Raw genomic sequence first — 225745 nt, forward strand, 5'->3', positions numbered from 1 at the left:
GGGCAACTTCTCAATCTTACCCACCCTGTCTCGCTTGTCAAATCGGCGCGACTCGCGGATCTCAGATCCGCTGCGCAACCGATGACAGCCGCAGAAGGGGTGGATCTCCCATCCTAGACGCACGCGTCTGTTCTCACAAGTGTGAGGTGGGAGGTGGTTCTCCGCTTGAGGGGGGTGAAGCTCTTGGGCCTCTCCGCTTCCCTGTGGGGCGAACAGGTAATAAGTTACGCGGATCCCGGGGTTCTGGCAAATCGGGCGCGGCACCCCGGGCGTGTCGAACGCCATCCGATCACACTTTTCGCAGACCGGAAGCGGAAACCACCTCGACGGCCCGGAGTCGTACGATCGGAGCGTGCCCCCCACCTCGCCGTCAGACACCGCATCCACGCTCCTGGAACGGGTGTGGACGGACATCGGCCTCCGTCCACACGGTGCCGATGACCACCTCGGCGCCGCCGGCGAGACGCCGCTCCCCTCGCGGCTCGCGACGGCGGAGCTCGCCTGGTGCAGTGTGCGCGCGGTCGGACTGGTCAGCGGCATCCGCACGCCCCCTGACGGGGACCGCATAGCGATGTCCTACCGCAGCGACCGCGTGCTCACCATCGACCGCGCGGCGCCGACGGTGTGGGCACCACTGTCCGGCTTCTGGCAGACGGCCGACGGCTGGATCCGCACCCACGCGAACTACCCCCACCATGCGGCGGCCCTTCGAGGCGCACTCTCCCTGCGCGACGAGTCGACGGCGCGAGATCTCGAACGGATCGTCGGCGACAGGAGATCCGACGAGGTCGTCGCCGCCGTCGCCGACGCCGGCGGCCTTGCTGTTCGAGTCCTCCCCGAGCAGCCGGCCGTCGACCGCGCGCTGCGTCGGTCTCCCCTGGTCGAGCTCGAGCGCTCCCGAGACCGCTCCAGAGTCACCGGCCGGATCGGCTCGGGAGCTCGGCCGCTCGACGGCATCCGCGTGCTCGACCTGACCCGTGTCATCGCGGGTCCGGTGTGCACGAGAACCCTCGCGCTACTCGGTGCGGACGTGCTGCGCCTGGATCCTCCGCACCTTCCTGAGCCGGAATGGCAGCACTTCGATACCGGGCACGGAAAGCGCTCCGCGTTGCTCGACGCCCGGACGGAGCATTTCCGGGCCCTGCTCGATCACGCCGACGTGGTGGTTCTCGGCTACCGATCCTCGTCTCTCGCCCGCCTCGGTGTCGCTGCGGACGACCTTCTCGCGCGACATCCGTCCCTCGTCGTTGCCGAGCTCAGCGCCTGGGGATGCGATCGTCCGGAGCGGGCGGGTTTCGACAGCCTCGTGCAGGCGGAGTCCGGGATCGCCGTGGTCGAGTCTCCAGACGGCGTCCGGCCCGGCGTGCTCCCCGCCCAGGCGCTCGACCACAGCGCCGGCTACCTGCTCGCGGCCGGCGTCATTGCCGCGCTGCGACGACAGGAAGACGAGGGCGGCGGGTTCCGCATCAGCACCTCCCTCCGCCGAGTGGCCGCCGAGCTCCTCGGGATGGCGAGGCAGGATGAGCCGCAACCGGCCCGCGAGTTCGACACCGCGCCGCACGTCGCGACTTTCGACGTGGACGGTCTCCGGCTGACGACCGCACGGCCAGCGCTCCCCGGTCTCGAATTCGCAGCGCCCCGCCGATGGAGTCGCGATCAGCCGCGCTGGTGAGCGCGACGGAACAGCGGCAGCGAGAGACAGAGCACCAGCGTGGCGGCGCCCCACAGAGCGCACGCTGGCGGCAGCATCCGATACGCGAGGTGCTGCACGGTGAAGTCCTCGGTGAAGGGACCGTGGACGGCGTAGCCGAGGATCAGGGCGACCAGCAGGACGACCGGGAGGGACGCCCACCACGCGAGGCGCACCCCTGCGGGTACGGACTGCACGACGTCGTCACGCACCTCGGCGCGGTCGAGCCACAGGAGCATCCAGACGCCGATGCCGACCAGACCCAGGATGCTCGACCCGTGCTGCAGCCACTTGTATCCCTTGAGCGGCCCCCACATCTCGTCGAGTGCGGGGAGCACGTCGACGCCCCACCGCCCCTCGTGCGTGAAGAGGTCCCAGACGATGTGCGACACCACGCCGAGCACGAGCGAGACGGCGAGGAGCACCGGGTACACCGGACGTGGCGGTGCCCCGATCAGCGCGCCTCGAACCGCGGCCACACCGGTCGTCGGCCAGTCAGCCGGCAGGCGCCGCGCGATCGAGAGCGGGGCGAGCTCGCCGACCGCCGGACGCAGCACCACACGCCAGACGACGAACAGCACAAGGGCGACGACCGCGGTCCACACGACGTTTGCGAAGGTGTGGGTGAATCCGTAGTCGAGGCCGACGCCGCGCAGGAACAGGGGCAGATCGGGTGTCATGGCGCCGATCGCGATCGCGGCGGGCACGAGCGGCGTCCGGATGAACGGCAGCGCCACCAGCGCGTGGCTCGGCGTGAACGGCATGGCTGTCTCCTGTCGAGCGACGAACCCGTGAAGCCTAACGGCGGCGACCTGGGAACACCCGGATCGCCGCCGTCAGGATCGGATCAGGAGACGAAGACCCCTGCGAGGGTCTTCTTGCCGCGTCGCAGAACCGAGACGCCGCCGGGGAGCGAGCCCCGCACGGTCCCGCTCTCGTCTTCGACGCGGACGCCGTCGAGCGAGACGCCGCCCTGGGCGATCGCTCGCCGTGCTTCAGAGAGGCTCGACACGAGACCCGTCGCGACGAGTGCGTCGACGACGGGCGTGCCGGAGGCGAGCGATGCATTCGGCAGCTCCTCGAGCGCGGTCCGCAGCGTCCCGGCATCCAGGGTCGTCAGGTCGCCCTGGCCGAACAGGGCCTCGGATGCCGCGATGACGGCCGCGGCCGCATCGATACCGTGCACCGTGGCCACCACCTCGAGCGCGAGACGCTTCTGCGCCGCGCGGCGGAACGGCTCGGACTCGACGAGCGCCGCGTACTCCTCGATCTCGGCACGACTCAGGAACGTGAACACCTTGAGTCGATCGATCACGTCGGCATCCGCCGTGCTCAACCAGAACTGGTACATGCGGTACGGGCTGCACATCTCGGCGTCGAGCCAGATCGCGTTGCCCTCGCTCTTGCCGAACTTCGTGCCGTCGCTGTTGGTGATCAGCGGCGTTCCGATCGCATGCACCGAGACGCCCTCGACGCGGTGGATGAGGTCCGTGCCGCTCGTGAGGTTGCCCCACTGGTCCGATCCGCCGGTCTGCAGGACGCAGTCGTACTGGCGGTAGAGCTCCAGGAAATCCATGCCCTGGAGGATCTGGTAGCTGAACTCGGTGTAGCTGATGCCTGCATCCGAGTTCAGGCGCGCGGCGACGGCATCCTTCTTGAGCATCGTGCCGACACGGTAGTGCTTGCCGATCTCGCGGAGGAAGTCGATCGCCGACAGCGGCGCCGTCCAGTCGAGGTTGTTCACGATGCGCGCTGCGTTGTCGCCCTCGAAGCTCAGGTAGCGCTCGACCTGTGCGCGCAGCCGATCGACCCACTCGCCGACGGTCTCGCGGGTGTTCAGCGTGCGCTCGGCCGTGGGCCGCGGGTCACCGATCAGACCGGTCGACCCACCGACGAGGCCGAGGGGCTTGTGGCCGGCGAGCTGGATGCGCCGCAGAGTCAGCAGCTGCACGAGATTGCCGAGGTGCAGGCTGGGTGCCGTCGGATCGAAGCCGCAGTAATACGTGATCGGATCCCCGGCGAGAAGGGCGCGCAGCGCCTCCTGATCGGTGGACACATGGACGAGGCCGCGCCACAGCAGTTCGTCCCACACGTTCTCGAACGTGGGATCGATCGCCGGCGCGGCGGTCGTCAGAGCGGAATCAGACACGCGATCCAGGCTATCAGCGCGGATCGCGTCACATCGCGCCGCGCGGTCAGCTGTGCGCGGCCCACCACACGAGGAACGCAGCGCCGAGGGCGATCACCCAGCTGACGAGGCTGCCCACGAGGAAGTACTCGGCGCGGGCACCGGTCTCGCCGTCACGGGAGATCTCGGGGAACCGGACGATTCCCTTCGCGGCGAGCATGGCGGCGAGGATCGGGTACGCCGCCGCGAGGGTGAGGATCAGCACGAGAATCCGCTCGAGCGGTCCGATCAGACGCCCACCCTTGAACCCGCTGCGCGGGTCGACCGGTCCCGAGGCCGCGGTGGGTGCGATCGGGTCGCCAGCGGCATCCGTCGTCGTAGAGAGAGGCGGCGCGGTCGTCGTCATGGCAGCGGGCTCGGACTCCGACGGAGCGTTCGTCCGGGCGATGTCGACCGGTCGCCAGGTGTGCTCGCCGTCGAGGGCGGCGCGCACGACGAGGTTCGCGGATTCGAGGAGGAACACGGCGGCCCCGAAGCTGAGCACCGCGAGATCGAAGGGGACCTCGCCGAACGGTGACCGCAGCTCCCAGATCCCTCCGATCAGGCCGGTGTCCTGACGGGGGCCGAGCCAGACCACGGCGCCGATGACGAGGATGCCGAGCAGCACCGCCGGCCAGAAACCCAGCGGCGCGCGACGCTCGGAGGGCATGCACCACACCCACAGCGCGCCGACCGCCAGCGCGGCGATCATCGGGAGCAGGGCGTCGCTCACGCTGCCGAGCAGCAGCAGGATGATCGCGACCGTCAGATAGCCGATCCAGCGGCGTGGCGCGAACTGCCGCACGAGGTCGGCCGCTCCGACGGCGAGCAGGGCGAAACCGGCGGTGATCATGAGGTGCCTCCCCGGAGAGCGACGACCCCGTCTAGGATCGCGGTGCTGCCGGCATTGCGCAGGGACTTCGACACGCTCGGCTGCGTGATCCCCTCCTCGTCGGCGAGGTCGAGCTGGGAACGACCGATCAGGCGCCCATAGGTGAGGCGCCGTTCGCGTTCGGACATCGCGCCGACGAGTTCGTCGCGCACGAGCAGGTACGCGTTCGAAGCGGCGATCGTGCTCTCCATCACCTCATCCTGCCCCGGGGCACCGACAATCCACGTCCTCGAGCGGGGGACGGTGCGCCCCTCCTTCGCGTGCACGGTCTCGATCGCCTCTCGCGCGGCGTACCAGCCGGGACCGTCGGCGAGCTCGCGGTGCACCGATTCCACCGAGCTGACCGCTCCGATGCCGACGCCGAACCGGAAGCCGACCCCGTCGGGCAGGCGCAGCTGGATCATGAGCAACGAGATCAGGGCGTCTTCCAGGCGACGGTAGACGCCCTGCTGCTCGTCGCCTACTGTGGGCGTGAGCGGCTGGCTCGCGAGCGGTATGTCCTGCTCGACGAGAGCGATCGTCTTATCGAGCACGCGCTGCGCGGCGGAGCGATCGTCGAGCTTGCGAGAGCCCACGATGTCGGCGACCACGGCGATGACCATGCGATAACCATATCACGCATATTCGAAGTTTATGCCTTATTTGGCTATAGGCTGTCGTTATGCCTGATGCAGACATCCTCCCCTGGACCCAGGGCACCTGGACCACCGCTCCCGCAGCGATCGACTCCGCCGACGACCGCCTCGCCGTCACCGCCGTCGAGGGCAGCGACGCCTGGCGGCACACGGCCTATGGCTTCGTGCACGACACCGAGCACGCGCTGCTCGCACCGCTCCGGGTGGGCGAGGCCGTCGAAGTCTCCTTCCGCGCACCCTGGACCGGCCAATTCGACCAGGCCGGCGTCTTCGTCCGGACCGACGACCAGCACTGGGTCAAAGCCGGCGTCGAATATGCCGACGGACACCTCGGCCTGGGCGCTGTCGTGACGGCGATCCGCTCCGACTGGTCGGTGGGCCATGTCGACGACTGGCTCGACAGCGAGATCACCGTGCGCGTGAGCCGATGGACGGATGCCGTGATCGTCCGAGCCCGCGCGGACGATGGACCGTGGCGACTCGTGCGGGTCGCGCCGTTCGACGGCGAGGCGACGGCCTCCGCCGGCCCCTTCCTCGCCGCGCCGACGCGCGCCGGACTCACCGTCACGTTCACCCGCTGGGCGCGGACCGACGCCGACGGCGCGCTGCACTGACACGGGACGAACTCGCGACCCGGTTCCGCGTCAGAGTCCGAGGGCGTGCGCTGCGGCCTGAGCCCTCGCGACGAGCTCCGCGCGCTGCTCGGCGACCCGCTCAGGTGCCGTCCCTCCCGCACCGGTACGCGACGCCACCGACCCCTCGATCGTGAGCACCTCCCGGACCTCGGGCGAGAGGTGCGGCGACACCGACTGCAGCAGCTCGTCGGAAGCGTCCTCCAGGCCGATCCCCTGCTCCTCGCAGGCGCGGACCAGCGCACCCGAGATCTCGTGAGCGTCGCGGAACGGCACCCGTCGCTTCACCAGCCACTCCGCGACATCCGTCGCGAGCGAGAAGCCCTCAGGCGCCAGTGCGGCCATGCGCTCGGTGTCGAAGCGGAGCGTCGCGATCATCCCCGCGAACGCGGGCAGCACGACCTCGAGCGTCTGCACCGAGTCGAAGACCGGCTCCTTGTCTTCCTGCAGATCGCGGTTGTAGGCGAGCGGCAGCCCCTTGAGGGTCGCCAGCAGACCCGAGAGGTTGCCGATGAGACGACCCGACTTTCCGCGGGCGAGCTCGGCGATGTCGGGATTCTTCTTCTGAGGCATGATGCTCGACCCGGTCGACCAGCTGTCATGCAGGGTCACGAAGCCGAACTCGCGCGTGTTCCAGAGGATGATCTCCTCGCTGAGACGTGACAGATCGACGCCCGTCATCGCAGCGATGAACGCGAATTCCGCGACCACATCGCGCGCAGCGGTGCCGTCGAGCGAGTTCTCGGCCGGCCGATCGAGGCCGAGCTCCGAGGCGACGAGCGCCGGGTCGAGGCCGAGCGTGGACCCGGCCAACGCTCCCCCGCCGTAGGGCGAGACACCCGCGCGGCGACGCCAATCGACCAGCCGTTCGAGTTCGCGCACCAGCGGCCAGCCATGGGCCTGAAGGTGATGAGCGAGAAGCACCGGCTGCGCGTGCTGCAGGTGCGTGCGCCCGGGGAGGATCGCGTCGGGGTGGGCTTCCGCCTGGGAGACGAGCGCGTCGATCACCCGGAGCAGGTCGCGGGCGACCACCCGCGCGTGGTCGATCAGGTACATCCGCACGAGCGTCGCGATCTGATCGTTCCTGCTGCGGCCGGCCCGCAGGCGCCCGCCGAGCTCCGGACCGAGCTCCGCGATCAGCGCCTGCTCGAGTGCCCCGTGCACGTCCTCGTCCGAGGGAACGGGACGGATGCTGCCGTCGGCGACCTTGCGCGCCACGGCATCCAAGCCCTCGTGCATCTTCGCTGCCTCGTCGGCCTCCAGGTACCCGGCCGCCTCGAGGGCGGTCGCGTGCGCGTGCGAACCCGCAATGTCGTACGGCGCGAGGATCCAGTCGAAGTGCGTGGAGCGACTGAGCTCGGCGAGCTCGGGTGACGGACCGCTCGCGAAGCGGGCGCCCCACAGCGCGCCCTCGTTGGTCCCGTCGTTCTTGGAAGAGGTCATCACGCGTCCTTCTTGCCGAGCAGCCACACCAGCAGCGCCTTCTGCGCGTGCAGGCGGTTCTCCGCCTCGTCCCACACCACGCTCTGCGGCCCGTCGATCACCTCGGAGTCGACCTCGTAGCCGCGGTCGGCGGGGAGGCAGTGGATGAAGATCGCCTCGGAGTCGGCGAGCGTCATGGTCTCGGGCGTGACCTTATAGCCGCCCAGGTCACGGATGCGAGCGAGCTTCTCCTCCTCCTTGCCCATCGACACCCAGGTGTCGGTGACGACGACGTCGGCTCCAGCCGCCGCCTCGACCGGATCGGTGAGGAGGGTGATCGACCCGCCGGTCTCCGCCGCCCGGCGGTCGGCCGCCTCGACGACGTCGGCACGGGGAGCGTAATCGGCGGGCGAGGCGATGCGCACGTGCATCCCGGCCGTGACGCCGGCGAGCGCGTACGAGTGCGCCATGTTGCTCTGTCCGTCGCCGAAGAACGTCAGGGTGAGGCCCTTCAGATCGCCCTTGTGCTCCCGGATCGTGAGCAGATCGGCGAGCAGCTGGCACGGGTGGAAGTCATCGGACAGCGCGTTGACGACCGGCACGCGGGTTCCTGCCGCCATCTCCTCGAGCCCCGCCTGCGCGTAGGTGCGCCATACGATCGCGGCGACCTGGCGCTCGAGCACACGGGCCGTGTCCGACGGTGTCTCCTTGCCGCCGAGCTGGCTGTTCGCCGTCGAGATGATGAGCGGCGAACCGCCCAGATCGGCGATGCCCACCGCGAACGAGACCCGAGTGCGTGTCGAGGACTTGTCGAAGATGACGGCCACGGTCTGAGGACCTGCGAGGGCCTTGTTCGCCCAGCGATCCTTCTTCAGCTCGATCGCGAGGTCGAGGATCTCCGCCTGCTCCGCGGGGGTCAGGTCGTCGTCCCGAAGGAGGTGGCGGGTCATGCGTGAGCCTTTCCGGAGTCGGTGAGAGATGCCGAGACGTCGGCGAGCGCGGCGGCGAACAGGTCGCGGAACTCGGCGAGCTCGGCATCCCCGATCGTGAGGGCCGGCGCGATGCGCACGGTCTCGGGGTTGGCCGCGTTGACGATGAGGCCGTGCGCCTGAGCGGCTGCCACGACATCGCCGGCGACCGGAGCGCTGAGCCCGACACCGATCAGCAGACCGCGCCCGCGCACCTCGGCGACGAGCGGCGAGTCGAGACCGGTGATGATCTCGCGCAGCTCCTCCCCGCGACGGGCCGCGTTGTCGACGAGGCCCGCGCGCTCGATCTCCGCGAGCACCGCATCGGCTACGGCGGTGGCGAGCGGGTTGCCGCCGAACGTCGATCCGTGCGACCCCGGTGTGAACAGCGAGCTCGCCCCCCCGTAGGTGACGAGTGCGCCGATCGGGAAGCCGCCGCCGATACCCTTCGCGAGCGTGATGGCGTCGGGCGTGATGCCCTCGTGACTGAAGCCGAACCAGGCTCCGGTGCGACCCGCGCCGGTCTGGATCTCGTCGACGATCAGCAGGGCACCGTGCGTGAGCGTCAGCGACCGCGCTGCCTGCAGGTACCCGTCGGGCAGATCGACGACGCCCGCCTCACCCTGGATGGGTTCGACGATGACGGCGGCGACGCGGTCATCGATCGCGGCTTCGAGCGCCTCGATCGTGGCCGGGATGTGCTCGACGCCTCCGGGCATGGGTTCGAAAGGAGCACGCATCGACGACTTGGCGGTGAGGGCGAGCGACCCCATGGTGCGACCGTGGAAGCCGTTCTCCAGTGCGAGGATGCGCGGCCTGTCGGCACCTCCGTGCAGACGGGCGAGCTTGAAAGCCGCTTCGTTCGCCTCGGCTCCCGAGTTAGAGAAGAAGACGCGGCCGTCGATGCCCGCGCCGGCGAGGCGCTTGAGGCGCGCCGCGAGAGCGAGCTGCGGCGGCGTGGCGAAGTAGTTGGAGACGTGCGCGAGGGTCGCCGCCTGCGTCGCGACCGCATCGACGAACACCGGATGCGCGTGACCGAGCGAGGTCACGGCGATGCCCGCGAGGAAGTCGAGGTGACGGGTGCCCTCCGAGTCCCAGAGGTACGAACCCTCGCCTCGTGTGAGGAGAGCGAGGCGGCGTCCCGCATTGAGGACCAGGTCGTTCTCCGCGTCGTCCTGCCACGTGCTCATGCCGTCGTCCCTGCGCTTCCCTTGACCACTTCTGTTCCGATTCCCTTGCTCGTGAAGAGTTCGACGAGTACCGAGTGCGGCACCCGTCCGTCGATGATCGCCGCGGCGTCGACGCCGCCCTCGACCGCGTCGAGGCATGCGCGCATCTTCGGGATCATGCCCGACTCCAGAGAGGGCAGCATGTCGACGAGCGCGTCCGAGGTCAGATGAGATACGAGGGAGTCGCGGTTGGGCCAGTCGGCGTAGAGTCCTGGCACATCGGTGAGGATGACGAGCTTGCGCGCCTTCAGCGCCACGGCGAGCGCGGCCGCCGCGGCATCGGCGTTCACGTTGAGCGACTGACCAGGGTGGTCGAGGTCCGGAGCGATACTCGACACCACGGGGACCCGTCCGGCCGACAGGTGGTCGAGCACCGGGGTCGGGTCGACCTGCACGACGTCGCCGACCCGACCGAGGTCGATCTCCTCGCCGTCCACGACGACCCCGCGGCGGCGGCCTCCGAAGAGCCCGGCGTCCTCCCCGCTGAGGCCGGTCGCGATCGGGCCGTGGGAGTTGATCTTCGACACGAGCTGCGGGTTCACCTGACCGGTGAGCACCATCCGCACGACGCCGATGGCCTCCGTGTTGGTGACGCGATAGCCGCCCTTGAACTCACTGGGGATCTCGAGACGCTCGAGCATGTTCGAGATCTGCGGTCCCCCGCCGTGCACGACGACCGGCAGCACGCCGACGTAGCGCAGATACGCGATGTCCTGGGCGAAGGCCTCCTGCAGCTCGTCCGAGACCATCGCGTTGCCGCCGTACTTGACGACGACGATCTGGTCGCGGAACTTCTTCAGCCACGGCAGGGACTCGATGAGCGTCGATGCCTTCGCTGCGGCGACGTCGGGCGTTGTGTCCTGGATGTCGGTCATGAGGCGTAGGCGCTGTTCTCGTGCACGTAGTCGTGGGTGAGGTCGTTGGTGAGGATCGTCGCCGTCTCGTCGCCGACCTTGAGGTCGATGACGAGGTGCGTGGCGCGCGGCGAGAGGTCGACCTCCTCGCGCGGACGGTCGGGGCCGCCCTCACTGCACACGCGGACACCGTTCATCCACACGTCCACGTCGTAGGGATCGAACTGTGCGTTCGTCGTGCCGATCGCGGCGAGCACTCGGCCCCAGTTGGGGTCGTTGCCGAAGATCGCCGCCTTGAAGAGGTTGTTGCGGGCGACGGAGCGGCCGACCTCGACGGCATCCGTCTCGGACGCGGCGTGGCGCACCTCGATCGTGATGTCGTGGCTCGCGCCCTCGGCGTCGCCCTGGAGCTTCACGGCGAGCTCCTGGCACAGCTCACGGAGCGCGGCCCCGAAGTCGTCGAGCGCGGGTGCGACACCCGATGCCCCGTTGGCGAGGAGCGTCACCTGGTCGTTGGTCGACATGCACCCGTCCGAATCGAGCCGGTCGAACGTGCGACCGGTCGCGGCCCGCAGCGCGGCGTCGGCCTCCAGGGGCTCGAGCACGGCATCCGTGGTGATGACGACGAGCATGGTCGCGAGACCGGGCGCGAGCATGCCTGCCCCCTTGGCCATGCCGCCGATGGTCCATCCGTCGCGGCTCACGACGGCGGTCTTCGAGACGCTGTCGGTGGTCATGATGGCCTCGGCGGCGATCTCCCCGCCGTCCGGCGAGAGCTCGGCGATGGCCTGCTCCGTACCGGCGAGCACCTTGCCTCGGAACACCTCGTCGCCCACGCCGATGAGCCCGGTCGAGCAGATGAGCACGTCGCCCGCACTGATGCCCAGGAGCTCGGCGGCCTTCTCGGCGGTCTGGTGCGTGGTCTGGAAGCCGAAGCTTCCGGTGAAGCAGTTCGCCCCGCCCGAGTTCAGCACGACGGCCTCGACCACGCGATCGGCGACCGCCTGCTGCGACCAGATGATCGGGTTGGCCTTGGCCCGGTTGCTGGTGAACACGGCGGCGCCCACCTTGCGGGGCCCGCGGTTGACGACGACGGCGACATCGGGCTTGCCGGTCGACTTGAGTCCGGCGGCGACTCCGGCCGCCTCGAATCCTGCGGGGGCGGTGACGCTCACGGCGCGACTCCGTTCACTGAGAGGGCGCGGGACTCGGGGAGCCCCAGCGCGAGGTTCATTGCTTGCACGGCGGCGCCGGCCGTGCCTTTGACGAGGTTGTCGACGGCGGTGACGACGGTCACGCGGTTCGCGGCCCGATCGATCGCGAGTCCCATGAGCGCGGTGTTCGCGCCGAGGACGTCCGCGGTGCGAGGGAACTGCCCGGCGGGCAGCAGCTGCACGAAGGTCTCGTCGCCGTAGGCCGACTCCCACGCGGCGCGGATCTCTTCGTCGGTGACGCCCTCGACGATCGGCGCCGTCGAGGTCGCGAGGATGCCCCGCGACATCGGCACGAGCACCGGCGTGAAGGAGATCCGGATGCGGTCCTCGGCCGCGTCGGGCGTGATGCCGGATGCCGCGGCGAGGGCCTGCCGGATCTCCGGGATGTGCCGGTGGGTGCCGCCGACCGCGTACGGGTTGGCCGTGCCGAGGATCTCGCTCGCCAGCAGGTTGGTCTTGAGGCTCTTGCCGGCGCCCGAGGGGCCGACCGCGAGCACGGAGACGATATCGCGGGGGTCGATGACACCGGCCGCGACTCCCGGTGCGAGGCTGAGGCTGACGGTCGAGGCGTTGCAGCCCGGCGCGGCGATCCTGGTCGCACCCCGCAGCTGCTCGCGCTGCTTGACGCCGCCCGCGAGGAGCTCAGGAACCCCATAGGTCCAGGCGTCGTGGAAGGCTCCCCCGTAGAAGGCGTCCCAGGCGTTCCGGGAGGTGAGCCGGTGGTCGGCCCCCGCGTCGATCACGAGCGGGGTGTCGCCCAGCGCGTCGGTGTACTGACCCGATTGCCCATGAGGCAGCGCGAGGAAGACGATGTCGTGCCCGGCGAGGACCTCGGGGGTTGTGTCCTGCAGCGTGAGGTGGGCGAGCGAGCGCAGGTGGGGCTGGTGCCGGACGAGCGGCTGCCCGGCGTTCGAGTGGGCCGTGACGGTGCGGATCTCGATGTCGGGATGCCCGGCGAGGAGGCGTAGGATCTCGCCGCCCGCATAGCCGGATGCGCCGGAGACGGCGACGGAATACGTCATGCTTCTACCTTAACGGTCGGACCCTTCGCGGAACTCAGGGTGCAGTGTCGGGGGCCGGGGCGGCGACACCGGCACTCGACCGCCGGGCAGGCAGGAGCGCGGGGTCGCCTAGAGTCGGCGGCCGCCGCGGCGTCGGCGCACAGCGATGATGCTCGGAGCGAGCGTCAGGGTGGCGGGGGCCGAAGGCATGCCGCGACGATAGCGCGCCCCTCGCAGGACGCGCAAATCGGCCGCGTCACAGGAGGTGGCTCCCGCACGGAGCCCGGTTGCCCGCCATCCGCGCGACGACCGTCCCCCCTTAACTGAGGAGGCTCAAGAGGGCGAGTTCGTCGTCGCGGGTGAGCCCCGCGCGTCGCGGGCGGTCGACGCCGCGTCGGTCCTCATCGGCGATGACCGTCGCGACCGTGTCCTCGAGCGGTCGGAGGCCGCCGCCCGCCTCGCGATATCGATCGTTCGACCGTCGCATGAAGCCCGGCATCTCAGCGGGCAGCCACAGCGGCAGCGACCTCTCCCCCGCCCAGTAGTTCACGTTCTGCGCGACGAGCCAGTCGTCCGTCGCCTCGACGGTGTCGCCGTCATGCTGCGCGGTCGAGCGGAACAGCGCGAGCACGTCGGAGAGCGGATGCCGGTCGCCGATCGCATTCACGACGCCGGTGGCCGCTGTCGTCACGACGAACTCTGCGAGGTCGGCGACATCGATGACCTGCGCATCCCGGCCGTCGGCGGTCGGCACGAGCACGGGCTCCGTCCGCGCCCGGAGGAACGCCGCCGCCCAATAGCCGAACCGGTCGCTCGGATCGCCGTCGCCGACGATGAGCCCCGGCCGGACGATCAGCATGCGGTCCTCGCCGAGCTGGCGAACGGCGTTCTCGGCGGCGACCTTCTGGGCCCCGTACTCGTCCTCGCCGGACGTGGCCGGAGCGACGAGGGGCGCGGTCTCGTCGGCATCGATCGTCACGTCGTCGGCGTAGACCGACATCGATGAGACGTAGGTCCACCGGCCCGCTCGCTCGCGGAGCGCTTCCACGGCCGCGCGGACGTGATCGGCTCGGGACGAGACGTCGACGACGTGGTCCCAGTCGGTGCGCGAGACGACGTCGTAGGCATCCGGGTCGTCGCGGTCGCCGATCGCGAGCGTCGCTCCGTCAGGCGCCGGGCGCTCGCCTCGCGCGAGACACGTCACCGCTGCGCCCGACAGCAGCCAGCGTCGCGCGATGCGCCCCGACAACCACCCCGTTCCGCCGAGGATCAGTACATCCGCCATGGGTCCATGTCACCAGCATCCTCGCTGCAGCGGAAGGGGCATCCGCTGTCAGCGGAGGCCCATCAGGGCGCGCGCAGGTCCTCGAGCCCGTCGAGAACCGGCACGGTCCACGTGGGATCAGGGCGCCAGGCGATCCACTCGGGGCCGAACGGCCAGTCCCCGGCGGTGAACGAGGCGATGGCCGCTGCGGCGTGCTCGTTGATGTGCGCCGCCTGATCGCTGTCCAGGCGGCCCTGCTCGATGGCGGCGACGAGCTCGTCCTCGTCCTTCATGCTGATCCGTCCGTCCGGCTCGATCTCGACGTCGAGCACATGGTCCGACGTGAAGGTCGCGTGGTCGGTGCGCAGATGCGCGTTCTCGAGGTTCACGTACCACCCGGCGAAGGTCCAGTCGGCACCCGTCGCCTCACTCCAGAACAGCCAGACCGACCATGGTCGACCGGCCGGCGCGATCCGCAGGATGCCGTTGCCCACCCACTCCTCGACGATGCGCCGACGCGGTTCGATCCAGCGCCGCTCGAGCGGAACAGTGCGCACGCGCTGCCCGTCCGCCGCGCCCTGGCCCTCCTGTTCGGTCCCCGGCGCGAGCCAGGCGACGAGCCCGCGCTCATCATCGCGGACGACCCGCATCGGAGCGATCGTCGAGGGCTCGCCGCGCAGCCACCCCGGCTTGCGGTAGTGCCAGTCGATCTGATCTCCTGGCGCGAGAAAAGGCGGCTCGCCCAGCGGACGCGTCCCGTGCGGTGCCGACGGCGGCGTGGGGTGCGGGTTCACGGTCGTCATCTCGCCACGATACCGGTGAGCCGGCCCGAGCATGTGCCGCATCCGCCATCGGGATGCGGCACGCGTCTCGGATTCAGTCGCGGATCGTGGCGCCGAAGCGCTCTGTGGCGATGGCCACGCCCGCGAGCTTCGCGTCGGTCGCCTCCGCCGCGGTGAGCGTGCGATCGTCGGCGCGGAAGCGCAGCGCGAACGTGAGGCTCTTGGCGCCGTCGGGCAGTCCCTCGCCGCGGTAGTCGTCGACGAGACCCACGGACTCGAGCAGCTCCCCCGCACCCTCGATGAGGGCCGCGCGGACATCGCCCGCCGGCACCTCAGCGGGCACGACGAGCGAGACGTCCTGCGTCGCCGCGGGGAACGTGGACAGCGAGGGCGCGACCGACTTCGCGCCGGCGAGCGACAGGATGCCGTCGAGGTCGAGCTCGACCACGGTCGCGCGGCCGGGCAGATCAGCGGCGGAGGCGACGTCGGGGTGGAGCTCGCCCACGTACCCGACCTCGGCGCCGTCGACGGTGAGCACGCCCGTGCGCCCCGGATGAAGCGCCGCACGCTGCGACTGGGCGACATCGATCGTCACGCCGGCCGCTTCACCGATGACTCGCACGGCATCCAGCGCTTCCGAAAGGCCGGAGGGCTCCGCCGCACGGCCAGGCTGACGCGCCGCGGTGTTGCCGGTGAGCAGCACCGCGACATGGCGGTGCTGCGGCGGGATGGAGGCGTTCAGCTGCGCAAGCGTCTCATCGGAGGGCCGCGCGCCCAGCGGCGGCACCTCGTCGGTGCCGTACGTGACGCCGGGCTCGGGCAGGAAGACGACACCGGTCTCGAACAGCGCGAGATCGGTCAGGCCGCGCGAGATGTTGCGGTGCGCGGTCTGAAGGAGCCCGGGGACGAGCGAGCGACGCAGGTACGGGGCCGACCCGTCGAGCGGATTCGCCAGGCGGATGCTCGGCAGGTGCTCCCCCGATGCCGAGCCGTGCAGGTCGTTCTGCGCTTCCGTCGTGAACGGGAACGACGGCGTCTCGACCAGACCCGCTGCGGCGAGAGCGTTCGCGACGCGACGACGCCCCTGCTGGTGAGCGGTCAGACCCCGGCCTGACGGCGGGGTGGGCAACACCGACGGGATGCGGTCGAGGCCGTGGATGCGTGCGACCTCCTCGGCGAGCGACCACTTGTCGGTGATGTCGGGCCGCCAGGTCGGGGGGATGACGGTCCAGCCGGCTCCCTCGGCGCTCGAGTCCGCCAGCGGAGCCACTTCGGCGCCGATCATCGTCAGCGCGTCGGCGATCTCGGCATCCGTGTAGTCGACGCCGATGAGCCCCTGCACGAAACCGGCGGGGAGCTCGATCTCGGCGACGAAGATCTCGGCGAAGAGCGCACCGCCCTCGTCCGTCAGCGTTCCCCCGGCGAGCTCGACCATGAGGTCGGCGGCGCGACGGGCGGCGACGAACGGCACGAGCGGATCGACTCCGCGCTCGAAGCGCTTGGACGCCTCGCTCGGCAGCTTGTGCCGGCGTGCCGTGCGCGCGATCGTGATCGGGTCGAAGGTGGCCGCCTCGATGAGCACGTTGCTCGTCGTCTCGCTCATCTCTGTGGTGCCGCCTCCCATCACGCCGGCGAGGCCGATGGGACCGGACTCGTCGGTGATCAGAAGGTCCTCGACGTGGAGCTTCCGCTCCTGACCGTCGAGCGTGGTCATCTTCTCCCCCGGCGTCGCGCGTCGGACGGTGATGCCCCCCTGGAGCTTGTCGAGGTCGTAGCCGTGAAGAGGCTGGCCGAGCTCGAGCATCACGTAGTTGGTGATGTCGATCAGCACGCCCAGGGACCGCATGCCGGCGAGCGACAGGCGCGCGATCATCCACGGTGGCGTGGGGCGCGTCGGGTCGACGTCGCGGACGACCCGGGTGACGAACTCGCTCGCCCCGGCCCGGCCGCGGATGGGCGCGGCGTCGTCGACGACGGCGGTATGGCCGGTGCCCGGCTGCAGCTCGGCGAAGTCCCGCTCGGCGGGGTCGCGGAACTTCGCGCCCGTCGCGTGCGAGTACTCGCGTGCGATGCCGCGCACCGAGAACGCGTAGCCGCGGTCCGGCGTGACGTTCACGTCGACCGCGACGTCGTCGAGGCCGAGCAGCGCGATCGCGTCGGCGCCGACGGGAGCATCGATGCCGAGGTCCGACAGCACCAGGATGCCGTTGTGCTCGTCGCCGAGGCCGAGTTCGCGCGCCGAGGCGATCATGCCGTCGGACACATGCCCGTAGGTCTTGCGCGCCGCGATGGGGAACGGACCAGGCAGCACGGCGCCGGGAAGCGTCACGACGACCTTGTCGCCGACGACGAAGTTGTGCGCGCCGCAGACGATGCCGCGGACGCCGCCGTTCTCCTCGCCGACGTCGACCTGGCACCAGTTGATGGTCTTGCCGTTCGACTGGGGCTCCGGCTCGAGCGACAGCACCTGCCCGACGACGATCGGACCCTGCAGGTCGAAGCGGTGGACATCCTCCTCCTCGAACCCGACGGAGACCATCGCCGCGAGGACGTCCTCGGGCGTCGCATCCGCTGCCACATCGACGTATTCACGCAGCCACGAGAGCGGGACGCGCATCACACCACCATCCCGTACTGCTCGCTGAAACGGACATCGCCCTCGGCCATGTCGCGCATGTCCTGCACATCGCTGCGGAACATGAGTGCCCGCTCGACGCCCATCCCGAACGCGAAGCCGCTGTACACGTCGGGATCGATCCCCGCCGCGCGCAGCACATTCGGGTTCACCATGCCGCATCCTCCCCACTCGATCCAGCGCGCTCCGCCCTTGAAGGTCGGGTGCCACAGGTCGAGCTCCGCCGAGGGCTCCGTGAACGGGAAGAAGTTCGTGCGGAAGCGGGTCTTCGCCTCCGGGCCGAAGAGCTGGCGCGCGACGTGGTCGAGCGTGCCCTTCAGGTGGGCCATCGAGATGCCCTTGTCGATCACAAGGCCCTCGAACTGCGTGAACACCGGCAGGTGCGTCGCGTCGAACTCGTCGGTCCGGTAGACGCGGCCGGGGCACAGCACGTAGATGGGCACATCGCGGTCGAGCATCGAGCGCACCTGCACGGGGCTGGTGTGGGTGCGCATCACGAGGTGGCGCGACGTGGGGTCGACGTAGAACGTGTCCTGCTCCTGGCGAGCGGGGTGGTCGACGTCGAAGTTCAGCGCGTCGAAGTTGAACCACTCGTGCTCGAGCTCCGGACCCTCGGCGATCTCCCACCCCATGCCGACGAAGATGTCGGATATCTGCTCGCTGAGAAGCGTGAGCGGATGCCGGGCGCCCACGCGCGAACGCGAGGAGACCGCGGTGATGTCGACGCGCTCGGACTCCAGCCGGGCCGCGACCTCGGCGGCGGCCAGTTCGGACTCCTTGGAGGTGAGGGCCTGGGTCACGCGTCCGCGTCCCTGACCGACGAGCTTGCCGAACGCCGCCTTGTTCTCGGGGGCGACCTGACGCATCGAGGCGTTGAGCACCGCGAGCGGCGATCCCTCCGCGACGTGCGCTGCGCGGGCGGCTTTCAGCTCGGCGGTGTCGGCTGCGGCGGCGATGGCATCGAGCGCCGCCGCGACAGCGGCTTCGACCGCCTCCGGGGTGATTTCGAGAGACTCAGACACGAGAGTCGAGTCTACCGGCGCACAGTGCCGCGCTCAGACGCCGCCTGTGCCGGTACTCGTGCCGTCGAACTTGCCTGCGCCCCGCTGCATGGCGATCAGCTCGGTGTTCGTGCCGCCCTCGTGCTGACGGGGGTCAGGTCCCTCGTTCGGCCCGCCGGGCGCCCCCGCGCCTCCGCGGAGCTTGGGCGACCGCCGGGTGCGGATCTCCAGCCAGCGAGCGATGCCCGACAGGATGAGGCACATGACGATGTAGATGCCGCCGATAACGAACGCGGACTGCAGCACGGGGCGTCCCTGCTGCGACGTCAGCTGCTTCGCGAAGTACAGCAGCTCGGGGTACGTGATGATGAACCCGAGCGCGGTGTCCTTGAGGGTCACGACGAGCTGGGCGACGATCACCGGCAGCATGGCACGGATCGCCTGAGGCAGGAGGATGAGGCGCATGACGCCGCTCTTGCGAAGACCGATCGCGTAGCCGGCCTCCTTCTGACCGCGGGGCAGCGACTCGACGCCCGCGCGGATGACCTCGGCGAGCACCGAGCCGTTGTAGACCATGAGCGCGATCACGACGGCCCAGTACGGCTCCATCTTCACGCCGACCGTCGGCAGTCCGTAGTAGAGCAGCATCATGAGCACGAGCACGGGAACCGCGCGGAAGACCTCGGTGATGACGGTCACGGGCACGCGGATCCACGCGTGATCCGACAGACGACCGATCGCGAGGACGAACCCGACGACGAGGCTCAGCACACCTGCGAGGGCGAACGCCGCGAGGGTGCGACCGAGGGCGCCGAAGATCTGGGTCCACACGGCGCTGAAGGTGAAGACGTACCAGCGCGATGCGTCGAACTGCCCGCTGACCGCGAAGCGCCAGACGATGAAGCCGAGCAGGGCCAGGATGACGACGACGGTCGCCACCCCGAGCAGCCGGTTCCGCAGGATGGCCTTGGGACCGGGGACGTCGTACAGGACGGAAGTCATCGCGCGATCCTCCACTTGTTCTCGAGATACCGCTGGAGCCAGCTGAGCAGCAGGACGAGGGCGACGAAGATCGCCGCGACCCACAGGAGGACGACGAGCGCGTTCTCACCGCGCTCGCTGAGGTAGGAGCGGATCGCTCCCAGCTCCAGGACCGAGAAGCCTGCGGCGACCGTGGTGTTCTTGAGCAGCGCGATGAACACGCTCATCATGGGCGGCACGACCGACCGGAAGGCCTGCGGGAGGACGACCAGGGACATGACCTGCCCGAACGGGAGGCCGATCGCCCTGGCTGCCTCGGCCTGCCCGACGGGGACGGTGTTGATGCCGGCACGCAGCACTTCGGCGACATAGGTCGCGGTGTAGATGCCGATCGCGAGGATGCCGAGGATGGTGGTGCTGAGCTTCGGCAGACCCAGCTGGGGGTAGCCGAAGACGAAGAAGAAGAAGACGAGCGTCAGCGGGGTGTTGCGAATGAGGTTCACGTACACCGTGCCGACGCCGCGCGCGATCGGGACAGGCGAGACGCGCATGGCGCCCACGATGATCCCGAGGACGAGAGCGAGGACACCGCCGCCGAAGAAGATCAGCAGGGTGTTGCCCAGCGCTCTTCCCCACAGGTCGGTGTTTCCGAAGATGACGTCCACGCCGTCCTCCCCTTCTGAGTTCTGAGGAGGGGGCGGCCGCGGCGGCCGCCCCCTCGGGTCGTTCAGTCGATCAGTCGACGGCCGGCTGGGTGACCTCGATGCCCGAGGACCCCAGGTTCTTGTCGAAGATCGCCTGCCAGGTGTCGCCGCCATCGGTGAACATCGTGTTGATGAACTCCTGCAGCGCGGCGTCGTCCTTGGCGAGGCCGACGCCGTAGCGCTCCTCGGTGAACGGCTCGCCGACCACCTTGAGGTTGTCGGGGTCCTGCGCCGCGTAGCCGATCAGGATCGCCTGGTCGGTCGTGACGGCCTGGACCTCGCCCGAGAGCAGTGCCTCGACGCACGCGGAGTACAGGTCGAACTCCTTGGTCGGGACCTCCGGGTAGTTGGTGCGGATGTTCTGGATGGGCGTCGAGCCGGTCGCCGAGCACACCGTGGTGTCGGCCGTGAGGTCGGCCTCGCTCTTGATGTCGTCGTTGTCGGCGGCGACGAGCAGACCCTGGCCGGTGATGAAGTAGGGGCCGGCGAAGGCGATCTGCTCCTTGCGCTTGTCGGTGATCGAGTAGGTGCCGACGTAGTAGTCGATGTCGCCGTTCGTGATCGCCTGCTCGCGGTTCGCCGAGGCGATCGGCTTGAACTCGATCTTGTCCTCGTCGTAGCCGAGCGAGGCGGCGATCCAGCGGGCGATGTCGACGTCGAAGCCGGTCCGCTCGTTCGTGGTCACGTCGAGGTAGCCGAGACCGGGCTGGTCCTCCTTGACGCCGATGACGACCTTGTCGCGCTCCTTGATGGCGTCGAACGTGGGGCTGCCCTCGAGGTCGACGTCCGTCGCCACCTCGAACCAGGTCGAGTCCTCTCCGCCCTCGTCGCCACCGGTGCCTCCGCCGGGGTTCGAGGGGCTGCCGCTGTTGCAGGCCGTCAGGGCGAGCAGTGCTGCGGCTGCGATACCGAGTCCTGCCAGTGTCCGTGTGCGTCGCATGTGCGTCTCCTTCGTGTGCTGTGTGTGCAGGGTCTGTGAAGTGTGCGGGGAAGGGCTCAGTGCGTGAGGAGCTTCGAGAGGAAGTCCTTCGCGCGGTCGCTCTTCGGGTTCGTGAAGAACTCCTCCGGCGTCGCCTCTTCGACGATCTGACCGTCGGCCATGAAGACGACGCGGTCTGCCGCTTTGCGCGCGAAGCCCATCTCGTGGGTGACGACGATCATCGTCATCCCCTCCTGGGCGAGTTCGACCATGACGTCGAGTACCTCGTTGATCATCTCGGGGTCGAGCGCGCTGGTGGGCTCGTCGAAGAGCATGACCTTCGGGTGCATGGCCAGGGCGCGCGCGATCGCGACACGCTGCTGCTGTCCGCCGGAGAGCTGGGCGGGGAGCTTCGACGCCTGCTGCGCGACGCCCACCCGCTCGAGCAGGGCCATGGCCTCCTTCTCGGCATCCGCCTTCTTCATGCCGCGGACCTTGATCGGGCCGAGCGTCACGTTCTCGAGGATCGTGAGGTGGGCGAAGAGGTTGAACGACTGGAACACCATGCCCACGTCGGCACGCAGGTTCGCGAGCCCCTTGCCCTCGGCGGGCAGCGCCTTGCCGTCGATGCTGATCGTCCCGCTCGTGATGGTCTCGAGGCGGTTGATCGTGCGGCACAGGGTGGACTTGCCGGAACCCGAAGGACCGATCACGACCACGACCTCGCCGGCGTTCACCGTGAGGTTGATATCCGTGAGCGCCTGGAAGTCGCCGTAGTGCTTCTGCACATCGTCGACCACGACGAGGGGCTTATCAGAGGTCATCATTTCTCCAAACTAACCACGTGCGTGACGCGGCTCCAGGCGGACTCGGGGAGATTTACACGTTCGTAATCCCCTGATCGCGGCGGTTCCACCTCGGCGGCGGAGTGCCCCCCGGTCCGCCCCCGCGAACCGTGGGGGCGTCCCTGCTGCCGTGCTCCTCCCCCAAGGAGCTCGAGGCAGCAAGCCTCCGATCCGATGCGATCGAGCGCTGAGACGACGGGATGCCGAAGTCCTCGCCTGCGGGCAGGGCGTCGGGACTGTGGCATAGGAATTCTCCGTCGAATCATGCGCGATCGACCCCAGATTGGCAGAGCGGAATGCCGGGACGAGAACTTCTTGAGGATTTCTTGAGATCGACGATCGGAATATCAATCGCGCTGCTCGCGGAAGTACTCGATCGCCCCTGGGTGCAGCGGGACAGGACCGGTGAAGATCGCCTGCGTGCGGTCGAGGAGGGCAGCTGCAGGCACGTCGTGCGCGAGACGCGTGCGTCCGTCGAAGAGGGCGCGAAGGACGTCACTCACCACCTCCGCAGGGGTGCCGCTCGAAGTCACCAGGTAGTTCGGCACGGCGAGCGTCGGCTCGGACTCCTCGAGGCCGTACAGGCCGACCGGCAGGTCCGAGGGGCGGTAGGCGTACGAGTAGCGTTCGTTGACGCGGTTCACCCAGTTCTGCTCGATCGGCAGGAGCCGGACGGGGGTCGTCTGCGCGAGTTCGGCGATGCCGGGAGTGGGGACGCCCCCGACCCAGAAGAAGCCGTCGATCCCGCCGCTCTGCAGCGCGTCGATCGATGCGGCGAGTCCGAGCTCCGGGTCGCTGATCGATGCGGGGTCGACGTCCGCCGCATCCAGCACTCGCGATGCGATGACGTTGACCCCCGAGTTCTCCGCTCCCAGCGACACGACCCGACCTGCGAGGTCGTCGAGTCGGTCGATATCAGAGTCCGCGCGCACCACGACGTGCAGGTACTCGTCATAGAGACGGGCGACGGCCTGCACGGGTAGCGGGTCCCGGAACGCGCCCTCGCCCTCCACGGCATCCGCTGCGGCGTCCCCCTGCGCGAAGCCGAGCAGAGCCTCCCCCGAGCTGACGCGGAGCAGATTGTCGACCGAACCGGCGGTCTGAACGGCGGTCATGCGCACGTCGAAGCCGGTCGCGAGCTCGGCGGCGAGCGCGTCACCGTACGCGAAGTAGACGCCGTTCGCCCCGCCTCCTGCGATCTCGTGGTCGGTATCGTCCCAGTCCGGGGACCGCGACGAGCACGCGCTCATCGACGCGGCGAGCAGCACGGCGAGCATGCCTGCGACGATGCGCCGCCCGGTGATGCGCACGCTCATGCGTCCGCTCCGTCCGGCAGGAGGAGGGTGACGAGCAGCCCGCCGCTCTCCGGCGAGTCGACGAGCAGCTCGGCCCCCAGGGACCGGAGCAGATCCGTCGCGATCGCGAGGCCGAGCCCTGAACCGGGGGTGTCCCCCCTGTCGTCGCTGCGCCAGAAGCGGTCGGTGGCAGCAGCCGCCTGCTCGGCGGTGAGCCCCGGCCCCTGGTCGCGCACGGTCAGCCGGCACGCGTTCTCGTCTCGCTGCGCCGCGACCACCACGACCGAATCGGGCGTCGAGTACTTCACGGCGTTGTCGATCACCGCATCCAGCGCGCTCTCCACGATCGTCCGATCGGTCACGGTCATGACGGGATCCCCGCCCGGCGCCACGACCGAGATGCCCCGCTGACCGGCGACCTCCTGCCATGCCTCCGCGCGTCGCCCGGCCAGAGCGATCAGGTCCACCGCAGAAACCGTGGTGTCGCCGCGGCCGCCCCTGGCGAGACTGAGCAGCGTCTCGAGGATGCGCACCAGGCGTCGCCCTTCCTCCCGCGTCTCCTCGACATCGTCGCGCCACTCGTCGCCGAGTCCCGTCGACAGGTGCTCCACGCGGAGAAGCAGCGCGTTGAGAGGATTGCGCAGCTCATGCGACGCGTTGAGCGCGAACTCCTGCTGCCTCGTCATCACCCGCTCGATCTCGTCGGCCATGCCGTTGAACACCCGCGTCATACGTCGCAGCTCCGGCGGACCCGTGTCCTCAGCGACACGCGCGTCCATCTCCCCGCGCTCGATCGCGATCATCGCCTCGTCGAGTCGCCGCACCGGCGAGAGCACCCAGCGCGCGAGCTGCATCACGAGCAGGATGCCGAGACCCACCGTTGTCACGGACACGAGCGAGAGCACGATGACCTGCTGCACGATCTCGGCGCGCGGAGCCGCGGTGTCGGCCGACACCATGACCGCGCCGATGACGTCTCCGTCGTCGAAGACCGGCTCGACCAGCGAGGACTCGGGGATGCTCCACGGGAACACGGGCGCGGGAGCCTCCGCCCGCCGGCCGGACAGCGCGAGGCCCACGCGCGCCGTCTCCTCGTCGGAGAGCACGTCGCCCTCACGGTCGCCCGCCGCCCACGCCGCGCCCGTCAGATCGAACACCCGGACATCGATGTCGTAGACCTCGTGGAACCGGCGCACCTCGGCGTCGATCACCGTTGCGGCCCCCGAGCGCAGGGCCTGCCTGGCACTGGTCACGAAGTACGCGAGGTCGCCGAGCTGCTCGGTGTAGAAGGTCTGCTGGATGCTGCGCGTCGCGCTCCACGCCGTGACGCCGCCGAGCGACATGAGGATCGCGATCAGCGGCACGAGGAAGACGACGACGAGGCGTCTGCGCATCCCTCAGCCCGCCAGCCGGTAGCCGACACCGCGCACGGTCTCGATCAGCCGACGCTGCCCCGCCTTGCGGCGGATCGCTCCGACGTGCACCTCCAGCGAGTGGCCGAAGCCCCGCCAGTCGGTGTTCCAGACCTCGCGGATCAGGCGCTCCTTCGGCACGGCGACCCCGGGGTACCGCGCGAGCACCGCGACGATGTCGAACTCCTTGCGCGTCAGCTCGATGGGCTGCCGGTCGACCACGACCTGCCGGGCGACGAGATCGATGCGCACGGCGCCGCCGTCGAGATCGACGACGCCCTCCGACTCCGGGCGCACCGGGCGGGACCGCCTCGTGACCGCCTCGATGCGGGCGAGCAACTCGTGCACGTCGTAGGGCTTGACCACGAAATCGTCGGCACCGGCGCGCAGACCCTTTATGCGTTCAGTGACCTGGTTGCGGGCGGTCACGATCACGATGGGCACGTCGGAGCGCCCACGGATGCGGCGGCACAGATCGATGCCGTCGACGTCGGGGAGACCGAGATCCAGAAGGACGACCTCGGTGTCTGCGCCGAGGAGGTCGAGCGCCGCGGCCCCGTCGGCCGCGCGGACCGTGGCGTAGCCGGATCGGGCGAGGAATGCGTCGAGTGCGGCGGCGACGCGCTCGTCGTCCTCCACGATCAGAATCCGCATCGACCCCGGTCCCCTTCTCCGCCCACGCGCAGGGACAAACCCTACCAGTCGGGGTGTTCGTCGAAGACTCGGCGGTGCAGGCGGGGAGGGGTCAGGCCGGTTCGCCGGCGCGCTGCGCGAAGGCGCTCTCGTACAGGCACACGCTCGCCGCGGTGGCGAGGTTCAGGGACTCGGCTCGGCCGAAGATCGGCAGCTTGAGCACCCGATCAGCCCTGCCGAGCGCGTCGTCGTCGAGGCCTCGAGCCTCGTTTCCGAACAGCCACCCCGTCGCTTCGGCGAGCACCCCGTCAGCGCGGGCCTGCAGCAGGTCGTCGCCCTTGACGTCGGCGGCGAGAATCATGAGCCCCGCGGCGTGCGCGTGCGCCACCACGTCGTCGAGCTCGGCGCCCACGGCGACCGGGAGGTGGAAGAGCGATCCCGTGGTCGCGCGCACGACCTTCGGGTTGTACGGATCGACGGTGCGGCCGGTCAGCACCACAGCATCCGCGCCGGCCGCGTCCGCCGCCCGAATGATCGTTCCCAGATTGCCGGGGTCGCGTATCTCCTCGCAGATCGCGACCAGCCGCGGGGAGGCGTCGAAGATGTCGCGCACCGAGGTCGGCGTCTGGCGCACGACGGCGACGAGCCCCTGGGGCGTCACGGTGTCGGCCATGGCATTGAGCACGTATTCCGTGACGAGCTCGACCGTGACATCGGCATCCGACGCCTTCGCCCGGATGTCGGGATGCTTGTCCCATCCGGTCGGCGTCGCGAAGAGCTCGACGATCGCCTCGGGGCTGTAGGTGAGCGCCTCGCGGACCGCCTGCGGCCCCTCCGACAGGAACAGGCCCGTCTCCGCGCGCGCACTGCGCTTGGTCAGCTTCGCGACGGCACGGACTCGGGGGGACCGGGGGTTCTCCAGCACGGTCTCAGTCTAGGGAACAGCGGGCGCGGATCCGCGGAGAACAGCGGGCGAACGACAGAGGACGCCTTCCCGAAGGAAGGCGTCCTCTGTGCTGGCGAGCTGCTTACGCAGCCGACTTCGGCGCGTTGACGTCGGAAGGCAGGGCCTTCTTGGCCGTCTCGACGAGCGTCGTGAACGTGGCCGCATCGTTGACCGCGAGGTCGGCGAGCATGCGACGGTCGACCGTCACACCCGCGAGGCCGAGGCCCTGGATGAAGCGGTTGTACGTGATGCCGTTCTGGCGTGCAGCGGCGTTGATGCGCTGGATCCAGAGGCGACGGAAGTCACCCTTGCGCTTGCGACGGTCCCGGTACGAGTAGACCAGGGAGTGGATGACCTGCTCCTTGGCCTTCCGGTACAGGCGCGAACGCTGACCGCGGTAGCCGGACGCGCGCTCGAGGATGACGCGGCGCTTCTTGTGGGCGTTTACTGCCCGCTTGACTCTTGCCATTTTCGTGTGTTCCTATTCGTGCGTTCGGCGCGTCAGCGGCCGAGAAGCTTCTTCGCGACCTTGAAGTCGGCCTTCGCGAGCACCTGGTCCTGGTTCAGGCGACGGGTGCGACGGCTCGACTTGTGCTCGAGGTTGTGGCGCATGTTCGCCTGCTGCTTCTTCAGCTTGCCGCTGCCGGTGATCTTGAAGCGCTTCTTAGCACCCGAGTGGGTCTTCTGCTTCGGCATCTTCTCTTCCTTCGTATGGCGCCTTCTCAGGCGACGGGGTCAACCCGCGGTGCGGGAGTCTGTGGGGGCGGTCGTCACTCCGCCGCGGCCTCGGCCGGAGCATCGGCCTCGTGCTTGGCGTCGCGCGCTGCCTGCTTCTTCGCATCGCGGACGGCGTTCTGCTCCTGCTTCGCCTCGGACTTGCTCTTCAGCGGAGCCACGATCATCACCATGTTGCGACCGTCGATCGTCGGGTTCGACTCGACGGTGCCGAGCTCGGCGACGTCCTCTGCGAACTTGCGCAGCAGGCGCACACCCTGCTCGGGGCGCGACTGCTCGCGACCGCGGAACAGGATCATGGCCTTGACCTTGTCGCCGGCCTTGAGGAAGCCCTCGGCGCGCTTGAGCTTGGTCGTGTAGTCGTGCGCCTCGATCTTGAGACGGAAGCGGACCTCCTTGAGAACGGTGTTCGCCTGGTTGCGGCGAGCTTCCTTCTCCTTCTGGGCGGCTTCGTACTTGAACTTGCCGTAGTCCATGATCTTGACCACGGGAGGCTTCGAGTTGGGGGCCACCTCGACGAGGTCGAGGTCGGCTTCCTGCGCAAGGCGCAGCGCCGCCTCGATGCGGACGACGCCGATCTGCTCACCCGCGGGCCCGACGAGGCGGACCTCGGGGACGCGGATGCGCTCATTGGTGCGGGGATCGCTGATGCGGAACTCCTTAGACGATGGGATTCAGCCATCGGGATGCTGTCTGCATCCCGAGCGAAATCGGAATCGTCCCCCACCCGCCGGCAGTCAAACGCCGGCTTCGCACCCTGTCTACCGGACGCATCTGACGACGCGATCCGGCGGAGTGCAAGACCCGGTAGCCTGGAACGGCAAGCGCGGGTGGGAAGTGAATCCTCTTTCGTGCCGGAGCATGACGCTCCGGAGCCCGACACAGTCTAACAGAGAGCAAGGCGAAGTGACGAACCAGGTATCGGACGATTCCGCACGCGAGCGCGAGGAGCGCTGGGCACGGCAGGAGGAGGCCGCATCGTCAGCCACCCGCGACCTCGCCGACGTGCCCGCCGTGGAGGTCATCACCACCGCCGCCGTGCACCTCATGAGCGCCGCCGCCGTGAAGCTCGGGCTCGCCGACGACCCGAACGCGGCCGAGCAGCTCGACCTCGATGAGGCCCGGAAGCTCATCAACGCCCTCGCCGGCCTCATCACCGCCGGCGCACCGGAGATCAGCGACATGCACGCCCGCTCTTTGCGCGACGGACTGCGCTCCCTTCAGCTCGCGTTCCGCGAGGCCTCGACCATCCCCGACCCGATCGGCAAGGGTCCCGGCGAGAAGTGGACCGGCCCCGTCACCTGACCGCGGGAGTCGCGTCGCGCGAGCGGATCACCGCGGGTCGCCGAGCGAGCGAATCGAGACGAAACGCCTCACGCCTTCAATACGACAGGCGGGGCCGTCGACGGTCCTCCGCAGGGTTCCGTCGAGTGCGTCCAGTCGATGGTCTCCCGGGACTCGGCGAGCAGGACGCCGGTGTCGTCGTACACCCGCACCGTGATCTCGTCAGGCGCGTCGAAGCCGAAGAAGAAGGTCCCGTCGTCCCCTGCCTGAGGCACCGAGGCGTCGGTCTCCGGTGTCGGGACGATCCCCGGTGCCGGCGAGCACCCGTGGTCCGAGCAGACCTGAAGCGCGACCCCGGGACCGTAGGATGCGGCGTCGATCGTGACGCTGTTCGTCCATCCGATCGCAGGGCACGCCGTCGCACACCCGGTCAGCAGCGCGGCCAGGACGAGGGCCGCGACCGTACTCGCAGCTCTGCGCATACCGGCCACCCTATCCGCGCCCGGTCAGGCCGACCGGCGCAGTTTGACGGTGAGCGAGTCCGCGAGCACGGCGATGCGGTCGTCGGCGGCCCATCGCTGGGCGAGACGGGCGAGCACGGCATCCAGCACCTCGCGTTCGAGGCCGTCGACGAGCTCGAGGACGACGATGAGCTCGGGACCGCGAAGCCGCGCGTCCGGATCGCCGGCCGCCACCGATACGTCGATCACGGCGAGCTCGTGCGCGACGCTCTCCTGGAGCGCGCGAAAGACCTCGGGTGACAGGAAGCTGGGCTCCCATGCGTGCCCCTGGGCGATCGACCAGACCGCAGGGCGCCGGATGACGAACTCGGTGTCGGCTGTCGGGTCGAGCACGATGAGATCCGTGTCCTCGGCCGATGCCGACAGCGCGACACGCACGGCCTCGACCGGGATCGGCCGCGCCGCGGCATCCCACTGCTGCATCGTGTGGACCGACGAGAACACGGGCTGAACTCGACGTCCGTCCGGCGCCGCGACCGTGACGATCGACAGTTCCTGAGTCTTGTCGACGGCAAGGCCGCTGGGCGCCACGCCCTCCTCGCCTTTCTCTGCGATGAGCGGGATCAGCACGCGAGCCGAGCGGAAGGCGTCGACGACCTCGGCCTGCGACCCCTCTCCCGCGCGGAAGCGCGTCAGGGCCGCGAGCAGCGCGGGGTCAGCGGATCCGTCGTCGCCCGCGTGCGGATTCGACTCGAAGCTGCGTCCTTCCCACGGCACCCCGGCCGAGTCGCCGTGGTGGTGGCCGTGGTCGTCAGTCCCCCGCGACATCCAGAGCCTCGGCCAGCGTGAACGCGCCGGCGTAGAGGGCCTTTCCGACGATCGCACCCTCGACGCCGAGCGGCACGAGTTCCCGCAGGGCGATGATGTCGTCGAGGTTCGAGATGCCACCCGATGCCACGACGGGCTTCGGGGTGCGCGACGTCACCTCGCGGAGCAGTTCGAGGTTCGGGCCCTTGAGCGTCCCGTCCTTGGTGACGTCGGTGACGACGTAGCGGCTGCATCCGGCATCCTCGAGGCGCTCGAGCACCTCCCAGAGGTCGCCGCCCTCCTTCGTCCACCCGCGCGCGGCGAGCGTCGTGCCGCGCACGTCGAGCCCCACGGCGATCGCCTCGCCGTACCGGCCGATGACGTCGGCGGCCCACTCGGGGTTCTCCAGCGCCGCGGTGCCGAGGTTGATGCGCGTCGCCCCGCTCTCGAGGGCCGCCTCCAGCGTCGCGTCGTCGCGGATGCCGCCCGACAGCTCCACGTTGACGTTGCGGTACTGCTTGATGACCTTGCGCAGGATCGGAGCGTTGCTGCCGCGTCCGAAGGCGGCGTCGAGGTCGACGAGGTGGATCCACTTCGCACCCTGCGAGACCCATTCCCCGGCGGCGTCGAGCGGGTCGCCGTAGCTGGTCTCGGTGCCGGCCTCGCCCTGGGTCAGCCGCACGGCCTTGCCGCCGGCCACATCGACCGCGGGAAGCAGGGTGAGAGAGGGGGACTGCGCGAAGTCGTTCATGACGTCCTCAGGTGAGATGGGATGCGCCTGATCACCGGCACGAGAAACGACATTAGCCTCCGCGGGAGTCCGCTCCAAATGACATGACGGTAAGGGACGCGCTGCACGCGGTAGCCTCGATATCACGTCTATTCGGTCGATGAGGAGTTGGTTCATGGCGCGCGACGGGGAAGCATACGGCGGAGGTCCCCTGCGGCGGGGCAACACTCCCCCGCCGCCGGCGCCCGAGATGGTCGAGCACGTGCCCCTCTCACCACAGGATGACGACGACTGGCCGACCGTTCCGGCCAGCACCCTCCGCCCGCGGCCTGAGACCGGCGACCAGCCCGATGGCGACGCACGAACGGCGCCGTCGACGCGCGCCGAGGCCGCGGCCGCCTCGCGCCCCGAGGCGCCCGCATCGCCGGCGCCCGGCGCTGCCACTGCCGCGCCTTCCGTGCCGCGAGCGCCGATGGCCCCACCCGCTCAGCCGACCGCGCCGCCCCGGCATCCCGTCCCGACCACGCCGGCTGCTCCCGCTCAGCCGACTGCCCCCGCTCAGCAACCCGCCCCGGCCCAGCCGACTGCCCCCGCTCAGCAACCTGCCCCAGCCCAGCCGACTGCACCTACTCAGCCGACCGCACCGGCGAGTCAGCCCATCGTCTCCTCCGTCCCGACGCTGCTTCCCACTCCCGCAGCGCCGCCCGCCCCGACTTCCACGGCGACCGCTCCGGTTCCGACGCGTCCCGCTCCGGCTGCACCCACCCCGCAGCCGGTGCAGCCGATCGCCTCCGCGGCGTCGGCGCCCGCCTCTCCCCCGTCGATCCCGTCTCCTTCCCAGAGTGCGCCCGGACCCGCGGGTATCGCCCCGGCCACCGATCCCCTCGCGTCGTCCCGCCGCCTGCAGCGAGAGCAGGGCATCGAGCGTCGTTCCTTCCTGCAGCAGGATCCGCGCGAGGAACCCGCACGTCACGGAGGCCGTGGCATGCTCAACCGCCTCGGCTTCTCCCTCGCCCCGAACGCGCAGGAGCGCGCGGTCCGCGAGGATGAGCACGCCGTGAGCCGACACTGGCCCGGCCCTCGCACGGTCGCGGTCGTGAACGGCAAGGGCGGGGCTGGCAAGACCCCGGCCACCGTCCTCCTCTCCGCGGTGTTCGCGCAGTACGGCGGCGCGGGTGTGCTGGCCTGGGACAACAACCAGACGCGGGGCACGCTCGGCTGGCGCACCGAGACCGGCGCCCACGACAGGACGCTGCTCGAACTGCTTCCGCAGACGCAGCGCCTCCTCGGCGCCCAGGGCCAGTCGGCGGATCTCGCGCACTTCGTGCACCACCAGCCGCAGGAGAAGTACGACGTGCTCCGCTCGAAGCCGATCCGCCTCGCACACGAGAACCGGCTGAGTCCCGACGACGTCGATGCGATCCACGCGGTGGCCGCGAAGTTCTACCGCCTCATCATCATCGACTCCGGCAACGACGAGTCCGACCCGATGTGGCTGAGGATGATCGAGCTCGCCGACCAGATCGTCGTCGCGACCACCACCCGCGACGACCATGCGGAGGCCGGCGCGCTCCTGCTGGAGGCCCTCGAAGATCGCGACGAGCGGTCGGCGCGCCTCGCGCGCGAGTCGGTGGTCGTGGTCAGTCAGGCCGACCCGAAAGCCTCGTCGGCCGACGTCGCCGAGGTCGTCGCCGGGTACCAGCCGTTGGCGCGCGACGTCGTGCAGATCCCGTTCGACCGCGAGATGGTCGACGGCCACCTGCGTCTGCGGGCTCTGGCAGCGCCGACGCAGCGCGCGTGGCTGTCGGCCGCCGCAGCGGTGGCACGCGGTTTCTGATCAGTCGCGCAGGCTGTTCACCCAGTTGCGCAGCAACTGGATACCCGCCTCCCCCGACTTCTCGGGGTGGAACTGGGTCGCAGACAGCGGGCCGTTCTCGACGGCTGCGAGGAACGGCTCGCCGTAGGTCGACCACGTGAGCACGGGCTGAGGGAAAGGCGGAATCACGTCGAGTTCCCACGACTGGGCCGCGTAGGAGTGCACGAAGTAGAAGCGCTCGTCTTCGATCCCGCGGAACAGGATGCTGTCGCTGCCCGGCTCGACGGTGTTCCACCCCATGTGGGGCAGCACCGGGGCGTTGAGCTCGGTGACGGCACCCGGCCATTCGCCGAGACCCTCGGTGTCGTGACCACGCTCCACACCGCGGGAGAAGAGCACCTGCATGCCGACGCAGATGCCGAGCACGGGGCGCCCGCCCGCGAGACGACGATCGATGATGTCGTCCCCGCCGTGAGCGTGGAGCGCATCGCGGACCGCCTGGAACGCGCCGACTCCCGGGACGAGCAGACCGTCAGCCCCGAGAGCCTCTGTCCGGTCCCGGGTGAGCACCGCGTCCGCGCCCGCCGCGACCAGCGCCTTGACGGCCGAGTGCACGTTCCCGGACTCGTAGTCGAAGACCGCGACACGGGGTGCGCCGGTCACAGCGCGCCCTTGGTCGAGGGGATGCCGTCGACGAGCGGGTCGAGCGCCTTGGCCTGACGGAACGCCCTGGCGAACGCCTTGTACTCGGCTTCGGCGATGTGGTGCGGGTCGCGCCCGCCCAGGACCCGCACGTGCACGGTCAGGCCGGCGTTGAACGTGATGGCCTCGAACGTGTGTCGGACGAGCGAGCCGGTGAAGTGGCCGCCGATCAGGTGGTGCTCGAAACCGGCCGGTTCGCCCGTGTGGACGAGGTACGGACGCCCGGAGATGTCGACGACGGCCTGAGCGAGCGCCTCGTCGAGCGGAACCAGCGCGTCGCCGTAGCGCGAGATGCCGGACTTGTCACCGAGCGCCTCGCGGATCGCCTGTCCGAGCACGATCGAGATGTCCTCGACCGTGTGGTGCGCGTCGATGTTCGTGTCGCCCGACGCGCGGACGGTGAGGTCGGTCAGCGAGTGCTTCGCGAACGCCGTCAGCATGTGGTCGAAGAACGGCACCGATGTGTCGATGCGGCTCGCACCGGTGCCGTCGAGGTTCAGCTCGAGCTCGACGGTGGACTCCGAGGTGCTGCGCACACGCGTCGCGGTGCGCGGGGACGGGACGGTGCTGCTCATGATGCCGATCCTATCGAGGCCAGCGCCTCGAGGAACGCGGTCGTCTCCGCCTCCGTGCCTGCGGTGACGCGGAGGTGACCGGGGATGCCCACGTCGCGGATCAGCACGCCGCGGTCGTAGAGCTGTTGCCAGACGGAGGCGGGGTCGGAGACACCGCCGAACAGCACGAAGTTGGACCACGATTCGTGGGGCGTGTAGCCGAGAGCCTCGAGCGTCGCCGAGATGCGGTTCCGTTGCTCGACGATCTCCTCGACCATGCCGAGCATCACGTCGGAGTTGCGCAGCGCGGCGATGGCGGCGGCCTGCGTGAGCGCGCTCAGGTGGTAGGGCAGCCGCACGAGACGCAGGGCGTCGATGAGAGCGGGATCGGCGGCGAGGTAGCCGACGCGCGCGCCGGCGAAGGCGAAGGCCTTGCTCATGGTGCGGGAGACGGCGAGACGGGGCCGCCCGTCGAGCAGGGTCAACGCCGATGGTGCGTCGTGCGGAGCGAACTCCTGATACGCCTCATCCACGACCACGATTCCGCGGCTGACCTCGTACACCGCCTCGATCACATCGAGCGACAGCGGTGTGCCGGTGGGATTGTTGGGAGCGCACAGCAGGATCACATCTGGATCGGCATCCTCGACCTGCGCGGCGGCATCGTCGGGGGTGAGCGAGTAATCGGGCTGTCGCGTGCCTGCGACCCAGGTCGCCCCCGTGCCCTTGGCGATGAGCGGATACATGGAGTACGTCGGTGCGAAGCTGAAGGCGGTGCGCCCCGGCCCGCCGAACGCCTGCAGGATGTGCTGCAGAACCTCGTTGGAGCCGTTGCCAGCCCAGATCTGGTCCGCGACGAGTCCGTGACCGAGGTAATCCGCGAAGCCTTCGCGCAGCGTGGTGAACTCGCGGTCCGGATAGCGGTTGACGTCGCGCAGTGCCACGGCGATGTCGTCGAGGATGTCGCTCGCCACCGCATCCGGAACCGGATGCGTGTTCTCGTTCACGTTCAGCGCGATGGGAAGTGGCGCCTGAGGAGCCCCATAGGGCGAGAGTCCTCGGAGATCGTCACGAAGCGGCAGGTCGGCGAGTGATGCAGTCACCCTTCCCATGGTAGGCCGCGCAGTGATGCCGGGCTGCCGAGTGACGTCACTCGGAGTACTGTGCGGGGATTGCGATCTCCTGCCCGATCTGCAGCGCGCCGCCCTGCAGCACGTTCAGTCTCGTGATGTCGCCGATGACCTCTCGCGGGTCGGCACCGGGGGCGACGCTCTCCGCGATCGACCACAGGGTGTCGCCCGGCATCACCGTGACGGTCTCGAACGACGCCGTCGCGACGCTCTCGTTCGAGGCGATCGCGGTGCCACCGCTCAAAGCAGCGAAGGCGATGCCCCCGGCGAGCGGAACGGCCGCCAGAGCCAGCAGGAGACGGCGACCACGGGCCGTCAGCCGAAGCCGCGTCGCCGGACGGGCCGGAAGGATCGCTGCGCTGCTGAAGGTGATGGTGCTCATCTCGTGCTCCTCTGCTCTATCGCTGCGCGTCTGCGACAGTGATGAAGTTGGCGTAGCGTTCGCATCCGCGACTCGGCCGGGAGTCATGGATGCGAAGCTACGTTCCGAAGGTATCTTCGAATTCGAACATCTGTCAAGAGTTCTTCGAAACCCGATCTCCGAATCGGCCGACACGCTCGAACAGATCTTCCATATCGGCGTGATTCTCGGATACGGTTTCGATACGCACACCCCATCACGGACCACCGACATTCGAATCCGGACCGCGATACCGCACACCTGAGGAGCACCATGAGCGAGATCTCCGCCCCCGAGTCCGAGGCGCCGCGCACTCGGCGGAGGAAGAGCCTCAGCCCGAAGCAGATGGCGATCCTCGAGGTCATCCAGACGTCGATCAGCCGCTACGGCTACCCGCCGAGCATGCGCGAGATCGGCGACGCCGTCGGGCTCAAGTCGCTCTCCAGCGTGACCCACCAGCTCGGCCAGCTCGAGCTGAGCGGGTACCTGCGGCGCGATCCCGGCAAGACGCGCGCCATGGAAGTCCTGATCGACCTTCCCGGCACGGGTGCCGAGAACCCCGCGGATGTCGCCACACCCGTCGGTGACGCCGCACTCGTCCCCCTCGTCGGCCGGATCGCCGCGGGGGTCCCGATCACCGCCGACCAGCAGGTCGAGGAGATCTTCCCCCTCCCCCGCCAACTCGTGGGCAAGGGCGATCTGTTCATGCTCAAGGTCTCCGGCGAGTCGATGATCGATGCCGCCATCTGCGACGGCGACTGGGTCGTCGTCCGCTCGCAGAACAGCGCGGAGAACGGCGAGATCGTCGCGGCGATGCTCGACGGCGAGGCGACGGTCAAGGTGCTGCGCCGCCGCGACGGTCACACCTGGCTGCTGCCCCGCAACTCCGCGTTCGAGCCCATCCTCGGCGACGAGGCCGTGGTGCTGGGCAAGGTCGTCGCCGTCCTGCGCGCCGTCTGACGGCATCCGCTCGAGCTCACCGGGACATGGGTCCGGCCTAGGCTCGAGGCATGCCCGCACCGTTCGGCTCCTGGCCTTCTCCCTTCACCCCTGCGTCCGTCGCCGCGTCATCGCCCCGCATCGACGGCGCACGCTTCGTCGGTGATGACGTGTGGTGGGGCGAGTCGGTCCCGGCTGAGCGCGGCCGGGTGACGGTGCGGAGCTCGACAGGCGAGGAGGTGCTCCCTGCGCCGTGGAGCGCGCGCTCGCGTGTGCACGAGTACGGTGGAGGCGCCTGGACGGCTGACGACGACGGAACGCTCTACTTCGTCGACGCGAAGGACCAGCGTGTGCGGAAGCTGACCCGCGGCGGCGACCCCGTGGCGCTCACGCCGCCCGGCCCTGCTCACGGCGGACTCCGCCTGCAGCGCGGACGACTGTTCGCCGTGCGCGAGGACCTGACTGTTGACCCGCACCGCCGTGCCGTCGTCGAGATCCCCACCGACGCATCGGCGGCAGACGACCCCGGCGCGGTGCGGGTGGTCGTCGAGGGTGGGGGCTTCTTCGCGCATCCTGCACCGTCGCCGGACGGAATCCGGGTCGCGTGGGTCGAGTGGGACGCGACCCGGATGCCGTGGCAGTCGGCGCGTCTTGCGATCACCGACGGGTCGCGCACGAGCGTCGTGCCGACGCGCGCGGCCCTGCAACCGGAGTGGACCAGCGATGACGAGCTCGTGTTCGCCGACGACCCGACCGGTCGATGGGCCCTGCACAGGGCGCACATAGATCATGACGGACATCCGACCGCTTCGGAGCTCCTGACCGCCGCCGGGACGGATGCGGACACCGGCTACGGGCTCTGGGTTCTCGGCAACCGCTGGTTCCAGTTGCTGGCGGACGGGCGCATCGTGGCTGTGCGCACGAACGGCAGGGACACCGTCGTCGTCATCTCGCCTGACGGCAGCGCCCGCCCGCTGACCGTCCCGACCGACGGCCATGTCAGCGTCGATGATGCGTCGGGGTCGCGTGTGCTCCTGTCGGGCACCAGCTCGACCGGGGCTCCCGGCCTCTGGCTCGTCGATGTCGACACCGACGCCATCGAGGCTGTCGCCGGCGGCGCGCCGGCCGACCCTGCGTGGATGCCGACGGCATCCGCTCTCGTCGTCGACGGCGCTCACGGCCCCGTGCATGCGTTCGCCTACCCGCCGGCGAACCCCTCGGCAACCGCACCCGAGGGCGAGCTGCCTCCGTACGTCGTGCTCGTGCACGGTGGCCCCACCGCTCACGTCACCGGAGCCGCGTCTTCGGCCGTCGCGTTCTACACGAGCCGAGGCATCGGCGTGCTCGACGTCAACTACGGCGGGTCGAGCGGCTACGGGCGCGCGTACCGCGAGCGCCTGGACGGCGCGTGGGGCGTCGTCGACGTCGACGACGTGATCGCCGCGGCCCGCGGGCTCGTCGACGCCGGGTTGGCGGACCCGGCCCTTATCGCGATCAAGGGCGGCTCGGCCGGCGGGTGGACCGTGCTGTCGGCTCTGGTGCGGGGAGGCACCTTCGCGGCGGGCATCAGTCGGTACGGCGTCGCCGACCTGCGGATGCTCGCCGAGCACTCCCACGACTTCGAAGCGCACTACATCGAGGGCCTCGTCGGCCCGCTCCCCGACGCGGAGGAGCTGTACTTCGAGCGCTCACCGCTCACCCACGCCGATCGCATAGACGTGCCCGTGCTGCTCATGCAGGGCGGCGACGACCGCGTCGTGCCGCCGGCGCAGTCGGAGGCGATCCGCGATGCGCTGGCCGCCCGCGGGGTCGACCATGAGTATGTGCTCTATCCCTCGGAGGGGCACGGGTTCCGAGCCGCGGAAACCATCATCGACGCTCTCGAACGCGAACTCGCGTTCCTCGGCCGGGTGTTCGGATTCACCCCGGCCGACTGATCACTCGCCGACGCGGTTGCGCAGGCGCATGGCGCGCTCGGCCTCGCGCGTGTCCTGCCTCTCGCGCAGGGTCTGCCGCTTGTCGTATTCGCGCTTGCCCTTCGCGAGCGCGATCTCGACCTTGGCCCGGCCGTCGGAGAAGTACAGCTTCAGCGGAATCAGCGTGTAGCCGCCAGCCGAGACGGCATGGGCGAGCTTGGCGATCTCCTCCCGGTGCAGGAGCAGCTTGCGGATGCGCTTGGCCGAGTGGTTGGTCCAGTGCCCCTGCGAGTACTCGGGGATGTGCACGGCATCGAGGAACACCTCGTTGCCCTTCACGAACGCGTACCCGTCGCTGAGGTTCGCGCGTCCCTGACGCAGCGACTTGACCTCGGTGCCGGTGAGCACCATCCCCGCCTCGTACGACTTCTCGATGTTGTAGTCGTGACGTGCGCGACGATTGGTCGCGATGACCTTCTCCCCGCGTTCCCTGGGCATGATTCTCTCCTGTGCGTGACGACGTCGGCGACGCGAACCGTCACCGAGCAGCCTGTCAGTCTATACCGATGGGCGTCAGGTGCGGAGCCAGCGCCGGATGGCGAAGCCTGCCGAGAGCGCGGCGAGCACGACGCCGATGACGATCAGCACGGGCACCACGACCGCGGCGTCCTGCATCCCGATCCACGTCGTGATGAACGGCACGCGCCCGCGCAGGTAGCCGTTGACCCCGAAGTGCACACCGGCCACGACCGCCGCGCTGGCGAGAACGGAGCCGAGGAAGGCGGCGAACACGCCCTCCAGCACGAACGGCGTCTGGATGAACCGGTTCGAGGCCCCGACGAGGCGCATGATGCCGATCTCCTTGCGCCTCGCGTAGGCGGACAGGCGGATCGTGGTGCCGATGAGCAGGATCGCGGCGATGAGCATGAGCACGGCGATGCCGACGGCGATGTACGTCGCCACGGTCAGCGCCGAGAACAGCGGCTCGAGGTACTGCAGCTGATCCCTGACCTGCTCCACCCCGGCGACCCCGCTGAAGGCCTCGGCGATCACCTGCGACTGCCCCGGGTCCTTCATCGTGACGAAGAAGACCTCGAACGCCTGGTCGGGGGTGATGACGCTGGCCTGCTCCTCTCCGAGCTGCGCCACGAGCTTCGCGTAGGTGTCCTCCTTGCTGTCGAAGGTCACCTCGCTGATGAGCGGAGCCAGCGCATCGCCCTCCAGCTGATCGCGTACTGCCGTCACCTGGTCCTCGGTCGCCGCCCCGTCGATGCAGGTCTCCGACTCGGAGATCGACGAGCACATGTACACGGCGACCTGGGCGCGCTCCGACCAGTAGCCGCGCATCGTGCCGATCTGCGACTGCATGAGGATCGCCGCACCGACGAAGGTCAGCGACACGAACGTCACGAGCACGACGGAGATGACCATCGAGATGTTGCGACGGAGGCCGACGAGGGCCTCCGTGAGGATGAGTCCGATTCTCATGACGTCGGCCCCACCTTCTCGTCGCCGTCGTCCGAGAGGCCGAGGCGATCGGCGACCCCCAGCTCTGCGACGTCGACCTCGGGCAGCACGATGGGGTGCGTGCGCGGCGAGGTCTGCACGGCGGGTGCCTCCGCGACCACCGACGCCTCCTCGACGGCCGGCACGACGGGCGCGGCCTGCGCCTCGGGCGTCTCGGATGCCGTGGGCACGGCGTCCGGCGCAGCGGCAGCGGCCTTGCGCTGCGCGCTGAGCTCTTCGGCGAGGGCGGCGCGCACGACGGACAGGTCGGCGGTCTGACGCTGCACCTCCTGCACCGCGGTGAGGGCGGCGGCAGCAGCGGCGCCTCGCACCTCCTCCGGCACGAGACGCGGGATCTGCGAGGTGTCGCCGTAGCCGCCGTGCACCTCGTCGCGCACCATGACTCCGTCGCGAAGCTCGATGACGCGACGCTGCATCTGGTCGACGAAGGCGGCCTCGTGTGTCGCCATGAGCACGGTCGTGCCGCCCGCGTTGATGCGCGCGAGCAGCTGCATGATGTCGACGGAGGTCGCGGGGTCGAGGTTTCCGGTCGGCTCGTCGGCCAGCAGCACCTGGGGACGGTTGACGAGCGCCCGCGCGATCGCGACGCGCTGCTGCTCACCGCCCGACAGCTCGTGCGGCATCCGCTTCTGCTTGCCGTCGAGGCCGACGAGGGCGAGGGCTTCGGGCACGGCCTGCTGGATGAAACCGCGCGACGACCCGGTCACCTGCAGGGTGAAGGCCACGTTCTGATACACGGTCTTCGACGGGAGGAGCCGGAAGTCCTGGAAGACCGATCCGATGTGCCGACGGAAGTACGGCACCTTGCGGTTGGCGAGCGACCGCAGGTCGCGACCGAGCACGGCGACCCGGCCCGAGGTGGGCACGTCCTCACGCAGGATCAGCCGCAGACACGACGACTTCCCCGACCCTGAGGCGCCGACGAGGAAGACGAACTCCCCGCGCTGCACCTCGAAGTCGACGCCGGACAGAGCGGGCCTGGTGGTCCCGCGATAGCGTTTCGTGACGTTCTCGAACCGAATCATGGCGATACGAGCCTAAGTGCGCGGATTCCCCTGCCCGCGAGCGACACCCCTGTGGCTCCCTGCGCGTCGTGGCGCACTGCTATACATGATGTGCCGGTAATCAGCGGCGCTGCCGATCCGTGCCGATCGCACGGACGATTCTTCGAGGGGGACCCCATGACGACGCCCGCAGGCTGGTACGACGACGGATCCGGACGTCAGCGCTGGTGGGACGGCACGCAGTGGACGGAGCACTTCGCTCCCGCCGCGGATGCCGCAGATGCCGCAGATGCCGCAGATGCCGGTGCCTCGCAGAGCGCGGACTCGTCGTCCGCCGATGATGTCTCCAGCGCCGCGTCCTCGACCGCCGAGCCGAGCGTGCCGGATTCGGCCGCGGCCGCCGAGACGGCGGCTGCCGTCGAGTCGATCTCCGCTGTCGAGAGCGCTTCCTGGGAGCAGCCGTCCACGGGCGCCCCCGCTCCGTCATCCGAGTCTGCATCCGGGCAGGCTCCGGCCGCCGACGGCGCCTCGGCCGGCTCCTCCCCCTCGGCAGGCACTGAGCACCCGGCGGGAACCGAGCCTGCCTCCGCCGACGGTTTCTCCGCCGAACCCGTCGCCGCCCCGGAGTCGGCGCCGTCGTGGTCGGCGCCGAATGCACAGAATGGCGCAGACACGTCGGCATACGGCACATCCGGCACCGAGGTGCCCCCGTACGCGAACGCTGCGCCGTCGTACCCGGGAGCCGCGGGTTCCTACCCGGGATCGCCCCAGCCGCCGCAGGCACACGGCTACGGCACAGCGCCGGCGTACCCCGGGTCCGCCCCGTCCTATCCCGGAGCGACCGCGTATCCGACGGCTGGTCCGACGGGTGCCTACCCCGGCGCCTACCCCTCCGCTCCCGCCGCACCGAAGCCGTTCTCCGTCGTCGGGATCATCGGTCTCGGACTGGCCGCGCTCGGTTTCATCCTCGGGTTCATCCCGGTGGTCAACATCATCGGGTTCATCCTGCTCGGCGCGGGCTTCATCGTCTCCCTCATCTCACTGTTCCTGAAGGGCCGCAAGTGGCCGGGCATCACCGGTCTGATCCTCTCGGTCGTCGGTACGATCATCGCCGCCGTCGTCGCCTTCGTCTTCTTCGTCGCGGCCGTGACGACGGAGACCGTGCGCGACTTCCCGAGTTCCCCGCCGTCGAGCGATTCCAGCACCGACGGCTCCGAGGATGACACCTCGACTCCGACCGAGGTCGTGGAGGGCACGCTCGGCGAGCCTGTCACCGTCGAGCAGTACTCGGGCACGAGCGAGATCACGGTCACGGCCGCGACGTGGAGCACGTCAGACGGCACGAGTATCCCCTCGACCAACGGAGGCTTCCTCGCGCTCGATGTGACCGTCACCGGACTCGACGGCACGAGCTACGTCAACCCGATCTACTTCGCGCTCGAGACCGCCGAGGGCGCAGAGGGCACCTACGACTACTTCGCCGACGGTCAGCTCAGCAGCGAGGACCTCGAGGCCGGCGATTCCGTCAGCGGCAAGGTCACCTTCGACGTCGCGCAGAGCGCCTCGTACACCGTCATCGTCACGGACGAGATGTTCCAGGAGGTCGCGCGCATCACGGTCACCCCGACCGCTGGCTGAGCACTGACACACGAGAGAGGGCCGGTATCCCCGCGGGGATACCGGCCCTTTCCTCATGTGCGGAGGCTGAGCTGCTCAGTCCTCGTCTTTGCGCTTGCGCCAGCGGATGCCGGCCGAGATGAACCCGTCGAGGTCGCCGTCGAACACCGCAGCCGGGTTGCCCGACTCGTGCCCGGTGCGGAGGTCCTTCACGAGCTGCTGACCGTAGAGGAAGTACGAGCGCATCTGATCGCCCCAGCTCGCGGTGATGTTCCCGGCGAGCTCCTTCTTCTTCGCCGCTTCCTCTTCCTTCTGCAGCAGGAGGAGGCGGGTCTGGAGCACGCGCATGGCCGCAGCGCGGTTCTGAATCTGAGACTTCTCGTTCTGCATGGAGACGACGATCCCGGTCGGGAGGTGCGTGATGCGCACGGCGGAGTCGGTCGTGTTGACCGATTGGCCGCCCGGGCCCGACGAGCGGAACACGTCGACGCGGATGTCACCCTCGGGGATGTCGACCTCCGTCGCCTCCTCCATGAGCGGGATGACCTCTACCGCGGCGAACGACGTCTGACGCTTGTCGGCAGAGCCGAAGGGGCTGATTCTCGCGAGACGGTGCGTGCCCGCCTCGACCGACAGGGTTCCGAACGCGTAGGGCGCGTCGATCTCGAACGTCGCCGACTTGATGCCGGCGCCTTCCGCGTAGGACGTGTCCATGACCTTGACCGGGTACTTGTGCTGCTCGGCGTAGCGCAGATACATGCGCATGAGCATCTCGGCGAAGTCGGTGGCGTCGTCGCCGCCGGCACCGGAGCGGATCGTGATGATCGCCGCGCGCTCGTCGTACTCGCCGTCGAGGAGGGTCTGCACCTCGAGCTGGTTGATGACCTCGGTGAGCGCGGCGAGCTCGTTGCGAGCCTCGATCGCGGAGTCCTCGTCGCCCATCTCGTTCGCGAGGTCGACGAGCACCTCGAGGTCGTCGAGGCGACGTCCGATGCCCTCGACGCGTGCGAGGGCGGACTGGCGGTGGCTGAGGGCGCTCGTGACCTTCTGCGCGCGCTCGGTGTCGTCCCAGAGGTCGGGAGCGCCGGCCTCTTCACTGAGCTTGGCGATGTCGGAGCGGAGCGCATCGACATCGACGACCTCGCGGATGTCACCGTAGGTGACGCGAAGGGCCTGGATGTCGGCGGAGAGATCGAGTTCGAGCATGGCGCATCCAGCCTAACGTGCCGCCTGCTCGGGCGGGGACGGTCCGCAACGGGAGTAGCGTGAAGGGAGTGAGCGGTGCATCCACGGTCCTGAGGCGTTTCGGGCCGATGGTGTACCTGCCGACCGTGCTCTTCTCGCTCGGCGAGGGCGCGGTCATCCCGCTCATCCCGGTCATCGCCGCTTCGATGGGAGCCGACGTCGCCTTCGCCGCACTCGTCGCCTCAGCGCTCGTCGTCGGCCAGCTGTGCGGCAATCTCCCGGCGGGGTGGGCTGTGGCCAAGATCGGCGAGCGGTTCACGATGGTGATCGCCGGTGTCGTGGCGATCGGGGCAGGCGTCGGCATGGTGTTCGCTCCGTCGTCGGCGGTGCTCGCGGCATCCGTCTTCCTGCTCGGCTTCTGCGCGGCGGCGTTCGGCCTCGCGCGGCACGCCTTCATGACGACCCGAGTGCCGATCGCCTTCCGTGCGCGCGCCCTGTCTCTGCTGGGCGGCAGCTTCCGCCTCGGCGTCTTCATCGGTCCGTTCGTGGCCGCCGGTCTGCTGCAGCTGTTCGGGTCGGAGATCGCCGCGATCTGGTTCTTCCTCGCCTGTCTCGTCGTGATGGTCGTGCTCGTGCTGTTCGGCCCCGACCCTGAGAAGACGATCCCGCCGACCACTCCGGTGCGCACCGCTCCCCTGGTGTCGGATTCCGGCGAGCCGGTGAGCGGATCGATCCCCACCGCACCGCGCACCGGCGTCCTGCGCACGATGTGGCGCCAGCGCACGGTGCTCTCCCGGCTGGGGCTCGCCGCCGCCTCTCTGTCCGCCGTGCGCTCTGCACGCCAGGTGGTGCTGCCGCTGTGGGGGCTCTCTCTCGGACTCGACGCGTCCACGATCGCCCTCGTCGTCGGGGTCTCCGGCGCGATCGACTTCGCGCTCTTCTATGCCAGCGGCCAGGTGATGGACCGGTTCGGTCGGCTCTGGGCGGCCATGCCGGCGATGCTCCTGATGGGCGCCGGCTTCGTCGCGCTCTCCCTCACCCACGATCTGGACGCAGCCGTGCTGTGGTTCGGCATGTTCGCCGCCGTCCTCGGCGTCGGCAACGGGCTCTCCAGCGGCATCCTGCTGACACTCGGGGCCGACGTCGCTCCCAAGCGCGAGCCGGCGGCGTTCTTGGGCTCGTGGCGGACGCTGACGGATGCCGGCGGCGCGGTCGCGCCGCTCCTCGTGTCGGGCATCACCGCGATCGCGTCGCTGCCGATCGCCGCAGCGGCGATGGGCGTGATCGGCCTCAGCGGCGCGGTCGGTTTCATCCGGTGGATCCCCCGGTTCGTGCCGCGGATGAAGGGCGACGCATGAGTATCCTCGGCGCCGATATCCGCCGTCTGGTCGCCGACTTCCCGGTGACCTCGGAGCAGGACCGGGCGGTGCAGGAGGACTTCGCCTCTTTCTTCTCGCGCGACGACGGACCGGTGCAGCGCGGCGACGGACCTCGCCATGCGACGGCTTCGGCGTTCGTCTTCGACCCGACGCTCTCACGCGTCCTGCTCGTCTTCCACGGCAAGGGGCGCTTCTGGGTGCAGCCGGGCGGGCACCTCGAGCCCGAGGATCACTCGGTAGCGGATGCCGCGCTTCGCGAGCTGTCCGAGGAGACGGGCATCGTCGCCCCGCCGCCCGGCGACGAATACGTCTACGACCTCGATCATCACGAGCTCTCCGCCGCGTTCGGCCGGTGCGCTTCGCATCTTGACGTCGGTGTCGCCCTCATCGTCGCCGGCGAGGGCGGGCTGCGGCTCAGCGACGAGTCGGAGGACGTGCGATGGTGGCCGATCGACGCACTCCCCGACGAGGTGCCGCCCCAGTTCCACCGCCGCGTGGCGCACGTGCTCACGCTTCTGCGCCGCTGAGGAGCGCTCACGCATGGCGTTGTGCCACCCGGCGCCGAGTCCACACTGTCCCTGAATCCGCGGCGCGCGACGTCCGTCAGCGCAGCGCGGTGCGGCTCGTGGCGGTGGCCTCGAGGCGCACGCCCTCCGGCACGAAGAGCGACACGACCGGCGGATGCCAGTCCGTCGCGATCGTCACCCGGGCCGAGACTCCGTCTGGAGCGGTCGCCGCGACCAGGGCGGCTCGCCCCGGCATCCCGTCCAGCACGGCTGTCGCCTGCTCGCGCACTCCCCCGTCGGTGAGCCCCGCGTGCACGACGTCACCCTCCACCTCGACCGTGAAGCCGTCGGCTCCGGCGAGCGCGGCCGAATCGGCGAGCGAGTCGAGGCGCTTCTGCGCGATGTACAGATCGGTTGCCGTGGCGGCGACGAGGATGAGCGCGATGGCGAGGAGGGCGTAGCCGAGTGCGAGCAGAAGCACACTGCCTGCATCGTCGTCTCGTCTCACGACGCACCCCACAAGCGGGACACCTTCTGCACCGCCACTCCCTCGACGGGGATGGATGCCGCGGCGTCGAGGCCGAGAACGGACGGGACCAGCGGGAGCGGGACCCGGGTGGCGACCGTCACGGTGACGAGCGCGCCGGGAGCGGGGCACTCAGCGGTGCGCGGCGCGCAGGTCACCGAGACCTCCAGCGACCCGCGATTGATCCCGTACTGGTCGGCGATGTTCGCGACGACCCGGTCCCCGTGCGCGGCAGCCGTCTCGGCATCCGGAGCGCGCGCGATCACCCGCGCGAGGTGGCGGGCCGCCGCCTCGGCACCGAGCGTGTGCTCCTGAATGCTCCCCAGCGCGACGATGAGGTACACGAGCGGCACCAGCAGGATCACCCCGACCGTGATGAACTCGAGTGCCGCTGAGCCTCGGTCATCGTTCATCGAACGACTCCGCGGGCGCTTCCGCATGGATGTTCATCGCGGACGGAATGCCGATCAGTCCGATGACCGGCAGCGCCGTGCGGACGCGCACCACCATGACGTCGCGCCCGTTCTGCCTCACGCGGGCGGCCTCGACGTCGTCGGCGTAGGCGGCGCCGACCGCCTGCGTGATCACGCGGCGTGCGCGCGCCGCGCCTTCCTCCGGAGAGACGTCAGCGAGCGCCGCATGGTGGGCGCCTCCGATCGCCGCATCGTGAACCACGTTGCGCACGTACACGACGAGCGCGAGCTGCAGCACCGCGAGCGTGAGCGCGGTCAGCATCGTGCCGACGAGCACGAACTCGACCGGGCTGGACCCACGCTCATCTCCCCCGAGACTGCCCGTCAGCATGCGCTCACAGGCCCGACACGCGCTGGATCGCCTGCTCGAACAGAGCGCTCAACGCCGGACCGGCGACAGCCCAGATCAGGACAACGAGACCGGCGGTCATCAGTGTGACGAGCACCCAACCTGGGACGTCGCCCGCGTCGTCGTCGAGCAGACCCTTGATCAGGCGCACGGATCGGGTGGGGCGGAGTGGAGTGTCGTTCATGTCGTCCTTTCGAATGGGCGCTCAGCCGATGCCGAGTCGCAGGATGAAGAGGCCGGGGTAGATGGCGAAGAGCACCGACAGCGGCAGGATCAGGAAGACGAGAGGTAGCAAGCACAGATATACACTCTCCTCATGACCGCGGTTATCTACTGCAGAATCAGTGACGATCCGACCGGACGGGCAGCCGGAGTCGAGCGCCAGCGTGACGAGTGCATGGCGCTTGCGGAGGCCAGGGGTGAGAAGGTGCTGGAGGTGATCGTCGACAACGATCTATCCGCGACTTCCGGGAAGCGCCGGCCTGGGTTCGAGCGCGTGCTGTCTCTGGTGCGGGACAACATCATCGACACGATCGTGGTGTGGCACACGGACCGTTTATACCGGATGCCGCGAGACCTCGAGCCGATCATCGATCTGGCGGAGGGCCGTCGTCTGCGGTTCCTGACCGTGGAGTCGTCAGAGATCGACCTGAATACGCCGTCCGGGCGCATGGTCGCTCGTATGCTCGCCGCCATGAGCGCGCAGGAGGTGGAGCACAAGGCACAGCGTCAGCGGTCCGCAGGCGATCAGCGTGCGGCTCGCGGGATGCCGACCGCCCGACCGGGCTACGGATATCGCCGTGTGGACGGACGGGACGTTGTCGAGGCATCCGAGGCGTCAACGATCCGCGAGGCGGCGCGCAGGGTGTTGGATGCGGAGTCTCTACGGTCCGTGGCCGCGGACTTCAATGTCCGCGCTGTGCCGAGCCCTGCGGGCGCGCCGTGGCAGGGCATCACACTTCGCCAGTTGCTTCGTCGTCCATCCATCGCTGGTCTCCGCACTCATCGTGGAGACGTGGTCGGAGAGTTCGACGTGGAGATGCACCCGCCAATCCTGGATCGCGACACGTACGACCGCCTGACGGCGATGTTCAATGACCCTCTCCGCGCTTCGAGTTCACGTGCCGGGCATCCTCCGAAGTATCTGCTGTCTGGGATCGCCTGGTGCGGTCGCTGTGAGGAGACGCTGGGCGGGCGGATGAAGCGTCTGCCTCCGTGGACACCGAAGCCGGGACAGAAGTCGAAGCCGGTCAAGGCGGCGTACTCGTGCGGAGCATGCCACAAGGTGCGACGGCTTCAGGAGCCCGTGGATGAGCTGGTGACGGAGATCCTTCTTCGCCGCCTCGAGCGGGAGGATGCCGCAGAGCTGTTCGCGACCGGCGACCCCGTGGCGGCGCGCGCAGCTCGCGACGCTATCGCGGCGGTATCGGCTCGCTTGGCGTCGGCGGCTGATCTATTCGCGGAGGGGTCGATCGACGCGGATCAGTTGGCGCGGATCACAGCGAAGGGTCGGGCGGAGCGTGAGGATCACGAAGCGGCTCTAGCCCTGGCTCTCCCTCCTGCACTCCCCCGCGACGCGGTGGGGGCTCGAGCACGGCTGTCGTGGGCGTCCTATGACGTTGAGAGGCGACGCGCGATCCTGAATGCATTGATGCGAGTCACAATCATGCCGTCTGGTCCCGGCCAGAGCTTTGATCCGTCACTGATTCGCGTTGAATAGTTGTCGGAGGTGACGCCGTGAGCCGTCGAAAGAACCGATTGAGCGAACTCGTCGTCGTCGACATTCTGTGCTCGAACAAGCATTTCCAGGGGCGCGCGATCAAGACTCTGATCGCTGACGCAGACGACGGTGTTTCGCCGTACGGGCTCGAAGCGTGCAGTCGTCTGAGGCTCGTGGACCCTACTCCGACACCCGACTCCGGACACCTCGCCGCGGTATGTCCGGAGTGCGGTGATTCAGTCCGAATCCGTTGGGCACGGGTCCGCGCGCTACTCGATTCCCGGCAGGCAGATGGTCGATCGTCCGGAGAGATCGGTCCGCACTCCAACGACGCGGAGTCTTCTTCAGCCTGAAGCACTGCTCTTGATGCTAACGTTGCGAGCAATAGCCCTCGGGCCGGTTGGACAAGCCGTTGAGAGTCCGCTTCGCACCTCTCTGAGGTGGTGCGAAACGTTGACTCTCCGGAGGCACTCGTGTCCATCCCTTCTCCCATTCCAACGCCAAGAGCCGCGCGCGCTCGCAAAGCCGCGTTCGAGCGTCATCGTGAGCCGAACGATCCTGAGCTGGTCGAAGCATCTCGAGACCTCGCAGCCGCGAAGCTCCAGCAGTACATCGCCCAGGTGGTCGCGGCAGCTCCGCCACTTAGCGCCTCTCAGCGGAATCACCTGACGAGCCTTCTCCGCGGCGGTGGTGCGTCGTGAGTGGCCGTAGGAACGAATCTCTCGCACAGGCTCAGCGCTGGGAGGTCGTGAAGACACGGGCTCTCGACGCCGGCCTGTGCGACCGGTGCGCTTCTCAGTTCGCCTGGGGCTCGCAGGCTGGTTTTGCTGATGTCCATCCGCCGTGCTCGGCATGCCGCTCCGTCGTCGAGAGCTGGCCGGTGTCGAGGCCGTCTGGGTGGCGCACGCCGGCGGGTTCCCTGTCGGCGACATCGACGTGGGCGAACGCTGTCGATTCGGCGTCTCCGATGCTCCCGGGCATCTCGGGTGCCGGGAGTGCTCCAGCGCGCATCAGATCGTCGCACACGGTCTCCCGACTTGTTCGAGCGGGTGCCTGATGGGTATCACACGACCGGCTCTCGACTTCGAGGAGAAGTTCACGCGCATTCCGAACGCGTGGATCCGCGATTCGCGCCTATCGCGTCGGGCTCGAGGGCTACTGGCGGAGTTGCTGTCGCATCGTGCCGGGTGGCGGGTGTCGATCCGTTCGCTCGTCTCCGAGCACGAGAAGAAGCACGCCGTCGCGGCCACGATTGCCGAGCTCATCGCCGCCGGTTACCTCACTGTGGGTGAGCAGCGCAGATCCGCTTCGGGAACGTTTGGAGAGGCCGAATACGTGCTGTCGGATCCGACCGTGACCCGGTCAGCGGGTCACGGTGCGAAAATGCCAGTTCAGGAGGGAGAAATCCGGCCCCCTTCTCAGGTCGCGTTCAAGAAAACCCCTGATGAGACCGTGACCCACTCAGCCGTCGACGGCTCACCCGTCGACGGCTCACCGGGACACAAAGAAGACCATCTGGAAGAAGACCATCACGAAGAAGGAAAGATTAGGTCGGATCTGATCGATCCGACGCGCTCTCAATCCTCGGATCGATCTGCATCCGAAGCTCAGAAGCGATACGTGCGCGATCTCTGGATTCACCTGCACGGAGCCGTCCCTTCGGCTGACATCGAAGCCAGCATCGATCGCCTCACGGCCTCAGAAGTCCGCCCCACCGTCGCTGAACTCAATCGGCTGATGCCGCGGTTCACGGAGTACGAGGGTCCGGAGGCCGGAGATCCCGCGTACGACGCCCTGAGCCCAGTCGGCAGGGATTGGGCTGATCGACAGATGGTTCCGGAATGAACGTCGTCGACGCCGGACCTGACGCGGCTCATTCGATGCCGGATCCGGGCTATTGCGTGCACGGAGTCACTGTGACCGCTCGCTGTAACCGGTGCCCGTCCGGGCACGCGGCGAAGAACGAACGAACCGGGTCTCAGACCCACGGAACGAGGAACTCATGAACCTTCAGGAACTGCGTCGCGAAGACCATCTCCGCGCCGCTCAGATCGCCGCAGGAGTCGCACTGGACGACTCGGCTATGGCGACACAGGCTCTGCTCGAGGCGTGCCAGGATTCGCATCCTGCCGCCGTACCGAACGTGATCTTCGCGCTGGCTCACAACCTGGATCAGACCCTCCGTGCCGTGATCGGTCCGGACGCGACAATCGGCCTCCTCCGACGCACGCTCGCGCAGCTCGTCGCGGCTGAGGAGGCCGGAGCATGACCCGGCGGAACCCGTTCGATGCGGGCATCCCGAAGTCGTTCCCGTTCGTGGGCGCGGCACGCCGGCCTCCCCGGACCTTGCGGGATTCGAGCGGTTTCCTCCCGGCATCCGCTGAGGTCGCGTGGCTCACTCAGATCACGGGCTCCGCCGACACAGCGGACGGCGAGGTCATCATCGCTGAACTGATCGACGACGGGGAGGTGTCAGCGTGAGGGTGTACGCTTCTGGTGTTCGGGCGGTCATCCCCCGGCACTGGCCTGGTTATTCGGCCTCAGGGTTAGGCAATCCGACCCGCCACCGCAGTATCGCCGCGTCGAGTATCTCCGCGGGATTCCGAACTGCTGCAGTTCCCGGAGGAGTCCTCTGATGGTGACCAGCGAAGCGGCGAAGGCCGTGATGCGAGCGAACCAGGCTCTCGCCGACGTGTACGACCGCGCCGCAGGGCGCGACCTGACCCGCGACGAGAAACGTCTGGCACAGCGCTACGAGGGCATCATCGACGAAGGCCTGACGGAACTGCTCCCCACCACGAAATCGGAGTAGGAATCATGACCATCAACATTAAGGCCCGCGCAGAACTCGCCGCAGCTCGCGCGATCAGCGAGAAGGCGATCGCCGAAGGCCGCGAACTGACGCAAGCGGAGGTCGATGCGGCATCCGCCCATCTGCAGGAGTTCGAGCGGCTCAAGTCCGAGCCCGCCCGCGGCTTCAACAGCGGCCCCGGAGTGAAGGCTGCTCTCGACGCCCTCGGCGTCACCGGCGCCGGTAACCACGTCCCGACCAAGGGCTACGCCGGAAGCGGCGACGGTGTGACAGGCGGCGGGTTCGTCGCTCAGGCGAAGTCGCGCTGGGCGGCTGAAGTCGCAGACCGACTCGTGAAGTCGATGCCCGGCCCGGGCGGCTCGAAGGCACTCATCAGCGGATCGATTGACGTGCCGAGCATCATCGGTCAGCCCGTCGAGACCGTCACCCGACCGCGAACGATCCTGGACCTCATCCAGACTCCGTCGTCGCCCGCGAACGGAAACGGCAACACCTTCCAGTACCTCCGCCAGACGGCACGGACCAACAACGCCGCCGCCGTCCCCGACAACACCGAGAAGCCGACGTCGGTTCTGACCTTCGGTGACGTCGAGTCGAAGTTCAGCGTCTACGCGCACCTGTCCGAAGCGATGCCCCTGCGATACCTGACCGACTTCCGCGGCCTCACGGAGATCCTTCAGGAGCAGCTCGCGGCCGGCCTGCTCGAGGCGATCGAGAACGACATCATCGACGGAGACGGCACGGGCGACGCGTTCACCGGCATCCTGAACACCTCGGGCGTCCAGGCGCAGGCGTGGTCGACGGACATTCTGTCGACGATGCGGGCGGCGAAGTACAAGCTGGTGAACTCGTTCCTGCAGCCCACCGCGTGGGTTCTGCACCCGAACGACCTCGAGAAGATCGAGGCGCTGAAGGACACCACGGGCCGCTTCCTGTTCGACGGAGTCGAGGGCATCGAAGCACACCTCGGCTACCCGGTCGTGCTGAACAACGGCATGACCCCCGGCGTCGGACTCCTCGGCGACTTCTCCACCGTCGAACTCCTCGTCCGCGAGGACGACCACGTCGACATCGACACAGGCGGGGAGCTGTTCACCAAGAACCAATTCCGAGCCCGCGTCGAAGGACGCTACGGCCTCAAGGTCGGACGACCCCTCGGGTTCGTCCAGGCAGACCTCACGGCCTGACTCAATACTCCCGTGCCTAACACCAAGTCGCGTCTGTTCCGGGCACGGGATCTGCGGACCGTTCTCCTTTCCGGTCCGCGAAGCGGGGAGCCGAACCCGTCGAGTGTTCGGCTCCCCGCTCACTGCGAGCTATCCCCGGGAGTCTCGAGGATCAGGGCGGCCGATCGTATCCTTTTGCCGGATCCTCCCGTCCTCACCCAACACGACCAGCTCTCCGCCACCATTGGAGAGAAGCCAATCCCGAGCCGCGTCGATCGCCTCCGACTGAAGCAGATACGACGCACTCGTCTGGTCACCTACCTTGAACACCCACAGACCAGCCACCGGAACCACAAACACCTGCTGCGCTGCCATAGCGACTCCTTTCCACCCCGCACCATACCGACTGCAACGCCTGTATGGGGAAGGGGCGTAGCAATCCCTGACGCACACACATCACAACCACTTCTCCGGCAGTGTTTTCCCCCATCGTTCGAGTTCTCAGAGAAATGGCGTCAGCATGGATGACGAGAAGCTGCAGGCGAAGCGTGAGCGCGATCGGCGTGCTTCCCAGGCGTACAGGGCTCGCAAGCGTGAGGCGCGCAGGGAATCGGCGCGTGTGGCCGCTGACGGGGCACCGGGCGAGATGCGTCAGTCCGTGGATGCGGCCCTCTCGGCGATGAAGTGGCTCGTCGACAGTGACGCGGCGACGGTCGCGCAGGCTCGAGCGACGGCGACGCTGATTGACGCGGCCATGGCTCAGGGGGACCACTCGGTCGCGCTCCGCGGTCACGGCCAGCTCACGCGTCTTCTTGACGCGCTGGGCGGCACACCGCGTGTGCGGATGCAACTCGAGCTGAGAAGCAGGAAGATCGACATCACAGAGTGCGACGCGGCACCCTCCAGGGCGGGTAACGTCTCTCGGTTCGTGCGACCAGCGAAGCGTCGCTGACTGCTCTCAGGAGTCGACGCTGACGGCGCTCTCGTCGGGGTCGACGATTCCGCGGATCTCGCGAAGGATCGCGTGAACGGCGAGCTGAGCTTCGAGAGCATCTTTCTTGTACTCAGGCATCTCCGGATCGTTGTACGCGGCACGCAATTTCTCCTCGTCGCCGGCGCGCTCATTCCAGAGCTTCGGGAGCCGCTCCTCGCCGAGCTGCCCGATCAATGTGAGCGCTTCAGCACCCATCCGCTTCGATTCTTGCTTGTCCGCGGATCCGCCTCGATTGAGGTTCACTAGCAGCTTCGCGAGAGTCTCCAGTTCGTGAAGCAGGTACGCATGACGTAGCGACTCCCGCCGGTCGTCTGCCGCCGCACGGGCTGCTTCGACGCGATCCTCCGCGGCGAGTCGTGCCGCCTCGGCACGATCTTCGATCGCGATCTCTCGCGCGTTTCTCCTGTCCTTCGCAGAGACGATGAGAGCGACGATCGATGCTCCGATTGCGGCTAGGACGGCGAGGATCTGGATCAGGTCTCCGAGAGTCATGCGATAAGTGTGTCAGTGAGGCGAGCGCACACGGAGCGGTGCGTCACCGGCAAGTCGCATCGTCCAGGCGATAGATTTCGAACGTGGTGGACATTCCAACCGTCGCGACCAGCCTCGCGGCCAGCCTGGTCGCTTCGTACGTCGGCGTGCGTTACTTCACCGGACCGAAGATCCGAGCTGAGCGTTCGACGCTCGCGCGACAGAAGCTCCGCGACCTCGTCTCGCCGTTGCGCCGTGATGTCCGAGAGTTCCGCGCGGGGATGCGAGATGATCTGCGACGGGACGGCACAGCCACACCAGCGGACGGCATCCTCGCTCAGCAGATCCTCCATGTTGCCCACGACCTCTCAGCGCTCGCGCGGTACCGCGTCGGACGACGTATGAATCGGATCTTCAGTTCGGGATGGATGCGAGTCGCAAGGTTGCGCGACTCGTCGGTTCCCAGCGCCGACGCTGTCTCCGCCTCCTATTCGGCGGCACTGCAACTGCTGGACAACCGGCGGAGCGGTGAGGGCGCGCGAAGCTACGTCGACGGGCTACTGCACCGTGCACTCCAGAAGGGCGCCAACCCTCGGCTTCTCCAGCGTCTTGAACGAGAACTCTTCCTGCTGGAACGAGCTCGCTGACTCTGTCGGTTGTCGTCGGTCGGAGGTAGCCTGTTCCTCTCGCCGGCCGGGGTTCGAGTCATCCCGTGGAGTCTCAGATGCCTGCTCGCGAATATCGCGACCTCGACGCCCGAGCATGGGCCTACCTCGAGAACGTGGACACCAGCGCAGAGCTCGCCGCGCTGCGAGCCGGAACCGATCCCCGATGGGAGCGCCCGCGTCTGAACGGCGTCGACATCACGGATCGCCCCGACCTCTGGACGCCCTACCAGCGCGCGCGTCGGACATCGTACGAAGCCAGGGTCGCGCAGTACCGCGAACGGGGTCTGTTCTAGCGGCCAGCGCCGCGCGCGCGCATCACGCGGAGGCGTTGCTGATGAATCGGCCACGCCGTCAGGCGCTCTCGATACCAACTCAGCAATACGTCCTCATGGACGACGCGGCGACCGTCGCGGAGAGGCATCGGCATCCCGTCGCGCCGGTATCGCTTGATTGTGCTCTCTGAGCGTTCGATCCTGCGCGCCGCCTGGCGATAGTCGAGCCACATCGGTTCCGCAAATGGCATATGACATCCTCCGGGGGCGATCGTCGCGCGAAAGCGAGGGAGACTACGAAGTTGGCCGCGCCTGCTTCACGAGGGCATCGATGAGCGCGGTCATCGTGGGGTTGACCGCCTCATCCGACTTACCGGAAAACTCCGGAGGTGAGCTCATCACTCGCTTGCCGAACGCTTCATATATCTCGTCGGCGACCTTACCGCCCTGAATCGGTTGTATGAACGCAGGGAACGCCTGGAGTTGCACTGCGATCGCGTCTGCCCATGCCGCTGCGCGCCTGTGGTTTCCGGATTGGCGGCCCAGATATGCGGCGAGCGCCGCGAGCGCGGTCAGCACGGATGCTCGGTACACGACCTCCTGCCAAGAAGTGTTTGCTTCGGTAGCGAGGATGAACGGGAGAACAGCCAGAACGCCTCCGAGCATGGCGACAGTGCCGAGGAGAGCAATCGTCCACGACCGGAAGATCTGCGCGGATCGCCGCTCACCGTTCGCGTACTTGGTAAACGCCTCCTCGAGTCGCATCGCGCCAGCGTCTCCTGCAGCCGACTTGAGCGCCGACGCCGCTTCCGCGGCCTCATATGCGGAGCGGCGCGCATCGGCCAAGGCAGCGTATGTCAATTCAGTCTGCCGCCACTCAGCGGTTACCTCATCTATGAATAGGCTGAAGCTGTCGAGCTTGGTCAGTTCAGGTCTGATCTCCGGAGGGCCGGAGTGCCATGCGGCACGAACGAACGGACGCAGATCGGCAATTCCTCGCGCGATCTCGTTGAGAGCGTTGGCTCCAGTCGAGAGCGCCTCGATGGCATCCGGAGTGGATTCAAAATTCTGGATATCGACCTCAGCTCGGCGGTGCACCTCGCGCAGGCGGGAATCGATCTCCTCGATCCCTGTCCGACGCAGCAGCATGTCGGACAGGCGAGAGAGTCCATCGGACAGCGTGACTCCCAGTCCGCTCCGAATTGCTGCAAAATCCACTCCGGCCAGCTCACTCCAGTCCATACCAAGGAAACTACTCTGTCGGAGTGACCTCGCAGACTGCGTTCGTCAGATGAGCGTTAACAGAGGAGTGCTTAAAGATCCTTGTGCGGAAGCAGCATCAGGATCTCCTTGCGTCCGGCCTGCTCGATGAGCACGCGCTTGGCGTCCTCCCGCGCATCACCGGCCTGGGCCTGCAGAACGCCCGCGAGCGGCGCACCGTGCTCCAGGGCCGCGATCACCTGATCGACGGCACGACTGAGTCCCGGGAGGTCCAGGCGTGACGCCAGCTCGCGCAGCGCGTCTCCGAGCGGAGACCCTGTTCCGACTGCCACGACCACACGGCGCAGCTCGGTCGTGAGTTCCCCCGTACCCACCGTCGCCACCCGCCGCAGCGAGTCCAGCAGACCCTCCCCCGCCGACAGACAGAGCGACAGGAACTCCAGGGTCGTCGGCAGTTCGTCCGCCAGGCGCGCGCGGCGGGCGGCGACGCGGGCCGTGAGCCTCATGTCGTACCCGACGGCCGCGCCGGCGCCGAGCAGGAAGGGCAGCAGCGCCGCAGGCGGCGACATCCGCCCTGCGAGAACGAGGATGACCACGATCGCCGCGCCGAGTCCTATTCCCGCGACCAACCACCCGAGCTGCCGGCTCCGAAAGACGCTCGGAGGCATATCGCTCCCCGCCTGCGCGAGACGACGCCGCAGTGCGTCGCTCGCGCCGAGGACGCGTTCGAGCACGATCCTCAGTCGCTCAGGCTGCGAGCGCGCGGAGGCGGGCAGCCATCGCGCGGCGGGGAGCATGGAAGGCGGCAGCGCGTTATCCACGACCACATCCCTCACGTATGGCGCGAGGCGAGTCATCAGCGGCGTTGCCGACCATCGCGGCAGCGCGGAGAGCACCAGCAGCAGGCCCGCGGCCAGAGCTCCCCCACCGAGGATCGAAACGGCCGCAACCGAGACGGCGCTCACCCGAACCACCGCTCGGGTTCGGGAAGCCGACCGACCCGGATCATGATCCGATAGGCGATCACCGAGACCGCGGCGCCGACTGCGATCACGACCACGCCTTCGGGCGTTCCGTAGGCGGAGGCTCCCTCCGGACGCGTCACGAGCAGGCCGAGGATCACCCAGGGCGCCACTGCCCCGAGTACCGCGGCGCCCCTGATCCAGGACTGCCGAGCCTCCACTTCTCCGCGCAGCGCAGCGTCCGCGCGCACGGATGCCGACAGGGCGCGAAGCACTGCTCCGAGCTCTGTGCCGCCGACCTGACGGGCCATCCGCAGCGTCTCGATGATGCGATCCGCGATGGGATCCGCGAGCGACGTCTTGAGTCGATCGAAGCTCGATTCGAACCGCCCCGTCGCGCGCAGATCCCGCGCGAACACCGCGAAAGCGGGTCGCATCATCCCCGGCGCGGACTCCGCCAGACTCGCGACGGCATCGGGCAGCGACAGCCCCACACGGATGGACGCGATCAGCAGGTCGCAGACGTCGGGCCACACCTGGCGGCGCAGCTTGCGCAGTCGAAGGCGCCGAGCGCGCAGGAACATCACGGGCGTTGCACCGGCTGCGGTCCCGGCGAGCACGGCGAGAACCGGGATCGGGACGACGAGCCATACGACGGATGCCGTCGCCGCGGCGAGCGCCGTCATCGCCACGACCAGCGTGCGCGGTGCCACGGCGGCGAACCCGGCCTCTTCCAGCACTTTCGCGAGAGGCCCTCTCCGCTCGGCGGACGTGCCCGCGTCCCCCTCCCCCTCCCGGCGCGGCCACATCCACGGCGACGAGACGAGGAGGATGCCCGCGGCCAGCAGTGCTCCGAGAAGCAGGGTCACAGGGGTGCTCCCACGCGGCGGAGGTCGGCGCGTCCGGGCCGGACGATGTCGCCGTCGTCGTGCCGGTACACCGGCCTGGAGACGAGGCGTCCGTGCACGACCTCGCCGGTCGGCTCGATGACCTCCTCCACGCGTCGTCTCCCCGCGCTGTCTCGGGCGCAGTGCACGACGAGGTCGACCGCGCGGGCGAGCGCCGGAGCCACGAAGCTCCGGTCGATGTTGCGACCCGCGAGGAGCGGCAGCAGGGTCAGCTTCTCGAGCGCCTCGACCGCCGAATTCGCGTGGACCGTCGCCGCCCCGGGCACGCCCAACGTACTATTGACACATGACGCCCCGTGCCGCCAGATTCGACCGCCGCACGGCGGTTCTCTACCTCCGACTGAGCGACGCCCGCGACGAGTCCAGCACGTCAATCGAGCGACAGCGCAACGACCTCACCGCCGAGGCCGAGCGGCGCGGGCTCTCCATCGTGGCCGAGCTCGTCGACGACGGCGTCTCGGGGCGCAAGTCGCGAGCTCGCGCGTTCGAGGCTCTCGGCATGCTCCGCGACGGCAAGGTCGACGCCCTCCTCGTGTGGAAGTTCGATCGCTGGAGCCGACAGGGCTTGTCAGCCGTGGCCGCGCTCATCGAGGCCCTCGACGCCCGACCCGCGGCGCTCTTCATCGCCCAGCAGGACGGCCTGAACAGCGATCAACCGGCGTGGCGCATCATCGCCTCCGTCCTCGCCGAGGTCGCCCGCATGGAGGCCGAGAACACCTCGGCGCGCGTCTCCTCGTTCATCCGGCACGCGAAAGAGGTGGGCCGGTGGCACGGTGGGCGCGCGCCCGTCGGCTATCGCTCAATACCGCACCCCAGCGGGATCGGTCGAGCCCTGGAGCCGGACCCGCTCGCGGTTGAGCTCCTCACCGACGCCGCCACGCGCATCGTCGCCGGAGAGGCGCTCTACGGGGTCACCCAGCGCCTCAACACCACCGAGCTCAGACCGCCAGCGGCGCCCGCGTGGTCGGTGCAGACGGTCCGGCGCGCGCTCATGGGTCATTCCATCGTCGGGCGCGTGTCGGCTCGCGTCCCCGGGTCTGCCCCGGAAGAGCGCAAGTTCGATGTCCTGCGCGACGACGAGGGCAACCCCCGGCAGATATGGGAGCCCGTCCTCCCCCTCGACCTCTGGCGAGCTTGCAAGAGCGTGCTTGAGGCACGCAACGCCGCCTCCCCGCTCGCCAGCCGTCAGCGGGCAACCGTCAAGAAAGCGCGACTCCTGTCTGGGCTCCTCGTGTGCGTGTACTGCGGCGGCCCTATGTACGTCGGCGTCACCGCCGAGGGTCGAGCACGCTACGTGTGCTCCAAACGGTCCCGCGCCCAGCAGTGCCGCCCCGGCATCAGTGGTCCCGCCGTCACCGCTCAGGACCTGGAGGAGTACGTCGAAGCGCAGTTCCTGGAGACCGTCGGCCACTATCCCGTGTTCGCACCCGTCGCGCGCGAGGTGCCCGCCCTGGCGCTCGCCGAGGCCAAGGATGCACTCGCGACGCTCACTGCCCGACTGGGCGATCCCGACATGGACGACGACACCGCGGAACGCGTCGAGATTCAAGCCCGCGCGCTCCGCCGCCGAGTCCGCGACCTTTCGGCCCAAGGGCCGCCGCCCGCCGAGGTCGAGCTCGTCGCGACCGGCGAGACGTTCGGCGAGGTGTGGGCACGTGCTGACATCCCTGAGCGGCAAGAGCTACTCTCGGCGGCCATCGACCACATCACGGTCGCGACGGGCAAGCGTGGTGGAAAGCGGTTCGACCCCGACCGGTTCGACATCGTCTGGCGCCCGTCACCGCAAGAGCTCGGACTCGCGGGCGACCCGGACCAAGGCAACTCCAGCCCCCGCGCCGTCGCGTGGCTCCGCGAGCGCGAGGCTCGTCGATCTGGCTCGTCGACCTAGTCGAACATACGACGGTTGCGACCGGTGGTGAATAGGTGCACAACGTCGCGCCGTTGTGCACCTATTCACCCCTCCAACAGGGACGGTGCTCGGCGCTCAGGGACGGTCAGGGACGGTGCTTTTGGGGCACCGTCCCTCACCACCGTCCCTGACTTTTTCCGTGGAATTACGCGGATTTCGTCCCGGAACATTCCTCAAAGGGACGGTGCTTTCGGAAATCCGAACCACTCTCTCCTAATGAGCGTGCTCGCCAGGAGGCGAATAGGTGCATAACGGCAGTGCCGTTGTTCACTTCCGCTCTCGTGCCTGTTGCCCCGGGCACTCGTGGGCATCGAGGCGGTATATACATGCGTAACCAACATTTTCTCCCCCGAAAGGTTGCCGGTCGCAATGTCGCACACACTCACCTGCCTCTCCTGCGGTCGCTCCTTCACCGCCGCCCGCCGTCACGCGCTAACGTGCTCGGACGCGTGTCGGATGCGCCGCCACGCCCAGCGTCGAGCCGCGCTCATCGCCGACCTCTCCGCCTTCGCACACGAGGCCGCCGCAGTCAAGCTCGCCGTCTGACCCGGCCCCCAACGCTCCCGCGTCGCCACCCTGCGACGCGTTCCGCCCGCCCGCCTCACCGCCGCTCGCGACGGCACGAGGGACAGCGGGCACGCCCTGCCGGTCGCTCCGGCACGGCTCCCCCTGACGTCCTCGTCACGACCCCAAGCGGGCGCCGTGACGAGGACGCCGCCGTCTTACCGACGCCGCCGCCAAGGCGTGGCGCCGTCACCAACCGCTAGACGCGGTCTCCACCCTTCCAATCCCGGGCGCACCCGCGCGCCAACCACTCCCCTAGGAGACCGGCCACCATGGCTAACACCTTTCAAACCGACGCCGTCGCCGTGGGCGACGTCGCCATTCGCCTCGCCCTCGGCAACCTGCACCTCGGCGAGGTCGCCCAGCGTTTCGACTCGTCCGACTTCGTCGCGGGACGGGGCGACACGGTCTACCTGACCGTCTCCGGCGCCCTCACGGCACACGGGCGCGCGCTCGACGACGTCACCAACGCCATCATCAGCGAGCGTCTCTCCGAGCTCCGCGAGCCGATCAAGCTGGCGACGCACGCCTACTCCTCGGTCATCCTCTCCGAGGCCGACCTCAGCCTCGACATCCTCGACCTCGGCAAGCAAGTGCTCACGCCTCAGGCCGCCGCCGTGGCCGCCAAGATCGAGAAGGCGCTCGCCGACGTCGTCAAGGACATCACCACCGACGCCTCGATCACCTTCGACGAGGCCAACCCCGTCACCCTCTTCACCAAGGGACGCGCCGCGCTCCGCGCCAAGGGCATCGACGTCGCGGGCGAACCGCTCGTCGCGCTCGTCGGCTCGACCGTCTACGACGCTCTCCTCGACTCCGGCGCCCTCGACGCCGACAAGCTCGGCGGTGACGCCTCGGCGCTCGCCAAGGGCGCCGTCGGTGCTCTGCGCGGCTTCGAGGTCATCGAGGACGCATCCGGCGCCGCACCCGACGAGGTCGTGTTCATGACCAAGCGCGGCTCGCTCTACCTCGCCAACCGCGCCCCCGAGGTGCCGACCGGCGTGACCGGCAACAAGTCGACGCACGAGGGCTTCGAGCTCCGCACCATTCAGGACTACGACGCGACCTACACGGCGCAACGCTCGGTTCTATCCACCTTCGTCGGCGCGGGCATCCTCCCCGCCTACAAGGCGACCCGCACCGAGGACGTCGCCATCCAAGGCGCCGAGGACTTCATGGCCGGAACCGTGACGCTCTCGCCCATCCCGGGCGGGGCGACGGTCAAGGCCAACATCACAAACGTCTAACCGACGCCCACCCGGCGCCCCGGCGCCACCGCGAGCCCGCCCACTCATCCGCCGCGGGCGGGCTCGCCTCAGACACGACAGGACACACCCGCATGCCCTCCACCGCGCTCCCGCTCACCGACCCCGCCGGAACCCGCCGCGACGCATTCCTCGCCCTGGTGCGCGACGAGGACATTATGCACGCTCTCGACACCGTGCCAGACGACACCATCGTCGCCGTCGGCGCTGGGCTCGCCGTCGAGGCATACGAGGGCCGTTGGGACGGCACCCGCGGGCTCGCCTCCGCCCGCTTCGGCATCCCTGCCGACGTCGTCGAGCTCCTCGCTGCCGCCGCACTCACCGCCCTCCTCCCCACCATGGGCGCCCACGTCCTCGCACGCCCCAACGAGGCGACCCTCACCGAGCTCCGCAATTGGCTCGCCTCGCACGGCTACCACGCCACCCCGGCGCGCACCTCAGCCAAGGGAAAGGGCCGTCGATGAGGAACTCGCATCGCGTCACCGTCGACGACCTCGACCTCCTCGCCCCGCTCGTTCCGCGCCGCGAGCGGCACCGACTCGCTCACCACCTCAATCGCCGCCTCCACTACGCGACGGAATCACCCCGGCGCGCTCCACTCGGCTACCGCCGCCCCTACTCGCTCCGCCAATGGGAGAACCTGCCCGAGGTCAAGCGCGTCGAGGTGCTCACCGGCCACGTCGTCGCGCAGTGGGTCGAGGACGGCCGCGCACGACACCGCGAGGAGGCGTGAGCGCAACAAGCCTCCCGCAGGTCGGGAGCCCCAACACCGCACGACGCCGCATCGCCATGGCATATGCGTCGTGAGCTCGCGGTCCGTCAAGGCTTGACGGACACGGCGAGTGCACACCGCGGGATTCGTGACCCCGCGCGGTGTGAGCCGGTGGTCGGCTGGATACCGGCGCTACCGGCACGTCTCTCCTCTCGACGACCGGGCCACCCATGACCGCGTGGTCGAGCTCCGAGCAGCCTGGGGGACTGTCCTACCTCCATCCGGCTCGCCGCGGGCTGTCAGCGTCGACAGCCCGCCCCAGGCCGTGTAAACGCACCTCCGAGCACCACGACCTCGCGGACCGCCTCATGCCGGAACTCACCGCCCAGCAGTTCCGGCTCTCCCGGGCGTCGTGTAAACGCGCGTGACTGCGCTCGGGTCGCGGGGTGGGGGGTGACTCCTCCCACCCCCTCCCTTCCCTCCCGGTGCGGCATAGCGTCCCGCCCTGACTACGTATCGCGGGTTTGTTTTTCGTGCGGGCGTTTAAACGCTGCCCTGCGTGTAAACGCTCCGCCCACGAAAGGATTTCGGTCGGGCCTTTGCTGCTCTCGAGTCATGCGGACGCGAGAACCGCGTCCAAGGTCGACGAGTAACTCGCTTTGCCTTCCCGAAGAAACTGGAAGAACGCGCCGTAGTCACGAGGAGTGAGGAAATGGAAGTCGTACTTGCTGGAGCCGACCATGTCATTCAGTGCCTTGAAATGCGCCGTGGCAGCCGCGAACTTCGCACGGTTCTCGTCCGAAGGCTCGGTAGCCTCCTCGTCACCCTTGATCTCGACTACGACGATTCGATCGCCCGTCGCGAGGAAGAAGTCCGGATTGAAATGCCCGCGCCGAAAGTGCTCCCCCTTTCGCCAGCCGAACTCAATCCCGTAAAAGTCTTGGTCGGTGGACTTAATCCATCCGGCTAGCGCAGCAGCGTTCTCAGCCTTCACCATCTCTTTCACGAACAGTCGCTCCGGCTTGTGGTTCGCGATCACGATGTTCAGCGGCGTCTTGAAGTGAAACTTGTTCGCGACCTGCTCAACAGCCGACCGAGGTAGGGAGTCGTCAGCCAGGACTTCCGCGAGGACCCGTTGTGTCTCTTCCTCGCTCAGACCCGACGAGTCATCGTCGGCGAACAGCGTCGCATCCCCCCGCCGGAGAGCCGACACGTTGATGCTGTCGCGACGCCGTTGCGCGGTCGACAGCTTGATGACTTCCTTGGGCTTGGACACGTAGCGAACCGTGTGACTCGACTTGCGATGCACCACCCCGAACGCAGCCTGTAGCCTCTGGCGATTGTCTTCACTGACTTGGTCAGACGTTTCACCCACGCGCTTGAGCGACTCTCGAATGAGGGACTGGAGCCACTCGATCGAGTATTTCCTGGCGTACTCCGTCGACTCTTCGAGGTCGATCGCACGGAACTTAGAATGGATGTGCTCGGCTACCTCGTCGACTGGGAACATTCGATAGCGAATGAGCGTCCGCTTCTGGCGCTGCTTTCCGCTAATGACGCGGCTATACGTCGTTTCCCGCTCTAGCTCCGAGACCTGTGACGCCAGGGTCACGTAACCCTTTGAGAAGTCGTACTCCGTCGGCGCTTCGTGCTCTTCTGCTTCTTGCGACTTGCTGTAGTCGATGGTCTCAAGCTCGAAGTTGTAATCTGCCTCTTTCGAGACGATTTGCGAAGTCAGTCGACTCTCAATCTCAAGCACTTCATCGACAAGATGTCGGATTCGCCCGGACCACGCATCGTGGTTGAACACCGTGAGGACCGGGCGCTCGCCACGGTACGACTCCGGCACGCGGAGGCCTCGACCCAATACCTGAGCGATAAGCAGCTTGCTCGAAAAGGCCCTCTCCTCGTGGGGGACGACCTGGAAAACGTTCTTGACGTCCCACCCTTCGGTCAACATGCTGACGGAAACGATCCACTCAACGGGACTGTCGGCCTGGTCCACAGACGCCAGCTGAACGACGTTTCGGCGGTGATCGGGGTCGGAAGTAACGGTGAGTATCTTTGCAGACGCCTGCTCCGAACTCAGCTCCTCTTGGGCGGCAACGAACGCGGCGACCTCAACGGCGAGTCGCTTTGCAGCGGCGATGTCCCTGGTGACCAGCAGTGTCAGCGGCTTCACCTTGCGGTAGAACTGCTTGTTTGCTTCGTGGTTGTCGTAGATCTTCTGGAGCTTCTCGTCCCGAGCGACGGCCGAGTCTTCTGCGACGTAGTCGATCGTCTTCACGACGCCAGCATCAATCGCGTTCCGTAGCGAGTACCGATAGATAACATCCGAAAAGTAGGAGTTGTCGACATAGCACGTGCCGGACAGACCCACCACGTATCGAAAACCAAGCTCCGGATCGGCGACAAACTCAGCCCAACGGCGCATGTCTCCGGAGGACTGAAGATGGTGCGCCTCGTCGTTGACGATGAGCGTGCGGTCTCCCTTTCCCGCGAGCGTCGGACGAATCGAACTTCGAGAGGACACGAACGTCGCGTGGAAGTTCTCCACACACACACTGCCGGGCACAATTGACTCGTTCCCGTTGATTACGGCCGGAGCGGCGTAGACGGCAGAGCTGGGCATCGCGGCGCGGAGAGCCTCGCTTGCGGCGAGGCTCTTGAACTTCTCCGTGAGACCGCTCTCGATCGTCAGGGATGGGCATAGAACTACGATCTGATCGACAGCCCCAATCGCGAGCATGATCGCGGCAATGCCGTACATGACATAACTCTTCCCAGTGCCCGTCGCTAGGTCGAGGCTGCACGATAACTGGTCGGGGAACAGCAGCTTCCGCTCCGCAGCGACCTCAGTCCCGTACACCTCGCGCAGGGTCGGTGTGGCGTCGAGGTTTTCGCGCATCAGAGCGCGGGCGTTCTCGTAACGCTGGCCGACGAGGTACCGGAGAGTGACGCGAATTGCGTCCTTCTGATAGTCCCGGGTCGAGCAAAGCGCATCGAGAAACGGCTCGAACGGCGTCAGATCAAGGACGTTGGGATCGATCGCCTTTGTCACCTTCAGGACAAGATCCGTGTTCGTCACGGACGTCACAACAGAAGACATCACTTCTCCCCCTTCGACGCCACCGCGCCGAACCTCTCATCAAGACTCTCTCGCGTCTTGACCTCCGTGTATTCATTGCCGAACACATCGAGGTACACAATCATCACAAACTCCCCGAGTTTGTCAGCTGGCATTTTCAGCGTCCACTCATCCGCCTCAAGCTCGGCGGCGAACACGACCTCGTCGAGCACAAATGGTGGAGCCGCCTCCGAGTCGGCCGCTTGGTCGTAGGGGTAGTCGTAGTCGACCAGCACCGCGGCGAGCGTCTCTCGATTGCCTCGCTCAGTCACCCCGCGCGCGAGGGCTTCGCTGTAGAACTCCTCGACACGCAAGTAAGCGAAGTCCCGGCCGCGCTCGTTTCCCAGCCAGTACTCGCAGCGGACCGTTGGTTGCTGAATGAAGTCGAACCCGACGGCATCAACCGTGCGGTTCACGTCCTCAGCCCCGATCGGCTGACGCAGTGCCTCGAACGGGCGATCATGAAGCTCGTTCACGATCGAGTAAGGGATACGGAGCACGTAGTACCGAACATCGCCGTGATCTATGTAGTCCTCAAGAAATGCGACGCTTGCTGCGGGGGCGATGATGAACACATCAGAGCTTGAGCGTGTCCCGATCTGCGAGTGGAGATTGTCGATGAATCCGTGGTCGAGTACGACCCCGCCGTCCTGCCTGTGGTTGAAGACAAGCACGTCTGAGCCGTTCCGGAATCCATCCAACTCAACACCCGCCACCGAATGAGGCTTGTCTGTGGAGCCGAAGAGGTTCAGCGCGAAGAACCTCCATTCGGGCCACGGCAGATCGCGTAGTCTGGCGAAGTCGTAGAGACCCGCATTGCTCAACGTGAACGGTGCCGGTGTGAGCGCCCGGCCCTTGTTGCCGATGCTGGCTTTGAGGCTCAGCATGCGCTTTTGGATCGTGTAGACGGCGAGCTTGCCCGAGTCGATGGCGATCCACCTCCGGCCCAACTTCTCCGCAACTGCGGGCGTGGTGCCTGAGCCAGCGAACGCGTCCAGCACCAAGTCGCCCGGCTTCGTCGCGGCTGTGATGATGCGTTCGAGCAACGCCTCGGGCTTCTGCGTCGGATAACGCTGATTTTGGCTCTTGTCTGCGGGCTGCAACATCGACATGCGCCACACATCATCGACGGTCTTGGTCGAGGTTTCCTGGTAGACGACCTTGCCGTCGTCGCCCTTCACATTTACAACCTTCTTGGTGTCCTTATCCCATCGCCTCGCGAGCTGTTTGACCGCTCCACCTTCACGGGCCTCTTTGAGGGGCGTGAAGGTGAACGTCGAGGTCTTGGAGTACCAGTAGATGACGTCGTGGTTGGAAGCGAATCGCTTCACGTTGCCCTGCATCTTGTTGTAGTAGTGCCAAACGATCTCGTTGCGAAAGTTGCGTTCGCCGAATACCTCGTCCATGAGGACTTTGACGTAGTGCCCCTTCTTCGAGTCGAGGTGCACGAAAATCGAGCCGTCATCTGCTAGCAGCTCCCGCAGAATCACGAGCCGGCGTCGCAGGAACTCGAGGAATGCCGCGCCGACAACGCGGTCCTGGTAGGCCCGTTCTTCATCACCGCCAACAAAATCTCGCGCAGACGCAAACGGCGGGTCAATATAGATCGCTCGAACGCCCGGCTGCCCGTCGGCGCTCCTAAGCTCGCCGGTTCTCTTCAGATCTAGCAACGTCTTCGCGGCCTGGAGGTTGTCACCGAAGATAAGACGGTTTGCCCATCCCGACTCGTCGGGCTGGCCGAACTCACGAATAACCTGCAGCGGGACGGCCATCGCGTCCGCGATGATGTCCTCTTCGCGTTCCTTCCCCGCGTAAGTGAGCTCATACTCGCTACGGTCTGGCGGGAAAAGGATGTTCTTGAACTCGCGTGGCAAGTCTTCGCCGGTAACGAGCAGATCCGCCAGGCGTGCTCGGTCGGCCGTGGAAAGTTCGCTCATGACCGCTTTCTAGTGCTGCAAACGGGAGCATGGCAGACACATGCCGCCATCATACGAGAGACGGCCGACGTTGCTCGTGACGAGAACAGTTCATACGAGCGCGCCTCTGGACACTCCTAACGGCATGACAACTAGAGCTCATCCAATGTGTGTATTGCGTTGATCGGGACACCGGTGTTGAGGGCGAGCACGAGATCGAGCGCCTCCGCATCGCGCACCTCCCCGATGACGAGCCGATCGGGACGCATGCGCAGTGCCTCCTTGACGAGGCGCCGCAGCGTGATCTCACCGGTTCCCTCGAGGCTCGCCTGCCGCCCCTGAAGCGCCACGACGTCGGGCCCTTCGAGAGCGAGCTCGAACGTCTCTTCCACGGTCACAACGCGCTGACGGGCGACGCAGCTGGCGAGCAGGGCGCCGAGCACGGTCGTCTTGCCTGCGTGGGTGGCGCCGGAGACGACGATGCTCCGCCCCTCCCGCATCGCCGTCGCGAGCGTCGCCGCGAGACGCGGGGGCAGGACCCCGTGCGCGACGAGCGCCTCCAGGGCTCGGTAGCGGGGAAGGAACTTGCGGATGTTGACGGCCGTGCCGCCGCGCACCACATCGGCGATCGCGACATGCAGACGCGACCCGTCGGGCAGCGAGGCGTCGACGAACGGCTGGCTGATGTCGACCCGGCGGCCGGTGGAGTGCAGCATCCGCTCGATGAGGTCGCGCAGTGCCTCCGCTGTCAGGCGTAGGTCGATCCGCTCCGCCACTCCGTGACGGGCGACGTGGATGCTGTCCGGACCGTTGAGCCAGATCTCCTCGATCTCCGGGTCGTCGAGCAGGGGCTGCAGAGCGCCGAAGCCGCCGAGCGATGCCAACACCTCCCGCAGGCAGCCGTTCTCATCCTCGACGAGCACACCGCCCTGCGTCAACGCCAGGTCGTTGAAGCGACGCACCTCGGCCTGCGCCACCGCTCGGGCGGCATCCGCGTCGAGAGCCGGCTCGATGCCCTGACTTCGCAATCGTGCGCGGACGCGTTCGGCGATGACGACGGAGGGCTGAGTCACCCGAGCATCCTCGCAAGGATGCCGCGCGCCCCGCCGGACTTATCCACACTGTCCTCATACGGCTGCGGGCGGATCCCCAGCCACGCGAGACGCCCCGGTCAGTAGACTTGTGCCACCGCGCGGGAGTGGTGAAATTGGCAGACACGCAGGATTTAGGTTCCTGTGCCTCAGGGCGTGTGGGTTCAAGTCCCACCTTCCGCACCGATCAGTCGCATCCTCCGCGGCCGACGCGACCGCCGCACTCAGCTCTACGACGGGAACTCCATGCACCACGCCGCCCTCATCCCCTGGCTCGACCCGGCCACGATCATCGGCACGGCCGGCCCCTGGGCGCTTCTCGTGGTGTGCTTCATCGTCTTCGCCGAGACGGGCCTGCTCGTGGGCTTCCTGCTCCCGGGTGACACGCTGCTCGTGATCTCCGGCCTCCTGTCGCACCCCTTGGCGGGTTCCGAGCACGGAGTGTTCGGCATCAACGTCTGGTTCGTGGCTCTGCTCATCGGTCTGGCGGCGTTCGTCGGTGGTGAAGTCGGCTACGTCATCGGCCATAAGGGAGGCCCCGCGGTCTTCGAGCGCAAGGAATCAGGCCTCTTCAGCAAGAAGAACGTCGAGCGCACGAACGCGTTCTTCGAGCGCTTCGGCGGCATCACCGTGATCCTCGCCCGCTTCGTGCCGATCGTGCGCACGTTCGCGCCCGTCGCGGCCGGCGTCGGCCACATGCCGTGGCGCAAGTACACGCTCTACAACCTGATCGGCGCCGTGCTCTGGGGCTTCGGCCTCACGATGTTCGGCTATTTGATCGGCTTCATCCCGCCGGTCGCGGAGTTCGTCGAGAGCTACATCGATCTGATCCTGCTCGCGGCGGTGGGCGGCACCGCGCTCGTGACGCTGTGGCACTACCTGTCCGAGCGCCACAAGGCCAAGAAGGCGGCGGCTGCCGGCGACGCGGTCACGGATGCCGGTGAGGCGCAGGAGCTCGCGCTGGAGCCCGAGGTGTTCGACCGCGCCCCGGACTTCGACGGCGACGGCAAGCACTGACGAACGGGTCGGATGCCGGTCAGCCGGCCTTCTTCTTCGCCGACGTTTTCGAGGACTTCTTCGGCTTCTCGTCGTCCTCGGCGTCGGATCCGCCCGACCGTGCCGCCTTCGACTTGGCGACGCTGGCGCGCAATGCCTCCATGAGGTCGATGACCTCGCCGCTCTTGGCGTCGGCATCCTCTTCACCGAAGGTGTCGGAGACGTCGAACGTGTCGCCCGCCTCGATCTTCGCGTCGATGAGGGTGCGCAGCTCCTTCTGGTACTCGTCGACGAACGACTCGGCGTCGAAGTCGGCCGAGTAGCTGTCGACGAGCGACGACGACAGCTCGAGCTCCTTCTTGGAGATCCGCACATCCTCGTCGAGCGACGGGAAGTCTGCCTCTCGCACCTCGTCGGCCCACAGCAGGGTCTGCAGCACGAGCACCTTGCCGCGCACGCGCAGCGCCGCGAGCCGGGTCTTCTGCCGCAGGGTGAACCGCACGATCGCGGTGCGGTCGGTCTGCTCGAGAGTCTTGCGCAGCAGCACGTACGCCTTGGGTGACTTCGAGTCGGGCTCCAGGTAGTACGCCTTGTCGAGGGTGAGCAGGTCGACCTGTTCCGATGGCACGAACTCGACGACGTCGATCTCACGGCTGCGTTCGGCAGGAAGAGCGGCGAGGTCGTCCTTCGTGAGCACGACCGTCTGGCCATCGTCGACATAGGCGCGATCGATGTCGGAGTACGCCACCGTCTCCCCGCACACCTCGCATGTGCGCTGGTAGCGGATGCGACCGCCGTCCTTGTCGTGCACCTGGTGCAGCGGCACGTCGTGGTCCTCGGTCGCGGAATACACCTTGACCGGCACGTTCACGAGCCCGAACGTCAGGGCGCCCTTCCAGATCGTCCTCATGAGATCAGTGAACACCAGTCGCACCTGTCACAACCAGTCCCTTGACTACGCTGGCGTCATGGTTCCGGAGGCGCAGAACGTGCAGATCGAGGGCCGCCGCCTGCGCGTCACGAATCTCGACAAGGTCGTCTACCCCGAGACCGGCACGACCAAGGGCGAGGTCATCGCGTATTACACGGCGATCGCGCCCGTGCTCCTCCCCCTGCTCGATGAACGTCCCGTGACCCGGAAGCGCTGGGTCGAAGGCGTCGGCACCGCACGGAATCCAGAGGACTCCTTCTTCACGAAGCAGCTCGAACCCGGGGCTCCGAAGTGGATCCCCCGCCGGGCCATCGAGCACTCGGACGGCCCCAAGGACTACCCGCTCGTCGAAGACGTGCCCACGCTCGTGTGGCTCGCCCAGGTGGCGGCCATCGAACTGCACGTGCCGCAGTGGCGCTTCGCTCCCGACGGCCTGCCGGGGCGCCCCGATCGCCTCGTGCTCGACCTAGACCCCGGACCCGGCGTCGAGCTGGCGCAGTGCGCGGAGGTCGCGCGCATCGCCCGCGGCATCCTCACCGGCATCGGGCTCGAACCGCTGCCGGTCACGAGCGGCAGCAAAGGCATCCACCTCTACGCGAACCTGCCCGGCCAGCAGACGAGCGACGAGATCTCCGCCGTCGTGAAGGAGGTGGCTCGACTCATCGAGAACGACCACCCCGATCTCGCCACCAGCACCATGGCGAAGGTCGCGCGCGGCGGCAAGGTGTTCCTCGACTGGAGCCAGAACAACGGTCGCAAGACCACGATCTCCCCGTATTCGATGCGCGGTCGCGCACAGCCCTGGGTCGCCGCGCCGCGCACGTGGGACGAGCTCGACGACCCCGACCTGCGCCAGCTCGACTTCGAGGAGGTCCTCGAGCGGGTGGCTTCGGGCGGGGACCCGCTGGTCACGCTGCGCCCGGGGACGGATGCGGTGATGGCGACCTCCGAGGCGCCGCCCCCTGCGCCGCCGGCGCGGAAGGAACATCGCCCGCGCATCGCTGCCGCGGCGTCCCCGTCGCCGGGCGGCTCGACGCCCGCATCCGTCTCCCCCATGCTCGCCGAGAACGGTACGCCCGCGATCGCTCGCGGCCTCAGCGATCCCTCCTGGGTCGAGGTGAAGTGGGACGGCATCCGGGCGCTCGGGACGTGGGCCGACGGACGGATGCTGCTGCATGCGCGCAGCGGCATAGACATCACCGCCCGCTACCCCGAGCTCACCGCGGATGGTGCCCCATTCCTCCCCGTCGCCGACGCGATCCTCGACGGCGAGATCGTGGCCTTCGACGCCGGCGGACGACCGAGCTTCTCGCTGCTGCAGAACCGCATGCACCTCACCCGACCGCGCGAGATCGAGCGGGAAGTCGTCCGCACCCCCATCGTGTACATGGTCTTCGACCTGTTGCGTCTCGACGGGCACGATCTCTCATCCCTGCCGTTGTCGCAGCGCCGGACTCTTCTGGAAGACGTGCTCGCGGATCTCGATGCCCCGCTGCAGGTGCCACCCGTCTTCGACGACGTCGACGCCGCTCTCGCCGCCAGCGACGAGTTCGGCCTGGAAGGTGTCGTCGTCAAGGATCCGCGCTCCCGGTATCGCGCAGGTCAGCGGTCGCCGTCGTGGCTGAAGCTGAAGAACACTCGCATGCAGGAGGTGGTGATCGTCGGCATCCGCCCGGGCAAGGGGGATCGCGAGGGCACTTTCGGGTCGCTGCTCCTCGCCGTGCCGAATGGCGGACGCCTCCGCTACGTCGGTCGGGTCGGCACCGGGTTCACCGACCGGATGCTGCGGGACCTGCTCGCGCGGCTCGCTCCGCTGCGTGTGGAGGACGCTCCGCTCGACGGCGTGCCCGCGCCCGATGCGTCGGACGCGCTGTGGGTGCGCGCGGAGCTGGTCGGAGAGGTCGAGTTCGCGAACTGGACTCCCGACGGCGTCCTCCGTCACGCGCGATGGCGAGGCCTGCGTCCCGACAAGAGCCCCGACGAGGTCGTCATCGAGAACTGAGAACGGTCACGCGTGGTGCGGCTCGCAGTCCGACTGCTCCGCCGGTTCGATCTGGAAGGTCGAGTGCTCGACGTCGAAGTGCTCAGCGAGGCATGACTGCATGTCGGCGAGGAGGCGTGAGGAGCGGCCGTCGGCGAGGAGAGCGGGCTCGACGCTCACGTGCGCGCTGAACACCGGCGCGCCGCGCGTGAGCTGCCACACGTGCACGTCGTGCACGCCGATGACGCCGTCGTAATCGAGCAGGTGCTGGCGGATGTCGCTGACCGCCGTGTCCTTCGGAGCCGACTCCGACAGCACGGAGAACACCTCCCGGAGCAGGGCGATCGCCCGCGGGATGATCATGACGGCGATCGCCAGAGAGGCGATAGCGTCGGCCGGCATCCATCCGGTCGTGACGATCACGACGGCGGCGACGATCACCATGGCCGAGCCGATGAGGTCGCCCATGACCTCGAGGTACGCGCCGCGCACGTTGATGCTGCTGCGCTGGGCGCGGCTCAGCAGCCACATCGAGATCGCATTGGCGATGAGCCCGACGGCGGCGACGACGAGCATGAGCCCGCCGACGACGTCGGTGTCGCCCGGGTCCACGAGACGGCCGACCGCCTCGATGCCCACCCAGCCGGAGAGGAGGATGAGGATGATCGCGTTGACCAGGGCGCCGAACACCTCGGCCCTCTGGTAGCCGAAAGTGCGCCGGTCGTCGGCGGGCCGCGCGGCGACCGCGGCGGCGATCAGCGCGATCACCAGTGCGGACGCATCGGTGAACATGTGCGCCGCATCGGCGAGCAGTGCGAGCGAACCCGTGAGGATCGCGCCGATCACCTGCACGACCATGATCGTGGCCGTCAGGGTCAGCGAGATCGCCAGGAGGCGACGGTGGCTGGCCGAGCGGATGCCGCCGGCGGCGGGCGCGTGATCGTGCATGTGACCAGGCTAGATGCGGGATCTGCCCGGTCGGGGCGATTCCCGCTACTCGGGAATGGTGATGATTCTCAGTAGGTCCGCGGCTCGTCCGCTCAGCGGGTGCGCGTGTACTCCAGCACCGCGCAGCCGTTGTCGAAGGTGCGTGCCCGGTCGAGGTGCAGATGCGTCGGCTGGAACCCGTGGTCGAACATCGGAATGCCCGAGCCGGCGATCACCGGGTACTTCTTGACGATCAAGCGGTCGATCTCCTCGAGCAGGACACCCGCCAGACCGGCTCCTCCGACCAGATAGATGCCGAGTCCCTCCTCCGCCTTGAGTTCGCGTATCCGCGAGACCGGATCGGTGCGCACGATCTCGACGTTGTCGTGCCGTGCATCGTCCAGCGTCGTGCTCACCACGATCGTGCGCAGGTGCGAGTACGGATCGACGACCCCCTGCTCCAGTGCGGGCTCGTACGTGCGACGCCCCATCACCACGGTGTCGAAGCGGGTGAGCGGTTCGTCCGCTCCTCCCCGTCCGGCACGGACGAAAGCGGGCTGGACATCGGACAGCTCGGTACCGAGCATGTCGGCGAACTCCGGGGTCACCGGGTAGAAATCGACCTCGTCATCCGGTCCCGCGATGAACCCGTCGAGCGTGACGCCGATGTAATAGGTGAGCTCTCTCATGCCCATCACCGTAACCACTACGCATGACGTACGTCAAGCGTAGTGGTCACGGTTCGAAGCACTAGAGCGCCGCCAGCAGCGGCACGAGTTCAGCGAACGCCCGCGCTCGGTGCGACTGCGTCTGCTTCTCCTCCGCCGAGAACTCCCCGACGGAGCGCTCCTCGCCTGATGGCTGCCCGTCGGGGATGAAGATCGGGTCGTACCCGAACCCGCCCGCTCCGGATGCCGCGTGCGCGAGTCGACCGGGCCAGATGCCCTCGACCACGTGCTCGGCGCCACCGGGCACCACCAGAGCGATCGTCGAGGTGAAGTGCGCCGAGCGGTGCGGGTCGGCGATGTCGTGCAGCTGGTCGAGGAGGAGCTCGAGGTTGGCCGCGGCATCCTTCTTCTGACCGGCCCAATACGCGGAGAAGACGCCGGGAGATCCGCCGAGCACATCGACACAGATCCCGGAGTCGTCGGCCAGCGCCGCAAGACCCGTGTGCGTGGATGCCGCACGAGCCTTGAGGAGCGCGTTCTCCGCGAACGTCACGCCGTCCTCCACCGGCTCAGGACCGTCGTACGCGACGATCTCGAGATCGGGCCGCGTCAGCGACACGATCTGCTGGAACTCCGCGACCTTGTGCGGGTTGTGCGTGGCGAGGACGACGCGCATCAGCCGGCGAGCGCCCTCAGCTGGGCGTCTTTCAGGTCGTGGCATCCGGCGACGCCCAGATCGAGCAGCGCGTCGAGCTCGCGCTTGTCGAACGGCGCTCCCTCGGCGGTGCCCTGCACCTCGACGAAGAGACCGCGACCGGTGACGACGACGTTCATGTCGGTCTCGGCGCGCACGTCCTCGACGTATGCCAGGTCGAGCATCGGCTCGCCGTCGATGATGCCGACCGAGATCGCCGAGACGGAGTCGATGAGCGGCGTGGAGTTCTTGCCGATGAACTTCTTCTCGCGACCCCATTCGATCGCGTCGGCGAGGGCGACGTACGCGCCGGTGATCGCAGCCGTGCGCGTGCCGCCGTCGGCCTGCAGGACGTCGCAGTCGATCACGATCGTGTTCTCGCCGAGCGCCTTGGTGTCGACGACCGCGCGCAGCGCGCGCCCGATGAGACGCGAGATCTCGTGCGTGCGGCCGCCGATACGCCCCTTCACGCTCTCGCGGTCGTTGCGGCTGTTGGTGGCGCGGGGCAGCATCGAGTACTCGGCCGTGACCCAGCCCTTGCCCTTGCCGGTGAGCCAGCGCGGCACGCCGTTGGTGAAGGAGGCGGTGCACAGCACCTTGGTCCCGCCGAAGCTGATGAGCGCCGATCCCTCGGCGTGAGCGCTCCAGCCGCGCTCGATCGTGACCTCGCGGAGCTGGTCGGTGGAGCGCCCGTCGGCGCGGACGGTGTCTGACATGGGGGTTCCTTCGATGGGGGGACGCGGGGGCGGCGGAGGACGAGGGTGTCGTGCGGTCAGGTCAGTGGACGGAGTCGGGAAGCGTGATCACACCGGTCTGCACGAGCTGCACGTCGCGGACCTCACGTCCCATCAGACGGTTGGCGAGCGCCGTGAACTCGGCGGTCGACGCGCCGGTGGCTTCGTAGACGTACGAGGCGGTCGCGTCGGCAGGAGCGAGCAGGTCGCCGCGGACGAGCTGGCGGTACACGTCGCCGGCGGTCTCATCGTCGCTCGACACCAGCGTCACCCCCTCCCCCATGACGTAACTGATCGCACCACGCAGGAAGGGGTAGTGCGTGCATCCGAGCACGAGGGTGTCGACGCCGGCATCCCGCAGGGGGGCGAGGTACTCCTCCGCGGTGGCGAGCACCTCGGGCGTTCCGGTGATGCCCGCCTCGACGAACTCCACGAACCGCGGGCAGGCCGCAGTGAAGACCTGCAACCGCTCGTTGACCTCGAGCATGTCCTGATAGGCGCGCGAGCCGATCGTGCCGACCGTGCCGATCACTCCCACCCGGCCGTTGCGCGTCGTCGACACGGCTCGACGCACCGCAGGACCGATGACCTCGACCACCGGCACGTCGTAGCGCTCACGGGCGTCGCGCAGCATCGCGGCGGATGCCGTGTTGCAGGCGATCACCAGCATCTTCACGCCCTGATCGACGAGCGTGTCGAGAACCTCGAGCGAATAGCGACGCACGTCGGCGATGGGCTTCGGCCCGTACGGCGAGTGGGCCGAGTCGCCGATGTAGACGAACGACTCGCGGGGCAGCTGGGCGCGGATGGCCCTGGCCACCGTGAGCCCGCCGACACCGGAGTCGAAGATTCCGATCGGCGCGTCATTCATGACTCCCCAGCCTACTCGGGCGCACCGGCATGCGCGGCGTTCGCCGAGCCCGCCGTCACTAAGCTGAGCGCATGACGACGTCCACGGCGCTGCTCACCGACCGATACGAACTCACGATGCTCGCCGCCGCTCTGCGCGACGGGACGGCCGCCCGGCCCAGCGTCTTCGAGCTCTTCTCGAGGCGGCTGTCCGGCGGACGCCGCTTCGGCGTCGTGGCCGGCACAGGCCGCCTGCTGGCACTCCTGCGGGACTTCCGCTTCGGCGACGACGAGCTGCGGTTCCTGAGCGACAACCACGTGGTGGATGCCGATTCGCTCAAGTACCTCGAGTCCTACCGCTTCACCGGCAGCATTCGTGGCTACCGCGAGGGCGAGCTGTACTTCCCCGGCTCCCCCATCCTCACCGTCGAGGGCAGCTTCGCGGAAGCCGTCGTGCTGGAGACCCTCGCGTTGAGCGTCCTCAACCACGACTCCGCCGTCGCGACCGCTGCGTCGCGGATGAGCATCGCCGCGGGAGAGCGTCCGCTCGCGGAGATGGGATCACGGCGCGCGGCGGAGCGCTCGGCCGTCGCCGCCGCCAGAGCCGCGTACATCGCCGGCTTCGGCGCGACGAGCAACCTGGAGGCGGGGCGACAGTGGGGCATCCCGACGATGGGCACCGCTGCGCACTCCTGGACGCTGCTGCACGACAGCGAGGAGGACGCGTTCCGCTCGCAGATCGAGAGCCTCGGCACCGGTACCACGCTGCTGGTCGACACCTACGACATCCGCAGGGGCGTCGAGACGGCGATCCGCATCGCGGGCACCGGACTCGGCGGGGTGCGCATCGACTCCGGCGATCTGCCGATCGTGGCTGCGGAGGTACGAGCGCAGCTCGACGAGCTCGGCGCCACGGGCACCCGCATCACCGTCACGAGCGACCTCGACGAGTACGCCATCGCCGCCCTCGCCGCCTCCCCCGTTGACGCCTACGGCGTCGGCACATCGGTGGTGACCGGTTCGGGGTATCCCACAGCGAGCATGGTCTACAAGCTGGTGGCGCGACAGGATGCCGACGGGTCGTGGATCGGCGTCGCGAAGGCGTCCACCGACAAGGCGTCTCACGGCGGACGAAAGGCCGCATTCCGCACCCTGTCGGACGGTGTGGCCTCCGCCGAGACAGTCGTGGTGTCGGACGGATTCGAGGAGCTCGGAACCGCAGCGGAGCATCCAGACGGTCGCGCCCTGCAGGCGACGTTCGTCGACCGCGGCGAGATCGACCGGTCGTTCGAGGGAGCGGCGGGTACGGCCGCCGCGAGGCAGCACCACCTGCGCGTACGCGAGGAGCTTCCGGTGCGCGCGCTCGCGCTCAGCAAGTCGGATCCGGCGATCCCGACGGTCTTCGTCGACGCCGAGTGATCGGGTCGGTCAGCCGACCATCGACTCGTAGATCTCCTTGCACGTGGGGCAGATGGGGAACTTCTCCGGATCGCGTCCCGGTGTCCACTTCTTGCCGCACAGAGCGCGCACCGGCTTGCCGGTGATCGCGGACTCGAGGATCTTGTCCTTCTTCACGTAGTGCGAGAAGCGCTCGTGGTCGCCCGGTTCGAGATTCTCCTCCCGGAGGAGCTCTTCCAGTTCGCGATCAAGCGTTGCCACGCCGCCCTGATCGGGGCTGTCCAGCGGAGTACTCATGTCCAGATTCTAGCCGCGCGCGCACGGTGTCGGGCGGGGGTCATGCGGTCTCGACGAACTCCATCAGCCGCTCGCCGCCGCGCTCGAAGATCAGCCCACCCACCGTCACACCGATCGCGAGCACCGCGATGCCCGTGCCGAGCCCGGTCCAGAACGTCGCCGACGCGTACTCCGACCCCTCGAAGACGGTCAGAACGAACAGCCAGACGGTCGGAGCGCTGACGACGATCGCTCCGAGGAACGCCGCCGCCGGGCCGAAGATCCCACGGGAGGCCGCTCGTTGCGGCTGCTGGAACGGGCTGTCGCCGGGGTGCGACACCGCGTAGGGCGCGACGGCCGACACGATGCTGGAGAGCCCGAGACCGGCGAGCAGCAGGCTCGCGCCGAGGCCGACGAGCGGGAGCAGGAGCCGCCAGTCGTCGATCCAGAGGAGGGTGAGCGGCACCGCGATCGCGAGCACCGGAACCGCGACGAGGACGACGGGGACCAGGCGCCCGAGCCGGTCTGGAGCCCCGCGGACGCCGCTGGCCACGTGCGTCCACAGTGCCGTGGAGTCGTAGGCGACGTCGTTGTGCGGCAGCCAGCCGAAGAACAGCGCCATCACGGGCACCGGGAACAGCGCCGCGATCTCGAGGGGTACACCGGCGACGAGCAGCGGCAGCACGGTGAGGACACCCGCGATCGGCACGACGATCACGTTCATGATGTAGCGGCGGTCGCGCAGCCAGTAGACGAGACTGCGCGCAGCGATGGCGCCGAAGGCGTTGGACGGCAGGAGACCGAACCAGCCGAGCCCGGTGCGCTCGCGGGATGCCGCGGGGCGCTCGGTGGTCGTGAGCAGTCGACGGACGAGCCACGTCCAGAGGACCCAGAGCACGACGGCGGTCGCCGTGGCGATGAGGCCGCTTGCCCAGGCGCTCGACGTGTCACCCGCTGCCGCCGCGAAGAGGAACCGCGGAGCGGCTGCGATCGGAGTGAGACCGACGACGGCCGCGACGTTGGCGACCGAAGCGGGAACCTGCCCCTCCCAGTTCAGCGACGCGAGGAACACCGCGACGGGGAATGCGACGACCAGCACGGCGAGTGCGAAGAGGGCGGTGAGCTCGCGCGAACGCCGCTCCGGGAGAAGGAGGGCGTTGAGGGCCATCCCGATGCGGGCGACGAGGACGGTCGAGAGGACGGCGAGGATGCTCATCAGCACTGCTGCCGGCCACGGCGCTCCCAGCCGGATGGCGACGATGCACACGCTGGCGTGCACGGCCAGGACGGCGGCGCTCGGCACGCTCACGAGCGAGGTGAGCGCAAGGATCCACGGCATCCGCCGCTCATCGACGCCGAAGACGGCGAAGCGGCGCGGGTCGAGCTGGTCGGTGGCCCCGACGAGCAGCGGACCGACGAGGAAGCCGAGGAACAGCGCGCCGCTGCCGAGCACCGTCACGGTGCGCGCGACCTCGACCGGTGCGTCGTCGAGGCTCAGGATCGCCGAGCACACCACCACGGTGAGCGCCACGACGACGACGAACATCAGCAGGGTGCGCACCCGTCGGTCGCCGCGGAGCGAGCCGACCAGAAGCGCCGCCCTCAGTCGGAGAACGTGTGCAGCCACTCGAGCCCCTCCACCTCGCCGATGCCACCGGAGAGCTCGACGAAGCGCGCTTCGAGCGTCTGCCCCGCGCGCACCTCGTCGATCGTCCCTTCGGCCAGCACGTCGCCGCCGACGATGATCGCCACGCGCGAGCACACCCGCTCGACGAGGTCCATGCCGTGGCTGGAGAGGATGACCGTGCCTCCGTGCGCGACATAGGCGCGCAGGATGTCGAGGATCACCGCGGACGATACGGGATCGACGGCCTCGAACGGTTCGTCGAGCACCAGCACTCGGGGCGAGTGGATCATCGCTCCCGCGAGCATGATCTTCTTCGTCATGCCGGCGGAGTAGTCGGAGACGACGCGACCGAGCGCATCGCCCAGGTCGAAGGCCCTGGCGAGGTCGCCGACGCGCTTCTCGATCACGTCGGAGGCCAGCCCGCGGAGCAGTCCGTAGTAGTAGAGAAGCTGCCGTCCGGTGAGCCGGTCGAAGGTGCGGAGCCTGTCGGGGAGCACGCCCATCATGCGCTTCGCCGCCTGCGGCTTGGCCGCCTGGTCGATGCCGCAGACGACGACGCTGCCGCCGTCGGAGCGGAGCAGCCCGGCCACGATCGACAGGGTCGTGGTCTTGCCTGCGCCGTTGGGACCGACGATGCCGTAGAACGATCCGGCGGGGACAGTGAGGTCGATGCCGTTCACGGCCGTGTGGTCGCCGAAGTTCTTGACGAGTCCGCGGATGCGGATCGCCTCGCTGCCCGGTTCGGCCGCCGGCTCGTCCGCCGCGCGCTCCTGCGGGCTGATCGACTCCGCCTCGGCATCGGATGCCGCGTCGACGGTCTCGACGGATGCGGCCGCCACCTCGGCGGGGGCGTCGACATCCGACACGGCAGCGTCGGTCGTCTGTGCGGCCTCGTCCTCGGGGGCTTCGACGGTGACGGCCGGCTGCGGCTCGGGAGCGGACTCGGGCTCGACTGGAGCTTCCGTGTCGAGCGGCGCCTCCGGCTCGACCGGAGCCTCTGGCTCGACCGGAGCTTCCGACTCGACCGGAGCTTCCGACTCGATCGAAGCTTCCGACTCGACCGGAGCTTCCGACTCGATCTCGGGCGCGGCCTCGGAGACGGAGGTCTCCGGTGCCGGCTCCGAGGCGGAGGCCTGGGCCGACCCCTGCCCCGACGCCGACACGGCCTCGGGCTGAACGGGTGCGGCCGTCTGCTCTCGTTCGGCTGCCTCCGCAGCCTTCCGCTCGGCTTCGGCCGCCTCCGCAGCCGCCTTCGCTGCCGCCGCGTTGGCAGCCCGTGTCTCAGCCGCCTTCTTCGCGGCTGCCGATCTCGCCGCGGCCGTTCGAGCCGCAGTCGTCCGCGCGGCGGTCTTCGCTGCCGCGCTCTTCTCCGCCGCCTTCTTCGCGGCCGCGGTCTTCGCCGCTGTGGCCTTCGTGGTCGACGTCTTGGGGACGCCGGATGCGGCGGTCTTCGACGTTCGGACCGTCGCGCCCTTCGCCGCAGACGTCTTCGCGGTGGACGGCGTGCGCGCAGCGCTCTTGGCCGCCGTGCCGTTCGCGGCACCCGCCTTCCCCGCCGTACCGGTCCTGGCGGAGTTCTTGGCCGCCGCGGCGCGGGCTGCGGCGGCGGAACTCGGCTTCGTCGATGCCTTACCCGCCCCCGGGCGCGCGACGGGTTCGGCGACCACCTCGACGGTCGCAGCGGCGTTCTCGTCCGCCGACCGGCTCGGCGCGCGACGCGCCGGCGTCTTCTTCGCGGGGGTCTTGCGGGCAGGCGTCTTCTTCTCAGACGAGCTCGCGGAGTCAGCCACCTGATCGGTGCGGTCGTCGGGGGAAGCAGTCACCGTCCTACGGTATCAACGGGCACGACGTTTCCCACGGCCGACCGCAACATTGCCCGGCGGATCAGACGAAACGCCGTCGCGCAAGCCTCTGGACGAATCTGAGCGTCCGGTGTGTAGTGGGTCACGAAACGGCAACAGGAGCGCCCGACGGCGGGCCTTCCCAGGCTGTATCGCTAGCATGACATCCGGCACGACGAAGTGTCCGGTCGGTGAACCGACCGTGAACACCAATCCTTTAGGAGCACTCGTGACTCTTCAGACCGTCATCCTCGCCGCAGGCATGGGCTCGCGCCTCGGTCGTGCGCTGCCCAAGCCGCTCACCGAACTGAGCGACGGCCGCACGATCATGCGTCAGCAGCACGACAACATCCGCGCCGCCTTCGGCACCGACGCCCGTATCACCACCGTCGTCGGCTACCGCGCAGAGACCATCATCGAGGCGTTCCCGAACGTCAACTACGTTCACAACGAGCGCTACGACGAGACCAACACCTCGAAGAGCCTTCTCCGCGCGCTCGGCGCGACCGGCAAGGCCGGCGTCCTCTGGATGAACGGCGACGTCGTGTTCGACCCGATGATCCTCGGCCGCGCTGCCGCCTACATCGAGCGCGACCAGTCGTTCGTGACCGTGAACACCTCGAAGGTGAGCGACGAGGAGGTCAAGTACACCGTGACGCCCGAGGGCTTCATCAAGGAGCTCTCGAAGACGGTCAAGGGCGGGCTCGGCGAGGCCGTCGGCATCAACTACATCTCGTCCGCCGACAAGAAGGCGTTCATGCGCCAGCTGCAGCGGGTCGAGGACCAGGACTACTTCGAGCGGGGCCTCGAGCTCGCGATCGCCGAGAACGGTCTCCTGCTCGAGCCGATGGACGTCTCCGATCTCTACGCGGTCGAGATCGACTTCGCGGAAGACCTGGAGCGCGCGAACCTCTTCGTCTGACCACGCGCGATCTCTGCACGAAAGCCCGGCCCCGTCAAGGGAGCCGGGCTTTCGGGTTTTTCGCGGCGGAGATTCCTATGATCGGCACATGGCTCCGAAGGTGCACAAGATCCACTCCCTGCCTGACGACTCTCCCTGGGACAAGGGGGTGCCGCCGGTCGGGTCGACCGAGCATCCGCTGATGGTGCGCGGTCTCGACCGCGTGCTGGCCATCCAGCGCCCGCTGGTCCTCGCCCACATCCGCAGCATCCGACTGCGTAACCCGCAGGCCAGCCCGGCGGAGATCATCCGCATCCTCGAGCGGCGCTACCTCGCTGCGGTCACCACGGGAGGCGCAGCCGTGGGTGCGACAGCGGTCGTGCCCGGGATCGGCACCGGCATCACCCTCGCCCTCTCCGGCGTGGAGACGGTCGGCTTCGTCGAGTCCACGGCCCTGTTCGCGCAGTCCGTCGCCGAGGTGCACGGCATCCCCGTCTCCAACCCCGATCGGGCGCGAGCGCTGGTGATGACGCTCATGCTCGGCAAAGAGGGCGTCGATCTCGTCAGTCATCTCGCGGGTCAGGCCGCCGGACGGGGCGGATCCCGCTCGTCCTACTGGGGCGAGCTGGTGACGAAGTCGCTGCCGCGAGCGGCAGTCGGTCCACTCGCGGACCGACTCAAAAGCGCGTTCGTGCGTCAGTTCGCAGCGAAGGGCGGCGCGTCGTTCGTCGGAAAGGCGCTGCCCTTCGGCGTCGGCGCCGCCGTCGGCGGAGCCGGCAACCACATTCTGGGCCGACGGGTGCTCACAACGTCGCGTCGGGCGTTCGGCGCCGCGCCCGTCGAACTCCCGGCCGAGCTCGAGCCCGTCCCCGGAGCGGAGAAGCTGGAGTTCCGGATGCTGCACGGCGCCCAGTACGTGGGCAGCGCCGTCGCGGGCGCGGCCGGCGCGGCCGCCCGCGGTGTCGGCTGGGCCGGACGCCGCCTCGGCGAGCTGACGACGCTCCGCGGTCGAGGCGACAGCACCCAGGAGGGCATCGAGTCGATCGGCGGACACGAACTTCCCGACTCCCCGTCGTCGTCGCACTGATCCGGGCCACCGCTGCGATGGGGCTGCGGCTCCTACGCCCTGATCACCAAAGGATCGAGCGCCCCGTTGTGGCGAGCATCCAACGGGGCGCGACGACCCGACGATAAGGTGGAATCCGTGACGGAACAGCCCGAACTCTCGACCACCGCCGGCAGACTCGCAGACCTTCGCGCTCGCTACAACGAAGCCGTTGTCGACGCCGAGAAGGTCGCGCAGGAGAAGCAGCACGCCAAGGGCAAGATGACCGCCCGCGAGCGCATCGAGCTGCTCGTCGACCCCGGCAGCTTCGTCGAGTTCGACGAGTACGTGCGCCACCGCACCACAGCGTTCGGCATGGACCGGAACCGACCATACGGCGACTCGGTCGTCACCGGGGTGGGCACCATCCACGGCCGGACGGTCGCCGTGTACTCCCAGGACTTCACGACCTTCGGCGGATCGCTCGGCGAGGTGTCCGGCGACAAGATCATCAAGATCATGGAGTTCGCGCTCACGAACGGGATGCCGATCATCGGCATCCTGGACTCGGGAGGCGCCCGCATCCAGGAGGGCGTGCTCGCCCTCAGCAAATATGGCGAGATCTTCCGTCTGAACACCCGTTCGTCGGGCGTCATCCCGCAGATCTCGATCATCATGGGGCCGGCCGCCGGCGGTGCAGTGTACGGGCCGGCGCTCACCGACTTCGTCATCATGGTCGACAAGACGAGCCAGATGTTCGTCACCGGTCCCGATGTCATCAAGACGGTCACCGGCGAGGACGTCGGCATGGAGGAGCTCGGCGGCGCGCTCACGCACAACACGCGCTCCGGCGTCGCGCACTACCTCGCCCAGGACGAGGACGACGCGCTCGACTACGCGCGCACGCTGCTCAGCTTCCTGCCGGACAACAACATGGCCGAGATCCCCGGCTACGAGAGCGGCTTCGAGTGGGAGACCACGGATGCCGACCGCTCGCTGAACTCGATCATCCCCGACTCCCCCAACCAGCCCTACGACATCCACTCGGTCATCGAGCACGTGGTGGACGCGGGCGATTTCATCGAGGTGCAGCCTCTGTTCGCACCGAACATCGTGATCGGTTTCGGTCGCGTCGAAGGACGCTCGGTCGGCATCATCGCGAATCAGCCGTCGCAGATGGCCGGCACGCTGAACATCGAGGCAGGCGAGAAGGCGAGCCGCTTCGTGCGCTTCTGCGACGCGTTCTCCATCCCGATCGTGACGCTCGTCGACGTGCCCGGCTACCTGCCGGGTACCGATCAGGAGTGGACCGGCGTGATCCGCCGCGGGGCCAAGCTCATCTACGCGTACGCCGAAGCAACCGTCCCGATGGTCACGGTCATCCTGCGCAAGGCGTACGGCGGGGCGTACATCGTCATGGGTTCGAAGCAGCTGGGCGCCGACGTCAACCTCGCGTGGCCCACGGCGGAGATCGCAGTCATGGGCGGACAGGGCGCCGTCAACATCCTGTATCGCAACGAGATCCGCAAAGCCGAGGAGGCGGGCGAGGACGTGGCCGCTGTGCGCACGCGCCTCGCGAACGAGTACACCTACAGTGTGACCTCGCCCTTCCTCGCAGCGGAGCGTGGCGAGATCGACGGGATCATCGAACCCGCGAACACGCGCGTGTCGATCGCGAAGGCTCTCCGCGCCCTTCGCGGCAAGCGCGCCGAGCTGCCGCCGAAGAAGCACGGGAACATCCCGCTGTGAGCACGCCATCCGACGCCACGCCCGCGGCGGGCGAGCAGCCGCCGACGATCGAGATCATCCGCGGGAACGCCACCGAGGAGGAGCTCGCCGCTCTCACCGCGGTCGTCAGCGATGCCTACGCGCAGGAGTCGGCGGATGCCGTGGCAGAGGAGCCGCGAGTGTCGGCGTGGATCAAGACACAGCGATCGATGCGCAGGCCGCTCCGGCGTGACATCCCCTGGGGCCGTTTCTCGGGCTGAACGGGGTCTGCGGGCCCGTGAACCCTCCATCTCACGGGCCGCGCAGTGAGCCCCTCCTGCACATGAGGGACTCACCCCCTCCGGATTCACCCCAGTCGGCGCACCAACATCGATAGTACATCGATTGGACTTAAGATACCGGCCCGGCCGCCGATACATCGGAATTTGAGTGAAGGGCGATTCAGTCGCTCAGGTACAGATCCGAAGCGCGCGGAGTCAGCACCGCGTCCAGCACGACACAGGCAGCGCCCACCGCTCCGACGTCCGCACCGACGACCGTGCCGTCGATGGGAATCGACCTCAGCGCTCGGGTCGCGCTGCGACGGTGTACCCTCTCGGGCAGCAGACGCAGGTAGAAGTCGCAGAGCGCCCCCCAGTGCGGCCCTCCGAGCACGACGCGATCCACGTCGAGGACGTCAATGAGCACGGAGATGAGCACTGCGAGATGCGCTGCAGCGATCTCGATCGCGGCCACTGCCCCCTGTTCGCCCTCCGACGCGCGGTCGCACAGTCGCGTGAATCGTTCTTCCACCGCACCGAGGTCGCTCGGATCCACCGCATCCGTGAAGAGTCCATCGCGCTCAGCTCGTGCCACGATCGCCTGGGGAGTGCAGACGACGTCGACGCATCCGCGCAATCCGCACGCGCACCGCGGCCCCTCCGGATCGACGACGATGTGCCCGATCTCGCCGAAGTTCCGCGAACTCCCTCTGATCGCGTCGCCATCCCTGACCAGTGAGGCACCGATGCCGGTGCCGAGGTAGACGAACACGAACGAGCCGTCTGCCGCCCATCGCCCGGTCCACTGCTCCCCCACCGCCGCGGCGACCGTGTCCTTCTCCAGCATGACCTCGAATCCAGACGCCTCGGCCACCACGGCGCGCAGAGGGACCCTGTGCCACCCCTGGAGCTTGGGCGGGTCGATCACAGTGCCGCGCTCCGCGTCGAGCGGACCGGGCACCGCGACGCCCACCCCGGAGACGAGTCGACGGTCGACGGCGGAATCGGCGATGACCGCGTCCACCGCGCCCGCCATCGTCTCTGCGATCCGCGCCGGATCCATATCGCTCGTTCGCACGGAGCGACGTCGCCTGACCGCGCCGGACATGTCCAGGAGGACGGCGGTGATCACAGCGGGGTCGAGGTGCACACCCACGGCGAAACGGCTTTCGGCGACGAGTCGCAGCGTGACGCGCGGCTTCCCCGGCCCGTTGATCGTGCGTCCGGCCTCGGCGATCAGCCGGTCGTCGAGCAGTCGACGCGTGATGTTCGTCACCGTCTGCGCAGACAGTCCCGTGGCTTCGACGAGCTCGATGCGGCTGAGCCCGTCGACGGACCGGCGGATGGCTTCGAGGATCACGGACTGATTGAAGTCGCCCATCCGCGGCAGGTTGGTACCCCGGCGCATCGGCATGTCTCATCTTCTCGCATCCGGGCCCATTCCGTGTCCCCCAAAATACCTACAGACAACCTCGGGAAGAACCGTGAGACTGAGGGGGACGCTTCGCGTTCGGCTGGTCTCTCTGTCCCAGGGTAGATAGACGCAGACCGGTCATCGGCGGACGGTTTTCGGGTAACTGTTCCGCACGGCGAGGGGCTGGCGGATTCGCCGCCCCTCGCCCATTCTCTTTCCGCCCTCGCCTCCGATCACCTCCCCCGGTCGGAGTCGAGGGGCGGTGGGCGTCGACTCAGTGAGCGCTCTCGCGCGGGATCTCGTGCCACACGTCGACGGCATCGTCGTCACTGGCCCTGCCTGCGCTCGCCCTGCCGACCACGGTCACAGCGGTCCTGGGGTCCCTCGCCGCGCGGATGATCCATCTCTCGGCGTGCGCCTCGCGCAGAACGTCGGCCAGCTCGTCGCGGATCTCTTCCCGCCGCTCCTCGGTCAGCTCGTCGAGACCGCCCTCGTCGAACACCGTGACCACGGCACCCCTGCGCCGCGCCTCTTCGATCGCGTCCCGCACGGCATCGTTCAGCAGATCCGCACCCCGGAGCTCGTCACGCAGCCGACCCTCCGCGAGGCGCGCCTCCAGCCGCTCCGCGGTGTCGAGTTCGCCCTGCGTGGCGACGGCCCGGCTCAACAGCGGCCCGGCGACGGCGACCGCGAACTGGGTGCGAAGGCGCCGCTCCTTCTGCCGGACCTGCTGTGTGGCGTGCCAGGCCGAGACCGCCTGTTGGATACCGGCGAGCCGCTCGGTGTCGTGAACGGCCCGATCCCAGAACATGACGAGCAGATGAGCCACTGCCACCCACATCACCGAACCGACGAGCCCGAGGGAGAGCGCGACGAAGAACCCGAGGGCGGCCGATGACGCGGCGATCAGCACGACGATGATCAGCCATCCGATCGCCAGCCGTCGCCGCACGACGCAGACGATGCCCAGCAGGCCGAGGGCTCCGATGTACCAGGTGGCGAACGGGGCGGTCAGCGTGGCTGGATCGAGGGAGAGCGTGACGAGCGCGGGGATGACCCCGCTCGCGACCAGGGCGAGCAGCGCCGTGAACAGCGGCATCCGGACCGATGTCGCGGAATCCCAGAGGATCGCCGCGCACACGACGACGAGGTAGACACCGATCGCGGCGACCATGAGCAGCGGCGCGGTCGGCTGCTCGATCCACCACACGCCGCGCGCCACGAAGTACATCGCGAACCCGACGGCCAGCGAGGTGGCGACGCTGCGCACCGTCCTGTTCACGCGCGGTCCCACCCGAGCGTGACCGTGGTGCCCAGGTCCGACGACTCGATGTCAGCCGTCCCGGCGACCCCCGCCATGCGCGCGAGGATCGAGGCGCGGATGCCGAGACGGTCGGCGCCGATCGCCTCGAGGTCGAAGCCGGGTCCGGTGTCGGAGATCGTCACCGTGATGCCCTCGTCGCCGCGACCCTCCACCAGGATGTGCAGGCCCCGTCCGTGGGCGTGTGTGACGGAGTTGCCCAGTGCCTGACGCGCCGCGAGCACGAGCGCCCGCGCGACCCGGCCGGGAAGGAGCCCGACACCGCCGCGTTCCTCGACGACCGCGTCGGCACCGAGTTCGGAGAGGGCGCGCCGCAGCTCGGCGACGATCTGCTCCGTCGCCACCGGATCGTCACTCCCCTCCTGCGCGACCGCGGCCTCGGTGTTCGCCAGTCGGGTGAGCGCTTCGCGCGCCATCCCGACCGCGAGCTCTCGCGCTCGCTCGCCCTCCGCGCGCTCTACGGCGATGAGCGCGGCCAGCACACTGTCGTGCATGAGCGCCGACATGGCCACGCGCTCCTCCTCCGCCGCCGCGGCGGCCGCGGCGTCCGCGTATGACGACACCGCGCGCGCCCTCGCCTCGTCGACGCCGGCGGCGACCGATCGGAACATCCACCCGAGCGAGATGATCACGATGCCGAGGATGAGGGTGAACGAGACGTCGAAGGCCGTGGTCACCCAGAAATCGCGGGAGAAGCCGCCCTCGACGAGCCGGACGTACCCGTAGACGAAGGGGAGCGCGACCGCCCACGAGAACTGGAGCCACAGCGGGAACGCGAGCATCGCCGCGACGACCCCGACGTTGACGAGGAAGAAGATCCAGGGCTGGGTGGCGGAGCCGGCGGAGACGCCGACCAGGCTCGGCCACGCGCCGAGCGCGACCACGTAGACGACCGCGAAGAGACCGGATGCCGCGCGCACGCCCCGTCCGATCACACATGCCACCAGCATGAGCGCGAACGGGATGTAGACGGCGAGCAGCGTGACGACGCGCGGCGTGTCGCTCCAGGATGTGGTCGGGATGGCGGCGAACAGCGCCTGAACGCCCAGGGCCGACGAGCCGATCGCCACGACGGTCGCGAGGATGCGCTCCATGCGCTTTCCCGTGAAGCGCTCGAACTCGGTCTCCACGCTGCCGGGAGAGGGGATCTGACTCCAGGCTTCGCGGATGCTGAGCGGCTCAGTGGGCACTCGACGTCCCGTCGGCGGCGACGATCCCGTCCTCCATCGCTCGACGGAGCAGGTCGACTTTAGTGGGCGCAGGGCGACCGACCTCGACGTACTTCACGCGGATGCGGGTGATGTTCTCCTTCGCCGTGGAGTAGGCCACCCCTAGGCGTTCGGCGACCGCCTTGAGCGGCAGGCCCGTGGCGTACAGCCGCAGCACCTCTCGCTCGCGTGTCGACAGCTGCGCGTCGGCGAAGTCGCGGTCGCCGTCGACGGCGCTCGCCCACTCCACGTTGTTCAGCGCTTCGCCCTGGGCCACGGTGCGGATGGCCTCGAGCACGTCGTCGAGTGCGGAGGACTTGCTCACGACGCCTGCGGCTCCGGCGACGAGCGCCTCCCGGACGGCAGCAGGACGATCGGCGACGCTGTGGATGACGACGCTCGCGCCGTCAGCGACGAGCGACGACACGTTCTCGGTCACCGTGGTGCCGTCGCCGAGCGTCAGGTCGAGCACGACGACGTCGGCGGGCGCGGCCGAGGTCGTCGCGCGCCAGTCGAGGTACGCGCCGACGGTGCTGCCGGAGAAGACGACGGTTCCCGCGCCGTCCCGCGCGCATGCCGCCTCGAGTCCCAGACGGACGGACTCGTGATCGTCGATCAGTGCGACCCTGCTCATCCGCCCAGCCTACTGATTAGTCGAGTCGTTGGAGATCGCCGTTCAGCGGGTCAGCAGAGCGACGACCTCGAAGTGGTGCGAGTGCGGGAAGAGGTCGAAGGCGCGGAGCCGCCGCACCTGCCAGCCGTGCTCGCGGAAGGAGCCGAGATCGCGCGCCAGCGCGACCGGATCGCACGCCACGTAGGCGATGGCCTCCGGTGCGAGCGCGTTCAGCGCGTCGACGACCTGGCGTCCCGCTCCCGCACGCGGCGGATCGAGCACGACGGCGCCGGCTGCGGCATCCGACGGCAGACCCGCGAGGTAGCGGTCGACGCGCGCCGTCACGGCGGTCACATCGAGCGGTGCGAGGTTCGCGGCGGCATGCGAGGTCGCCCGCGCGTTCGACTCGACCGTGACGATGTCGGTCCCGCCGAGGTCCGCGAGCGTCGCTGCGAACAACCCGACTCCGCCGTAGAGGTCGTAGTGCGTTCGGCTCTCGTCGACGTGACCGTCGAGGATGCCGTACACCGCCGCATCGAGGACCGACGCGGCGCGAGGGTGCACCTGCCAGAATCCGCCCGCGTCGAGGTGGAACCGTCGATCGCCGACCCGCTCGTGCACGACCTCCGGCGTCGCCCTGCGGCTCGACCCCCGTCTCGAGCGCTCGGGCCGCGCGTCGCGCCTGATGACGCGGACCTCGCCGTCCTCGGGCTCGACGAGATCGACGCTCCCCGGACGCGCGCCTCTCAGCCGCAGAGCCGCCTCTGCGACCGCAGGACGAGCGAGCGGGTGCGACCCGACCGGGATGACGCGGTGGCTGCGTGCCGCGTAGGGCCCGACCAGGCCGTCATCGTCGACGTGGAGAGTGACCCGGGTGCGCCACCCGGTGCCATCGCCCGAGTCGACGGCTTCGATCTCCGGCGCGTCGAGCCCCGATCCGGCGAAGCGGTCGAGAGCCTCGCTGAGCACGCGGCGCTTCAGCACGCGCTGCTGCGCGAGGTCGATGTGTCCGAGATCCGCGCCGCCGGCGCGCTGCTCGGGCGCGCGCGAGACATCGGCCTCGGCCCAGACGTGTGGTCGACGGTGCGGCGAGGCGTCGAGCACCTCCACGGTCTCGGCCCGCCAGAAGCTCTTCGAGGAGCCCGTCGATTCGGGATCGAGTCGTGCGCGCACCCGCTCGCCGGGAATCGCGTCGGAGACGAAGACGACGCGCCCCTCGTGGCGGGCGATGAAGGTGCCGCCGTGCGCGATGCCGGTGATGTCCAGATCGAGCAGGTCCGAGGAAGAAGTCATCCTTCGAGGATACGGTGGTGCACATGCGCGTCTGCCTGGCCTCGACCTCTCCCGCCCGTCTCATGCTGCTCCGACAGGCGGGCATCGAGCCGCTCACGGAGGCACCGGGGGTCGATGAGGAGGCACTCGCCGCGTCCGGGGCATCCACGCGCGGATCAGAGCTCCCTCCGGCGGAGCTCGTGCTTCTGCTCGCGCGCGCCAAGGCCGCTGACGTCGCGCTCCGCCTCGCGGCCGAGGGGACGTTCGACGGGATCGTGATCGGCGGCGACTCGATGTTCGCGCTCGGCGGCCGCGTCTACGGCAAGCCCTACACTCCGGAGGAGGCGACGAGACGGTGGCGGGAGATGCGGGGCGCGACCGGCATCCTGCACTCCGGACACTCCGTCTTCCGCGTCGCACCCGGCACCGAGCCTGTGGAGGCGACGGCGACCGCCGAAGCCTCCGTGACCTTCGCCGACGACGTCTCGGACGCCGAGATCGCGGCCTACGTCGCCTCGGGCGAGCCCCTGCATGTGGCCGGCGCCTTCACGGTCGACAGCCTGGGCGGAGCGTTCATCACTCGCGTCGAGGGCGACCCGTCGACGGTGGTGGGGATGTCGCTGTCGACGGTGCGCCGTCTGGCCACCCAGCTCGGGGTCCGCTGGACCGACCTGTGGTCGTAGAGTCCCCTCCACGTTTCCCGATCTTTCTTGTGGGGAGTCGTCAAAGCGATCGGCACTCTTCTCGCTAGGCTGGCAACCATGCCTGCTATCGCCAAGGTGCTCATCGCCAACCGCGGCGAGATCGCCGTACGCATCATCCGTGCCGCCCGGGACTCCGGGATCGCGTCGGTCGCCGTCTACGCCGACCAGGACCGCGATGCGCTGCACACACGTCTCGCCGATGAGGCCTACGCCCTCGGCGGCGCCACCAGCGCGGAGACCTACCTGCAGATCGAGAAGATCCTCTCGGTCGCCCGACGCGCCGGCGCCGACGCCGTGCACCCGGGCTACGGCTTCCTCGCAGAGAACGCCGACTTCGCGCGTGCCGTCATCGGCGCGGGCATGACGTGGATCGGACCGTCCCCCGAGGCCATCGAGGCCCTGGGCGACAAGGTCACCGCTCGCCATGTCGCCGAGAAGGTGGGCGCGCCGCTCGCGCCCGGCACGCCCGGTCCCGTCTCGGGCGCCGACGAGGTCGTCGCCTTCGCGGAGGAGTACGGCCTGCCCATCGCCATCAAGGCCGCCTACGGCGGCGGCGGACGCGGGCTGAAGGTCGCCCGCGAACTCGGCGAGGTCGCCGAGCTGTTCGAGTCGGCGACGCGAGAGGCCGTGGCCGCCTTCGGCCGCGGCGAGTGCTTCGTGGAGAAGTACCTCGACAAGCCGCGCCACGTCGAGACGCAGTGCCTCGCGGATGCCGCGGGCAACGTCGTCGTCATCTCGACCCGCGACTGCTCGCTGCAGCGCCGCCATCAGAAGCTCGTCGAGGAGGCGCCTGCGCCATACCTGACCGAGGAGCAGAACGCGCAGCTCTACGCCGCGTCGAAGGCCATCCTCAAGGAGGTCGGCTACGTCGGTGCCGGCACCTGCGAGTTCCTCATCGGCGCCGACGGCACGGTGTCGTTCCTCGAGGTGAACACCCGCCTGCAGGTCGAGCACCCGGTGTCGGAGGAGGTCACGGGCATCGATCTGGTCCGCGAGCAGTTCCGCATCGCGGCCGGCGGCACCATCGACTACGACGACCCCGCACCCACCGGGCACTCCTTCGAGTTCCGCATCAACGGCGAGGACCCGGGTCGCGGCTTCCTCCCCCAGCCCGGACCGGTCCACGTCTTCAAGACCTTCGGCGGCCCCGGCATCCGCCTGGACTCCGGCGTGACCGCCGGCGACTCCGTCTCCGGCGCCTTCGACTCGCTGCTCGCCAAGATCATCGTGACCGGCAAGGACCGCGCCGAGGCTCTGGAGCGCTCGCGTCGCGCGCTCGAGGAGTTCGAGGTGGCGGGTCTCCCCACGGTTCTGCCCTTTCACCGCAAGGTCGTGAACGACCCGGCCTTCACCGCGGAGAACGGCGAGTTCGGCGTCTTCACGCGCTGGATCGAGACCGAGTTCGTCAACGACATCCCCGCGTGGGACGGCGAGCTGGAATCCCCCGCCGCCGAGTCGGGTCGGCACACGGTGGTCGTCGAGGTCGGTGGCAAGCGTCTCGAGGTGAGCCTGCCCGATCGCGTCGCCGTCGCCGCCGGTGCCGTCGGACGCCCGGCCGCGGTGCCGCCGTCGCGCCGCAGCCACGCCACCTCCGTCAGCGCCGGCGCCTCCGGCGACGCGGTCAAGTCGCCCATGCAGGCGACGGTCGTCAAGGTCGCCGTCGAGGAGGGCCAGCAGGTCGTCAAGGGCGACCTCGTCGTCGTGCTCGAGGCGATGAAGATGGAGCAGCCGCTGCAGGCGCACAAGGACGGCGTGATCGGCAACATCAACGCGGATGCCGGCGCCACCGTGTCCGCGGGCCACCAACTGCTCACGATCAGCTGACGGCATCCGTCGACGCGAAAGAGCCCCCGCCGCGGCGGGGGCTCTTTCGCGTGGGAGGACACCCGGGCTAGTTGATCTTCGCGTTGACGAGGTGCATCGCACGGCTCGCGTCGGTGATGCTGCTGGACAGCGACGGGTACGCGGCGAAGACGCGCGAGACCTGGTCGACCGTGAGTCGGCGCTCGACCGCGACGGCGATCGGGTAGATGAGCTCCGACGCCTTCGGCGCCACGATGACGCCGCCGATGACGGTGCCGGACCCCTTGCGGGCGATGAGCTTCACGAAGCCGTCCTTGATGCCCATCATCTTCGCCCGGGGATTCGCGGCGAGTGGGAGCTTGTAGACGAGGCCGTCGGCCACCCCGTCCTCGACATCCTTCTGCGAGTACCCGACGGTCGCGATCTCAGGGGCGGTGAAGATGTTGGAGGTGATCTTGATGAGCTCCAACGGGATCACGATGTCGCCCAGGGCGTGGAACACCGCCGTGCGCCCCTGCATCGACGCGACGGAGGCGAGCGGGAAGAAGTTCGTGCAGTCGCCCACCGCGTAGACGTTGGGCACCGAGGTGCGAGCGACGCGGTTGACCCGGATGTTGCCCTGCTCGGTGAGCTCGACACCCGCGTCCTCGAGCCCGATGCCCTTCGTGTTCGGGATCGAGCCGACCGCCATGAGGCAGTGGCTGCCCTCGACCGTGCGGCCGTCGGCGAGGGTCACGCGGACGCCGCCGTCGACCACCTCGACCTTCTCGGCGCGGGCCTTCGACAGCAGCTCCATGCCCCCGCGCTTGAAGACCTTCTCGAGCACCTTCGCGGCATCCTGGTCCTCGCCGGGCAGCACCTGCTCGCGGCTGGAGACGAGGGTGACCTTCGATCCGAGGTTCATGTACGCAGACGCGAACTCGGCACCGGTGACACCCGAGCCGACGACGATGAGGTGCTCGGGCAGCGCCTTCATGTCGTACAGCTGCGTCCAGGTGAGGATGCGCTTGCCGTCGGGCCTCGCGGAGTCGAGCTCGCGCGGCGATGCGCCGACCGCGACGACGATGGTGTCGGCCTCGACGCGATCGAAGTCGGTGCCGTCCTCGCCGGTGGAGACGACGATCGCGTTCGGCCCCTCGAGGCGCCCGTGCCCGGAGAGGATGCGCACTCCCGCCTCGAGCAGGGTCGAGCGCATGTCCTCGGACTGCTGACCGGCCAGAGCGATGAGCCTCTTGTTGACGGCGGCGAGGTTGATGGCGATCTCGGGCTTGAGCGGCTTACCGTGCTCGCCCTTCGCGTAGAACTGGACCCCGAGGTCGGACGCCTCGGAGATCGCGACGGCCGCGTCGGCGGTCGCGATGAGGCTCTTCGAGGGGACCACGTCGGTGAGCACGGCCGCTCCACCGACGCCCACCCGCTCCACAAGGGTCACCTCGGCTCCGAGCTGGGCCGCCGCGAGGGCCGCCTCGTATCCGCCGGGGCCGCCGCCGAGCACGGCGACGCGCTGAGTGCGTTCGAAGGGGGTGGAAGACATGCTTCCCATTCTCCCGCAATCCTGGCACCCGGCCGTCCACCTTCCTAGAGTGGATCCATGCCTGAAAACCACAACAACCCCCTCGACGACCCGAATGCGAACCCCTTCGAGGTCGCAGCCGCAGCAGCCGCGGACATCGCCCGGCTCACCGGCGTCGAGAAGCACGACATCGCCCTGACGCTCGGCAGCGGGTGGGGCAAGGCGGCCGACATCATCGGCGAGACCGTCGCCACGATCCCCGCCACCGAGGTCACCGGCTTCTCGAAGCCGGCGCTCGAGGGGCACGTCGGCACGCTCCGCAGCATCCGCACGCCCGACGGCAAGAACGTCCTCGTCATCGGCGCTCGCACGCACTACTACGAGGGCCACGGCGTCCGCCGTGTCGTCCACTCCGTGCGCACGGCAGCGGCCACGGGCGCCCGGATCATGGTGCTCACCAACGGCGCAGGCGGCGTGCGCGAGACATGGAAGCCCGGCCAGCCGGTGCTCATCAGCGACCACATCAACCTGACGGCCGACTCGCCGCTCGAGGGCGCGACCTTCATCGACCTCACCGATCTGTATTCGTCTCGCCTTCGCGACATCGCACGCAGTGTCGACCCGTCCCTGGACGAGGGCGTGTACACGCAGTTCCGCGGACCCCACTACGAGACCCCGGCCGAGGTGCAGATGGCGAAGCACATCGGCGGGCACATCGTCGGCATGTCGACCGCCCTCGAGGCGATCGCCGCCCGCGAAGCGGGCATGGAGATCCTCGGCTTCTCGCTCATCACGAACCTCGCCGCCGGCATCCAGAAGACCCCGCTCAGCCACGCGGAGGTGATCGAGGCGGGCCGCGAGGCCGAGCCCGTCATCTCGGCACTGCTGGCCCGAGTGGTCGAGGCGCTGTGAGCGAGCAGCGCCTCGAGCAGGCGCGCGCCTGGCTGCGGCAGGACCCCGATCACGAGACCCGCGACGAGCTGGCCGGCGTGATCACGCGGGCGGCCTCGGGCGACGAGGCCGCGATCGCCGATCTCGACGACCGCTTCGGCTCCCGTCTGGCGTTCGGCACGGCGGGACTGCGCGGCGCGCTCGGCGCCGGCAGCAACCGCATGAACCGCGTTCTCGTCGCCCAGGCGGCCGCAGGCTTCGCGTCGTACCTTCGCGAGCGCGGGCAGGGCGGCACGCCGACGGTCGTCATCGGCTACGACGGCCGCCGCAACTCGCGTGTGTTCGCGACCGACTCCGCCGAGTTGTTCGCCGGGGCGGGCCTGCGGGCGATCATCCTCCCCCGCCTGCTCCCGACGCCCGTGCTCGCGTTCGCGGTGCGGCACCTCGGAGCGGACGCCGGTGTGATGGTGACCGCATCGCACAACCCGCCGAACGACAACGGCTACAAGGTGTACCTCGGCGGGGCGGACCAGGGCTCGCAGATCGTCTCCCCCGCGGATGCCGAGATCGCAGCGCACATCCAGCGCATCGCCGACGCCGGGGATGTCACGGCGCTCCCGCGCTCGACGTCGTACGAGACGGCCGGCGAAGAGGTCGTCGAGGCGTACGTGGCCGCGACGGCGTCCGTGGCACCGGCCCCGGCCTCGGCATCCGGTCTGCGCTGGGTGTACACCGCCATGCACGGAGTGGGATGGGAGACGGTGTCGAGCATCGTGCGCGCCGCCGGGTACCCGCAGCCGATGGTCGTCGGCGAGCAACTCGAGCCCGACGCCACCTTCCGGACCGTGTCGTTCCCCAACCCGGAGGAGCCGGGCGCGATGGACCTGTCGTTCGCGAAAGCGCGCCGCGTGCAGGCCGACTTCATCCTCGCGAACGACCCGGATGCGGACCGTCTCGCGGTGGCGATTCCCGACGCGGATGCCGAGAACGGCTGGCGCAGGCTCACCGGCAACGAGGTAGGCCTCCTCCTCGGTGCCCGAGCCGCCCGAGCCGCGGCCGGCACGGCGGGGGCGTCGCTCGCCTGTTCGCTGGTCTCCTCCCCCGGTCTCGGAGCGATCGCCGCGCACCACGGCCTCGACTTCCACGAGACGCTCACGGGCTTCAAGTGGATCTCTCGTGCCCCCGGGATCGTGTTCGGCTTCGAGGAGGCGCTCGGATACCTCGTCAACCCGGAGACCGTGCGGGACAAGGACGGCATCTCGGCTGTCGTCGCGATCCTCGGTCTCGCGGCCGAAGCGCGGGACCGCGGCACCGACATCGCGGGCCTGCTCACAGAACTCGGCGACACCTACGGCCACTATGCCAGCGGCCAGGTGTCGGTGCGCGTCGACGATCTGTCCGTGATCGGGAAGGTCATGACCTCGCTGCGCGACGATGCACCGACCGACTTCGGTTCGCTGCCTATCGCGTCCGCCGACGATCTGCTGCGCGCGGCGGAGGGGCAGCCCTCCGGCGACGTCCTGCGCTATCGGCTGGCCGACGGGTCACGCATCATCGTGCGCCCGAGCGGCACCGAGCCCAAGCTCAAGGTCTACATCGACGCGGCGGGCGAGTCCGCCGCGCAGGCGGCCGAGCGGGTGCACGAACTCGAGAGCGCGGTGCGGGCACTCCTGGCGGAGCGCTCCTAGGACGCCATGCCGAAGAGACACGTGGTCATCAGCGCGCACAACGGCGTGCACGCCAGACCCGTCGCCGAGCTCGTCCGGCTCGTGCAGGCGCACCCCCACCCGGTGACGCTCACGACGACGACGGGCTCGGTGGTCGACCTCAGCAGCGTGCTCGCGATCATGGATCTGGGACTCGCCGAGGGCGACGCCGTCGTTCTCGAGACGTGGGACTCGTCGGGTGCGGATGCCGTGCTCGACACACTCGTCGAGGTGCTCGACCCGCGTCGCTGATCGCGCGCGTCGTCCTGTCTGCGATCAGCCGTCGATGACGGCGACGAGTTCGTCGAGAAAGGCCTCGTAGGTCGTGCCCCGGCGCACGATGCGCTGCACGCTGTCTCGCTCGCTGAACACCTCGACGAGCTGCTCGAACACGGTCTGGAACGCGGCGCGGTCGCTCTCGCTGAACGCGGCGAGCGCGACCACCTGCACGCGCCCCTCCCCCCAGGCCGCCGATCCGTCGGCGACGCCGATCGCGATGGCGGTGCGCGCGGCCGTCATCTGCAGCGCGTGGGGCACGGCGAGAGAATCCGTGAACGCAGTGGAGGACATGCGCTCCCTGGCGATGGTGTTCTCGATGTAGTCCGCGCCGATGAGTCCTGCGTCCGAGAGCAGTCCGCCGAGGTGTCCGATGATCGCCTCCTCGCCCTCGTCCGGAAGCGGATGCACGAACGCCTCGGCGACGAAGTAGCGCGCGAGCTCGGTCCGCAGCCGCGCGAGACGGCGCGCCCGCCGCACACGGGCGGCCGCCTGCTGGATGCGGTCGACATCGGCATCCGTGAGGAAGGGCTGGATCCGCACGAAGCGATCGCCCGACGCTCCCGGCTCGATCGTGCTGAGCACGAGGTCGGTGTCGAACGACGCCCAGTCGGGGTCGACGTTCGTCACGACGCTCGTGACCTCGATCGCCGAGCCGAGCGAACGGTCGACGCTGGACCGCAGCAGCTCGTGCAGCTCGTAGTAGCCGGGGCAGACGATCGTGGCCGTGAGGATCGACTCGGCCTTGCGGCTGCGTTCGAGCCTGCCGCCCACGTGCATGGCGATGTAGGCGATCTCGTCGTCGTGGATCGGTGTGCCGAGCCGGTCGTGGAGGCCGCTCGCGATCGAGACGGCGACCTCGAAGATCATCGGGTAGGAGGTCTTCAGCGACCGCGTGAGCGGATTGCGGGTGAGCGCGCTCTCCTCCGCCCGCCGCAGCAGGTTCTGGACGTGCAGCGCGAGCCGCAGCACGAACGTCTCGTCGAGCAGATCGACCTGGAAGTCGTCGGCGGCGCGGGCGATCTCGTCGCGGACGGCGGACTCCACCGCCGGGTCGACGCCGCTGCGCGCGACCTCCCTCGTCGCGTCCTGACCCGGCGCGACGATGCGGGTGAGGACGAGCGACGCCAGGTGTCCACTGTCGCCCTCTCCCAGCGCGACGGCGAAGTGCTCCTGGGCGAGGCGGGCGATGATCGCGCCGACCTCGGGGATCTCGGGACGCGCAGTCGTGGATGCCGAATCGAGGGCGTGCCCGGATGCCACCCGATCGGCGGCGATCGCGATGTGCAGCAGGACGTCGGAGATGGCGAGCTCGTTCACGAAGTAGCCGAGTGCTCCCAGCTCGCGGACCAGCTCCGATTTGAAGGGAGCGACGGCCTGCGCCGACACGGCGCTGCCGGCGAGCGCGCGGCGGAAGGTCTCGGGGTGGAACGACGCGGCATCCATCTCGTCGTGTGCGAGCCTGCTCAGCAGACGGCGCTGCGCCGCTTCGTTCCCCCGCAGCCGGACCACCTCGCGGTCGCGGTCGAGCGTGAGGTCGGTGTCTTCGAGCAGACCGCGCACTCGCGCCAGATCTGACTCGAGCGTCGCCTCGCTGACGTGCAGGCGTTCCGCCATCGCGAAGACGTCGATCCCGGAAGGATCGTCGAGCAGGGCCCGGATGAGCGAGTGCAGCCGGTCGCGCGGCGCCGACTCCCCCACCTGCCGCGCACGCAGCGCGTCACGCGCCGCCGGACCCGCACGGTATCCGGCCGGCCCTGATTCGATCGCGTCGGCACCCGCCGTGCGGGCGTTCACGGCCGACACGTACGAACGGACGCTCCGCGGCGTCACACCGAGCTGATCGGCGAGACTCGCCGCCGTCGCCCACGACGCCTGACGCAGCAGGGTGGAGAGGAGCTGGTCCTGGCGCTGACGCGACATGATCCTCCCACTCCCATGCTGACTGCACTGTCCGTGACGTGATTCCCATGATGTCAGCTACCGGAGCGGCATGCGTCGGAACGGGCGTTCCGCGGGGGCGGAAAGGAACGTGTTGGCACCCCGGAAGCATCTGTTCCCAGAATGTTCTCAGGAAGGTGGCATCGATGAGGATCCTCGTGGTGTGCGGCGCCGGCGCGTCGAGCACGTTCGTCGCGCAACGATTGCGGCGTGCAGCGGCCGACGCCGGGCTGGAGTGGCAGGCGAAGGCCGGCACCGAGCAGTCCGTGTACGGCGGCGACCACGACCTCGTCCTCCTCGGTCCTCACTTCGCCGACCGTCTCGACAGCATCCGCGACGCCGTCATGGCGCCCGTCGCCGTGCTGCCCGCAGACGTCTTCGCAGACAGGGACGGCACGCGCACGCTCGCGTTCGCCCGCTCGATCATCGACGTCAGGAACACCCCGAAAGGAACCTCATGACCGTTTCCCGTACCGTCCGGATCGGCTCGTCGCACGGCCTTCACGCCCGCCCCGCGAAGCTCTTCGCGCAGGCGGCGAAGGAGTCGGGCATCGCCGTCACCATCGCGAAGGACTCGGGTAAGGCCGTCAACGCCGCCAGCATCCTCGGTGTGATCGCCCTCGCGATCGAACACGGCGACTACGTCACGCTCACCGCCGACGGCGACAACGCCGAGAGCGTGCTCGACACGCTCACGGAGCTGCTCACGACCGACCACGACGAGGCGACCGTATGACCGAGCTCCGCGGAGTCGGCATCGGTCTCGGTGTGGCCCAGGGGCCGGTCGTCCGGATGACCGAGGCGCTGCCCGCGCCCGACAGCACGCCGAGCACGCAGGGCGCCGACGCCGAGCGCACCCGTGTGCGCGAGGCGATCGCCGCCGTCGCCGCGGAGCTCAACGCCCGCGGCGAGACCGCCGGCGGATCCGCTCAGGAGGTGCTCGAGGCTCAGGCGATGATCGCCGAGGACCCGACGCTCCAGGACGAGGTCGATGCGCGGATCGACGACGGAGCGACCGCCGAGTGGGCCGTGCACGACGCGTTCGCCGGCTTCCGCGCGACCCTCGAGGCCGTCGGCGGGTACCTCGGCGAGCGCGCCGCCGACCTCGACGACATCGCCCAGCGCGTCCTGGCCCGTCTGCGCGGCGTCGACGCTCCCGGCGTTCCCGACCCCGGACACCCGTTCGTGCTCGTCGCCCGAGACCTCGCGCCGGCCGACACGGCGCTGTTGAACCTCGACCAGGTACTCGCCCTCGTCACGTTCGACGGCGGCCCCACCTCGCACACGGCGATCCTCGCCCGCGAGAAGGGCATCGTCGCGATCGTCGGCGCGGCCTCGGCATCCGAGCTCTCGACCGGCCAGCCGGTCATCGTCGACGCGGCGGCCGGCATCGTCACGGTCGATCCGACCGCCGACGAGAAGGAGCGCGCCGAACAGCGCGCCGCGGCCCGCCGCTCGGCGGACGCCGCTCCCCTGACTCCCGGCGCCCTCGCCGACGGCACGCTGATCCCGCTGCTGGCGAACCTGGGAAAGCCCGCAGACGCATCCGATGCCGTCGAACGCGGGGCCGAGGGCGTCGGGCTCTTCCGCACCGAGTTCCTCTTCCTGTCGTCGTCGCAGGCTCCGACCGTGGCGCAGCAGCGCGAGGCCTACCGCGAGCTGCTCGCGGCGTTCCCTGGCAAGAAGGTCGTCGTGCGCATGCTCGACGCCGGCGCCGACAAGCCCCTCGCATTCCTCAACGACGCGCACGAGGAGAACCCCGCCCTCGGGCTCCGCGGACTCCGCGCGCTCCGCGCGAGCGAGGACATCCTCCGAGAGCAGCTCACCGCGCTCGCGGAGGCGGATGCCGAGACCGAGGCCGAACTGTGGGTCATGGCCCCCATGGTCGCCACCGTCGAGGAGACCGCCTACTTCACCGGTCTCGCCCGCGAGCACGGGCTCAAGACGGCCGGGGTCATGGTCGAAGTCCCGTCGAGCGCGCTCCTCGCCGATCGTGTGCTCGCGCACGCCGACTTCGCCTCCATCGGCACCAACGACCTCACGCAGTACACGATGGCCGCCGACCGCCTGCTCGGATCGGTCGCCGGCTTCCAGGACCCGTGGCACCCCGCAGTGCTGCGCCTGGTCAGGGAGGTCGGAGCCGCAGGCGCCCGCCTCGGCAAGCCCGTCGGCATCTGCGGCGAGGCGGCGGCAGACCCGCTGCTCGCCGTCGTGCTCGTCGGTCTCGGCGCGACGAGCCTCTCGATGGCTCCGTCCGCCCTGGCTGACGTGCGCCACACCCTGTCCCACCGAACCCTCGACGAGGCGCGGAGCCTCGCCGAACTGGCACTGGCGGCCGACGACGCCGCCGGTGCGCGCCACGCCGTGGCCGAAGCCACAGCTACCCTCCCTCACCAGAAAGAGACGACATCATGACGACGACGTCACCGGCCGCCACGAAATCGGGCGGCCTCCGAACAGGCGTGCAGCGCTTCGGCACGTTCCTGTCCGGAATGATCATGCCCAACATCCCCGCGCTGATCGCGTGGGGCATCATCACGGCATTCTTCATCCCCGTGGGGTGGACCCCGAACGAGCAGCTCGCCACCCTGGTCGGCCCCATCATCCACTACCTGCTGCCGATCATCATCGCGTACACCGGTGGAACCATCGTCTACAAGACCCGAGGCGGCGTGGTCGCCGCGATCGCCGTCATGGGTGCGATCGCCGGCTCCGACTACCTCATCGCCCAGGTCAACGCGACTCTGCCCGCCGACAACCAGCTCGGTGAGATCCACATGTTCATCGGCGCGATGATCATGGCTCCTCTCGCGGCCTACACCATGAAGTGGCTCGACTCCCTCTGGGAGGGCAAGATCAAGGCCGGCTTCGAGATGCTCGTGAACATGTTCTCGGCCGGCATCTGGGGCTTCGTCATGGTCGTCGTCGGGTTCTACCCTGTCGCATGGCTCGTGAACGGCATCATGAACGTGCTGTCGAACGTCGTGAACTGGCTGGTGGAGACGAACCTGCTTCCGCTGACCAGCATCATCATCGAGCCCGCCAAGGTGTTCTTCCTGAACAACGCGATCAACCACGGTGTCCTCACCCCGCTCGGAACCCAGCAGGCGGCGGAGAGCGGTAAGTCGATCCTGTTCCTTCTGGAGGCGAACCCCGGTCCCGGTGTCGGCCTGCTTCTCGCGTTCACCCTGTTCGGCATCGGAGCTGCTCGCGCGTCCGCTCCCGGCGCGGCGGTGATCCAGTTCTTCGGCGGCATCCACGAGGTGTACTTCCCGTACGCACTGATGAAGCCGATCCTCATCCTCGCGCTGATCGCGGGCGGCATGACCGGTGTCACGACCAACATGCTGTTCGGGACGGGTCTGATCGCACCGGCGGCTCCAGGAAGCATCATCGCAGTTCTGGGGCAGACGTTCCGGACGGACTATCTGGGAGTCATCCTCTCGGTCGTGCTGTCGGCCGCGGTGACCTTCATCATCTCGATGCTGATCCTCCGGGCGAGCCGGAAGAAGGATCTCGCCAAGGAGGACGCCTTCGCGGCCGCCGTGGCCCAGACCGAGGCGAACAAGGGCAAGTCCTCTGACGCGCTGAGTGGCCTGGCGGCGAAGGCCGCAGCGACCGGTGCGGCGACCGCCGTCGCCACGACGCCGATCCAGAACGTCGTGTTCGCGTGCGACGCCGGCATGGGCTCGTCGGCGATGGGCGCGAGCGTCCTGCGCAACAAGTTCAAGAAAGCAGGGATCGAAGGCGTCACGGTCACCAACCAGGCGATCGCGAACCTTGACGGCACGGCCGACCTCGTGATCACGCAGCAGCAGCTCACCGACCGCGCGAAGGCACAGTCGCCGAACTCGGTGCACGTGTCCGTGGACAACTTCATGAACGCGCCGCAGTATGAAGAAGTCGTCGAGATGGTGCGCGAACAGCGCGCATCCGGCGAATGACAGACCGGGCGGGGCGGGTGCCACGGCATCCGCCCCGCCCCCATCTCCGCAGAATCCTCGGAAAGGAATCACCATGAGCGTTCTCACCCTCGGCCAGGTCCGCATCCACTCCGGCTCCAGCACCCAGGAGGCCGCGCTGCAGGAGGCGACCGACATCCTCGTCACCGCGGGGGCCGTCACGCCCGCGTACGCCGACGCCATGCGGCAGCGCGAGGAGACGGTGTCGACGTACATGGGCAACGGCCTCGCCATCCCGCACGGCACGAACGACGCCAAGGATGCGATCCTCGGCTCCGCGCTGTCGGTCGTCCGCTACGACGGCGGCGTCGACTGGGCCGGGGAGCAGGCGACGTTCGTGATCGGCATCGCCGGCAAGGGCGACGAGCACCTCGAGATCCTGTCGCAGATCGCGATCCTCTTCTCCGATGAGGACGACGTCGCGAAGCTCAACGCCGCCCAGACCCCCGACGAGCTGTTCGCCCTGCTCTCGGCCGTCAACGAGTGATGGGCGACCGTTCGATGAAGGCCGTCCACTTCGGAGCGGGGAACATCGGCCGCGGGTTCGTCGGTCTGCTGCTCCACGAGGGCGGGTACGAGGTCGTCTTCTCCGACGTCGCCGACGCGCTGGTCGACGCGATCAACGCGGTCGAGTCGTACACCGTGCACGAGGCGGGCCCGGGTGGCACCGACCACGTCGTGACCGGCTTCCGTGCCGTGAACAGCAAGAAAGACCCCGAGAGCGTCGCCGACGAGATCGCGACGGCCGACGTCGTCACCACCGCGGTCGGACCGACGGTGCTGCGCTTCGTCGCCCCGACGATCGTCGCCGGGCTCGCCCGCCGCTCCCCCGACGCGGCGCCGCTGCAGGTCATGGCCTGCGAGAACGCGATCGGCGCGACGGACACCCTGCGCGCGGAGGTCGAGAAGGCCGCGGGGGCGGATGCCGCCGACCTGCTGTCCCGCGCGGTGTTCGCCAACACCGCGGTGGACCGCATCGTCCCCGGTCAGCCCGCAGACGGCGGAGTCGACGTCACGGTCGAGCCGTACTACGAGTGGGCCATCGAGTCGGGCGCATTCGGCGGGCAGCTGCCGAGCATCCCCGGAGCGCACTTCGTCGACGATCTCGCACCGTACATCGAACGCAAGCTCTTCACCGTGAACACCGGCCACGCCGCCACCGCGTACTTCGGCGCCCGCGCCGGCATCGAGCGGATCTCCGACGCCCTCGACGATGCCGACATCGCGGCGCGCGTGTCCGCGACCCTCGAGGAGACCTCGGCCGTCCTCGTCGCCGAGCACGACCTCGATCCCGCAGAACTGGCAGAGTACCGCGCGACCATCCTCGAGCGCTTCCGCAACCCGGCGCTCGTCGACACCGTGCAGCGTGTCGGGCGCCAACCGCTGCGCAAGATCTCACGGCACGAGCGGTTCATCGGCCCTGCGGCCATGGCCGCCGAACGCGGCCTGCCGACGGTCGCCCTGGTCGGCGCGGTCACTGCGGCGCTCGAGTTCGACGACAGCGGAGACGAACAGGCCGTCGAGCTGCAGCAGCTGCTGCGCACGGAAGACGCCGAGGCCTTCACCATGCGCACGACGGGCCTCGACCCCGAGCATCCGCTGTTCCCGGCCGTGCGCGATGCGGTCGCGTCGCGGCAGACGGCGTTGCGCGCCTCCTGAGCCGACCGCCGTCGAAGCCACGCCCCCTGCCGCCCGATCGGCAGGGGGCGTTCCTCGTGCACAGACCCAGGAGCGGGGCTGGGGAGTCGCGCAGGAGGAGGACGTACGGTTGATGCGTGCAGAAGAAGCGTCACCGCATCCTGAAGTCCGTCGTGTGGGGTCTCGTCAGCGTCGTGGTGCTCGCCGCCGTGGGCATCGTCGTATGGAGCCAGGTCGGCATCATGGGCGCCGAGCCCGAACCGCTGGCGGAGGTCCGCGCCAACAGCGCGATCGAGGTGGATGACGCCCCCCAGGGCATCGTGATGACCCCGGCCGACGGGCGATCGGATCTCGGGCTCGTGTTCGTCCCCGGGGCGAAGGTCGACCCCTGGGCATACGCGCCGATCCTGCAGAGCCTCGCCGAAGACGGCGTCACGGTCGTCATCACCCGCCCGTGGCTGAACCTCGCGTTCTTCGATCTCCGCGGCCTCGATGCCTTCACCTCGGCGGCTCCCGACATCGACGACTGGAGCGTCGGCGGGCACTCGCTCGGAGGCGTCCGCGCCTGTCAGCTCGCGACGGATGCCGAGGCGCTCGTGCTGTTCGGGTCGTACTGCGCCGGCGACGTGTCGGCATCCGATCTCCGAGTGCTGAGCATCTCGGGCAGCGAAGACGGCCTGTCCACGCCCGCGAAGATCGACGACGCCCGACACCTGCTGCCCGCCGATGCCGAGATGATCGAGATCGAGGGCGCGTCGCACGCGTCCTTCGGCGACTACGGCTCCCAGGCGGGCGACGGCACCCCGACGATCTCCGACGAGGAGATGCACGCGCAGGTGGCCGAGCTGCTCCGGGCGTTCTTCGCCGAAACGACTTCGGGGTGACTCTGGTCGGCGCGTCCTCTCGTCAGCCGATCCGCTTGATCAGCGCCTCGAGCCCCATGCCGTAGTCGATGCGCACCACGGGCAGCGCGAGCTTGTCGGCGCCGATGGTCACGAATCCGGGGTCGATCGTCCGGGCCATCTCGAATCCGGCCATCGCGACACCCTGCTTGGCCGTGTCGTTGTAATGACCGAACGGGTAGGCCATGACCTCGCGCACGCCCAGGATGTCGCCGGACGCGTTCATGTCGGCCGCGATCTCCTCGGCCGTCCAGTTGACCATGCGGCCCTTGCCGTTCTCTCCGGCCTGATGCATGTCGTTCGTATGCGAGCGGCGCAGCACGTACATCGACGGCGCGGGATCCTGCCGATACGCGGTGATCATGAACGAGGTGGACAGCAGCTTGTACTTGTCGATCACCGGGACGGCGAGGTCGAACCAGGTCTGGTCCGCGTCGTCATCGGTGATGATGACGGAGTGCGCGGGGAGGAACAGCCGCCCGTCGATGAAGGCGCTCAATTCATCCCACGTCGGCAAGTAGAAGCCCGTGGTCGCGATGTGGTTCATCTGCGCCTCGAAGTCGCCGATGTAGGCGTAGTTGCCGCGCAGCCACCCCGACTCGCCCTCGGGGTTCGTCGTGAACTGGTGGTACATGAGGATGGGGATCTGCGCGTTCTCGGCCGTGTTCGCCTCGGGCGTCGTCCAGCCGGCGAAGAGCTCGACCTGCTGGTCGACGCAGACGACCGGGTCGGCACCGTTGACACGCGCAGGGGTTACGAGAGCGGCGGCGTCGGCCGCCGTCGGGTACCAGCCCGCGAACACGCGTCCGTCCTGAGCGGGGATCGGCAGGCCCGCGTACAGGGCGTTCTGCCACTGCAGCATCGGGTCGACGGGAGCCCCCTCGCCGAGGAAGGTGACCGCGCAGGCGAGTGGGTCATCGGCCTCAGCCACGAGCTGCTGCGCCGGCGTCAGGGGTCTTTCGAGCGGCTGCGCCTCGGCGCGCGGGACCTTCGCCTCCGGCGGACGGTCCATGGACACGAACGCGACAGCGCACGCCCCCGCGACGACCAGCACGGCACTGACTGCGACGACGACGATGCGACGCCTCTTCTTCCCCCCGGAAGCCACGACCCTCCTCCTCGCGGCTCAGCCGGAGAAGCCCTGACCGATCATCTCGACGAGCTCCTCTCGTTCCTCCACCGGCAGGAAGGCTGCCGAGGCGGCATTGAACTGGAAGGTCTCGAGGTCATCCAGGTTGTACTCGAACGCTTCGACGAGCAACGCGAGCTCTCGCGTCAGCGAGGTGGCGCTCATGGTGCGGTTGTCGACGTTCACCGTGACGGCGAAACCGAGCTGGTACAGCAGGTCGAAGGGATGATCGGCGAGGGTCTTGCCCCATGCCGAGATCGCTCCGGTCTGCAGGTTCGAGGACGGCGAGAGCTCGAGCGGGATCTCCCGGTCGCGCACCCACCGTGCGAGGTCGCCGAACTGCACCTGCACCTCATCGCCCTCCTGCGTGATGACTCGCAGGTCCTCGGCGATGCGGACGCCGTGTCCGAGGCGCAGGGCGCGGCCGTCGAGCAGAGCGGAGCGGATGGACGCCAGACCCGCAGCTTCCCCGGCGTGCACGGTGACAGGGAAGAAGTTCTCGGCGAGGTAGTCGAAGGCGGCGCGGTGATTCGAGGGCGGGAAGCCGTCCTCGGGGCCCGCGATGTCGAAGCCGACGGCTCCGCGGCCGCGGTACGACACCGCGAGCTCCGCGATCTCGCGGGCACGGTCGGTGTGGCGCATCGCGGTGATCAGCTGACCGACGCGGATGCTGTGACCCGCGCGATCCGCGGCGTCCTCGCCCTCCTCGATGCCCCGCTGCACGGCATCGACCGCCTCGTCGAGCGAGAGCCCGCGGGTGAGATGCTGCTCGGGAGCCCAGCGCACCTCTCCGTAGATGACGCCGTCCTTCGCAAGATCCTGCACGAACTCCCTGGCGACGCGGGTGAGCCCCTCCTTCGTCTGCATGACGGCGATCGCGAGGTCGAAGGTCTTGAGGTACTCGACGAGCGAGCCCGAGTCGCTCTTCGACGCGAACCACTTTCCGAGCCTGCGCGGGTCTGATTCGGGAACGTCGATGCCGACGGCATCAGCGAGCTCGATGATCGTCGCGGGGCGCAGCGCGCCGTCGAGATGGTCGTGCAGCGACACCTTCGGCAGGGCGCGCAGAGACGCTCCCTGGATAGTGACGTCGCCGTTCGCGTCGATCGACATGTGTTTCCTCTCGGTCGCGGATCGGTCAGTTCAGGGTAGCGCTCGACGCGCCACGCCCCGAATGCCTCAGGCGGTGATGCGCTCGCGCACGATCGGACCCGATTCCGGAGCGCTGTCGCCGATCTCCCACGACCCCTCGAGCGCCTCGAGCGCACGCGGGAAGCGCGCCTCATCGGCGGCCGAGAGCGTGAACAGCGGCTGTCCCTCCGTCACCCGGTCGCCGGGCTTCGCGTGCAGGTCGATGCCCGCCTCGAAGATCACGGGATCCTCGGCCCGAGCGCGTCCGGCGCCAAGGCGCCATGCCGCGATGCCGAACGGCAGCGCGTCCATGCGCGAGACGACACCGTCGGCGGGTGCCGTGACGACGTGCGTCTCCCGGGCGGTCGGCAGTTCGGCGTCGGGGTCGCCGTCCTGCGCGCGGATCATGGCCTTCCAGCTGTCCATCGCGCGTCCGTCGTCGAGGGCGGCCTCGACGTCGGCATCGGGTTGTCCGGCGAGCGCCAGCATCTCGCGGGCCAGAGCGATCGTCAGTTCGCGGACGTCCGCGGGTCCCCCGCCGGCGAGCACCTCGACCGACTCGCGGACCTCGTTGGCGTTGCCGATCGCGAGGCCGAGCGGCACGTTCATGTCGGTGAGCAGCGCCGTCGTCGCGACGCCCGAGTCGGTGCCGAGCGCGACCATCGTGCGGGCGAGCTCGCGCGCGCGGTCGATGTCCTGCATGAAGGCGCCCGAGCCGAACTTCACGTCGAGCACGAGCGCGTCGGTGCCCTCAGCGATCTTCTTCGACATGATGCTGGAGGCGATCAGCGGGATCGCCTCGACGGTCCCGGTCACATCGCGCAGCGCATAGAGCTTCTTGTCGGCCGGAGCCAGCCCTGAGCCGGCGGCGCAGATGACCGCGCCCACGTCGCTCTGCATCTGCGCGAACATCTCGTCGTTGCTGAGCGCCGCACGCCAGCCGGGGATGGACTCGAGCTTGTCCAGCGTTCCGCCGGTGTGCCCGAGACCGCGGCCCGAGAGCTGCGGCACGGCGACGCCGAACACGGCGACGAGCGGGGCGAGCGGCAGGGTGATCTTGTCGCCCACGCCGCCCGTCGAGTGCTTGTCCACGGTCTTCTTGCCGAGGTTCGCGAAGCTCATCCGCTCGCCCGTCGCGATCATCGCGTCGGTGAGGACGCGGATCTCGTCGCGTTCCATGCCGCGCTGGAACACGGCCATCGCGAACGACGCCATCTGCGCGTCCGACACGTAGCCGCGAGTGTAGGCGTCGACCATCCAGCGGAGGGCCGGCTCGGACACCGCTCCCCCGTCGCGCTTCGCGCGGATCACGTCGACGGCGTCGAAGGGCTCAACGCTCATCGGGCGTCCTCCAGGTCTCGGGGGCCGAACGCGTCCGGCAGGACTTCATCGATCGTGCGGATGCCGGACACGGTCTCCAACAGCATCCCGGGCATCGCGTGCTCGAAGAGCAGCTGACGGCAACGGCCGCACGGCATGATCGTCTGCCCGTCGTTGTTCACGCAGACGAACGCGACGAGCTGACCGCCGCCCGACATGTGCAGGTCGCCGACGAGCGCGCATTCGGCGCAGAGGGTCACGCCGTAGGACGCGTTCTCGACGTTGCAGCCGGCGACGATGCGGCCGTCTCCGACCAGCGCGGCAGCGCCGACCTTGTAGCGGGAGTACGGCGCGTACGCCTTCGTCATCGCATCGGTCGCGACCTGACGCAGTTCGTCCCAGTCGATATCGGTCATGTGTCTGTCGACTCCTCGGGTGTCAGGACTTGATGTAGGGCTTGCCGCTGGCTGCGGGCCCGCGGATCTGGCCCGCGAATCCCGCAACGGCGAGCAGCGTCACCACGTACGGCAGCATCAGCATGAACTCGCCGGGAATCGGCGTCTTCAGAATCGACAGCAGATTCTGAAGGTTCGTGGCGAAGCCGAAGAGCAGCGCGGCGAGAGTCGCTCGGATCGGGTCCCAGCGACCGAAGATCACCGCGGCGAGGGCGATGAAGCCGAGGCCGGCGGTCATGTCCTTGCCGAACTGCGGAACCGACACCAGCGTGAAGTACGCCCCGCCGACACCGGCGATCGCACCAGCGAGCAGCACATTCCAGAAGCGCGTCGAGTTGACCTTGATGCCGACGGTGTCGGCCGCCTGAGGATGCTCGCCGACGGCGCGCAGGCGAAGACCCCACTTGGTGCGGTAGAGACCCCAGGCGACGACCGCGACGGTGATGAACATGAGGTAGACGATGAACGTCTGGTTGAACAGCACCGGACCGATGATCGGGATGTCGCTCAGCAGCGGGATCTCGATGCGACTGAACCGCACCGGCGTGTTCAGCTCGGTTTCGTGCGGAGCCAGGAGCGCACCGTAGAGGAAGCCGGTGAGGCCGCTGACGAGCACGTTCAGCACGACGCCGACGATGACCTGCTCGACGAGGTACTTGATCGCGAACGCGGCGAGGACACTGGCGACGAGGACGCCGCCGAGCATGGCTCCGAGCAGCCCGACGAAGGGGCTCCCGGTGATGCTCGACAGCAGTGCGGCGGAGAACGCGCCGAGCAGCAGCTGCCCCTCGATCGCGACGTTGACGACACCGGCGCGCTCGCCGATCACTCCACCAAGGGCGCCGAACACGAGCGGCACCGACAGCGACACCGCGCCGAAAAGAAGGCTGGTGACGGGAACGAGACCGCCCGCGCCGGCCCAGACGAGGAAGCCGAAGACCGCGATGGCGCCGAATCCGGCGGCGATCCACAGCGACGCCTTCCGATAGCTCCACGCACGGAGGAATGCTGCGACCGTGAGCACGACCAGGATGCCGATGACCACCCAGACGGTCGGCCCCGTCGGCAACGCCACATCCGGCAGTGCGAGAGCCGACGACTGGTCGCTCAGGCGGAACGAGCTCGTGCCGCTGCGCGGAACGACGAGGAAGAGCAACGCGAGGAGCACGGTCACTCCGGCGAGCACGATCGGTGCTTTCAGGTGACGCTCCCGCACGGTGGCGAGCTGAACCGTGCCGTCGGCGGCCTCGGTCTGAACGAGCGACATCATGCGGCCACCGCCTTCTTCGCAGCCTTGGCTCTCGCCTTGGCCGCCTTCTCCGCGTCGGACTTGGGTAGGAAGAACACGGCGCGCAGCAGCGGCGGAGCAGCGATGAAGAGCACGACGAGCGACTGCACCACGAGCACGATGTCCACCGGGATGTCCTGCGCTTGCATCGAGAACGAACCGGCCTTGAGAGCGCCGAAGAGGATGCCGGCTGCGAACGTGCCCCAGGCGCGGCTGCGACCGAGGAGCGCCACCGTGATCGCATCGAAGCCGATGCCGGCGTCGATCGTCTCGGTGATACCCGTCGTGACGGAGCCCTGCAGCTGATTCATGCCCGCGAGACCGGCGAGGCCTCCGGCGAACAGCATCGCGTACACGTAGACCCGCTGCACGCTGATACCGGCCGCGCGAGCCGCGTGCGGATTCTCTCCCACCGCGCGCATACGCAGGCCGAGCGCCGAGCGCTCGATCAGCCACCACACGAACAGCGTCGCGACGATCACGAGCACGAAGCCGACGTCGAGGAGCGGGAACTGCGGACCCAGCAGCTCGGGGAACTGCGCCGTCTCCGGCGTCGCGGATCCGAGCGCCTGATTGGTTCCGGGCTTCTGCAGCAGACCCGGGGTGCGGATCATCCACAGCAGCAGGTAGTACGCCACGTAGTTGAGCATGATCGTGAGGATGACCTCGTGCGCTCCGGTACGGGCCTTGATGAGACCCGCGATCGCGCCCCAGAGCGCGCCGCCGGCGATACCGGCGATGAGCGTGACCGGGATGTGGAGCCAGATCGGCAGGTCGAGGTTGAACGTCAGCAGACCGGCGACCGCGACGCCGATGAGCATCTGACCGCGGGCGCCGATGTTGAACAGGCCGACGCGGAAGGCGAGGGCGACACCGAGACCGGCGGCGATGAGCGGGGCGGCGAAGCCGAGCGTGTTCGTGAGCGGGCGGATCTGCGCCGCGAAGTCGTTACCCCGCGCGTTGAAGATCGCGCCGCGGAAAAGAGCCTCGTAGCCGTTGTAGACCGCCTGCCACGCCGCCGCGAACGTGTCGCCGGGGCGGGCGAAGAAGTACCCGGAGGCCTCCTGGACGTCCTCGTTCGTGAACGCGATGAGGACGCCGCCGACGACGAGCGCCAGGAAGATGGCGAGGACGGTCGACACCGCGCTGCCGCGCAGGATCTCCTTGAGGATCACGTTGCCTCGAGGCGGAGGCGGAACGTCGCCGGCCAACGGACCCGTCGCCCGCGGCAGCTGCTCGGCGGGGAGGCCCTTCACGGCGTCATCCGCCCCCGGTGTGGTCCCGCTCATGCGGCTGCCCCTCCTTCGGCGGCGCCCGCCATCATCAGACCCAGCGTCTCGCGCGGGGTGTCGCCGGGCACGATGCCGACGATGGTTCCTCGATACATGACCGCGATGCGGTCGGCGAGAGCTGCGACCTCGTCGAGCTCGGTCGAGACGACGACGACCGGGACTCCCGCGTCCCGCGTCTCGATGATTCGCTTGTGGATGAACTCGATCGATCCCACGTCGACGCCGCGCGTCGGCTGGGCGGCGACGAGGAGCCGCAGCTCGCGACTCATCTCGCGGGCGATCACGACCTTCTGCTGGTTGCCGCCCGACAGCGTCCCCGCAGGGGTGTGGGGTCCCTGCGTCCGGATGTCGTACTCGGCGATCCGCTCCTTCGCGAACTGCTCGAGTGCGGCGCGGCGGATCGTCCCTCCGCGACTGAACGACTCGTCGTCGGAGCGATCGAGGATCAGATTCTCCGCGACGGAGAACCCGCCGACGAGTCCGTCCTCGTTGCGATCCTCGGGCACGAATCCGACACCCGTGTCGAGGATGCCGCGGACGCTCTTGCCGACGAGCTGCGTGCCGTCGAGAGTGATCGATCCCTCGACGCGCGCTGCGAGACCGACGATGGCCTCCACCAGCTCCGTCTGACCGTTGCCCTGCACACCGGCGATCGCGAGGACCTCGCCCGGTCGCACGGTGAAGTCGACGTCGTCCACGACGATCGCGCCGGTCGGCGTGAGCACGCGGAGCCCCTGGACCTCGAGGCCTCCGTCCCCGAGCCGCGGTGCGTCCTTCTGCACGGTCAGCTCGACGGCCCGGCCCACCATCAACGAGGCGAGCTCGGCATTGCTGGCGGTCGGCGATGCCTCGCTCACGATGCGTCCGAGCCGCACGATCGTGATGGTGTCCGCGACCTCGCGTACCTCGCGGAGCTTGTGCGTGATGAAGACGATCGCGGTGCCCTCTTCGCGGAGCTGCCGCATGATGCCCATGAGTTCGTCGGTCTCCTGGGGGGTCAGCACCGCCGTCGGCTCGTCGAACACGAGAACCCTGGCGTCGCGCGACAGAGCCTTGATGATCTCGACCCGCTGCTGCACGCCCACCGGCAGATCGCCGACGATGGCGTCCGGATCGATGTCGAACCCGAAGCGCGCGGCGACGGCGCGCACGTGCTCTCTGGCCTTGGCGATATCGAGTCGGCCGACGCCCTTGGTCTGCTCGTGGCCGAGCATGACGTTCTCCGCGACGGTGAAGACGGGCACGAGCATGAAGTGCTGGTGCACCATCCCGATGCCGGCGTTCATCGCGTCGCCGGGGCCGCGGAAGCGCTGCACGACATCGTCGAGGAGGATCTCGCCCTCGTCAGCCTGATACAGGCCGTACAGGACGTTCATGAGAGTGGACTTGCCTGCGCCGTTCTCACCGAGAAGAGCGTGGATCTGCCCCGGCTCGACCACCAGATCGATGTGGTCGTTGGCCACGAGGCTACCGAATCGCTTGGTGATGCCGCGAAGTTCGAGCTTCATATCTGCACCTTATCCAGATGTGTCCGAAGAGTCTCGGGCGCTGCGAGTCGATGTGCGCGCCCTGCGGACAGTCGTCCGTCCACGGCACGGGGCGAGTGGCTGCGTGCTCCACTCGCCCCGGCCTGGACCTGCTGCGACTTACGGGGAGTTCGGGGACTCCACGGTGATGTCGCCGGAGATGATCTGCTCCTGAAGAGCGGCGATCTCGTCGAGCAGCCCGTCAGGCAGCTCCGACTCGAATGCGCCGAAGCCCGAGAGCTTCACGCCCTCGTTCTCGAGCGTGCCGACGTACGGCGCCGGGTCGAAGTCGCCCTCCGAGGCCGCGATCGTCGCGTCCTCGACGGCCACGTCGATGGCCTTCATGATCGAGAAGAGGGTGACGTCCGCCACGCTCTCGTCGGCGACGGCCAGGTCGCTGTCGACGCCGACCATGAGCGTGTCCTTGCCGCTGTCCTTGATCGCGGCTGCGGCGCTCTGGTAGATCGGGCCGCCGACCGGGAGGATGACGTCGACGCCCTGGTCGAGCACGCCCTGTGCGGTCTGCTTGGCGGTGTCGTTGGCGTCGAAGCCGCCGGTGAACGAGCCCTCCTGGGTGTCGACGTCCCAGCCGAACACCTGCACGGCGCCGGACTTGTCCTCGTTGTACTTGTCGACGCCGAGTGCGAAGCCGTCCATGAACACGGCGACCGACGGGATCTGCATGCCGCCGAAGGTGCCGACCTTGTTCACGCCCGCCTGCGCCGACCATCCGGCTGCGGCGTAGCCGCCGAGGTACGCGGCCTGAGCGGTGTCGAAGACGAGGGGCTTGATGTTCGGGGCGTCCGTGGTGCCGTCGAAGTCGTTGTCGGCGTAGTCGTCGATGATCGCGTAGTCGATCTCCGGGTTCGCGAGCGCGGACTCGACGGTCGCCGCGGAGAGCTTGAAGCCGACGGAGACGATCAGCGAGCAGCCTTCGGACACCGCGGTCTCGAGGTTCGGCGCGTAGTCGTTGTCGTTGGCCGACTCGAACTCGAGCGGCTTGACGCCGAGGGTGTCCGCTGCGCGGTCCATGCCCTCCTTGGCGGACTGGTTGAACGACTTGTCGTTCCAGCCGCCGGCGTCCGAGACGAGGCAGGGCAGGAAGTCGGATGCAGCGTCGCCGCCGCCGTTGTCGCCCGATTCCGTCGGAGCCTGGCCGCAGCCGGCGAGAGCGAAGACGACTCCAGCGGCGATGGTCGCGCCGAGCAGCTTCTTGGTGGTGGAGATGGTCAACTCATGCCTCCTCAACGAACCCGCGGCCCTCGCGGATCGATCAAAGTTACCTACTGTTTCGGCGATTGCGTATATCGAGGACCGGGCCGGTAGGGAATGGTTACAAAGCTGAAATCAAGCCAACGAGTGAGCACGGATGCGCGCTCATCTGCGCATCAGAGCACGTCTCCACGGCCGGTGAGCTTGAGGGACTCCACGACGCCCTTCACCCTCTGCGCGTGCTCGACGGTCGTCACGAGAAGCGCATCGGGGGTGTCGACCACGACGATGTCCTGCACCCCGACGAGGCTGATCACGCGGGTCGTCTGGGAGACGAGGATGCCGCTCGCGGCATCCGACAACACCCGAGCCTTCGGCCCGAGCACCGCGAGGTCGTTCTTGCGGCCGTTCGAGATCAGCTTCGTGAGCGACGCGAAGTCGCCGACGTCGTCCCAGTCGAAGTGCCCGGGCACGACGGCGAGCCGCCCGCGCTTCGCCGCGGGCTCCGCGACCGCGTAGTCGATGGCGATCTTCTTCAGGGCGGGCCAGATGCGGTCGACCGCGGGGCCTCTGCGGTCGCGATCGTCCCACGCCTCGGCGAGTTCGACGAGGCCGGCGTGCAGGACGGGCTCGTTGGCTGCGAGCTCTTCGAGCAGCACGCTCGCCTTCGCGATGAACATGCCCGCGTTCCACAGGTAGTCACGGCTGGCGACATAGGCCTTCGCCGTGTCGAGGTCGGGCTTCTCGACGAAGCTCTCGACGAGTGCCGCCTCTCTGGCCCCCTCCACCACGAGTTCCGGTCCCCTCTTGATGTACCCGAACCCGACCGCGGGCTCCGTCGGGGAGATGCCGATCGTGCAGATGTATCCCTCACGCGCCACCTCGACGGCATCCCGCACGGCGAACTCGAACACGCGGGTGCCGCGGATCACGTGGTCGGCGCTGAACGAGCCGATGATCACCTCGGGGTCTCGGCGGTGCAGGATGGCCGCAGCCAGGCCGATCGCTGCGGCGGACTCACGAGGCTCCGACTCGAGGAACACGTTGAGGTCGGCGATGCCGGGCAGCTGCGCCTCCACAGCCGCCCGATGAGCGCGGCCGGTGACGACCGCGATGCGATCGGGTCCCGCGAGCGGCTCGAGGCGGTCCCACGTGTCGCGGAGCAGCGAATGCCCCGAGCCGGTGAGGTCGTGCAGGAACTTCGGCGCGTCGGCGCGCGAGAGCGGCCACAGTCTGCTGCCGATGCCGCCGGCAGGGATCACGGCGTAGAAGTTCGGGATGGAATGGCTCACCCTGCCAGGGTAGCCGGGCCCCTGGCCCGCGCTGGGGCGCAGCCGACCATGTCGAGAGCTGATCGGAACCATGCAGGAACGCTATCGACGTCGAGCCGGTTAGGCAGGCCTTCGTCGCCCCCGCCCTCCCGGCGGGAATAGGATGGACTCCGATCGGCCGTGCCTCGCGATGACGGGATCCTGCCCGGACCACGCAGCGCACGCGACCGAGTCACATCGATCCAGGGAGGACGACCGTGTCCACAAGCGCTCGCTTGACACCGTCGATTTCGGAAACCACGTCAAAGACCCCCCGCGGCACCCTCTACCGGGGTCGCGAAGGCATGTGGTCGTGGGTGCTTCACCGCATCACCGGAGTCGCCATCTTCTTCTTCCTGTTGGTGCACGTGCTCGACACGGCGCTCATCAGGGTGTCGCCGGAGGCGTACGACGCCGTCATCGGCACGTACAAGAACCCGGTCATGGCGCTCGGCGAGGTCGTGCTCGTCGCGGGCATCGTCTTCCACGCCATGAACGGCCTGCGGATCATCGCGGTCGACTTCTGGTCGAAGGGCGCCCGGTACCAGCGCCAGCTCTTCTGGGGCGTGCTCCTGGTGTGGGGCATCATCATGGCGGGCTTCGTGCCGCGCCACCTCATGCTCGCGTTCGCCGGCTTCGGAGGAGGACACTGATGACCGCTCAGACCGTCGCCGCCCCCACCCGCACCCGTCGCGGGGTCAACCTCGAGAAGTGGGGCTGGGTCTTCATGCGGGTCTCGGGCATGGTGCTCGTCATCCTCATCTTCGGACACCTGTTCATCAACCTCATGGTCGGTGAGGGCATCCACGCCCTCGACTTCGCGTTCATCGCCGGCAAGTTCGCCACCCCGTTCTGGCAGTGGTGGGACGTGCTGATGCTGTGGCTCGCCCTGGTCCACGGCGCGAACGGCATGCGCACGATCGTCAACGACTACGTCACCAACGCCACCGCGCGCAAGGCGCTGATCTGGGCTCTCGGCCTGGCAGCGGCGCTGCTCATCATCCTCGGCACCCTCGTGGTCTTCACGTTCGACCCGTGCCTCGGCGTGACCGAATCGAGCACGCTGTGGGAACAGTGCCAGACACTGGGCAACTAACACTGGGCAAGTAGAAGAGAAGGCATAAGAAGAAGTGACTACAGAGACCCAGGACTCCTTCGTGCGCGACGGGGTGCACTACCACCAGTTCGACATCGTCATCGTCGGCGCCGGCGGCGCGGGCATGCGGGCGGCGATCGAGGCGGGCCCCGGCGCGAAGACCGCGGTGATCTCCAAGCTCTACCCGACGCGGTCGCACACCGGCGCGGCGCAGGGCGGCATGGCGGCGGCCCTCGCGAACGTCGAGGAGGACAGCTGGGAGTGGCACACCTTCGACACGGTCAAGGGCGGCGACTACCTCGTCGACCAGGACGCGGCCGAGATCCTCGCCAAGGAGGCCATCGACGCGGTCATCGACCTCGAGAACATGGGTCTCCCCTTCAACCGCACGCCCGAGGGCAAGATTGACCAGCGCCGCTTCGGCGGGCACACCGCCGAGCACGGCAAGACGCCGGTGCGCCGCGCCTGCTACGCCGCCGACCGCACGGGCCACATGATCCTGCAGACGCTGTTCCAGAACTGCGTCAAGCTCGGCATCAACTTCTTCAACGAGTTCTACGTGCTCGACCTCATCACGGTGAAGGATGCCGCGGGCAAGACCCAGATCGCCGGCGTCGTCGCCTACGACCTGTCGACGGGCGAGCTGCACGTCTTCCAGTCCAAGGCCGTGATCTTCGCCACCGGCGGCTTCGGCAAGATCTTCAAGACCACGTCGAACGCGCACACCCTCACCGGCGACGGCGTGGGCATCGTGTGGCGCAAGGGTCTGCCCCTCGAGGACCTCGAGTTCTTCCAGTTCCACCCGACCGGCCTCGCCGGCCTCGGCATCCTCCTCACGGAGGGCGCCCGCGGCGAGGGCGCGATTCTCCGCAACGCCTCCGGCGAGCGATTCATGGAGCGCTACGCCCCCACCATCAAGGACCTCGCTCCGCGTGACATCGTCGCCCGCTGCATGGTGCAGGAGGTCGCTGAGGGCCGCGGCGCCGGCCCGCACAAGGACTATGTGCTGCTGGACTGCACGCACCTCGGCGCCGAGGTCCTCGAGACCAAGCTCCCCGACATCACCGAGTTCGCCCGCACCTACCTGGGCGTCGACCCGGTCGTCGAGCCGGTGCCGGTGATGCCGACCGCCCACTACGCGATGGGCGGCATCCCGACCAACAACAACGGTGAGGTGCTCGCCGACAACGACACCGTCGTCCCCGGCCTGTACGCCGCCGGCGAGTGCGCGTGCGTCTCGGTGCACGGCGCGAACCGCCTGGGCACCAACTCGCTGCTCGACATCAACGTCTTCGGCAAGCGCTCCGGGCGCAACGCGGTCGAGTACGTCAAGACCGCGGACTTCGTGCCGCTGCCCGAGAACCCGGCGGCGTTCGTGTCCGACATGCTCGAGGGCCTGCGCAACAACCAGGGCACCGAGCGCATCGCCGTGCTGCGCAAGACGCTGCAGGACGAGATGGACAAGGGCGCGCAGGTGTTCCGCACGCACGAGTCGCTGCAGCACGTCCTGGGCGTCATCGCCGAGCTGCGCGAGCGCTACAAGAACGTGCACGTCGACGACAAGGGCCAGCGGTTCAACACCGATCTGCTCGAGGCCGTCGAGCTGGGCTTCCTGCTCGACATCGCCGAGGTCGTCGTGTACGCGGCGCAGAACCGCGAGGAGAGCCGTGGCGGCCACATGCGCGACGACTTCCCGAAGCGCGACGACGACAACTACATGAAGCACACCATGGCGTACCTGACGGGCGACCCCCACTCCTCCGATCCGAGCGACCACATCAAGCTCGATTGGAAGCCCGTCGTGTTCACCAAGAACGAGCAGGGCGAGTTCAACTACCCGCCGATGGAGAGGAAGTACTGAGCATGTCGAACGCACTCGCCGAGGCCCCCGCAGAGGCCACGGAGGACACCGGCATCCAGTCCTTCATCGTCACGTTCAACATCCGCCGCTTCGACCCCGAGGTCGATGCGGAGCCGCACTGGGTCGACTACGACGTGGAGCTCTACTCCACCGACCGCGTGCTCGACGCGCTGCACAAGATCAAGTGGGAGGTCGACGGCTCACTGAGCTTCCGCCGCTCCTGCGCCCACGGCATCTGCGGATCCGACGCCATGCGCATCAACGGCCGCAACCGCCTCGCCTGCAAGACGCTGATCAAGGACCTCGACATCTCGAAGCCGATCTACGTCGAGGCGATCAAGGGTCTGCCGCTGGAGAAGGACCTCATCGTCGACATGGAGCCGTTCTTCGCGTCCTACCGCGAGGTGCAGCCGTTCCTCGTCGCGAACTCCGTGCCGGAGAAGGGCAAGGAGCGCACCCAGTCGATCGCCGACCGCGAGATCTTCGACGACACCACCAAGTGCATCCTGTGCGCGGCGTGCACCTCGTCGTGCCCCGTGTTCTGGACCGACGGCCAGTACTTCGGTCCGGCGGCGATCGTGAACGCGCACCGCTTCATCTTCGACTCCCGCGACGACAACGCCGACGTCCGCCTCGACATCCTCAATGACAAGGAGGGCGTCTGGCGCTGCCGCACGACCTTCAACTGCTCCGAGGCGTGCCCCCGCGGCATCGAGGTCACCAAGGCCATCGCCGAGGTCAAGCAGGCCGTGCTGCGCGGTCGCCCCTGACCTCGGGCTTCGCTGTCGACGGGCGGTCTCCTTTTCGGGGGGCCGCCCGTCTGCTGTCTGCTCTGCGGCCGCCGATAGGGTGAAGAGGTGTCGGAGCGAGATCGAGCAGCGGGCGAGTCCGAACCCGGGCGGATCGGCGCGGTCGTGGATCGCGCGGCGACGCTGACGAGGCGCACGCTCGGACTCTTCCCGGTGCGGGTGTGGCGGCACTTCCTGCAGCACAACGGCTTCCTGCTCGCGGCCGGGGTCAGCTATCAGGCCCTGTTCGCCATCTTCGCGGCGATCTACCTCGCGTTCGCCGTCGCCGGCCTCTGGCTCGGAGCCAGCGAAGAGGCCGTCGACGCCCTGATCGACGTCATCAACAGCTACATCCCGAACCTGATCCAGCCCGAGGGCGGGCTGTTCACACCCGAACAGGCTCAGCAGATCGCCGCGAGCACGACCGGCGTCCTCAGCGTCACCGGCCTCATCGCCCTGGGCACGGTCATCTGGACGGCCATCGGCTGGGTGACGTTCTCCCGCCGGGCCACTCGCGACATCTTCGGTCTGCCGCCCGACCTGCGCAGCTACGTGATGCTCAAGGCCCGTGACCTCCTCGCCGCCCTCATCTTCGGCGTCGCGCTGATCGCGGGGTCTCTCCTCAGCTCGGCCAGTGCCGCCGCCCTCAGCTGGCTGCTCGGCCTCGTCGGGTGGGACACGGGGTCGGCCGGGCTGACCCTGAGCATCCGCCTCGGCACCGTGGTGGTGTCGTTCGCCCTGCTGTCGGGCGCCCTGGCGGCCATGGTCCGCTTCCTCACCGGCACGTCGCTGGCGTGGAGGACGATCTGGCCCGGCGCACTGCTCGGCGGCGCAGCGATGACGGTGCTGCAGTACGGGGCCGGCTTCCTGTTGAGCTACACCCCGCGCAACCCCCTGCTGGCGACGTTCGCCATCTTCGTCGGACTCCTGCTGTGGTTCCGTGTGAACGGCGTGGTGATGCTCGTCGCCTCGTCGTGGATCGCGGTCTCGGCTCGGGACCGGGACCTTCCCCTCACCCGACGCTCGGACGCGCAACGGCTGGCCGATGAACACCGCACCCTCGTGGCCGCGGCACGCATCCGCCTGGATGCCGCGCGATCGGCGCGCGAGCGGGCACCGTGGTACCGCTCGTGGGCCGCCCACCGTGCGGAGCGCCACGCGGAGGCGGATCTCGCCGAGCTCGAGGCCTCGGCGCCGCCCCTTCCCGACCCCGTCCCCTCCTTCATCGAGAGGCTGCGAGCGGAGCGCGACAGCGCGTCCCGGGATGTCGGTGACGCTCGTTAGGCTTGTCCGCATGCCTCATCTGCGTATCGCCTCTGTCAACGTCAACGGGATCAGGGCGGCGGCCCGCAACGGGATGAGCTCCTGGCTCGACGCCGCCGACGTCGATGTGCTCACCCTTCAAGAGGTCCGCGGTCAGGACGAGCACCTCGAGGCCGCTCTTCCCGGCTGGACCTTCGTGCACGACGAGGCCAGCGCCAAGGGCCGAGCCGGTGTCGCGATCGCCAGCCGTGAGCCCGCGCTCGCCTTCCGGACCGAGTTCGGACCGTCCGACTTCGACTCGAAGGGCCGGTGGATCGAGGCCGACTTCCTCATCGGCGACCGTCCGCTCACCGTCGTGAGCGCTTACGTGCACTCGGGCGAGGCCGACACTCCGAAGCAGGAGGAGAAGTGGAAGTTCCTCGACGCGTTCGGCGCACGGCTCGCCGAGCTCGGCCAGGGCGACGCCCTCGCGCTCGTGACGGGTGACCTCAACGTCGGACACCGCGAGCTCGACATCAAGAACTGGCGAGGCAACCGCAAGAAGGCCGGCTTCCTCCCGCGCGAGCGCGCGTACTTCGATCGCTTCCTCGGCCCGGCGGGGGAGATCGTCGAGGGAGTCGACGGATCGACGGGTGTCGGCCTCGGCTGGGTCGACGTGGGCCGGCGTTTCCACGGCGAGGTGGAGGGGCCGTACACGTGGTGGTCGATGCGCGGACAGGCGTTCGACAACGACTCGGGGTGGCGCATCGACTACCACCTCGCGACACCTGCGCTCGCTGAGCGCGTCACGGCGTACCATGTCGCCCGTGCGGCGGCCTATGACCAGCGCTGGAGCGACCATGCGCCGGTCGTCGTCGACTACACCTACTGAACTCTCGGGCTACTCGTCGCCCATAGGATTGATACCGTGACCAAGCCTCGCCTCTACTCCGGAATGCAGCCCTCCGCCGACTCCCTCCAGATCGGCAACTACATCGGGGCTCTCCTGCAGTGGCGGGATCTGCAGAACTCGTTCGACGCCTTCTTCTCGGTCGTCGACCTGCACGCGATCACCGTCGCGCAGGACCCGGCCGAGCTCCGCGAGAAGACCCGCCGGACGGCCGCCCAGTACATCGCCGCAGGCATCGAACCCTCCCAGTCGACGCTGTACGTGCAGTCGCACGTGCGCGCGCACGCCGAGCTGGCCTGGATCCTTTCAACGATCACAGGATTCGGCGAAGCGGGTCGTATGACCCAGTTCAAGGACAAGTCGGCTCGCTACGGAGCGGACTCGACGAGCGTCGGCCTGTTCACGTATCCGGTGCTCATGGCCGCCGACATCCTGCTGTACCAGACCGACGTCGTGCCCGTCGGCGACGACCAGAAGCAGCATGTCGAGCTCACGCGCGACCTCGCGGAGCGCTTCAACGCGCGATTCGGCGAGACCTTCGTCGTGCCGAAGCCCGTGATCCAGAAGGACACCGCCCGCATCTACGACCTGCAGAACCCGACCGCGAAGATGTCGAAGTCTGCCGAGAGCGACGCCGGCGTGCTGTGGATGCTCGACGACCCGGCGAAATCCGCGAAGAAGATCATGCGCGCCGTCACCGACAACGAGGGGTCTGTGCGCTTCGACCGCGAGGCCAAGCCCGGTGTCTCGAACCTGCTGACGATCTACGCCGCCCTCACGGGCCGCCAGGTGCCGGCGATCGAAGACGAATACGCGGGTCGCGGCTACGGGGACTTCAAGAAGGGTCTCGCCGAGGTCGTCGTGAACGAGTTCGAGCCGGTGCGTGCTCGGGCGCTGGAGCTCCTCGACGACCCCGCCGAACTCGATCGCATCCTCGCCTCGAACGCCGCGCGGGCCGATGAGGTAGCCGACGCGACCCTCGCGACCGTGTACGACCGCGTCGGCCTGCTGCGGCGCGTCTGACTCGGGGCGCCGACCGGCGGCATCCTGAGACCGCACCTAGGATGGGGGCGTGAGCGATCCGCAGCAGCCCCCGTACGGTGACGTCCCTCCAGTGCTTCCGGCTCCCGCCGCGTACCCGCCGGCGCCGCCCGCACCGCAGGCTCCGCCGGCGTACTCCGCTCCCCCGCCCTACCTTGCGCCCGCCGCCTACCCGGTGGCTCCCGCGCAGGCACCCGTGCCGCCGAGCATCCCACCGGCACCGGCCCCGGCCGGCGCTCCGCAGTTCCCCGCGCCCGGTGCGCCCGCATTCCCACAGCCCGCTCCTCCGGGGGCCTATCAGGTGCCTGTCGGCGGTTACGCCGCTCCGTCCGGCGCCTACCAGGTGCCTCAGCCAACGGAGAAGAAGTCGGCGCTGCTCGGCATCCTGTCGCTGATCTTCGCTGCCGTGTCCTCCCTGATCATGCCGATCGTGGTCGGCGTCGCCGGGTACGAGATCGGACGCCGCATCCCCAGCGGCCTCGACACGACGGACCCCGACTTCCTGTCGCTGCTGTCACCCGCCCGTGATCAGGTGCTCTGGGCCGAGATCTCGTTCTGGACCGGAACGATCCTCGGGATCGCGGCGATCGTCATCGGCATCATCGCCATCCGCCGGAATCAGGGGCGGGGTGCCGGCATTGCGGCGCTCGTCGTCGCCGTTATCGGGCCCATCATCTTCTGGGTCGTCCTGCTGTTCGCGATCTCCACGGGAACGGCCGCGGGCTTCCTGCCGACCACCTGACCGTGCGTAAGCGCCGAGATCAGGAGCATCACCCGGAATCAGGAGCATCCCGACGGCATCCTCCTGACCTCGGCGCGGCCTCCTGATCTCAGGCGCCCGCGTCAGCGCGGCGCGTGGTGCTTCTGCTGCGCCGCGACGAGTCCCTCGTCGACGAGCAGCTCTACGGCATCCGCGCCGTCCGATACGAGGACGGGCAGGTTCGCGCGCTCATCCTTGCCGAACGGCGACAGCACCCAGTCGGCCGGATCCTGTCGACCGGGGGGTCGTCCGATGCCGACCCGCACCCGGGGGAAGTCGGGAGTCGTGATGGCGCTCGCGATGTCGCGCACGCCGTTGTGTCCGCCGTGGCCGCCACCGCTCTTGAGCTTGATCGTGTCGAACGGGATGTCGAGCTCGTCGTGCACGACGACGAGACGCTCCGGCGCAACCGAGTAGAAGCGCGCCAGAGCGGCGACAGGGGTCCCCGATGCGTTCATGAACGTGTTCGGCTTCGCCAGCACGAGCTTGTCGGCCCCGGGCCGCAGCCACGTCTCGACGACCCGCGCCCCCGCCTTGTGCTCTCGGAACGTCTCGCCACGACGCGCGGCGAGCTCGTCGATCACCATCTGGCCGATGTTGTGCCGGGTCGCCTCGTATCGCGGGCCGGGGTTGCCGAGCCCCACCACGAGCCAGGTGGATGCCATGTCATCGTCCTTTCACGGGCGCGGACCGCGGTCCGGTCGGGATACGACGGAGGGGACGCGATGACCTCGCGTCCCCTCCGTGCTGAAGCTGTCGGAGATTACTCCGCGGCGTCCTCCTGGGCGGCCTCTGCCTCGGTCTCGCCCTCGGCGGGCTCCTCTGCGGTCGTGTCTTCCTCGACCTCGAGGACGGGCACCGAGACGGCGACCACGAGGACCTCGGGGTCGGTCAGCAGCGTCGAGCCCTTGGGCAGTGCGACGTCGGCGGCGGTGATGTGCGCGCCCTCCTCGAGACCCTCGACAGAGACCTCGACGTTCTCGGGGATGTGCGTGGCCTCAGCCTCGATCGACAGCGTGGTCGCGTCGAGCGTGGCGATGGTGCCGGCGAAGGGCTCACCCGTGACGACGACGGGAACGTCGATCGTGACCTTCTCGCCCTTCTTCACGACGAGGAGGTCGATGTGCTCGATGATCTGGTGCACCGGGTCCTTCTGGACGTCCTTGACCAGGGCGAGCTGCTCCGTGCCCGCGATGTCGAGCTCGAGCAGCGCGTTGGCACGGCGGATGATGAGCGAGACCTGGTGGCCGGGCAGGGCGACGTGCACGGGCTCGGTGCCGTGACCGTAGATGACAGCGGGGATCTTGCCGGCGGCGCGGAGGCGGCGGGCGAAGCCCTTGCCGAAGCTCTCGCGGAGCTCGGCGACGACCTTGGTGTCTTCAGACATGGGGGTTCTCCTTCGGGGCACGCAGCGAGGCTGCGCGGTGGTCTTGGAATTGTTCTCGAACGCAGACACGTGAGGGAAGCCACCGGGCTTGCTTCGCCGCGTCGATAACGGATGCTCCGCGCATGCGCAGCAGCATCCCTCGCCGAGGTACTCCCCTCATGGTAGCAAACGACCCGATAGGCTGAAGACACCGGCCCTTCTGCAGAAAACGGAGTCCCCATGTTCGACGGCGCCTTCTTCTCCCACGTGATCGCCTGGGTCATCGGCGCGATGACCGTGTGCGCTGCCGCCGCGACGTTCGGTGCCCTCTTCTCGCTCGGCCGCTCCGGCTACCGCAAGGACTGACGCCGACACAGACGCGGCTCGATCGCGCTCACCGCGATAATCTGGGGGCATCCCAACCTTCACGATCGAGGAGCCCTCTGTGCCCGAAGCATCAGCCAACATCGGAGTCGTCGGACTCGCCGTCATGGGGTCGAACCTCGCCCGCAACCTCGCCAGCCGCGAGGGCAACACGGTGGCGATCTTCAACCGCAGCTACGAGAAGACCGAGACGCTCGTCTCCGAGCACCCCGAGGCCGGCTTCCTCCCCGCACAGTCCTACCGGGAGTTCGCGGACTCGCTGCAGAAGCCACGCACCGCGATCATCATGGTGAAGGCCGGTCGCCCCACGGATGCCGTGATCGATTCACTCCTCGAGGTCTTCGAGCCGGGCGACATCATCGTCGACGGCGGCAACGCGTACTTCCCCGACACGATCCGCCGCGAGAAGACCGTCCGCGAGACGGGCGTGAACTTCGTCGGCGCCGGGATCTCCGGCGGCGAGGAGGGCGCCCTGACCGGTCCGTCGATCATGCCCGGCGGCTCGGACGAATCCTGGGTCACGCTCGGTCCGATCCTGAAGTCCATCGCCGCGGTCGCCGAGGGCGAGCCCTGCGTCACGCACGTCGGTCACGACGGCGCTGGTCACTTCGTGAAGATGGTGCACAACGGCATCGAGTACGCCGACATGCAGCTGATCGCCGAGGCGTACGACCTCATCCGTCGCGGCACGGGCAAGACCCCCGCGGAGATCGCCGACATCTTCGCCGAGTGGAACCGCGGCGAGCTCGAGTCGTACCTGATCGAGATCACCGCCGAGGTGCTCCGCCAGGTGGATGCCGCGACCGGCCAGCCGCTCGTCGACGTCATCCTCGACCAGGCCGGCGCCAAGGGCACCGGCGCGTGGACCGTGCAGACCGCGCTGTCTCTGGGCGTCCCGGTCTCCGGCATCGCCGAGGCCACCTTCGCCCGCTCGCTGTCGTCGCACCCCGAGCAGCGCGCCGCGGCCGCCGCTCTCCCCGGCCCGGACGAGGCGTTCACCGTCGCTCCGGAAGACGTCGACGCTTTCATCGAGGACGTGCGCCTGGCCCTGTACGCCTCGAAGATCGTCGCCTACTCGCAGGGCTTCGACGAGATCCGCGCGGGGGCAGCCGAGTACGACTGGAACATCGACCTCGGCGCGATCTCGAAGATCTGGCGCGGCGGCTGCATCATCCGCGCGCAGTTCCTCAACCGCATCGCCGATGCGTACCAGGCCGAGCCCGACCTTCCGGTGCTCATGACCGCGCCGTACTTCGCCGAGGCGCTCACCCGTGGCCAGGCCGCGTGGCGGCGCGTGGTCATCGCCGCCGCACAGGCAGGCATCCCCGCTCCGGCGTTCTCGTCGTCGCTGTCGTACTACGACGGCATCCGCGCCGACCGCCTGCCCGCAGCCCTCGTGCAGGGCCAGCGCGACTTCTTCGGTGCGCACACGTACAAGCGCATCGACAAGGAAGGCACCTTCCACACCCAGTGGTCCGGCGACCGCACCGAGATCGAGGCCGAGGACACGCACTGAAAGTCGTCTGAGACATGACGAAGGCCCCGGCGCACTGCGCCGGGGCCTTCGTCGTCCTCAGCGGGTGATGTCCTGCACCGCGCCCTTCGACAGACGCAGCCTCCGCGTGGCACGGCGCGCGACGGCGGAGTCGTGCGTGACGACGATCATCGTGATCCCTTCCGCGCACAGCCCTTCGAGGAGGGCGAGGATCTCGTCGCGCATGCTCTCGTCGAGGTTGCCCGTCGGCTCGTCCGCGAGGAGCACGCGGGGCCTCTTGATGATGGCCCGGGCGATGGCGACACGCTGCTGCTGCCCGCCGGACAGTTCGGTCGGCAGGTGGTCGCCGCGGTCGGCGAGCCCCACATGCGCGAGAGCCTCCGCGACGCGTGCCCCGCGCTCCGCCCTGTCCAGCGATAGCGGCTCGAGGGCCATGTCGACGTTCTCGGCCGCCGTCAGCGTCGGGATCAGGTTGAACCCCTGGAACACGAAGCCGATCTCCTCCGAACGGATCCGGGCGAGCTCGCGAGCGGATGCCGAGGCGAGCTCGATGTCGCCGAGCCGGAGCGAACCCGACGAGGGCGTGTCGAGCGCGCCGAGCAGCTGCAGGAGTGTGGACTTCCCACCTCCTGTCGGCCCCTGGATTGTCACGAACTCCCCGGCATGAATGGTGAGGTCGACCCCCGTGAGGGCCTTCACCGTCCTCCCCTTCTGCGCATAGGTGCGTGTGACATCCCGTGCGCGGTACAGCGGGTCCGCGGCATCCGAGGGTGTGATCGCCGTGGCGACGTCTGCGATGGTCATGTGTGTCTCCTTGTCTGTCAGGTCGCGGCCGTCAGGCGACGGACCGCAGGGCTTCCGCAGGGCTGAGGCGGGCGGCGCGCCATCCGCCGATTGCTCCGGCGACGAGTCCGCCGAGCACGGCGAGACCGACCGCTGCCACGAGCACCCAGAGGCTGAACGGGGCCTGCAGCACGATGTCCGTCGCCTGCGTCTGGAACATGCCTCCGCCTCCGCCGGTGGGGCCACCGCCAATGCCACCGGGGCCACCGCTGTCGCCGGGCGCGGCCGTGGCCGCCACGGTCGGCTTCACCAGATTGATGACGACGATGCCGATGACGCCGAGGACGAGCCCGACCGCTCCGCCGATCAGCCCCTGCACCATCGATTCACCGGCCACCTGACGTACGACCCTGCCGTTCGACCAGCCGATCGCCTTGAGCGTGCCGAACTCCCGCGTGCGACGCGCGACGCCCGACAGCGTGAGCAGCACCGAGAGGAGCACCGCCACCGCGAGCACGATGATCGACAGCCACGTGCCGAGGTTCGTGATGAGCGACGTGGCGCTGGAGAGCGAGCCGGACACGGTCGAGGCGAGCTCGGACTGCGAGGTGATCGTCGCGTCCGGCAGCTCGTCTGCGAGCGCGGTCTGCACGGCGTCGATCGACGACGCGGATTCGGCCTGCACATACACGGTCGAGACGACGTCACCCGCGCCGGACAGCTCCTGCGCGGTGTCGAGCGGGAGGTAGACGTTCGCGGCGGTGTCGGCTGAGTCGGGGGTGGAGGACACGATGCCGACCACCTCGACGTCGGAGCCTGCCACGTCGATCGTATCGCCCACGGCGATCTCGTTCGTGGCCGCGTAGCTCGCGTCGACGAGCGCGACGAGCGACCCGGCGTCGTCGGCGTCGAGTGCGCGGCCGTCGCTGACCTCGACCGAGGCGAGCGGGCCGACCGACGTCGCGACGGGGTCGATGCCGAGCACGGTGAACGAGTCGATCCCGAACGAGCCGCCGCCTTCTCCGCCCTGCGGGGGCGCCTGACCCTCGGTCGGCGTGGTGCCCTCGGCATCCGCCTCGCCGAATCCGCCGCTGGGGAGCTCCCCCGAGAAGGTCGAGTTCGTGAGACTGAGCGCGGCTGTCGCCGCGGTCACTCCGTCCGTCGACGCGACGGTGTCGAGCACCGAGGCATCGAGAGTGCCGCGCATGAAGTCCGTGCGCAGCGTCGACCGGGTGAGCGTCGTGGTCTGGCCGTCGGTCGTGCCGTCCCCCGACCCGAAGTCGAAGCGCTGTCCGCCTCCCTCCCCCGGCTCGGCCGCCGCACCGGTGACCGTGAGGTCGGTGCCGACGCCGTAGACCGACGCGAGCGCTTGCGCCTGCGCGTCTCTCACTCCAGCGGTGAGCGCGTTGACGATGATGACGAGGGCGATGGCGATCGCGAGTCCTATCGCGACGATCGCCGTCTGCTTCTTGCGACCCGCCAGCTCCCGTCGCAGGTATGTGCCGTACATGTGTCTCCTTCCGCCGCGCCGTTCGCGGGCCGAACACGACGTTAGAAAGCGGTTATTTGCGAGATCGAGGCGTAGATCATGAGAAAGCTATGGCGGTCGATCCCCGACTCCGAACTCCCAGGGAACGCATACCGATCTCCATAGAAACGTCATAGGAGATTCCGCAGAATGGAGGCATGAGCACCGACCTGCCCGAACTGCGCCGCCCCGACGGCTCCCCCCTGCGCATCCTCGCCGTAGACGACGAGCAGATGCTCACCGACCTGCTCGCGATGGCCCTGCGGATGGAGGGCTGGGAGGTGCGCACAGCGTCCTCCGGGCTCGAAGCCCTGCAGGTCGCGCGGGAGTTCGAGCCGGACGCCCTCGTGCTCGACATCATGATGCCCGACCTCGACGGCATGTCGGTGCTGCGGCGGCTCCGCGAGGCGGGAAACCTCGTGCCCGTGCTGTTCCTCACGGCGAAGGATGCCGTCGGCGACCGCGTCGCGGGCCTCACCGCCGGCGGCGACGACTACGTCACCAAGCCCTTCAGCCTCGAAGAGGTGATCGCGCGCCTGCGTGCGATCATCCGCCGCACGGGCCACGCCACCGCCGACGACGGCCAGTCGATCCTCCGCGTCGCCGACCTCTCGCTCAACGAGGACAGCCACGAGGTCGTGCGCGACGGCACCGAGATCGAGCTGACCGCCACCGAGTTCGAGCTGCTGCGCTTCCTCATGCGCAACGAACGGCGCGTGCTGTCGAAGGCGCAGATCCTCGACCGGGTGTGGAGCTACGACTTCGGTGGCAAGTCCTCGGTGGTCGAGCTGTACATCTCGTACCTCCGCAAGAAGATCGATGCGGGCCGCACTCCCCTGCTGCACACCGTGCGCGGCGTCGGCTACATGATCAAGGCGCCTCAGTGACCACTCCCCGACTCGCGGCACGGCCGATGAGCCTGCAGACCCGGCTCATGACAGCCGTGATCGGGTTCGTGTCGCTCATCCTCGTGATCGTCTCGATCATCACGAGCGCGATCCTCGGCCGCACCCTGGAGGGACAGCTCGACCAGAAGATCGAGCAGTACGCGGGGCAGCTCACCTACCTCGTCAACAAGTTCCCGTCGAACATCGGCACCGCAGCCGATATCTTCTCAGCGACCACATCGCCCGAGTCCGGCCTGCTGGTCGCGGTGTCGAACCAGGCAGGCGTCAGCGGTGTGGTCCTCAACAGTCCGCGGGACGAGATGAGCACCGGCCCCTCCGTCTTGAGTTCGCGGCAGCTCGATCAGATCGAGACCGGTCTGCGCGGCGGAGCCAACGCGACCGTGACGATCGACGGGCTCGGGTCGTATCGACTCGTCGTCGCGACCGCGCCGCAGACCGGGGCGACGGTCGTCACGGGTCTGCCGCGCGACGAGATCCAGAACCAGCTCACGACGCTCTTGACCGTCATCGTCCTCGCGACCCTCGGCGGGCTCATCCTTCTCGCCCTCACGACGGCGATCACGATCCGCGTCAGCCTTCGTCCACTCCGGGCCGTCGCCGCCACCGCCACCCGCGTCGCGAACCAGCAGCTGGACCGAGGGCAGGTCGAGATCACCGAGCGGGTTCCGGCGTACGAGGCCGATCCGCGCACCGAGACCGGTCTCGTGGGCGCGTCGCTGAACACGCTGCTCGATCACGTGAACACGTCACTGGCGGCACGTCAGAAGAACGAGGAGCGGATGCGGCGGTTCGTCGCAGACGCCAGCCACGAGCTGCGGACGCCCCTCGCCAGCATCCGCGGATACTCCGAGCTGTCGCTGAAGGCCCTCAGTCAGCAGCAGGGCCCGGCAGTGATCGAGGGCGCTACGACGTCTCTCGAGCGCATTCAGGCTCAGTCGCTGCGCATGTCGCGGCTCGTGGAGGATCTGCTGCTCCTGGCGCGGCTCGACGAGGGCCGCGAGCTCGTCCACGGCACCGTCGACCTCACTCAGCTCGCGCTGGAGGGTCTCTCGGACGCGCGGCCCACGGCGCCGGAGCACCACTGGAACATCGAGGTGCCCGACGAGCCCCTCGTGATCATCGGTGACGCGGGCCGGCTGCACCAGGTGGTGGCGAATCTGCTCGCGAACGCCCGTACGCACACGCCCGCAGGCACCCACATCACCCTTCGGGTCGACCGCGAGGGCGCCGACGCCGTGCTGCGCGTCCACGACGACGGCCCCGGCATCGACCCGAGTGTGCGCGACGAGCTGTTCGCCCGGTTCGCCAGGGCCGATACCTCCCGCGCCAGGCAGACGGGCGGCACCGGACTCGGGCTCGCGATCGTCAAGGCGATCGTCGAGGGTCACGGCGGCCGGATCACCGTCGACAGCGAACCCGGTGACACGACGTTCACGGTGCGGATCCCGATGCATAAGGGATCGCCCGCGGAAGACCAGCCCTCCGATCGGTAGCCGAGGATCGGCAACCGCGGCTCAGTAGCCGGCGAACGCGTCGGTCTTGAGCGACCTGGCCTTCTGCAGCGCAGGGGCGAGATCGGCGATGAGCCGCGGCGGACCGGAGATGTACGCGTGGCGGGAGCCGAGGTCCGGCACCCACTGATCGAGGCCGGCGCCGTCGAGGCGCGCACCCTGCGCCCAGCTCCAGTGCGCGGGGAGGTCGGCGGGCTCGTCGCGGGTGAACACGACGACGCGCGCGCCGGTCGCGGCGAGCTCATCACGGAAGGCCAGCTCGGTGCTGTCGGCGGCGACGTACACCAGCACGACGTCGCGCTGCTGACCGGTCTGCTGCAGCTGACGGAGCTGTGACACGAACGGCGTGACGCCGATCCCCGCGGCAACCAGCAGCACCGGTGCGCCGGAGCGGGGCAGCAGGAAGTCTCCCCACGTGCCGGTCACGGCGAGCGTCGAACCGGGTTCCGCCGCAGCGAGCGCGCGCTTGTAGCTAGACGGATGCTGCTGATCGCCGCTCTTATAGGCGATGCGCAGCGTGGGGAGATCGGCGGGGGCCGAGACGATGCTGAACTCCCGGCGGGTGCCGCGCGCATCGGGCCGGCGATGCGGCACGTCGAGCTCGAGGTACTGACCGGGCAGGAAGCGCACGGTGCCCCTGGCGCGGAAGGTGAGCTCCTGCACTGTGGGCGTGAGCGACCGACGCTGTTCGAGCACGAGACGCACCGACCCGCGGAGCGCGAAGGCGAACGCCAGGAGGTTGCCGATGAGCAACGCCCGCTCCTGACCGAGGGTGAACAGCGACCCGATCGCGATCGGCCAACCGGCCAGCACGCCCACCAGCGCCGCGACCGAGAACTGCTGCCAGCGCCGTGGCGGCATCGTCAGGGGCTCCGACAGCATGAACGCACCGAGGAAGAGGAACGGCGACTGCAGCACCGCGAACGAGAGCGCGCTGCCGAGGTCGAACCCGATCGAGAACTCCTGCGCCTGCACCGCCTGCCGAACCACCGACACTGCGATGGCGATCACCAGGAAGACGACGACGATGCGCACCTTCTCGGTGCGCCACAGCACGGCGAGTCCGAGGAGCGCGACCGGGAGGAACAGCGACGGCGTGCCGACCCACCACGACGATGACGTGCCCAGCCACTCGAACGCGCCGAACGACCCGAGGATCGACACGACGGCGGCGCCGAACGCTGCGGGGTTGAGGATGTGCCTGCCGCGCCAGACGATGAGGTACTTCGACAGGCTCGCGAGTGCTCCCGCGATCGCGAGACCCAGCAGAGCCGCGCCCTCGATGCCGGGACGCAGGACGAACAGCAGGATGAGCGCGGTCACGAGCGAGGACTCGACACGCCAGGGCAGCCTGAGCACGCGCTGCGCCGCGGCGTCGACGACAGAGATGACGACGGCGAGCACCGCGAACGATGCGACGATCTCGAGCGGCGTCGGCGACACGATCACGCCGAGCGCCGACAGCGCGACCGCGATCACCGCGAGCGCGAGCAGGGCGAACAACACGAGGCGGTACATCGAGGTGCCGCCGAGGAAGGCCAGCACGCGCTGCCGCAGCGCGGTGAGGGAGGTGATCACGGTTCTCCTCGTCCTTGATCGATGGCGGCGCAGAGGGCCATGCCCCTACGCCCTGACGGTGAACAGCTCGGCCGGGCACCCGACGGAGCGTTCGGCGCGCCCGTCGGTCGACATCCGCACCCACTCCACTCCCCACCGGGCGGCGAGCTCGGGGCCGCCGTCGAAGAACAGCGCTGTGGCGACGGCATCCGCTCGCATCGCGTCCGGTGCGATCGCCCACGTCGCCGCCCAGGTGCGCACGGGAACGCCCGTGCGCGCGTCGAGGACGTGATGCAGGCCGTCGCCCCAGGCGCGTCGGTTGACCGCCGAGGCGCAGAGCGCGGCATCCTGCAGCTCGATGATGCCGATGGCCCTGGTCGCGTCATACGGATGCTCGAGACCGATGCGCACCGCCCTTCCGCGCACTCGGATGTCGCCGCCGGCATCGACGACGAGATCGCCGGGCACGCCGGAGAGCACGTCCGTCACCAGGTCGACGAGTCTGCCCTTTCCGAGAGCGCCGACGTCGAGCAGGACCGGAGCGGATGCCGTGGCCCCCTTCTCGGTCCAACTCACGAGACGCTGCCAGTCCGACGGCGCTGCGACCGGTGAGCCGGCCGTGAGTGAGTACGCGGCGTCGTAGCCGAGCGCGGAGAGACTGTCGCCGACCAGAGGGTTCACGGCGCCAGCGGTCGCCGCGGAGGCGTCTCGATACGCGTCGAGCATGGGAGCCGCGTCAGGTGACGCCAGGCTCCCACCCTCGCGGGCGACGCGTGTCACCGCTGAGTCCGAGCGGAACCTCGACCACTCCCGGTCGAAGCGCTCGATCTCCACGGTCACGGCTCTCTGCGTCGGCTCGCCGAATCCCTCGTCGCTCTCGATCTCCCAGCGGGTGCCGATCGCCTCGAAGCGCCAGGTCGCCATGGCGGGGTCAGGCGCCTCAGGCGGCGGCCTGCTCCTTGATCGACGCCACGGCCTCGTTGAAACCGCCGCTCGTGAGCGAGGATCCGGCCACACGACTGACCTCGATCTCGTCGAGGGACTTGCCCACGACCTCGTCGGAGATGCCGTCGATGAACTGACCCTGGTACTGCTCGCTCTCCCGAGCCTGGGGGTCGCCCGTGACCTCGACGGATTCGACGACGCCGTCGGCGATCGTCAGCGATACGGAGATCGTCTCTACGGTCTCCGGCGTCTGGTACGAGCCCTCGGCCTCGTACGTGCCGTCCTTGTACTCGCCGCTCGTGGCGGTCGAGTCCGACGACGTGCCGTCGTCACCCGTCGAGGGCGACTGCGCGTCACCGGTGCTGGAGCATCCGGCGAGGACGAGGAGTCCCGCGACTCCGAGAAGGGCGGAGCCCTTGCGGACAGTGGTCGGTACGGTCGTGCGGATCATGATGGTCCTCCGGCTCTGTTCGAGACAACTGCATGTCGTCGAATCGACCGTAGGGATGCGTCCTATGGACCGGCTGTGCCGTGACCTCGCGTGACCTACGCGTCGCCGCCGAACATGCTGGTGACGGAGCCGTCCTCGAACACCTCGTGGATGGCGCGGGCGAGCAGCGGGGCGATCGGGAGGATCGTGAGCTTGTCCCAGCGGCGGGATTCCGTGAGCGGGATCGTGTCGGTGATCACGACCTCGTCGATCGCGGCGTCCTGCAAGCGCTCGGAGGCCGGGTCGCTGAAGATCGCGTGGGTGGCGGCGACGATCACCCGGTGCGCGCCGTTGGCCTTGAGCGCCTGCGCTGCCTTCACGATCGTGCCGCCGGTGTCGATCATGTCGTCGACGAGCAGACACGTACGGCCCTCGACGGTGCCGACGATCTCGTGCACCGAGACCTGGTTGGCGACCTTCGGGTCACGACGCTTGTGGATGATGGCGAGGGGAGCGCCGAGGCTGTCGGACCAGGTGTCGGCCACGCGCACACGCCCCATATCGGGCGAGACGACGGTGAGGATCTCGCGATCGGCGGGGCTCAGCGTGCGCTCGAAGTGCTCGAGCAGCACGGGCTTGGCGAACAGGTGGTCGACGGGTCCGTCGAAGAAGCCCTGGATCTGCGCGGCGTGCAGGTCGACGCTCATGACGCGGTCGGCGCCGGCCGTCTTCAGCAGGTCGGCGACGAGGCGGGCGCTGATCGGCTCGCGTCCGCGGCCCTTCTTGTCCTGCCGAGAATACGGATAGTACGGCGCGACCACCGTGATGCGCTTGGCGGATGCGCGCTTGGCGGCGTCGATCATGATGAGCGTCTCCATGAGCCACTCGTTGACCGGTTCGCCGAACGTCTGGATGAGGAACAGGTCGCACCCGCGGATCGACACCTCGAAGCGCGCGTAGATCTCACCAGAGGCGAACGTGCGGTGCTCGGTGGGAACGACCTCGGTGCCGAGAGCCGACGCGACGGCGGCGGTCAGCTCGGGGTGGGAGCGGCCGCCGGCGACCACGAGCCGCTTCTTCGTCTTGGCGACGAGACCCGGAGCGATGCCGTTGTCCCGATCCAGAACGACCGTCTTGTTCTTGCGCGCCATCAGTCCGCCTACTCCGCCGTTCGGGCCCGGGCCGCGGCATCCGCCGCGCCCGTGCCTGCCCTGTTGTTCTCGACCCAGCCCTCGATGTTGCGCTGGGGGGCGACGCTCATGGCAAGGGCACCGGCCGGGACGTCCTTGCGGACGACGGCGCCGGCACCTGTCTTGGCGCCAGCACCCAGCCTAACGGGCGCGACGAGCGTCGTGTGCGAGCCGGTGTGCACCTCGTCCTCGACCACGGTGCGGTGCTTGTTCACGTCGTCGTAGTTGGCCGTGATGGTGCTCGCGCCGAGGTTCACACCCCGGCCGATCGTGGCGTCGCCGACGTACGACAGGTGCGGGACCTTGCTGCCCTCGCCGATCTCGGCGTTCTTCGTCTCGACATAGGCGCCGATCTTGCCCCCCGCTCCGAGAACGGTGTTGGGGCGCAGGTACGAGAAGGGACCGACCGTCGCCTCGGCGCCGATCACGGCGAGGGTCGCGTCGCTGCGGCGCACCGTGGCCCTCTCCCCCACCTCGCAGTCGACCAGCGTGGTGTCCGGTCCGATCGTGGCGCCCTCGCCGATCTTCGTGGCCCGCAGGATCTGGGTGTTCGGGAGGATCGTGACGTCGGGCGCGAGCGTCGCGTCGTCGTCGATCCAGGTGGTGGCCGGATCGATCACGGTGACGCCCTCGAGCTGCCATCGACGAACGATGCGCTCGTTCAGCAGACGACCCACGAGAGCGAGCTGGGCGCGGTCGTTGACGCCGAAGGTCACCGACACATCGGACACGACGGACGCCGCCACGCGATCGCCCGCGGCGCGCAGCAGCCCGGGGACATCGGTCAGGTACATCTCGCCCTGCGCGTTGTCGACGCCGACCTGAGGCAGATAGCGCCGCAGCACTTCGGCGCGGAAGACGTACATGCCGGCGTTGATCTCGCGCACCGACGCCTCGTCGGCGGTGGCATCCTTCTGCTCGACGATGCGGTCGACGCCGCCCTCGGCGTCGCGGATCACGCGGCCGTATCCGGTCGGGTCGTCGACGACCGCCGTCATCAGGGTGGCGGCCGCCTCGGCATCCCGGTGCTCGGCGAGGAATGCACTGAGCGTGTCGACGTCGGCCAGCGGGCAGTCGCCGGACAGGACGAGCACGTCGCCCTCGAAATCGGGGATCGCGTCGATCGCGACCTGGACCGCGCGCCCGGTGCCCGGCACGTCGTCCTGATCGACGAACACCGCATCCGGGTAGTCCTCGCGCAGCGCCGCGACCACCTGGTCTCGCTCGTGCCGCACGACCACCTCGACATGGTCGGCGGCGAGTCGCGCGGCCGTCGTCAGCACGTGGCCGACGAGCGGTCGGCCGCCGATGGGATGCAGCACCTTCGGCAGCCGGGACTTCATGCGGGTGCCCTGCCCGGCCGCGAGGACGATGATCGCGAGATTGTTCCCAGTCATGCTCCGCCGCCAGGACTCGAACCTAGACCTCACAGCTCCAAAGGCTGTCGTGCTGCCATTACACCACGGCGGACCGCGGCGCCCACGGGCCGCCGCCCGTCAAGTCTGCCACGTCCACCCGAGTGCCGACGGCACGCGTCCGCCCACCCGCGATAATGGACGGATGAGCCAGGCGGATGAGGTCGATCGCATCGTCGGCGCCTGGAACGCCCAGCGCCCTGACCTCGACTTCTCGCCGCTCGAGGTGCTGTCGCGCGTCGACCGGCTGACGCGCCTGCTCGACCGCGCTCGGCGCGACGTCTTCCGCCGCAGCGACCTCGAGCCGTGGGAGTGGGATGTGCTCTCCGCCCTGCGTCGGGCAGGGTCGCCGTTCCAGCTCTCTCCCAAGCAGCTGCTGCAGCAGACGCTCGTCTCGAGCGGCACCATGACCAATCGCATCGACAGGCTCGTCGGACGCCGTTTCGTGAGGCGCGAGGCCGATCCCGCCGACGGGCGCAGCGTGCTCGTCACACTCACCGACGACGGTCGCATCCGCGTCGATGCCGCGATAACCCGACTCGTCGACGTCGAGGCCGACCTGTTGCAGGGCCTCTCGCGGGGCGATCGCGACCGGCTCGCGGCTCTGCTGCGCAAGCTGAGCTTGAGCTTCGACGTCTGATGGGCGCCGGTGCGGGCCGGGCCTCCGCCGCGGCCCGCACCACCGTCGTCAGATCGTCGGGTCGACGATGACAGCGACCTTGCCCGTCGACCGCCCCGTCTCCACGCGCTCCTGCGCCGCGGCGAGGTCGTCGAGCGAGAAGCTCGAGTCGAGGTGCACGTCCACTCGCCCGGCTTCGGCCAGCTCCGTGATCTGGGCGAGCTCGCCACCGTCGGCGTGCACGAGGATGCGCTGCACGGGAGCCGCCCCCCACCCGGTGAGCTGAGCGGTCTGCGAGCTGGAGAACCCGGTGATCGTGATGACCGACGTGCCCTCCCGCACCGCCCCGCGCGGGGGCAGCGTGTCGTCGACCGTGACGATCACGGCGTCGACGGGGGCGATGGCGGCGAGCCCGTCCTCGTCGCGGTAGTCGACCACGTCGGTCGCTCCCCAGGAGCGCAGCAGCTCGTGTTTCGCGGGACTGCCGGTGGCGACGACCTCGGCACCGCGCGCGACGGCGAGCTGGATCGCGACGTGACCGACGCCGCCCGCGCCGCCCAGCACGAGCACGCGCTGCCCCTCTCGCACGCCTGCGGCATCGAGCGCCTGCCAGGCCGTGAGGAGTGCGAGCGGACCCGCGCCGGCCTGCGCCGTCGACCACGTGGACGGGATGGGCCCCAGGTCGGCAGCCGCGACGATCACATACTCGGCGAGCGTGTGAGCCACGGCGGGGAACGCGGCGAGCGCGTAGACGCGATCACCGGGCGCCCAGCCGGTGACATCGGAACCGACCTCGGTGATCAGTCCGGCGACATCCCAACCGGGCAGGTCCGAGTACCGGATGACGCCGAAGTCGTGCGCTGCCGCGCGGATCTTCACGTCGACGGGGTTGAGCCCGGCGGCACCCACCTGGACGAGGACTTCGCCGGGGCCGGGCTTCGGGGTGTCGACCTCGACGATCGAGATCACGTCGGAGGCCGCGCCGGGGCCGGAGTACTTCGCTGAACGCACGGGATTACCTTTCTGGTCTGCTGATCCTGTGATTGCAGGTACCAGCCTGGCGACCGGATGACGACACCACCAGTGGCCCGAAGGACAACATGTGTCACGATAGAGCCATGCATCAGATCGCCGTCGTCGCGCTGCCCGGGGTGTTCCCCTACGAGCTCGGCATCCCCGCCCGCTTCTTCCGCGCTGCGCACCGCGACGGCGAACCGCTCTACTCGGTCACCACCTGCACGCTCGACGGAGCACCCGTGCCGACGAACTCCGACTTCGCGATCACCCCCGCCGCCGACCGGAGGATCCTGGAGACGGCCGACACCATCATCATCCCGCCGTGGAGTGACGCCGAGATCGCGGGCGATCCGATCGGGCTGAGCGCTTTCGCCGATCGCCGGATCGTGAGCTTCTGCACCGGAGCGTTCACGGTCGCGGCGGCGGGTCTGCTCGACGGGCGTGAGGCGACGACGCACTGGTGCGCGGCCGAGGAGTTCGGCCGACGGTTCCCTCGCGTGCGGCTGCGCGAGGATGAGCTGTTCGTCGACGCCGGCTCCGTGCTGACGGCGGCAGGAGCGTCGGCGGCGATCGACGCCACCATGCACCTCATCGCGGCGGACCACGGCGCGGCAGTGGCGGCGACGGTGTCCAAGGTGACGCTCGCCGCGCCGCACCGCGGAGGCGGTCAGCGCCAGTTCATCGCGCGACCGCCGGTGCCGCAGTCGGTCACGGGCTCATCCGGCGACATCCAGGCCTGGCTGATGGCGCACCTCGACGAGCCGCTCTCGCTGGCCGCCGTCGCCGCGCGCTTCGACATGAGCGTGCGGACGCTCACGCGACGCTTCCGCGCCGAGACGGGGCGCACGGTCGGCGACTGGTTCTCCGACGCCAAGGTCGATCGCGCGCGCGAACTCCTCGAGACCACCGATCTGGCGATCGACGACGTGGCTGCGCGGTCGGGATTCGCGACGGCCGCCGCCCTGCGCAAGCACTTCCGCGACCGGCTCGGGCTCGCCCCGCAGCAGTACCGATCACGGTTCGCGCGCGCCGCGTAGGCTGGTGCGAATGGGCATGCTCTCCCCCCTCCCCATGCGCGACGGCGTGGGGGCGACCCGACTCCATGTGCCGCTGACCGGCGAGTGGCCGACGATCGCGGCGTACATGATCGAGAGGTTCTTCCACCTCGACCCCGAGCGCCTTCTCGTGCGATTCGACCGCGGCGAGATCGTGGCGCGTGATGGCAGGCCGCTCCCGCGGGACACGCCGCTCGGCGCGGAGGAGTTCGTCTGGTACTACCGCGAGCCGCCGGAGGAGCGCGAGATCCCGTTCCCGATCGACGTGCTGCATCAGGACGACGACCTCGTCGTGATCGACAAGCCGCACTTCCTGCCGACGACGCCTGGCGGCAAGTACGTGCAGAACTCCGCGCTCGTGCGGCTGCGAAACCTCCTCGGCATCCCGGAGCTCACCCCGATCCACCGTCTCGATCGCGCGACAGCCGGGCTGCTGATGTTCTCCGCCCGTCCGGAGACGAGGGGCGCGTACCAGCTGATGTTCGAGAATCGCGAGGTGCAGAAGACCTACGAGGCGGTGTCCGCGCGTCCGGAGGGCTGGGAGCAGGATGCCGCGCGCTTCCCGCTCGTGTACCGCAACCACATCGTGAAGCCGCGTGCGCAGCTCTGCGTCGAGGTCGTGCCCGATCGCGAGCCGAACGCCGAGACGCTGATCGAGATCCAGCACGCCGACGGCGACGTCGTGCACACTCTGCTCCATCCGCACAGCGGCAAGATGCACCAGCTGCGCGTGCATCTCGCCGCGCTGGGCCTCGGCATCCTGCACGACCGCTTCTACCCCGTGCTCGAGCCCGAGACCCCCGACGACTTCGACCGGCCACTGCAGCTGCTCGCGCGCGAGCTGCGCTTCGTCGATCCTCTGAGCGGCGCCCCACGGGAGTTCACCACGCGACGCTCGCTCGCCTTCGCGCCCGATGCGAGCGCGATCAGCGGCGCATGATCCGGCGCGCGAGGCGGGTGCCGAGCAGCTGCACGAGGTGCACGAACACGACGATGAGAATGATCGCGGCCCACATCACGACGGGTTCGAACTGGCGGAAGCCGTAGATCTGGGCGAAGGCTCCGAGGCCTCCCCCGCCGATCAGACCGGCCATCGCCGTCATGTCGATCAGGGCGACCACGATGAAGGTGTAGCCGAGGATGAGCGGGCCGAGCGACTCGGGGATGGCGACGGTGAAGAGGATGCGCAGAGGGCTCGCTCCCATCGCTCGCGCGGCCTCGATCACGCCGGGCGACACCGAGACGAGGTGCTGCTCGACGATGCGGCCGATCGCGAACGCGGCGGCGATGCCGATGAGGAACGCGCCGGCGGTCGTGCCGATGCCGGTGCCGACCACGACACGGGCGAACGGCTGCGCCACGGCGACGAAGAGCACGAACGGGATCGGACGGAAGAAGTTCACCGCGAGGTTCGCGATCGCCGAGACGACCGCGTTCTGCATCAACCCGCCGGGGCGCGTGACGTAGAGCACGACGCCGATCACGAGTCCCAGCACCCCGCCGAGCACCAGGGCGAACGTCGTCATGTAGAGGGTCTCGAGGGCGGCGGACCAGAACTCAGGCCCCAGCTCGATCAGGCGATCCATCAGCGGGCCTCCTCTCCGGCGAGCTCTGTGACTTCGACGCGTTCGCCGATCGCCGCCAGAGCGCGGTCGACAGCGGCGGCGTCGCCGCGGATCGCCAGGGTCAGATGCCCGAACGCACGACCGCGGATGTCGTTGATGCCGCCGTAGACGAGCTCGAAGTCGAGTCCGGCGGCGGCGAGGTCGAGGAACACCTGCGCCTGCGAGGAGTCGCCGTCGCGGAAGGAGAACGTCACGATGCGACCCCGATGCCTGTCGCGGAGGACAGCCAGCTCGGCCGGCGACGGGATGCCCTTGACCACCGTGCCGACGAAGCGCTGGGACGCCGGGTTCTGCGGCGCGGAGAAGACGTCGAACACGTCGCCCTGCTCGATCACCCGACCGCGCTCCATCACGGCGACCTTCGTGGCGATGGTCTGGATGACATCCATCTCGTGGGTGATGACGACGATCGTGACGCCCTGCTCTCGGTTGACCCGGCCGAGCAGGTCGAGCACCTCGTGCGTCGTCTGCGGGTCGAGGGCGCTCGTGGCCTCGTCGGCCAGCAGGATCGCCGGCTTCGTGGCGAGAGCGCGGGCGATGCCGACGCGCTGCTTCTGACCGCCCGAGAGCTGCTCGGGATACGCCTTGGCCTTGTCGGACAGACCGACGAACGACAGCAGCTCGGTGACGCGCTCCTCGATGTCGCCCTTCGACCACCCGGCGAGCTTGAGCGGGTACGCGACGTTCGCCTTCACCGACCGCGACGCGAAGAGGTTGAACTGCTGGAAGATCATGCCGATGCCACCGCGGACCTTGCGCAGGGCACTCTCCGACAGCGTCGTGATGTCGACGCCGTCGACGAGGATCGTGCCCGCCGTAGCCGGCTCGAGGGCGTTGATCAGGCGCACGAGTGTGGACTTGCCCGCCCCGGAGTACCCGATGATCCCGAAGACGTCGCCCTTCTCGATGTCGAGGGTGACATCGTCGACCGCGACGATCTCGGCGTCATGCGAAGTGCGGGAGGGATAGGCCTTCGACACGTTGGTCAGGCTCACGATGGGCATGGATGCTCCGGTGATGGGTGGGCGGCGGAACGACGAATCGGGTGACGCACGCGGCGCCACCCGATTCTCTCGTATCAGCGCGGGGTGGATCTCACCCCTGCTGAGTCACTTCTTCGCGTCGGCGTCCTTCTGGACCTTCGCCAGGGTGTCGACGAGTTCCTGGACGGGGGTCTGCAGCGGCACAGCGGTGTCGCCCGACGACTCCAGCAGGCCTGCCTGCACGTCTTCGTTGGTCTGGAAGATCTCGACGAGCTTGAGGTAGGTCTCGTTGTCGGCATCCTCGGCGCGCGCCGCGAAGATGTTCACGTACGGCAGGGAGGCGGCATCCTCCGGATCGTCCTGCGCGATCGCGTCGTCGAAGGTCAGTCCTGCGTCCTCGACGAAGTCGTTGTTGATGATCGCCGCGGCCACGTCGGGCAGCGATGTCGGGATCAGCGCAGCCTCGAGTGCCGTGACCTTGACCTTCGACTTCGCCTCGTCGACCTGCGCGAGGTCGGAGTACGCGGTACCGCCGTCCTTCAGCTCGACCAGCCCCGCCGACTGCAGCACGTTGAGGGCACGGGCCTGGTTCGACGCGTCGTCGGGCACGGCGACGGTCTCGCCCTCGGGGATGCTCTTCACATCGTCGTACTTCTTCGAGTACAGACCGAGCGGGTAGATGGCGGTCGAGCCGATCGGCGTCAGGTCCGAGCCGGAGGCGTTGTTGTACTCGGCGAGGTAGACGATGTGCTGGAACTGGTTGAGGTCGATCTCATCCTCGCTCAGGGCGGGGTTGGGCTGCTCGTACGATCCGAAGTCGACGAGTTCGACCGAGATGCCCTCCTCGGCGGCCGCCTCGACGAACGGCGCCCACTGCGGGTCGCCCTTGCCGACGACGCCGATCCTGACGGTCTCGTCGCTCCCGGAGTCGCCGCCGGATCCGGCGTCGGAGGATGCAGTCGCGCAGCCCGAGAGGGCGACGAACAGCGGCACCGCGGCGAGCGCGGCGATGAGGGAAGTGGTGCGGCGTGACATGGGGTAGGGGTTCCTCTCTTGGGGGACTCGAATACGTTAGGCAGCCGCCGGGCGCACGCGACAATCGAGGTGTCACAGAGCGTCACAGCGGTGCGCGCCGCGTCAGTCGAACTCCTCGATCCCCTGCAGTCGCACCTGCTCGAGGTCGAGCCGGGCCGAGATCCGCCGCACCACGAGGTCGTCGACCCTGCCGGACCGCCGGAGTCCGAGCAGCACCTCCCGCTTGCGGTCGATCAGGGCGAGCTTGAGACGAGTGTGCTCGTCGTGACGCACGAGCGGCGAGCGCTGCATGACATCGACATCCGGCGACGTGGCGATCATCTGGAGGGTCTTCACCTCGCCCTCGGTGCGGTCGTCGCCGCCGATCAGCGTGTCGCCGTCGGCCACCGCCGCGTTCATGCCCGACGGGGAATCCGTGTCCCGGATGCCGGTGACGACGCGCGCACCACCCGTGCCGGCGCCGAGCGGGTCGGGCTCGTCGAGCATCTCGTCGAGGGCGCGTGCCTCGGCATCCACGATCGCCTGCTCTCTCGCCAGCGCTCGCGCATTCGAGAACTCGAGCATCTGGTAGCCCTCGGCTCGGACCTTGTCGCGGACCTCCTGCCCGACGCCGTGCTCGGCCGCGAGGTCGTCGAGAGCGGCGAGGGCCGCACCCGAGATGGTGCGCTCGGCCAGTTCGTACTCCTCGTCCTCCGCGTGGTCGACGGGGAACCGGGCCCACCGCACGATCATGGGAAGCAGCGGTGCCTGCACGAGCAGGCTCAGGAGGATCACTCCGGCCGTGACGAAGACGATCTGGTCGCGCCCGGCGAGCTCGCCACCGGTCGCGCTCGCCGCCGGAACGGACAGCGCGATAGCGAGCGACACGGCCCCGCGCATGCCGGCGATGGTCGAGACCGCTCGCGCCCGCGAGCGCGATCCCCGCGCCGGGCGAGCACCCTGCTGCCGCTGGAACACGGCGTTCAGGAGCTGGAAGACATAGCGCACGATCAGGAGCGTCACCCAGACGGCCAGCGTGATGAGCACGAGCCGTCCGATCGCGGCTCCCGAGATCTCATGGACGACGAACTGGACCTCGAGTCCGATCAGCACGAACAGCGCGCCGTTGAGCAGGAACACCCCGAACGGCCATGCCGCATCGGCCTGGCGGCGCGAGGATGCCGTCGTCACGCGCGGCGACACGTACGCGACGATCAGTCCGGCCACCACGACGGACAGCACACCGGACGCGTGCACGATCTCGGCGAGCAGGAACGACGTGAACGGGATGAGGAGCAGCGTGACGTTGATCACCACGGTCCGCGACGTGCGGCGCAGGAGGAGGTATCCGAGCGCCGCGACCACGACGCCCGCGGCCACACCGCCGACGTACGAGATCAGCACCGACAGGGTGACCGACCAGGGAGTGACGTTGCCGCCGAGTGCGAGGGAGACCGCGATGGCGTAGAGGACGAGGGCGGTGCCGTCGTTGGTCAGGCTCTCCGCCTTGAGCTTCATGAACATGCGGCGCGGAAGCAGACGACCGAGCGCGGCGACGGCGGTGGCGTCGGGCGGGGCGACTGCGGCGCCGAGGATCAGGGCGATCTCCCACGGCATCCCGAACAGCACGCCGATTCCGGCGACCGCGAACGCGGACGCGACCACGAGCAGCGTGCTCATCGGGAGGATGTAGCGGAAGTCGCGGCGGATCGACCGCAGCGACGTCGTGAGGCTCTCCCAGAACAGCATCACCGGGAGAAACAGCAGCAGGACCGTCTCGGGCGGCAGCTGGATCTCGCGCAGCTGCGGGACGAAGCCCAGCGCGAGTCCGAAGATGACGAGGACGAGCGGCAGGGCGAGGCGGATACGGGGAGCGAGCAGCGCTCCGACGAGGATCGTGAGTCCGATCAGGACGGTTACTTCGAGGCCTTCCATCCCTACCTCCCAACGCAGGTAGGAGAAGGATATTCCTCGCGGGGCCGATCTGCGCGGGTCAGCCGATCTGCTCCGTCAGCTCGAACCAGCGCAGCTCCAGCTCCTCGATCTCGGACTCCTGCTCGCCGATCTTCTTCATGCGATCTCCGAGGCCCGCGTAGTCGGACTGATCGTGGTCGGCGAGCGCGTGCTTGGCCTTGTCGACCTGGTCGGTGAGCTTCTGGATCCGACGCTCGAGAGACGCGATCTCCTTCTGAGCCGCGCGCAGCTCTGCGCCGTCGAGACCGGAGGGTGCCGCTGCGACATCCGTCTTCGTCACGCTCGCCGGGGCTGCCTCCTGCAGCTGACGGAGGCGGAGGTACTCGTCGACGCCGCCAGGGAGGTGGCGCAGGCGTCCGTCGAGGATCGCGTACTGCTGATCCGTGACGCGCTCGAGGAAGTACCGGTCGTGACTGACGACGAGGAGCGTTCCCGACCAGGAGTCGAGGAGGTCCTCGATCGCCGCCAGCATGTCGGTGTCCATGTCGTTGGTCGGCTCGTCGAGGATCAGGACGTTGGGCTGGTCGAGCAGCACGAGGAGGAGCTGTAAACGGCGCTGCTGACCACCGGACAGATCCTTGACCGGCGTGGAGAGCTGAGCGGACGAGAAGCCCAGCCGCTCGAGCAGCTGCCCCGGGGTGAGGTCCTGCGCCTTCGATCCCGTCCCCATCGTGTACGAGGTGCGCAGGCCTGAGATCACCACGCGCACCGGATCGTTCCAATGCTGCTCGAGCTCGTCGAGGCGCTGCGTCAGCGTCTTCACCTTGACCGTGGTGCCGCGCTTGATGCGCCCCTCGGTCGGCTCGACGGTGCCCGAGATCAGCCCGAGAAGGGTCGACTTGCCGGCGCCGTTCACGCCGAGGATGCCGGTGCGCTCACCCGGCGCGATGCGCCACTCGACGTCCGACAGGATGCGCTTGGTGCCTCCGTCGGCGGCCGGATAGGCGACGCCGACGTCGAGCAGGTCGACGACGTCTTTGCCCAGTCGTGAGACGGCGAGCGACTGCAGCGACACGGTGTCGCGGATCTCCGGCACGTCCGCGATGAGCTCGTTGGCCGCCTCGATGCGGAACTTCGGCTTGCTCGTGCGGGCGGGGGCGCCGCGGCGGAGCCACGCCAGTTCCTTGCGCGCGAGGTTCTGCCTCTTCGCCTCGGTGGCAGCCGCCATGCGATCGCGCTCCACGCGCTGCAGGATGTACGCCGCGTAGCCGCCCTCGAAGGGCTCGACGATGCGGTCGTGCACCTCCCACGTCTCGGTGCAGATCTCGTCGAGGAACCACCGGTCGTGGGTGACGACGAGGAGCGCGCCCGAGTTGGCCGCCCACCGCCGCTTGAGATGTCCGGCGAGCCAGGTGATCGCCTCGACGTCGAGATGGTTGGTCGGCTCGTCGAGGGCGATGACGTCCCAGTCCCCCGCGAGCAGCTTCGCGAGCGACACCCGCCGGCGCTGCCCTCCGCTGAGGGAGCCGATTCGTGCGTCCCACGGCAGATCCGTCAGAAGTCCGGCGATCACGTCGCGCACCCGCGCGTCGCCCGCCCACTCGTGCTCGGGGGTGTCGCCGACGACCGCCTCGGCGATCGTGACATCGTCACCGAGCGTGTCGGCCTGGGCGAGGACGCCGATCGTCGTACCGCCGCGGACCGTCACTCGACCGGAGTCGGGCTCCTTGGTGCCGGCGAGCATGCCGAGCAGGCTCGACTTGCCGTCGCCGTTGCGGCCGACGATGCCGATGCGGTCGCCCTCCTCGATGCCGAGGGTCACGGAGTCGAACACGACCCTGGTCGGATATTCGAGATGCAGGGCTTCGGCCCCGAGAAGATGTGCCATGTCGTCTTCCAGGGTAGTCGGGCGGGGTGTGAGCGGTTGCGCCGCCAGCAGGTCAGCGGCCTCGGGTCGCGTCCATCTGCGCGATCCAGTCGACGGCGGCGAGCGCCTCACGTCGCTGGAACTCGCGCAGCGTCGTCATACCGGGCGGGGCGGGCCACCGGCATTTCTCGAACCAGCCCCCGCCGATGGCCGCGAAGAGCGAGATGTGATCGTCTGTAGACGATCCGGCGAAGACCGGATGAGCGCGCAACGGGTCGACATCGGCTGTGGAGTCCTCCACCCGCAGATCGAGGAGATACAGGAGTGCGTCCTCCCATCCCGCGCCGCGAGCAGCCCACGGCCAGTCGAGCAGTCGGGCGCGTCCACCCGCGTCGATCAGGATGTTGTCGGCTCGAAGGTCCCCGTGCACGAGCCGCTCCCCCGCCACCGCCGTGCCCACGCGTTCCGCGTGCTTCCGCAGGAAGTCGAGGTTCTCGACGCACCACGGCGTGGTCGTGCCGAGGAGGTCGGCGGCGGCCAGCCGTCCCCACGATCCCGCGTCCTCGCTCAGTTCGTCGGCGAGCCGAGGAAGGGACGCGGGGGGCTCGGCAGCGGCGAGCGCGGCGATCGCATCGAGCACGAGTACGGCGTCGGCGTGAGAGTCCTTGCGAGGATGCCGTCCGTCGACGTCCTCGATCGCAAGCACCGCCCAGTCCTCGTCGATGAACGCGTCTATGAGATGGGCTGCGGGAAGGTCCCGCGGAATCGTTCGAAGGATGTCCGCCTCTCGGCGATAAAGGTCGAACGTGCCCGGTGATGATGCGGGTATCGCCTTGATGAAGAGGCGTCGACCGTCGGCGAAGACTATGCGCGATGCCATGCCTGCGGAGAAGCCGCCGTGCTGGGTGCGCGCCTCGCTCACCGGGGATCCGGCGATCTCCTCGACGCGAGCGCGGATCCCGGCGGGGAGCTGTGACCATTCGAGCCGTGCCATCGGGCCACCCTATCGAGCGTTCGGAGCTCTGCCGGACCGTCGGCGTCGGACCGATAGAGAGAAGAGTGCCGGTATATCCAAGAAATCACGCTCGTATCTTTGTTCGAATGTCGGTGGCTACTGGTTGACTTCAGTCATGACAGCACTCCTCGACGCGACGGACTCGCAGACGGCGGCGCTCGCCGGTCTCGTCGAGACGCTTCGCCTCGCGGACCAGACACTGGCCTCGATGCAGGCGGCGCGCGACGGGCTTCTCGCGATCGCGAATCGCTTGGCGATCGACATCGCGAAGCAGGGCGAGCACCCTGACGGCGGCGATCATGCGATCAGGTCGGTCGCGGCGGAGATCGGAGCCGTTCAGAGGGTGAGTGACCGCACCGTCGAACGACGCATGGCCGAGGCGATGCTGCTCGTTGAGCAGTTTCCGACCGTATGGGCGGCGCAGGCGGCGGGGCGGATCAGCGCCGCGCACTCCCGGGTGATCGTCGATGCGGGGTCGCACCTCGACGACGCGGACCGCGCGGCATACGCCGCCGTGATGATTCCCCTCGCCGAGGAGGAGTCGCCGAACCGACTTCAACCCCTCGCCCGCCGGGTCGCCGAGAGATTCTCAGCTCGCTCGATCGACGAACGGCATCGCGACGCTCGGTCAACTCGTCGGGTGTGGATCACGGATGGCGAAGACGGCATGGCCGATCTGCATGTGCATGCGCCGGCGGTACTGGTGCACGGCATGTTCGATCGCCTCTCGCAGGCAGCGCACGCGCTGCGCGACGAGAACCGCGCAGCCGCGCGCGAGGCACTCCGAGACGCGCGAGAGCATGCCGCGGACGAACGAACGGTCGATGAGATCCGCGCCGACCTGCTGACCGACCTGGTGCTCACCGGCGTGCCCGCCGGGCACGATACGGCCGACGGGTTGCTCGGCGCGATTCAGGCGCGGATCGATGTCACGGTGCCCGTGCTCACTCTCATGGGCAGTGATGTGACTGACGTCACAGGAGCCGCGGACGCAGGAGATGCGACACCGGCGGCCCCGGTAGCGCCTCCCGCCGAGCTGGACGGGGTGATCCCGGTGGATGCCGAGACGGCACGCGTCCTCGCCGGCGAAGCGTCAGGATGGAACCGGGTACTCACCGACCCCGTGAGCGGAGGGATGCTGGCGGTCGACCGATACCGACCGAGCCGACACCTCCGACGCCATCTGAGAGCTCGCGATCAGCGGTGCCGCTTTCCCGGATGCCGGATCGTCGCGCGTAGATGCGACCTCGATCACAACCATGACGCGGCGACGGGCGGGGCCACCTGCGACACGAACCTCGCGCACTTCTGTCGCCGACATCACGTGCTGAAACACCACTCCCCCTGGCACGTCGAGCAACTATCTGACGGAGTGCTGCGCTGGACCAGTCCGACCGGTCGGACGTATCTCGACACCCCGCCCGCACCGAACACGGTCGTGTTCCGCGACACCGCCGTCGCCGCCCGCGCGCCGTTCTGACCTGAGCGACAGCTCCTGTCTGCGCGACCGGTGATCAGAGCCACCGCGTTCTGCGCGAACGATCGCGCGCGAACGATCACCGCGCGAACGATCACGACCACAACATGCAGGAACCGCCCGGGTCTGACGACCCGGGCGGTTCCCGGCGAAGCGCATTCGCCGGAGCGTTATCGCTTGCTATTGCGCCTTGTACTTACTGGTACGACTTCACGATCTCGAGGAGGCTCGGGACGTTGGCGTACGCCTCGGCCGCGTTGTCCTTGGTGACGATGACCGGGTCGAGCAGGTACGAGTCGACGACCTTCACACCGTTGTCGTAGGACTCGGTGTCGTTCACGTCGACCTCCTCGCCCTTCTGCAGCTGCTCGACCATCTTGGTGGCCTGCTGCACGAGGAGCGTGGTGTCCTTGTTGATGGTGGAGTACTGCACGCCCTCCATGATCGACTTCACGGACTCGACCTCGGAGTCCTGACCCGTGACGACCGGAACCGGCTTGCCGGCCTGCTGCACCGAGGTGATGATGGCGCGAGCAAGGGTGTCGTTCGGGGAGAGGACGCCGTCGATCACGGTGTCGCCGCTGTACGAGCCGGTGAGCAGCGTGTCCATGCGGTTCTGGGCGTTCTCAGCGAGCCAGCCCTCGGTCGCGGTCTGGGCGATCTCGGTCTGACCCGAGACGACCTTCAGCGTGCCGTCATCGATCTTCGGCTGCAGGACCTCCATGGCGCCATCGAAGAAGACCGCGGAGTTCGCGTCATCCGGCGAACCCGAGAACAGCTCGATGTTGTACGGAGCCTCGTGGCCCGCACGCGCCTCGAGACCGTCCAGCAGGGCCTGACCCTGCAGCTGGCCGACCTTGAAGTTGTCGAACGCGACGTAGTAGTCGACGGCCTCGGTGTTCTCGATGAGGCGGTCGTACGCGATCACGTAGGCACCGGCATCCTTGGCCGCCTGCACCTGCGTGGCCAGCTGCTTGCCGTCCTTCGCACCGATGATGATGACCTTGGCGCCGTTGGTGACCATGGCCTGGATCTGGTTCTGCTGCTCCGCGACCGTGTTGCTGGCCGGGGCGTACTGCACGTCGGCCTTGAAGCCGGCCTCCTCCAGACCGTCGGTGAAGAGCTGGCCCGCGAGGACCCAGTTCTCACTGGTCTTGTCGGGAAGCGCGACGCCGATCGTGGCGTCGGCCGCGAAGCCCTTCGTGGCCTCGTCGCCCGAACCCGAGCCGGTGTCGCCGCCACGCTCGGCCGAGCAGCCGGTCAGGGCGAAGGCAGCCGTCGCGACGAGCGCTGTCGCTGTGACGATGATCTTCTTCATGTGATCTCTTTCTGTGTGATGTGACGGATCCAACGCGCGAGCACTGCACGAGGATTCGCTTACTCGCCCCGCGTCTTCTCGACGGGTGGGGCCTGGTAAGTCTTGTTGGGCTCGAACACCGGCGACGCCTCGGGGTCGTCCTTGCGGCCCCAGCGACGGGTCATGAAGCCGATGATCGAGGGGCGGCCCTGCTGTTTGTTCCAGACGTCGATGCCGACCGCGAGCAGGAGCACGAGGCCCTTGATCATCGAGACGACGTCGGCGCCCTGGCCGAGCAGCGCGAGGCCGTTGTTGAGGAAGGCCATGACGAGACCACCGATGATCGAGCCGATCACGGTGCCGATGCCGCCGGCGACGGCCGCACCGCCGATGAAGACCGACGCGATGGCGTCGAGCTCCCAGCCGGTGCCGTCGTTCGGGCCCGAGGCCTGCGAGCGGGCCACGAAGATCATGCCGGCGAGAGCGGCCATGACCGACATGTTCATCATCACGAAGAAGTCGACCCAGCGGTCCTTCACACCCGAGAGGCGCGCGGCCTGACGGTTGCCGCCGACCGCGTAGATGTGACGGCCGAAGACCGTGTTGCGGGTGACGAACGAGTAGATGATGACGAGGGCCAGCAGGATGATGCCGGGGACGGGGAAGCTCGTGCCGGGTCGGCCGGTCGCGAACATCCACCCGGCGGCGAGCACGACGATCGAGAGCAGCACGACCTTGACGGTGCTGACCCAGACGGGTGCCGAGTCGGAGCCCATCTTGTGCTGGATGCGGCGCGTGCGGATCTCCCAGAAGATGAGCCAGGCGACACCGATGAGCGCGAGGATCATGGTCGGCACGTTGAAGGGCAGCGGCAGCGCGATCTCAGGCAGGTAGCCGGTTCCGATGTACTGGAAGCCCTTGGGCACCGGGATGGTCTGCGCGTCGCCGATCCACTGCTGCGCTCCGCGGAAGAACAGCATGCCGGCCAGGGTCACGATGAACGCGGGCACCCCGACGTACGCGACCCAGAATCCCTGCCAGGCGCCGACCAGAGCTCCGACGGCGAGGCCGAGCAGGATCGCGGCCGGCCAGGGGAGGTTCCATTCGGCCATCGACTTCGCCACGATGATGCCCGTGAACGCGGCCACCGAACCGACCGACAGGTCGATGTGGCCCATGATGATGACCATCACCATGCCGATCGCCAGGATCAGGATGAACGAGTACTGGTTGATGACGTTGATCACGTTGCCCGGCGTCAGCGTCGCACCGTTCGGACCGTTCCGCAGCAGCGTGAAGATCTCGAACAGGACGATGATGACGATCAGGCTGCCGAGGATGCCGAACTGGCGCAGCGAGGAAGTGCCGTTGCTTCCGAACATCTTGCGGATGTCGCCGAAGTGGAAGCCACGCTTCGTTGTCGTGAGGTCGGTGGTCATGCGGATGCTTTCTGAGTCGCGGAGGTCATGCTGCGCATGAGGGCCTCGGGTGTTGCCTGATCGGCCGGGATGCAGTCGGTGACCCGACCTTCGAAGACGGTGTAGATGCGGTCGGAGATGCCGAGCAGCTCGGGAAGCTCACTGGAGATCACGATGACGCCCTTGCCCTGCGAGGCGAGTTCGTTGATGATCGCGTAGATCTCGTACTTGGCTCCGACGTCGATGCCACGGGTCGGCTCGTCGAGGATCAGCAGGTCGGGGTCGGTGAACATCCACTTCGCGAGGACGACCTTCTGCTGGTTGCCGCCCGACAGCTTGCCGACACCCTCTTCGACCGAGGGGGTCTTGATGCGCAGCGCCTTGCGGTAGCGCTCGGCGACGGTGTACTCCTCGCGCTCGTCGACGACGCCGCGATGGGTGATCTTCGACAGCTTCGCTGCGACGACCGAGCGCTTGATCGTGTCGAGCAGGTTGAGTCCGAGCACCTTGCGGTCCTCGCTCACGTAAGCGAGTCCGTGCTTGATCGCCGACGCGACGTCGGGGATGACGACCTCCTGGCCGTCCTTGATGATCGTGCCCGACTGGAAGTTGCCGTAGGAGCGACCGAACAGGCTCATCATGAACTCGGTGCGACCCGCGCCCATGAGCCCGGCGATGCCGACGACCTCGCCCCGGCGCACGTTGATGCTCGACCCCTTGACGACCATGCGCTCGGCGACCGACGGGTGCTGCACCCACCAGTCCTTGACCTCGAAGAACACCTCGCCGATCTCGGGCGTGCGGTCGGGGTACCGGCTCTCGAGCGAACGCCCCACCATCCCGCGGATGATGCGGTCCTCGTTGATCTCGCCGCGCGAGATGTCGAGCGTCTCGACGGTGCGACCGTCGCGGATGATCGTGATCTCGTCGGCGATCTGCTCGATCTCGTTGAGCTTGTGGCTGATCATGATCGACGCGATGCCCTTGGCCTTGAGGCCGAGGATCAGGTCGAGCAGGTGCTGCGAGTCGTTCTCGTTGAGCGCGGCGGTCGGCTCGTCGAGGATGAGCAGCTTGACGTCCTTGTTCAGCGCCTTCGCGATCTCGATGAGCTGCTGCTTGCCGACGCCGAGGGTCTTGATCGCGACATCCGGATCCTCCTTGAGACCGACGCGCGCGAGCAGCTCGGTGGCGCGCTGCCGCTGGGCCTGCCAGTCGATGCGGCCGAAGCGGCGGATCTCGTTGCCGAGGAAGATGTTCTCGGTGATCGACAGCTCCGGGATGAGCGCGAGCTCCTGGTGGATGATCGCGATGCCCGCCTGCTCGCTGGCGGCGATGTCGCGGAACCGCTGCTCCTCGCCGTACAGCAGGATCTCGCCGTCGTAGGAGCCGTACGGGTAGACACCCGACAGCACCTTCATGAGGGTGGACTTGCCTGCGCCGTTCTCGCCGCAGATCGCGTGGATCTCTCCGGCGCGGACGGTGATGGAGACGTCAGACAGCGCCTTGACCCCCGGGAACTCCTTGGTGATGCTGCGCATCTCCAGGATGGGGCCAGACACGACCGGCAACGTTGCTGTGGTGCTCACGGATCTTCCTCGCTACGTGCGGTCACTGTCGATGTGACCGTTCACATTGGTACATAGTCTACGCTCGCCGAGACGGTGTCAAGACCGCGACGCGAATTGTTCGCTTATCGAGCCGCGGCCGATTCCCGGGTGCGCAACGTCGTCTGCAGCGGCCCGAACTCGGGAGGATCCTCGCCGCGGATCTGGGCGAGCAGCAGCCGCACCGCCCGGCGTCCGAGTTCGGGGAAGTCCTGATGCACGGTCGTCAGCGTCGGCGCGACATGTGCCGAGACGGGAATATCGTCGAACCCCACGACGCTCACGTCCTCCGGCACGCGGATCCCCGCGTCGCGGAATCCGTGCATGAGGCCGATGGCCATCTGGTCGTTCGCGACGAAGACAGCCGTGAAGTCCCGGCGTCGGGCGAGCTCCTGCCCCGCGAAGTAGCCGAAGTCGGCGGTCCAGTCCCCGCGGATCGGCGGGAACGTCGGCAGGTCCGCCTCCCGCAGCGCCTCCAGGTACCCGCGCATGCGCGACTCGGCCTCGATCCAGTCCTGCGGCCCGGCGAGGTGGACGATGTCGCTGTGCCCCAGCGCGATGAGATGCTCGGTGGCGGTGCGAGCGCCGGCGACCTGGTCGGCCGAGAGGCTCACGCCGTCCGATCCCGACGCGGTCTGCAGCGAGACGAAGGGAGTGTCACTCGCCATCGCCCGGAGCACATGGAACACCCGCACCTGCGGCGCCAGCACGACGATCCCGTCGACCTGCTCCCGAGCGAGCTGACGGAGAGCGCTCCCGATGGCCTCGGGCGAGGTCGCGGAGAGGTTCAGCGTCGAGACGGAGTACCCCTCTTCGCGCGCCGCGTCCTCGATCCCGACGATCGACGACGTGGGGCCGAACTCCCCCACCGTCGCCGACAGGATGCCGAGCATGTTCGACTTGCTCGTGACCAGCGCGCGCGCGGCGAGATTCGGCCGGTAGTCGAGAACGGAGATCGCGTCGAGCACCTTCGCCTTGGTCTCCGGGCGGATGCTGGGGTGGTCGTTGAGCACCCGCGACACCGTCTGATGCGAGACGCCCGCGAGACGCGCGACGTCGCGGATGCTGGGCATCCTGGCACGCTCGGAGGCAGTCGACACCGCAGGCCTCCTCGCATGTGCACGGTCACATCGTCACACCATTATGTATCCGCGAGCGCGGGAACGCACTTCGACGACGCACCCGACGTCACCCGAAGAGCGCAGGACGGGTCGAGGTCAGCCGATGATGCGCGCGCCGGCGACGGGGCCGTGCACGTGCAACGAGTCGATGCCGTGCTCGTCGAGCGATGCCTGCACGGTCCTCGCGGCATCCCCGTCGGCGCACAGCAGCGCGACGGTCGGCCCTGAGCCCGACACGATCCCCTGCAGGGCGCCGGCATGGATGCCGCGGAGGATGGTCGTCTCCAACTCGGGCCGCTCGTGCAGCGCGGCCTCCTGGAGGTCGTTGTAGATGCTCTCCGAGAGCAGCTCGGGGTCGCCGGAGCGGAGCGCCTGGAGCACAGGTATCGGCACATCGAGGGACAGCGGCGGGTCGTCGGCGAGCGCGCCCTCCTCCTCGCGGAGCGCATCGAGCCGTGCGTAGACCAGCGGCGTCGAGAGGCCCTGTTCGCTCGGCACGAGCACCCAGTCGAAACGGCCGCGCGCCAGAGCGGGATTCAGCTGGTCCCCCCGGCCGGTGCCGACCGCGGTGCCGCCGTGCAGCGCGAAGGGCACATCCGCACCGAGGCGAGCCGCGAGCTCGTGCAGCCGGGTCGTCGAGAATCCGGTGCCCCAGAGGGCGTCGCAGGCGACGAGGGCTGCCGCGGCATCCGCCGACCCTCCCCCCATACCGCCGGCGACCGGGACGCTCTTGCGGATCTCCAGCGCGACGCCGCCGTGATAGTCGGCCGCCGCCGCGAGGAGCTTGGCCGCACGCATCGCGAGGTTGCGGTCGTCCAGCGGTACGGTGTCCGGATCGTCGACGCCCGACACCGTGAGCGAGAAGTCGTCGGCATGGCGTGCGATGACGTCCTCATAGAGCGACACGGCCTGGAACACCGTCGCCAGTGCGTGGTATCCGTCGTCGTGACGGCCGCCCACGCCGAGATAGACGTTGATCTTGCCCGGCGCACGCACGTGCACGGACTCGGCGGGGGCGGCGAACGTCATGACCGGCCGTCAGAGCTCGGTGGAGGTCGCCCAGAGGTCGACGTCGATCGAACCGGAGAGCTCGTCGATGCGCGACAGCTCCTCGTCGGTGAACGCGGGACCGCCGACGGCAGCGATGTTCTCGTCGAGCTGCTCGGGGCGCGAGGCTCCGATCAACGCCGAGGCGACGACGGGATTGCGCAGCGTCCACTGCAGCGCGAGCTGAGCGAGAGACTGGCCGCGATCACGGGCGATCTCGTTCAGCGAGCGCAGGATCTGCAGCGCCTCCTCGCCGAGCGGCGCATCCGGCAGCGATCCGCGCTTCTGCGCGCGGTCGGCTGTGCCGTCGCCGAGGTACTTGTCGGTGAGGAGTCCCTGCGCGAGCGGCGTGAAGGCGATGGCTCCGAGTCCGGACTGCTCGAGCGTCTCGGTCAGACCGTCTTCGACCCAGCGGTTGAGGATCGAGTACGCGGGCTGGTGGATGACGAGCGGCGTGCCCAGGTCCTTCGCGACCGCGACGGCCTCGGCGGTGCGCTCGGCACTGTACGACGAGATGCCCACGTACAGCGCCTTGCCCTGTCGGACGAGGGTGTCGAGCGCGCCGATCGTCTCGGCGATGGGCGTCACGGGGTCGACGCGATGCGAGTAGAAGATGTCGACGTAGTCGAGGCCCATGCGGGTCAGCGACTGCTGCGCGCTCGCGAGGATGTACTTGCGACTCGCGAAGTCGCCGTAGGGACCGGGCCACATGTCCCAGCCAGCCTTCGACGAGATGATGAGCTCGTCGCGGTACGGGCGGAAGTCCTCGGCGAAGATGCGGCCGAAGTTCTTCTCGGCCGAGCCGTAGGGCGGTCCGTAGTTGTTGGCCAGGTCGAAGTGCGTGATGCCGCGGTCGAACGCGTGGCGCAGCAGCGCGCGCTGGTTGTCGAGCGGGATGTTGTCGCCGAAGTTCCACCACAGCCCCAGCGAGATCGGGGGCAGGTACAGTCCGGAGGACCCGACCTGACGGTACTCGAACTGCTGGTAGCGGCCTTCGTCGGCGGCGTACGGGCGGTGGAGCTCTGGGACGTTCGGGCGGAAGCGAGGAGAGTCGGTCACGGTGCCAGATTAGTCCGTGGCGGCCGGCACGCCGACCTCGACGACCTGCTGCGCAACACGCTGGTAGTCGTCGACCGTGAGGTCCTCGCCGCGGGCGGTCGGCGCGACGCCGGCCGCGACGAGCGCGTCGGAGGCGGCAGCCGAGCTGCCGAAGATCCCCGACAGCGCCTGCCGCAGCATCTTGCGGCGCTGGTTGAACGCGGCATCCACGATCTGGAACGTCCGTCGGCGCTCCTCCTCCGAACCGCGCTCGCCGTCGGAGCGGTCGAATCCCAGGAGCAGGCTGTCGACGTTCGGCACCGGCCAGAAGACCTGACGCGACACGGAACCAGCGAGCTTCCACTCGCCGTACCAGGCCGCCTTCACGCTGGGCGACCCGTAGATCTTCGAGCCCGGCTTCGCCGCGAGGCGCTCGGCGACCTCGGCCTGCACCATCACGACACCGCGCTGCAGGTACGGGAACGTCTCGAGAAAGTGCAGCAGCACCGGCACCGACACGTTGTAGGGCAGGTTCGCGACGAGCACCGTCGGGTCGCCGGGGAGCTCCGTGACGCGCATCGCGTCGGCATCCACCACCGTGAGGCGATCGGGCTCGACGCCGTGGTCGATCGCCGTCTGCGGCAGTCGAGCGGCGAGTCGATGGTCGATCTCCACCGCCGTGACCGCGGCGCCGGTCTCCAGGATCGCGAGGGTGAGGGAGCCGAGTCCCGGTCCGATCTCGACGACCCGCTCGCCCGCGTCGATGCGCGCCGCCTGCACGATCTTGCGGACCGTGTTCGCGTCGACGACGAAGTTCTGGCCGAGCTTCTTCGTCGGGGTGACGTCGAGCTCGGCGGCGAGGCGACGGATCTCGGTGGCGCCGAGCAGGGTGACGGTCATTGGTCCATTCTCCCCCACCCGGCCGATGTCGCCGGTCCGCACTAGGGTTCAGGAATGCCCTCCCTCGGTGAACTGGTCGCTCCCCGCCGCATGGGCCGCGACTTCCGGTGGCTGCTCGCCTCATCGTGGACGAGCAATGTGGGCGACGGCGTCGCGCTGGCTGCCGCTCCGCTGCTGATCGCGTCGCTGACCTCGTCTCCGCTGCTCGTCGCGTCCGGAGCGATCCTGCAGTTCCTCCCCTGGCTGATCTTCGGCCTGCACGCGGGGGCGATCGCCGACCGGTTCGACCGCCGGCGGCTCGTCATGGTCGCGAACGCGGCGCGCGCGGTCGTGCTCGGCGCCCTCTGCGGCTTTCTGATCACCGGCACCGCGAACATCGGCATCGTCCTCGCCGTGGCCTTCCTCTACGGCACCGCCGAGGTCTTCGTCGACACCGCGAGCAGCACCCTCCTGCCCATGATCGTCGACCGCGCCGACCTCGGTCTCGGCAACGCCCGACTCCAGGCGGGGTATCTCGTCGCGAACCAGTTCGCCGGGCCCCCGCTCGGAGCGTTCCTCTTCGCGGCGGGCACCGCATGGCCCTTCCTGCTCGAAGTGCTGTGCGTGACGCTCGCGATCGTGCTCGTCTCCCGAATGACTCGCACACCGGTTCCCCCGCGCGCGGCCGGCGAGGACGGCGTCGTGCAGAAGCCCCGAGTGCACACCGACATCGCGGAGGGTCTGCGGTGGCTGTGGCAGAACCCGCCGGTGCGCACCCTCGTCCTCATCATCCTCGTCTTCAACGTGACCTGGGCTGCGCCCTGGGGCATTCTCGTGCTGTACGCCACGGAGCATCTCCACATGGGCGCTATCGGGTACGGCGCCCTCACCACGGCATCCGCTGCCGGAGGGATCCTCGCCACTCTGAGCTTCGGATGGCTCGAGCGGCATGTGTCGTTCGCCACCCTCATGCGGGTGGTGCTCTCGCTCGAGGTGCTGATGCACCTGGCCTTCGCACTCACGACCACCGGCTGGGTCGCGCTCGTGATCATGTTTGTATTCGGCGCGTACGCCTTCGTCTGGGGGACTATCTCGACGACCGTTCGTCAGCGCTTGGTGCCCGCCGAACTGCAGGGTCGGGTGGCCTCGGTGAACATGGTGGGCGTGTTCGCCGGCATGGTGATCGGGCAGGCGCTCGGCGGCGTGATCGCGCAGGTGTGGGGGCTCACCGCGCCCTGGTGGTTCGCCTTCGCGGGCGCGGCCCTCACGCTGCTGCTCGTCTGGAAGCCGATCTCGCAGATCGTGAGCGCGAGATCTCCGTCGGACGAACCGGCTCCGTCGGACGAACCGGCTCAGTCGAACGAACCGTAGACGCGGAGGGTGTTGGCGGCGAGCTGCGCGCACAGCTCGTCGACGTCGAGGCCGAGCTCCGCCGCCATGAAGCGGACGGTGATCGGAACCAGGTATGGCGCGTTCGGACGCCCGCGGAGCGGGGTCGGCGTGAGGAACGGCGCATCGGTCTCGACGAGGATGCGGTCCAGCGGCGTGACGGCGAGGGCGTCGCGCAGATTCTGCGCGTTCTTGAACGTCACGTTGCCGGCGAACGACAGGTGGAAGCCGGCATCCGCACAGACGGTCGCCATCGCCGCGTCGCCGGAGAAGCAGTGGAAGACCGTCTTCTCGGGTGCGCCCACCCGCGACAGCGTCTCGAGCACCGCCTCGTGCGCGTTGCGGTCGTGGATCTGCATCGCGATGCCGTGCTTCTTCGCGAGTGCGATGTGCGCCTCGAACGACGCGAACTGCGGCCCGCGGCGCCCGGGTTCGGTGCGGAAGAAGTCGAGACCCGTCTCGCCGATCGCTCGCGTGCGCGGATGCGCGGCGAGCTCGTCGATCACCGCGAGGGCCTCGTCGAGGCGCCCCTCCTCGGCGTACGCCGGGGCGTCGTTCGGGTGGATCGCCACCGCTGCGAGGACACGAGGATCGGATGCCGCGGCCTCCACCGCCCACCGCGACGACTCGATGTCACCCGAGGCCTGCACGACGCCCGCGATGCCGGCCGCCTGAGCCCGGTCGAGCTGCTCGGCCAGCGACAGCGGTTCGTCGCCGTCGAGGATCTCGAGGTGGGCATGGTTGTCGTAGACCGGGACGACGAGGGGCTCGGGAGCCGCGGGGTATCGCAGGTCCTTGCGCCCGTCGCCGTCCCGGCGCTGCACGTAGGTGTCCGGCACGGGGATCTCTCCGTCAGGCCTGCTCGACGCGCGGGAACAGAGGGGCGAGCCCGTTGACGCTCGTGCCGGGCTTCAGCGCGCCCCAGGCCCCCGCCTCTCGGATCGGCTGATCCTGCAGGCGCCCCAGGCTCTCTGCCGCGCCCAGCGCGATCCACAGCTTCTCCGTCGACTGCGGCATCACCGGCGACAGCAGTACCGCCAGCGCGCGCAGACCTTCGGCGCACGTGTAGAGCACGGTGCCGAGGCGCTCGCGCTGAGCGTCGTCCCCGGCGGCGGCCTGCTTGGCCAGCGCCCAGGGCTCGTTCGCGGTGATATAGCCGTTGAGGGCGTCGACGACCGTCCAGATCGCGCGGATCGCCTCATCGATGCGGAACTGCTCGATCGCGGCATCCGCATCCGTCGTCGCACGTGCGACGAGACGCTGGATCACGAGGTCCTGCTCGAGATACTCGGCGGGAGGCGGCACGACGCCCTCGAAGTACTTCTCGATCATCGCGGTCGTGCGGGACGCGAGGTTCCCGAAACCGTTCGCGAGCTCGGCCTGGTAGCGCGCGGCGAGGTCCTCCCACGAGAACGAGCCGTCCTGGCCGAAGGCGATCGCCGAGAGGAAGTAGAACCGGTACGCGTCGGATCCGAAGACGTCGGTGATCTCGGTCGGCGCGATGCCCGTGAGCTTCGACTTCGACATCTTCTCCCCGCCGACGAGCAGCCAGCCGTGCGCGAACACGCCCTTGGGCACGTCGAGCCCGGCAGCCATCAGCATGGCGGGCCAGATGACGGCGTGGAAGCGCAGGATGTCCTTGCCGACCACGTGGTACGCCGGCCAGCGACGGTCGAAGGTCTCGGGGTCGTCGCCGTAGCCGACCGCGGTCGCGTAGTTCAGCAGCGCGTCGACCCACACGTAGATGACGTGCGACGGGTCCCACGGCACCTCGATGCCCCAGTCGAACGCCGACCGCGAGATCGAGAGGTCCTTGAGCCCCTGACGCACGAACGAGACCACCTCGTTGCGCGCGGACTCCGGGCGGATGAAGTCGGGCTGCGTCTTGTAGAGCTCGAGGAGGCGGTCCTGGAACTCGCGGAGCTTGAAGAAGTAGTTCTTCTCCTGCAGCAGCTCGAGCGGCTTCGAGTGGATCGCGCACACCTTGAGCCCCTCGAAGGGGCCGGTTCCGTCGAGGATCTCGGACTCCGGCTTGAACTCCTCGCAGCCCACGCAGTACAGAGCCTCGTACTCGCCCGCGTAGATGTAGCCGCGGTCGTAGATCGCCTGCACGAACTTCTTCACGCGCTCCTCGTGACGCTCCTGCGTCGTGCGGATGAAGTCGTCGTTCGCGACGTCGAGCGTCTCGAGCAGCGGGAACCACGCCTCTGTGACGAGCTTGTCGACCCACTCCTGCGGGGTGACGCCGTTCGCCGCGGCGGCGCGGAGCATCTTCTGACCGTGCTCGTCGGTGCCCGTCAGCATCCACGTGTCGTCGCCGCCCTGGCGGTGCCAGCGCGCGAGCGCGTCGACCGCCACCGAGGTGTACCCGTGACCGATGTGGGGCACGTCGGACGGGTAGTAGATGGGCGTCGTGATGTAGAAGGATTCGCCTGCGGGCATGGAGCAATTCTAGGCGCGATGCCAGGGGCGGTTACGCCGCGGTCACGGGCCTCAGCCCACCGTCACCTGCACGCGGTGCCAGCCCTGCGCGCCGTCCGGTGCCGGCGCGGCGGGCTCGGAGGTCTGCGTCTCGCCGTCGGCGCTCACAGCGCGGCACTCGATGGTGTGCGACCCGGGCTCGGCGGTCCACGGGATGCTCCACTGCACCCACGTGTCGGCCGAGATCGCCGTCGCGAGCTCAGCAGCACGCCATGGCCCGTCGTCGACGCGCACCTCGACTCCCTCGACGCCGACGTGCTGCTGCCACGCCATTCCCGCGATCACCGTGTCGCCCGGCTCGACGGGCTGGCTCCGACGCGGCACGTCGATGCGCGACTGCAGTTTGATCGGCCCGCGATCGGACCAGCCGCGGGTCGTCCAGTACGCCGTCGCCCGGTCGAATCGCGTGACCTCGAGCTCGGTCACCCACTTCGTCGCCGAGACGTACCCGTAGAGTCCGGGGACGACCATCCGCACCGGGAAGCCGTGTTCGAGCGGGAGCGGATCGCCGTTCATGCCGACGGCGAGCAGCGCGTCGCGGTCGTCGATCAGCGCCTCGATCGGCGTGGATGCCGTGAAGCCGTCGGAGGATCTGGAGAGCACCATGTCGGCATCCGCATCGACCCCGGCGCGCGCGAGAAGCTCGCGCACGGGGTGACCGAGCCAGAGCGCGTTGCCGATGAGGTCGCCGCCGACCGGGTTCGACACGCACGCGAGCGTCACGTGCGACTCCTGCATGGGCAGCGAGAGCAGTTCGTCCCAGCCGATCTCGACCTCGCGCTCCACCATCCCGTGGATGCGCAGACGCCAGTCGGCCGGGTCGATGCGGGGCACCACGAGGGCCGTGTCGATGCGGTAGAACTCGGCGTTCGGGGTCACCACCGGGGTGAGGCCCTGGATGCCGAGGTCGGCGGCTGCAGCGACGGGCGCGGCCGGACTGGCGGGTTGCGGCAGCCGGAGCGCGGAGCGCACCGCCTCGATCGACCGCGTCGCGCCGCGGGCGACGCCGGCGATGATGAGGGCGGCGACCCCGGTGGCCGCGACACCCGCCGTCCACAGCAGGAAGCGGCGGCGCTCTTCCGGCACTGTGCGGACGTAGGGGATCGGCCGTACCGTGCGCATGAGCAGCCGCAGCGCCACCACGGCGACAACGCCCGCGATCAGTCCGGGGAGCCACGCGAACGGTCCGGCGCCCGGGCGGATCATCGCGACGACGAGGGCCAGAGCACCGAGCGCGCCGAGCACCACGGACCCGAGCCCTGCGCGGCGCGCCTCGAGGATGCCGGCGAGGGCGGCGACCGCGGCGAGCACGACGGCGATGCCGGTGATGAGCGCGGCCTTGTCTCCCGTGCCGAACAGGGCGATCGCGGCATCTTTCGCCCAGCTGGGAGCGAGGTCGATCAAGCCGCTGCCGATCACGGCCACCGGACTGGCCGCCGGCTCGACGACCGCCGCGACGAGCTCGCCGGCGCCGACAGCGACCACCGCGGCGCTCAGACCAGCGGCCGCCGAGCGGAGGCGGCTGCCGCGCTGCGCGGTCATGGCGTGACTCATGGACCGAGCGTAACCCCGGTGCAGCCGTCCGAGGGCCGTGCGGCCCCCGGACGGCCGGTGCTCAGAGCGCGTTGCGGCGGGCGACCTCGCCGAGCCAGGCGAGCGAGGGCTTCGGCGAACGGGCGAACGTCTCGCGGTCGAAGCCGATCAGACCGAAGGTCGGGCGGTAGCCGCTCGCCCACTCGTAGTTGTCGAGCGCGCTCCAGTGCTGGTAGCCGCGCACGTCGATGCCGTCCGAGATCGCGCGGTGCAGTCCCTCCAGGGCACCCTGCGTGTAGGCGACGCGACGGGTGTCGTCGGCCGTGGCGATGCCGTTCTCGGTCACGAGCACCGGCACGCCGCCGCTGCGCTCCCACGCACTGCGGACGCCGAGCTCCAGCGCCGCCGGGAAGAACTCCCATCCGGTGAGCGTGGTCTCGACGTTGGTCGCGACGGGCCGCGGACCCTCCGGGCCGATGAACGTGCGGGTGTAGGCCTGCACGCCGACGAAGTCGTCGCCGGCCGACTGCTCCAGGTACCAGTGGTCACGCGGGTCCCCGTACTCCGCGAGCATCTCGTCGGCGCCCGGTTCTCCGGTGGAGTGGAACGCCTGCGTGGCGATCGTCCAGCCCGCCTGGATGCCGGACCGGGAGTGCAGGATCTCCGACGCGCGGTGGTGCGCGTCGAGCAGCGTGTCGGCGACCGCCAGGTCGGGGTTCGGGAGGCCGTAGGCGACGAGGTTCGAGGCATCCTCACCCCCGGCGAGCATGGCCGCGATGTTCGGCTCGTTGATCGTGCAGACGTACGTGACGTCGTCGAGGATCGGGAGCACCGTCTCGACGTACCGCGAGAACAGGTCGACGGCATCCGACGCCCGCCAGAAGCCGTCCTTCTGGAACCACTGCGGCACGGTGAAGTGCATGAGTGTCACGGTCGGGTCGAGTCCGTTGTCGCGTGCGGTGTCGATCATCCGCCGGTAGTGGTCGAGCATGGCGCGCGAGACGAAGCCCCGCTCGGGCTCGATGCGCGCCCACTCCACCGAGAACCGGTACGAGTTGAGTCCGGCCTCCGCGAGCAGACGCATGTCCTCCGGGTACCGGTGGAAGTGGTCTGCGGCGTCGCCGGAGGGCTCCACCATGGGCGATCCCGGAGCGTGCTCCATGACCCACCAGTTGCTGGTCGTATTGTTCCCCTCCACCTGATGGGCTGCGGTGGCAGCGCCCCAGAGAAAGCCGTCAGGGAATGCGAGCACGAGTGCTCCTTTCGATAGTGCGGGTGGTCCTGATCAGCGCTCGGCGCGTGCGGGGTTCGGCACGGCGTCGAGCAGCTGGACCGTGTAGGGATCCTCCGGATGCTGCAGCACCTGGGCCGTCTCGCCTCGCTCGACGACGCGGCCGCCGTTGAGCACGAGGATGTTCTCGGTCACGAGTCGTGCGCTCAGCAGGTCGTGCGTGATGTAGAGCATGCTGATGCCCCACCGCTCGCGCAGGTCCTCGAGCAGGGCGAGCACACCGGCCCGCAGCGAGACGTCGAGCATCGACACCGGCTCGTCGGCGATGAGCACCTGCGGGTCGCTGGCCAGAGCCCGAGCGATGACCACGCGCTGGCGCTGGCCACCGGAGAGCTGATGCGGGAGTTTGGCCGCGAACTGCTCGACCGGCGTGAGGCCGACCGTCTCGAGGAGTTCGAGCACGCGTGCCCGCGCCTCGGCTCCGCGCAGGGCGGTGTAGTTGCGCACCGGTCGGCTGAGCGTGTACTCGACCGTGTGCAACGGGTTGAGCGCCGCATACGGATCCTGGAACACCATCTGCACGTCCTTGCGGAGATCGCGCAGGCCCCTGCGGCGGAGGGATGCGACGTCGACATCGCCGAAGCGCACCGACCCCTCGGAGGGCTTCTCGACGCCGGTGATGAGCTTGGCGATCGTCGACTTGCCCGACCCCGATGCTCCGACCAGGGCGAGCGCCTCGCCCGGCTCCAGCCGGAACGACACGTCGTCGACCGCCGTGACGGGCTTCTCGCCGCGTCGACGCGCCGGGTAGACCTTCGACACGCCCTGCAGCACGATCGCGGCATCCGCCCGACGCGTGTCGCGCTGCGAGACCGTCGGCACCGTCTCGGTGACGTCGGTCCGCGCGCGGCCCTCGCGGCGGCGGGTGCCCAGGTCGACGAAGCCGGGGATCGATATCGACTCGGCCCGGGGGTCGGCGTAGTGGCTGAGCAGCATCCGTGTGTACTCGTCCTGCGGACGGTGCAGGATGTCGAGGCTCGGCGCGTCCTCGACGATCCGCCCCTCGTGCATCACCATGACGCGGTCCGTCGCCTCGAGCACGATGCCGAGGTCGTGGCTGATGAGGATCGCCGTGAACCCCTCGCTGCGCTGCAAGTCCTTGATCGTGTCCATGACCGCGTGCTGCACGAGCACGTCGAGCGCGGTGGTCGGCTCGTCGAACACCATGAGCTGCGGTTCCAGCGACAGGGCGAGCGCGATCGAGGCGCGTTGCCGCATCCCGCCGGAGAGCTCGCCCGGGTAGCTCGCGAGCACGCTCGGGTCGAGACCGACCTTGCCGACCAGCTCCCGCGCCCTCGCGTCGCGGTCGTCTCCGGCGACATGACCGTGCGCGGCGGAAATGTCGCGGAAGTGGTCGCCGATCCTGCGCACCGGGTTCAGCGCGTTCATGCCCGACTGGAGCACCATCGCGAATCCGCCTTGGCGCTGACGGCGCAGCTCCTCGGCATCCAGCTCTCTGATGTCGCGCCCTCCGAAGAGGATGCGTCCGGCGCTGATGCGTGCCGGCGGCTTCTGCAGGCGGGTCAGCGCGAAGCCGAGGGTCGACTTGCCCGACCCGGACTCCCCCACGAGCCCGACGAACTCGCCTCGGCGCAGGGTGAACGACACGTCGTCCACGGCGGCCACGGGGGTGGCACCCGGCGAGGCGTACTCGACGGAGAGGGATTCGACCCGCAGCAGCACGTCGTTCTCGATCGCGGCGTTCTCGGTCATGGCGCTCATCGGCCCTTCCCTTCACGGAGGCGCGGATTCGAGATGCCGTCCACGCCGAAGTTGATGAGTGTGAGGCTCAGCGCGAGCAGCGCGATGCAGAGGCCGGGGGCGAACAGCAGCAGCCACTGCCCCGTGAGCAGCGAGTTGGAGTTCTGAGCCCAGTAGAGCATCGTGCCCCAGCTGACGATGCTGGAGTCGCCGAGTCCGAGGAACTCGAGTCCGGCCTCGGCGAGGATCGCCGCGGTCGCCGCGCCGAACAGGGTGCCGGCGATGATCGACGTCATGTTCGGCAGGATCTCGCGGAACACGATGCGCGCCGGGCTGTCGCCCGAGAACTGCGCCGAGGCGACGAAGTCGTTGCCTCGGAGCGACTGCGTCTGGCTGCGGAGCACTCGTGCGCCCCACGCCCATCCGGTGATCACGATCACCGCGATGATCATGAGGATGCCGCCGTTCTGCAGGTACGCCGCGATCACGATCATGAGCGGCAGGCCGGGGATGACGAGGAAGAGGTTTACGATGAAGCCGATCACCTCGCTCGCGAATCCGCGGATGTAGCCCCAGCTGAGGCCGATCAGCACGGCGACGACGGTGGAGAGGATGCCGGCCGCGAGTCCGACCAGCAGGCTGACCTGCGAGCCGTAGATGAGCTGGCTCAGCACGTCCTCGCCTGCCGCCGTCGTGCCGAGCCAGTGCTCGGGCGACGCGTCGGCGTTGCGCTCGAAGCCGTTGTCCTTCGCGCCGTACGGGGCCAACAGGGGCGCGAACACCGCGACCAGCACGAACAGGCCGAGGATGATGAGGCCGAGCCGCGCCTTGCCGTTGGACCACAGCGTGCCGACCATCCTGGCGAATGCGCGCCAGGGGCTGGGTGCTGCGATCCGGTCGGTGGGCACCTTGACGTTCATGGTGGAGGTCATCGGCGAGTCCTCGGGTCGAGTGCCCCGTAGAGGATGTCCACGAGGAAGTTGGCGATGAGCACGCTCACGGTGATCATCAGGAAGAGGGCCTGCATGAGCGGGTAGTCCTGCCCGATCACGGCGTTGAAGAGCAGGTAACCGATACCCGGGTACTGGAAGACCTGCTCGACGAGGATCGATCCGCCGACCACGCCTCCGAGCGTGAGGCCGAAGCCGGTGAGGTTCGGCAGGATCGCGTTGCGTGCCGCGTAGCGCAGGGCGATCGTGCGACCGCGCAGACCGTTCGCCTCGGCGAAGGTCACGTAGTCCTCGCCGAGGGTGTTGATCATCGCGTTGCGCATGCCGATGATCCAGCCGCCGAGCGACGTCAACAGGATCGTCAGGGCGGGCAGCACGGCGTGCCGCAGCAGGTCGGCGATGAAGTCGCCCGTGAACCCCGGCGTCGTCGTCGCCGCATAGGCCCCGGTCGTGGGGAACCAGTGCAGCACGTATCCGAGGAAGAAGAGCAGCAGCAGGGCCGTCCAGAAGTACGGGAACGTGCTGAGGAACGAGCCGGTCAGCGTCGGCAGGGTGTCGAGCCAGGTACCGCGTCGCCAGGCGGCCGTGACGCCGATCAGCGTGCCGATCACGAACGCGAGCACCGTGACGATGCCGACGAGGCCGATCGTGTACGGCAGCGCGGTGGAGACCATGCTCGACACGCTCTGCGGGTAGAACGTGTACGAGACGCCGAAGTCGAGGCGCACGACCTGACCGAGGTAGGCCACGTACTGGTCCCACAGTGATCCGGTCGGGACGCCGAGCTGCGCCTCGATGGCCCGCCGCGTCGCATCCGACACCGGACCGTTCTGCGAGAGCTTCGCGATCGCGGCATCCGCCGGCGACCCCGGCATCATGCGCGGCAGGAAGAAGTTCAGGGTCACAGCGGCCCACAGGGTGAGCACGAACAGGCCGAGCTTCTGGAGGACGTACTTCACTGGTCGTCTCCCTTCACGCGCTCGAGCTTCGTGAAGATCAGCAGCGGTGCCGAGTCGTAGTTCTGGGGGATCATGTAGGGGTCCTCGGCGCTGGGCCATCCGGTGAACTTCGCGTCGTTGAACAGACCCCAGATGCCGCCGTAGTACATGCCGATCACCGGGAGCTCGTCGTAGACGATCCCCTGCAGCTCGTGCACGATCTCGGTCTGACGGGCGGGATCGATGGTCTCGCGGTACTCCGCCAGCAGCGCGTCGGCCTTATCGGAGCGGTAGCGCTCGAAGTTGTTGGCGGTCTGCTCCCCGGACGGCACGTAGAACTCGCTGGACAGCAGGTTGTTGAACGCCTGGTACGGGTCGCCGCCGCCCATGCCGCCGATGGCCATCTCGAAGTCGCCGTTGCTGATGGCGCTCTGATAGCCGGCCGGCTGCGGGAGCTTGAGGGTGACCTTCACGCCGACGTCGGCGAGCTGGCGCTGCACGGTCTGCGCGGCGCGGGTCCAGTCGGAGTAGCCGTTGGCCGTGGTGAGAGCGAACTCCAGCTGCTCGCCGTCGGGACCCACGAGGCGGTCGCCGTCGAGCGTGTAGCCCGACTCGGCGAAGGCCGCGAGCGCGGCATCCCTGTCCTGCGTGATCATGCCGCCGTCGGGGATGGACGGGTCGAGGTACTCCTCCTGGTTCGGGAGGATGAGGCCGGTCTGACCTGCGGGCTGCATGTACCCCTCAGAGGCCGTCTCCGCGATCTCCTCGCGGTCGAGCGCCAGAGCGATCCCGCGGCGGACGTTGACGTCGTCGAACGGGGCGACCTCGAGGTTCGGGAGCAACGCGATCACGCCGCCCGGCGGGAACCACCAGGTGTTGTGCTCGCTCGCGGCGCCCCACGTGCCCTCCACGTCCGAGATGAACGAGTAGGACCAGTCGTACCCGCGCGTGACCGTGTCGAGCTGCGTGTTCGTGGCGGGAAGGATGATGTGCTCGATCTGGATCCTGTCGGCCTGCCAGTAGTCGGGGTTTTTGTCCATCGAGTACTGCTGGTCGTTGTAGTTGCCGAGCACGAACGGCCCGGTTCCGACCGGCTGCTCGTTGCGGAACGTGCCCGGATCCTTCACGTCCGCCCAGATGTGCTCGGGCACGATCATGGTGAGACCGAGGATGGACAGAGACGGCGCGTCGTCACCCTGCAGGTGCATGATGACATCGTTCCCCGAGGTCTCGACGCTCTCGAGGTGCTGCCAGGCGCCCTTGATGTCGAGCGACGGGTTGTCCTTGAGCAGCTGGAACGTGAACGCGACGTCCTCCGGCGTGAGCTTCTCGCCGTCGCTCCACTCGACGTCGTCGCGGATCGTCATGACGACGGTGCGCGCGTCAGGCTGCGACCACGATTCGGCCAGCCACGGGTTGAGCGTGTTGTCGAGCGGGTTCACGAGGATCAGCGGCTCGTAGATCCAGCGCGACGCCGTGCGCGTGTTCGTCAGGTACGGGTTGAAGTTCCGCGTGAAGAACGGGTTGCCCTTGTCGGCGTTGATGAGCATCGTGTCATCGCCGATCGACGGGTCAGGCTGCGAGCTGATCTGGATGCTGCAGCCGCTGAGTACGACGGCTGCTGCCGCCAGTCCCACGATCGCTGCTCTGCGCCAGCGTCGGAGCATGTGCGTCTTCGCCACACTGCCACCTCATGTCGTCTCTGTCATGAAGGGGTCCCGCGGGTCGGGACGCCCTGCGACCGAAGCCGCATGAGCGATTGTAAGCGCATACATTTTGGTGATGCAACCCCTCGGCGCCGTGAGCGGAGTACTCAGGCGCGCGGGTGCGAGCTCTCGCGCAGCAGGATCTGCAGCGGCAGCCGCACGGTCACCGGCGCGGCATCCGGACGCTCGAGCCGCCGCGCGAGCAGCTGCACCGCGGCGCGGCCCAGATCGATCATGGGCTGTCGCACCGTCGTGAGCCCGGGACGCGCGAGCGCGGCTGCCTCGATGCCGTCGAAGCCCGTCACGCGCACGTCATCCGGTACGCGGAGCCCCGCCGACCGGAACGCGTCGATCGCTCCCAGCGCCATCTGATCGTTCGCCGCGATCAGCGCCGAGGGTGAGCCGGCGGCGACCAGCTCTTCGCCCGCGTGACGCCCCGACGCCCGGGTGAAATCCCCGCGCAGCACCGTCACGTCCTCGACCGGGATACCCGCCTCGGCGAGCGCGGCGGCGAAGCCCTCCCAGCGCTGAGCGCCGTCGGGCGAGTCCTCCGGGCCGGCGAGGAACGCCAACCGTCCGGGCCTTGTTTCCGCGAGCACGAGGCGCGTCAGCTCCGCCATCGCCTCGGCGTTGCTGACGGTCACATGGTCGTAGTCGTCACCGCGCGACGGGCCGGACAGGACGACGACCGGGATCCGCTGCGCGAGCCTCGCGAGCACGTCGTCGGGCACGCTCTGCGCGAGCACCATGAGCCCGTCGACGCGACCGGCGATGTCGCGGACGGTCTCGCGGGTCGGATCGTCGCGCCCGACGCCGATCATCAGCACGAACCCCTGCTTCCACGCCTCCAGTTCGGCACCGCGCAGCACCTCGTCGAGGAACAGCATGGTCGGAGCCGGCACGGGTTCGGTCGACTCCTCGGCCACCGTGAACGACGGGCGACTCCGATCGCCCAGCACGTCGAGCGGCGGCGCGTCCTCCGCAGCGTCGAATCCCGGGAAGTACAGGCCGAGCACACCGGTGCGACGCTCGGCCAGACCCCGCGCACTTCCGCTCGGCACGTAGCCGAGGGCGGTCACCGCGTCGAGCACGCGTTCGCGGGTCGCCGGGCGCACGGCATCCGGCTGCCGCAGCACACGCGAGACGGTCGCGATCGACACGGCAGCGCGTTCTGCGACGTCGTAGACCGTCGCCTTCCTGCTCACGCTCGCTCCTTCTCGCTCGGGTGAGCACCAGGCTAACCCGCCCGGTCGACGCCGAACGCTCGGGCGTCAGGAGCGTCGGGCGATCAGCGCGCCGTGCGGGCGTGCGCTCATCTCGCCGGGTGCCCGGCCACGCGCTTCGGAGCTCACGACCTCGAAGCCCGCGTCAACGAGCAGGATGCCGAGCGCCTCCGTCGACCAGTGGTACGCCGTCGTCACGGCGTGCGGAAACGACTCCCCCGCCTCCCCGTCGAAGAACCCGACGAGCAGTGAGCCACCTGGTCGGAGAGCGCGCGCGAACTCGCGCAGCACGGCCGGCACCTCCGAAGGTGGGGTGTGGATGAGCGAGTACCAGGCGAGGATGCCGCCGAGCGCCGCATCCGCGACGGCCAGCTCGTGGAAGGAGCCGGTCTCGAAGGAGATGCCGGGATGGCTCCGCCGCGCCGAAGCGACGAACTCCCGTGAGAGATCGACGCCCCTGACGTCGCGCCCGGCCTCGGCGAGGAACGCAGTCCAGTGTCCGGGTCCGCATCCGGCATCCAGCAGTGCACCGTCCGTGCTGTCGCGCCACGCCCGGATCATCGAGACGTCCCTGGGGTCCATCTGCGTGAGCCGTCCGCCGACCGCGATGTACTCCGCGGCCCGCTCGTCGTAGGCGCCGGCGATGACGTCGCGCTCGCATCGCAGATTCGCCTCGCCGTCGCATCTCTCCCGCGGATTCTTGCGACGAGAGCGCGATTCTGCGGCCGGAAGGTTCTCCGTCACGGGCGTCGGGCTGCGAGCGCGGACTGATACAGGTCGCGAGACGACAGGCCCGTCGCGGCGGCTACCTCGGCGCAGGCGTCCTTGAGACGGATGCCGAAGGCGACGAGCTCCTGCACCTGCCCGAGAGCGTCGTCGGCGGACACGGTCCGACGGGGCGCGCCCTCGACCACGACCACGATCTCGCCCTTCACTCCCCCGGCCGCCCACTCCACGAGCTCGGACGCCGTGCCGCGGCGCACCTCCTCGTAGAGCTTCGTGAGCTCCCGGCACACCGCGATGCGGCGGTCGGCGCCGAAGGCTGCGCCCATGTCGGTCAGCGTCGATGCCAGGCGCGACGGCGACTCGAAGAACACCATCGTTCGCGGCTCCGCGGCGAGCGCCGTGAGCGTCGAGCGCCGCTCCCCCGGCTTGCGCGGCAGGAAGCCCTCGAACGTGAACCGATCTGTGGGCAGACCGGAGATCGCCAGAGCCATGAGCACCGCACTGGGCCCGGGGATCGCCGTGACCGTCACTCCCTGCGCCACGGCCTCGGCGACCAGCCCGTAGCCGGGGTCGCTGATCGCCGGCATCCCCGCATCGCTGACGACGACGACGTCGTGCTCCCGGGCGAGGACCGCGAGCTCGGCGGACTTCTGCTTCTCGTTGTGGTCGTGCAGGGCGATGAGTCGCGGGCGGTTCTCGATCTTCAGCGCCTGCAGGAGGCGCCCGGTCGTGCGGGTGTCCTCCGCCACCACGACCTCCGCGTTCTCGAGCACCTCGACGAGGCGGCGGGAGGCATCCCCGAGGTTTCCGATCGGCGTCGCGGCGAGGATGATCACCCGCCCAGCCTAGACGCGGCGGCGGGACCGGCCGTTGTCTAGGCTGGAGCGGTGATCGACCCCGTCCCGCTGCTGCCTCCCCCCGAGGAGCGGCTGACGCGCTACGGACGGCTGCGCGACCGCATCCTGCTCGATCCCGACTGGGGACGGATGCTGCGCTGGTTCGCACCCCTCGTGGTCACCGCGCTGGCCGCGGTGCTGCGGCTGGTGAACCTCGGCCATCCGCACCAGCTCGCGTTCGACGAGACCTACTACGTCAAGGACGCCTGGTCACTGTGGCTGCTGGGCTACGAGGGCACCTGGGGCGAGAACGCGAACGAGGCGTTCATCACTCTGCAGGAGCTCCCACTGTCGGATGCCGGGTCGTTCGTCGTACACCCGCCGCTCGGCAAGTGGCTCATCGCGCTCGGGATGGCGCTGGGCGGCCCTGACAACACGGTCGGATGGCGTCTCGCGACCGCTCTGCTCGGCACCGCGACGGTGCTGCTCGTCTACCTCGTCGCACGGCGACTGACCGGCTCGATCGTCGTCGCCACGGTCGCCGGCACCCTGCTCGCCATCGACGGGCTCAGCATCGTCATGAGCCGCACCGCGCTGCTCGACGGTCCGCTCACGTTCTTTCTGATGCTGGGCGCACTGTTCATCCTGTACGACCGGGACCGCACGATCCCCCTCCTCGAGCGCCGCGACCCCGACGGGACCGACCCGATGTGGGGGCGGGTGCTGTGGCGCCGCCCGTGGCTCGTCGCCGCCGGACTCGCCCTCGGCGCCGCGTGCGCCGTCAAGTGGTCGGGCCTCTACGCGCTCGCGGCCTTCGGGCTGTACGTCGTCGTCACCGACGCGCTCGCCCGCCGCCGCGCAGGAGTGGTGCTGTGGCCGACGGCCGCTGCGTTCACGCAGGGTCCGGTCTCGTTCGTGCTGCTCGTCGTCCCGGCCGCGGCGACCTATCTCGTGAGCTGGACGGGCTGGCTCGTGACGGCGGGCGGATACGCCAGGCAGAGCGATCCGAACCCGCTGATCGCGCTGTGGAACTACCACGAGGCGATCCTCGGCTTCCACGTCGGCCTCACCCGTGGGCACCCGTATGCGAGCCCCGCGTGGGAATGGCCTTTCCTGCTCCGCCCGACCGCGGTGTGGGTGGGCAGCGACCCCGGACCGTGCGGGGTCGACCACTGCATCGCGGTGATCTCGACGATTCCCAACCCGCTGATCTGGTACGCGAGCGTCGCCGCCGCCGTCTACCTGCTCTACCGGCTCGTGCGGGCCTGGGTCACACGGCGTCCGGTCGGCGGACCCGCGCTCACGTTCCCGCTCGTGGGACTCGCCGCGACCTACGTGCCGTGGCTGATGTTCCCCGAGCGCACGATCTTCCAGTTCTACACGGTCGCCATGGCGCCGTTCCTCGTCATCGCCCTCGCCGTCGTGCTGCGGCAGATCGCCGGGCGGCGAGAGGATCCGCTGCACAGGCGTCAGGCCGGCGAGCGCACCGTGCTGATCTTCCTGGCCGTCGTCGTGCTCGTCTCGGCGTTCTACTACCCCGTGTGGACCGGGGTGAGCGTGCCGTACGAGTTCTGGCTGCTGCACAACTGGCTGCCCGGCTGGGTCTGAGGCTCAGCGCGTCTTCGACAGCTCGGTCGGGTCGGTGACCGGCAGGCGGCACACGAACGATCGGCAGTCGAAGGCCTGGCCGGGTGCGTCGGCCCGGCCTGATGCGTCGGACTTGCCCTCGAAGAGCTCGAAGCCGGCCTCGGCGAACGCCCCGGCCTGCGCCGGGTCGACGATCGCCACGACGTCGGCGTCGGCACTGCGCGCGGCGGCCGCGAGAGCGCCGTCGGGCTCGGCCGTCACGACGACGATCTGCCGCGGCCCGTCGAGCAGGTCAGCGGCGACGCGCAGCAGACTCCCGTGCGCGAAAGGCTGGCCGATGGCCGCCGCGGCATGCGCGCGGACGGCGTGCTCCGCCACCGCGCGATAGCGGTCGCCCGCGCCGAGTCTCCAGGCGGTCAGCGCGGCGTGCGCGAGCGAGGCGGATGCCGAGGGCAGATCGCCGTCGGTCTGGTCGGGCGCCGTCGCGATGCCGCGGGCTGAGAGCAGCGGGTCGCCCTCGAGCCCGGCCACGGCCAGGTCGAGGAATCCCTGCGCCTCGACGGCCCAGCGCGCCTCGCCGGTCGCCACGGCGAGTGCGAACAGACCGTCCGCGAGGAGCGCGACGTCGGCGGTGGTCGCCCGGGCGGGCGACGCCGATCCGTCGAGCGAAGCGCGAACGAGCATCCCGCTCGAGTCGCGATTGACGCGCAGGACGAACACGGCGGCATCCCGCGCCCCCGCGATCCAGTCCGGCTCGCTCAGGGCGGCCCCGGCGCGGGCGAGCGCGGCGATGGCGAGCCCGTTCCACCCGGTGATGACCTTGCCGTCGACCGCGGGCGGCTCGAGTCCGCCGCGCTCCGCGAGGGGACGCAGGTAGTACCCGCCCTCGCTGCGCGCGCCGTCGATCCACGACTCCGAGTCCTGAGCAGCGCCGAAGCCGCCGCCCTCACGACGCAGTGTCGCCAGGAGGAACGAGGCGGCACCGCGCGCCGTGGCCTCGTCGCCGCCCTCGAGGGCGACGTCGAGGAGCTGGGCGTTGTCGGTCAGCATCCGCTCGTAGTGGGGCACGGACCAGTCGCGCTGCGTCGCGTAGCGGAAGAACCCGCCGTCGTCGTCGTGGAGATCGGATGCCGCCATCGCAGCGAGGGCGCGGGCCGCCGCCGCCGCGGCATCCGGTGCCTCTCGCTCGACGAGCGGCGCCTGCAGGAACGACAGCGTCGTCGCCACGGGGAACTTCGGGGCGCCTCCGAAGCCGCCGTACTCGGAGTCCTCGCGGGCGGCGATCGCTCGGGCGGCCGCCGTGATCGCCGCTGCATCCGGCAGGTCGGAGGGAGCGGATGCCGCGGCCTGCCGCAGCGCGTCGGTCACAGCGTCCGCCGATTCCTCCGCCTGCGCGCGTCGCTGGGTCCACGCCTCCCGCACCGCCGCGAGCACGTCGCGGAACGCCGGCATCCCGCCGCGCGACTCGGGCGGCCAGTACGTGCCCGCGTAGAAGGTGCGGCCGCGCGGCGTCGTGAACACCGTGAGCGGCCAGCCGAGGTTCTGCGTGAAAGCCGATGCGGCCGCCATGTACGCGCCGTCGACCTCGGGATGCTCTTCACGGTCCACTTTCACGGCCACGAAGCCGTCGTTCATCAGGGCCGCCGTCGCCGGATCGGCGAACGACTCCCTGGCCATCACGTGACACCAGTGACAGGTGGAGTAGCCGATCGAGATGAGCAGCGGCACGTCGCGGCGCTCGGCTTCGGCGAACGCCTCGTCGCCCCACGGATACCAGTCGACGGGATTGTCGGCGTGCGCGCGGAGGTACGGACTGAGCGTGTCGGCGAGCCGGTTCGTCATGCGCTCCACGCTACGCGCTCGGTGGCTGCACGGGGCCGCGTTCCGCCGAGACGAGGGGCGCCGGGAATCAGGAGACGAGCAGCGTCTCCGCCGGGCGCGAGGCTGCGTAGCCGACGAGCGGCAGTGCGCGGTCGGCGGCGAGATCGATGCGCGAACGGAGCACATCGGAGGCGATCGTGTAGCCGTCGAAGTCGGTGTCGCTGGCGTAGACGCCGAGCGGCAGCGTGAGCGCCTGGAAGAACGCGAAGAGCGGACGCAGCTGATGCTCGATGATGAGCGCGTGCCGTTCGCCGCCGCCGGTGGCGGCCAGCAGCACCGGTTTTCCGACCAGCGCGTACTGCCCCACGAAGTCGAACAGATGCTTGAAGAGCCCGGTGAAGGAGGCGCGGTAGACGGGGCTGCCGACGATCAGCAGGTCGGACGCCTCGATGGCCTTCAGCTTCTCCTCCACCTCGGCGGGGAGCTGATCGCGACGCAGCGCTCCCGCGAGCGACGGACCGATCGCGGTGAGCTCGATCAGCTCGACCTCGACCTCGGCGCGCTCGGCGACGGCGTCGGCGATCGCACGCACGAGAGCCGTGGTCTTGCTCGGCTCGTGCAGGGAGCCGGACACGGCGACGACACGGTAGGGGGCTGTCATGCCGACGACGCTACCCACGACCCGGCCTGCTGTCGCGAGGAGCGACACACAACGACATGCATGAGCGATGGTCAGGGCACGGGCGCTGCCTGCCCGCCCTTCTCGCCGGGTGGCGAGGCCATCGCGACCGCCGCTCGACCGACGAGGCGCTCGAGCGGACCCCGACCCACGAGGATCGACCACAGGGTGGTCCCGAGGAGCAGCGCGATCGCGGTCCCGGCCCAGAACAGGTTGCTCGAGAAGAACCCGCCCGGACCGCCGATCAACGCCACCGAGACGACGTGCGCCGTGTATGCCGACAGCGGCATGGAGCCGAGCGCGCCGAGCGGAAGGAGGATCCACCGGAGCGGACGGCTGAGCAGGATGCACAGCGCGATCACCGTGACGGCGAATCCGCCGGACCCCAGGATCTCGGCCGTCCCGCCGGAGTGCGCGTCGACCGCGAAGATCGCGGAGAACACCGCACCGAGCGGGTCGGCGGCGGCGAGAGCTTCGGGGTACGTGCCCCACCCGGACACGGATCCCGTCGTCGAATCCTCCCCCGCCGCCCGCGTCGCGAGGCCGGAGACGGCACCGACCAGACCCAGGCCGTAGCCGACGATCATCAGCCCGACGCCGCTGCCGAGTGCCACCGCCGCCGCGTGGGTCCGCTCGATCCCGAGGCGCCCGAGCGCCATCCCCGCGAAGACGAAGGCGAGCCACACCGTGATCGGGTAGGAGCCGTACAGCACGAGCCCGATTCCCGCGCCGTACGGGAAAAGGGCGAGCACGGCGATGAGCGCGAGCACCGCCGGACCGACGAGAGCGAGCACGCCGGCGGCGATCAGCAGTCTCCACGGCCGCCACCGCAGGAACGGGATGACAGCGACGTAGAGCAGCCCGTAGAGGGTGAGGATCACGGCGATCGGGGTGCCCAGCAGCTCGAGGGCGAGCCCGATCAGGAAGATGACCGCGCCCCGCCCGACGAGCTGCAGTCGCAGGCTCGGGAGGCGCGCCGGTTCGGGCAGCTCACGGCGTCCGGTCATCAGTGCGATGGAGACCCCGGCGAGCACCGCGAAGAGGATCGACGAACGACCGTGCACGAGGTCCAGCCAGGTCGAAGTGTCGAGCAGGTCGAACGCGGATGTCTCGCCGATGTGCGCCCCGGCCATGCCGAGGATGGCGAGCGCGCGGGCGACGTCGAGACCCAGGATGCGAGGAGGACGTCCGAACGTGCGGAACCAGTGCGTCACGGGCAGCGTGGTCGACCCCGGCGCAGGCACGGGAGGAGACGAGGTGGTCACGCATGAATCGTAAGTCGCGCACCCCTCGCTCCGCGGTGCGCCGAGCGGGCGAGCGGGCCCGCATATCGTCATACGATGGAGGGCTATGTCCTCCCCCGTGATCTCGTATCCCGCCGAGCTGCCCGTCAGCGCCGCCCGGGGCGAGATCGCCGACGCCATCCGCGATCACCAGGTCGTGATCGTGGCGGGCGCCACCGGCTCGGGCAAGACGACGCAGCTGCCGAAGATCTGCCTGGAACTCGGCCGCGAGCGGATCGCGCACACGCAGCCGCGACGCCTCGCCGCCCGCACGATCGCGGAGCGCGTCGCCGAGGAGATGCAGGTCGAGCTCGGCGGTCTCGTCGGATACAAGGTGCGCTTCACCGACCAGGTCTCGGACGAGACGCGCATCGCCCTCATGACCGACGGCATCCTCCTCAACGAGATCAATCGTGACCGGCTGCTGCGGCGCTACGACACGATCATCATCGACGAGGCGCACGAGCGCTCCCTCAACGTCGACTTCCTGCTCGGCTACCTCGCGCGCATCCTGCCCGAGCGCCCGGATCTCAAGGTCGTCATCACCTCGGCCACGATCGACCCCGAGAGCTTCGCGCGGCACTTCGCGGCAGCCGACGGCACGCCGGCCCCGATCATCGAGGTCTCGGGCCGGACTTATCCGGTGGAGATCCGCTACCGCGCCCAGATCGACGAGGATGCCGATCCCGACATCGCGCAGGAGGTCGACGAGGTCTCCGCGATCGTGGCAGCGCTGCGCGAGCTCGATCGCGAGACGCCCGGCGACGTGCTGGTGTTCCTCCCCGGCGAGGCAGAGATCCGTGACGCGGCCGACGCCGTGCGCGGCGCGTATGCGAACGACCGCTCGCCGACCGAGGTGCTGCCGCTCTACGGTCGGCTGTCGGCGGCCGAGCAGCACCGGGTGTTCGAGCGCAGCCGTGTAGCCGGCGTGCGGCGTCGTGTGGTGCTCGCCACCAACGTCGCCGAGACGAGCCTCACGGTCCCCGGCATCCGCTACGTGATCGACACCGGCACCGCGCGCATCTCTCGCTACAGTGCGCGCTCGAAGGTGCAGCGCCTGCCGATCGAGGCGATCTCGCAGGCCTCGGCCAGCCAGCGTTCCGGTCGCGCCGGTCGAACAAGCGACGGCATCGCGATCCGCCTGTACAGCGAGGAGGACTTCGCGCGCCGGCCCGAGTTCACGGAGCCGGAGATCCTGCGCACCTCCCTCGCCTCGGTCATCCTCCAGATGCTGTCGCTCGGATTCGGCGACATCACCGCGTTCCCGTTCCTCACCCCGCCCGACTCCCGCGGTGTGAAGGCGGCGTTCGACCTGCTCACCGAATTGGGCGCCGTGGACATCGCGCGCGACGAGCCGCGGCTCACCCGCATCGGACGCGACATCGCCCGCATCCCGATCGATCCCCGGTTCGCGCGCATGCTCATCGAGGCTCAGCGCTCCCGCGCCTCCGCGGCCGTCACTCGCGATGTGCTCGCGATCGTCGCCGGCATGTCGATCCAGGACGTCCGGGAGCGCCCGTCGCAGGACGCACCGCAGAGCGTGCGCGACGAGGCCGACCGCATGCACGCCCGGTTCGCCGACCCGACGAGCGACTTCCTCTCGATCCTCAACCTGTGGAACCACCTGCGCGAGCAGCAGCGCGAGCTGGGGTCGAGCGCCTTCCGGCGTCTGTGCCGCGCCGAGCATCTGAACTACGTCCGCGTGCGCGAGTGGTTCGACGTGCACCGCCAGCTCCGCACCCTGGTCCGCACGAAGGAGTCCCAGCCCGGCACCAGCGATCCCGACGCCGTCCACCGCGCGCTCCTCTCCGGGCTGCTGTCGCAGATCGGCATCCTCGACGAACGAAGCACCGGCGGACGCGGACAGAGCAAGACCCCACCGAAGGACGCCAGGCGCCGTCAGGCGGAGTATCGGGGTGCCCGCGGCATCCGCTTCTCGATCTTCCCCGGCTCGGCGCTGCGCAAGAAGAGCCCGCAGGCCGTGATGGCCGCGGAGATCGTCGAGACGTCGCGCACCTATGCGCGCACGGTCGCCGCGATCGACCCCGCCTGGGCCGAGTCGCTCGCGGGCGATCTCGCGAAGCGGCAGGTCACCGAGCCGCACTGGTCGAAGGATGCCGGGGCGGCCGTCGCCTACGAGAAGGTCACCCTGTTCGGCGTGGAGATCATCCCGCGGCGCCGCGTGCAGTTCGCCCGCATCGACCGCGCCGCGTCGCGCGAACTGTTCGTGCGCCACGCCCTCGTCGAGGGCGAGTGGGATCCCGGCCGGATCGACAAGCGTGTGAGCGCGTTCTGGCGCAGCAACGCCGAACTGCGCAAGCGCCTGGAGAAGCTCGAGGAGCGCGAGCGTCGGCGCGACATCCTCGCCGGTGACGAGGCGGTGTTCCGCTTCTACGACGAGCGGATCCCGTCCGATGTGTTCGACGTCCGCTCGTTCGAGAAGTGGTGGCGTGAGGCGCTGACCTCCACACCCAAGCTGCTCGTGATGCGCGAGGCAGATCTCGTCGACGACGACAGCCGAGCGGACCGCAGTGAGTTCCCGACGCGATGGACGCAGGGCGACCAGGTGCTCGGTCTCGCCTACCGGTTCGAGCCGGGAGCGGCGGACGACGGTGTGAGCGTCGTGATCCCGCTGCCGCTGCTGGCGCAGATCGAGGACCGCGGCTTCGACTGGCAGGTGCCGGGGCTGCGCGCCGAGCTCGTCACCGGACTCCTGCGTGCGCTGCCGAAAGCGATCCGTCGCCACGTCGTCCCCGCCGCCGACTGGGCGGAGAAGTTCGGTGCCGAGCTCGCAGGCGAGGGGCCGGAGTCGCACGCCGGGCTCCCCCCGCGCGGACTCAAGGAGGCGCTGGCGAGGCTCATCCAGCCGCTCGCCAATCAGCTGGTGTCCGCCGCGGACTTCGAGGACGACCGGGTGCCCGCTCACCTGCGCATGAATTTCCGCGCCGTGGACGAACGGGGCCGCGTCGTGGGATCCGACCGCGACCTGCGCGCGCTGCAGGAGAAGCTGTCCGATCGCGCCCGCAGCAGCGTCGCCCGCTCTATCGCCTCGCCGCCCCGTCGACCCGGCCCGGCGTCGGGTCCGCAGTCGCCGGCCGTGCCCGCGTCGATCGAGCAGGACGGCCTGACCGCCTGGTCGTTCGGCGACCTCCCCGAGGTGCTCGACACCCGCGTCGCCGGTGGAGTCGTGCGCGGCTACCCGGCGATCGTCGACCGAGGCAAGACGGTCTCCGTGCGGGTCGAGGCGACGGCGGACGCCGCGGCAGCGGCCACCCGCGCCGGCGTGTTGCGGCTCGTGCTGCTGGGCGTCCCCTCCCCCAGCTCGTATGTGCAGGAGCACCTCACTAGCGCCGAGAAGCTGGCGCTCGCGGCCTCGCCGTACCCGTCCGCCGCCGCGCTGATCGAGGACTGCCGTGCCGCCGTCGTGCAGCGGCTCATCGACGCCGCCACCGGAGCGGCGCGCGGCGTCATCCGCACCGAGGCGGAGTTCGCGCGTGTGCGCGACCTCGTCTCGGCGTCGCTCGTCGACGAGCTCTTCGCGTGCGTGTCGCTCGTCGCGCGCATCCTCACGAAGGCTCGCGAGGTCGAACGCGGGATCAAGTCGCAGAACTCGCTCGCGCTGCTCGGCCCTCTGAACGACATCCGCACCCAGCTCTCCGGACTGCTGCACCCCGGATTCGTGTCGGCCACCGGCGTCGACCGCCTTGCGCACTATCCGCGCTATCTCGACGGGATGCTCGACCGGCTGAAGACGCTCGGGACCGAACCCGGCAAGGACCGCTCGCGCATGAGCGAGTACGAACGGATGGCGAAGGCGTACGAGGATGCCGGCGGCACGATGCCCGTGGCGTCGGACGCGCCGGCCGAGCTCGTCGAGACGCGCTGGCTGCTCGAGGAGTACCGGGTGAGCGTGTTCGCCCAGCGCCTCGGCACGGCCCAGCCCGTCTCTCCGCAACGCATCATGAAGGCCCTCGCCGCGGGTCGGTGAGCGAGCGGGGCGAGGCGACCCGCGGGGCGGGGAAACCGCATCCGCGTTAGCCTGGCAGCATGGCCCGCGCGATCGTCTACACAGAGTTCGGTTCCCCTGACGTCCTGCATGAGATCGAGGTGCCCGATCCGCTCCCCTTGTCCGGTGAGGTGGTCGTGCGCATCGAGGCGGCCGGGGTGAATCCCATCGACGCCAAGCTGCGCAGCGCGAAGCGTCCGTCACCGCCGATCACCGAACCCCGCGGCGTGGGCTTCGACGGAGCCGGCGTCGTCGAGAGCATCGGCGACGGCGTGCAGGGGCTCGTGGTGGGCGACCGCGTCGCCATCCGAGACACCAGGGGCACCTACGCGAGCGCCCTCGCGGTGCCAGCCGAGCACCTCGCCCTGCTGCCCGACTCGGTGACCGCGGCGGAGGGTGCAGGCATCGGCATCCCCGCCGGTACGGCGTTTCAGGCGCTCCGCTCGCTCGACGTCTCCGAGGGCGATGTGCTGCTCGTGCACGGCGGTTCCGGGTCCGTCGGACAGGCGGTCGTGCAGTTCGCTGTCGCGTGGGGCGCGACGGTGATCGCGACGGCCAGCCCTGCGCGCCACGACCTGCTGCTCGAGCTCGGCGCGACGCCGGTCGCGTACGGCGACGGACTGCTCGACCGTGTTCGCGAAGCCGCCCCGCAGGGAGTCACGGTCGCTCTCGACTGTGCAGGCACCGACGAGGCGATCCAGACGTCTCTCGACCTGGTCTCCGACCGAGATCGCATCGCGACGATCGTGCGCGGCCCGGACGCGGCGGACTTCGGCATCCGCGCCTTCTCCGGCGGCTCCCCCGTGCCGCTCACCGAACAGGAGCTGACGTGGCGGGCCGAGGCCCTCGAGGCCACGATCGCGCTGCTCGACTCCGGCGACTTCGCGATCGAGATCGGGCGGGAGCTCCCGCTCGCCGAGGCGGCACAGGCTCACGAGCTCGTGGAGTCCGGCACCGCCTCCGGCAAGATCGTCCTGATCCCCTGAGCGACACGACTCGACGGGGTCCCCACCCTCTACGCTGAGAACATGACTGGACTTCGTTGGGGAATCCTCGCGACCGGCGGCATCGCCGGCGCCTTCGCATCCGACCTGCGCACCGCGGGACTCGATCTCGTCGCCGTGGGCTCGCGCTCGCAGGAATCGGCGGATGCCTTCGCCGCCCGCTTCGACATCGCGCACGCGCACCCGTCGTACGAGGCTCTCGTCGCCGACCCCGACATCGACATCGTCTACGTCTCGACGCCGCACCCGATGCACCACGAGAACGCGAAGCTCGCGCTCGAGGCGGGTAAGCACGTGCTCGTCGAGAAGGCGTTCACGCTGAACCGGCAGGAGGCGGAAGACCTCCAGCGCATCGCAGCGGAGCGGGGGCTCCTCGCCATGGAGGCGATGTGGACCCGCTACCTGCCCCACATGGTGCGCATCCGCGAGATCATCGAGGCGGGCACGCTGGGCGAGATCCGTGCTGTCACCGCCGACCATACGCAGTCCCTCCCGACCGATCCCTCGCACCGCCTCAACGACCTCGAGCTCGGCGGCGGCGCGCTGCTCGATCTGGGCATCTATCCGATCTCGTTCATCTGGGACGTGCTGGGCGTACCGACGACGGTGACCGCCGTCGGGCGCCTCATCGAGACGGGGGCCGACGCCGAGGTCGCCACGATCATGACCCATGAAGGCGGCGCGATCTCGACGAGCCTGTCATCGTCGCGGGCGGCGGGGCCGAACACGGCGAGCATCGTGGGCACCGAGGCCCGGATCGACATCGACCACGTCTGGTACACCCCCACGACCTTCCGCGTGATCCTTCCCGACGGCACCGTGACCGAGGAGTACGTCTCCGACGTCGCGGGCCGCGGCATGCAGTATCAGGCCATGGCCGCCGAGCGGCTCGTGCGCGACGGCATCCTCGAGGGCGACGTCCTGCCGATCGCCGAGAGCGTCGCGATCATGGGCACTCTCGACGAGATCCGAGCGCAGATCGGGGTGCGCTACCCAAGGGAAGGGGCGACCAATGGCTGAGGCCACCGACGCCCGCGTGGCGGTCTACCTGGACTTCGACAACATCGTCATCTCCTGGTACGACCGCGTGCACGGACGCAACGCGTACGGCAAGGACCGCCAGCGCATCTCCGAGAACCCCGACGATCCCGAGGTCGCCGAGCGTCTGACCCGGGCGATGATCGAGGTGGGCGCGATCATCGACTACGCCGCCTCGTTCGGCACCCTCGTGCTCACCCGCGCCTACGCCGACTGGTCGTCACCGGTCAACGCCGAGTACCGCTCGCAGCTCGTCGCCCGCGCGGTCGATCTCGTGCAGCTCTTCCCCGCCGCCGCGTATGCGAAGAACGGCGCCGACATCCGGCTCGCGGTGGATGCCGTGGAGGACATGTTCCGCCTCCCCGACCTCACGCACGTGGTGATCGTCGCGGGCGACAGCGACTACGTCCCGCTCGCGCAGCGGTGCAAGCGGCTGGGTCGTTACGTGATCGGCGTCGGAGTGGCCGGGTCGACCGCGAAGTCGCTCGCCGCCGCCTGCGACGAGTTCGAGGCGTACGACTCCCTTCCCGGCGTCGTGCGCCCGTCGAAGTCGCCCGCCGCACCGGAGCTGCCGGAGACCGTGCCTGAGCCCACGGTCGAGCCGGCGGCGAAGACGAAGTCGCGACAGCCCGCGAAGACCGCGAAGCAGAAGGCGGCCGCCGCCCCGACCAAAGCCGACGAGAAGGACGAGGCCGACGAGAAGGACGAGGCGACGGAGCTGCTGCAGCGTGCTCTTCGTCTCGGACACGACAAGGCGGACGCCGACGAGTGGCTGCACAGTTCGGCGGTGAAGACGCACATGCGCCGTATGGACCCCTCGTTCAGTGAGAAGGCGCTCGGCTACCGATCTTTCTCCGACTTCCTGAAGTCCCGCGACGACATCGCCGAGTTGGAGGAGACGGGGCACGAACGGCTCGTGCGCCTGCGCGAGCGGTGATCCCGCCGGGACGGCGGCGTCACTCCTCGAAGTCGTACTCCTGGAAGGCCGCCACCTCGGGCACCCACCGCTCCGCGACGAACGCAGCGTGTGCGGGATGGTCGTTGTATGCGTCGTAGGCCGCCCGATCGGCGAACACCATCGAGAACTGGTGCTCGAGGTCGCTCTTGGGGCTCACCTGCCTGCGCACGCTGAAGTCCTCGACGCCGGGGATCGCGGAGAGCACCGATCGGCCCGTGGCCAGGAAGTCGCGCTCCTCGGTCGACCCCTCGTCGTGGACGAGGCGGAAGACGACGGTGTGCTGGATGGGCATGGATCCTCCGGGGTCACTGGTTTCGGAATGCGGCGTCGAAGGACGCCGTGGGCTTCGGCCACAGCAGCGAGCGGACGAACCCGAGTGCCTCCGGTGCCCCGTGCAGCCGATCCATCCCCGCATCCTCCCATTCGATCGAGATCGGTCCCGCATACCCGACCGCGTCGAGCGCGCGGAACGCGTCCTCCCACGGGACGTCCCCGTGACCGGTCGACACGAAGTCCCAGCCTCGGCGGGGATCGCCCCACGGCAGGTGCGACCCCAGCACCCCCGCGCGTCCGTTGCGGGGGCGCATGCGGGTGTCCTTGCAGTCGACGTGATAGATCCGCTGCGCGAAGTCGACGATGAACCCGACCGGGTCGATGTTCTGCCACATCATGTGCGAGGGGTCCCAGTTGAACCCGAACGCCTCACGATGCCCGATGGCGTCGAGGGCGCGCACCGAGCTCCAATAGTCGTAGGCGATCTCGCCGGGATGCACCTCGTGCGCGAAGCGCACCCCCTCGCCGTCGAACACGTCGAGGATCGGATTCCACCGCGCGGCGAAGTCGTCGAAGCCGGCCTCGATCACCGTCGCATCGACGGGCGGGAACATCGCCACGTACGGCCAGATCGACGACCCGGTGAACCCGACGACGGTGTCGACGCCGAGCTTGCGGGCCACGCGGGCGGCGCGCTTCATGTCGTCCGCCGCACGCCCGCGCACTCCCTCCGCGTCCCCGTCGCCCCACACGTAGTCACGGAGGATCGCCTCATGTCGGAAATCGATCGGGGCGTCGCACACCGCTTGACCTGCGAGATGGTTCGAGATCGCGAAGACCTGCAGCCCGTGCCGGTCGAGGATCTCCCGGCGGGAGGCGACGTAGGCGTCGTCCTCGTCGGCGCGGCGCAGGTCGAGGTGGTCGCCGGATGCCGCGATCTCGAGTCCGTCGTACCCCCATGAGGCTGCCAGACGCGCCACCTCCTCGAACGGCATGTCGGCCCACTGCCCGGTGAACAGGGTGACGGGATGCGTGCTCATACGTGCTCCAATGCGCGAAGGGCGGCGATGCTGCGGGCGGCGAGCTCGTCCTGGCTCGACGCCAGCGGACGCCACACCGAGGCGGCGACCGCGATCGTCGCGTTCTCCCCGGTGAAGCTCTCGAGGCCGAGCGGTCCGCGGTAGCCGGCGTCGTCGAGCGCGCGCAGGATCTCCGGCCAGTCGGTGTGGTCGTCGCCGACGGCGCCGCGGTCGCTTCCGCACACCTGGACGTGCGCGATCGCGGGGCCGGCGGCTCGGATGGCCTCCGTCGGACGCTTCTCCTCGATGTTCAGGTGGTACGTGTCCAGCGCCAGCCCGACTCCTTCGCCGAGCAGCGGAGACAAGGCCTCGAGGCTCTGCTCGACGGTGTTCAGGATGCTGGTCTCGTAGCGGTTCAGGGGCTCGACGGCCAGTGTGATGCCGGAGTCCGCCGCCTCCGCGGCGAGAGGCGCGAGGCTTCCCCGCAGCTCGTCCACCACCGCGGCACGCTCGTCGGCGTCCATGCGCCAGGCGACACCGGTGGGTGCGTAGAAGGGCCCGGCGACGACCGTCGATCCGACGATGCGGGCGGTCTCGACGCAAGCTCGCAGATAGTCCTGCGTCGCCGCGACGTCTCCCGCCTTCGCGACGAGCGAGCGACCCGGGCCCATCGCGCCGACCACGATCGCGCCGAGACCGAGCTCGTCCAGCAGATCGCGGGTGCGCTGCGGGTGCCAGTCGCCCACCGCCTCGAGCGGGAGCTCCAGAGCCTCGTACCCCAGGTCGCGGGCCTTGCGGGCGAGCGGTCCGATCGTCGCATCCGTGAGCGGCGACGTCCACACCCAGGTGTTGACGGCGATCGTGCGCGGCATCCTTCTCCTCTCTGTGGCGTGGTGGCGGGCGTTTCGTCTCGTCGCTTCGCTCCTCGCTCAACGACCGGAGCTCCGGTCGTCGAGCGAGCGAAGCGAGACGAAACGCCCGCGCGACTTACGGGATCTGACGCTCCTGCCACACCGTCGGGTAGCCAGGCAGATCCTCGCCGCCGAACTTGGCGTAGTGCCCGTCGGGCATGCCGTCGTTCGCCTCGAGGTAGTCGTCGAGCTCCGCCTCGGTGATGGGCTTCTGCGGCAGCACCCACTCCTTCGGCACCTCCTGGCCCGCGAAGATCATCTGCGCGGCGAGCAGCGGGGTGCGCCACTGGAAGTTCGAGTACACCGGCGCGAGGCCCGTGAGTCCCGTCTCCTTCCACTTGCGCAGGAAGCTCATCTCGTCCTCACCCGTCATGACGGGGTAGTCGGCGCCGGCGTCCTCGAAGGCCTCGATGGCGGCGACGGCGCCGTCACCGGCATCCATCCAGATCCCGTCGACGTCACCCTTGGCCAGCTCGTCGCTGATGATGCTCTTGATCTCGGCCGGGTCGGCGCCCGTGAAGTAGTCGACCGCCTCGATGCCGGCCTCGTCGAAGAGCTTCTGCGCTCCGGCCCACCGGTGCTCGAGCACGTCGACGCCGGGGAGGATGCGCAGCGCCACGACCTTGTCGCCCTCCTCGAGGTTGTCGATGAGGAACTCCGCGGTGTCGATGCCCCATGCGAATCCGCCGATGGGGTGGATGAACGTCACCGGGCAGTCGGTCTCGACGCCGCGGTCGAACACGATCACGGGCTTACCCGTCTCGCATGCCCTCTCGACGGCCGGAGTCATCGCGGCCGTGCTGTTCGGCGAGATGAGGAACACGTCGCAATTGCCCTCGGAGATGAAGTAGTCGATGTCGGCGATCTGCGTGTCATCGGAGTCCTGCGCATCGCGCGTCTCCATGTCGCTGATCGCTCCCGCCTCCTGCAGGGCCTTCAGCTGCTCGTTCATCGTGATCCAGCCCGTCTGCCGCCACGGGTTGGAGATCGATGCGTTCGCGAAGCAGGCCTTCTTCGGACCGGCGCTCGCGAAGCTCGACGTGTCGACCATCTCGGCGTTGATGTGCTGCAGGTACGGCTGATCCGCCGGCCCCTGCGGCTCGACGTCGCGCTCCGCGAACTGCTTGTCGTACAGCTCCTGGTCGAACCACTCCGTCGTCTCGGCCGACTCGTCGGGGCTGTCGGACTCGGCCGGCGCGACCGACGGGTCGGTGGTGCACCCGGCGAGCGCGATGAGGCCGAAGAGAGCCACCCCTGCGGTGGCGATCTTCATCGATCGTCGCATTGCTATTCTCCTCTGGTTTCTGTGGTGCCCCCGGAGGCGAGGGCCGGTGATGCGGACTCTCGAGACGGACCATCGAGCACGGGCTCCGTCTCCTTCCCCTGGTCGGGAGAAGCGTGGGGTCCGCGCCGTCGCCGGGCGCGGAAGGCCACCGCGGAGTACGCGACGGCCGCGATGATGATGACGCCCTGAACGGCGTCGCGGAGCGTCGACGGCACCCCGGCGATGTTCAGCAGCAGGAAGAGTGCTTCGAGGGCGAAGGCGCCGGTGGCGGCGGCCACGATCCAGCCCCGCCCGCCGCCGAGTACGACTCCGCCGAGCACGACGGCGGTGATCGCCACGAACTCGTATCCGCGGCCGACGGAGGGGTGCACGCCCGCGTACCCGACGAGGAGCACCGCGGAGACGGTCGCCGAGAGCGACGAGATCACGAAGGCCCGCGTGGTCACCCAGGCGCGGCGGGCACCGGCGTAGTCGACCGCGCGTGCGTTGTCGCCGATCGCGATGAGCGTCTTGCCGAGCGGGCGCTTGGTGATCCAGATGCCCAGGGCGAGCCACCCCGCGAGGATGAACACCGCCCACGGAACGAAGTCCAGCACCGGGACGTCGCGGATGCCGCCGCGGCCGATCTCGCGGAAGCTGTCAGCGGGATTGCCCGTCGCCGCCCCGCCGGTCCACCACATCACTCCGCCGAGCAGGGCGAGCATCATGCCGAGGGTGACGATGAAGGACGGCACCTTGAGCAGCGTCGTCAGCACGCCGTTCACGATCCCCACCGCTACACCCACGACGATCATGAGCAGCAGCACGGGAACCGTGCGTGAGTCGTCCTGACCGACCAGGTTGCCGGCGATGATGACCTGCGCCGTGATCAGTGACCCCTGCGAGAGGTCGAACTCCCCGGCGATGATCACGAAGTACTGGCCGATCGCGACGACGGCGATCGGGGCGCCCCGCTGGATGAAACGCATGAGCTGACCGGGTTCGGCGAAGCTCGGATTCAGGATCATGACCGCCACCAGAAGCAGCACGAGAAGCAGGAAGACGGCGCCGCGCGGGCTCACCAGTGTGCGCAGGGCGTTCATGACCGCTCTCCTTCCGTCGTGGTGCCGAGATGCGCCGTCGCCCGCGGGTCGGAGAGCTGCGCGGCGGCGGCCGCCATCTCCGGCGCAGCCGCGGCGGCCGCGTCGTCTCCTCCGGTGCGCGTGCCGCCCGAGCCGAACCGCGGGCGACGGCGGACGATCGCACGGCGGCTGTACACCGCGACCGCGGCGACGATGACGACGCCGCGGACGACGTCCTTGAGGAACGGGTTCACCTGCATGACGCTCATGACGTTGTCGACGACCGCGAGGATCGCGACGCCCCCGATCGCCCCCCAGATCGAACCGCGGCCGCCGAGCAGCAGCGTGCCGCCGAGGACGACAGCGGCGATCGAGAGCAGGGCATATCCGCCCTGCTGGCCGACGGTGGGGCTGCCGACGCCGAGCCGGCTGGCGAGCAGCAGCCCGGCGAGCCCGGCGAACACCGAGCACAGCACGTGCGCCGCGATGAGCGGCGGCCGGGTGCGCACTCCGGAGAGCCGCGCGATCTCGGGGTCGCCGCCCACGGCGAAGAGATGCGCGCCCGTGCGAGTGCGGTCCAGCAGGAACCAGACGAGCACGGCGAGCACGATCATGATGATGGTCGAGACCGGGATCGGTCCGAGCCCCGTCGCTCCGATGAGCTGGAACTCCCACGGCACAGTGCCGGCGGTCCCCTCGAAGTTCGTGTTGAGGATGCCCTGGAGGATCAGACCAACCCCGAGCGTGGCGATGAATCCGTTCACGCGCAGCACGGTGACGATGAGGCCGTTCACGAGGCCGACCCCGGCGCACACGACGAGGGTCAGGGCGACGGCCGCGGGGATGTTCGCGGGATTTCCGTTCATGGTCGTCGCGGCGATGAGGCTCGAGAGGCTGATCACATACGTCACCGATAGGTCGAGCGAGGCGCCGAGGATCACGAGCGTCTGCCCGATCGCGACGAGCCCCAGCACGCTCATCCCGGTGAGGATGTCGCGGATGTTCCCGGGGCTGAGGAAGTTGCGCCCGACCGTAGCGACGAGGATCGCGCCGACGATGAGGGCGAGGACCAGGATGCCGAGGACGATGATCGTCGAGTCGATGCGCAGGCGCTTCATCGTGCGTCTCCCTCGTCGGTCGGAGCGATGCGGGCGAGCGGAGTCGCCCCGGTCGCCGCACCGAGGATCACGTGCTCGGGTGAACCCGCCGGCAGCTCGGCGACGAGTTCGCCGTCGTGCATCACGAGGATGCGATCGCTCATGCCGATCACCTCGGGCAGCTCGCTGGACACCATGAGCACCGCCGTGCCCTGCGCGGCCAGTTCGCGCATGAGCTGGTAGACCGCGAGCTTGGCGCCGACGTCGATGCCCCTGGTCGGCTCGTCGAAGAGAACGACCTGTGGCCGCGTGACCAGCCATTTCGCGAGCACGACCTTCTGCTGGTTGCCGCCGGAGAGGAACCGCGTCTCCTGACCCACGCCCCGAGAACTGATCTCCAGCGAGCTCAGGATGCCGGGCACCGCGCGCCGCGCAGCACCCGTCCGACCGGCGAAGACGCTGCGGACCACCAGGAGCGCGTTGTCGAGCACGGACTGGCCGAGCGCCAGCCCCTGCGCCTTGCGGTCCTCGGAGACGAGGGCGAGGCCGGCGCGCACGGCAGCGCGAGCGCTCGTGATGCGCACCTCGCGGCCGTCGACGCGCATGCGCCCCCGCAGGAAGGGCTCGACGCCGAAGACGCCCTCGACGAGCTCGGTGCGACCGGAGCCCTGCAGCCCGGCGATGCCGACGATCTCACCCGCGTGCAACGTGAGACTCACTCCGTCGACGAAGGAGTTGCCGCATCCGTCGAGCTCGAGCCGCGCGTCGCCGACCGTCGTCCCCTCGATCGAGTCGGGGAAGTACGACTGGATCGACCGGCCGACCATCCGCCGAACGAGTTCGTCGGTCGTGAGGTCGGCCGCGGCTTCCGTCGAGACGAGCGCGCCGTCCTTGAGGATCGTGATCCGATCGCACAGGTCGAAGATCTCCTTCAGCCGGTGCGAGACGTAGATCACCGCGACGCCGCGCGCGGTGAGCCGCCGGATGATCGCGTAGAGCAGCTCGACCTCGCGGTCGCTGAGCGCCGCGGTGGGTTCGTCCATCGAGATGACCCGGGCGTCGAACGACAGCGCCTTCACGATCTCGACGATCTGCTGCTCCGCGACGGTGAGCGATCCCACGCGCGCCTGCGCGTCGATGAACGAGACGCCGAGGTCGGCGAGCAGCTCGTCGGTGCGGGCGTTCATGGCCTTCCGGTCGACGAATCCGGCGCGGCGCGGCTCCCGGCCGAGGTAGACGTTCTGCGCGACTGTGCGCTCGGGCAGCAGCGTGAACTCCTGGAAGACCGTGACGATGCCCTCGTCCATGGCCTGTCGGGGGTGGGTGTGCCGCACCTCCTCGCCGCGGTACCGCACGGTACCCTCGTCGGCGGGCTGCACGCCCGCGATGATCTTCATGAGCGTCGATTTGCCGGCGCCGTTCTCGCCGACGAGACCGTGGACCTCGCCGGGGCGCACGTCGAAGTCGATGCCCCTCAGCACCTCGACGCCGAAGAACGACTTGCGGATGCCGGTGACGGCGAGCACCGCATCGGTGGTGAGCGTGGTCATTCGGGAATCTCCGTCCATCGTCCGTCGTCGGCCGCCGAGGCGAGCACCGCCTCAGTCAGGACCGCGGCTCGCCAACCGTCCTCGAAGGTCGGCAGGCCTTCGGGGCGGGCTCCGCCGATTGCCGCGTAGACGTCGGCGATGAAGGCGTTGAAGGCGTCCTGGTAGCCCATGGGGTGCCCTGCGGGGACGCGCTGGAGTCGGGCGGAGTCGGGCGATGCCGTGGCGGGGTCGCGCAGCAGCACAGTCGAGCCCTCTCTGCCGCCGATCCACAGCTCTTCCGGCCGCTCCTGCTCGAAGCGGAGGGCCTGACGCGAGCCGTGCAGTTCGAGCGTCAACGCGTTCTTCCGCCCCGGTGCCATCTGCGAGACGAGCAGCGTGCCCAGCGCCCCGGAGCTCGTCTCGACGAGCACGGCCGCGATGTCCTCGGTGTCGACGGCGACTCCCCCGCGTTCCGCGAAGACCCGGCGTGTGCGCGCGCTCAGGGAGTGGATGTGCTCCCCCGTGACGAACTCGATGAGGTCGCAGAGGTGCGATCCGATGTCGGCGAACGCCCTCGAGGCTCCTCCCGCGTCGGAACGGGCGCGCCAGTCGTCGTCCGTCGGCAACAGCATCCAATCCTGCAGGTACGAGCAGTCGAGGGTGAGGAGCTCGCCGGCGTCGCCTGACGCGATGCGCGCTCTGGCCTCGCGGATCATCGGGTGATAGCGGTAGACGAACGGCACGGCGGCGACGAGGCCGTCGGCTGCTGCGGCATCCGCGAGGCGCCGAGCGTCATGGGCCGTCGTGGCCAGCGGCTTCTCGCAGACGACGTGCTTGCCCGCAGCGAGTGCGCGCGCCGCGAGGTCGACGTGGGTCGCGTTGGGGGTGCACACGTGCACCACGTCGATGTCGGTCGCGCCGAAGAGGGATGCCGCGTCGGGCTCGGCCCGCGATGCTCCCAGCGCGTCGGCCGCATCGCGTCCGGCGGCGACCGACCTGGTCGCCACGGCTCGCACCTCGCCCCCGGCGTCTCGGGCGGCGGTGCGATGCACGCGCGCCATGAACCCTCCGCCGAGGATGCCGGCTCGGATCGTCCCGAGACCGGTGTCAGTGACAGCCGTTGTCATGCCGGTGAGTCTGACACAGACCCGCCAACTTTTGCTAGTTCTTTGTCAAAAGTCGTTTGTAACGAATCTGAAGTTCGCCGAGGAACGAGATAAAGCCTGTGGTTTACTGACGCAATGAGTGACGTGCTGCGGGCCGGGCCGGCGACGAGCCCCGGCGCCGGAGAGATCTTCCAGATCCTTCGTGACGGACAGGCCAGAACCAAGGCCGAACTCGCCGCGCTCACCGGGCTCGCCCGGTCCACCGTGGCGCTCCGCATCGACGCGCTCCTCGCTTCGGGACTGCTGCAGGCCGCCGGGGAGGCGGTGTCCACGGGCGGCAGACCCCCTGCGCGCGTCGCCTTCAACGCGCGCGCGGGAGTCGTGCTAGCCGTCGATCTCGGCGCCACCCATGCCACGGTCGCCGTCGCCGATCTCGCCGGCGTGATCCTCGAGTCGCACACCCGCGGGATCGACATCGCCGACGGGCCCGAGCGGCTGCTGGATGAGATCCTGGCCGATGGCTCTGCACTGCTGCATCGAGACACGGCTCAGGACCTCCCGCTGCTCGGCGTCGGCATCGGCGTCCCCGGCCCCGTCGAGCACTCCAGCGGACGGCCCACCAATCCCCCGATCATGCCCGGGTGGGATCGCTTCGACGTACCGGGCTACGTGCAGCGCACCTTCGACGTACCGGTGCTGGTCGACAACGATGTCAACATCCTCGCGCTCGGAGAGCACGCCACCACCTGGCCTCACGTCGACGACCTCGTCTTCGTGAAGGTGTCGACCGGCATCGGCGCGGGGATCATCGCGGGCGGCGCCCTGCAGCGCGGAGCGCAGGGATCGGCGGGAGACATGGGGCACGTCCAGGTGCCGAGATCGGCGACGTCGAACCGCGAGCGGGGGGACGAGCGCGACCTCGAAGCCCTGGCCAGCGGGTCCGCGCTCGCCCGCTCGCTGCGGGAGGCCGGCCTCGACGCGAAGGGCCCGGGCGACGTGATCGATCTCGTTCGCGCGGGAGACCCCGTGGCGATCGAAGCCACCCGTCAAGCCGGACGCGATGTCGGCGAGGTGCTCGCGACCGTCGTCAACCTGCTCAATCCGTCGATCATCGTGCTCGGCGGCAGCATCGCGAGGGCCGGGGAACATCTTCTCGCCGGTGTCCGCGAGGTGGTCTACCGCCGCTCGATCCCGCTCGCGACCCAGCACCTGTCGATCGTGCAGTCCCAGGCTGGCGACCGCGCGGCCGTGCTGGGTGCAGCGATCATGGTCGCTCACGAGGTGCTGTCCCCCGCCAGCGTCGATCGCCATCTGGCAGCGCGGTCTCGCTAGGCTGGGGACGTGACCGCGCAGGACGCCTCGACATCTCCGTACGAGCGCGCTCTGGGCGCCCGGATCTCCGAGCTCCATCCGAAGACCGCGTGGTACTTCCGGACGATCCCGCACGGGCAGGTCGGCGTCGGCACCGGCGTGTTCACGACCGCCGGATCGCGGTTGCGCTGGCTGAGGCCCCCGTTCCGGATCGCGGAGGCCCTCGGCGTCGCCTTCGCGGGGTGGGAGCGCGACGTCCCGTTCCGCATCGAGAACCGCACGGTCGACGGGCGCGCCCTCGCCACCCGGTGGTTCGAGCTTCCCGGCCGCACCTGGGTGATGCCGGACGTCGTGGAACTCACCCCCGGCGGGATACTCCGCAATGAGATCGGTCCGCGCCGCACCGTCGTCACCACCTTCGACATCGACGTGCGCGACGAGGCCGTCGTCCTGACCATCCGACGCGTCGGGCTCCGCCTCGGCCCGCTGAAGCTTTCGGTCCCCCGCTTCCTGAGCCCGCGAATCGGACTCGTCGAGCGATGGGACGAGGAGCGGGGGCGCCACCATGTCTCCATGACCATCGACGCCCCGGTGCTCGGGCGCGTCTACGAGTACATCGGATTCTTCGAGTACGCGATCGAGAGCGAGACCCCGTGACGACACCTCCCTCCTCCGCCGTCGGCCGCGTCGTGATCGGTGGCTCCACCGGATTCATGGGGCGCCATCTCGTGCCGCGCTTCGAGGCGGCGGGCCGAGAGGTCGTGACCATCTCACGATCGGGTGCAGATCTCCGCTGGGACGATCAGGCCGGGATCGATGCCGCCGTCGACGGCGCGACGCTCGTCGTCGGCCTCGCCGGCAAGAGCGTGAACTGCCGCTATACCCCTGAGAACCGCGCCGCCATCTTCCGCTCGCGCCTCGACACCACGGCCGCGCTCTCGGGCGCGATCGCTCGGGCGGCCGAGCCACCGGCCCTCTGGGTGAACTCCTCGACGGCCACGATCTACCGTCACGCGGAGGACCGCCCGATGACGGAGTCCACCGGCGACATCGGCACCGGCTTCTCGGTCGAGGTGGCGAAGGCCTGGGAGCGCGCTCTCTTCGCGGACGATCTGCCCGAGACGCGCCGTGTCGCCTTGCGCAGCGCTATCGTTCTCGGACACGGGGGCGTGCTCGGCCCGCTGAAGAACCTCGCCCGCCTCGGCATGGGCGGTGCCCAGTGGGACGGCCGTTGGCCGATCAGCCGCGCGCGGCGCGCGGCGGGCACGGGGCACGAGTTCGGGGCCCGTCGCGGACGCCAGCGTTTCAGCTGGGTGCACGTGGAGGACGTCGCCCGGATCATCGACTTCCTCGAGGAGACCCCATCGCTCGCCGGCCCGGTGAACGCCGCCGCCCCGAACCCGGTCGACAACACGACGTTCATGGCGACCGTCCGCCGGGCCCTCGGGGTCCCGTTCGGTCCGCCGATGCCGCGATGGATGCTGGAGCTCGGCGCGATCGGCATCCGCACCGAGACGGAACTCATCCTCAAGAGCCGCTGGGTGGTCCCGGAGAAGCTCCAAGCCGCCGGCTTCTCCTTCTCCTACCCGACGCTGGAACCCGCGATCAGGGAGTCCTTCGATCTGGCGGCAGAGCGGGGCTAGCTCGCGGACTTCTCCGAGCCGTTCGTCGCGTCGCCGCCCTCGCGTCGGCGCTTCTCGATCTCCGCGCGGAGCCGCCACTCCTCGATCTCGCGGTCGAGGTCGGCGATCTGCTCCTCCGTCGACCGGTTGTCGACGGGACGCATGGGCGCCGGGTCGACCCGAGCGGGTGCGGTCCGAGGAGCGGGGCGCATCCGCGGGATCCGCAGACCCGCCTCCGAGTACTCCCGACCGATCGCGAACCACAGCAGACTGCCGATGAGCGGCAGCAGGATGACGATGACGATCCACGCCATCTTCGGCAGGAAGCGGACCTGCGAGTCCTCGCGCCGGATGATGTCGACCAGCGCGCCCACCATCAGCGCGATGATCAGGAGCGAGAACAGGAACGGCATGTGTTCAGGGTAGACGACCGGGGCTCGCTGCGCGCGGGCTAGGGAAGCACGTGGCCCGCAGCGCGGAACAGCTCGTACCACTCGGCCCGAGTGAGCTCGACGTCGGCGCCGGCCGCGGCATCCCGCACCCGCTGCGGTGTCGTGGTGCCGAGCACCACCTGCATCTTCGCCGGGTGCCTGGTGATCCATGCTGTCGCGATCGCGATCGGCTCGACCTCGTATGCCGCCGCGAGGCGATCGATCACCGCGTTGAGCTCGGCGTACTCGGGGTTCCCCAGGAACACGCCCGTGAAGAATCCGCCCTGGAACGGCGACCATGCCTGGATCGTGATGCCGTTGATGCGGCAGTACTCGACGATGCCGCCGCCGTCGCGCACGACACTCTGATCCTCGCCCGCCATGTTCGCGGCGATGGGCTGGGCGATGATCGGGGCGTGCGTGATCGAGAGCTGCAGCTGGTTGGCGACCAGAGGCTGGGAGACGGCGGTGCGCAGCAGGTCGATCTGCCTCGGCGTGTGGTTCGAGACGCCGAAAGCGCGCACCTTGCCCGACGACTCGAGCTCATCGAACGCCCTGGCGACCTCTTCGGGCTCGACGAGAGCGTCGGGGCGGTGCAGCAGCAGCACGTCGATGCGGTCGGTGCCCAGCGCCGCCAGAGATCCGTCGACCTGCCGGATGATGTGGTCGTACGAGAAGTCGAACATGCCCTGCTTCGGCACGATGCCGCACTTCGTCTGCAGCACGATCTCATCGCGCTCCGACGGGCTCAGTCCGAGCGCGGAGGCGAACCGCTCCTCGCAGAAGTGCATGCTGCCGCCATAGATGTCGGCGTGGTCGAAGAAGTCGATGCCGGAGCCGCGCGCGGCCTCGTACAGCTCTCGGATCTGGGCGTCGGTCTTGTCGTTGATGCGCATCATCCCGGCGACGACGGCGGGGGCGGTGGACTGTCCGAAGGGTACGGTCTTCATGCGTCCACGCTAGCGCGGCATACCCCGGCGCGGGTGCGACCGCGACAGGTCAGTCGGAGGGCGGAGCCGGCACCAGGCGCGCGGGTGACACCCCGAGCGCGTTCGCGACGGCGGCGAGCTCTTCGACCGTGAGGTCGCGCTCGCCCGCCAGCGACGCCTCGACGACCCGCAGACCGAGACCCGACCGCTGGGCCAGCCAGTCGGTGTCCCGCCTCGTTCTCCCCAGCTCGGAGAGGACCGCGGACGCCACCAGACGCCTCACTTCTGTCGTCATGCGTCGACACTATCGCCGCATATGGGATGCGGACAACGGTCGACGCACCGATATGACGGCATCCTGGCCTCAGGCCGGTGCTATCGTGACTCGCGTGAAGACACCGGCCGAGTCGTTCAATGCCGCCGTCGGGAGCCAGCTCCGCGCCGAGATCGCGGCGAAGGGCAGCAGCATCGCAGCGATGGCGCGAAAGATCGGATACGCGCGCAGCGCGCTCGACAACTACGTCACCGGCAAACGAGCGATCCCCATTCCCGTCGTCTACGCCGTCGGCGCGGCGCTCGGCGTCGCGCCGCACGTCATCCTGTCGCGCGCAGAAGAGCGCCTCGCCACCGAGAGCGACCGCTCCGGTGCGGTGATCCCGTTCCCCTCGCGCCCCGATGTCCCCGGCCGCCGACAGAATGACGCAGAGGTCGCGTTCGACTCGCCCCTCTCCCACGACGCCGACACCGACGACCTGTACGACTGACGCCCACGACGAGAGGAGCCCCGTGGACCAACTCCTCCGACTCGTCGAGACCCATGGTCTGCGCCTCGTCGAGCGCCCCGGGCGCTCCTGCGGCGGATACGAACCGCACTCGGCCACGATCCGGGTCGCCCCGGGCATGAGTGCGCGCACGACGCGCAGCGTGATCGCGCACGAGCTCGGCCACGCGATGCTCGGTCACGAGCACACGCACGATCCGACCGAGCGTGCCAGGCAGGAGCGACGCGCGGACGAGTGGGCCGCGCGACTGCTCATCACTCCCGCCGGCTACGCGGAGGCCGAAGCCGCCCGTGACGGGCACGCCGCGAGCATCGCCTTCGACCTCGGCGTCACCGTCGACCTGGTGCTCGCCTTCCGGCGCCTGCTTCGTCGCGTGGGAGACGTCACCTACGTCGAACCGCGACTGGGGCGGGGACAGTGGGCGCATCGCAGCGTCTCCGCGTGACGGGGAGCTCGCTCAGCGCTGATTGAATGGCGGCATGACCTTCACCACCACGCCTGCCCCCGTCACACTCACCGGCGATCTCGTCGAGCTGCGACCGCTCGAGCGATCGCACCACGACGGACTCCTCGAGGCGCTGACCGAGGGCGATCTCTGGAAGCGGGCGTGGTACACCTCGGTTCCCTCACCCAAGGGTCTCGCTGCGGAGATCGACCGTCGTCTCGGGCTGCTCTCGTCCGGCGAGATGATCCCCTTCACGGCGTTCGACGCCACGGGGAGGATCATCGGCCTCACGACCTTCTACGACATCGTCGCCGACGTCCCGCGACTTCACATCGGCTACACGTGGAACCGCCCCTCCGCCCACGGCACCGGGACGAACGCGGAGTCCAAGCTGCTGCTGCTGCGTCACGCCTTCGAGGATCTCGGGGTGTTCCGCGTCGGGCTCACCACGCAGTGGGTGAACTTCCAGTCCCGAGCAGCGATCGAACGCCTCGGTGCGAAGCAGGACGGCGTGATGCGCGCGATGAGCCGCTACCGCAACGGCGCCCTGCGCGACAGCGTGGAGTACTCGATCATCGAGCCGGAGTGGCCCGCGGTGCGGGCGAACCTGGAGGCGAGGCTCGCCGCCAGAGCGTGATCACTCGGTGGCGTTGCCCGACCAGTTGTCGTCGCGGCGCGTGGCGGACCCGCGCTGGCGCATGACATACGCGAGCGACAGGCAGATGATGAGGATGCCTGCCGCGAAGACGACACCCTGGAACTCGGGGAGCACCTGTGCGAGGCCCAGGAGCCAGATCCCTCCGAGGAAGAGGACCAGGAAGAAGATGAAGCTGAGGATCACGGGGGCTCCTGTCGTTGCGGGCGTCATCCAGGATACCGCCGACAGCGCACTCCGCCCGCCGCATCCCGATCCGGACCGTTCCTAGCGCACGTCCGGCGGCTCCGAAACCCCCTTGGCCGCCGGCCGGACGGGTGGTTTCGTTCCGGTCATGAGCGCACATCCCACGGCCATCGCCATCTCCTGCACACTCAAGCCCTCCCCCTCCGAGTCGAGTTCCGACCTCCTGGCCTCGCAGATCCTCGCCGCTCTCTCCGAGCTCGGCGTCGACGGGCAGCTCATTCGGGCAGTGGACTACACGCTGAGCCCGGGCGTCGAAGCCGACATGGGCGGCGACGACGAATGGCCCGAGCTCCGCCGCAAGGTGCTCGACGCCGACATCCTGGTCTTCGTGACGCCGACCTGGATGGGTCAGCACTCGAGCGTCGCCCAGCGGGTGCTCGAGCGGCTGGACGCCGAGCTGAGCGAGACGGATGACGAGGGCCGGCCGATCCTGTTCGACAAGGTCGCGATCGCCGGCATCGTCGGAAACGAGGACGGCGCACACCACATCGCGGCGATCCTCTTCCAGGGGCTCAACGACGTCGGCTACACGATCGCCGCGCAGGGGTCGGTGTACTGGAACGGCGAGGCGATGCACGGAGTGGATTACAAGGACCTCTCCGAGACCCCCGAGGAGGTCGCGTCGGCTATGGCGACCGCCGCACGCAATGCCGCGCACCTCGCGTCGGTGCTGAAGGCGCACAGGTTCCCGGCCGAGTAGGCGTCAGGCAGGGGCGGTCTCCGCGGCTTCAACGCGCCCCCAATCGTCGATCACGAGCTCGCCGGAGGCATTGAGCGCGCGCATGACCTCTTCGACGCGGCGCTTCTCGATGTGCTGCGGCTCGGATGCGGTGAAGAGGAACTGCAGCGGGATGGCGGGATGGATCCACACCGTCACCCGGCCGGGGTCGCCGCCTTCGGCGGGCCGCCACGTCATCATGAAGCTCTCCTGGCGGCGCAGCTTCGTTCCGACGATGACCTTGAGGACCGCGAGGGTCTCATCGTCGATGCGGAGCGGCTCGGAGGTGCCGTCGTAGCGCAGTCTTCCCATGAGTGAACCGTACCCCGGAGGGGCACTGGTCGGGTGCATCGACGTCTTCCGTATATCGGCGTCGAGAGACGTTGCGGCGCATCGCTCCGGAGAAGCAGATGAAGTACGTCCGCCATGATCCTCGCCTCCGGCGCCGAAGTACACCCCCTGTGCGACGGGGCGGCATCATGCGAGCGTCGGAGGTCCGACATCGAGGAGGTACCACCGATGGGACGCTTCACGTACGACGGCGGACCGAAGGTCGAGATCGAGGATCGCGCGCTCACGCACCTCCAACTCGTGATGACGGCGAAGTTGCGCCGCGGAGAGGCCTTCCCGTTCAGCTGGCGCGAGGACGTGAGCCTGGGCGGCGGGCGCACCACGGTCTGGGTGCATCCGGCGAGCTCGCTCGTCTTCAAGTTCTTCGGCAGCCGCTCTCCCGACCTCAACCGGCACTGGATGCAGGACCTCGCCGTGACGGCATCTCAGCCGGCCGGCCTGTACCTCACGCCCGAGCCCCTCCGCGGGGATCCGACATGGGGCAACGAGGAGCACCCGTTGCTGGTCTGACCGCAGTAGCGTTGAGCCATGAGTGCTCCCGTCGATCCGACAGTCACGCCCGCCTGGTCCGAGCTCCGCGCGCTGCGCGAGACCTTCTCCCCCGATCTCCGCGGCTGGTTCGCGGAGGACCCGACGCGCGCCGACCGTCTCTCGTTCCCGCTCGCCGACCTGCACGTCGACCTGTCGAAGAACCTCGTCACCGACGACGTGCTGGCGGCTCTGCTGCGGCTCGCCGAGGAGACCGGCGTCGCCGACCGGTACGCCGCGATGCTCTCCGGAGAGCACCTGAACACCTCCGAGGACCGTGCTGTGCTGCACACCGCTCTCCGGCGGCCCGTCGGCATCGAGCCGACGCTCCTCGTCGACGGGCAGGATGTCGACGCCGACGTGCAGTCGGTGCTGGAGTCGCTCTCCGCCTTCGCAGCACGTGTGCGCGCAGGTGAGTGGGTCGGTGTCACGGGCAAGAAGGTCACCCACGTCGTCAACATCGGCATCGGCGGGTCCGACCTCGGCCCCGTCATGGTCTACGAGGCTCTGAAGCCCTACGCCGACGCCGGCATCGAGGCGCGATTCGTCTCGAACATCGACCCGACGGACCTTGCGCAGAAGACCGCCGACCTCGATCCGGAGACGACCCTGTTCATCGTGGCGTCGAAGACGTTCACGACGCTCGAGACCCTCACCAACGCGCGGCTGGCCCGTGAGTGGCTGTGGGCAGGGCTCGCGGCATCCGGTGCCATCGGTGACTCCGACGACGCGCGCACGGACGCCGTGGCGCATCACTTCGTGGCCGTGTCGACGGCCCTCGACAAGGTCGCCGACTTCGGCATCGATCCGGTCAACGCGTTCGGATTCTGGGACTGGGTGGGCGGCCGCTACTCGGTCGACTCCGCGATCGGCCTCTCGCTGGCCGTCGTGCTGGGTCCGGACGTGTTCCGCGACCTGCTCGCCGGTTTCCACGCCGTCGACGAGCACGTGCGCACCACTCCGCTCGAGCGCAATGTGCCCGTGCTGATGGGGCTCCTCAACGTCTGGTACAACAACTTCCACGGCGCGCAGTCGCACGCCGTGCTCCCCTATGCGCAGCAGCTGAACCGCTTCCCCGCTTACCTGCAGCAGCTCACGATGGAGTCGAACGGCAAGTCGGTGCGCTGGGACGGCTCGCCCGTCACGACCGACACCGGCGAGGTCTTCTGGGGCGAGCCCGGCACGAACGGGCAGCACGCGTTCTACCAGCTCATCCACCAGGGCACCCGCCTGATCCCGGCCGACTTCATCGCGTTCGTGAACCCCGCCTACCCGCTCAGCGACGGTGCGCAGGACGTGCACGAGCTGTTCCTCGCGAACTTCCTGGCACAGACCAAGGCTCTCGCGTTCGGCAAGACGGCCGCCGAGGTCGAGGCGGAGGGCACGACGGGCGCGCTCGTCGCGGCGCGGACCTTCCCTGGCAACCGCCCCACGACGTCGATCTTCGCGCCGGCGCTGACCCCGCAGGTACTGGGCCAGCTGATCGCGCTCTACGAGCACATCACGTTCACGCAGGGCACCATCTGGGGCATCAACTCCTTCGACCAGTGGGGCGTCGAGCTCGGCAAGCAGCTCGCGATGCAGATCGCTCCAGCCATCGGCGGCGACGAGGATGCCGTGGCCGCCCAGGACCCGTCGACGAAGGCGCTCCTGGATTACTACCGGACGCACCGGGGCTGACGAGGGCTCCCGCCATGCATGACGTGGTTGTGATCGGGGCGGGACTCGCGGGGCTGCGCTGCGCGGGACTGCTCGCCGCGCAAGGGCTCGACGTCGTCGTCATCGAGGCGGGCGATGCCGTCGGCGGACGCGAGCGCACCGACATCGTCGACGGCTTCCGGCTCGACCGCGGATTCCACGTGCTCAATCCGGCGTACCCGACGCTCCGTCGCAGCGTGGACCTCGACGCGCTGGCGATGGGCCGCTTCCCCGTCGGTGTGCGCGTGCGCACGGAAGACGGGACCGCCGAACTGCGGCACCCGGTGCGGCATCCGCTCTCCATCCCGGCCACGCTCGGCAGCGGCCTCGTCAGTGCTGCGGATGTCGTCGCGCTCGCGCGCTGGGCGGCACCAGCGCTGGCGCTTCCGCTGTCGCGTCTCGCCGAAGACGACGTCTCCCTGAGCGAGGGATGGGATGCCGCTGGGCTGCGCGGCCCGCTGCGCACCGCCGTGCTCGAGCCGTTCCTCGCCGGAGTGCTGGCGGAGGATCGTGGCGCGACGTCGAACGCGTTCGTCCGACTGCTCGTGAGCTACTTCGCGTTCGGGCGGCCCGGTCTCCCCGCCCAGGGCATCGCCGCGGTTCCCGAGCAGCTCGCCGCGCGCGCACGTGCCGTCGGTGCCGATATCCGACTCCACACCCGCGCCGAGCGGGCGACGTCATCCGGCGACGGCGTCGAGGTGGGCGTCGCGGGCGGCGACACCGTCCGCGGGGCACGCGTCGTCGTCGCTGTCGGGCCGGATGCCGTGCCAGGTCTCACCGACCTGCCCCGGCCTGCGACGAACGGTCTCCAGACGTGGTGGTTCGCCACCGAAGAGCCGCCGACCCGCTCAGCGCTGCTCATGGTCGACGGCCGTCGACGGGGCCCCGTCGTGAACACCGTCGTGATGACGAACACGGTGCCGTCGTACGCACCCGCCGGGCGGCATCTCGTCGCCGCGACGTGTCTCCTGCCCGGCGACGGTGAAGCGGCTGAGGAGAGCGAGGTTCGCCGTCATCTCGGAGAGATCTGGGGCGCTGACGTGACGGCCTGGGAACTGCTGCGGCGCGACGACATCCCCGACGCACTCCCCGCCCAGCCCGCGCCGCTGCGCCCGGCACGCGCTCCGCGTCACGGCGAACGCCTCTACATGGCGGGCGACCACCGCGACACGGCATCCATCCAGGGTGCCCTCGCATCCGGCGAGCGCGCCGCGCGAGCGGTGCTCCACGACGCGGGGAGCTCGCCGCGCGTCAGCGGGCGGTGACCACGAAGGGCCGGATGCTGCAGCATCCGGCCCTTCGTCTCAGTGGACTACCTCGGTCAGAAGTCCCAGTCCTCGTCTTCCGTGGCCTCGGCCTTGCCGATGACGTACGACGAGCCCGAACCCGAGAAGAAGTCATGGTTCTCGTCGGCGTTCGGCGAGAGCGCCGACAGGATCGCCGGGTTCACGTTCGTGACGGTCGAGGGGAACATGGCCTCGTAGCCGAGGTTCATGAGCGCCTTGTTGGCGTTGTAGTGCAGGAACTTCTTGACGTCCTCGGTCAGGCCGACGCCGTCGTAGAGGTCCTGCGTGTACTGCACCTCGTTGTCGTACAGCTCGTAGAGCAGCGAGAACGTGTAGTCCTTGAGCTCATCGCGACGCTGCTGCGTGGCCGTCTCCAGACCGCGCTGGAACTTGTAGCCGATGTAGTAGCCGTGCACCGCCTCGTCACGGATGATGAGGCGGATCAGGTCGGCCGTGTTCGTCAGCTTCGCCTTCGACGACCAGTAGATCGGCAGATAGAAGCCGGAATAGAACAGGAACGACTCGAGCAGGGTCGAGGCGACCTTGCGCTTGAGCGGGTCGTCGCCCTGGTAGTAGTCCATGATGATCTGAGCCTTCTTCTGAAGGTTCGGGTTCTCGGTGGACCACCGGAACGCCTCATCGATCTCCTTGGTCGACGCGAGGGTCGAGAAGATCGAGGAGTAGCTCTTCGCGTGCACCGACTCCATGAACGCGATGTTCGTGTAGACGGCCTCCTCGTGCGGCGTGATCGCGTCGGGGATCAGCGAGACCGCTCCGACGGTGCCCTGGATGGTGTCGAGCAGGGTCAGACCCGTGAAGACGCGCATCGTGAGCAGCTGCTCGTCGGGGGTCAGCGTGTTCCACGACTGGACGTCGTTCGACAGCGGCACCTTCTCGGGCAGCCAGAAGTTGTTCACCAGACGGTTCCAGACCTCGAGGTCCTTGTCGTCCTGGATGCGGTTCCAGTTGATCGCCTGCACGCTGTCGACCAGCTTGAGCGGGGAGTGGGGAGTCATGTTCGTTCCTAGTTCCGGGTCACTGTCGACGGGTCAGAGCATGCAGGAGACGCACTCGGTCATGTCGGTGCCCTCGAGCGCCAGCTGACGCAGACGGATGTAGTAGATCGTCTTGATGCCCTTGCGCCATGCGTAGATCTGCGCCTTGTTGATGTCGCGCGTGGTGGCGGTGTCCTTGAAGAACAGCGTCAGCGACAGGCCCTGATCGACGTGCTGCGTGGCGGCGGCGTACGTGTCAATGACCTTCTCATAGCCGATCTCGTACGCGTCCTGGTAGTACTCCAGGTTGTCGTTCGTCATGAACGCTGCCGGGTAGTACACGCGACCCAGCTTGCCTTCCTTGCGGATCTCGATCTTCGACGCGATCGGGTGGATCGACGACGTCGAGTTGTTGATGTACGAGATCGAGCCGGTCGGCGGCACCGCCTGCAGGTTCTGGTTGTAGATGCCGTGCTTCTGGATGCTCTCCTTCAGCTCGACCCAGTCCTGCTGCGTGGGGATGTGCTTGCCCGCGAAGAGCTCCTTGACCTTCTCGGTCGCCGGCACCCAGGCCTGGTCGATGTACTTGTCGAAGAACTCCCCCGACGCGTACTTCGAGTCCTCGAAGCCGTCGAACGTCTGCTGACGCTCGATCGCCAGGTTGTTCGAGGCACGCAGCGCGTGGTACAGCACGGTGTAGAAGTAGATGTTCGTGAAGTCGACACCCTCCTCCGAGCCGTAGTAGACGTGCTCGCGGGCGAGGTAGCCGTGCAGGTTCATCTGGCCGAGACCGATCGCGTGCGAGCGGTCGTTGCCGTCCTCGATCGAGCGCACCGAGCGGATGTGACTCTGGTCGCTCACAGCGGTGAGCGCACGGATCGCGGTCTCGACGGTCTGGCCGAGGTCGTCGGCATCCATCGACAGCGCGATGTTCATCGAGCCGAGGTTGCAGGAGATGTCCTTGCCGATCTGGTCGTACGACAGGTCGTCGTTGTACGTGGTCGGCGTGTTCACCTGCAGGATCTCGCTGCAGAGGTTCGACATGTTGATGCGACCCTTGATCGGGTTCGCCTTGTTCACCGTGTCCTCGAACATGACGTACGGGTAACCCGACTCGAACTGGATCTCGGCGACGGTCTGGAAGAACTCGCGCGCGTTGATCTTCGTCTTCTTGATGCGCGGGTCGTCGACCATCTCGCGGTACTTCTCGGTGACCGAGATGTCGCCGAACGGGACGCCGTAGACCTTCTCGACGTCGTACGGCGAGAAGAGGTACATGTCCTCGCCGTTCTTCGCGAGCTCGAACGTGATGTCGGGCACCACGACACCGAGCGACAGCGTCTTGATGCGGATCTTCTCGTCGGCGTTCTCGCGCTTCGTGTCGAGGAAGCGCATGATGTCGGGGTGGTGGGCGTTGAGGTACACCGCACCGGCGCCCTGACGCGCACCGAGCTGGTTGGCGTAGCTGAAGCTGTCTTCCAGCAGCTTCATCACGGGGATGATGCCGGAGGACTGGTTCTCGATCTGCTTGATCGGCGCGCCCGACTCGCGGATGTTCGAGAGCAGGAGCGCCACACCGCCGCCGCGCTTCGACAGCTGCAGGGCGGAGTTGATGCCGCGGGCGATCGACTCCATGTTGTCCTCGATACGAAGCAGGAAGCAGCTGACGAGCTCGCCGCGCTGCGCCTTGCCCGCGTTGAGGAAAGTCGGGGTGGCCGGCTGGAAGCGCCCGGAGATGATCTCCTCGACGAGGTTCACGGCGAGCTTCTCGTCGCCGTCCGCCAGGCCGAGGGCCGTCATGACGACGCGGTCCTCGAACCGCTCGAGGTAGCGCTTGCCGTCGAACGTCTTGAGCGTGTAGCTCGTGTAGTACTTGAACGCACCGAGGAAGGTCTCGAAGCGGAACTTCTTCGAGTAGGCGAGGTCGTTGAGCTTCTGGATGAAGTCGAACGAGTACTTGTCGATGACGGAGCCCTCGTAGTACTCCTTCTCGACCAGGTAGTCGAGCCGCTCCTTGAGGGAGTGGAAGAACACCGTGTTCTGGTTGACGTGCTGGAGGAAGTACTCCCGCGCCGCCCGCTTGTCGGCGTCGAACTGGATCTTCCCGTTCGCGTCGTAGAGATTCAGCATCGCGTTGAGGGCGTGGTAGTCCAGGCCCTCGTACGCGGGGTTCACCTTGAACGCCGCGGTCTCCGTCACTGCGCCGTGTCCTGCATGCTCTTCCACTGCGATACCCACCGTCGTTCCAATCCGTCGCTCACGCGATCAACATCGTCCTGTGTGCCGAAGATCTCTAGCCGGTACAAGTGAGGCACGTGGCACTTGCGGCTGATGATGTCGCCGGCGAGGCAGAAGGCGTCGCCGAAGTTGGTGTTTCCTGCGGAGATGACTCCGCGGATGTGGCGTCGGTTGCGTTCGTCGTTGAGGAACCGGATCACCTGCTTGGGAACGGCTCCCCGCTCGACGCCTCTTCCCTCACCCCCGCCGTAGGTGGGAGTGACCAGCACGAAGGGCTCGTCGATGACGAGGTCCTCCTCCTGCCGGTGAAGAGGTATGCGCCGGGCGGGGAGACCCAGCTTCTCAATGAAGCGTGCGGTGTTCCCCGACACGCTGGAGAAGTAGACCAGGAGCGGCGCAGCGGTCGCGACGGCGCTCATGGTGCGTCAGGCCAGGCGCGAGGCGAGCTCGTCGATCTTGTCGGGACGGAAGCCCGACCAGTGGTCCTCGTCGGTGACGACGACGGGAGCCTGCATGTAGCCGAGCGACTTGACCTGCTCGAGGGCTGCCGGGTCTTCCGACAGGTCGTGGATCTCGTACTCGATACCCTTCGCGTCGAGCGCGCGGTAGGTCGCGTTGCACTGGACGCAGGACGGCTTGGTGTAGACCGTGATCGACATCTTCTTCGGCTTCCCCTCAAATCTCTGGCCTGTGGTGATCAGGCGTTTGTCCGGTAGACCCTCACCGGGAACTCAATACTACATATAGGGACGGACATTCAGAGCGACCACAAGGGGTAGTAGTTACATCCGTGTAGTTTTCCACCGCTCTCCACTGATACAACACAGGTTCTCCACCGTTTCTTCCACAGGCGGAGGGCCGCCTGCGGACGACGCGAACCGCGAGAAATCGCGGCTGGGAGGACCCTGGGAGTCATCCATCCACAGGCGGGACGATACGGCCGGCCACCGACATCCGATTTTCTGTGGAAAGCGGGGTTCGGCGTGTCGCGGCGTGTCGTGGTCTTCACCCCCGCACGAGGGTCACCCCGGTGCCGGTAGCGTTGTCGGGTGGCGGGATATCAGGACCTTCTTCGCACGCCCGGAGTGGCGCGCATGATCGCGGCGCAGCTGACCGCGCGCTTCCCCAGCGGCATGACCTCGCTGGCGATCCTCCTGCACGTCGAGCAGCAGACCGGTTCGTACGGATCGGCGGGTCTCGTGCTCGCCGCGACGAGCGTCGGCCAGGCGGTCGCCGGCCCCATCACGAGCCGCTGGATGGGCGCCTGGGGCATGCGTCGCGTCCTCACCCTCACGAGCGCGGTGTGCGTGATCGCGGTGCTCGGACTCGCGCTGCTCCCCCTCTCCGTCCCCGGTTACATGGCGTTCGGAATGGTCGCCGGTCTCGCGACCCCGCCCATCCAGGCCGCCGTCCGCACCATCTACCCGAAGCTCGTGAACTCGTCGCAGCTCACGCCGCTGTTCTCCCTCGACGCCTCGCTGCAGGAGATCATCTGGATCCTGGCGCCCGTGGTCATCACCCTGGTCTCCACCCAGGTCGGCACCATGGAGGGTCTGCTGCTCGTCGCGGCCATCCTCGTCGTCGGCGCCGCCTGGTTCATCCTCTCCCCCGAGGTCGGCCGGGTGCGCATCCCCCGCAGCCGCAACGCCCTCGGGAAGGTCGCGCTCAAGCCCCCGGTGCTCCTCGCCACGGTCGTCGGGTTCCTGCTGATCGGCGCGTGCGCCGCCGTCGAGGTCGGCGTCGTCGCCACGTTCGAGCACGGCAGCCTCGCGGCGGGGCTCGTCCTGGCGGTGTTCTCGGTCGGCAGTCTCGCGGGCGGGCTCGCCTTCGGGCACATTCCGATCGGCCCCTGGGCGATGGCCCGCCGCCTGCTGATCGTGACCGTCGGCCTCGCCCTCACGATGATCTCCCTCGACGTGTTCTGGCTGGGCGGCACCCTCGTCGTCGCCGGCATCGGGATCGCCCCCGCCCTCGCCGTGCTCTTCGCGATCACGTCGGCGAGCGTCAAGTTCAGCGAGACCGCCGAGGCGTTCGGGTGGACCGGCACCGGCCAGCTCATCGGCGCCGCCGCTGGGTCCGCCGCGGCGGGCTTCCTCGTCGACGCGACCGACCCGCGCGGCGCCTACCTTGCGGCGACGATCTTCGCCGCGGTCGGGCTCATCGTCTCCGTCGTCTTCGTCCGCTCCTTCCCCGATCTGCGTCACCGAGACGCGAGCCCTCATCCCGACACCGAACCCCTGGCGGTCACACCCTCATGAGCACAGCACTCCCCTCCTCGCACCGGAACGACACGACCTCTCCTGTCGAGGTGGTCTGCGTCGGCGAATCCATGGGCCTCGTCACCGCTGTCGGCGCACCCCTGGTCGAGACCGAGACCGCGGCGTTCGGCATCGCCGGCGCGGAGGGCAACGTCGCCGTCGGTCTCGTCGCCGCCGGCCACCGGGCGGCCTGGGCGTCTCGTCTCGGCGCCGACCCGTTCGGCGAGCGCATCTCCGCCGAACTCTCCGGCCGGGGCGTCGACCTGTGGGTCGCGACCGACCAGACGACGCCGACCGGCGTGATGTTCAAGGACCCCGGTGTCGAGTCGTCCGCGGTCTACTACTACCGGCGCGGATCAGCCGCCTCGCTCATGGACCGCGGGTTCCTCGACGCCGACTCTCTCGCCGGGGTGCGCATCGTGCACACCACGGGCATCACGCCGGCACTCTCCGCCACGTGCCGCGACATGGTCGATCAGCTGTACGTCGACGCCCGCGCGGCCGGGGCCCTGCTCTCGTTCGACGTCAACGATCGACGCGCCCTGTGGAGCAAGGAGGACGCCGCGCACACGCTCGCCCGTCTCGCCGACGCAGCCGACATCGCGTTCGTCGGCCGCGACGAGGCGGAGCGCATCTGGGGCACCGCGACGGCATCCGAGGTCCGCGCGCATCTGCCGCACTGCGGACTGCTCGTGGTGAAGGACGGCGACGTCGGCGCGACCGCGTTCTCGGGCGATGACGAGCCGGTGTTCGTCCCCGCGCCGCGCGTCGAGGTCGTCGAGCCGGTCGGCGCGGGCGATGCGTTCGCCTCCGGGTTCCTCGCGGCCACGCTCGAGGGAGCAGACCTCGCGAAGCGCCTGTCGGCCGGACACACGGCAGCCGCTCGCGTGCTCACGACGCACGGAGACCTTCCGCCGCTCGACTGATCGCCGGCGCGAGCGCACGGGATCCGCTGTCGGACGGCGGTCGTAGGCTGAGAACATGGCCTCGCCGCTCACCCTCCCCCGTCTCTGCTGGGGCGATCCGTCGTCCCCCCGCCGCGTGCTGCTCGTGCACGGACTCGGTTCGTCGGGAGCGCTGATGTGGCGTCTCGGCGACGCCCTGGGCGCCGCCGGATGGCACGCGACGGCGGTCGACCTGCGCGGACACGGGGATGCGCCCCGCGCCCTCGACTACTCCGTGCAGGCGTACGGCGCGGATCTCGTCTCGACGCTGCCCGCGGGCGGCGGGCGATGGGATGCCGTGGTCGGCCACTCGCTCGGCGGAGCCGCGAGCACGGTCGCCGCGGCATCCTCGCCCGAATGGACGGCGCGACTCGTGCTGCTCGATCCGGCCATCCTCGTCGGCGGCCGCGACGCGGCGATCGTGCGGAAGAGCCAGGAACGCGCCTTCGCCGACAACCGGATCGAGCTCGTCCGGCAGGAGCACCCGCACTGGCATCCGCAGGACTGGGAGCTCAAGGTCGACGCCGTGCATCGCACCAGCGCCTGGGCCGTGGAGCAGACCAGCGCGCAGAACACCCCGTGGGATGTCACGGCCGACGCCGCGCGCCTGGCCGTGCCGACCCATGTGATCGGCTCCGACCCCGCCGTGTACAGCATCTTCACCGGCGAGGTCGCGCGGTCGGTGCTCGCCGCGAACCCCCTCATCTCGATGTCGGTCGTGGAGGGCGCGGGGCATTCGCTCCACCGCGACAGGCCAGAGGAATCGATCCGTCAGATGAAGGAGGCACTCGCGTGAGCGCATTCGACCCGTCGGTGTTCCTGCCCGACGACCTGCTCGACCGCATCCGGGAGCGCGCGCCGCTGCACGATCGCGACAACACCTTCCCCCAGCAGGACCTGGACGAACTGCGCGAGGCAGGATATCTCTCGATCCTGGTCCCCGCCGAGCGGGGCGGCGCCGGCCTCGGGCTGGCCGAGGCCGCCGTCCTGCAGCAGCGCCTGGCAACCGCGGCGCCGGCGACGGCGCTGGCGATCAACATGCACCTGGTCTGGACCGGGGTCGCGAAGGTGTTCAGCGACCGCGGCGTTCCCGGCCTCGAGTTCGTGCAGGACGGCGCGGTCGCCGGCGAGATCTTCGCCTTCGGCATCAGCGAGGGCGGCAACGACCTCGTGCTCTTCGGCAGCGACACGGATGCCGTGCCGACACGAGACGGCGGATACGCGTTCACCGGCACCAAGATCTTCACCTCCCTCGCGCCGGTGTGGACGCGGCTCGGCCTGCACGGCCTCGACACCACGAGCGAGGATGCGCCGAAGCTCGTCTTCGCATTCGTCGAGCGCAGCGACGCGGTGGTCACGAGCGACGACTGGGACACCCTCGGCATGCGCGGGACGCAGAGCAGGACGACACGCCTGAACGGGGCGGTCGCCGATGCCGCGCACGTGGTGCGCCGCATCGACGCGGGGCCGAGCCCCGACCCCATCGTGTTCGGCATCTTCTCGGTCTTCGAGATCCTGCTGGCCTCCGTCTACACCGGGATCGCCCGCCGTGCGCTGGACCTGGCCGTGCAGACCGCTCGGACGCGGCGGTCCAAGCGCACCGGCTCGACCTACAGCCAGGATCCCGACATCCGCTGGCGGGTCGCCGATATGGGCCTCGCCTATGACGCCCTGCCGCCGCAGATCGCGGCACTCGCCCGCGACGTCGACGAGCGCGCCGATCACGGCGCTCGCTGGTTCACGCTCCTGTCGGGGCTCAAGCACCGCGCGATCACGACGGCGAAGCACGTCGTCGATCAGGCGATGCTCGTCGCCGGCGGTGGTTCGTACTTCTCCGCCAACGAGCTCTCGCGCCTGTACCGAGACGTACTCGCCGGCGCCTTCCACCCCTCCGACCCCGAGTCCGCGCACTCGACCGCCGCGACGGCGTGGCTCGGCCCCGTGGAGTCCTGACCCCAGACGGAGCGAATTCGCATTCCTCACAGGTCGAATCTGCGGAATCGGTTGCCGAGAGTCGATCTCGGTGCGAGGATCGCATCATGCCGTCCTCGAAGAAGCATCCCACCCTCGACGATGTGTCCAAGACGATCATCGAGCTGCTGCAGGAGGACGGGCGCCGCTCGTACTCCGACATAGGTCGCGCCGTCGGGCTGAGCGAGGCCGCCGTGCGTCAGCGCGTGCAGCGGCTCACAGAGGCCGGCGTCATGCAGATCGTCGCCGTGACGGACCCGATGCAGTTGGGCTTCCGCCGTCAGGCGATGATCGGCATCCGCGTCTCCGGCGACACTCGCGTCGTCGCCGAGGAGATCGCGGCGATCCAGGCCATCGACTACGTCGTCATCACAGTCGGCGCCTTCGACATCCTCGCCGAGGTCGTGTGCGAGGACGACGAGGACCTCCTCGCGCTGATCAACGACAGCATCCGTCCGATCGACGGCGTCCTGTCGACCGAGACCTTCATCTACGCCAAGCTGCAGAAGCAGCTCTACAACTGGGGGACCAGATGAGCACCACCCGCACGACTCCGTCCGAGCCCGAACTCCAGGCGATGGCGAAGGACCACCTCTGGATGCACTTCACCCGGCAGTCCACGATGGAGAAGTCGGGGGTGCCGATCATCGTCAAGGGCGAGGGGCACCGCATCTGGGATGCGAAGGGCAAGGAGTACATCGACGGGCTCGCCGGGCTCTTCGTGGTGAACGCCGGCCACGGTCGGCGCCGTCTCGCCGAGGCCGCGGCAGCCCAGGCATCCGAGCTCGCGTTCTTCCCGCTGTGGTCGTACGCGCACCCGGCAGCGATCGAGCTCGCCGACCGACTCGCCGACGAGGCACCAGGCGACCTCAATCGCGTCTTCTTCTCGACCGGCGGCGGGGAGGCCGTCGAGACGGCCTTCAAGCTCGCCAAGCACTACTGGAAGCTGCAGGGCAAGCCGGCCAAGCACAAGGTCATCTCGCGGGCGGTCGCGTACCACGGCACCCCCCAGGGCGCCCTCGCGATCACCGGCATCCCCGCCATGAAGGCGATGTTCGAGCCGGTGACCCCCGGCGGCTTCCGCGTGCCGAACACGAACTTCTACCGGGCGGCCGAGATGGGCGGCCCGAGCGACGACCTCGAGGCGTTCGGCCTCTGGGCCGCGAACCGCATCGAGGAGATGATCCTGTTCGAGGGTCCCGAGACCGTAGCGGCAGTCTTCCTCGAGCCGGTGCAGAACTCCGGCGGGTGCTTCCCGCCTCCTCCCGGATACTTCGCCCGCGTGCGCGAGATCTGCGACAAATACGACGTGCTGCTCGTCTCCGACGAGGTCATCTGCGCGTTCGGGCGCCTCGGACACACCTTCGCCTGCTCCGGCCTCGGCTACGTGCCCGACATGATCACGTGCGCCAAGGGCATGACGAGCGGCTACTCCCCCATCGGCGCGACGATCGTGAGCGACCGGATCTACGAGCCCTTCTCGCACGGGGACCTCTCGTTCCCGCACGGCTACACGTTCGGCGGGCACCCCGTGTCGGCCGCGGTCGCGCTCGAGAATCTCGCGATCTTCGACGAAGAGGGACTGAACGCGCACGTCCGCGAGAACTCGCCTCTGTTCCGCGCCGAGCTCGAGACGCTCCTGGATCTGCCGCTCGTCGGCGACGTACGAGGCGACGGATACTTCTTCGGCATCGAGCTCGTGAAGGACAAGGCGACGAAGGAGACGTTCGACGACGACGAGTCCGAGCGGCTGCTCCGCGGCTTCCTGTCCGGAGCGCTCTTCGAGGCCGGCCTCTACTGCCGCGCCGACGACCGCGGCGACCCCGTGATCCAGCTCGCGCCGCCGCTCACGATCGGACCGGCGGAGTTCCGCGAGATCGGACAGATCCTGCGCGGCGTGCTGACGGAGGCCCAGGGAGTGCTCTAGTGGGCGCGGCTCAGGCCCGCGGTGCAGTGCGCCGACGCGCGAGCAGCGCGAGGTGCAGGGCGGCGAGGGTCTCGCCGTCGTCGAGGTCGGCGTCGAGCAGATCGCCGATGAGCGTGAGTCGCTGATAGAACACCGACCGCGACAGGTGGCTCGCGGCCGCCGCCGCCGAACGATTCCCCGGGTGCGCGAGCAGCGCCGCGAGCACGTCGAGCAGGTCGCCGCGGCGCTCCTCGTCGTACCGGATCAGCGGCGACAGCATCCGCTCGCTGTGCTCGTGCAGGCGTCGATCGTCGCGAAGGGTCGCGACGAGCCGTTCGAGCGGTCGGTCACCGACCCGCCGCACTCGAGCACCGGCGCCCGCCCCCTCACTGTCGGCGAGATCGCGGGCCGCGCGGAGGGACGAGAGCAGGCCGGGTACGTCCTCGGCCATCGGCCCCACGAACACCGGCCGGCCTGGGCCGGCGATGTGCAGCAGGGTCACGTCGTCGAGCTCCAGGGATGCCGGTGCTGAGAGCAGCGCGACGTCGTGGTCGCCCGCGCGCGCCGCGACGACCGCGAGTCCCGACTGCCTCGCACGGTAGGCGAGCGCCGTGATCGAGTCCGCACCTCCGACGACGATGCCGTGGCATCGACGCCCCCGCAGTTCGAATCCCCCTGCCTCGAGCCGTGCGGCGATGTCGTCGGCATCCGCGAACCGGGCTCCGAGCAGATCGTCGATCACGCTGCGCTGGGCGAGCAGCGACCATTCGACGTCACCGCCGTCGGCGAGGCACCCGAACGCGAGCGCCGTCGCACCCTGCTCCAGAACCGTGAGGCGACCGGCCGCCGGCTCGGCACCGGGGAGCGCGAGCAGCGTGCCCCATCGGGTACCCCGCGCCTGCACCGGCACGCGGTCGGCTTCTTCCCGTCCCCGGAGGGCCTCCGCCACCCCGCGCCCCAGGTATTCCCCCGCGATCAGCTCGCCCGCGAGGTTCTCGAGCATGACCGGGGCGCCGATCGCCCGCGCGGTCTCGGCGACGACCACGTCGGCCGGAGCGCCCTGCAGGCTCAACACGGTGAAGAGCTCGTGCAGATGACGCCTCTCCTCCAGCGCGGCCGTCTGCGCGGCGATGAGCGCGTGGTGCACGGCCTCGGTGACTGCGACGAACTTCACCTCTCGGGTGAGAGCCACGAGCGCGAGACCCTCCCTCGCGCACACGTCGACGACCGCCCCGGGGACCTCGGGGTGCCGGTCGCCGAGCTCGAGGACGATCCCGGCGAGCCCCACCTCGTGCAGACGCACGGCGAATTCGCGCAGCATCCGATCGTCGTCGGGCCAGGCGGCTCCCGTCGTGAGCAGCAGTTCGCCCCCGTCGAGCAGTCGCGCGACGCCGGTGCTGTCAGAGACGTGCACCCAGCGCACCGCAGCCTCCAGCGCCGCGCCGCCGACGATGATCTCTGGCGCCCCGCGCTGCAGCGCAGGGCTGCTCAGCACATCCGCCACGGTGAGAAACACCGCGCCCCTCGGACGCTTTGTCCGATTATCGGAGAAGTCATGACGTTCTGACACGGGTATCGACCGCCGATCTCTGTGAACATAGACGAGAACCAGCGTATCGCGAGCCGGTCAAAGTGTCCGAGTCGCCAGCGCGTGAGCATCGAGGAGCAGCGTGGACATCGTCCGTCACGTCATCAACGGAGCAGAGACCGCGGAAGCGGCGCGATCGGGCGAGGTCTTCGATCCCGCCACGGGGCAGGTGACCAAGCACGTCGCGTTCGCCTCGACGGCCGAGGTCGAGCAGGCGATCGCCGCAGCAGCCGCCGCCCTCCCGGCCTGGCGCGAGACGAGCCTCATCAAGCGCGCCGACGTGTTCTTCCGCCTGCGCCAGCTGCTCAAGGAGCGCACCCCCGAGCTCGCCGCGATCGTCACGTCGGAGCACGGCAAGGTGCTGTCGGATGCCGCGGGCGAGGTGTCGCGCGGAATCGAGAACGTCGAGTTCGCCGCCGGCCTCGTGCACCTCCTCAAGGGCGAACGCAGCGAGCAGGTCGCCCGCGGCGTCGACGTGCACTCGGTCAAGCAGCCGGTCGGCGTGGTCGCCGCCATCACCCCCTTCAACTTCCCCGTCATGGTGCCGCTGTGGATGGTCGCCTCGGCCATCGCCTGCGGCAACACCGTCGTCCTCAAGCCGAGCGAGAAGGACCCATCCGCCGCGGTCTGGCTCGCCAAGCTGTTCCAGGAGGCCGGCCTCCCCGACGGCGTGCTGAACGTCGTGCACGGCGACAAGGAGGCCGTCGACGCCCTGCTCGACTCGCCCCGCGTGAACGCGGTCAGCTTCGTCGGCTCCACGCCCATCGCCCGCTCGATCTACCAGCGCGCCTCGGCGAACGGCAAACGAGTGCAGGCCCTCGGCGGCGCGAAGAACCACATGGTCGTGATGCCGGATGCCGACATCGACGCCGCCGCCGATGCCGCCGTCTCCGCGGCCTACGGTTCGGCCGGCGAGCGCTGCATGGCCGTGTCGGTGCTCGTCGCCGTCGGCGACGTCGCAGACGACCTCGTGGCCGCGATCGCCTCACGCATCGAGGGCCTCACGATCGGTGCGGGCACCGACGAGGCCAGCGAGATGGGTCCGCTGATCACCCGCGAGCACCGCGACCGTGTCGCCTCGTACGTGACCGGCGCCGCCGCCGAGGGCGCCACGGTCGTCGTCGACGGCACCGAGAAGCGGTTCGATTCCGACGGGTTCTTCATCGGGGTGAGCCTGCTCGACCACGTCGCTCCCGGAATGAAGGCGTACGACGACGAGATCTTCGGCCCTGTGCTCGGCGTGGTCCGCGTGGAGACCTACGCCGAGGCCGTCGAGCTCGTCAACGCGAACGCGTACGGCAACGGCACCGCGATCTTCACCCGCGACGGCGGCACCGCCCGCCAGTACGAGTTCGACATCGAGGTCGGCATGGTCGGCGTCAACGTGCCGATCCCGGTACCGATCGGCGCCTACTCGTTCGGCGGCTGGAAGGACTCGCTGTTCGGCGACTCGCACATCTACGGCCCCGAGTCGGTGCACTTCTACACCCGGTCGAAGGTCGTCACGACCCGCTGGCCCGACCACACCCCGTCGCAGATCGACCTCGGGTTCCCGAGCAACCACTGAGCGGCCCCGGAGAGAAGATCATGACTGCTTTCACCGACCGACACGGCGCATCCCACGAGCTGCCGGCCCCCGACGCCGAGGCGCAGGTGCGCGCCGACGACCGCGGGCACGTGTTCCACTCCTGGAGCGCACAGGGCCTCATCGATCCGCTCCCCGTCGCCGCGGGTGAGGGGTCGACCTTCTGGGACTACGCCGGAAACGCCTACCTCGACTTCTCCAGCCAGCTGGTGAACCTGAACCTCGGGCACCAGCATCCGGATCTCGTGTCAGCGATCCAGCAGCAGGCCGGGCGCCTCGCGACGATCCAGCCCGCGATGGCGAACGACGTGCGCGGCGAACTCGCGCGCCTCATCGTCGAGGTCGCGCCCGAGGGCTTCCAGAAGGTGTTCTTCACCAACGGCGGCGCCGAGGCGAACGAGTACGCGGTGCGGATGGCGCGCCAGACGACCGGGCGCCGCAAGGTGCTGTCGATGTACCGCAGCTACCACGGCTCCACCTCGACCGCGATCTCGCTCACGGGCGACCCGCGGCGCTGGGCGAACGACACCGTCGACTCGGGCTCCGTCCGGTTCTTCGGTCCGTACCTGTACCGCTCCCCCTTCCACTCCGAGACCCTCGAGCAGGAGTCGGAGCGCGCCCTCGCCCACCTCGAGCAGACGATCCAGCTCGAAGGCCCCGGCACCGTCGCGGCGATCATCATCGAGACCGTCGTCGGCACGAACGGCGTGCTCGTGCCGCCGCCCGGCTACCTGCGAGGCGTGCGCGAGCTGTGCGACCGCTACGGCATCGTGTACATCGCCGACGAGGTCATGGTCGGGTTCGGGCGCCTCGGCGAGTGGTTCGGCGTCGACGCGTTCGACGCGCGGCCCGACCTCATCACCTTCGCGAAGGGCGTCAACTCCGGCTACGTGCCGCTCGGCGGCGTCGTGATCTCCGAGCGCATCGCGAAGGCATTCGAGACGACGCCGTTCGCCGGCGGACTCACCTACTCGGGGCACCCGCTCGCATGCGCCGCCGGGGTGGCGACGTTCGAGGTGTTCCGCCGCGACGGCATCCTGGAGCGCGTGCGCGACCTCGGCGAGCGCATCGTCGAGCCCACGCTGCGCTCGTGGGTCGAATCCCACCCGAGCGTCGGCGAGGTGCGCGGTCGCGGGCTGTTCTGGGCCGTCGAGCTCGTGCGCGACAAGGAGACGCACGAGCCGCTCGTGCCGTTCAACGCATCGGGTGCGGATGCCGCGCCGATGACCGCCTTCGCGGCCGCGGCGAAGAAGGCCGGCGTCTGGCCGTTCACGCACTTCAACCGCATGCACGTCGCACCGCCGCTGGTGATCTCGGAGGACGACCTCGTCCGCGGCCTCGCGGTGCTCGACGACGCCCTCACGGTCGCCGACGAGCACGCGGCGAATTAGACGAGCGTCGGTCGCACCACCTGTTCAGTTGGCACCTCGTGTCGCAATTCGCCCGGAATTGCGACGAGAGGTGCCAACCGAACGGGGCCGAGCGCGCCGCGGGCTAGACGAGGAATCCGCGGAGCAGGGCTTCGGACCCGGCGAGGTGGTCGTTCATGGCCGCCTCGGCGGCATCCGGTCTGCCGGCGAGGATCGCAGAGACGATGCGCTCGTGCTGCTCGCCCGAGTGCTGGATGTTTCGCGGCAGCAGCGGAAAGGTGTCGAGCCAGACGTTCACCGATGCCCGGTTCTCGGCGACCAGTGCGACGAGCGAGGGGATGCCGGCGGCCTCCGCGATCGCGAGGTGCAGCAGGGTGTCCAGGCGGCGGTACTCGTCGGGCCCCGCCGGTAGCGCAGCCTCGTGCCGTGCCCAGAGGTCGGCGCGCACGGCGGCGTCGAGGGAGCGCCCCGCGGCGGCCCGCGCGGCGCCGGTCTCGAGCACCCGCCGGAGGCCCAAGACGTCGTCGATGTCGGCGGGCGTCACAGCCTCGGCATCCGAGGGGTGCGGCAGCGGGTCGGCGACGAAGGTGCCGCCGTACCGGCCCCGCTTCGGCACGAGGTAGCCGGTGTCGGCGAGCTCCCTGATGGCGTCGCGCACGGTGTCACGGCTGACGCCGAAGGATGCCGCGAGCTCGCGCTCGGGAGGAAGCGACTCCCCCGGCGCGACCACACCGAGCCGGATGGTCTGCACGAGCCGCGACACCGCGTCCTCGAGGGCGTTGCCCCGCCGCAGCGGGCGGTACACCGCTCGCCTGACCTCGACGAGATCGCCGTCGGGGACGTGGTCGCTCATGGTCTCACCCTGTCACAGCGCGATGGGCCGGTCTCACAGCGGGGTGACGTAGGCGTTCGTGATGCCGCCGTCGACGACGAAGGCGCTGGCCGTGATGAACGACGAGTCGTCGGAGGCGAGGAAGGCGACCGCGGCCGCCAGCTCCTCCGGCTCCGCGAAGCGTCCCATCGGCACATGCACCAGGCGGCGCTGCGCGCGCTCGGGGTCCTTCGCGAAGAGCTCCTGCAGCAGCGGAGTGTTCACAGGGCCGGGGCACAGTGCATTGACCCGCACACCCTGCCTGGCGAACTGCACGCCGAGCTCGCGCGACATGGCGAGCACGCCGCCCTTCGACGCCGTGTAGCTGATCTGCGAGGTCGCCGACCCCAGCAGGGCGACGAACGACGCGGTGTTGATGATCGATCCCCGACCCGCCGGCACCATGTGGCGCAGCGCCGCGCGGCTGCACAGGTAGACGCTCTTGAGGTTCACGTCCTGCACCCGGTCCCATGCCGGGAGCTCGGTGGTCTCGATCGAGTCGTCGTCCGCGGGCGAGATGCCCGCGTTGTTGAACGCGATGTCGATGCGGCCGAACTCCTCGGCGACGCCGTCGAACAGGGTGTTCACCTTCGCCTCGTCGGCGACGTCGACGGGTCGGAAGGCTCCGCCCACCTCGGCCGCGGCCTTCTCGCCGGTGGCGGGGTCGACGTCGGCGATGACGACGAACGCGCCCTCGGCGGCGAAGCGGCGTGCGGTGGCGAAGCCGATGCCGCTCGCGCCTCCGGTGATGATGGCGACGCGGTCCTTGAGACGCTGGGTCAGATCGATGGTCATTGCTCTCTCCGTTGCTGGGGTGTGTCGGGGCGGATGCCGCGGTCAGTCGTCGGTCGCGAAGAAGACGTTCTTCGTCTCGGTGAAATGCTCGGCCGCGTCGGGTCCGAGTTCGCGGCCGAGGCCCGAGGCCTTCATGCCGCCGAACGGGGTGGCGTACCGCACGGACGAGTGCGAGTTCACCGACAGGACTCCGCTCTGCACGCCGCGCGAGACACGGACGGCCCGACCGAGGTTCCGCGTCCACAGCGAGCCCGCGAGTCCGTAGATCGTGTCGTTCGCGAGACGGATGGCGTCGGCCTCGTCGTCGAACGGCATGACGGCGACGACCGGGCCGAACACCTCCTGCTGCGCGATCCGGTCGCCGGGGTCGGCGAGCACGACGGCCGGCGCGAACCAGAACCCGTCGCCCTGCGGGGCGCTGCCGCGGAACGCGATGTCCGCTCCGTCGAGGAACGACGCCACGGTGTCGCGGTGACCGGCGGAGATGAGCGGCCCCATGTCGGTCTCGGTGCTCGACGGATCCCCCACCCGCCACGCCGCCACTGCGGGTTCGAGCAGTTCGAGGAACCGGTCGTACACCGAGCGCTGCACGAGCAGGCGACTGCGCGCGCAGCAGTCCTGCCCGGCGTTGTCGAACACCGAACCGGGCACGGCGGCGGCGGCCCTCTCGAGGTCGGCGTCGTCGAACACGATGTTCGCGCTCTTGCCGCCCAGCTCCAGGGTCACGGGCTTGAGCGCCCGCGCGCATGCTGCGGCGACCTCGATCCCCACCTCGGTCGACCCGGTGAAGACGACCTTGCGGACGTCGGGATGTTCGACGAGCCGCTGCCCGACGACCGAGCCCGAGCCCGTCACGACCTGGAACAGTCCCTCGGGGAGGCCCGCTTCGAGCGCGAGCTGACCGAGACGGATCGCGGTCAGCGGGGTCAGCTCGGCGGGCTTGAGAACCACGGCGTTCCCCGCGGCGAGCGCCGGCGCGAACGCCCAGGCGGCGATGGTCATCGGGAAGTTCCAGGGGACGATCACGCCGACCACGCCGTACGGGTCGTGGAACGTGACGTCGAGCCCGCCCGCGACAGGGATCTGCCGACCGGACAGCCGCTCCGGGTCGGCGGAGTAGTAGTTGAGAACCTGCGCGACGTGCGCGGCCTCCCAGCGGGCCGACCCGATGGGGTGCCCGGAGTTGCGCACCTCCAGCTGCGCGAGCTCCTCGGTCGCGCCCTCGACGGCCCTGGCGAACGATCGCAGCGCATCGGCCCGCGCGACGGGTGCGAGTGCGGCCCAGCGACGCTGCGCGGCGACGGCGCGAGCGATCGCGGCGTCCGTCTCCCCCGCGTCAGCGCACGGCACCTCGCGGATGGCTGCGCCGGTGGAGGGGTCGATCACGGTGAAGGCGCTCATCGGGCGCTCTCCTTCCTGCGCGCGGCGAACGCGCGCGCCTGCGAGACGAGGTCGGCGAAGAGACGCCGGTCCTCGGCGTTCTCCTCGGGATGCCATTGCACGCCGACGACATGGCCGCCGTCGGTGTCGACGAACGCCTGCACGAGGCCGTCGTCGGAGTGGGCGGCTGCGACGAGACCTTCGCCGAGTCGGTCGATCCCCTGATGGTGATAGCTGTGCACCGTCATGTCGCTCTCGCGGATGATGTCGGCGAAGGGCGTGTCCTCCGCGATCTCGACCTCGTTCTCGGCGTACACCCCGCCGCCGATGCGGTACTTCTCGGTGCCGAGCGACTCGGGCAGGTGCTGCTGCAGCGTGCCGCCACGGGCCACGTTGACGAGCTGCAGTCCGCGGCAGATCGCGAGCACGGGGATGCGGCGACGCTCCGCCGCACGGAACAGGGCGAGCTCCCACGCGTCGCGGTCGACCCGTGCCGGGTCGGTGAGCGGATGCCGCTCCTCGCCGTAGAGCTCGGGCGCCACGTCCGCTCCGCCGGAGAGGACGAGACCGTCCATCCCGGCGATCGCCGCGTCCGCAGCATCCGGATCCTGCGGAGGGAGGAGCAGCGCGATGCCGCCTGAGTCGGTCACCCCGGTCAGGTACTGCTCGGGGAGGAACGCCGCCCTGACGTCCCACACCCCCTGCTGCGCGCGCTCGAGGTAGGTCGTGACGCCGATGATCGGCGCGCGGCCGGATCCCTCGGCAGCCACGTCAGAGTCGTTCGAAACCACGGATGCGCTCCCAGTCGGTGACGGCTGCGTCGTAGGCCTCGAGCTCGATGCGCGCCTGATTGAGGTAGTGGTCGACGACGTCGTCGCCGAATGCCTGTCGTGCGATCGTCGATTCGCGGAACAGCTGTGCGGCCTCGCGCAGCGTGGTCGGCAGGTGGTCGACGGCGTCCTCGTAGGCGTTTCCGGTGAAGCGCTCGGGAAGGGGCAGCTCGTTCTCGATGCCGTAGAGCCCGCCGGCGATGATCGCCGCGATGCCGAGGTAGGGGTTCACGTCGCCGCCCGGGACGCGGTTCTCGACGCGCAGCGCCGATCCGTGTCCGACGACGCGCAGCGCGCAGGTGCGGTTGTCGATGCCCCAGGCGACTCCGGTGGGCGCGAAGCTGCCCTTCGCGAAGCGCTTGTACGAGTTGATGTTCGGCGCGTAGAGCAGCGTGAACTCGCGCAGAGTGGCGAGGATGCCGGCGATCCAGTGCTCCATGACGGGACTGAAGCCATGCTCGCCGTCGCCGGCCATGACCGGCGCACCCGACCGATCGCGCAGCGACAGGTGGATGTGGCAGCTGTTGCCCTCGCGCTCGTTGAACTTGGCCATGAAGGTGATCGCCTGCCCGTGCTTGCCCGCGATCTCCTTGGCGCCGTTCTTGTAGATCGCATGCTGATCGGCCGTCTCGCGCACCTCGGCGTAGCGGAACGCGATCTCCTGCTGCCCGAAGTTGCACTCGCCCTTCACGCCCTCGCAGTACATGCCGGCGCCGTCCATGCTGTTGCGGATGTCGCGCAGCAGCGGCTCCATGCGCGTCGAGGCCAGCAGGTTGTAGTCGACGTTGTAGTCGGTCGCGGGGGTGAGCCCCTCGTACTTGCGGGCCCAGGCGTCGCGGTAGGTGTTCTCGAACACGATGAACTCGAGCTCCGTGCCCGAGTAGCCGGTCCAGCCGCGCTCGGCCAGCCGGTCGCGCTGCCGGTCGAGAATCGCTCGCGGAGACGGCCCGACCGGCTCGCCGTTCTGCCAGACCAGGTCGGCCATCACGAGCGCGGTGCCGTCGAGCCACGGGATGCGGCGCAGCGTCTCTGCATCGGGTCTCAGCACCATGTCTCCGTAGCCGCGATCCCAGCCCGACATCGCGTAGCCGTGGACCGTGTTCATGTCGACGTCCACCGAGAGGAGGTAGTCGCAGGCCTCGGCGCCGTGGTGCAGGATGTCCTCCTGGAACAGCCGCGCCGACACGCGCTTGCCGACGAGTCGGCCCTGCGCGTCCGCGAAGGCGACGATCACCGTGTCGATCTGGCCGGCGGCGATGCCGGCGTCCAGCTGGTCGATGCTCAGATTGCCCGACATCCCACGCTCCGTTCTCCTGCGGTGAAGCGATCGGCCGATCGGCTTCGCCCTCAGAGTAGATGACCTCGTCGTTTAAAGGTAGACGAAACCACCATTGACTGTCACAATCATCCGCAAGGCGCACACCCGGTGCCGGCACGCGAGCGAGCGGAGAGCGGATGTCTGGTCAGAGCAGTGAGTCCCGCAAGGTCGCCGGGGCGACCTATACCCGGGCGGGGAGCGAGTACTTCGAGAAGCGGACCCTCAAGCGATCCGCCGGCGTCTGGGGGCTGTGGGGCCTCGCGGTGGCCGCCGTCATCTCGGGCGACTTCTCGGGATGGAACTTCGGCATCGACTTCGCCGGCTTCGGCGGGATGCTGATCGCCTTCGTGATCCTCGTGATCATGTACTACGGCATGATCTTCTCGATCGGCGAGATGGCCGCGGCGATGCCGCACACCGGCGGCGCATACTCCTTCGCCC

General features: G+C 68.9%; 218 protein-coding genes and 2 tRNA genes (1 of these 220 cut by a window edge). 83 read left to right on the forward strand and 137 right to left on the reverse strand.

Annotated features, from left to right (window positions below):
* The first annotated feature begins 352 nt into the window (after positions 1–352).
* Complete coding sequence (locus AUC47_RS02235; RefSeq protein WP_256999407.1) at positions 353–1672, forward strand: CoA transferase; 1320 nt, start codon at positions 353–355, stop codon at positions 1670–1672.
* On the opposite strand, the gene AUC47_RS02240 is transcribed toward AUC47_RS02235, so the two are convergent.
* The 4 genes from AUC47_RS02240 to AUC47_RS02255 all read right to left on the reverse strand — a co-directional run bounded on the left by AUC47_RS02240 (position 1657) and on the right by AUC47_RS02255 (position 5351).
* On the reverse strand, positions 1657–2454 hold the full coding sequence (locus tag AUC47_RS02240; RefSeq protein ID WP_096713625.1) for a DUF4184 family protein: 798 nt from the start codon (positions 2452–2454) through the stop codon (positions 1657–1659). The two genes, AUC47_RS02235 and AUC47_RS02240, sit on opposite strands and share 16 nt — an antisense overlap.
* A gap of 83 nt (positions 2455–2537) precedes the next feature.
* Positions 2538–3839: a tyrosine--tRNA ligase gene (tyrS, locus tag AUC47_RS02245; RefSeq protein WP_179297483.1), complete on the reverse strand. Its 1302-nt coding sequence runs from the start codon at positions 3837–3839 to the stop codon at positions 2538–2540.
* 46 nt (positions 3840–3885) lie between these two features.
* A complete protein-coding gene (locus AUC47_RS02250) occupies positions 3886–4710 on the reverse strand; it encodes a hypothetical protein (protein ID WP_096713627.1) in 825 nt (274 codons plus the stop codon).
* Complete coding sequence (locus AUC47_RS02255) at positions 4707–5351, reverse strand: SatD family protein (RefSeq protein ID WP_096713628.1); 645 nt, start codon at positions 5349–5351, stop codon at positions 4707–4709. The genes AUC47_RS02250 and AUC47_RS02255 overlap by 4 nt, the downstream gene beginning before the upstream one ends.
* Before the next feature lie 59 nt (positions 5352–5410).
* On the opposite strand from AUC47_RS02255, the gene AUC47_RS02260 reads away from it, so the two are divergent.
* Entirely contained in the window at positions 5411–5998 is a 588-nt protein-coding gene (locus tag AUC47_RS02260; protein ID WP_096713629.1) for a DUF1349 domain-containing protein, read from the forward strand.
* A 30-nt stretch (positions 5999–6028) separates the two neighbouring features.
* Here AUC47_RS02260 and argH read toward each other — a convergent pair whose 3' ends face one another.
* The 21 genes from argH to infC form a co-directional block, all read right to left on the reverse strand.
* On the reverse strand, positions 6029–7459 hold the full coding sequence (argH, locus tag AUC47_RS02265) for an argininosuccinate lyase (protein ID WP_096713630.1): 1431 nt from the start codon (positions 7457–7459) through the stop codon (positions 6029–6031).
* Positions 7459–8388 carry an ornithine carbamoyltransferase gene (gene argF, locus AUC47_RS02270; protein ID WP_096713631.1) on the reverse strand — a complete coding sequence of 310 codons (930 nt, stop codon included), beginning with the start codon at positions 8386–8388 and terminating at the stop codon, positions 7459–7461. Before argF ends, argH begins: the two co-directional genes overlap by 1 nt.
* Complete coding sequence (locus AUC47_RS02275) at positions 8385–9596, reverse strand: acetylornithine transaminase (RefSeq protein WP_096713632.1); 1212 nt, start codon at positions 9594–9596, stop codon at positions 8385–8387. The genes argF and AUC47_RS02275 overlap by 4 nt, the downstream gene beginning before the upstream one ends.
* Positions 9593–10510, reverse strand: coding sequence for an acetylglutamate kinase (argB, locus tag AUC47_RS02280; protein ID WP_096713633.1), 918 nt, complete (start codon positions 10508–10510; stop codon positions 9593–9595). Before argB ends, AUC47_RS02275 begins: the two co-directional genes overlap by 4 nt.
* Complete coding sequence (argJ, locus tag AUC47_RS02285; RefSeq protein ID WP_096713634.1) at positions 10507–11664, reverse strand: bifunctional glutamate N-acetyltransferase/amino-acid acetyltransferase ArgJ; 1158 nt, start codon at positions 11662–11664, stop codon at positions 10507–10509. The genes argB and argJ overlap by 4 nt, the downstream gene beginning before the upstream one ends.
* The gene (gene argC, locus AUC47_RS02290; RefSeq protein ID WP_096713635.1) at positions 11661–12725 is read right to left on the reverse strand and encodes an N-acetyl-gamma-glutamyl-phosphate reductase; all 1065 of its coding nucleotides are present in this window, start codon (positions 12723–12725) and stop codon (positions 11661–11663) included. The genes argJ and argC overlap by 4 nt, the downstream gene beginning before the upstream one ends.
* Positions 12726–13023: 298 nt before the next feature.
* Entirely contained in the window at positions 13024–13989 is a 966-nt protein-coding gene (locus tag AUC47_RS02295; RefSeq protein ID WP_096713636.1) for an NAD-dependent epimerase/dehydratase family protein, read from the reverse strand.
* A 62-nt stretch (positions 13990–14051) separates the two neighbouring features.
* On the reverse strand, positions 14052–14771 hold the full coding sequence (locus AUC47_RS02300; RefSeq protein ID WP_179297484.1) for a DUF402 domain-containing protein: 720 nt from the start codon (positions 14769–14771) through the stop codon (positions 14052–14054).
* A 73-nt stretch (positions 14772–14844) separates the two neighbouring features.
* Entirely contained in the window at positions 14845–17367 is a 2523-nt protein-coding gene (pheT, locus tag AUC47_RS02305) for a phenylalanine--tRNA ligase subunit beta (RefSeq protein WP_096713638.1), read from the reverse strand.
* The gene (pheS, locus tag AUC47_RS02310) at positions 17367–18407 is read right to left on the reverse strand and encodes a phenylalanine--tRNA ligase subunit alpha (protein WP_096713639.1); all 1041 of its coding nucleotides are present in this window, start codon (positions 18405–18407) and stop codon (positions 17367–17369) included. Before pheS ends, pheT begins: the two co-directional genes overlap by 1 nt.
* A gap of 33 nt (positions 18408–18440) precedes the next feature.
* Positions 18441–19388, reverse strand: coding sequence for an amino acid ABC transporter permease (locus tag AUC47_RS02315; RefSeq protein WP_096713839.1), 948 nt, complete (start codon positions 19386–19388; stop codon positions 18441–18443).
* A complete protein-coding gene (locus AUC47_RS02320; protein ID WP_096713640.1) occupies positions 19385–20032 on the reverse strand; it encodes an amino acid ABC transporter permease in 648 nt (215 codons plus the stop codon). The genes AUC47_RS02315 and AUC47_RS02320 overlap by 4 nt, the downstream gene beginning before the upstream one ends.
* 70 nt (positions 20033–20102) lie before the next feature.
* A complete protein-coding gene (locus AUC47_RS02325; protein WP_096713641.1) occupies positions 20103–21011 on the reverse strand; it encodes a glutamate ABC transporter substrate-binding protein in 909 nt (302 codons plus the stop codon).
* A 56-nt stretch (positions 21012–21067) separates the two neighbouring features.
* Positions 21068–21814, reverse strand: coding sequence for an amino acid ABC transporter ATP-binding protein (locus AUC47_RS02330; protein ID WP_096713840.1), 747 nt, complete (start codon positions 21812–21814; stop codon positions 21068–21070).
* 368 nt (positions 21815–22182) lie between these two features.
* Positions 22183–23151, reverse strand: a complete 969-nt coding sequence (locus AUC47_RS02335) for a TAXI family TRAP transporter solute-binding subunit (protein ID WP_096713642.1) — start codon at positions 23149–23151, stop codon at positions 22183–22185.
* Entirely contained in the window at positions 23148–24524 is a 1377-nt protein-coding gene (locus AUC47_RS02340) for a sensor histidine kinase (RefSeq protein WP_096713643.1), read from the reverse strand. The genes AUC47_RS02335 and AUC47_RS02340 overlap by 4 nt, the downstream gene beginning before the upstream one ends.
* 3 nt (positions 24525–24527) lie before the next feature.
* On the reverse strand, positions 24528–25196 hold the full coding sequence (locus tag AUC47_RS02345) for a response regulator transcription factor (RefSeq protein WP_096713644.1): 669 nt from the start codon (positions 25194–25196) through the stop codon (positions 24528–24530).
* Positions 25197–25287: 91 nt separating this feature from the next.
* On the reverse strand, positions 25288–26100 hold the full coding sequence (locus AUC47_RS02350; protein ID WP_096713645.1) for a TrmH family RNA methyltransferase: 813 nt from the start codon (positions 26098–26100) through the stop codon (positions 25288–25290).
* Between the two features lie 103 nt (positions 26101–26203).
* Positions 26204–26590, reverse strand: a complete 387-nt coding sequence (gene rplT, locus AUC47_RS02355) for a 50S ribosomal protein L20 (RefSeq protein WP_045252681.1) — start codon at positions 26588–26590, stop codon at positions 26204–26206.
* A 32-nt stretch (positions 26591–26622) separates the two neighbouring features.
* Complete coding sequence (gene rpmI / locus AUC47_RS02360) at positions 26623–26817, reverse strand: 50S ribosomal protein L35 (RefSeq protein ID WP_096713646.1); 195 nt, start codon at positions 26815–26817, stop codon at positions 26623–26625.
* A gap of 74 nt (positions 26818–26891) precedes the next feature.
* Positions 26892–27530 (reverse strand): translation initiation factor IF-3, encoded by a 639-nt coding sequence (gene infC / locus AUC47_RS02365; RefSeq protein ID WP_096713647.1) that lies wholly within the window; start codon positions 27528–27530, stop codon positions 26892–26894.
* A gap of 232 nt (positions 27531–27762) precedes the next feature.
* Here infC and AUC47_RS02370 point away from each other — a divergent pair, with 232 nt between their 5' ends.
* Positions 27763–28161, forward strand: a complete 399-nt coding sequence (locus AUC47_RS02370) for a DUF1844 domain-containing protein (RefSeq protein ID WP_096713648.1) — start codon at positions 27763–27765, stop codon at positions 28159–28161.
* Between the two features lie 68 nt (positions 28162–28229).
* Here the strand turns inward: AUC47_RS02370 and AUC47_RS02375 are convergent, their stop codons facing one another.
* The 4 genes from AUC47_RS02375 to AUC47_RS02390 form a co-directional block, all read right to left on the reverse strand.
* Positions 28230–28622: a hypothetical protein gene (locus tag AUC47_RS02375; RefSeq protein WP_096713649.1), complete on the reverse strand. Its 393-nt coding sequence runs from the start codon at positions 28620–28622 to the stop codon at positions 28230–28232.
* A 24-nt stretch (positions 28623–28646) separates the two neighbouring features.
* The gene (locus tag AUC47_RS02380; protein WP_096713650.1) at positions 28647–29429 is read right to left on the reverse strand and encodes an SseB family protein; all 783 of its coding nucleotides are present in this window, start codon (positions 29427–29429) and stop codon (positions 28647–28649) included.
* Positions 29413–30159 (reverse strand): bifunctional 1-(5-phosphoribosyl)-5-((5-phosphoribosylamino)methylideneamino)imidazole-4-carboxamide isomerase/phosphoribosylanthranilate isomerase PriA, encoded by a 747-nt coding sequence (gene priA / locus AUC47_RS02385; RefSeq protein ID WP_096713651.1) that lies wholly within the window; start codon positions 30157–30159, stop codon positions 29413–29415. Before priA ends, AUC47_RS02380 begins: the two co-directional genes overlap by 17 nt.
* 630 nt (positions 30160–30789) lie before the next feature.
* Positions 30790–31014, reverse strand: a complete 225-nt coding sequence (locus tag AUC47_RS02390; protein WP_096713652.1) for a hypothetical protein — start codon at positions 31012–31014, stop codon at positions 30790–30792.
* Positions 31015–31123: 109 nt separating this feature from the next.
* Here AUC47_RS02390 and AUC47_RS02395 point away from each other — a divergent pair, with 109 nt between their 5' ends.
* Complete coding sequence (locus AUC47_RS02395) at positions 31124–31975, forward strand: MinD/ParA family ATP-binding protein (RefSeq protein ID WP_096713653.1); 852 nt, start codon at positions 31124–31126, stop codon at positions 31973–31975.
* Here AUC47_RS02395 and hisH read toward each other — a convergent pair whose 3' ends face one another.
* Genes hisH through AUC47_RS02415 form a run of 4 tightly spaced genes read right to left on the reverse strand, consistent with a single transcriptional unit; the run spans position 31976 to position 34722 of the window.
* On the reverse strand, positions 31976–32617 hold the full coding sequence (hisH, locus tag AUC47_RS02400; protein WP_096713654.1) for an imidazole glycerol phosphate synthase subunit HisH: 642 nt from the start codon (positions 32615–32617) through the stop codon (positions 31976–31978). It abuts the gene before it with no gap.
* Positions 32614–33231: an imidazoleglycerol-phosphate dehydratase HisB gene (gene hisB / locus AUC47_RS02405; protein WP_096713655.1), complete on the reverse strand. Its 618-nt coding sequence runs from the start codon at positions 33229–33231 to the stop codon at positions 32614–32616. The genes hisH and hisB overlap by 4 nt, the downstream gene beginning before the upstream one ends.
* Complete coding sequence (locus tag AUC47_RS02410) at positions 33228–34322, reverse strand: histidinol-phosphate transaminase (RefSeq protein WP_179297485.1); 1095 nt, start codon at positions 34320–34322, stop codon at positions 33228–33230. The genes hisB and AUC47_RS02410 overlap by 4 nt, the downstream gene beginning before the upstream one ends.
* A 37-nt stretch (positions 34323–34359) precedes the next feature.
* Entirely contained in the window at positions 34360–34722 is a 363-nt protein-coding gene (locus tag AUC47_RS02415; RefSeq protein WP_096713657.1) for a LysM peptidoglycan-binding domain-containing protein, read from the reverse strand.
* A gap of 291 nt (positions 34723–35013) precedes the next feature.
* Here AUC47_RS02415 and lexA point away from each other — a divergent pair, with 291 nt between their 5' ends.
* Positions 35014–35700, forward strand: a complete 687-nt coding sequence (gene lexA / locus AUC47_RS02420; protein WP_096713658.1) for a transcriptional repressor LexA — start codon at positions 35014–35016, stop codon at positions 35698–35700.
* A 50-nt stretch (positions 35701–35750) separates the two neighbouring features.
* Complete coding sequence (locus AUC47_RS02425) at positions 35751–37616, forward strand: prolyl oligopeptidase family serine peptidase (protein ID WP_096713659.1); 1866 nt, start codon at positions 35751–35753, stop codon at positions 37614–37616.
* Here AUC47_RS02425 and smpB read toward each other — a convergent pair whose 3' ends face one another.
* From smpB to ftsE, 3 genes are all read right to left on the reverse strand, one after another.
* Positions 37617–38093: an SsrA-binding protein SmpB gene (gene smpB, locus AUC47_RS02430; RefSeq protein ID WP_050722832.1), complete on the reverse strand. Its 477-nt coding sequence runs from the start codon at positions 38091–38093 to the stop codon at positions 37617–37619.
* Between the two features lie 75 nt (positions 38094–38168).
* Complete coding sequence (gene ftsX, locus AUC47_RS02435; protein WP_096713660.1) at positions 38169–39083, reverse strand: permease-like cell division protein FtsX; 915 nt, start codon at positions 39081–39083, stop codon at positions 38169–38171.
* Positions 39080–40147: a cell division ATP-binding protein FtsE gene (gene ftsE / locus AUC47_RS02440; RefSeq protein WP_096713661.1), complete on the reverse strand. Its 1068-nt coding sequence runs from the start codon at positions 40145–40147 to the stop codon at positions 39080–39082. Before ftsE ends, ftsX begins: the two co-directional genes overlap by 4 nt.
* Before the next feature lie 156 nt (positions 40148–40303).
* On the opposite strand from ftsE, the gene AUC47_RS02445 reads away from it, so the two are divergent.
* Complete coding sequence (locus AUC47_RS02445; RefSeq protein WP_096713662.1) at positions 40304–41764, forward strand: DUF4352 domain-containing protein; 1461 nt, start codon at positions 40304–40306, stop codon at positions 41762–41764.
* Between the two features lie 75 nt (positions 41765–41839).
* Here AUC47_RS02445 and prfB read toward each other — a convergent pair whose 3' ends face one another.
* Entirely contained in the window at positions 41840–42949 is a 1110-nt protein-coding gene (gene prfB / locus AUC47_RS02450; RefSeq protein WP_096713663.1) for a peptide chain release factor 2, read from the reverse strand.
* A gap of 107 nt (positions 42950–43056) precedes the next feature.
* Here prfB and AUC47_RS02455 point away from each other — a divergent pair, with 107 nt between their 5' ends.
* Positions 43057–44286, forward strand: a complete 1230-nt coding sequence (locus AUC47_RS02455) for an MFS transporter (RefSeq protein ID WP_096713664.1) — start codon at positions 43057–43059, stop codon at positions 44284–44286.
* Positions 44283–44834: an NUDIX hydrolase gene (locus tag AUC47_RS02460; RefSeq protein ID WP_096713665.1), complete on the forward strand. Its 552-nt coding sequence runs from the start codon at positions 44283–44285 to the stop codon at positions 44832–44834. The genes AUC47_RS02455 and AUC47_RS02460 overlap by 4 nt, the downstream gene beginning before the upstream one ends.
* Positions 44835–44910: 76 nt before the next feature.
* On the opposite strand, the gene AUC47_RS02465 is transcribed toward AUC47_RS02460, so the two are convergent.
* From AUC47_RS02465 to AUC47_RS02480, 4 genes are read right to left on the reverse strand one after another with little or no spacing between them, the layout of a single operon-like run.
* A complete protein-coding gene (locus AUC47_RS02465; RefSeq protein ID WP_256999408.1) occupies positions 44911–45321 on the reverse strand; it encodes a hypothetical protein in 411 nt (136 codons plus the stop codon).
* Positions 45318–45752, reverse strand: a complete 435-nt coding sequence (locus tag AUC47_RS02470) for a TadE family protein (protein ID WP_256999409.1) — start codon at positions 45750–45752, stop codon at positions 45318–45320. Before AUC47_RS02470 ends, AUC47_RS02465 begins: the two co-directional genes overlap by 4 nt.
* A complete protein-coding gene (locus tag AUC47_RS02475) occupies positions 45742–46143 on the reverse strand; it encodes a TadE/TadG family type IV pilus assembly protein (RefSeq protein ID WP_096713668.1) in 402 nt (133 codons plus the stop codon). The genes AUC47_RS02470 and AUC47_RS02475 overlap by 11 nt, the downstream gene beginning before the upstream one ends.
* A gap of 4 nt (positions 46144–46147) precedes the next feature.
* A complete protein-coding gene (locus tag AUC47_RS02480) occupies positions 46148–46345 on the reverse strand; it encodes a hypothetical protein (RefSeq protein WP_096713669.1) in 198 nt (65 codons plus the stop codon).
* Positions 46346–46477: 132 nt separating this feature from the next.
* On the opposite strand from AUC47_RS02480, the gene AUC47_RS02485 reads away from it, so the two are divergent.
* Positions 46478–47881 carry a recombinase family protein gene (locus tag AUC47_RS02485; RefSeq protein ID WP_096713670.1) on the forward strand — a complete coding sequence of 468 codons (1404 nt, stop codon included), beginning with the start codon at positions 46478–46480 and terminating at the stop codon, positions 47879–47881.
* Positions 47882–48676: 795 nt separating this feature from the next.
* Here the strand turns inward: AUC47_RS02485 and AUC47_RS02495 are convergent.
* On the reverse strand, positions 48677–48892 hold the full coding sequence (locus tag AUC47_RS02495; protein ID WP_143740687.1) for a hypothetical protein: 216 nt from the start codon (positions 48890–48892) through the stop codon (positions 48677–48679).
* A gap of 45 nt (positions 48893–48937) precedes the next feature.
* Here AUC47_RS02495 and AUC47_RS02500 point away from each other — a divergent pair, with 45 nt between their 5' ends.
* The 5 genes from AUC47_RS02500 (at position 48938) to AUC47_RS02515 (ending at position 51880) form a co-directional block, all read left to right on the forward strand.
* Positions 48938–49726, forward strand: coding sequence for a hypothetical protein (locus AUC47_RS02500; protein WP_096713672.1), 789 nt, complete (start codon positions 48938–48940; stop codon positions 49724–49726).
* 157 nt (positions 49727–49883) lie between these two features.
* Positions 49884–50150: a hypothetical protein gene (locus AUC47_RS02505; protein WP_096713673.1), complete on the forward strand. Its 267-nt coding sequence runs from the start codon at positions 49884–49886 to the stop codon at positions 50148–50150.
* Positions 50147–50362 (forward strand): hypothetical protein, encoded by a 216-nt coding sequence (locus tag AUC47_RS02510; RefSeq protein ID WP_096713674.1) that lies wholly within the window; start codon positions 50147–50149, stop codon positions 50360–50362. Before AUC47_RS02505 ends, AUC47_RS02510 begins: the two co-directional genes overlap by 4 nt.
* 154 nt (positions 50363–50516) lie before the next feature.
* Positions 50517–50693 carry a hypothetical protein gene (locus AUC47_RS16630; RefSeq protein WP_179297486.1) on the forward strand — a complete coding sequence of 59 codons (177 nt, stop codon included), beginning with the start codon at positions 50517–50519 and terminating at the stop codon, positions 50691–50693.
* A 5-nt stretch (positions 50694–50698) separates the two neighbouring features.
* Complete coding sequence (locus AUC47_RS02515; protein WP_096713675.1) at positions 50699–51880, forward strand: phage major capsid protein; 1182 nt, start codon at positions 50699–50701, stop codon at positions 51878–51880.
* A 129-nt stretch (positions 51881–52009) separates the two neighbouring features.
* On the opposite strand, the gene AUC47_RS02520 is transcribed toward AUC47_RS02515, so the two are convergent.
* A complete protein-coding gene (locus AUC47_RS02520; RefSeq protein ID WP_096713676.1) occupies positions 52010–52234 on the reverse strand; it encodes a DUF2188 domain-containing protein in 225 nt (74 codons plus the stop codon).
* Positions 52235–52379: 145 nt separating this feature from the next.
* On the opposite strand from AUC47_RS02520, the gene AUC47_RS02525 reads away from it, so the two are divergent.
* Positions 52380–52811, forward strand: a complete 432-nt coding sequence (locus AUC47_RS02525) for a terminase small subunit (RefSeq protein WP_096713677.1) — start codon at positions 52380–52382, stop codon at positions 52809–52811.
* 6 nt (positions 52812–52817) lie between these two features.
* Here AUC47_RS02525 and AUC47_RS02530 read toward each other — a convergent pair whose 3' ends face one another.
* Positions 52818–53345, reverse strand: a complete 528-nt coding sequence (locus AUC47_RS02530; protein ID WP_096713678.1) for a hypothetical protein — start codon at positions 53343–53345, stop codon at positions 52818–52820.
* Positions 53346–53428: 83 nt separating this feature from the next.
* Here AUC47_RS02530 and AUC47_RS02535 point away from each other — a divergent pair, with 83 nt between their 5' ends.
* Positions 53429–53971, forward strand: a complete 543-nt coding sequence (locus tag AUC47_RS02535) for a hypothetical protein (RefSeq protein ID WP_143740688.1) — start codon at positions 53429–53431, stop codon at positions 53969–53971.
* 77 nt (positions 53972–54048) lie between these two features.
* On the forward strand, positions 54049–54285 hold the full coding sequence (locus tag AUC47_RS02540; protein ID WP_096713680.1) for a hypothetical protein: 237 nt from the start codon (positions 54049–54051) through the stop codon (positions 54283–54285).
* A 273-nt stretch (positions 54286–54558) separates the two neighbouring features.
* Here the strand turns inward: AUC47_RS02540 and AUC47_RS02550 are convergent, their stop codons facing one another.
* The 4 genes from AUC47_RS02550 to AUC47_RS02565 form a co-directional block, all read right to left on the reverse strand.
* Positions 54559–55506, reverse strand: a complete 948-nt coding sequence (locus AUC47_RS02550; protein WP_096713681.1) for a hypothetical protein — start codon at positions 55504–55506, stop codon at positions 54559–54561.
* Between the two features lie 71 nt (positions 55507–55577).
* On the reverse strand, positions 55578–56306 hold the full coding sequence (locus AUC47_RS02555) for a type II secretion system F family protein (RefSeq protein ID WP_256999410.1): 729 nt from the start codon (positions 56304–56306) through the stop codon (positions 55578–55580).
* A gap of 140 nt (positions 56307–56446) precedes the next feature.
* The gene (locus AUC47_RS02560; protein WP_096713683.1) at positions 56447–57316 is read right to left on the reverse strand and encodes a type II secretion system F family protein; all 870 of its coding nucleotides are present in this window, start codon (positions 57314–57316) and stop codon (positions 56447–56449) included.
* Entirely contained in the window at positions 57313–57621 is a 309-nt protein-coding gene (locus AUC47_RS02565) for a CpaF/VirB11 family protein (RefSeq protein ID WP_256999411.1), read from the reverse strand. The genes AUC47_RS02560 and AUC47_RS02565 overlap by 4 nt, the downstream gene beginning before the upstream one ends.
* A gap of 20 nt (positions 57622–57641) precedes the next feature.
* Here AUC47_RS02565 and AUC47_RS02570 point away from each other — a divergent pair, with 20 nt between their 5' ends.
* The 4 genes from AUC47_RS02570 to AUC47_RS02585 all read left to right on the forward strand — a co-directional run bounded on the left by AUC47_RS02570 (position 57642) and on the right by AUC47_RS02585 (position 61826).
* A complete protein-coding gene (locus AUC47_RS02570; RefSeq protein ID WP_096713684.1) occupies positions 57642–59243 on the forward strand; it encodes a recombinase family protein in 1602 nt (533 codons plus the stop codon).
* Positions 59244–60100: 857 nt separating this feature from the next.
* Positions 60101–61075, forward strand: a complete 975-nt coding sequence (locus tag AUC47_RS02575; protein WP_096713685.1) for a P22 phage major capsid protein family protein — start codon at positions 60101–60103, stop codon at positions 61073–61075.
* Positions 61076–61167: 92 nt separating this feature from the next.
* Positions 61168–61557, forward strand: coding sequence for a hypothetical protein (locus tag AUC47_RS02580; RefSeq protein ID WP_096713686.1), 390 nt, complete (start codon positions 61168–61170; stop codon positions 61555–61557).
* Complete coding sequence (locus AUC47_RS02585; RefSeq protein WP_096713687.1) at positions 61554–61826, forward strand: hypothetical protein; 273 nt, start codon at positions 61554–61556, stop codon at positions 61824–61826. The genes AUC47_RS02580 and AUC47_RS02585 overlap by 4 nt, the downstream gene beginning before the upstream one ends.
* 592 nt (positions 61827–62418) lie before the next feature.
* Here AUC47_RS02585 and AUC47_RS02590 read toward each other — a convergent pair.
* The 3 genes from AUC47_RS02590 to AUC47_RS02600 all read right to left on the reverse strand — a co-directional run bounded on the left by AUC47_RS02590 (position 62419) and on the right by AUC47_RS02600 (position 67921).
* Complete coding sequence (locus AUC47_RS02590) at positions 62419–64893, reverse strand: DEAD/DEAH box helicase (protein WP_218838194.1); 2475 nt, start codon at positions 64891–64893, stop codon at positions 62419–62421.
* A 20-nt stretch (positions 64894–64913) separates the two neighbouring features.
* A complete protein-coding gene (locus tag AUC47_RS02595; protein WP_096713689.1) occupies positions 64914–66869 on the reverse strand; it encodes a site-specific DNA-methyltransferase in 1956 nt (651 codons plus the stop codon).
* 131 nt (positions 66870–67000) lie between these two features.
* On the reverse strand, positions 67001–67921 hold the full coding sequence (locus tag AUC47_RS02600; protein WP_306453240.1) for a CpaF family protein: 921 nt from the start codon (positions 67919–67921) through the stop codon (positions 67001–67003).
* A gap of 119 nt (positions 67922–68040) precedes the next feature.
* On the opposite strand from AUC47_RS02600, the gene AUC47_RS02605 reads away from it, so the two are divergent.
* Both AUC47_RS02605 and AUC47_RS02610 read left to right on the forward strand, forming a co-directional pair.
* Positions 68041–68122, forward strand: a tRNA-Leu gene (locus AUC47_RS02605).
* A gap of 63 nt (positions 68123–68185) precedes the next feature.
* Positions 68186–68956 (forward strand): DedA family protein, encoded by a 771-nt coding sequence (locus tag AUC47_RS02610; RefSeq protein ID WP_096713844.1) that lies wholly within the window; start codon positions 68186–68188, stop codon positions 68954–68956.
* Positions 68957–68975: 19 nt separating this feature from the next.
* On the opposite strand, the gene ku is transcribed toward AUC47_RS02610, so the two are convergent.
* The gene (gene ku, locus AUC47_RS02615) at positions 68976–69845 is read right to left on the reverse strand and encodes a non-homologous end joining protein Ku (RefSeq protein ID WP_096713845.1); all 870 of its coding nucleotides are present in this window, start codon (positions 69843–69845) and stop codon (positions 68976–68978) included.
* Between the two features lie 58 nt (positions 69846–69903).
* Here ku and ligD point away from each other — a divergent pair, with 58 nt between their 5' ends.
* Positions 69904–71868: a non-homologous end-joining DNA ligase gene (gene ligD / locus AUC47_RS02620; RefSeq protein WP_096713690.1), complete on the forward strand. Its 1965-nt coding sequence runs from the start codon at positions 69904–69906 to the stop codon at positions 71866–71868.
* Between the two features lie 6 nt (positions 71869–71874).
* Here the strand turns inward: ligD and AUC47_RS02625 are convergent, their stop codons facing one another.
* The 5 genes from AUC47_RS02625 to murI form a co-directional block, all read right to left on the reverse strand.
* Entirely contained in the window at positions 71875–72795 is a 921-nt protein-coding gene (locus AUC47_RS02625) for a cation diffusion facilitator family transporter (RefSeq protein ID WP_096713691.1), read from the reverse strand.
* A gap of 92 nt (positions 72796–72887) precedes the next feature.
* The gene (locus tag AUC47_RS02630) at positions 72888–73463 is read right to left on the reverse strand and encodes a dihydrofolate reductase family protein (RefSeq protein WP_096713692.1); all 576 of its coding nucleotides are present in this window, start codon (positions 73461–73463) and stop codon (positions 72888–72890) included.
* A gap of 61 nt (positions 73464–73524) precedes the next feature.
* Positions 73525–74118: an RdgB/HAM1 family non-canonical purine NTP pyrophosphatase gene (rdgB, locus tag AUC47_RS02635; protein ID WP_096713693.1), complete on the reverse strand. Its 594-nt coding sequence runs from the start codon at positions 74116–74118 to the stop codon at positions 73525–73527.
* Positions 74118–74852, reverse strand: coding sequence for a ribonuclease PH (gene rph, locus AUC47_RS02640; protein ID WP_096713694.1), 735 nt, complete (start codon positions 74850–74852; stop codon positions 74118–74120). Before rph ends, rdgB begins: the two co-directional genes overlap by 1 nt.
* A gap of 61 nt (positions 74853–74913) precedes the next feature.
* A complete protein-coding gene (gene murI / locus AUC47_RS02645; protein ID WP_096713695.1) occupies positions 74914–75741 on the reverse strand; it encodes a glutamate racemase in 828 nt (275 codons plus the stop codon).
* Positions 75742–75812: 71 nt separating this feature from the next.
* On the opposite strand from murI, the gene AUC47_RS02650 reads away from it, so the two are divergent.
* Positions 75813–77138 (forward strand): nicotinate phosphoribosyltransferase, encoded by a 1326-nt coding sequence (locus tag AUC47_RS02650; protein WP_096713696.1) that lies wholly within the window; start codon positions 75813–75815, stop codon positions 77136–77138.
* A gap of 9 nt (positions 77139–77147) precedes the next feature.
* Here AUC47_RS02650 and AUC47_RS02655 read toward each other — a convergent pair whose 3' ends face one another.
* Genes AUC47_RS02655 through AUC47_RS16870 form a run of 3 tightly spaced genes read right to left on the reverse strand, consistent with a single transcriptional unit; the run spans position 77148 to position 80843 of the window.
* A complete protein-coding gene (locus AUC47_RS02655; protein WP_028503536.1) occupies positions 77148–77414 on the reverse strand; it encodes a DUF3039 domain-containing protein in 267 nt (88 codons plus the stop codon).
* A gap of 40 nt (positions 77415–77454) precedes the next feature.
* The gene (locus AUC47_RS02660) at positions 77455–79020 is read right to left on the reverse strand and encodes a hypothetical protein (protein ID WP_096713697.1); all 1566 of its coding nucleotides are present in this window, start codon (positions 79018–79020) and stop codon (positions 77455–77457) included.
* Positions 78996–80843 (reverse strand): ABC transporter ATP-binding protein, encoded by a 1848-nt coding sequence (locus AUC47_RS16870; protein ID WP_256999412.1) that lies wholly within the window; start codon positions 80841–80843, stop codon positions 78996–78998. Before AUC47_RS16870 ends, AUC47_RS02660 begins: the two co-directional genes overlap by 25 nt.
* 247 nt (positions 80844–81090) lie before the next feature.
* Here AUC47_RS16870 and AUC47_RS02670 point away from each other — a divergent pair, with 247 nt between their 5' ends.
* The 4 genes from AUC47_RS02670 to AUC47_RS02685 all read left to right on the forward strand — a co-directional run bounded on the left by AUC47_RS02670 (position 81091) and on the right by AUC47_RS02685 (position 84795).
* On the forward strand, positions 81091–81783 hold the full coding sequence (locus AUC47_RS02670; protein ID WP_096713698.1) for a phosphocholine cytidylyltransferase family protein: 693 nt from the start codon (positions 81091–81093) through the stop codon (positions 81781–81783).
* Positions 81784–81871: 88 nt separating this feature from the next.
* Positions 81872–82849, forward strand: coding sequence for a hypothetical protein (locus tag AUC47_RS02675; protein ID WP_256999413.1), 978 nt, complete (start codon positions 81872–81874; stop codon positions 82847–82849).
* Positions 82850–82966: 117 nt separating this feature from the next.
* Complete coding sequence (locus tag AUC47_RS02680; protein WP_373557843.1) at positions 82967–84556, forward strand: acyl-CoA carboxylase subunit beta; 1590 nt, start codon at positions 82967–82969, stop codon at positions 84554–84556.
* Positions 84553–84795, forward strand: coding sequence for an acyl-CoA carboxylase subunit epsilon (locus AUC47_RS02685; protein ID WP_096713700.1), 243 nt, complete (start codon positions 84553–84555; stop codon positions 84793–84795). Before AUC47_RS02680 ends, AUC47_RS02685 begins: the two co-directional genes overlap by 4 nt.
* Positions 84796–84976: 181 nt before the next feature.
* Here the strand turns inward: AUC47_RS02685 and AUC47_RS02690 are convergent, their stop codons facing one another.
* From AUC47_RS02690 to AUC47_RS02710, 5 genes are all read right to left on the reverse strand, one after another.
* Entirely contained in the window at positions 84977–86209 is a 1233-nt protein-coding gene (locus AUC47_RS02690) for an ROK family transcriptional regulator (RefSeq protein WP_256999414.1), read from the reverse strand.
* A 274-nt stretch (positions 86210–86483) separates the two neighbouring features.
* Positions 86484–87491 carry a hypothetical protein gene (locus tag AUC47_RS02695; RefSeq protein ID WP_096713847.1) on the reverse strand — a complete coding sequence of 336 codons (1008 nt, stop codon included), beginning with the start codon at positions 87489–87491 and terminating at the stop codon, positions 86484–86486.
* A complete protein-coding gene (locus AUC47_RS02700; protein ID WP_096713702.1) occupies positions 87488–88720 on the reverse strand; it encodes a sensor histidine kinase in 1233 nt (410 codons plus the stop codon). The genes AUC47_RS02695 and AUC47_RS02700 overlap by 4 nt, the downstream gene beginning before the upstream one ends.
* A complete protein-coding gene (locus AUC47_RS02705) occupies positions 88710–89372 on the reverse strand; it encodes a response regulator transcription factor (RefSeq protein WP_096713703.1) in 663 nt (220 codons plus the stop codon). The genes AUC47_RS02700 and AUC47_RS02705 overlap by 11 nt, the downstream gene beginning before the upstream one ends.
* 42 nt (positions 89373–89414) lie before the next feature.
* The gene (locus tag AUC47_RS02710) at positions 89415–90644 is read right to left on the reverse strand and encodes a class I SAM-dependent RNA methyltransferase (protein WP_096713704.1); all 1230 of its coding nucleotides are present in this window, start codon (positions 90642–90644) and stop codon (positions 89415–89417) included.
* A gap of 23 nt (positions 90645–90667) precedes the next feature.
* Here AUC47_RS02710 and AUC47_RS02715 point away from each other — a divergent pair, with 23 nt between their 5' ends.
* Positions 90668–91306 (forward strand): Maf family protein, encoded by a 639-nt coding sequence (locus tag AUC47_RS02715; RefSeq protein ID WP_096713705.1) that lies wholly within the window; start codon positions 90668–90670, stop codon positions 91304–91306.
* A gap of 78 nt (positions 91307–91384) precedes the next feature.
* Positions 91385–93151, forward strand: a complete 1767-nt coding sequence (locus AUC47_RS02720) for an acetyl/propionyl/methylcrotonyl-CoA carboxylase subunit alpha (protein WP_096713706.1) — start codon at positions 91385–91387, stop codon at positions 93149–93151.
* A 67-nt stretch (positions 93152–93218) separates the two neighbouring features.
* Here the strand turns inward: AUC47_RS02720 and AUC47_RS02725 are convergent, their stop codons facing one another.
* Positions 93219–94673: an NAD(P)H-quinone dehydrogenase gene (locus AUC47_RS02725; protein ID WP_179297487.1), complete on the reverse strand. Its 1455-nt coding sequence runs from the start codon at positions 94671–94673 to the stop codon at positions 93219–93221.
* Positions 94674–94721: 48 nt separating this feature from the next.
* On the opposite strand from AUC47_RS02725, the gene AUC47_RS02730 reads away from it, so the two are divergent.
* Genes AUC47_RS02730 through AUC47_RS02740 form a run of 3 tightly spaced genes read left to right on the forward strand, consistent with a single transcriptional unit; the run spans position 94722 to position 97492 of the window.
* A complete protein-coding gene (locus AUC47_RS02730) occupies positions 94722–95555 on the forward strand; it encodes a purine-nucleoside phosphorylase (RefSeq protein WP_096713707.1) in 834 nt (277 codons plus the stop codon).
* Positions 95552–97222 carry a phospho-sugar mutase gene (locus tag AUC47_RS02735; RefSeq protein ID WP_096713708.1) on the forward strand — a complete coding sequence of 557 codons (1671 nt, stop codon included), beginning with the start codon at positions 95552–95554 and terminating at the stop codon, positions 97220–97222. The genes AUC47_RS02730 and AUC47_RS02735 overlap by 4 nt, the downstream gene beginning before the upstream one ends.
* A gap of 6 nt (positions 97223–97228) precedes the next feature.
* Entirely contained in the window at positions 97229–97492 is a 264-nt protein-coding gene (locus AUC47_RS02740) for an HPr family phosphocarrier protein (RefSeq protein WP_096713709.1), read from the forward strand.
* 24 nt (positions 97493–97516) lie between these two features.
* On the opposite strand, the gene AUC47_RS02745 is transcribed toward AUC47_RS02740, so the two are convergent.
* Entirely contained in the window at positions 97517–99439 is a 1923-nt protein-coding gene (locus AUC47_RS02745; protein ID WP_096713710.1) for a BglG family transcription antiterminator, read from the reverse strand.
* A gap of 164 nt (positions 99440–99603) precedes the next feature.
* Here AUC47_RS02745 and AUC47_RS02750 point away from each other — a divergent pair, with 164 nt between their 5' ends.
* The 7 genes from AUC47_RS02750 to AUC47_RS02780 all read left to right on the forward strand — a co-directional run bounded on the left by AUC47_RS02750 (position 99604) and on the right by AUC47_RS02780 (position 105941).
* The gene (locus AUC47_RS02750; RefSeq protein WP_096713711.1) at positions 99604–99918 is read left to right on the forward strand and encodes a PTS sugar transporter subunit IIB; all 315 of its coding nucleotides are present in this window, start codon (positions 99604–99606) and stop codon (positions 99916–99918) included.
* Positions 99915–100193, forward strand: coding sequence for an HPr family phosphocarrier protein (locus AUC47_RS02755; protein ID WP_096713712.1), 279 nt, complete (start codon positions 99915–99917; stop codon positions 100191–100193). Before AUC47_RS02750 ends, AUC47_RS02755 begins: the two co-directional genes overlap by 4 nt.
* Positions 100190–101872, forward strand: a complete 1683-nt coding sequence (gene ptsP, locus AUC47_RS02760) for a phosphoenolpyruvate--protein phosphotransferase (RefSeq protein ID WP_096713713.1) — start codon at positions 100190–100192, stop codon at positions 101870–101872. The genes AUC47_RS02755 and ptsP overlap by 4 nt, the downstream gene beginning before the upstream one ends.
* The gene (locus AUC47_RS02765; protein WP_179297488.1) at positions 101869–103401 is read left to right on the forward strand and encodes a PTS mannitol transporter subunit IICB; all 1533 of its coding nucleotides are present in this window, start codon (positions 101869–101871) and stop codon (positions 103399–103401) included. Before ptsP ends, AUC47_RS02765 begins: the two co-directional genes overlap by 4 nt.
* Positions 103402–103474: 73 nt before the next feature.
* On the forward strand, positions 103475–103906 hold the full coding sequence (locus AUC47_RS02770; protein WP_096713714.1) for a PTS sugar transporter subunit IIA: 432 nt from the start codon (positions 103475–103477) through the stop codon (positions 103904–103906).
* Positions 103907–103920: 14 nt separating this feature from the next.
* Entirely contained in the window at positions 103921–105078 is a 1158-nt protein-coding gene (locus tag AUC47_RS02775) for a mannitol-1-phosphate 5-dehydrogenase (protein ID WP_096713850.1), read from the forward strand.
* A 116-nt stretch (positions 105079–105194) separates the two neighbouring features.
* Complete coding sequence (locus tag AUC47_RS02780) at positions 105195–105941, forward strand: alpha/beta hydrolase (protein WP_256999415.1); 747 nt, start codon at positions 105195–105197, stop codon at positions 105939–105941.
* 22 nt (positions 105942–105963) lie between these two features.
* Here the strand turns inward: AUC47_RS02780 and AUC47_RS02785 are convergent, their stop codons facing one another.
* The 9 genes from AUC47_RS02785 to AUC47_RS02825 form a co-directional block, all read right to left on the reverse strand.
* Entirely contained in the window at positions 105964–107067 is a 1104-nt protein-coding gene (locus AUC47_RS02785) for a polysaccharide deacetylase family protein (RefSeq protein ID WP_256999416.1), read from the reverse strand.
* Between the two features lie 18 nt (positions 107068–107085).
* Positions 107086–108201: an adenosine deaminase gene (locus tag AUC47_RS02790; protein WP_096713715.1), complete on the reverse strand. Its 1116-nt coding sequence runs from the start codon at positions 108199–108201 to the stop codon at positions 107086–107088.
* A gap of 66 nt (positions 108202–108267) precedes the next feature.
* Complete coding sequence (locus tag AUC47_RS02795) at positions 108268–109560, reverse strand: thymidine phosphorylase (RefSeq protein ID WP_096713716.1); 1293 nt, start codon at positions 109558–109560, stop codon at positions 108268–108270.
* Positions 109557–109955: a cytidine deaminase gene (locus AUC47_RS02800; RefSeq protein ID WP_096713717.1), complete on the reverse strand. Its 399-nt coding sequence runs from the start codon at positions 109953–109955 to the stop codon at positions 109557–109559. Before AUC47_RS02800 ends, AUC47_RS02795 begins: the two co-directional genes overlap by 4 nt.
* A gap of 22 nt (positions 109956–109977) precedes the next feature.
* Entirely contained in the window at positions 109978–111261 is a 1284-nt protein-coding gene (locus AUC47_RS02805) for an ABC transporter permease (protein WP_218838195.1), read from the reverse strand.
* Entirely contained in the window at positions 111261–112571 is a 1311-nt protein-coding gene (locus AUC47_RS02810; RefSeq protein WP_096713719.1) for an ABC transporter permease, read from the reverse strand. The genes AUC47_RS02805 and AUC47_RS02810 overlap by 1 nt, the downstream gene beginning before the upstream one ends.
* Positions 112568–114082 carry an ABC transporter ATP-binding protein gene (locus AUC47_RS02815; protein ID WP_096713720.1) on the reverse strand — a complete coding sequence of 505 codons (1515 nt, stop codon included), beginning with the start codon at positions 114080–114082 and terminating at the stop codon, positions 112568–112570. Before AUC47_RS02815 ends, AUC47_RS02810 begins: the two co-directional genes overlap by 4 nt.
* Before the next feature lie 138 nt (positions 114083–114220).
* A complete protein-coding gene (locus AUC47_RS02820) occupies positions 114221–115333 on the reverse strand; it encodes a BMP family lipoprotein (protein WP_096713721.1) in 1113 nt (370 codons plus the stop codon).
* 155 nt (positions 115334–115488) lie between these two features.
* Entirely contained in the window at positions 115489–116574 is a 1086-nt protein-coding gene (locus tag AUC47_RS02825; RefSeq protein WP_373557847.1) for a mannose-1-phosphate guanylyltransferase, read from the reverse strand.
* 266 nt (positions 116575–116840) lie between these two features.
* On the opposite strand from AUC47_RS02825, the gene sdhC reads away from it, so the two are divergent.
* The 8 genes from sdhC to AUC47_RS16875 all read left to right on the forward strand — a co-directional run bounded on the left by sdhC (position 116841) and on the right by AUC47_RS16875 (position 124302).
* On the forward strand, positions 116841–117275 hold the full coding sequence (sdhC, locus tag AUC47_RS02830) for a succinate dehydrogenase, cytochrome b556 subunit (RefSeq protein WP_096713723.1): 435 nt from the start codon (positions 116841–116843) through the stop codon (positions 117273–117275).
* Complete coding sequence (locus AUC47_RS02835; protein WP_096713724.1) at positions 117275–117718, forward strand: succinate dehydrogenase hydrophobic membrane anchor subunit; 444 nt, start codon at positions 117275–117277, stop codon at positions 117716–117718. The genes sdhC and AUC47_RS02835 overlap by 1 nt, the downstream gene beginning before the upstream one ends.
* 34 nt (positions 117719–117752) lie before the next feature.
* Positions 117753–119579, forward strand: coding sequence for a succinate dehydrogenase flavoprotein subunit (gene sdhA / locus AUC47_RS02840; protein ID WP_096713725.1), 1827 nt, complete (start codon positions 117753–117755; stop codon positions 119577–119579).
* Between the two features lie 2 nt (positions 119580–119581).
* Complete coding sequence (locus AUC47_RS02845; protein WP_096713726.1) at positions 119582–120349, forward strand: succinate dehydrogenase iron-sulfur subunit; 768 nt, start codon at positions 119582–119584, stop codon at positions 120347–120349.
* 87 nt (positions 120350–120436) lie between these two features.
* Positions 120437–121651 carry a YihY/virulence factor BrkB family protein gene (locus tag AUC47_RS02850; RefSeq protein ID WP_096713727.1) on the forward strand — a complete coding sequence of 405 codons (1215 nt, stop codon included), beginning with the start codon at positions 120437–120439 and terminating at the stop codon, positions 121649–121651.
* 10 nt (positions 121652–121661) lie between these two features.
* Positions 121662–122501, forward strand: a complete 840-nt coding sequence (locus AUC47_RS02855; RefSeq protein WP_179297489.1) for an exodeoxyribonuclease III — start codon at positions 121662–121664, stop codon at positions 122499–122501.
* A 36-nt stretch (positions 122502–122537) separates the two neighbouring features.
* The gene (gene trpS / locus AUC47_RS02860; protein ID WP_096713728.1) at positions 122538–123542 is read left to right on the forward strand and encodes a tryptophan--tRNA ligase; all 1005 of its coding nucleotides are present in this window, start codon (positions 122538–122540) and stop codon (positions 123540–123542) included.
* A gap of 49 nt (positions 123543–123591) precedes the next feature.
* Positions 123592–124302, forward strand: coding sequence for a hypothetical protein (locus AUC47_RS16875; protein ID WP_256999417.1), 711 nt, complete (start codon positions 123592–123594; stop codon positions 124300–124302).
* Between the two features lie 101 nt (positions 124303–124403).
* Here AUC47_RS16875 and pth read toward each other — a convergent pair whose 3' ends face one another.
* Positions 124404–124985, reverse strand: a complete 582-nt coding sequence (gene pth, locus AUC47_RS02870) for an aminoacyl-tRNA hydrolase (RefSeq protein ID WP_096713730.1) — start codon at positions 124983–124985, stop codon at positions 124404–124406.
* Between the two features lie 98 nt (positions 124986–125083).
* Complete coding sequence (locus AUC47_RS02875) at positions 125084–125707, reverse strand: 50S ribosomal protein L25/general stress protein Ctc (protein WP_096713731.1); 624 nt, start codon at positions 125705–125707, stop codon at positions 125084–125086.
* Positions 125708–125926: 219 nt separating this feature from the next.
* Here AUC47_RS02875 and AUC47_RS16880 point away from each other — a divergent pair, with 219 nt between their 5' ends.
* The gene (locus AUC47_RS16880) at positions 125927–126052 is read left to right on the forward strand and encodes a hypothetical protein (protein WP_256999418.1); all 126 of its coding nucleotides are present in this window, start codon (positions 125927–125929) and stop codon (positions 126050–126052) included.
* A gap of 79 nt (positions 126053–126131) precedes the next feature.
* Positions 126132–127586 carry an NADP-dependent phosphogluconate dehydrogenase gene (gene gndA / locus AUC47_RS02880; RefSeq protein ID WP_096713732.1) on the forward strand — a complete coding sequence of 485 codons (1455 nt, stop codon included), beginning with the start codon at positions 126132–126134 and terminating at the stop codon, positions 127584–127586.
* A gap of 57 nt (positions 127587–127643) precedes the next feature.
* Here the strand turns inward: gndA and AUC47_RS02885 are convergent, their stop codons facing one another.
* Both AUC47_RS02885 and AUC47_RS02890 read right to left on the reverse strand, forming a co-directional pair.
* The gene (locus AUC47_RS02885; protein ID WP_179297490.1) at positions 127644–128369 is read right to left on the reverse strand and encodes an ABC transporter ATP-binding protein; all 726 of its coding nucleotides are present in this window, start codon (positions 128367–128369) and stop codon (positions 127644–127646) included.
* 31 nt (positions 128370–128400) lie between these two features.
* On the reverse strand, positions 128401–129858 hold the full coding sequence (locus AUC47_RS02890; protein WP_096713733.1) for an ABC transporter permease: 1458 nt from the start codon (positions 129856–129858) through the stop codon (positions 128401–128403).
* 176 nt (positions 129859–130034) lie between these two features.
* Between AUC47_RS02890 and AUC47_RS02895 the strand changes: the two genes are divergently transcribed.
* Complete coding sequence (locus AUC47_RS02895) at positions 130035–130763, forward strand: response regulator transcription factor (RefSeq protein ID WP_096713734.1); 729 nt, start codon at positions 130035–130037, stop codon at positions 130761–130763.
* Between the two features lie 26 nt (positions 130764–130789).
* Positions 130790–132277, forward strand: a complete 1488-nt coding sequence (locus AUC47_RS02900) for a sensor histidine kinase (RefSeq protein ID WP_096713855.1) — start codon at positions 130790–130792, stop codon at positions 132275–132277.
* A gap of 21 nt (positions 132278–132298) precedes the next feature.
* Here AUC47_RS02900 and AUC47_RS02905 read toward each other — a convergent pair whose 3' ends face one another.
* The 6 genes from AUC47_RS02905 to AUC47_RS02930 all read right to left on the reverse strand — a co-directional run bounded on the left by AUC47_RS02905 (position 132299) and on the right by AUC47_RS02930 (position 137887).
* A complete protein-coding gene (locus AUC47_RS02905; RefSeq protein WP_096713735.1) occupies positions 132299–133873 on the reverse strand; it encodes an FAD-dependent oxidoreductase in 1575 nt (524 codons plus the stop codon).
* Positions 133874–133918: 45 nt separating this feature from the next.
* The gene (locus AUC47_RS02910; RefSeq protein ID WP_096713736.1) at positions 133919–134776 is read right to left on the reverse strand and encodes an FAD:protein FMN transferase; all 858 of its coding nucleotides are present in this window, start codon (positions 134774–134776) and stop codon (positions 133919–133921) included.
* 16 nt (positions 134777–134792) lie between these two features.
* Entirely contained in the window at positions 134793–135248 is a 456-nt protein-coding gene (locus AUC47_RS02915) for an FMN-binding protein (protein ID WP_096713737.1), read from the reverse strand.
* A 95-nt stretch (positions 135249–135343) separates the two neighbouring features.
* Positions 135344–136378, reverse strand: coding sequence for a ribose-phosphate diphosphokinase (locus tag AUC47_RS02920; RefSeq protein ID WP_096713738.1), 1035 nt, complete (start codon positions 136376–136378; stop codon positions 135344–135346).
* An 8-nt stretch (positions 136379–136386) separates the two neighbouring features.
* Positions 136387–137814 (reverse strand): bifunctional UDP-N-acetylglucosamine diphosphorylase/glucosamine-1-phosphate N-acetyltransferase GlmU, encoded by a 1428-nt coding sequence (gene glmU, locus AUC47_RS02925; RefSeq protein WP_096713739.1) that lies wholly within the window; start codon positions 137812–137814, stop codon positions 136387–136389.
* 1 nt (position 137815) lies between these two features.
* Positions 137816–137887 (reverse strand) — tRNA-Gln (locus tag AUC47_RS02930).
* Between the two features lie 90 nt (positions 137888–137977).
* Here AUC47_RS02930 and AUC47_RS02935 point away from each other — a divergent pair.
* Positions 137978–138472: a MarR family winged helix-turn-helix transcriptional regulator gene (locus AUC47_RS02935; RefSeq protein WP_096713740.1), complete on the forward strand. Its 495-nt coding sequence runs from the start codon at positions 137978–137980 to the stop codon at positions 138470–138472.
* A 48-nt stretch (positions 138473–138520) separates the two neighbouring features.
* Here AUC47_RS02935 and AUC47_RS02940 read toward each other — a convergent pair whose 3' ends face one another.
* The gene (locus AUC47_RS02940; RefSeq protein ID WP_096713741.1) at positions 138521–139462 is read right to left on the reverse strand and encodes an NADP-dependent oxidoreductase; all 942 of its coding nucleotides are present in this window, start codon (positions 139460–139462) and stop codon (positions 138521–138523) included.
* A 107-nt stretch (positions 139463–139569) separates the two neighbouring features.
* Here AUC47_RS02940 and AUC47_RS02945 point away from each other — a divergent pair, with 107 nt between their 5' ends.
* On the forward strand, positions 139570–140505 hold the full coding sequence (locus AUC47_RS02945) for a GlxA family transcriptional regulator (RefSeq protein ID WP_096713742.1): 936 nt from the start codon (positions 139570–139572) through the stop codon (positions 140503–140505).
* Between the two features lie 10 nt (positions 140506–140515).
* Positions 140516–141463 carry a pseudouridine synthase gene (locus AUC47_RS02950; protein WP_096713743.1) on the forward strand — a complete coding sequence of 316 codons (948 nt, stop codon included), beginning with the start codon at positions 140516–140518 and terminating at the stop codon, positions 141461–141463.
* On the opposite strand, the gene AUC47_RS02955 is transcribed toward AUC47_RS02950, so the two are convergent.
* The 6 genes from AUC47_RS02955 to AUC47_RS02980 form a co-directional block, all read right to left on the reverse strand.
* Positions 141450–142109, reverse strand: coding sequence for a methionine ABC transporter permease (locus AUC47_RS02955; protein ID WP_096713744.1), 660 nt, complete (start codon positions 142107–142109; stop codon positions 141450–141452). The two genes, AUC47_RS02950 and AUC47_RS02955, sit on opposite strands and share 14 nt — an antisense overlap.
* Complete coding sequence (locus AUC47_RS02960; protein ID WP_179297491.1) at positions 142109–143152, reverse strand: methionine ABC transporter ATP-binding protein; 1044 nt, start codon at positions 143150–143152, stop codon at positions 142109–142111. Before AUC47_RS02960 ends, AUC47_RS02955 begins: the two co-directional genes overlap by 1 nt.
* Before the next feature lie 105 nt (positions 143153–143257).
* Positions 143258–144166, reverse strand: a complete 909-nt coding sequence (locus AUC47_RS02965) for a MetQ/NlpA family ABC transporter substrate-binding protein (protein ID WP_096713745.1) — start codon at positions 144164–144166, stop codon at positions 143258–143260.
* Between the two features lie 102 nt (positions 144167–144268).
* Positions 144269–146080 (reverse strand): Na+/H+ antiporter, encoded by a 1812-nt coding sequence (locus AUC47_RS02970; protein ID WP_096713746.1) that lies wholly within the window; start codon positions 146078–146080, stop codon positions 144269–144271.
* Between the two features lie 58 nt (positions 146081–146138).
* Positions 146139–147947, reverse strand: coding sequence for an ABC-F family ATP-binding cassette domain-containing protein (locus tag AUC47_RS02975; protein ID WP_096713747.1), 1809 nt, complete (start codon positions 147945–147947; stop codon positions 146139–146141).
* 52 nt (positions 147948–147999) lie between these two features.
* Positions 148000–148920: a phosphotransferase gene (locus AUC47_RS02980; protein ID WP_096713748.1), complete on the reverse strand. Its 921-nt coding sequence runs from the start codon at positions 148918–148920 to the stop codon at positions 148000–148002.
* Positions 148921–149056: 136 nt separating this feature from the next.
* On the opposite strand from AUC47_RS02980, the gene AUC47_RS02985 reads away from it, so the two are divergent.
* Positions 149057–150421: an HNH endonuclease signature motif containing protein gene (locus AUC47_RS02985; RefSeq protein WP_096713749.1), complete on the forward strand. Its 1365-nt coding sequence runs from the start codon at positions 149057–149059 to the stop codon at positions 150419–150421.
* Between the two features lie 193 nt (positions 150422–150614).
* Here AUC47_RS02985 and AUC47_RS02990 read toward each other — a convergent pair whose 3' ends face one another.
* The 7 genes from AUC47_RS02990 to rsmA all read right to left on the reverse strand — a co-directional run bounded on the left by AUC47_RS02990 (position 150615) and on the right by rsmA (position 158843).
* Complete coding sequence (locus AUC47_RS02990; RefSeq protein ID WP_096713750.1) at positions 150615–151736, reverse strand: substrate-binding domain-containing protein; 1122 nt, start codon at positions 151734–151736, stop codon at positions 150615–150617.
* A 59-nt stretch (positions 151737–151795) separates the two neighbouring features.
* Entirely contained in the window at positions 151796–153154 is a 1359-nt protein-coding gene (gene mmsB / locus AUC47_RS02995; protein ID WP_096713751.1) for a multiple monosaccharide ABC transporter permease, read from the reverse strand.
* A complete protein-coding gene (mmsA, locus tag AUC47_RS03000; RefSeq protein ID WP_179297497.1) occupies positions 153151–154671 on the reverse strand; it encodes a multiple monosaccharide ABC transporter ATP-binding protein in 1521 nt (506 codons plus the stop codon). The genes mmsB and mmsA overlap by 4 nt, the downstream gene beginning before the upstream one ends.
* Before the next feature lie 152 nt (positions 154672–154823).
* Entirely contained in the window at positions 154824–155810 is a 987-nt protein-coding gene (locus AUC47_RS03005; RefSeq protein ID WP_096713753.1) for a LacI family DNA-binding transcriptional regulator, read from the reverse strand.
* Between the two features lie 144 nt (positions 155811–155954).
* Complete coding sequence (locus AUC47_RS03010; RefSeq protein ID WP_096713754.1) at positions 155955–156887, reverse strand: 4-(cytidine 5'-diphospho)-2-C-methyl-D-erythritol kinase; 933 nt, start codon at positions 156885–156887, stop codon at positions 155955–155957.
* Positions 156888–156896: 9 nt separating this feature from the next.
* Positions 156897–157964, reverse strand: a complete 1068-nt coding sequence (locus AUC47_RS03015) for an aldo/keto reductase (protein ID WP_096713755.1) — start codon at positions 157962–157964, stop codon at positions 156897–156899.
* Positions 157965–157973: 9 nt separating this feature from the next.
* On the reverse strand, positions 157974–158843 hold the full coding sequence (gene rsmA, locus AUC47_RS03020) for a 16S rRNA (adenine(1518)-N(6)/adenine(1519)-N(6))-dimethyltransferase RsmA (protein ID WP_096713756.1): 870 nt from the start codon (positions 158841–158843) through the stop codon (positions 157974–157976).
* A 54-nt stretch (positions 158844–158897) separates the two neighbouring features.
* On the opposite strand from rsmA, the gene AUC47_RS03025 reads away from it, so the two are divergent.
* Entirely contained in the window at positions 158898–160193 is a 1296-nt protein-coding gene (locus AUC47_RS03025) for an MFS transporter (RefSeq protein ID WP_096713757.1), read from the forward strand.
* Here the strand turns inward: AUC47_RS03025 and AUC47_RS03030 are convergent.
* The 11 genes from AUC47_RS03030 to rsmI form a co-directional block, all read right to left on the reverse strand.
* A complete protein-coding gene (locus AUC47_RS03030; RefSeq protein ID WP_373557844.1) occupies positions 160175–161050 on the reverse strand; it encodes a TatD family hydrolase in 876 nt (291 codons plus the stop codon). The genes AUC47_RS03025 and AUC47_RS03030 overlap by 19 nt on opposite strands.
* A 13-nt stretch (positions 161051–161063) precedes the next feature.
* On the reverse strand, positions 161064–162653 hold the full coding sequence (metG, locus tag AUC47_RS03035; RefSeq protein ID WP_096713759.1) for a methionine--tRNA ligase: 1590 nt from the start codon (positions 162651–162653) through the stop codon (positions 161064–161066).
* Positions 162654–162704: 51 nt separating this feature from the next.
* The gene (locus AUC47_RS03040) at positions 162705–164246 is read right to left on the reverse strand and encodes a molybdopterin-dependent oxidoreductase (RefSeq protein ID WP_096713760.1); all 1542 of its coding nucleotides are present in this window, start codon (positions 164244–164246) and stop codon (positions 162705–162707) included.
* A gap of 61 nt (positions 164247–164307) precedes the next feature.
* The gene (locus tag AUC47_RS03045) at positions 164308–165477 is read right to left on the reverse strand and encodes a glycoside hydrolase family 1 protein (protein ID WP_096713761.1); all 1170 of its coding nucleotides are present in this window, start codon (positions 165475–165477) and stop codon (positions 164308–164310) included.
* 33 nt (positions 165478–165510) lie between these two features.
* A complete protein-coding gene (locus AUC47_RS03050; RefSeq protein WP_096713762.1) occupies positions 165511–167238 on the reverse strand; it encodes an ABC transporter ATP-binding protein in 1728 nt (575 codons plus the stop codon).
* Positions 167235–168149 (reverse strand): ABC transporter permease, encoded by a 915-nt coding sequence (locus AUC47_RS03055; protein ID WP_096713763.1) that lies wholly within the window; start codon positions 168147–168149, stop codon positions 167235–167237. The genes AUC47_RS03050 and AUC47_RS03055 overlap by 4 nt, the downstream gene beginning before the upstream one ends.
* Entirely contained in the window at positions 168146–169126 is a 981-nt protein-coding gene (locus AUC47_RS03060) for an ABC transporter permease (RefSeq protein ID WP_096713764.1), read from the reverse strand. The genes AUC47_RS03055 and AUC47_RS03060 overlap by 4 nt, the downstream gene beginning before the upstream one ends.
* Complete coding sequence (locus tag AUC47_RS03065; protein ID WP_256999420.1) at positions 169123–170787, reverse strand: ABC transporter substrate-binding protein; 1665 nt, start codon at positions 170785–170787, stop codon at positions 169123–169125. The genes AUC47_RS03060 and AUC47_RS03065 overlap by 4 nt, the downstream gene beginning before the upstream one ends.
* A gap of 131 nt (positions 170788–170918) precedes the next feature.
* The gene (locus tag AUC47_RS03070; protein WP_096713765.1) at positions 170919–172016 is read right to left on the reverse strand and encodes a LacI family DNA-binding transcriptional regulator; all 1098 of its coding nucleotides are present in this window, start codon (positions 172014–172016) and stop codon (positions 170919–170921) included.
* Positions 172017–172082: 66 nt separating this feature from the next.
* Complete coding sequence (locus AUC47_RS03075) at positions 172083–172778, reverse strand: class I SAM-dependent methyltransferase (protein WP_256999421.1); 696 nt, start codon at positions 172776–172778, stop codon at positions 172083–172085.
* Positions 172775–173596, reverse strand: a complete 822-nt coding sequence (gene rsmI, locus AUC47_RS03080) for a 16S rRNA (cytidine(1402)-2'-O)-methyltransferase (protein WP_096713766.1) — start codon at positions 173594–173596, stop codon at positions 172775–172777. The genes AUC47_RS03075 and rsmI overlap by 4 nt, the downstream gene beginning before the upstream one ends.
* 51 nt (positions 173597–173647) lie before the next feature.
* On the opposite strand from rsmI, the gene AUC47_RS03085 reads away from it, so the two are divergent.
* Positions 173648–175204, forward strand: coding sequence for a dolichyl-phosphate-mannose--protein mannosyltransferase (locus AUC47_RS03085; RefSeq protein WP_096713767.1), 1557 nt, complete (start codon positions 173648–173650; stop codon positions 175202–175204).
* A 3-nt stretch (positions 175205–175207) separates the two neighbouring features.
* Here AUC47_RS03085 and AUC47_RS03090 read toward each other — a convergent pair whose 3' ends face one another.
* The 3 genes from AUC47_RS03090 to AUC47_RS03100 all read right to left on the reverse strand — a co-directional run bounded on the left by AUC47_RS03090 (position 175208) and on the right by AUC47_RS03100 (position 178948).
* Positions 175208–177025, reverse strand: a complete 1818-nt coding sequence (locus tag AUC47_RS03090; RefSeq protein WP_096713768.1) for a thioredoxin domain-containing protein — start codon at positions 177023–177025, stop codon at positions 175208–175210.
* 67 nt (positions 177026–177092) lie between these two features.
* The gene (gene msuE / locus AUC47_RS03095; RefSeq protein WP_096713769.1) at positions 177093–177665 is read right to left on the reverse strand and encodes an FMN reductase; all 573 of its coding nucleotides are present in this window, start codon (positions 177663–177665) and stop codon (positions 177093–177095) included.
* Between the two features lie 71 nt (positions 177666–177736).
* A complete protein-coding gene (locus tag AUC47_RS03100; RefSeq protein WP_256999422.1) occupies positions 177737–178948 on the reverse strand; it encodes a heparan-alpha-glucosaminide N-acetyltransferase domain-containing protein in 1212 nt (403 codons plus the stop codon).
* A gap of 85 nt (positions 178949–179033) precedes the next feature.
* Between AUC47_RS03100 and hrpA the strand changes: the two genes are divergently transcribed.
* From hrpA to AUC47_RS03120, 4 genes are read left to right on the forward strand one after another with little or no spacing between them, the layout of a single operon-like run.
* A complete protein-coding gene (gene hrpA, locus AUC47_RS03105) occupies positions 179034–182954 on the forward strand; it encodes an ATP-dependent RNA helicase HrpA (protein WP_096713771.1) in 3921 nt (1306 codons plus the stop codon).
* Between the two features lie 59 nt (positions 182955–183013).
* Positions 183014–183958, forward strand: a complete 945-nt coding sequence (locus AUC47_RS03110) for a quinone oxidoreductase family protein (RefSeq protein WP_096713772.1) — start codon at positions 183014–183016, stop codon at positions 183956–183958.
* A 42-nt stretch (positions 183959–184000) separates the two neighbouring features.
* The gene (locus tag AUC47_RS03115; RefSeq protein ID WP_096713773.1) at positions 184001–184996 is read left to right on the forward strand and encodes a Gfo/Idh/MocA family protein; all 996 of its coding nucleotides are present in this window, start codon (positions 184001–184003) and stop codon (positions 184994–184996) included.
* The gene (locus tag AUC47_RS03120; RefSeq protein ID WP_096713774.1) at positions 184989–185951 is read left to right on the forward strand and encodes an NYN domain-containing protein; all 963 of its coding nucleotides are present in this window, start codon (positions 184989–184991) and stop codon (positions 185949–185951) included. The genes AUC47_RS03115 and AUC47_RS03120 overlap by 8 nt, the downstream gene beginning before the upstream one ends.
* Before the next feature lie 19 nt (positions 185952–185970).
* Here the strand turns inward: AUC47_RS03120 and AUC47_RS03125 are convergent, their stop codons facing one another.
* The 8 genes from AUC47_RS03125 to AUC47_RS03160 form a co-directional block, all read right to left on the reverse strand.
* Positions 185971–186264, reverse strand: a complete 294-nt coding sequence (locus AUC47_RS03125; RefSeq protein ID WP_096713775.1) for a Dabb family protein — start codon at positions 186262–186264, stop codon at positions 185971–185973.
* Between the two features lie 13 nt (positions 186265–186277).
* Positions 186278–187285, reverse strand: a complete 1008-nt coding sequence (locus tag AUC47_RS03130; protein ID WP_096713776.1) for a sugar phosphate isomerase/epimerase family protein — start codon at positions 187283–187285, stop codon at positions 186278–186280.
* Positions 187282–188136, reverse strand: coding sequence for a sugar phosphate isomerase/epimerase family protein (locus AUC47_RS03135; protein ID WP_096713777.1), 855 nt, complete (start codon positions 188134–188136; stop codon positions 187282–187284). Before AUC47_RS03135 ends, AUC47_RS03130 begins: the two co-directional genes overlap by 4 nt.
* 115 nt (positions 188137–188251) lie before the next feature.
* A complete protein-coding gene (locus tag AUC47_RS03140; RefSeq protein WP_373557845.1) occupies positions 188252–189448 on the reverse strand; it encodes a substrate-binding domain-containing protein in 1197 nt (398 codons plus the stop codon).
* A 14-nt stretch (positions 189449–189462) separates the two neighbouring features.
* On the reverse strand, positions 189463–190542 hold the full coding sequence (locus AUC47_RS03145; RefSeq protein ID WP_256999423.1) for an ABC transporter permease: 1080 nt from the start codon (positions 190540–190542) through the stop codon (positions 189463–189465).
* The gene (locus AUC47_RS03150; RefSeq protein WP_096713779.1) at positions 190539–191639 is read right to left on the reverse strand and encodes an ABC transporter permease; all 1101 of its coding nucleotides are present in this window, start codon (positions 191637–191639) and stop codon (positions 190539–190541) included. The genes AUC47_RS03145 and AUC47_RS03150 overlap by 4 nt, the downstream gene beginning before the upstream one ends.
* Positions 191636–193168, reverse strand: a complete 1533-nt coding sequence (locus tag AUC47_RS03155; RefSeq protein WP_096713780.1) for a sugar ABC transporter ATP-binding protein — start codon at positions 193166–193168, stop codon at positions 191636–191638. The genes AUC47_RS03150 and AUC47_RS03155 overlap by 4 nt, the downstream gene beginning before the upstream one ends.
* The gene (locus AUC47_RS03160; RefSeq protein ID WP_096713781.1) at positions 193165–194274 is read right to left on the reverse strand and encodes a Gfo/Idh/MocA family protein; all 1110 of its coding nucleotides are present in this window, start codon (positions 194272–194274) and stop codon (positions 193165–193167) included. Before AUC47_RS03160 ends, AUC47_RS03155 begins: the two co-directional genes overlap by 4 nt.
* Before the next feature lie 114 nt (positions 194275–194388).
* Here AUC47_RS03160 and AUC47_RS03165 point away from each other — a divergent pair, with 114 nt between their 5' ends.
* From AUC47_RS03165 to AUC47_RS03175, 3 genes are read left to right on the forward strand one after another with little or no spacing between them, the layout of a single operon-like run.
* Positions 194389–195585 (forward strand): ROK family transcriptional regulator, encoded by a 1197-nt coding sequence (locus AUC47_RS03165; protein ID WP_096713782.1) that lies wholly within the window; start codon positions 194389–194391, stop codon positions 195583–195585.
* A 9-nt stretch (positions 195586–195594) separates the two neighbouring features.
* Positions 195595–196221 (forward strand): DUF4166 domain-containing protein, encoded by a 627-nt coding sequence (locus AUC47_RS03170; protein ID WP_096713783.1) that lies wholly within the window; start codon positions 195595–195597, stop codon positions 196219–196221.
* Positions 196218–197207: an epimerase gene (locus tag AUC47_RS03175; RefSeq protein WP_256999425.1), complete on the forward strand. Its 990-nt coding sequence runs from the start codon at positions 196218–196220 to the stop codon at positions 197205–197207. The genes AUC47_RS03170 and AUC47_RS03175 overlap by 4 nt, the downstream gene beginning before the upstream one ends.
* Here the strand turns inward: AUC47_RS03175 and AUC47_RS03180 are convergent.
* From AUC47_RS03180 to AUC47_RS03190, 3 genes are read right to left on the reverse strand one after another with little or no spacing between them, the layout of a single operon-like run.
* Positions 197204–197599: a PLD nuclease N-terminal domain-containing protein gene (locus AUC47_RS03180; RefSeq protein WP_096713785.1), complete on the reverse strand. Its 396-nt coding sequence runs from the start codon at positions 197597–197599 to the stop codon at positions 197204–197206. The genes AUC47_RS03175 and AUC47_RS03180 overlap by 4 nt on opposite strands.
* A gap of 38 nt (positions 197600–197637) precedes the next feature.
* Positions 197638–198567 (reverse strand): aldo/keto reductase, encoded by a 930-nt coding sequence (locus AUC47_RS03185; RefSeq protein WP_096713786.1) that lies wholly within the window; start codon positions 198565–198567, stop codon positions 197638–197640.
* Positions 198568–198616: 49 nt separating this feature from the next.
* Positions 198617–198841 carry a helix-turn-helix domain-containing protein gene (locus AUC47_RS03190; protein ID WP_143740689.1) on the reverse strand — a complete coding sequence of 75 codons (225 nt, stop codon included), beginning with the start codon at positions 198839–198841 and terminating at the stop codon, positions 198617–198619.
* Between the two features lie 94 nt (positions 198842–198935).
* Between AUC47_RS03190 and AUC47_RS03195 the strand changes: the two genes are divergently transcribed.
* The 3 genes from AUC47_RS03195 to AUC47_RS03205 are packed head-to-tail and all read left to right on the forward strand — an operon-like array spanning position 198936 to position 200410.
* Positions 198936–199310, forward strand: a complete 375-nt coding sequence (locus tag AUC47_RS03195) for a helix-turn-helix domain-containing protein (protein ID WP_256999426.1) — start codon at positions 198936–198938, stop codon at positions 199308–199310.
* A gap of 22 nt (positions 199311–199332) precedes the next feature.
* Positions 199333–199773, forward strand: coding sequence for an ImmA/IrrE family metallo-endopeptidase (locus tag AUC47_RS03200; RefSeq protein WP_096713788.1), 441 nt, complete (start codon positions 199333–199335; stop codon positions 199771–199773).
* Positions 199774–199807: 34 nt separating this feature from the next.
* The gene (locus AUC47_RS03205) at positions 199808–200410 is read left to right on the forward strand and encodes a GNAT family N-acetyltransferase (protein WP_096713789.1); all 603 of its coding nucleotides are present in this window, start codon (positions 199808–199810) and stop codon (positions 200408–200410) included.
* Here AUC47_RS03205 and AUC47_RS03210 read toward each other — a convergent pair whose 3' ends face one another.
* Positions 200411–200614 (reverse strand): hypothetical protein, encoded by a 204-nt coding sequence (locus AUC47_RS03210; RefSeq protein WP_096713790.1) that lies wholly within the window; start codon positions 200612–200614, stop codon positions 200411–200413.
* 148 nt (positions 200615–200762) lie between these two features.
* On the opposite strand from AUC47_RS03210, the gene AUC47_RS03215 reads away from it, so the two are divergent.
* Positions 200763–201374, forward strand: coding sequence for a flavodoxin family protein (locus AUC47_RS03215; RefSeq protein ID WP_096713791.1), 612 nt, complete (start codon positions 200763–200765; stop codon positions 201372–201374).
* A 3-nt stretch (positions 201375–201377) separates the two neighbouring features.
* Here the strand turns inward: AUC47_RS03215 and AUC47_RS03220 are convergent, their stop codons facing one another.
* Positions 201378–201704, reverse strand: coding sequence for a DUF7882 family protein (locus AUC47_RS03220; protein ID WP_096713792.1), 327 nt, complete (start codon positions 201702–201704; stop codon positions 201378–201380).
* Positions 201705–201911: 207 nt separating this feature from the next.
* On the opposite strand from AUC47_RS03220, the gene AUC47_RS03225 reads away from it, so the two are divergent.
* From AUC47_RS03225 to AUC47_RS03235, 3 genes are read left to right on the forward strand one after another with little or no spacing between them, the layout of a single operon-like run.
* Positions 201912–202253 (forward strand): DUF7882 family protein, encoded by a 342-nt coding sequence (locus tag AUC47_RS03225; RefSeq protein ID WP_096713793.1) that lies wholly within the window; start codon positions 201912–201914, stop codon positions 202251–202253.
* Between the two features lie 18 nt (positions 202254–202271).
* Positions 202272–203951 (forward strand): glucose-6-phosphate isomerase, encoded by a 1680-nt coding sequence (pgi, locus tag AUC47_RS03230; RefSeq protein ID WP_096713794.1) that lies wholly within the window; start codon positions 202272–202274, stop codon positions 203949–203951.
* 14 nt (positions 203952–203965) lie between these two features.
* On the forward strand, positions 203966–205234 hold the full coding sequence (locus AUC47_RS03235) for an NAD(P)/FAD-dependent oxidoreductase (RefSeq protein ID WP_096713795.1): 1269 nt from the start codon (positions 203966–203968) through the stop codon (positions 205232–205234).
* A 56-nt stretch (positions 205235–205290) separates the two neighbouring features.
* Here AUC47_RS03235 and nrdF read toward each other — a convergent pair whose 3' ends face one another.
* From nrdF to nrdH, 4 genes are read right to left on the reverse strand one after another with little or no spacing between them, the layout of a single operon-like run.
* Positions 205291–206271, reverse strand: coding sequence for a class 1b ribonucleoside-diphosphate reductase subunit beta (nrdF, locus tag AUC47_RS03240; protein WP_096713796.1), 981 nt, complete (start codon positions 206269–206271; stop codon positions 205291–205293).
* A gap of 33 nt (positions 206272–206304) precedes the next feature.
* Positions 206305–208449 carry a class 1b ribonucleoside-diphosphate reductase subunit alpha gene (nrdE, locus tag AUC47_RS03245; protein ID WP_096713797.1) on the reverse strand — a complete coding sequence of 715 codons (2145 nt, stop codon included), beginning with the start codon at positions 208447–208449 and terminating at the stop codon, positions 206305–206307.
* Entirely contained in the window at positions 208446–208907 is a 462-nt protein-coding gene (gene nrdI / locus AUC47_RS03250; RefSeq protein WP_096713798.1) for a class Ib ribonucleoside-diphosphate reductase assembly flavoprotein NrdI, read from the reverse strand. Before nrdI ends, nrdE begins: the two co-directional genes overlap by 4 nt.
* Positions 208908–208913: 6 nt before the next feature.
* Positions 208914–209147 carry a glutaredoxin-like protein NrdH gene (gene nrdH, locus AUC47_RS03255; protein WP_067118559.1) on the reverse strand — a complete coding sequence of 78 codons (234 nt, stop codon included), beginning with the start codon at positions 209145–209147 and terminating at the stop codon, positions 208914–208916.
* Between the two features lie 390 nt (positions 209148–209537).
* Here nrdH and AUC47_RS03260 point away from each other — a divergent pair, with 390 nt between their 5' ends.
* The 6 genes from AUC47_RS03260 to AUC47_RS03285 all read left to right on the forward strand — a co-directional run bounded on the left by AUC47_RS03260 (position 209538) and on the right by AUC47_RS03285 (position 215588).
* The gene (locus tag AUC47_RS03260) at positions 209538–210746 is read left to right on the forward strand and encodes an MFS transporter (RefSeq protein ID WP_179297492.1); all 1209 of its coding nucleotides are present in this window, start codon (positions 209538–209540) and stop codon (positions 210744–210746) included.
* Positions 210743–211672 carry a sugar kinase gene (locus AUC47_RS03265; RefSeq protein ID WP_096713800.1) on the forward strand — a complete coding sequence of 310 codons (930 nt, stop codon included), beginning with the start codon at positions 210743–210745 and terminating at the stop codon, positions 211670–211672. The genes AUC47_RS03260 and AUC47_RS03265 overlap by 4 nt, the downstream gene beginning before the upstream one ends.
* Positions 211673–211727: 55 nt before the next feature.
* Entirely contained in the window at positions 211728–212486 is a 759-nt protein-coding gene (locus AUC47_RS03270) for an alpha/beta fold hydrolase (RefSeq protein WP_096713801.1), read from the forward strand.
* On the forward strand, positions 212483–213643 hold the full coding sequence (locus AUC47_RS03275) for an acyl-CoA dehydrogenase family protein (RefSeq protein ID WP_096713802.1): 1161 nt from the start codon (positions 212483–212485) through the stop codon (positions 213641–213643). Before AUC47_RS03270 ends, AUC47_RS03275 begins: the two co-directional genes overlap by 4 nt.
* An 86-nt stretch (positions 213644–213729) precedes the next feature.
* On the forward strand, positions 213730–214197 hold the full coding sequence (locus AUC47_RS03280; protein WP_096713803.1) for an Lrp/AsnC family transcriptional regulator: 468 nt from the start codon (positions 213730–213732) through the stop codon (positions 214195–214197).
* Positions 214194–215588 (forward strand): aspartate aminotransferase family protein, encoded by a 1395-nt coding sequence (locus AUC47_RS03285; RefSeq protein ID WP_096713804.1) that lies wholly within the window; start codon positions 214194–214196, stop codon positions 215586–215588. The genes AUC47_RS03280 and AUC47_RS03285 overlap by 4 nt, the downstream gene beginning before the upstream one ends.
* 10 nt (positions 215589–215598) lie before the next feature.
* Here AUC47_RS03285 and AUC47_RS03290 read toward each other — a convergent pair whose 3' ends face one another.
* Positions 215599–217083, reverse strand: coding sequence for a PucR family transcriptional regulator (locus AUC47_RS03290; protein WP_256999427.1), 1485 nt, complete (start codon positions 217081–217083; stop codon positions 215599–215601).
* A gap of 154 nt (positions 217084–217237) precedes the next feature.
* Here AUC47_RS03290 and AUC47_RS03295 point away from each other — a divergent pair, with 154 nt between their 5' ends.
* Positions 217238–218722 (forward strand): CoA-acylating methylmalonate-semialdehyde dehydrogenase, encoded by a 1485-nt coding sequence (locus AUC47_RS03295; protein ID WP_096713805.1) that lies wholly within the window; start codon positions 217238–217240, stop codon positions 218720–218722.
* A 20-nt stretch (positions 218723–218742) separates the two neighbouring features.
* On the forward strand, positions 218743–220131 hold the full coding sequence (locus tag AUC47_RS03300) for an aspartate aminotransferase family protein (protein WP_096713806.1): 1389 nt from the start codon (positions 218743–218745) through the stop codon (positions 220129–220131).
* Positions 220132–220234: 103 nt separating this feature from the next.
* Here the strand turns inward: AUC47_RS03300 and AUC47_RS03305 are convergent, their stop codons facing one another.
* Genes AUC47_RS03305 through AUC47_RS03325 form a run of 5 tightly spaced genes read right to left on the reverse strand, consistent with a single transcriptional unit; the run spans position 220235 to position 225283 of the window.
* The gene (locus AUC47_RS03305) at positions 220235–220963 is read right to left on the reverse strand and encodes a FadR/GntR family transcriptional regulator (RefSeq protein ID WP_096713807.1); all 729 of its coding nucleotides are present in this window, start codon (positions 220961–220963) and stop codon (positions 220235–220237) included.
* A gap of 33 nt (positions 220964–220996) precedes the next feature.
* A complete protein-coding gene (locus AUC47_RS03310) occupies positions 220997–221776 on the reverse strand; it encodes a 3-oxoacyl-ACP reductase (protein WP_096713808.1) in 780 nt (259 codons plus the stop codon).
* 42 nt (positions 221777–221818) lie between these two features.
* Complete coding sequence (locus AUC47_RS03315) at positions 221819–223177, reverse strand: aldehyde dehydrogenase family protein (RefSeq protein ID WP_096713809.1); 1359 nt, start codon at positions 223175–223177, stop codon at positions 221819–221821.
* Complete coding sequence (locus AUC47_RS03320) at positions 223174–223926, reverse strand: gamma-glutamyl-gamma-aminobutyrate hydrolase family protein (RefSeq protein WP_096713810.1); 753 nt, start codon at positions 223924–223926, stop codon at positions 223174–223176. The genes AUC47_RS03315 and AUC47_RS03320 overlap by 4 nt, the downstream gene beginning before the upstream one ends.
* Position 223927: 1 nt before the next feature.
* Positions 223928–225283, reverse strand: coding sequence for a glutamine synthetase family protein (locus tag AUC47_RS03325; protein ID WP_096713811.1), 1356 nt, complete (start codon positions 225281–225283; stop codon positions 223928–223930).
* A gap of 158 nt (positions 225284–225441) precedes the next feature.
* Here AUC47_RS03325 and AUC47_RS03330 point away from each other — a divergent pair, with 158 nt between their 5' ends.
* Positions 225442–225745, forward strand: partial view of an amino acid permease gene (locus AUC47_RS03330; protein WP_096713812.1) — the beginning only. 1244 nt of this gene lie beyond the right edge of the window; 304 of the gene's 1548 nt are visible here — the first part of the coding sequence; its start codon is at positions 225442–225444; its stop codon lies off the right edge, out of view.

The organism is Microbacterium sp. SZ1 (assembly GCF_002362255.1).
In the GTDB taxonomy this organism is placed as follows: Bacteria; Actinomycetota; Actinomycetes; order Actinomycetales; family Microbacteriaceae; genus Microbacterium.

Excerpts from the sequence above, each read along its gene's own strand:
- AUC47_RS02240 (WP_096713625.1), bottom strand. The coding sequence starts at position 2,454 with ATGCCGTTCACGCCGAGCCACGCGCTGGTGGCGCTGCCGTTCATCCGG.
- AUC47_RS02250 (WP_096713627.1), bottom strand. The coding sequence starts at position 4,710 with ATGATCACCGCCGGTTTCGCCCTGCTCGCCGTCGGAGCGGCCGACCTC.
- AUC47_RS02255 (WP_096713628.1), bottom strand. The coding sequence starts at position 5,351 with ATGGTCATCGCCGTGGTCGCCGACATCGTGGGCTCTCGCAAGCTCGAC.
- AUC47_RS02260 (WP_096713629.1), top strand. The coding sequence starts at position 5,411 with ATGCCTGATGCAGACATCCTCCCCTGGACCCAGGGCACCTGGACCACC.
- argH (WP_096713630.1), bottom strand. The coding sequence starts at position 7,459 with ATGACCTCTTCCAAGAACGACGGGACCAACGAGGGCGCGCTGTGGGGC.
- argF (WP_096713631.1), bottom strand. The coding sequence starts at position 8,388 with ATGACCCGCCACCTCCTTCGGGACGACGACCTGACCCCCGCGGAGCAG.
- AUC47_RS02275 (WP_096713632.1), bottom strand. The coding sequence starts at position 9,596 with ATGAGCACGTGGCAGGACGACGCGGAGAACGACCTGGTCCTCAATGCG.
- argB (WP_096713633.1), bottom strand. The coding sequence starts at position 10,510 with ATGACCGACATCCAGGACACAACGCCCGACGTCGCCGCAGCGAAGGCA.
- argC (WP_096713635.1), bottom strand. The coding sequence starts at position 12,725 with ATGACGTATTCCGTCGCCGTCTCCGGCGCATCCGGCTATGCGGGCGGC.
- AUC47_RS02295 (WP_096713636.1), bottom strand. The coding sequence starts at position 13,989 with ATGGCGGATGTACTGATCCTCGGCGGAACGGGGTGGTTGTCGGGGCGC.
- AUC47_RS02300 (WP_179297484.1), bottom strand. The coding sequence starts at position 14,771 with ATGACGACCGTGAACCCGCACCCCACGCCGCCGTCGGCACCGCACGGG.
- pheT (WP_096713638.1), bottom strand. The coding sequence starts at position 17,367 with ATGCGCGTCCCGCTCTCGTGGCTGCGTGAATACGTCGATGTGGCAGCG.
- AUC47_RS02315 (WP_096713839.1), bottom strand. The coding sequence starts at position 19,388 with ATGACTTCCGTCCTGTACGACGTCCCCGGTCCCAAGGCCATCCTGCGG.
- AUC47_RS02325 (WP_096713641.1), bottom strand. The coding sequence starts at position 21,011 with ATGCGACGCACACGGACACTGGCAGGACTCGGTATCGCAGCCGCAGCA.
- AUC47_RS02330 (WP_096713840.1), bottom strand. The coding sequence starts at position 21,814 with ATGACCTCTGATAAGCCCCTCGTCGTGGTCGACGATGTGCAGAAGCAC.
- AUC47_RS02335 (WP_096713642.1), bottom strand. The coding sequence starts at position 23,151 with ATGAGCGTGCGCATCACCGGGCGGCGCATCGTCGCAGGCATGCTCGCC.
- AUC47_RS02340 (WP_096713643.1), bottom strand. The coding sequence starts at position 24,524 with ATGCGCAGACGCCTCGTCGTCGTCTTCCTCGTGCCGCTGATCGCGATC.
- AUC47_RS02345 (WP_096713644.1), bottom strand. The coding sequence starts at position 25,196 with ATGCGGATTCTGATCGTGGAGGACGACGAGCGCGTCGCCGCCGCACTC.
- rplT (WP_045252681.1), bottom strand. The coding sequence starts at position 26,590 with ATGGCAAGAGTCAAGCGGGCAGTAAACGCCCACAAGAAGCGCCGCGTC.
- rpmI (WP_096713646.1), bottom strand. The coding sequence starts at position 26,817 with ATGCCGAAGCAGAAGACCCACTCGGGTGCTAAGAAGCGCTTCAAGATC.
- AUC47_RS02375 (WP_096713649.1), bottom strand. The coding sequence starts at position 28,622 with ATGCGCAGAGCTGCGAGTACGGTCGCGGCCCTCGTCCTGGCCGCGCTG.
- AUC47_RS02380 (WP_096713650.1), bottom strand. The coding sequence starts at position 29,429 with ATGTCGCGGGGGACTGACGACCACGGCCACCACCACGGCGACTCGGCC.
- priA (WP_096713651.1), bottom strand. The coding sequence starts at position 30,159 with ATGAACGACTTCGCGCAGTCCCCCTCTCTCACCCTGCTTCCCGCGGTC.
- AUC47_RS02395 (WP_096713653.1), top strand. The coding sequence starts at position 31,124 with ATGCTCAACCGCCTCGGCTTCTCCCTCGCCCCGAACGCGCAGGAGCGC.
- hisB (WP_096713655.1), bottom strand. The coding sequence starts at position 33,231 with ATGAGCAGCACCGTCCCGTCCCCGCGCACCGCGACGCGTGTGCGCAGC.
- AUC47_RS02410 (WP_179297485.1), bottom strand. The coding sequence starts at position 34,322 with ATGGGAAGGGTGACTGCATCACTCGCCGACCTGCCGCTTCGTGACGAT.
- AUC47_RS02415 (WP_096713657.1), bottom strand. The coding sequence starts at position 34,722 with ATGAGCACCATCACCTTCAGCAGCGCAGCGATCCTTCCGGCCCGTCCG.
- lexA (WP_096713658.1), top strand. The coding sequence starts at position 35,014 with ATGAGCGAGATCTCCGCCCCCGAGTCCGAGGCGCCGCGCACTCGGCGG.
- AUC47_RS02425 (WP_096713659.1), top strand. The coding sequence starts at position 35,751 with ATGCCCGCACCGTTCGGCTCCTGGCCTTCTCCCTTCACCCCTGCGTCC.
- smpB (WP_050722832.1), bottom strand. The coding sequence starts at position 38,093 with ATGCCCAGGGAACGCGGGGAGAAGGTCATCGCGACCAATCGTCGCGCA.
- ftsX (WP_096713660.1), bottom strand. The coding sequence starts at position 39,083 with ATGAGAATCGGACTCATCCTCACGGAGGCCCTCGTCGGCCTCCGTCGC.
- ftsE (WP_096713661.1), bottom strand. The coding sequence starts at position 40,147 with ATGATTCGGTTCGAGAACGTCACGAAACGCTATCGCGGGACCACCAGG.
- AUC47_RS02445 (WP_096713662.1), top strand. The coding sequence starts at position 40,304 with ATGACGACGCCCGCAGGCTGGTACGACGACGGATCCGGACGTCAGCGC.
- prfB (WP_096713663.1), bottom strand. The coding sequence starts at position 42,949 with ATGCTCGAACTCGATCTCTCCGCCGACATCCAGGCCCTTCGCGTCACC.
- AUC47_RS02455 (WP_096713664.1), top strand. The coding sequence starts at position 43,057 with ATGGTGTACCTGCCGACCGTGCTCTTCTCGCTCGGCGAGGGCGCGGTC.
- AUC47_RS02460 (WP_096713665.1), top strand. The coding sequence starts at position 44,283 with ATGAGTATCCTCGGCGCCGATATCCGCCGTCTGGTCGCCGACTTCCCG.
- AUC47_RS02470 (WP_256999409.1), bottom strand. The coding sequence starts at position 45,752 with ATGAACGATGACCGAGGCTCAGCGGCACTCGAGTTCATCACGGTCGGG.
- AUC47_RS02475 (WP_096713668.1), bottom strand. The coding sequence starts at position 46,143 with ATGCTGACGGGCAGTCTCGGGGGAGATGAGCGTGGGTCCAGCCCGGTC.
- AUC47_RS02480 (WP_096713669.1), bottom strand. The coding sequence starts at position 46,345 with ATGAACGACACTCCACTCCGCCCCACCCGATCCGTGCGCCTGATCAAG.
- AUC47_RS02485 (WP_096713670.1), top strand. The coding sequence starts at position 46,478 with ATGACCGCGGTTATCTACTGCAGAATCAGTGACGATCCGACCGGACGG.
- AUC47_RS02495 (WP_143740687.1), bottom strand. The coding sequence starts at position 48,892 with ATGCGCGCTGGAGCACTCCCGGCACCCGAGATGCCCGGGAGCATCGGA.
- AUC47_RS02500 (WP_096713672.1), top strand. The coding sequence starts at position 48,938 with ATGGGTATCACACGACCGGCTCTCGACTTCGAGGAGAAGTTCACGCGC.
- AUC47_RS02505 (WP_096713673.1), top strand. The coding sequence starts at position 49,884 with ATGAACCTTCAGGAACTGCGTCGCGAAGACCATCTCCGCGCCGCTCAG.
- AUC47_RS02510 (WP_096713674.1), top strand. The coding sequence starts at position 50,147 with ATGACCCGGCGGAACCCGTTCGATGCGGGCATCCCGAAGTCGTTCCCG.
- AUC47_RS16630 (WP_179297486.1), top strand. The coding sequence starts at position 50,517 with ATGGTGACCAGCGAAGCGGCGAAGGCCGTGATGCGAGCGAACCAGGCT.
- AUC47_RS02515 (WP_096713675.1), top strand. The coding sequence starts at position 50,699 with ATGACCATCAACATTAAGGCCCGCGCAGAACTCGCCGCAGCTCGCGCG.
- AUC47_RS02520 (WP_096713676.1), bottom strand. The coding sequence starts at position 52,234 with ATGGCAGCGCAGCAGGTGTTTGTGGTTCCGGTGGCTGGTCTGTGGGTG.
- AUC47_RS02525 (WP_096713677.1), top strand. The coding sequence starts at position 52,380 with ATGGATGACGAGAAGCTGCAGGCGAAGCGTGAGCGCGATCGGCGTGCT.
- AUC47_RS02530 (WP_096713678.1), bottom strand. The coding sequence starts at position 53,345 with ATGACTCTCGGAGACCTGATCCAGATCCTCGCCGTCCTAGCCGCAATC.
- AUC47_RS02540 (WP_096713680.1), top strand. The coding sequence starts at position 54,049 with ATGCCTGCTCGCGAATATCGCGACCTCGACGCCCGAGCATGGGCCTAC.
- AUC47_RS02550 (WP_096713681.1), bottom strand. The coding sequence starts at position 55,506 with ATGGACTGGAGTGAGCTGGCCGGAGTGGATTTTGCAGCAATTCGGAGC.
- AUC47_RS02570 (WP_096713684.1), top strand. The coding sequence starts at position 57,642 with ATGACGCCCCGTGCCGCCAGATTCGACCGCCGCACGGCGGTTCTCTAC.
- AUC47_RS02575 (WP_096713685.1), top strand. The coding sequence starts at position 60,101 with ATGGCTAACACCTTTCAAACCGACGCCGTCGCCGTGGGCGACGTCGCC.
- AUC47_RS02580 (WP_096713686.1), top strand. The coding sequence starts at position 61,168 with ATGCCCTCCACCGCGCTCCCGCTCACCGACCCCGCCGGAACCCGCCGC.
- AUC47_RS02585 (WP_096713687.1), top strand. The coding sequence starts at position 61,554 with ATGAGGAACTCGCATCGCGTCACCGTCGACGACCTCGACCTCCTCGCC.
- AUC47_RS02595 (WP_096713689.1), bottom strand. The coding sequence starts at position 66,869 with ATGAGCGAACTTTCCACGGCCGACCGAGCACGCCTGGCGGATCTGCTC.
- AUC47_RS02610 (WP_096713844.1), top strand. The coding sequence starts at position 68,186 with ATGCACCACGCCGCCCTCATCCCCTGGCTCGACCCGGCCACGATCATC.
- ku (WP_096713845.1), bottom strand. The coding sequence starts at position 69,845 with ATGAGGACGATCTGGAAGGGCGCCCTGACGTTCGGGCTCGTGAACGTG.
- ligD (WP_096713690.1), top strand. The coding sequence starts at position 69,904 with ATGGTTCCGGAGGCGCAGAACGTGCAGATCGAGGGCCGCCGCCTGCGC.
- AUC47_RS02625 (WP_096713691.1), bottom strand. The coding sequence starts at position 72,795 with ATGCACGATCACGCGCCCGCCGCCGGCGGCATCCGCTCGGCCAGCCAC.
- AUC47_RS02630 (WP_096713692.1), bottom strand. The coding sequence starts at position 73,463 with ATGAGAGAGCTCACCTATTACATCGGCGTCACGCTCGACGGGTTCATC.
- rdgB (WP_096713693.1), bottom strand. The coding sequence starts at position 74,118 with ATGCGCGTCGTCCTCGCCACGCACAACCCGCACAAGGTCGCGGAGTTC.
- rph (WP_096713694.1), bottom strand. The coding sequence starts at position 74,852 with ATGTCAGACACCGTCCGCGCCGACGGGCGCTCCACCGACCAGCTCCGC.
- murI (WP_096713695.1), bottom strand. The coding sequence starts at position 75,741 with ATGAATGACGCGCCGATCGGAATCTTCGACTCCGGTGTCGGCGGGCTC.
- AUC47_RS02650 (WP_096713696.1), top strand. The coding sequence starts at position 75,813 with ATGACGACGTCCACGGCGCTGCTCACCGACCGATACGAACTCACGATG.
- AUC47_RS02655 (WP_028503536.1), bottom strand. The coding sequence starts at position 77,414 with ATGAGTACTCCGCTGGACAGCCCCGATCAGGGCGGCGTGGCAACGCTT.
- AUC47_RS02675 (WP_256999413.1), top strand. The coding sequence starts at position 81,872 with ATGGCTCCGAAGGTGCACAAGATCCACTCCCTGCCTGACGACTCTCCC.
- AUC47_RS02690 (WP_256999414.1), bottom strand. The coding sequence starts at position 86,209 with ATGCCGATGCGCCGGGGTACCAACCTGCCGCGGATGGGCGACTTCAAT.
- AUC47_RS02705 (WP_096713703.1), bottom strand. The coding sequence starts at position 89,372 with ATGAGCAGGGTCGCACTGATCGACGATCACGAGTCCGTCCGTCTGGGA.
- AUC47_RS02710 (WP_096713704.1), bottom strand. The coding sequence starts at position 90,644 with ATGACTTCTTCCTCGGACCTGCTCGATCTGGACATCACCGGCATCGCG.
- AUC47_RS02715 (WP_096713705.1), top strand. The coding sequence starts at position 90,668 with ATGCGCGTCTGCCTGGCCTCGACCTCTCCCGCCCGTCTCATGCTGCTC.
- AUC47_RS02720 (WP_096713706.1), top strand. The coding sequence starts at position 91,385 with ATGCCTGCTATCGCCAAGGTGCTCATCGCCAACCGCGGCGAGATCGCC.
- AUC47_RS02725 (WP_179297487.1), bottom strand. The coding sequence starts at position 94,673 with ATGGGAAGCATGTCTTCCACCCCCTTCGAACGCACTCAGCGCGTCGCC.
- AUC47_RS02730 (WP_096713707.1), top strand. The coding sequence starts at position 94,722 with ATGCCTGAAAACCACAACAACCCCCTCGACGACCCGAATGCGAACCCC.
- AUC47_RS02740 (WP_096713709.1), top strand. The coding sequence starts at position 97,229 with ATGCCGAAGAGACACGTGGTCATCAGCGCGCACAACGGCGTGCACGCC.
- AUC47_RS02745 (WP_096713710.1), bottom strand. The coding sequence starts at position 99,439 with ATGTCGCGTCAGCGCCAGGACCAGCTCCTCTCCACCCTGCTGCGTCAG.
- AUC47_RS02750 (WP_096713711.1), top strand. The coding sequence starts at position 99,604 with ATGAGGATCCTCGTGGTGTGCGGCGCCGGCGCGTCGAGCACGTTCGTC.
- AUC47_RS02755 (WP_096713712.1), top strand. The coding sequence starts at position 99,915 with ATGACCGTTTCCCGTACCGTCCGGATCGGCTCGTCGCACGGCCTTCAC.
- ptsP (WP_096713713.1), top strand. The coding sequence starts at position 100,190 with ATGACCGAGCTCCGCGGAGTCGGCATCGGTCTCGGTGTGGCCCAGGGG.
- AUC47_RS02765 (WP_179297488.1), top strand. The coding sequence starts at position 101,869 with ATGACGACGACGTCACCGGCCGCCACGAAATCGGGCGGCCTCCGAACA.
- AUC47_RS02770 (WP_096713714.1), top strand. The coding sequence starts at position 103,475 with ATGAGCGTTCTCACCCTCGGCCAGGTCCGCATCCACTCCGGCTCCAGC.
- AUC47_RS02775 (WP_096713850.1), top strand. The coding sequence starts at position 103,921 with ATGAAGGCCGTCCACTTCGGAGCGGGGAACATCGGCCGCGGGTTCGTC.
- AUC47_RS02790 (WP_096713715.1), bottom strand. The coding sequence starts at position 108,201 with ATGTCGATCGACGCGAACGGCGACGTCACTATCCAGGGAGCGTCTCTG.
- AUC47_RS02795 (WP_096713716.1), bottom strand. The coding sequence starts at position 109,560 with ATGAGCGTTGAGCCCTTCGACGCCGTCGACGTGATCCGCGCGAAGCGC.
- AUC47_RS02800 (WP_096713717.1), bottom strand. The coding sequence starts at position 109,955 with ATGACCGATATCGACTGGGACGAACTGCGTCAGGTCGCGACCGATGCG.
- AUC47_RS02805 (WP_218838195.1), bottom strand. The coding sequence starts at position 111,261 with ATGTCGCTCGTTCAGACCGAGGCCGCCGACGGCACGGTTCAGCTCGCC.
- AUC47_RS02810 (WP_096713719.1), bottom strand. The coding sequence starts at position 112,571 with ATGAGCGGGACCACACCGGGGGCGGATGACGCCGTGAAGGGCCTCCCC.
- AUC47_RS02815 (WP_096713720.1), bottom strand. The coding sequence starts at position 114,082 with ATGAAGCTCGAACTTCGCGGCATCACCAAGCGATTCGGTAGCCTCGTG.
- AUC47_RS02835 (WP_096713724.1), top strand. The coding sequence starts at position 117,275 with ATGACCGCTCAGACCGTCGCCGCCCCCACCCGCACCCGTCGCGGGGTC.
- AUC47_RS02845 (WP_096713726.1), top strand. The coding sequence starts at position 119,582 with ATGTCGAACGCACTCGCCGAGGCCCCCGCAGAGGCCACGGAGGACACC.
- AUC47_RS02855 (WP_179297489.1), top strand. The coding sequence starts at position 121,662 with ATGCCTCATCTGCGTATCGCCTCTGTCAACGTCAACGGGATCAGGGCG.
- pth (WP_096713730.1), bottom strand. The coding sequence starts at position 124,985 with ATGGCATCCACCTGGCTCGTGGTGGGGCTCGGCAACCCCGGCCCGCGA.
- AUC47_RS02875 (WP_096713731.1), bottom strand. The coding sequence starts at position 125,707 with ATGTCTGAAGACACCAAGGTCGTCGCCGAGCTCCGCGAGAGCTTCGGC.
- AUC47_RS16880 (WP_256999418.1), top strand. The coding sequence starts at position 125,927 with ATGTTCGACGGCGCCTTCTTCTCCCACGTGATCGCCTGGGTCATCGGC.
- AUC47_RS02885 (WP_179297490.1), bottom strand. The coding sequence starts at position 128,369 with ATGACCATCGCAGACGTCGCCACGGCGATCACACCCTCGGATGCCGCG.
- AUC47_RS02890 (WP_096713733.1), bottom strand. The coding sequence starts at position 129,858 with ATGTACGGCACATACCTGCGACGGGAGCTGGCGGGTCGCAAGAAGCAG.
- AUC47_RS02895 (WP_096713734.1), top strand. The coding sequence starts at position 130,035 with ATGAGCACCGACCTGCCCGAACTGCGCCGCCCCGACGGCTCCCCCCTG.
- AUC47_RS02900 (WP_096713855.1), top strand. The coding sequence starts at position 130,790 with ATGAGCCTGCAGACCCGGCTCATGACAGCCGTGATCGGGTTCGTGTCG.
- AUC47_RS02910 (WP_096713736.1), bottom strand. The coding sequence starts at position 134,776 with ATGGCGACCTGGCGCTTCGAGGCGATCGGCACCCGCTGGGAGATCGAG.
- AUC47_RS02915 (WP_096713737.1), bottom strand. The coding sequence starts at position 135,248 with ATGATCCGCACGACCGTACCGACCACTGTCCGCAAGGGCTCCGCCCTT.
- AUC47_RS02920 (WP_096713738.1), bottom strand. The coding sequence starts at position 136,378 with ATGGCGCGCAAGAACAAGACGGTCGTTCTGGATCGGGACAACGGCATC.
- glmU (WP_096713739.1), bottom strand. The coding sequence starts at position 137,814 with ATGACTGGGAACAATCTCGCGATCATCGTCCTCGCGGCCGGGCAGGGC.
- AUC47_RS02935 (WP_096713740.1), top strand. The coding sequence starts at position 137,978 with ATGAGCCAGGCGGATGAGGTCGATCGCATCGTCGGCGCCTGGAACGCC.
- AUC47_RS02945 (WP_096713742.1), top strand. The coding sequence starts at position 139,570 with ATGCATCAGATCGCCGTCGTCGCGCTGCCCGGGGTGTTCCCCTACGAG.
- AUC47_RS02950 (WP_096713743.1), top strand. The coding sequence starts at position 140,516 with ATGGGCATGCTCTCCCCCCTCCCCATGCGCGACGGCGTGGGGGCGACC.
- AUC47_RS02955 (WP_096713744.1), bottom strand. The coding sequence starts at position 142,109 with ATGGATCGCCTGATCGAGCTGGGGCCTGAGTTCTGGTCCGCCGCCCTC.
- AUC47_RS02960 (WP_179297491.1), bottom strand. The coding sequence starts at position 143,152 with ATGCCCATCGTGAGCCTGACCAACGTGTCGAAGGCCTATCCCTCCCGC.
- AUC47_RS02965 (WP_096713745.1), bottom strand. The coding sequence starts at position 144,166 with ATGTCACGCCGCACCACTTCCCTCATCGCCGCGCTCGCCGCGGTGCCG.
- AUC47_RS02970 (WP_096713746.1), bottom strand. The coding sequence starts at position 146,080 with ATGGAAGGCCTCGAAGTAACCGTCCTGATCGGACTCACGATCCTCGTC.
- AUC47_RS02975 (WP_096713747.1), bottom strand. The coding sequence starts at position 147,947 with ATGGCACATCTTCTCGGGGCCGAAGCCCTGCATCTCGAATATCCGACC.
- AUC47_RS02980 (WP_096713748.1), bottom strand. The coding sequence starts at position 148,920 with ATGGCACGGCTCGAATGGTCACAGCTCCCCGCCGGGATCCGCGCTCGC.
- AUC47_RS02985 (WP_096713749.1), top strand. The coding sequence starts at position 149,057 with ATGACAGCACTCCTCGACGCGACGGACTCGCAGACGGCGGCGCTCGCC.
- AUC47_RS02990 (WP_096713750.1), bottom strand. The coding sequence starts at position 151,736 with ATGAAGAAGATCATCGTCACAGCGACAGCGCTCGTCGCGACGGCTGCC.
- mmsB (WP_096713751.1), bottom strand. The coding sequence starts at position 153,154 with ATGACCACCGACCTCACGACAACGAAGCGTGGCTTCCACTTCGGCGAC.
- mmsA (WP_179297497.1), bottom strand. The coding sequence starts at position 154,671 with ATGCGCAGCATCACCAAGGAGTTCCCGGGGGTCAAGGCGCTGTCTGAC.
- AUC47_RS03005 (WP_096713753.1), bottom strand. The coding sequence starts at position 155,810 with ATGCCCAGCATCCGCGACGTCGCGCGTCTCGCGGGCGTCTCGCATCAG.
- AUC47_RS03010 (WP_096713754.1), bottom strand. The coding sequence starts at position 156,887 with ATGACGTTCGCCGCCCCCGCCGAGTCCGTGCACGTGCGTGCGCCGGGC.
- rsmA (WP_096713756.1), bottom strand. The coding sequence starts at position 158,843 with ATGACCGTCACCCTGCTCGGCGCCACCGAGATCCGTCGCCTCGCCGCC.
- AUC47_RS03025 (WP_096713757.1), top strand. The coding sequence starts at position 158,898 with ATGCCCTCCCTCGGTGAACTGGTCGCTCCCCGCCGCATGGGCCGCGAC.
- metG (WP_096713759.1), bottom strand. The coding sequence starts at position 162,653 with ATGCCCGCAGGCGAATCCTTCTACATCACGACGCCCATCTACTACCCG.
- AUC47_RS03040 (WP_096713760.1), bottom strand. The coding sequence starts at position 164,246 with ATGAGTCACGCCATGACCGCGCAGCGCGGCAGCCGCCTCCGCTCGGCG.
- AUC47_RS03050 (WP_096713762.1), bottom strand. The coding sequence starts at position 167,238 with ATGAGCGCCATGACCGAGAACGCCGCGATCGAGAACGACGTGCTGCTG.
- AUC47_RS03055 (WP_096713763.1), bottom strand. The coding sequence starts at position 168,149 with ATGACCTCCACCATGAACGTCAAGGTGCCCACCGACCGGATCGCAGCA.
- AUC47_RS03090 (WP_096713768.1), bottom strand. The coding sequence starts at position 177,025 with ATGACGAACCGGCTCGCCGACACGCTCAGTCCGTACCTCCGCGCGCAC.
- msuE (WP_096713769.1), bottom strand. The coding sequence starts at position 177,665 with ATGACAGCCCCCTACCGTGTCGTCGCCGTGTCCGGCTCCCTGCACGAG.
- hrpA (WP_096713771.1), top strand. The coding sequence starts at position 179,034 with ATGTCCTCCCCCGTGATCTCGTATCCCGCCGAGCTGCCCGTCAGCGCC.
- AUC47_RS03110 (WP_096713772.1), top strand. The coding sequence starts at position 183,014 with ATGGCCCGCGCGATCGTCTACACAGAGTTCGGTTCCCCTGACGTCCTG.
- AUC47_RS03115 (WP_096713773.1), top strand. The coding sequence starts at position 184,001 with ATGACTGGACTTCGTTGGGGAATCCTCGCGACCGGCGGCATCGCCGGC.
- AUC47_RS03120 (WP_096713774.1), top strand. The coding sequence starts at position 184,989 with ATGGCTGAGGCCACCGACGCCCGCGTGGCGGTCTACCTGGACTTCGAC.
- AUC47_RS03125 (WP_096713775.1), bottom strand. The coding sequence starts at position 186,264 with ATGCCCATCCAGCACACCGTCGTCTTCCGCCTCGTCCACGACGAGGGG.
- AUC47_RS03130 (WP_096713776.1), bottom strand. The coding sequence starts at position 187,285 with ATGAGCACGCATCCCGTCACCCTGTTCACCGGGCAGTGGGCCGACATG.
- AUC47_RS03135 (WP_096713777.1), bottom strand. The coding sequence starts at position 188,136 with ATGCCGCGCACGATCGCCGTCAACACCTGGGTGTGGACGTCGCCGCTC.
- AUC47_RS03140 (WP_373557845.1), bottom strand. The coding sequence starts at position 189,448 with ATGAAGATCGCCACCGCAGGGGTGGCTCTCTTCGGCCTCATCGCGCTC.
- AUC47_RS03145 (WP_256999423.1), bottom strand. The coding sequence starts at position 190,542 with ATGAACGCCCTGCGCACACTGGTGAGCCCGCGCGGCGCCGTCTTCCTG.
- AUC47_RS03150 (WP_096713779.1), bottom strand. The coding sequence starts at position 191,639 with ATGAAGCGCCTGCGCATCGACTCGACGATCATCGTCCTCGGCATCCTG.
- AUC47_RS03155 (WP_096713780.1), bottom strand. The coding sequence starts at position 193,168 with ATGACCACGCTCACCACCGATGCGGTGCTCGCCGTCACCGGCATCCGC.
- AUC47_RS03160 (WP_096713781.1), bottom strand. The coding sequence starts at position 194,274 with ATGACAACGGCTGTCACTGACACCGGTCTCGGGACGATCCGAGCCGGC.
- AUC47_RS03165 (WP_096713782.1), top strand. The coding sequence starts at position 194,389 with ATGAGTGACGTGCTGCGGGCCGGGCCGGCGACGAGCCCCGGCGCCGGA.
- AUC47_RS03180 (WP_096713785.1), bottom strand. The coding sequence starts at position 197,599 with ATGCCGTTCCTGTTCTCGCTCCTGATCATCGCGCTGATGGTGGGCGCG.
- AUC47_RS03185 (WP_096713786.1), bottom strand. The coding sequence starts at position 198,567 with ATGAAGACCGTACCCTTCGGACAGTCCACCGCCCCCGCCGTCGTCGCC.
- AUC47_RS03190 (WP_143740689.1), bottom strand. The coding sequence starts at position 198,841 with ATGACGACAGAAGTGAGGCGTCTGGTGGCGTCCGCGGTCCTCTCCGAG.
- AUC47_RS03205 (WP_096713789.1), top strand. The coding sequence starts at position 199,808 with ATGACCTTCACCACCACGCCTGCCCCCGTCACACTCACCGGCGATCTC.
- AUC47_RS03215 (WP_096713791.1), top strand. The coding sequence starts at position 200,763 with ATGAGCGCACATCCCACGGCCATCGCCATCTCCTGCACACTCAAGCCC.
- AUC47_RS03220 (WP_096713792.1), bottom strand. The coding sequence starts at position 201,704 with ATGGGAAGACTGCGCTACGACGGCACCTCCGAGCCGCTCCGCATCGAC.
- AUC47_RS03225 (WP_096713793.1), top strand. The coding sequence starts at position 201,912 with ATGGGACGCTTCACGTACGACGGCGGACCGAAGGTCGAGATCGAGGAT.
- pgi (WP_096713794.1), top strand. The coding sequence starts at position 202,272 with ATGAGTGCTCCCGTCGATCCGACAGTCACGCCCGCCTGGTCCGAGCTC.
- AUC47_RS03235 (WP_096713795.1), top strand. The coding sequence starts at position 203,966 with ATGCATGACGTGGTTGTGATCGGGGCGGGACTCGCGGGGCTGCGCTGC.
- nrdF (WP_096713796.1), bottom strand. The coding sequence starts at position 206,271 with ATGACTCCCCACTCCCCGCTCAAGCTGGTCGACAGCGTGCAGGCGATC.
- nrdI (WP_096713798.1), bottom strand. The coding sequence starts at position 208,907 with ATGAGCGCCGTCGCGACCGCTGCGCCGCTCCTGGTCTACTTCTCCAGC.
- nrdH (WP_067118559.1), bottom strand. The coding sequence starts at position 209,147 with ATGTCGATCACGGTCTACACCAAGCCGTCCTGCGTCCAGTGCAACGCG.
- AUC47_RS03265 (WP_096713800.1), top strand. The coding sequence starts at position 210,743 with ATGAGCACAGCACTCCCCTCCTCGCACCGGAACGACACGACCTCTCCT.
- AUC47_RS03270 (WP_096713801.1), top strand. The coding sequence starts at position 211,728 with ATGGCCTCGCCGCTCACCCTCCCCCGTCTCTGCTGGGGCGATCCGTCG.
- AUC47_RS03280 (WP_096713803.1), top strand. The coding sequence starts at position 213,730 with ATGCCGTCCTCGAAGAAGCATCCCACCCTCGACGATGTGTCCAAGACG.
- AUC47_RS03285 (WP_096713804.1), top strand. The coding sequence starts at position 214,194 with ATGAGCACCACCCGCACGACTCCGTCCGAGCCCGAACTCCAGGCGATG.
- AUC47_RS03300 (WP_096713806.1), top strand. The coding sequence starts at position 218,743 with ATGACTGCTTTCACCGACCGACACGGCGCATCCCACGAGCTGCCGGCC.
- AUC47_RS03305 (WP_096713807.1), bottom strand. The coding sequence starts at position 220,963 with ATGAGCGACCACGTCCCCGACGGCGATCTCGTCGAGGTCAGGCGAGCG.
- AUC47_RS03310 (WP_096713808.1), bottom strand. The coding sequence starts at position 221,776 with ATGACCATCGATCTGACCCAGCGTCTCAAGGACCGCGTCGCCATCATC.
- AUC47_RS03315 (WP_096713809.1), bottom strand. The coding sequence starts at position 223,177 with ATGAGCGCCTTCACCGTGATCGACCCCTCCACCGGCGCAGCCATCCGC.
- AUC47_RS03325 (WP_096713811.1), bottom strand. The coding sequence starts at position 225,283 with ATGTCGGGCAATCTGAGCATCGACCAGCTGGACGCCGGCATCGCCGCC.